This window comes from Burkholderia sp. AU44665 (assembly GCF_030504405.1).
GTDB classification, from domain to species: domain Bacteria; phylum Pseudomonadota; class Gammaproteobacteria; order Burkholderiales; family Burkholderiaceae; genus Burkholderia; species Burkholderia semiarida.
Genome location: NZ_JAUJRI010000006.1, coordinates 1 through 228,236, shown reverse-complemented (window position 1 = coordinate 228,236; position 228,236 = coordinate 1). Strand labels below are relative to the sequence as shown.

At 68.4% G+C, this 228,236-nt stretch carries 199 protein-coding genes and 2 tRNA genes (1 of these 201 running past the window's edge); 64 read left to right on the top strand and 137 right to left on the bottom strand.

Annotated features, from left to right (window positions below; genetic code table 11):
- Positions 1–682, top strand: partial view of an FAD-binding oxidoreductase gene (locus QZM15_RS15655; RefSeq protein WP_059640694.1) — the 3' portion only. It extends 740 nt beyond the left edge of the window; the window shows 682 of its 1,422 coding nt (coding positions 741–1,422); its start codon lies beyond the left edge, outside the window; the stop codon is at positions 680–682.
- A gap of 25 nt (positions 683–707) precedes the next feature.
- A complete protein-coding gene (locus tag QZM15_RS15650; protein WP_104012262.1) occupies positions 708–1,547 on the top strand; it encodes a metallophosphoesterase in 840 nt (279 codons plus the stop codon).
- A 59-nt stretch (positions 1,548–1,606) separates the two neighbouring features.
- Here QZM15_RS15650 and QZM15_RS15645 read toward each other — a convergent pair whose 3' ends face one another.
- Together QZM15_RS15645 and QZM15_RS15640 are read right to left on the bottom strand one after the other, a co-directional pair.
- Positions 1,607–1,759, bottom strand: a complete 153-nt coding sequence (locus tag QZM15_RS15645; protein ID WP_167351608.1) for a hypothetical protein — start codon at positions 1,757–1,759, stop codon at positions 1,607–1,609.
- A gap of 117 nt (positions 1,760–1,876) precedes the next feature.
- Complete coding sequence (locus tag QZM15_RS15640) at positions 1,877–2,818, bottom strand: LysR family transcriptional regulator (protein ID WP_059640691.1); 942 nt, start codon at positions 2,816–2,818, stop codon at positions 1,877–1,879.
- 157 nt (positions 2,819–2,975) lie between these two features.
- On the opposite strand from QZM15_RS15640, the gene QZM15_RS15635 reads away from it, so the two are divergent.
- The 4 genes from QZM15_RS15635 to QZM15_RS15620 are packed head-to-tail and all read left to right on the top strand — an operon-like array spanning position 2,976 to position 7,875.
- On the top strand, positions 2,976–4,568 hold the full coding sequence (locus QZM15_RS15635) for an efflux transporter outer membrane subunit (protein WP_302106703.1): 1,593 nt from the start codon (positions 2,976–2,978) through the stop codon (positions 4,566–4,568).
- A 14-nt stretch (positions 4,569–4,582) separates the two neighbouring features.
- Positions 4,583–6,787 (top strand): FUSC family protein, encoded by a 2,205-nt coding sequence (locus QZM15_RS15630; protein WP_302106702.1) that lies wholly within the window; start codon positions 4,583–4,585, stop codon positions 6,785–6,787.
- Entirely contained in the window at positions 6,784–6,987 is a 204-nt protein-coding gene (locus QZM15_RS15625; protein ID WP_006476212.1) for a DUF1656 domain-containing protein, read from the top strand. Before QZM15_RS15630 ends, QZM15_RS15625 begins: the two co-directional genes overlap by 4 nt.
- Positions 6,988–6,999: 12 nt before the next feature.
- Entirely contained in the window at positions 7,000–7,875 is an 876-nt protein-coding gene (locus tag QZM15_RS15620) for an HlyD family secretion protein (protein WP_059575847.1), read from the top strand.
- 21 nt (positions 7,876–7,896) lie between these two features.
- On the opposite strand, the gene QZM15_RS15615 is transcribed toward QZM15_RS15620, so the two are convergent.
- The gene (locus tag QZM15_RS15615) at positions 7,897–9,570 is read right to left on the bottom strand and encodes a methyl-accepting chemotaxis protein (RefSeq protein ID WP_124864076.1); all 1,674 of its coding nucleotides are present in this window, start codon (positions 9,568–9,570) and stop codon (positions 7,897–7,899) included.
- A gap of 405 nt (positions 9,571–9,975) precedes the next feature.
- Here QZM15_RS15615 and QZM15_RS15610 point away from each other — a divergent pair, with 405 nt between their 5' ends.
- Positions 9,976–11,211, top strand: a complete 1,236-nt coding sequence (locus QZM15_RS15610; RefSeq protein WP_059575851.1) for an MFS transporter — start codon at positions 9,976–9,978, stop codon at positions 11,209–11,211.
- Between the two features lie 68 nt (positions 11,212–11,279).
- Here the strand turns inward: QZM15_RS15610 and QZM15_RS15605 are convergent, their stop codons facing one another.
- Both QZM15_RS15605 and QZM15_RS15600 read right to left on the bottom strand, forming a co-directional pair.
- Positions 11,280–12,077, bottom strand: coding sequence for a 5'-methylthioadenosine/adenosylhomocysteine nucleosidase (locus tag QZM15_RS15605; RefSeq protein WP_302106701.1), 798 nt, complete (start codon positions 12,075–12,077; stop codon positions 11,280–11,282).
- Positions 12,074–14,437, bottom strand: a complete 2,364-nt coding sequence (locus QZM15_RS15600; protein ID WP_059575855.1) for a UvrD-helicase domain-containing protein — start codon at positions 14,435–14,437, stop codon at positions 12,074–12,076. Before QZM15_RS15600 ends, QZM15_RS15605 begins: the two co-directional genes overlap by 4 nt.
- 211 nt (positions 14,438–14,648) lie before the next feature.
- Here QZM15_RS15600 and QZM15_RS15595 point away from each other — a divergent pair, with 211 nt between their 5' ends.
- Both QZM15_RS15595 and galU read left to right on the top strand, forming a co-directional pair.
- Entirely contained in the window at positions 14,649–17,516 is a 2,868-nt protein-coding gene (locus QZM15_RS15595; RefSeq protein ID WP_302106700.1) for a valine--tRNA ligase, read from the top strand.
- An 87-nt stretch (positions 17,517–17,603) separates the two neighbouring features.
- A complete protein-coding gene (gene galU, locus QZM15_RS15590; RefSeq protein ID WP_059575861.1) occupies positions 17,604–18,488 on the top strand; it encodes a UTP--glucose-1-phosphate uridylyltransferase GalU in 885 nt (294 codons plus the stop codon).
- 53 nt (positions 18,489–18,541) lie between these two features.
- Here galU and QZM15_RS15585 read toward each other — a convergent pair whose 3' ends face one another.
- The 7 genes from QZM15_RS15585 to QZM15_RS15555 all read right to left on the bottom strand — a co-directional run bounded on the left by QZM15_RS15585 (position 18,542) and on the right by QZM15_RS15555 (position 25,847).
- Positions 18,542–19,156, bottom strand: a complete 615-nt coding sequence (locus tag QZM15_RS15585; protein ID WP_059575864.1) for a DUF4136 domain-containing protein — start codon at positions 19,154–19,156, stop codon at positions 18,542–18,544.
- A gap of 37 nt (positions 19,157–19,193) precedes the next feature.
- Complete coding sequence (locus QZM15_RS15580; RefSeq protein ID WP_104012267.1) at positions 19,194–21,581, bottom strand: CHASE2 domain-containing protein; 2,388 nt, start codon at positions 21,579–21,581, stop codon at positions 19,194–19,196.
- A gap of 10 nt (positions 21,582–21,591) precedes the next feature.
- The gene (locus QZM15_RS15575) at positions 21,592–22,953 is read right to left on the bottom strand and encodes a FecR domain-containing protein (protein WP_302106699.1); all 1,362 of its coding nucleotides are present in this window, start codon (positions 22,951–22,953) and stop codon (positions 21,592–21,594) included.
- On the bottom strand, positions 22,950–23,654 hold the full coding sequence (locus QZM15_RS15570) for a response regulator transcription factor (RefSeq protein WP_027784223.1): 705 nt from the start codon (positions 23,652–23,654) through the stop codon (positions 22,950–22,952). Before QZM15_RS15570 ends, QZM15_RS15575 begins: the two co-directional genes overlap by 4 nt.
- 268 nt (positions 23,655–23,922) lie before the next feature.
- Positions 23,923–24,357, bottom strand: coding sequence for a hypothetical protein (locus QZM15_RS15565; RefSeq protein ID WP_059575870.1), 435 nt, complete (start codon positions 24,355–24,357; stop codon positions 23,923–23,925).
- Between the two features lie 210 nt (positions 24,358–24,567).
- On the bottom strand, positions 24,568–24,795 hold the full coding sequence (locus tag QZM15_RS15560; RefSeq protein ID WP_006402122.1) for a sulfurtransferase TusA family protein: 228 nt from the start codon (positions 24,793–24,795) through the stop codon (positions 24,568–24,570).
- 116 nt (positions 24,796–24,911) lie between these two features.
- Positions 24,912–25,847: a LysR family transcriptional regulator gene (locus tag QZM15_RS15555; protein ID WP_060965936.1), complete on the bottom strand. Its 936-nt coding sequence runs from the start codon at positions 25,845–25,847 to the stop codon at positions 24,912–24,914.
- A gap of 109 nt (positions 25,848–25,956) precedes the next feature.
- Between QZM15_RS15555 and QZM15_RS15550 the strand changes: the two genes are divergently transcribed.
- Complete coding sequence (locus QZM15_RS15550) at positions 25,957–27,477, top strand: CoA-acylating methylmalonate-semialdehyde dehydrogenase (protein WP_059640669.1); 1,521 nt, start codon at positions 25,957–25,959, stop codon at positions 27,475–27,477.
- Positions 27,478–27,534: 57 nt separating this feature from the next.
- Here the strand turns inward: QZM15_RS15550 and QZM15_RS15545 are convergent, their stop codons facing one another.
- The 8 genes from QZM15_RS15545 to QZM15_RS15510 all read right to left on the bottom strand — a co-directional run bounded on the left by QZM15_RS15545 (position 27,535) and on the right by QZM15_RS15510 (position 36,530).
- Positions 27,535–28,419 (bottom strand): MurR/RpiR family transcriptional regulator, encoded by an 885-nt coding sequence (locus tag QZM15_RS15545; protein WP_059640667.1) that lies wholly within the window; start codon positions 28,417–28,419, stop codon positions 27,535–27,537.
- 283 nt (positions 28,420–28,702) lie between these two features.
- Positions 28,703–29,875 (bottom strand): Gfo/Idh/MocA family protein, encoded by a 1,173-nt coding sequence (locus tag QZM15_RS15540; RefSeq protein ID WP_226225774.1) that lies wholly within the window; start codon positions 29,873–29,875, stop codon positions 28,703–28,705.
- 31 nt (positions 29,876–29,906) lie between these two features.
- On the bottom strand, positions 29,907–30,833 hold the full coding sequence (locus QZM15_RS15535; RefSeq protein ID WP_302106698.1) for a TIM barrel protein: 927 nt from the start codon (positions 30,831–30,833) through the stop codon (positions 29,907–29,909).
- Between the two features lie 39 nt (positions 30,834–30,872).
- Positions 30,873–31,886 carry a Gfo/Idh/MocA family protein gene (locus QZM15_RS15530; protein WP_059575882.1) on the bottom strand — a complete coding sequence of 338 codons (1,014 nt, stop codon included), beginning with the start codon at positions 31,884–31,886 and terminating at the stop codon, positions 30,873–30,875.
- 74 nt (positions 31,887–31,960) lie between these two features.
- Positions 31,961–32,872 (bottom strand): sugar phosphate isomerase/epimerase family protein, encoded by a 912-nt coding sequence (locus QZM15_RS15525; RefSeq protein WP_059575970.1) that lies wholly within the window; start codon positions 32,870–32,872, stop codon positions 31,961–31,963.
- 44 nt (positions 32,873–32,916) lie between these two features.
- Positions 32,917–33,942: an ABC transporter permease gene (locus QZM15_RS15520; protein ID WP_060965933.1), complete on the bottom strand. Its 1,026-nt coding sequence runs from the start codon at positions 33,940–33,942 to the stop codon at positions 32,917–32,919.
- A 27-nt stretch (positions 33,943–33,969) separates the two neighbouring features.
- Positions 33,970–35,535: a sugar ABC transporter ATP-binding protein gene (locus QZM15_RS15515; protein ID WP_060316283.1), complete on the bottom strand. Its 1,566-nt coding sequence runs from the start codon at positions 35,533–35,535 to the stop codon at positions 33,970–33,972.
- A gap of 68 nt (positions 35,536–35,603) precedes the next feature.
- A complete protein-coding gene (locus QZM15_RS15510; protein WP_059575888.1) occupies positions 35,604–36,530 on the bottom strand; it encodes a sugar ABC transporter substrate-binding protein in 927 nt (308 codons plus the stop codon).
- Between the two features lie 316 nt (positions 36,531–36,846).
- Here QZM15_RS15510 and iolC point away from each other — a divergent pair, with 316 nt between their 5' ends.
- The 5 genes from iolC (at position 36,847) to QZM15_RS15485 (ending at position 43,198) form a co-directional block, all read left to right on the top strand.
- A complete protein-coding gene (gene iolC / locus QZM15_RS15505) occupies positions 36,847–38,799 on the top strand; it encodes a 5-dehydro-2-deoxygluconokinase (protein ID WP_302106697.1) in 1,953 nt (650 codons plus the stop codon).
- 47 nt (positions 38,800–38,846) lie between these two features.
- Positions 38,847–40,730 carry a 3D-(3,5/4)-trihydroxycyclohexane-1,2-dione acylhydrolase (decyclizing) gene (gene iolD / locus QZM15_RS15500; RefSeq protein WP_059575892.1) on the top strand — a complete coding sequence of 628 codons (1,884 nt, stop codon included), beginning with the start codon at positions 38,847–38,849 and terminating at the stop codon, positions 40,728–40,730.
- 62 nt (positions 40,731–40,792) lie between these two features.
- On the top strand, positions 40,793–41,722 hold the full coding sequence (iolE, locus tag QZM15_RS15495; protein ID WP_302106696.1) for a myo-inosose-2 dehydratase: 930 nt from the start codon (positions 40,793–40,795) through the stop codon (positions 41,720–41,722).
- Between the two features lie 56 nt (positions 41,723–41,778).
- Positions 41,779–42,597: a 5-deoxy-glucuronate isomerase gene (iolB, locus tag QZM15_RS15490; protein ID WP_059575895.1), complete on the top strand. Its 819-nt coding sequence runs from the start codon at positions 41,779–41,781 to the stop codon at positions 42,595–42,597.
- 106 nt (positions 42,598–42,703) lie between these two features.
- Positions 42,704–43,198, top strand: a complete 495-nt coding sequence (locus QZM15_RS15485) for a heme-degrading domain-containing protein (RefSeq protein ID WP_059575896.1) — start codon at positions 42,704–42,706, stop codon at positions 43,196–43,198.
- 22 nt (positions 43,199–43,220) lie between these two features.
- Here QZM15_RS15485 and QZM15_RS15480 read toward each other — a convergent pair whose 3' ends face one another.
- From QZM15_RS15480 to QZM15_RS15445, 8 genes are all read right to left on the bottom strand, one after another.
- A complete protein-coding gene (locus tag QZM15_RS15480; protein ID WP_059575924.1) occupies positions 43,221–43,967 on the bottom strand; it encodes a glucose 1-dehydrogenase in 747 nt (248 codons plus the stop codon).
- Positions 43,968–44,167: 200 nt separating this feature from the next.
- Positions 44,168–44,872, bottom strand: coding sequence for an ABC transporter ATP-binding protein (locus QZM15_RS15475; protein WP_302106695.1), 705 nt, complete (start codon positions 44,870–44,872; stop codon positions 44,168–44,170).
- The gene (locus QZM15_RS15470) at positions 44,869–45,621 is read right to left on the bottom strand and encodes an ABC transporter ATP-binding protein (protein WP_302106694.1); all 753 of its coding nucleotides are present in this window, start codon (positions 45,619–45,621) and stop codon (positions 44,869–44,871) included. The genes QZM15_RS15475 and QZM15_RS15470 overlap by 4 nt, the downstream gene beginning before the upstream one ends.
- Positions 45,618–46,847, bottom strand: a complete 1,230-nt coding sequence (locus QZM15_RS15465; protein ID WP_302106693.1) for a branched-chain amino acid ABC transporter permease — start codon at positions 46,845–46,847, stop codon at positions 45,618–45,620. Before QZM15_RS15465 ends, QZM15_RS15470 begins: the two co-directional genes overlap by 4 nt.
- On the bottom strand, positions 46,840–47,775 hold the full coding sequence (locus QZM15_RS15460; protein ID WP_059640622.1) for a branched-chain amino acid ABC transporter permease: 936 nt from the start codon (positions 47,773–47,775) through the stop codon (positions 46,840–46,842). Before QZM15_RS15460 ends, QZM15_RS15465 begins: the two co-directional genes overlap by 8 nt.
- A 9-nt stretch (positions 47,776–47,784) precedes the next feature.
- Positions 47,785–48,222 (bottom strand): thioesterase family protein, encoded by a 438-nt coding sequence (locus QZM15_RS15455; RefSeq protein WP_027787751.1) that lies wholly within the window; start codon positions 48,220–48,222, stop codon positions 47,785–47,787.
- A 166-nt stretch (positions 48,223–48,388) separates the two neighbouring features.
- Positions 48,389–48,925, bottom strand: coding sequence for an NUDIX domain-containing protein (locus tag QZM15_RS15450; protein ID WP_059575932.1), 537 nt, complete (start codon positions 48,923–48,925; stop codon positions 48,389–48,391).
- 121 nt (positions 48,926–49,046) lie between these two features.
- Positions 49,047–50,318: a YbfB/YjiJ family MFS transporter gene (locus QZM15_RS15445; RefSeq protein WP_302106692.1), complete on the bottom strand. Its 1,272-nt coding sequence runs from the start codon at positions 50,316–50,318 to the stop codon at positions 49,047–49,049.
- A gap of 122 nt (positions 50,319–50,440) precedes the next feature.
- On the opposite strand from QZM15_RS15445, the gene QZM15_RS15440 reads away from it, so the two are divergent.
- Positions 50,441–51,355 carry a LysR family transcriptional regulator gene (locus tag QZM15_RS15440; protein ID WP_302106691.1) on the top strand — a complete coding sequence of 305 codons (915 nt, stop codon included), beginning with the start codon at positions 50,441–50,443 and terminating at the stop codon, positions 51,353–51,355.
- Between the two features lie 139 nt (positions 51,356–51,494).
- On the opposite strand, the gene alaS is transcribed toward QZM15_RS15440, so the two are convergent.
- Entirely contained in the window at positions 51,495–54,119 is a 2,625-nt protein-coding gene (gene alaS / locus QZM15_RS15435) for an alanine--tRNA ligase (protein ID WP_059640613.1), read from the bottom strand.
- 282 nt (positions 54,120–54,401) lie between these two features.
- Here alaS and QZM15_RS15430 point away from each other — a divergent pair, with 282 nt between their 5' ends.
- A complete protein-coding gene (locus QZM15_RS15430) occupies positions 54,402–55,622 on the top strand; it encodes a CaiB/BaiF CoA-transferase family protein (RefSeq protein ID WP_302106690.1) in 1,221 nt (406 codons plus the stop codon).
- Positions 55,623–55,664: 42 nt separating this feature from the next.
- On the opposite strand, the gene QZM15_RS15425 is transcribed toward QZM15_RS15430, so the two are convergent.
- The 3 genes from QZM15_RS15425 to QZM15_RS15415 all read right to left on the bottom strand — a co-directional run bounded on the left by QZM15_RS15425 (position 55,665) and on the right by QZM15_RS15415 (position 57,487).
- Positions 55,665–56,243 (bottom strand): hypothetical protein, encoded by a 579-nt coding sequence (locus QZM15_RS15425; RefSeq protein ID WP_302106689.1) that lies wholly within the window; start codon positions 56,241–56,243, stop codon positions 55,665–55,667.
- A 288-nt stretch (positions 56,244–56,531) separates the two neighbouring features.
- Positions 56,532–57,086 carry an alpha/beta hydrolase gene (locus tag QZM15_RS15420; protein ID WP_302106688.1) on the bottom strand — a complete coding sequence of 185 codons (555 nt, stop codon included), beginning with the start codon at positions 57,084–57,086 and terminating at the stop codon, positions 56,532–56,534.
- Positions 57,087–57,277: 191 nt separating this feature from the next.
- The gene (locus QZM15_RS15415) at positions 57,278–57,487 is read right to left on the bottom strand and encodes an ornithine acetyltransferase (RefSeq protein ID WP_006497729.1); all 210 of its coding nucleotides are present in this window, start codon (positions 57,485–57,487) and stop codon (positions 57,278–57,280) included.
- Between the two features lie 255 nt (positions 57,488–57,742).
- On the opposite strand from QZM15_RS15415, the gene QZM15_RS15410 reads away from it, so the two are divergent.
- Positions 57,743–59,452, top strand: a complete 1,710-nt coding sequence (locus QZM15_RS15410) for a glutamine--tRNA ligase/YqeY domain fusion protein (protein ID WP_059575944.1) — start codon at positions 57,743–57,745, stop codon at positions 59,450–59,452.
- A 117-nt stretch (positions 59,453–59,569) separates the two neighbouring features.
- Here QZM15_RS15410 and QZM15_RS15405 read toward each other — a convergent pair whose 3' ends face one another.
- The 3 genes from QZM15_RS15405 to QZM15_RS15395 all read right to left on the bottom strand — a co-directional run bounded on the left by QZM15_RS15405 (position 59,570) and on the right by QZM15_RS15395 (position 61,936).
- Positions 59,570–60,043, bottom strand: coding sequence for an NUDIX hydrolase (locus tag QZM15_RS15405; protein ID WP_302106779.1), 474 nt, complete (start codon positions 60,041–60,043; stop codon positions 59,570–59,572).
- An 8-nt stretch (positions 60,044–60,051) separates the two neighbouring features.
- A complete protein-coding gene (locus QZM15_RS15400; protein WP_059575947.1) occupies positions 60,052–60,438 on the bottom strand; it encodes a hypothetical protein in 387 nt (128 codons plus the stop codon).
- A gap of 139 nt (positions 60,439–60,577) precedes the next feature.
- Positions 60,578–61,936: a cytochrome-c peroxidase gene (locus tag QZM15_RS15395; protein WP_302106687.1), complete on the bottom strand. Its 1,359-nt coding sequence runs from the start codon at positions 61,934–61,936 to the stop codon at positions 60,578–60,580.
- A 222-nt stretch (positions 61,937–62,158) separates the two neighbouring features.
- On the opposite strand from QZM15_RS15395, the gene QZM15_RS15390 reads away from it, so the two are divergent.
- Positions 62,159–63,745: an acid phosphatase gene (locus tag QZM15_RS15390; protein WP_059640603.1), complete on the top strand. Its 1,587-nt coding sequence runs from the start codon at positions 62,159–62,161 to the stop codon at positions 63,743–63,745.
- Positions 63,746–63,859: 114 nt separating this feature from the next.
- On the opposite strand, the gene QZM15_RS15385 is transcribed toward QZM15_RS15390, so the two are convergent.
- From QZM15_RS15385 to QZM15_RS15360, 6 genes are read right to left on the bottom strand one after another with little or no spacing between them, the layout of a single operon-like run.
- Positions 63,860–65,326, bottom strand: a complete 1,467-nt coding sequence (locus QZM15_RS15385; protein WP_302106686.1) for an alginate export family protein — start codon at positions 65,324–65,326, stop codon at positions 63,860–63,862.
- On the bottom strand, positions 65,323–66,021 hold the full coding sequence (locus tag QZM15_RS15380; protein ID WP_302106685.1) for a YoaK family protein: 699 nt from the start codon (positions 66,019–66,021) through the stop codon (positions 65,323–65,325). Before QZM15_RS15380 ends, QZM15_RS15385 begins: the two co-directional genes overlap by 4 nt.
- Positions 66,018–66,932: a glyoxalase gene (locus QZM15_RS15375; RefSeq protein ID WP_302106684.1), complete on the bottom strand. Its 915-nt coding sequence runs from the start codon at positions 66,930–66,932 to the stop codon at positions 66,018–66,020. The genes QZM15_RS15380 and QZM15_RS15375 overlap by 4 nt, the downstream gene beginning before the upstream one ends.
- A gap of 26 nt (positions 66,933–66,958) precedes the next feature.
- Positions 66,959–67,420 carry a DoxX family protein gene (locus QZM15_RS15370; RefSeq protein ID WP_302106683.1) on the bottom strand — a complete coding sequence of 154 codons (462 nt, stop codon included), beginning with the start codon at positions 67,418–67,420 and terminating at the stop codon, positions 66,959–66,961.
- Between the two features lies 1 nt (position 67,421).
- Complete coding sequence (locus tag QZM15_RS15365) at positions 67,422–69,311, bottom strand: amidohydrolase (protein WP_302106682.1); 1,890 nt, start codon at positions 69,309–69,311, stop codon at positions 67,422–67,424.
- A 19-nt stretch (positions 69,312–69,330) separates the two neighbouring features.
- Positions 69,331–69,498: a DUF1427 family protein gene (locus tag QZM15_RS15360; protein WP_302106681.1), complete on the bottom strand. Its 168-nt coding sequence runs from the start codon at positions 69,496–69,498 to the stop codon at positions 69,331–69,333.
- Between the two features lie 101 nt (positions 69,499–69,599).
- Here QZM15_RS15360 and QZM15_RS15355 point away from each other — a divergent pair, with 101 nt between their 5' ends.
- Positions 69,600–70,523 (top strand): LysR family transcriptional regulator, encoded by a 924-nt coding sequence (locus QZM15_RS15355; protein ID WP_059573781.1) that lies wholly within the window; start codon positions 69,600–69,602, stop codon positions 70,521–70,523.
- A gap of 63 nt (positions 70,524–70,586) precedes the next feature.
- Here the strand turns inward: QZM15_RS15355 and QZM15_RS15350 are convergent, their stop codons facing one another.
- Positions 70,587–71,273 carry a hydrolase gene (locus QZM15_RS15350; RefSeq protein WP_124658917.1) on the bottom strand — a complete coding sequence of 229 codons (687 nt, stop codon included), beginning with the start codon at positions 71,271–71,273 and terminating at the stop codon, positions 70,587–70,589.
- A gap of 277 nt (positions 71,274–71,550) precedes the next feature.
- On the opposite strand from QZM15_RS15350, the gene QZM15_RS15345 reads away from it, so the two are divergent.
- From QZM15_RS15345 to QZM15_RS15330, 4 genes are read left to right on the top strand one after another with little or no spacing between them, the layout of a single operon-like run.
- Positions 71,551–71,811, top strand: coding sequence for a DUF1427 family protein (locus QZM15_RS15345; RefSeq protein WP_059573783.1), 261 nt, complete (start codon positions 71,551–71,553; stop codon positions 71,809–71,811).
- Positions 71,812–71,836: 25 nt separating this feature from the next.
- On the top strand, positions 71,837–73,417 hold the full coding sequence (locus QZM15_RS15340) for a sodium:proton antiporter (protein WP_302106680.1): 1,581 nt from the start codon (positions 71,837–71,839) through the stop codon (positions 73,415–73,417).
- Between the two features lie 56 nt (positions 73,418–73,473).
- Positions 73,474–73,866: an OsmC family protein gene (locus tag QZM15_RS15335; protein ID WP_059573785.1), complete on the top strand. Its 393-nt coding sequence runs from the start codon at positions 73,474–73,476 to the stop codon at positions 73,864–73,866.
- Positions 73,867–73,897: 31 nt separating this feature from the next.
- Entirely contained in the window at positions 73,898–74,782 is an 885-nt protein-coding gene (locus QZM15_RS15330; protein WP_302106679.1) for a pirin family protein, read from the top strand.
- Between the two features lie 55 nt (positions 74,783–74,837).
- Here QZM15_RS15330 and QZM15_RS15325 read toward each other — a convergent pair whose 3' ends face one another.
- Genes QZM15_RS15325 through bcsB form a run of 9 tightly spaced genes read right to left on the bottom strand, consistent with a single transcriptional unit; the run spans position 74,838 to position 89,579 of the window.
- Positions 74,838–75,035 (bottom strand): hypothetical protein, encoded by a 198-nt coding sequence (locus QZM15_RS15325; protein ID WP_059573787.1) that lies wholly within the window; start codon positions 75,033–75,035, stop codon positions 74,838–74,840.
- Positions 75,017–76,573 (bottom strand): cellulose biosynthesis protein BcsG, encoded by a 1,557-nt coding sequence (gene bcsG, locus QZM15_RS15320; protein ID WP_059640891.1) that lies wholly within the window; start codon positions 76,571–76,573, stop codon positions 75,017–75,019. The genes QZM15_RS15325 and bcsG overlap by 19 nt, the downstream gene beginning before the upstream one ends.
- A 27-nt stretch (positions 76,574–76,600) precedes the next feature.
- Positions 76,601–79,138, bottom strand: a complete 2,538-nt coding sequence (gene bcsA / locus QZM15_RS15315) for a UDP-forming cellulose synthase catalytic subunit (RefSeq protein ID WP_060011719.1) — start codon at positions 79,136–79,138, stop codon at positions 76,601–76,603.
- Positions 79,135–79,914: a cellulose biosynthesis protein BcsQ gene (bcsQ, locus tag QZM15_RS15310; RefSeq protein WP_059573790.1), complete on the bottom strand. Its 780-nt coding sequence runs from the start codon at positions 79,912–79,914 to the stop codon at positions 79,135–79,137. The genes bcsA and bcsQ overlap by 4 nt, the downstream gene beginning before the upstream one ends.
- Positions 79,911–80,156 (bottom strand): hypothetical protein, encoded by a 246-nt coding sequence (locus QZM15_RS15305; protein WP_059640897.1) that lies wholly within the window; start codon positions 80,154–80,156, stop codon positions 79,911–79,913. Before QZM15_RS15305 ends, bcsQ begins: the two co-directional genes overlap by 4 nt.
- Positions 80,153–82,129, bottom strand: a complete 1,977-nt coding sequence (gene bcsE, locus QZM15_RS15300) for a cellulose biosynthesis protein BcsE (RefSeq protein WP_302106678.1) — start codon at positions 82,127–82,129, stop codon at positions 80,153–80,155. Before bcsE ends, QZM15_RS15305 begins: the two co-directional genes overlap by 4 nt.
- An 8-nt stretch (positions 82,130–82,137) precedes the next feature.
- The gene (locus tag QZM15_RS15295) at positions 82,138–86,034 is read right to left on the bottom strand and encodes a cellulose synthase subunit BcsC-related outer membrane protein (protein ID WP_302106677.1); all 3,897 of its coding nucleotides are present in this window, start codon (positions 86,032–86,034) and stop codon (positions 82,138–82,140) included.
- Positions 86,019–87,248, bottom strand: a complete 1,230-nt coding sequence (gene bcsZ, locus QZM15_RS15290; protein WP_302106676.1) for a cellulose synthase complex periplasmic endoglucanase BcsZ — start codon at positions 87,246–87,248, stop codon at positions 86,019–86,021. The genes QZM15_RS15295 and bcsZ overlap by 16 nt, the downstream gene beginning before the upstream one ends.
- A gap of 3 nt (positions 87,249–87,251) precedes the next feature.
- Positions 87,252–89,579, bottom strand: coding sequence for a cellulose biosynthesis cyclic di-GMP-binding regulatory protein BcsB (bcsB, locus tag QZM15_RS15285; protein ID WP_059573794.1), 2,328 nt, complete (start codon positions 89,577–89,579; stop codon positions 87,252–87,254).
- 491 nt (positions 89,580–90,070) lie between these two features.
- Here bcsB and QZM15_RS15280 point away from each other — a divergent pair, with 491 nt between their 5' ends.
- Positions 90,071–91,093 carry a sensor domain-containing diguanylate cyclase gene (locus QZM15_RS15280; RefSeq protein WP_302106675.1) on the top strand — a complete coding sequence of 341 codons (1,023 nt, stop codon included), beginning with the start codon at positions 90,071–90,073 and terminating at the stop codon, positions 91,091–91,093.
- Positions 91,094–91,147: 54 nt separating this feature from the next.
- On the opposite strand, the gene QZM15_RS15275 is transcribed toward QZM15_RS15280, so the two are convergent.
- The 5 genes from QZM15_RS15275 to QZM15_RS15255 form a co-directional block, all read right to left on the bottom strand.
- Positions 91,148–91,600: a hypothetical protein gene (locus tag QZM15_RS15275; protein WP_302106674.1), complete on the bottom strand. Its 453-nt coding sequence runs from the start codon at positions 91,598–91,600 to the stop codon at positions 91,148–91,150.
- Entirely contained in the window at positions 91,600–93,009 is a 1,410-nt protein-coding gene (locus tag QZM15_RS15270; RefSeq protein WP_302106673.1) for a phosphatase PAP2/dual specificity phosphatase family protein, read from the bottom strand. Before QZM15_RS15270 ends, QZM15_RS15275 begins: the two co-directional genes overlap by 1 nt.
- A complete protein-coding gene (locus QZM15_RS15265; RefSeq protein ID WP_302106672.1) occupies positions 93,006–94,775 on the bottom strand; it encodes a bifunctional alpha/beta hydrolase/class I SAM-dependent methyltransferase in 1,770 nt (589 codons plus the stop codon). The genes QZM15_RS15270 and QZM15_RS15265 overlap by 4 nt, the downstream gene beginning before the upstream one ends.
- Positions 94,776–94,853: 78 nt before the next feature.
- Positions 94,854–95,459: a CDP-alcohol phosphatidyltransferase family protein gene (locus QZM15_RS15260; protein WP_059573799.1), complete on the bottom strand. Its 606-nt coding sequence runs from the start codon at positions 95,457–95,459 to the stop codon at positions 94,854–94,856.
- 15 nt (positions 95,460–95,474) lie between these two features.
- Positions 95,475–95,909 (bottom strand): hypothetical protein, encoded by a 435-nt coding sequence (locus tag QZM15_RS15255; RefSeq protein WP_155634599.1) that lies wholly within the window; start codon positions 95,907–95,909, stop codon positions 95,475–95,477.
- An 18-nt stretch (positions 95,910–95,927) separates the two neighbouring features.
- On the opposite strand from QZM15_RS15255, the gene QZM15_RS15250 reads away from it, so the two are divergent.
- Together QZM15_RS15250 and QZM15_RS15245 are read left to right on the top strand one after the other, a co-directional pair.
- Entirely contained in the window at positions 95,928–96,560 is a 633-nt protein-coding gene (locus QZM15_RS15250) for a lysophospholipid acyltransferase family protein (protein WP_089464970.1), read from the top strand.
- A 32-nt stretch (positions 96,561–96,592) separates the two neighbouring features.
- Positions 96,593–97,522 carry a phosphatidate cytidylyltransferase gene (locus QZM15_RS15245; protein ID WP_059573800.1) on the top strand — a complete coding sequence of 310 codons (930 nt, stop codon included), beginning with the start codon at positions 96,593–96,595 and terminating at the stop codon, positions 97,520–97,522.
- Between the two features lie 41 nt (positions 97,523–97,563).
- Here QZM15_RS15245 and QZM15_RS15240 read toward each other — a convergent pair whose 3' ends face one another.
- The 5 genes from QZM15_RS15240 to QZM15_RS15220 are packed head-to-tail and all read right to left on the bottom strand — an operon-like array spanning position 97,564 to position 102,395.
- Positions 97,564–98,388, bottom strand: a complete 825-nt coding sequence (locus tag QZM15_RS15240) for a topoisomerase IV (protein WP_302106671.1) — start codon at positions 98,386–98,388, stop codon at positions 97,564–97,566.
- Between the two features lie 51 nt (positions 98,389–98,439).
- Positions 98,440–99,387, bottom strand: a complete 948-nt coding sequence (locus QZM15_RS15235) for a hypothetical protein (protein WP_302106670.1) — start codon at positions 99,385–99,387, stop codon at positions 98,440–98,442.
- On the bottom strand, positions 99,384–99,695 hold the full coding sequence (locus tag QZM15_RS15230) for a hypothetical protein (RefSeq protein WP_059573802.1): 312 nt from the start codon (positions 99,693–99,695) through the stop codon (positions 99,384–99,386). The genes QZM15_RS15235 and QZM15_RS15230 overlap by 4 nt, the downstream gene beginning before the upstream one ends.
- The gene (locus tag QZM15_RS15225) at positions 99,695–101,056 is read right to left on the bottom strand and encodes an acyclic terpene utilization AtuA family protein (RefSeq protein WP_302106669.1); all 1,362 of its coding nucleotides are present in this window, start codon (positions 101,054–101,056) and stop codon (positions 99,695–99,697) included. Before QZM15_RS15225 ends, QZM15_RS15230 begins: the two co-directional genes overlap by 1 nt.
- 40 nt (positions 101,057–101,096) lie before the next feature.
- Positions 101,097–102,395 (bottom strand): CitMHS family transporter, encoded by a 1,299-nt coding sequence (locus QZM15_RS15220; protein ID WP_302106668.1) that lies wholly within the window; start codon positions 102,393–102,395, stop codon positions 101,097–101,099.
- Between the two features lie 97 nt (positions 102,396–102,492).
- On the opposite strand from QZM15_RS15220, the gene QZM15_RS15215 reads away from it, so the two are divergent.
- Complete coding sequence (locus QZM15_RS15215; protein ID WP_302106667.1) at positions 102,493–103,389, top strand: LysR family transcriptional regulator; 897 nt, start codon at positions 102,493–102,495, stop codon at positions 103,387–103,389.
- Between the two features lie 40 nt (positions 103,390–103,429).
- Here the strand turns inward: QZM15_RS15215 and QZM15_RS15210 are convergent, their stop codons facing one another.
- Together QZM15_RS15210 and QZM15_RS15205 are read right to left on the bottom strand one after the other, a co-directional pair.
- Positions 103,430–104,014 carry a flavin reductase family protein gene (locus tag QZM15_RS15210; RefSeq protein WP_302106666.1) on the bottom strand — a complete coding sequence of 195 codons (585 nt, stop codon included), beginning with the start codon at positions 104,012–104,014 and terminating at the stop codon, positions 103,430–103,432.
- A gap of 132 nt (positions 104,015–104,146) precedes the next feature.
- Complete coding sequence (locus QZM15_RS15205; protein ID WP_059573807.1) at positions 104,147–104,572, bottom strand: VOC family protein; 426 nt, start codon at positions 104,570–104,572, stop codon at positions 104,147–104,149.
- 112 nt (positions 104,573–104,684) lie between these two features.
- Here QZM15_RS15205 and QZM15_RS15200 point away from each other — a divergent pair, with 112 nt between their 5' ends.
- The 3 genes from QZM15_RS15200 to QZM15_RS15190 all read left to right on the top strand — a co-directional run bounded on the left by QZM15_RS15200 (position 104,685) and on the right by QZM15_RS15190 (position 108,758).
- Complete coding sequence (locus QZM15_RS15200; RefSeq protein ID WP_302106665.1) at positions 104,685–105,575, top strand: LysR family transcriptional regulator; 891 nt, start codon at positions 104,685–104,687, stop codon at positions 105,573–105,575.
- A 395-nt stretch (positions 105,576–105,970) separates the two neighbouring features.
- Positions 105,971–107,131: a porin gene (locus tag QZM15_RS15195; protein ID WP_104012309.1), complete on the top strand. Its 1,161-nt coding sequence runs from the start codon at positions 105,971–105,973 to the stop codon at positions 107,129–107,131.
- A gap of 415 nt (positions 107,132–107,546) precedes the next feature.
- Positions 107,547–108,758, top strand: a complete 1,212-nt coding sequence (locus tag QZM15_RS15190) for a transglycosylase SLT domain-containing protein (RefSeq protein ID WP_302106664.1) — start codon at positions 107,547–107,549, stop codon at positions 108,756–108,758.
- Between the two features lie 168 nt (positions 108,759–108,926).
- Here the strand turns inward: QZM15_RS15190 and QZM15_RS15185 are convergent, their stop codons facing one another.
- Positions 108,927–109,262: a hypothetical protein gene (locus QZM15_RS15185; RefSeq protein ID WP_059640920.1), complete on the bottom strand. Its 336-nt coding sequence runs from the start codon at positions 109,260–109,262 to the stop codon at positions 108,927–108,929.
- Between the two features lie 280 nt (positions 109,263–109,542).
- A complete protein-coding gene (locus QZM15_RS15180) occupies positions 109,543–110,289 on the bottom strand; it encodes a MipA/OmpV family protein (protein WP_124861064.1) in 747 nt (248 codons plus the stop codon).
- A gap of 245 nt (positions 110,290–110,534) precedes the next feature.
- Here QZM15_RS15180 and QZM15_RS15175 point away from each other — a divergent pair, with 245 nt between their 5' ends.
- Together QZM15_RS15175 and QZM15_RS15170 are read left to right on the top strand one after the other, a co-directional pair.
- The gene (locus QZM15_RS15175) at positions 110,535–111,260 is read left to right on the top strand and encodes a response regulator (protein WP_059573813.1); all 726 of its coding nucleotides are present in this window, start codon (positions 110,535–110,537) and stop codon (positions 111,258–111,260) included.
- Entirely contained in the window at positions 111,261–112,646 is a 1,386-nt protein-coding gene (locus tag QZM15_RS15170) for an ATP-binding protein (protein WP_302106663.1), read from the top strand.
- Positions 112,647–112,690: 44 nt separating this feature from the next.
- On the opposite strand, the gene QZM15_RS15165 is transcribed toward QZM15_RS15170, so the two are convergent.
- The 6 genes from QZM15_RS15165 to QZM15_RS15140 all read right to left on the bottom strand — a co-directional run bounded on the left by QZM15_RS15165 (position 112,691) and on the right by QZM15_RS15140 (position 120,554).
- Complete coding sequence (locus tag QZM15_RS15165; protein ID WP_124861069.1) at positions 112,691–113,731, bottom strand: iron ABC transporter permease; 1,041 nt, start codon at positions 113,729–113,731, stop codon at positions 112,691–112,693.
- Positions 113,728–114,720: an ABC transporter substrate-binding protein gene (locus QZM15_RS15160; RefSeq protein ID WP_302106662.1), complete on the bottom strand. Its 993-nt coding sequence runs from the start codon at positions 114,718–114,720 to the stop codon at positions 113,728–113,730. The genes QZM15_RS15165 and QZM15_RS15160 overlap by 4 nt, the downstream gene beginning before the upstream one ends.
- Entirely contained in the window at positions 114,717–115,502 is a 786-nt protein-coding gene (locus QZM15_RS15155; protein ID WP_060965887.1) for an ABC transporter ATP-binding protein, read from the bottom strand. The genes QZM15_RS15160 and QZM15_RS15155 overlap by 4 nt, the downstream gene beginning before the upstream one ends.
- 11 nt (positions 115,503–115,513) lie before the next feature.
- On the bottom strand, positions 115,514–117,604 hold the full coding sequence (locus QZM15_RS15150) for a TonB-dependent siderophore receptor (RefSeq protein ID WP_302106778.1): 2,091 nt from the start codon (positions 117,602–117,604) through the stop codon (positions 115,514–115,516).
- Positions 117,605–118,042: 438 nt separating this feature from the next.
- Positions 118,043–118,483, bottom strand: a complete 441-nt coding sequence (locus QZM15_RS15145) for a nuclear transport factor 2 family protein (RefSeq protein WP_226225408.1) — start codon at positions 118,481–118,483, stop codon at positions 118,043–118,045.
- A gap of 46 nt (positions 118,484–118,529) precedes the next feature.
- Entirely contained in the window at positions 118,530–120,554 is a 2,025-nt protein-coding gene (locus QZM15_RS15140) for an FAD-dependent oxidoreductase (RefSeq protein ID WP_302106661.1), read from the bottom strand.
- A gap of 154 nt (positions 120,555–120,708) precedes the next feature.
- Between QZM15_RS15140 and QZM15_RS15135 the strand changes: the two genes are divergently transcribed.
- Positions 120,709–121,260 carry a PadR family transcriptional regulator gene (locus tag QZM15_RS15135; protein ID WP_302106660.1) on the top strand — a complete coding sequence of 184 codons (552 nt, stop codon included), beginning with the start codon at positions 120,709–120,711 and terminating at the stop codon, positions 121,258–121,260.
- Between the two features lie 149 nt (positions 121,261–121,409).
- Here the strand turns inward: QZM15_RS15135 and QZM15_RS15130 are convergent, their stop codons facing one another.
- The 4 genes from QZM15_RS15130 to wecB form a co-directional block, all read right to left on the bottom strand.
- Positions 121,410–122,390, bottom strand: coding sequence for an NADPH:quinone oxidoreductase family protein (locus QZM15_RS15130; protein WP_302106659.1), 981 nt, complete (start codon positions 122,388–122,390; stop codon positions 121,410–121,412).
- Between the two features lie 244 nt (positions 122,391–122,634).
- Entirely contained in the window at positions 122,635–124,959 is a 2,325-nt protein-coding gene (locus tag QZM15_RS15125) for a xanthine dehydrogenase family protein molybdopterin-binding subunit (RefSeq protein ID WP_302106658.1), read from the bottom strand.
- A complete protein-coding gene (locus tag QZM15_RS15120; protein ID WP_059573824.1) occupies positions 124,956–125,417 on the bottom strand; it encodes a (2Fe-2S)-binding protein in 462 nt (153 codons plus the stop codon). Before QZM15_RS15120 ends, QZM15_RS15125 begins: the two co-directional genes overlap by 4 nt.
- 455 nt (positions 125,418–125,872) lie before the next feature.
- The gene (wecB, locus tag QZM15_RS15115; protein ID WP_059640937.1) at positions 125,873–127,090 is read right to left on the bottom strand and encodes a non-hydrolyzing UDP-N-acetylglucosamine 2-epimerase; all 1,218 of its coding nucleotides are present in this window, start codon (positions 127,088–127,090) and stop codon (positions 125,873–125,875) included.
- 1,123 nt (positions 127,091–128,213) lie between these two features.
- On the opposite strand from wecB, the gene QZM15_RS15110 reads away from it, so the two are divergent.
- The 9 genes from QZM15_RS15110 (at position 128,214) to QZM15_RS15075 (ending at position 140,759) form a co-directional block, all read left to right on the top strand.
- Complete coding sequence (locus QZM15_RS15110; RefSeq protein WP_302106657.1) at positions 128,214–129,782, top strand: glycosyltransferase family 2 protein; 1,569 nt, start codon at positions 128,214–128,216, stop codon at positions 129,780–129,782.
- A gap of 3 nt (positions 129,783–129,785) precedes the next feature.
- The gene (locus QZM15_RS34000) at positions 129,786–130,799 is read left to right on the top strand and encodes a polymer-forming cytoskeletal protein (protein ID WP_104012290.1); all 1,014 of its coding nucleotides are present in this window, start codon (positions 129,786–129,788) and stop codon (positions 130,797–130,799) included.
- On the top strand, positions 130,792–131,796 hold the full coding sequence (locus QZM15_RS15105; RefSeq protein WP_367033253.1) for a YaiO family outer membrane beta-barrel protein: 1,005 nt from the start codon (positions 130,792–130,794) through the stop codon (positions 131,794–131,796). Before QZM15_RS34000 ends, QZM15_RS15105 begins: the two co-directional genes overlap by 8 nt.
- Before the next feature lie 13 nt (positions 131,797–131,809).
- Entirely contained in the window at positions 131,810–132,580 is a 771-nt protein-coding gene (locus QZM15_RS15100) for a hypothetical protein (RefSeq protein WP_302106655.1), read from the top strand.
- A 332-nt stretch (positions 132,581–132,912) separates the two neighbouring features.
- Entirely contained in the window at positions 132,913–135,087 is a 2,175-nt protein-coding gene (locus QZM15_RS15095) for a hypothetical protein (RefSeq protein WP_302106654.1), read from the top strand.
- A 92-nt stretch (positions 135,088–135,179) separates the two neighbouring features.
- Positions 135,180–136,268 (top strand): hypothetical protein, encoded by a 1,089-nt coding sequence (locus tag QZM15_RS15090; protein ID WP_226225423.1) that lies wholly within the window; start codon positions 135,180–135,182, stop codon positions 136,266–136,268.
- A gap of 49 nt (positions 136,269–136,317) precedes the next feature.
- On the top strand, positions 136,318–138,135 hold the full coding sequence (gene glmS / locus QZM15_RS15085; RefSeq protein ID WP_302106653.1) for a glutamine--fructose-6-phosphate transaminase (isomerizing): 1,818 nt from the start codon (positions 136,318–136,320) through the stop codon (positions 138,133–138,135).
- A 256-nt stretch (positions 138,136–138,391) separates the two neighbouring features.
- Entirely contained in the window at positions 138,392–139,468 is a 1,077-nt protein-coding gene (locus tag QZM15_RS15080) for a glycosyltransferase family 2 protein (protein ID WP_104012296.1), read from the top strand.
- 106 nt (positions 139,469–139,574) lie between these two features.
- Positions 139,575–140,759 carry a glycosyltransferase family 87 protein gene (locus QZM15_RS15075; RefSeq protein ID WP_302106777.1) on the top strand — a complete coding sequence of 395 codons (1,185 nt, stop codon included), beginning with the start codon at positions 139,575–139,577 and terminating at the stop codon, positions 140,757–140,759.
- Here QZM15_RS15075 and QZM15_RS15070 read toward each other — a convergent pair.
- The 18 genes from QZM15_RS15070 to QZM15_RS14985 form a co-directional block, all read right to left on the bottom strand.
- Positions 140,723–141,763: a TadG family pilus assembly protein gene (locus tag QZM15_RS15070; protein WP_226225429.1), complete on the bottom strand. Its 1,041-nt coding sequence runs from the start codon at positions 141,761–141,763 to the stop codon at positions 140,723–140,725. The genes QZM15_RS15075 and QZM15_RS15070 overlap by 37 nt on opposite strands.
- On the bottom strand, positions 141,756–142,184 hold the full coding sequence (locus QZM15_RS15065) for a TadE/TadG family type IV pilus assembly protein (RefSeq protein WP_059573836.1): 429 nt from the start codon (positions 142,182–142,184) through the stop codon (positions 141,756–141,758). Before QZM15_RS15065 ends, QZM15_RS15070 begins: the two co-directional genes overlap by 8 nt.
- Entirely contained in the window at positions 142,181–143,038 is an 858-nt protein-coding gene (locus QZM15_RS15060) for a lipopolysaccharide assembly protein LapB (protein WP_060011650.1), read from the bottom strand. The genes QZM15_RS15065 and QZM15_RS15060 overlap by 4 nt, the downstream gene beginning before the upstream one ends.
- Positions 143,035–143,979: a type II secretion system F family protein gene (locus QZM15_RS15055; RefSeq protein WP_226225430.1), complete on the bottom strand. Its 945-nt coding sequence runs from the start codon at positions 143,977–143,979 to the stop codon at positions 143,035–143,037. The genes QZM15_RS15060 and QZM15_RS15055 overlap by 4 nt, the downstream gene beginning before the upstream one ends.
- Entirely contained in the window at positions 143,976–144,953 is a 978-nt protein-coding gene (locus QZM15_RS15050) for a type II secretion system F family protein (RefSeq protein ID WP_099316280.1), read from the bottom strand. The genes QZM15_RS15055 and QZM15_RS15050 overlap by 4 nt, the downstream gene beginning before the upstream one ends.
- Positions 144,950–146,374, bottom strand: coding sequence for a CpaF family protein (locus tag QZM15_RS15045; protein ID WP_302106652.1), 1,425 nt, complete (start codon positions 146,372–146,374; stop codon positions 144,950–144,952). Before QZM15_RS15045 ends, QZM15_RS15050 begins: the two co-directional genes overlap by 4 nt.
- Positions 146,371–147,594 (bottom strand): AAA family ATPase, encoded by a 1,224-nt coding sequence (locus QZM15_RS15040; RefSeq protein WP_302106651.1) that lies wholly within the window; start codon positions 147,592–147,594, stop codon positions 146,371–146,373. Before QZM15_RS15040 ends, QZM15_RS15045 begins: the two co-directional genes overlap by 4 nt.
- Before the next feature lie 21 nt (positions 147,595–147,615).
- The gene (locus QZM15_RS15035) at positions 147,616–147,999 is read right to left on the bottom strand and encodes a CpaD family pilus assembly lipoprotein (RefSeq protein WP_124861099.1); all 384 of its coding nucleotides are present in this window, start codon (positions 147,997–147,999) and stop codon (positions 147,616–147,618) included.
- Between the two features lie 14 nt (positions 148,000–148,013).
- Entirely contained in the window at positions 148,014–149,396 is a 1,383-nt protein-coding gene (locus tag QZM15_RS15030; protein WP_302106650.1) for a type II and III secretion system protein family protein, read from the bottom strand.
- Positions 149,397–149,459: 63 nt separating this feature from the next.
- On the bottom strand, positions 149,460–150,488 hold the full coding sequence (cpaB, locus tag QZM15_RS15025; RefSeq protein ID WP_226093749.1) for a Flp pilus assembly protein CpaB: 1,029 nt from the start codon (positions 150,486–150,488) through the stop codon (positions 149,460–149,462).
- Positions 150,489–150,505: 17 nt separating this feature from the next.
- Positions 150,506–150,988, bottom strand: a complete 483-nt coding sequence (locus QZM15_RS15020) for a prepilin peptidase (protein ID WP_226093748.1) — start codon at positions 150,986–150,988, stop codon at positions 150,506–150,508.
- A gap of 89 nt (positions 150,989–151,077) precedes the next feature.
- On the bottom strand, positions 151,078–151,260 hold the full coding sequence (locus QZM15_RS15015) for a Flp family type IVb pilin (RefSeq protein WP_050013708.1): 183 nt from the start codon (positions 151,258–151,260) through the stop codon (positions 151,078–151,080).
- Between the two features lie 617 nt (positions 151,261–151,877).
- Positions 151,878–154,457 carry an EAL domain-containing protein gene (locus tag QZM15_RS15010; protein ID WP_226093747.1) on the bottom strand — a complete coding sequence of 860 codons (2,580 nt, stop codon included), beginning with the start codon at positions 154,455–154,457 and terminating at the stop codon, positions 151,878–151,880.
- 56 nt (positions 154,458–154,513) lie between these two features.
- Complete coding sequence (locus QZM15_RS15005; protein WP_302106649.1) at positions 154,514–158,203, bottom strand: response regulator; 3,690 nt, start codon at positions 158,201–158,203, stop codon at positions 154,514–154,516.
- Positions 158,204–158,246: 43 nt separating this feature from the next.
- On the bottom strand, positions 158,247–159,470 hold the full coding sequence (locus tag QZM15_RS15000; protein WP_275934225.1) for an ABC transporter substrate-binding protein: 1,224 nt from the start codon (positions 159,468–159,470) through the stop codon (positions 158,247–158,249).
- An 801-nt stretch (positions 159,471–160,271) separates the two neighbouring features.
- On the bottom strand, positions 160,272–160,634 hold the full coding sequence (locus QZM15_RS14995) for an aegerolysin family protein (RefSeq protein ID WP_059574313.1): 363 nt from the start codon (positions 160,632–160,634) through the stop codon (positions 160,272–160,274).
- 629 nt (positions 160,635–161,263) lie between these two features.
- A tRNA-Arg gene (locus QZM15_RS14990) sits at positions 161,264–161,340 on the bottom strand.
- A gap of 191 nt (positions 161,341–161,531) precedes the next feature.
- Positions 161,532–162,362 carry an undecaprenyl-diphosphate phosphatase gene (locus QZM15_RS14985; RefSeq protein WP_059644280.1) on the bottom strand — a complete coding sequence of 277 codons (831 nt, stop codon included), beginning with the start codon at positions 162,360–162,362 and terminating at the stop codon, positions 161,532–161,534.
- A 478-nt stretch (positions 162,363–162,840) separates the two neighbouring features.
- On the opposite strand from QZM15_RS14985, the gene QZM15_RS14980 reads away from it, so the two are divergent.
- The 5 genes from QZM15_RS14980 to QZM15_RS14960 all read left to right on the top strand — a co-directional run bounded on the left by QZM15_RS14980 (position 162,841) and on the right by QZM15_RS14960 (position 168,361).
- The gene (locus tag QZM15_RS14980; RefSeq protein WP_302106648.1) at positions 162,841–163,752 is read left to right on the top strand and encodes an aldose epimerase; all 912 of its coding nucleotides are present in this window, start codon (positions 162,841–162,843) and stop codon (positions 163,750–163,752) included.
- Positions 163,753–163,885: 133 nt separating this feature from the next.
- On the top strand, positions 163,886–164,587 hold the full coding sequence (locus tag QZM15_RS14975; protein ID WP_060011529.1) for a peptidoglycan DD-metalloendopeptidase family protein: 702 nt from the start codon (positions 163,886–163,888) through the stop codon (positions 164,585–164,587).
- A 368-nt stretch (positions 164,588–164,955) separates the two neighbouring features.
- Complete coding sequence (locus QZM15_RS14970) at positions 164,956–166,575, top strand: acyl-CoA synthetase (RefSeq protein ID WP_302106647.1); 1,620 nt, start codon at positions 164,956–164,958, stop codon at positions 166,573–166,575.
- A 72-nt stretch (positions 166,576–166,647) separates the two neighbouring features.
- On the top strand, positions 166,648–166,971 hold the full coding sequence (locus tag QZM15_RS14965; RefSeq protein WP_059573853.1) for a DUF2288 domain-containing protein: 324 nt from the start codon (positions 166,648–166,650) through the stop codon (positions 166,969–166,971).
- Between the two features lie 10 nt (positions 166,972–166,981).
- The gene (locus tag QZM15_RS14960; RefSeq protein ID WP_302106646.1) at positions 166,982–168,361 is read left to right on the top strand and encodes an MATE family efflux transporter; all 1,380 of its coding nucleotides are present in this window, start codon (positions 166,982–166,984) and stop codon (positions 168,359–168,361) included.
- 19 nt (positions 168,362–168,380) lie between these two features.
- Here QZM15_RS14960 and QZM15_RS14955 read toward each other — a convergent pair whose 3' ends face one another.
- Positions 168,381–168,557, bottom strand: coding sequence for a hypothetical protein (locus tag QZM15_RS14955; protein WP_302106645.1), 177 nt, complete (start codon positions 168,555–168,557; stop codon positions 168,381–168,383).
- A 136-nt stretch (positions 168,558–168,693) separates the two neighbouring features.
- Between QZM15_RS14955 and QZM15_RS14950 the strand changes: the two genes are divergently transcribed.
- Positions 168,694–168,864, top strand: coding sequence for a hypothetical protein (locus tag QZM15_RS14950; RefSeq protein WP_167351607.1), 171 nt, complete (start codon positions 168,694–168,696; stop codon positions 168,862–168,864).
- A gap of 201 nt (positions 168,865–169,065) precedes the next feature.
- Here QZM15_RS14950 and QZM15_RS14945 read toward each other — a convergent pair whose 3' ends face one another.
- On the bottom strand, positions 169,066–169,872 hold the full coding sequence (locus tag QZM15_RS14945) for a GNAT family N-acetyltransferase (RefSeq protein WP_059573855.1): 807 nt from the start codon (positions 169,870–169,872) through the stop codon (positions 169,066–169,068).
- Between the two features lie 170 nt (positions 169,873–170,042).
- Positions 170,043–170,504, bottom strand: coding sequence for a phosphohistidine phosphatase SixA (sixA, locus tag QZM15_RS14940; protein WP_060011526.1), 462 nt, complete (start codon positions 170,502–170,504; stop codon positions 170,043–170,045).
- 161 nt (positions 170,505–170,665) lie between these two features.
- On the opposite strand from sixA, the gene QZM15_RS14935 reads away from it, so the two are divergent.
- Positions 170,666–170,742, top strand: a tRNA-Pro gene (locus QZM15_RS14935).
- Positions 170,743–171,047: 305 nt separating this feature from the next.
- On the opposite strand, the gene QZM15_RS14930 is transcribed toward QZM15_RS14935, so the two are convergent.
- From QZM15_RS14930 to QZM15_RS14915, 4 genes are all read right to left on the bottom strand, one after another.
- Entirely contained in the window at positions 171,048–171,335 is a 288-nt protein-coding gene (locus tag QZM15_RS14930; protein WP_081083378.1) for a PAAR domain-containing protein, read from the bottom strand.
- A gap of 11 nt (positions 171,336–171,346) precedes the next feature.
- On the bottom strand, positions 171,347–172,303 hold the full coding sequence (locus QZM15_RS14925) for a T6SS immunity protein Tli4 family protein (protein WP_185716523.1): 957 nt from the start codon (positions 172,301–172,303) through the stop codon (positions 171,347–171,349).
- 74 nt (positions 172,304–172,377) lie between these two features.
- Positions 172,378–174,327 (bottom strand): triacylglycerol lipase, encoded by a 1,950-nt coding sequence (locus tag QZM15_RS14920; RefSeq protein ID WP_060318074.1) that lies wholly within the window; start codon positions 174,325–174,327, stop codon positions 172,378–172,380.
- A gap of 35 nt (positions 174,328–174,362) precedes the next feature.
- Positions 174,363–177,137: a type VI secretion system Vgr family protein gene (locus tag QZM15_RS14915; RefSeq protein ID WP_124861117.1), complete on the bottom strand. Its 2,775-nt coding sequence runs from the start codon at positions 177,135–177,137 to the stop codon at positions 174,363–174,365.
- 384 nt (positions 177,138–177,521) lie between these two features.
- Between QZM15_RS14915 and QZM15_RS14910 the strand changes: the two genes are divergently transcribed.
- Positions 177,522–177,959, top strand: a complete 438-nt coding sequence (locus tag QZM15_RS14910) for a hypothetical protein (protein WP_059644296.1) — start codon at positions 177,522–177,524, stop codon at positions 177,957–177,959.
- A 103-nt stretch (positions 177,960–178,062) separates the two neighbouring features.
- Here QZM15_RS14910 and ppx read toward each other — a convergent pair whose 3' ends face one another.
- The gene (gene ppx / locus QZM15_RS14905; RefSeq protein WP_302106644.1) at positions 178,063–179,577 is read right to left on the bottom strand and encodes an exopolyphosphatase; all 1,515 of its coding nucleotides are present in this window, start codon (positions 179,575–179,577) and stop codon (positions 178,063–178,065) included.
- 278 nt (positions 179,578–179,855) lie between these two features.
- On the opposite strand from ppx, the gene ppk1 reads away from it, so the two are divergent.
- Positions 179,856–181,919, top strand: coding sequence for a polyphosphate kinase 1 (gene ppk1 / locus QZM15_RS14900; RefSeq protein ID WP_302106643.1), 2,064 nt, complete (start codon positions 179,856–179,858; stop codon positions 181,917–181,919).
- A gap of 88 nt (positions 181,920–182,007) precedes the next feature.
- On the opposite strand, the gene phoR is transcribed toward ppk1, so the two are convergent.
- From phoR to QZM15_RS14845, 11 genes are all read right to left on the bottom strand, one after another.
- Positions 182,008–183,327, bottom strand: coding sequence for a phosphate regulon sensor histidine kinase PhoR (gene phoR / locus QZM15_RS14895; RefSeq protein WP_059644238.1), 1,320 nt, complete (start codon positions 183,325–183,327; stop codon positions 182,008–182,010).
- Between the two features lie 57 nt (positions 183,328–183,384).
- Complete coding sequence (phoB, locus tag QZM15_RS14890; protein WP_006750313.1) at positions 183,385–184,086, bottom strand: phosphate regulon transcriptional regulator PhoB; 702 nt, start codon at positions 184,084–184,086, stop codon at positions 183,385–183,387.
- Positions 184,087–184,117: 31 nt separating this feature from the next.
- Positions 184,118–184,822: a phosphate signaling complex protein PhoU gene (gene phoU, locus QZM15_RS14885; RefSeq protein WP_059573864.1), complete on the bottom strand. Its 705-nt coding sequence runs from the start codon at positions 184,820–184,822 to the stop codon at positions 184,118–184,120.
- 18 nt (positions 184,823–184,840) lie between these two features.
- Positions 184,841–185,689: a phosphate ABC transporter ATP-binding protein PstB gene (gene pstB / locus QZM15_RS14880; RefSeq protein WP_060011515.1), complete on the bottom strand. Its 849-nt coding sequence runs from the start codon at positions 185,687–185,689 to the stop codon at positions 184,841–184,843.
- Positions 185,690–185,704: 15 nt separating this feature from the next.
- Entirely contained in the window at positions 185,705–186,598 is an 894-nt protein-coding gene (gene pstA, locus QZM15_RS14875) for a phosphate ABC transporter permease PstA (RefSeq protein ID WP_059644232.1), read from the bottom strand.
- On the bottom strand, positions 186,595–187,581 hold the full coding sequence (gene pstC / locus QZM15_RS14870; RefSeq protein WP_059573867.1) for a phosphate ABC transporter permease PstC: 987 nt from the start codon (positions 187,579–187,581) through the stop codon (positions 186,595–186,597). Before pstC ends, pstA begins: the two co-directional genes overlap by 4 nt.
- A gap of 94 nt (positions 187,582–187,675) precedes the next feature.
- Complete coding sequence (pstS, locus tag QZM15_RS14865) at positions 187,676–188,710, bottom strand: phosphate ABC transporter substrate-binding protein PstS (protein WP_059573868.1); 1,035 nt, start codon at positions 188,708–188,710, stop codon at positions 187,676–187,678.
- A gap of 440 nt (positions 188,711–189,150) precedes the next feature.
- Entirely contained in the window at positions 189,151–190,506 is a 1,356-nt protein-coding gene (gene glmM / locus QZM15_RS14860; RefSeq protein ID WP_059644226.1) for a phosphoglucosamine mutase, read from the bottom strand.
- A gap of 32 nt (positions 190,507–190,538) precedes the next feature.
- A complete protein-coding gene (folP, locus tag QZM15_RS14855; protein WP_302106642.1) occupies positions 190,539–191,480 on the bottom strand; it encodes a dihydropteroate synthase in 942 nt (313 codons plus the stop codon).
- A 28-nt stretch (positions 191,481–191,508) separates the two neighbouring features.
- The gene (gene ftsH / locus QZM15_RS14850; RefSeq protein WP_059573871.1) at positions 191,509–193,410 is read right to left on the bottom strand and encodes an ATP-dependent zinc metalloprotease FtsH; all 1,902 of its coding nucleotides are present in this window, start codon (positions 193,408–193,410) and stop codon (positions 191,509–191,511) included.
- A 165-nt stretch (positions 193,411–193,575) separates the two neighbouring features.
- Positions 193,576–194,238 (bottom strand): RlmE family RNA methyltransferase, encoded by a 663-nt coding sequence (locus tag QZM15_RS14845; RefSeq protein ID WP_059573872.1) that lies wholly within the window; start codon positions 194,236–194,238, stop codon positions 193,576–193,578.
- A gap of 193 nt (positions 194,239–194,431) precedes the next feature.
- Between QZM15_RS14845 and QZM15_RS14840 the strand changes: the two genes are divergently transcribed.
- On the top strand, positions 194,432–194,956 hold the full coding sequence (locus tag QZM15_RS14840) for a YhbY family RNA-binding protein (RefSeq protein WP_012328238.1): 525 nt from the start codon (positions 194,432–194,434) through the stop codon (positions 194,954–194,956).
- A gap of 68 nt (positions 194,957–195,024) precedes the next feature.
- Here the strand turns inward: QZM15_RS14840 and QZM15_RS14835 are convergent, their stop codons facing one another.
- The 8 genes from QZM15_RS14835 to gloB form a co-directional block, all read right to left on the bottom strand.
- Positions 195,025–195,483 (bottom strand): DUF4149 domain-containing protein, encoded by a 459-nt coding sequence (locus tag QZM15_RS14835; protein WP_059573873.1) that lies wholly within the window; start codon positions 195,481–195,483, stop codon positions 195,025–195,027.
- A gap of 14 nt (positions 195,484–195,497) precedes the next feature.
- On the bottom strand, positions 195,498–195,974 hold the full coding sequence (gene greA, locus QZM15_RS14830; protein WP_006476345.1) for a transcription elongation factor GreA: 477 nt from the start codon (positions 195,972–195,974) through the stop codon (positions 195,498–195,500).
- A gap of 118 nt (positions 195,975–196,092) precedes the next feature.
- A complete protein-coding gene (carB, locus tag QZM15_RS14825) occupies positions 196,093–199,347 on the bottom strand; it encodes a carbamoyl-phosphate synthase large subunit (protein WP_059573874.1) in 3,255 nt (1,084 codons plus the stop codon).
- Between the two features lie 49 nt (positions 199,348–199,396).
- Positions 199,397–200,068, bottom strand: a complete 672-nt coding sequence (gene leuE / locus QZM15_RS14820) for a leucine efflux protein LeuE (protein ID WP_059573875.1) — start codon at positions 200,066–200,068, stop codon at positions 199,397–199,399.
- Positions 200,069–200,105: 37 nt separating this feature from the next.
- Positions 200,106–201,251, bottom strand: a complete 1,146-nt coding sequence (gene carA, locus QZM15_RS14815; protein WP_059573876.1) for a glutamine-hydrolyzing carbamoyl-phosphate synthase small subunit — start codon at positions 201,249–201,251, stop codon at positions 200,106–200,108.
- A 365-nt stretch (positions 201,252–201,616) separates the two neighbouring features.
- Positions 201,617–202,834, bottom strand: a complete 1,218-nt coding sequence (locus QZM15_RS14810; protein ID WP_302106641.1) for a nitrate/nitrite transporter — start codon at positions 202,832–202,834, stop codon at positions 201,617–201,619.
- Positions 202,835–203,016: 182 nt separating this feature from the next.
- The gene (locus QZM15_RS14805; protein ID WP_060011512.1) at positions 203,017–204,594 is read right to left on the bottom strand and encodes a transglycosylase SLT domain-containing protein; all 1,578 of its coding nucleotides are present in this window, start codon (positions 204,592–204,594) and stop codon (positions 203,017–203,019) included.
- A gap of 151 nt (positions 204,595–204,745) precedes the next feature.
- Entirely contained in the window at positions 204,746–205,582 is an 837-nt protein-coding gene (gene gloB / locus QZM15_RS14800) for a hydroxyacylglutathione hydrolase (RefSeq protein ID WP_059573879.1), read from the bottom strand.
- Between the two features lie 18 nt (positions 205,583–205,600).
- Here gloB and QZM15_RS14795 point away from each other — a divergent pair, with 18 nt between their 5' ends.
- From QZM15_RS14795 to dnaQ, 3 genes are read left to right on the top strand one after another with little or no spacing between them, the layout of a single operon-like run.
- Positions 205,601–206,413 (top strand): class I SAM-dependent methyltransferase, encoded by an 813-nt coding sequence (locus QZM15_RS14795; RefSeq protein ID WP_059573880.1) that lies wholly within the window; start codon positions 205,601–205,603, stop codon positions 206,411–206,413.
- Positions 206,410–206,853, top strand: coding sequence for a ribonuclease HI (gene rnhA, locus QZM15_RS14790; protein ID WP_059573881.1), 444 nt, complete (start codon positions 206,410–206,412; stop codon positions 206,851–206,853). The genes QZM15_RS14795 and rnhA overlap by 4 nt, the downstream gene beginning before the upstream one ends.
- A 40-nt stretch (positions 206,854–206,893) precedes the next feature.
- Complete coding sequence (dnaQ, locus tag QZM15_RS14785) at positions 206,894–207,628, top strand: DNA polymerase III subunit epsilon (protein WP_059644208.1); 735 nt, start codon at positions 206,894–206,896, stop codon at positions 207,626–207,628.
- A gap of 27 nt (positions 207,629–207,655) precedes the next feature.
- On the opposite strand, the gene QZM15_RS14780 is transcribed toward dnaQ, so the two are convergent.
- Positions 207,656–207,988 (bottom strand): YnfA family protein, encoded by a 333-nt coding sequence (locus QZM15_RS14780; RefSeq protein ID WP_011545077.1) that lies wholly within the window; start codon positions 207,986–207,988, stop codon positions 207,656–207,658.
- A gap of 537 nt (positions 207,989–208,525) precedes the next feature.
- Between QZM15_RS14780 and proP the strand changes: the two genes are divergently transcribed.
- The gene (gene proP, locus QZM15_RS14775; RefSeq protein WP_060011506.1) at positions 208,526–210,016 is read left to right on the top strand and encodes a glycine betaine/L-proline transporter ProP; all 1,491 of its coding nucleotides are present in this window, start codon (positions 208,526–208,528) and stop codon (positions 210,014–210,016) included.
- 112 nt (positions 210,017–210,128) lie between these two features.
- Here proP and QZM15_RS14770 read toward each other — a convergent pair whose 3' ends face one another.
- On the bottom strand, positions 210,129–210,335 hold the full coding sequence (locus tag QZM15_RS14770) for a hypothetical protein (protein ID WP_059573884.1): 207 nt from the start codon (positions 210,333–210,335) through the stop codon (positions 210,129–210,131).
- A gap of 211 nt (positions 210,336–210,546) precedes the next feature.
- Positions 210,547–211,176, bottom strand: a complete 630-nt coding sequence (locus QZM15_RS14765; protein WP_226232580.1) for a glutathione S-transferase family protein — start codon at positions 211,174–211,176, stop codon at positions 210,547–210,549.
- A 172-nt stretch (positions 211,177–211,348) separates the two neighbouring features.
- Here QZM15_RS14765 and QZM15_RS14760 point away from each other — a divergent pair, with 172 nt between their 5' ends.
- Positions 211,349–212,572: a polyhydroxyalkanoate depolymerase gene (locus tag QZM15_RS14760; protein ID WP_302106640.1), complete on the top strand. Its 1,224-nt coding sequence runs from the start codon at positions 211,349–211,351 to the stop codon at positions 212,570–212,572.
- Between the two features lie 7 nt (positions 212,573–212,579).
- Here QZM15_RS14760 and QZM15_RS14755 read toward each other — a convergent pair whose 3' ends face one another.
- The 11 genes from QZM15_RS14755 to madL form a co-directional block, all read right to left on the bottom strand.
- On the bottom strand, positions 212,580–213,227 hold the full coding sequence (locus tag QZM15_RS14755) for a phosphoribosyltransferase (RefSeq protein ID WP_302106639.1): 648 nt from the start codon (positions 213,225–213,227) through the stop codon (positions 212,580–212,582).
- 123 nt (positions 213,228–213,350) lie between these two features.
- Positions 213,351–213,872, bottom strand: a complete 522-nt coding sequence (locus QZM15_RS14750) for a phospholipase D-like domain-containing protein (protein WP_060313507.1) — start codon at positions 213,870–213,872, stop codon at positions 213,351–213,353.
- Positions 213,873–214,000: 128 nt separating this feature from the next.
- Positions 214,001–214,933 (bottom strand): acyltransferase domain-containing protein, encoded by a 933-nt coding sequence (locus QZM15_RS14745; RefSeq protein WP_060965827.1) that lies wholly within the window; start codon positions 214,931–214,933, stop codon positions 214,001–214,003.
- The gene (mdcB, locus tag QZM15_RS14740; protein WP_302106638.1) at positions 214,930–215,796 is read right to left on the bottom strand and encodes a triphosphoribosyl-dephospho-CoA synthase MdcB; all 867 of its coding nucleotides are present in this window, start codon (positions 215,794–215,796) and stop codon (positions 214,930–214,932) included. The genes QZM15_RS14745 and mdcB overlap by 4 nt, the downstream gene beginning before the upstream one ends.
- Complete coding sequence (mdcG, locus tag QZM15_RS14735) at positions 215,793–216,461, bottom strand: malonate decarboxylase holo-[acyl-carrier-protein] synthase (RefSeq protein ID WP_302106637.1); 669 nt, start codon at positions 216,459–216,461, stop codon at positions 215,793–215,795. Before mdcG ends, mdcB begins: the two co-directional genes overlap by 4 nt.
- Positions 216,448–217,155, bottom strand: coding sequence for a biotin-independent malonate decarboxylase subunit gamma (mdcE, locus tag QZM15_RS14730; RefSeq protein ID WP_302106636.1), 708 nt, complete (start codon positions 217,153–217,155; stop codon positions 216,448–216,450). The genes mdcG and mdcE overlap by 14 nt, the downstream gene beginning before the upstream one ends.
- Positions 217,142–218,077, bottom strand: coding sequence for a biotin-independent malonate decarboxylase subunit beta (locus tag QZM15_RS14725; RefSeq protein WP_302106635.1), 936 nt, complete (start codon positions 218,075–218,077; stop codon positions 217,142–217,144). Before QZM15_RS14725 ends, mdcE begins: the two co-directional genes overlap by 14 nt.
- Positions 218,074–218,388, bottom strand: coding sequence for a malonate decarboxylase acyl carrier protein (gene mdcC, locus QZM15_RS14720; protein WP_006485317.1), 315 nt, complete (start codon positions 218,386–218,388; stop codon positions 218,074–218,076). The genes QZM15_RS14725 and mdcC overlap by 4 nt, the downstream gene beginning before the upstream one ends.
- A gap of 10 nt (positions 218,389–218,398) precedes the next feature.
- On the bottom strand, positions 218,399–220,045 hold the full coding sequence (gene mdcA, locus QZM15_RS14715) for a malonate decarboxylase subunit alpha (protein ID WP_059574316.1): 1,647 nt from the start codon (positions 220,043–220,045) through the stop codon (positions 218,399–218,401).
- Between the two features lie 142 nt (positions 220,046–220,187).
- On the bottom strand, positions 220,188–220,955 hold the full coding sequence (gene madM / locus QZM15_RS14710; protein ID WP_006476364.1) for a malonate transporter subunit MadM: 768 nt from the start codon (positions 220,953–220,955) through the stop codon (positions 220,188–220,190).
- Positions 220,956–220,966: 11 nt separating this feature from the next.
- Positions 220,967–221,362, bottom strand: coding sequence for a malonate transporter subunit MadL (madL, locus tag QZM15_RS14705; protein ID WP_059573893.1), 396 nt, complete (start codon positions 221,360–221,362; stop codon positions 220,967–220,969).
- A gap of 330 nt (positions 221,363–221,692) precedes the next feature.
- On the opposite strand from madL, the gene QZM15_RS14700 reads away from it, so the two are divergent.
- Positions 221,693–222,541, top strand: coding sequence for a LysR substrate-binding domain-containing protein (locus QZM15_RS14700; RefSeq protein ID WP_059573894.1), 849 nt, complete (start codon positions 221,693–221,695; stop codon positions 222,539–222,541).
- A gap of 156 nt (positions 222,542–222,697) precedes the next feature.
- Entirely contained in the window at positions 222,698–222,982 is a 285-nt protein-coding gene (locus QZM15_RS14695) for a DUF4148 domain-containing protein (RefSeq protein ID WP_059573895.1), read from the top strand.
- A gap of 34 nt (positions 222,983–223,016) precedes the next feature.
- Here the strand turns inward: QZM15_RS14695 and QZM15_RS14690 are convergent, their stop codons facing one another.
- Positions 223,017–223,934, bottom strand: a complete 918-nt coding sequence (locus QZM15_RS14690) for a 3-hydroxyacyl-CoA dehydrogenase NAD-binding domain-containing protein (RefSeq protein WP_302106634.1) — start codon at positions 223,932–223,934, stop codon at positions 223,017–223,019.
- Positions 223,935–224,182: 248 nt separating this feature from the next.
- On the opposite strand from QZM15_RS14690, the gene QZM15_RS14685 reads away from it, so the two are divergent.
- Together QZM15_RS14685 and QZM15_RS14680 are read left to right on the top strand one after the other, a co-directional pair.
- Positions 224,183–224,620 carry an Hsp20/alpha crystallin family protein gene (locus tag QZM15_RS14685; RefSeq protein WP_060313480.1) on the top strand — a complete coding sequence of 146 codons (438 nt, stop codon included), beginning with the start codon at positions 224,183–224,185 and terminating at the stop codon, positions 224,618–224,620.
- Between the two features lie 16 nt (positions 224,621–224,636).
- A complete protein-coding gene (locus QZM15_RS14680) occupies positions 224,637–225,047 on the top strand; it encodes an Hsp20/alpha crystallin family protein (protein ID WP_302106633.1) in 411 nt (136 codons plus the stop codon).
- 112 nt (positions 225,048–225,159) lie between these two features.
- Here QZM15_RS14680 and QZM15_RS14675 read toward each other — a convergent pair whose 3' ends face one another.
- Both QZM15_RS14675 and QZM15_RS14670 read right to left on the bottom strand, forming a co-directional pair.
- The gene (locus QZM15_RS14675; protein ID WP_302106632.1) at positions 225,160–225,462 is read right to left on the bottom strand and encodes a zf-TFIIB domain-containing protein; all 303 of its coding nucleotides are present in this window, start codon (positions 225,460–225,462) and stop codon (positions 225,160–225,162) included.
- 106 nt (positions 225,463–225,568) lie between these two features.
- Positions 225,569–226,324: a TerC family protein gene (locus tag QZM15_RS14670; RefSeq protein ID WP_059573900.1), complete on the bottom strand. Its 756-nt coding sequence runs from the start codon at positions 226,322–226,324 to the stop codon at positions 225,569–225,571.
- 110 nt (positions 226,325–226,434) lie between these two features.
- On the opposite strand from QZM15_RS14670, the gene QZM15_RS14665 reads away from it, so the two are divergent.
- Together QZM15_RS14665 and QZM15_RS14660 are read left to right on the top strand one after the other, a co-directional pair.
- On the top strand, positions 226,435–227,328 hold the full coding sequence (locus QZM15_RS14665) for a LysR family transcriptional regulator (RefSeq protein ID WP_302106631.1): 894 nt from the start codon (positions 226,435–226,437) through the stop codon (positions 227,326–227,328).
- A 117-nt stretch (positions 227,329–227,445) separates the two neighbouring features.
- Positions 227,446–228,236: DUF2242 domain-containing protein (locus QZM15_RS14660; protein WP_302106630.1), on the top strand; the 791-nt coding region annotated here is incomplete at its 3' end.

Here is a 228,236-nt window from a genome sequence, read left to right as displayed (position 1 = left end):
CGGACCGCTGCTGACCGGCTTCGAGCTCATGTCGGATTTCTGCATGCAGCTGGTCGGCAAGCACTATCCGCAACTGCGCTACCCGTTCGCGCAAACGCATGCGCAGACGGTGCTGCTGGAGCTGTCCGACAACGAAAGCGAAGCACATGCGCGCGCGCTGTTCGAGAAGCTGATGGAAGAAGCGTTCGAGGCCGGGCTCGTGGTCGACGCGGTGGTCGCGGAGAACCTCGCGCAATCGCGTGCGTTCTGGGACCTGCGCGAGCACATCCCGCTCGCGCAGGCCGACGAAGGGCTCAACATCAAGCACGACATCGCGGTGCCGATCTCGTCGATCGCGCGCTTCATCGACGAGACCGACGCGGCGATCCAGCAGGCCGCGCCGGGCGCGCGGATGGTCACGTTCGGCCACCTCGGCGACGGCAACCTGCACTACAACGTGCAGATGCCCGAAGGCGGCGATGCGAAGGCGTTCCTCGCCGCGTTCCAGGCGCCGATCAACCGGATCGTCTACGACAACGTGCACCGCCACCACGGCACGATCAGCGCGGAGCACGGCATCGGCCAGTTGAAGATCGACGACGCGCAACGCTACAAGTCGCCGGTCGAAACGGCGCTGATGCGCACGCTGAAGACCGCGCTCGACCCGCGCGGCCTGATGAATCCCGGCAAGGTCCTGCGCTGAAGCCGCCTACTCCGGAGCCAATCCCGTGAAAGTCCGCGTCCTGTCCGACCTGCATCTCGAAAGCAACCTGCCCGACGCGATCCCGCATGCCGACGCGGATCTCGTCGTGCTGGCCGGCGACATCCACAATCACGCGGAAGGCCTGCGCTGGGCCGCCGAGACGTTCGACCCCGCGGTGCCGGTGATCTACGTGCCCGGCAATCACGAGTACTACGACGGGGAATTCGGCGCGCTGGAAACGGCGATGCGCGACGCGGCGCACGCGCTCGACAACGTGCACTACTTGAACAACGGCGTCTACGTCGATCCCGCGCAACGCTTTCGCGTGCTGGGCACGACGCTCTGGGCCGATTTCTCGCTGTTCGGCCGAGACGAAGCCAGCGTCGCGCGCGCGATCGATGCCGCGCTGCGCGTGATGCTCGATTTCAAGGGATTGATCCAGGTAACCTGGCCGCACGACGCAGCGTTGCATGCGGCAGCGAGTGCACCGGACGCACCGGACCGGGATTTCTCGCCGGCCGACGCGATCGCGCTGCACCGGCAAGGCCGCGCATGGCTGGAAGCGCAGCTGGCGGCGCCGTTCGCGGGCAAGACGATCGTCGTCACCCATCATGCGCCGCACCGGCGCTCGCTGGCGCAACGCTATGCGGACGATCTGGCTTCGGCGGGGTTCGTGACGGATATGGCGGACCTGGTGCGACCGCCGGTGGATCTGTGGTTGCACGGCCACACGCATACGTCATTCGACTACGTGACGGACAGCGGCACGCGCGTGGTATGCAATCCGCGCGGCTACTTTCACCGGCGCACCGGCGAATGGGAAAACCCCGCGTTCGCGTGGGACAAGGTCGTCGAGCTCGGCTGAGCGCCGAGCCCGGCCCGCCGCGTGGCGCGGCCTGCCAGACCTGAAGCGTGACGGCGGGATCAGCGGCCGGGGCGGCGCGGCTCGCGCACGCGGACCGGCACGGGCTTCATCTGCGCCTTCGCCTTCATCGCACGCAGCAGGTCGCGGCTTGCCGCCGCGGCGGCAACCGCGCCCAGCAGGACGCCAAGGCCGATCATCAGGTGCGTATCCATCGCTACTCCGGTGTGATGTATCTCGTTAATTCCAACAGTATCAAACTGTCCGATACGCGTTCGTAAAAAAATGTTGCGTGAAGGACAAATCTCGTCAGATTGCGGCCCACCGCGCTGTCATGTCGCATGCGTGTACTGTTCGAGCGCCGCTTCGTCCGCTTCGAGCGTGACCGGCAGCTCGTCGCGCAGGAAATCGACCCAGGTCCGGATTTTCGCGTCGAGGTACTGCCGCGACGGATACAGCGCGTAGATGTTCATCACGTGCGACCGGTACTCGGGCATCACGCGCACGATGTGCCCGCTGCGCAGCCAGCCGATCGCCGAATAGAGCGGCAGCCCGCCGACGCCCATCCCTTCCCGCACGGCCACCGCGAGCGCCTCGGCGACGTTCACGCGAAACGGCGGCGCCGTGATGGGCACGACTTCGTCGCCGTTCGGCCCCGCCAGCGCCCATTCGTCGAAGTGAAAGCCCGGCGCGACCATCCCGAGACACACGTGCTGCGCGAGGTCGGCCGGCCGCTGCGGCACGCCGTGCGACTCGATGTAGCCGGGCGATGCGCAGACGACGCTGTAGCTTTCGCCGAGCCGCTGCGACACGAGCCCCGAATCGGGCAGATCGCGGCCGACGACGATCGCGACGTCGTACCCCTCGTCCAGCAGGTCAGGCATCCGCTGCGCGAGCGTGAGCTCGACGTGCACGTCCGGATAGCGCGTGCGGTAGCGCGCGATGGCCGGCACCAGATAGTGCTGGCCGAGGCTCGTGAAGCAATGGACCTTCAGCTTGCCGGACGGGCGCGCATGCGCGTCGCCGGCCTCGGCTTCGGCCTGGTCGACGTAAGCGAGGATCTGTTCGCAGCGCTGCAGATAGCGCTCGCCGGCTTCGGTCAGCGCGATCCGGCGCGTCGTGCGGTTCAGGAGGCGCGTGCGCAGGTGGGCCTCGAGATCCGAGACCGCGCGCGACGCGTAGGCGGTGGTCGAATTCATCTGCTGGGCGGCCGCGGTAAAGCTACCCGCGTCGACCACGCGGACGAATACCCGCATGTTTTGTAACGTATCCATCCCACTACCCGTTTGAATGCGGAGGGATTGTTGCACATCCGCTAGCCAATATTATCCCAGGATTCGTAAAAATGAGTTTCGCCGTTGCCGGTTTATTCAGGAATCGCTGAAAAATATAATCCCCCCCGACCCATCTATATCCGAAAGGGAGAAAATCGTGCAGTCTCGGGGAAAAACAGGGACGTTCGCACTTGCGGTTCTTGCAATCTCATTAATAATGGCCGGCTGTGCGAGCATGGGCGACAACCGGACCCAGTCCACCCGCATCGAAGCGAACGCGCTCGACGCCGGCGCGGCCATCCGCGCGGCGGACCGCGACGCGGGCTGGCCCGCCGCCGACTGGTGGCGCGCGTACCGCGATCCGCAGCTCGATGCATGGATCGCCGCCGCGCAGGCCGGCAACCCCACCCTGGCGGCGGCGAGAGCGCGCGTGCGCGAAGCACAGGCCATGGCGCGCGTCGCCCGTTCGGCCGAACTGCCGCAGATCAACGGCAATCTGTCGCTGATGCGCGAGCACTGGCCGGACAACGTGTACTACGGCCCGGGCCCGCTCGCGAACGCCGACACCTGGAACAATACCGGCACGCTCGGCCTGTCGTACCACCTCGACCTGTGGGGCAAGGACAAGAACACAACCGAACGCGCGCTCGACACCGCGCACGCGACCGCCGCCGACGCACGGGCGGCGAAGCTCGAACTTGAAGTGAACGTGGTGCGCGCGTATGTCGGCATGTCGATGAACTACGCGCTGCTGGATCTCGCGCATGAAACGTTCGAACGCCAGCGCTCGCTCGCCGATCTCGCGCGCAAGCGGCTGCAGGCCGGCATCGGCACGCAACTCGAAGTCAGCCAGGCGGAATCGACGCTGCCCGACTACGAGCGCCAGATCGACACCTATGAAGAAGCGATCCAGCTCGCGCGCCACCAGCTCGCCGCGCTGGCCGGCAAGGGCCCGGGCGCCGGCGACGCGATCAAGCGGCCGCAGCTTGCGCTCGACGCGCCGGCCGGCCTGCCATCGGCGCTGCCGGCAGACCTGCTCGGCCGCCGCCCCGACGTCGTCGCGGCGCGCTGGACGGTCGACGCGCAGGCGCGCGGCATCGACGTCGCGAAGGCGTCGTTCTACCCGAACATCGACCTGCTCGCGACGGTCGGCGGCTTCGGCGTGACCGCGCCGTTCACCGACTTCCTGCGCGCGATGAACGGCGGCTGGACGGCCGGCCCCGCGCTGTCGCTGCCGATCTTCGAAGGCGGCCGGCTGCGTGCGCAGCTCGGCGCCGCGAATGCCGGCTACGACCAGGCGGTCGAGCGCTACAACCAGACGATCGTCGGCGCGCTCAAGGACATCGCCGACCAGGTCGTGCGGATCCGCTCGCTCGAGACGCAGAAGAAGGACGCCGCGCGCTCGGTGGCGGCCAACAATCGCAGCTATCAGTTGTCGCGCGAAGGCTTCCGCCGCGGGTTGACCGATTACGTGAACGTGCTGGTCGCGCAACAGCAACTGCTGCGCGCGCAGGAGACGGCCGCCCGCATCGACGCGGAACGCCTCGCCGCGCACGCGCAGCTGATGGCCGCGCTCGGCGGCGGGGTCGAGACGGGCACGGATGGCCGGGGCGACCCACCGCCGAAGGACGAAGCCGCCGTCGGCGCCGCCGCGCCAGCCGCCGCATCGGGCACGAAGCCCGCGGCCGCCGTCGGCCGGCCCGCGCAGGTCGCAACCGCCGACGCGTCCGCCGCGCCGGACGCACGGTAACGCGGAGCGCCGCCATGTCAGCCTCCTCCCCCGCTTCCACGCCCGCCGGCGGCCCATTCGCGGCCTGGTACGCCGCGTTCGGCGACTGGGCCCGCACCGACGGCGCCGCGTGGCTCTACCTGTTCAAGGCGCTGCTCGCCGCGTTCATCGCGACCGGCGTGTCGATGCGGCTCGACCTGCCCGCCCCGAAAACGGCGATGACGACCGTCTTCATCGTGATGCAGCCGCAAAGCGGCGCGGTGCTCGCGAAGAGCTTCTACCGGGTCGCCGGCACGATCTTCGGGCTGATCGCGACGCTCGCCTTCGTCGGGCTGTTCCCGCAGCAGCCGCAACTGTTCCTGCTGGCGATCGCGCTGTGGATCGCCCTGTGCACGGCGGGCGCCGCGCGCAACCGCAACTTCCGCAGCTACGGCTTCCTGCTGGCCGGCTACACGACCGCGCTGATCGGCCTGCCCGCGTCGCAGCACCCGGACGGCGCGTTCATGAGCGCGCTGACGCGCGTGGCCGAAATCATGGTCGGGATCGTGTCGGCCGGCGTCGTCAGCGCGCTCGTGTTCCCGCAGTACACGGGCGAACAGATGCGCACGACGGTACGCAAGCGCTTCGGCACCTTCGTCGATTACGTCGCGTCGACGCTTTCGGGCCAGCTCGACCGTGCGCATATCGAAACCATCCATACGCGCTTCGTCGCCGACGTGGTCGGGTTCGAGGCCGCGCGCAGCATGGCCGTGTTCGAGGATCCGGACACGCGGATGCGCAGCGGCCGCCTCGCGCGGCTGAACAGCGAATTCATGAGCGCGTCGAGCCGCTTCCATGCGCTGCACCAGTTGATGAACCGGCTGCATGCGGCCGGCGCGCAGGCCGCGATCGATGCGATCGAGCCGTACTTCCGCGAGATCGCGCCGCTGCTGCTGACGCCGGCCGGCGAACCGGTGCGCACGTCGGCCGACGCCGGCCATGCGGCCGCGCAACTGCTCGCGTGGCGCGACGCGCTGCCGCGCCGCATCCGCGCGACGCGCGCGGCGCTCGAAACGCGGCCGGACTTTCCGCTGCTCGACTTCGATACGGCCGCCGAACTGCTGTACCGCTTCATCACCGACCTGCACGAGTACGCGGCCACCTACGCGTCGCTGTCGAGCGCGACGCACGAGCGCGAACGCTGGATCGAGCGCTACGAGCCGCGCACCAACGCGACGGCGACGGTGATCGCGGCGATCCGCACCGCGACCGTGATTCTCGTGCTCGGCTGGTTCTGGATCGAGACCGCGTGGCCGAGCGGCGTGACGATGACGCTCACGGCGGCGGCCACCTGCGCGCTCGCGTCGTCGACGCCGCGCCCGACCGCGATGTCCGCGCAGATGGGCATGGGCACGGCGCTCGCCGTCTGTACGGGCTTCCTGCTGACGTTCGGGATCTATCCGCACATCGACGGCTTCCCGCTGCTGTGCGTCGCGCTCGCGCCGCTGCTCGCGATCGGCATCTACCTGACGCTGAAGCCGAAGCTCGCCGGCTACGGGATGGGCTACCTGATTTTCTTCTGCTTCCTCGCCGGCCCGGACAACATCACGCACTACGACCCGACCGGCTTCATGAACGATTCGCTCGCGCTCGTGCTGTCGATGGCGGTATCGGCGATCGCGTTCGCGGTGCTGTTCCCGCCGACCGCCCCGTGGCTCAAGAAACGGCTGTTCGCCGATCTGCGCCATCAGGTCGTCGCGGCCGGCCACGCACGGCTCGCGGGCCTGCGCACGCGCTTCGAAAGCGGCGCGCGCGACCTGATGTACCAGGCGCACACGCTGTCGGCCGACCAGCCCGACGTGCAGCGCGACGCACTGCGCTGGATGTTCGCGGTGCTCGAAGCCGGCAACGCGACGATCGACCTGCGTCACGAGCTTGCGGCGCTGCCGCCCGACCCGCGCTATGCGAGCACGATGCCGTGGCGTCGCGCGATCGAGACGATGCGCACGGCGCTGTCGGCGCTGTTCTCGAAGCCGAGCGCCGCGCGCTTCGACGCGACGCTCGCCGCGACCAATGCGGCGATCGACGCGACCCGGCAAACGCTCGACGCGGTCGAGCCGTCGCGTGAAGAGCGCCACCGGCTGCAGCGCATCCTGAGCCATCTGCATTTCGTGCGGACCGCGCTGCTCGACCCGGAATCGCCGCTCGAGCCGCTCAACCGCAACCGCCCCGTGCGTCCCCAACCAGGAGCCTCGTCATGATGCCGCGTGAAATCGCCATTCTCGATGCCTACATGCCCACGGTGGTGCTGATGTTCGTCCTCGGCGCGATCGCGACCTGGGCCGTCGACCGCCTGCTCGCCTACACGGGCCTCTACCGTCTCGTCTGGCACCCGTCGCTGTTCCGGGCCTGCCTTCTCGTCTGCATTTGCGGCGGACTGAGTCTTGCCGTTTACCGTTGATTCCGAACCATCATGATGCTCAGAAAACTCTTCGGCTTCGTCGCGACCGCCGTCATCCTTCTCGTCGCGATCCTGATCGGGCGCTCGCTGTGGGTGCACTACATGGACGATCCGTGGACGCGCGACGGGCGCGTGCGCGCGGAGATCGTCAACGTCGCGCCGGACGTGTCGGGCGCGATCGTCGAGCTGCCCGTGCATGACAACCAGCTCGTGAAGAAAGGCGACCTGATCATGCAGATCGATCCGTCGCACTACCAGATCGCGGTCGAGCAGGCGCAGGCGGCGGTGGCCGCCCGCCGCGCGGAACTGCAGATGCGCCGCGACGATGCGGCCCGCCGCGCGGACCTCGATGCGCTCGTGGTATCGAAGGAAAACCGCGAGAACGCGGCGCACAGCGCATCGAGCGCCGAAGCACAGTACCAGCAGGCGCTCGCCGCGCTCGACGCCGCGAAGCTCAACCTCGAACGCACGCGCGTCGTCTCGCCGGTCGACGGCTACATCACGAACCTGCAGACCTTCAAGGGCAACTACGCGGTGGCCGGCCAGGCGAAGCTCGCGATCGTCGACAGCCACTCGTTCTGGGTCTACGGCTACTTCGAGGAAACCAAGCTGCCGCGCGTGAAGATCGGCGCGCCGGCCGAAATGCGGCTGATGAGCGGCGGCGTGATGAAGGGCCACGTCGAGAGCATCTCGCGCGGCATCTACGATCGCGACAACCCGCAAAGCCGCGACCTCGTCGCGGACGTGAACCCGACCTTCAACTGGGTGCGTCTCGCGCAGCGCGTGCCGGTGCGCATCAAGATCGACGAAGTGCCGGCCGACGTGGTGCTGTCGGCGGGCACGACCTGCACGGTCATCATCGATCCGGACAAGCAGAAGAAGCGGTAATCGGCGGGGCGCGCCGCACGCTCAGTGTGCGATGCGGAAGCGTCCGACCAGCGCCTTCAAGGCCTGCGCTTGCTCGTCGAGCGCGTTCGCGGCCGCGGCCGCCTGTTCGACGAGCGCCGCGTTCTGCTGGGTGCCGGCGTCCATCTGCGTGACCGCGCGGCCGATCTCGTCGATCCCCGCGCTCTGCTCGTCCGACGCCGCCGAAATCTCGCCGATGATGTCGGTCACGCGCTTGACCGCACGCACCACGTCGTCCATCGTGCGGCCGGCGTCGTGCGCGAGCGCCGCACCGTTCGCCACGCGCTCGACCGACGCGCCGATCAGTTCCCGGATCTCCTTGGCCGCGGTCGCCGAGCGCTGCGCGAGCAGCCGCACCTCTCCGGCGACCACCGAGAAACCGCGCCCCTGCTCGCCGGCGCGCGCGGCCTCGACCGCCGCGTTCAACGCGAGAATGTTGGTCTGGAACGCGATCCCCTCGATCGTGCCGATGATGTCGCGGATGTTCTTCGCGCTGTCGTCGATCTCGCTCATCGTCGCGACCACGCGCCCGACGACTTCCCCGCCCGTCTCCGCCACCGCCGACGCATTGGCCGCGAGCGTGCTCGCCTGCCGCGCGTTCTCGGCGTTCTGCCGCACGGTCGACGTGAGCTGCTCCATGCTGGCCGCGGTGCGCTCGAGCGCGACGGCCTGCTGCTCGGTGCGCCGCGACAGGTCGAGGTTGCCGGTCGAGATCTCGCCGGACGCGGCCGCGATGGCTTCGGCGCTCACCGCGATCTCGCCCACGGTTGCCGCGAGCCCCGTCTGCATCTCGGCCAGCGCGCGCACCATGCTGTCGCGATCGTGCCGGCCGAGCGTGATCGGCCGCGTCAGGTCGCCGCGTGCAATGTCCGCGGCAATCTCCTTCGCAAGCGCGGGCTCGCCGCCGAGCTGCGACGCGAGGCGTCGTACGACGCGTTCGGCGATCGCGACGGCCAGCACGATCAGCGCGGCCGTCATTGCCGCGATCATCGCGAACGACGACGAAAAAATGGTCGCGGACGCATCGAGCGTCGCCTTCGACTTTTCGCCGCGCGTCTTCACGAGTTCGGCGACGAGTTTTTCGAGCTTGCTGGTTTCGACCAGCAGCGACACGTCCTGCGTGCCGACCTGCCAGTTCATCTGCGACAGGTCGAGCGGCTGCGCGCGCACCAGCGTGACGAAATCGCGCAGATGCGCGCTCCACGTGCCAACCGCCGTCGAGAACGCGCGCAGCCGCGCCGAATCGCCGGCGTCGGCCGGATCCGCATAGCGCTGCAGCGTGCCGAGCGCCTGGCCGATCGACGCGAGCCCCGCGCTCACTTCGGCGCCGAGTTCGTCACGCTCCTTCGCGGTGGTCGCGGTCAGCAGCATCTTCTGCGCGCGGCTCGCGCGCAGCACCTCGGCCCGCACCTCCGCCGCCGCCCGGCTCGCGACGTGGCCCTGCTCGTAGACCGACGCGATCGACGCGTTCAGCCGGCTGATCTGCCATAGCGAGAACACGCCGATCGCGAGCGTACCGGCCAGCAGGATCGCGAATGCGGCGCGCAACGTCGCCTTGACGGTCCACGGCCGGCGCTCTCGGCGCGCCGCTCGCGCGCGTCGCGTGACGCGACCGGCGGCGACGTCGGATGCGGCGGCTGCCGCACCGGGCTGTGGATGCAAAGATGCTGCTTTCATCGAACTATCCCCGTATGGATCACGCTGCCGGAAAGGTCGGTCCGGCTGTCCCGCGATGGCAGGCCATGCCGCGCGTCCTGCGCCCGCCCGGCGGGTAGCCGGCGCCAGGCGCGGCGCGCGTGTTGTCATTGGGTCGTTCTACGGCCGCCACCGCCGTTTCTTGAGTCCGGAAAAACACGCACCGGGCCCCGGCGCGGCCCCGCCGAAGGGCGGACGCGCCGCCAGCGTTATACCCGTCCAAAAAAGCACGCAGCGGCCGATCCGTCCGACGAATGTCCGATTCGCGATAAAACTTGGCCTGACATTCTTGATACGCCACATTACACTTCATTGACGCATCAACGAATCAACCCACGCGCCGATCCCCAACAGAGCGCGCCTGCCACCTCAACTCGTTCAGTTCACATGGAAACCAGCCTCGACTCCCGGGCCGGCGCAGCCGCCGCCCAGCCGTCCGCACCGCCCGTTGCCCGCACCGTCTACCCGGTGCTCGGCGCGATCAGCTTCTCGCACATGCTCAACGACATGATCCAGTCGTTGATCCTCGCGATCTACCCGATGCTCAAGAGCCAGTTCGCGCTGTCGTTCGCGCAGATCGGCCTGATCACGCTCACTTACCAGATCACCGCGTCCTTGCTGCAACCGCTCGTCGGCCTCTATACCGACAAGCGTCCGAAGCCGTATTCGCTGCCGGTCGGCATGGGCTTCACGCTCGCGGGGCTGCTGCTGATGTCGGCGGCGTCGAATTTCCCGATGCTGCTCGTGGCCGCCGCGCTCGTCGGCTGCGGGTCGTCGGTGTTCCATCCCGAATCGTCGCGGGTCGCGCGGATGGCGTCGGGCGGCCGGCACGGGCTCGCGCAGTCGGTGTTCCAGGTGGGCGGCAATGCAGGCTCCGCGCTCGGGCCGCTGCTTGCCGCGCTCGTGATCATTCCGCACGGCCAGCACAGCATCGCGTGGTTCTCGGCGGCCGCGCTCGTCGCGATGATCGTGCTCACGCAGATCGGCCACTGGTACAAGAAGCATCCGTCGATGAAGAAGAAGACCGCGTCGGCCGGCCACCCGACGCTGTCGCGCGGCCGCGTGATGGGTGCGATCGGCGTGCTGGTGCTGCTCGTGTTCTCGAAGTACTTCTACCTCGCGAGCATCAACAGCTATTTCACGTTCTACCTGATCGACAAGTTCCACCTGTCGGTTCAGGCCGCGCAGATCCACCTGTTCGTGTTCCTCGCGGCGGTGGCGGCCGGCACGCTGATCGGCGGCCCGGTCGGCGACCGGATCGGCCGCAAGTACGTGATCTGGGTGTCGATCCTCGGCGTCGCGCCGTTCACGATGCTGCTGCCGTACGCGAACCTGTTCTGGACGAGCGTGCTGACCGTGATCATCGGCGTCGTGCTGGCGTCGGCGTTCGCCGCGATCCTCGTCTATGCGACCGAGCTGATGCCCGGCAAGGTCGGGATGGTCGCGGGCCTGTTCTTCGGCTTCGCGTTCGGCCTGGGCGGCGTGGGTGCCGCCGTGCTCGGCCAGCTCGCGGACGCGACGAGCATCCCGTTCGTCTACAAGGTGTGCTCGTTCCTGCCGCTGATCGGCGTGCTGACGGTGTTCCTGCCGAACCTCGAAGGCAGCGGACGCAAGCAGGCATGACGAACGGCCGGCCGCGGCACACGCGCCGCGGCCGGCCGATTCGAATGGAGAAGGGTTCGACGGCGGCTTCAGGCCGCCGTCGTCGCATGCAGCGTCAGGAAACGCTTGAGGATGCCGGACGAGTAGCTGCCCGCGATCGCCGACAGGAAGTGCGAGAACGATTGCGTCGCGTGGTCGTCGGCCGTATCGGAGATCGTGCGCACGAGCGCGAACGGCACGTCGTGTTCGGCGCACACCTGCGCGATCGCCGCGCCTTCCATTTCGACCGCGAGCGCGTCCGGCAGCGCGTCGCGCAGCGCGAGCACTTCCCGCTCGCTCGACACGAAGCGGTCGCCGCTGATGACGAGCCCCGCGTGCAGCGCCGCGCCGGCGAGCCCGAAGCGTTCGGCGAGCCGCGCGCCCTCTTCGTCGACGAACAGCGCGCACGCGGCCCGCAAGCGGGCCGTCAGCGCCGCGTCGGTCGCGAAACGCGTGATGCCGAGCAGCGGCACCTCGTAGCGCGGAAAGAGCGGCGACGCGTCGAGATCGTGCTGCAGCAGCGTATCGGCCACGACGACGTCGCCGACGCGCACCGTGCGCGACACACCGCCCGCGACGCCGGTAAACACCACGCCCGACACGCCGAACACGTGGATCAGCGCGCTGACCGTCGCGGCGGCCGCGACCTTGCCGACCCGCGCGAGCGTGACGACGCAGGCCGCGCCGTGCACGGTGCCGACGTGATAATCGCGGCGGCCGAGCGTGACCGTCTTCATCGCGCCGTCGGCGCGCATCGCGGCGATCAGGTCGCCGAGTTCCTCCGGCAGCGCGGCCAGAATGCCGAGCGGACGCGCGGCAGGCGCAACACCCAGATCGACGTCCATCATTCCACCGCCTGCAGTTTCGCGACCGCGAGCGCGAGCCACTTCTCGCCGTGGCGCTTGAACTTCACCTGCGCCTTCGCATCGGTGCCGTTGCCTTCGAGCGCGGTGACCGTGCCTTCGCCGAACTTCGTATGGAACACCTGCTGGCCGACCCGGAAGCCGGCGTCGGCCGCGCGCTGCTTGTCCGCGAACGCGGGCAGCGGCGCGGACACGGCCGCGTCGACGATCTGCTCGCGACTGCCGCCGCCGGGGCGCGCGAACCAGTCGCGCCCGTAACCGGCGTTGTCCGAGCGCCCGCCCCAGCGCGAGCCGGCCTCGACCTTCGGCGTGAGCCACTTCAGCACGTGCTCCGGCAGTTCGTCGAAGAAGCGCGAGCGCACGTTGTAGCGGGTCTGGCCGTGCAGCATCCGGCTTTGCGCGAACGACAGGTAGAGGCGCTCCTTCGCGCGCGTGATCGCGACGTACATCAGCCGGCGCTCTTCCTCGAGGCCGTCCGATTCGAGCACGCTGTTCTCGTGCGGGAACAGCCCTTCCTCGAGCCCCGTGATGAACACGGCCGAGAACTCGAGCCCCTTCGCCGCGTGCACGGTCATCAGCTGCACCGCGTCCTGACCGGCCTGCGCCTGGTTGTCGCCGGCCTCCAGCGACGCGTGCGACAGGAAGCCGGCGAGCGGCGTCATCGTGTCGGGGTTCTGGGCGGGGTCGGCGGGCGACGCCGCATCGAGCACGTCGAGCGCCGGATCGTCGGTCGCCGTGCCCAGCTCGGGCGCCGCGATCGCGCCCGCGCGCAGCGGGATCGAGCGAGCCGGCGTGTCGAGCCCGTAGCCTTCCTCGGCGATGAACGCGGTGGCCGCGTTCACGAGTTCCTGAAGGTTTTCCAGGCGATCCTGGCCTTCGCGCTCGCCCTGGTAGAAATCGGCGAGGCCGCTCGCGCGCACGATGTGCTCGACGGTGTCGGGCAGGTTCATGTGCTGCGTGTCGGCGCGCATCTTCGCGATCAGGTTCGCGAACCCGCCAAGGCTCGTGCCGGCCTTGCCGGTCACGTACGGAATCGCGGCGGCCATCGAGCAGCCGTACAGGCGCGCCGCGTCGGCCAGTTGCTCGACCGAGCGCGCGCCGATTCCGCGGGTCGGGAAGTTCACGACGCGTGCGAATGCGGTGTCGTCGTTCGGGTTGTCGATCAGGCGCAGGTACGCGAGCGCGTGCTTCACTTCCTGCCGCTCGAAAAAGCGCAGGCCGCCGTACACGCGGTACGGAATGCCCGACGACATCAGCGTGTGCTCGATCGAGCGCGACTGCGCGTTGCTGCGGTACAGGACGGCCACCTCACTGCGCGCCATCCCGGTGTTGATCAGCGAACGGATCTCCTCGACGATCCAGCCGGCTTCCTGCGAATCGGTGCTGGCTTCGTACACGCGCACGGGCTCGCCGTGGCCGGCGTCGGTGCGCAGGTTCTTGCCGAGGCGGTGCGCGTTGTTCGAGATCAGCTGGTTCGCCGCGTCGAGGATGTTGCCGTGCGAACGGTAGTTCTGCTCGAGCTTGATCAGGTTGCGCACGCGGAATTCGTCTTCGAAGTCGCGCATGTTGCCGACGTTCGCGCCGCGGAACGCGTAGATCGACTGGTCGTCGTCGCCGACCGCGAAGATCGCGTTCTCGCCGCCCGCGAGCATCTTGAGCCACGCGTACTGCAGCTTGTTGGTGTCCTGGAACTCGTCGACGAGGATGTGCCGGAAGCGCGCCTGGTAATGCGCGCGCAGCGGCGCGTTGTACGCGAGCAGCTCGTAGCAGCGCAGCAGCAGCTCGGGGAAGTCGACGACGCCTTCGCGCTGGCACTGCTGGTCGTACGCCTGGTACAGCTCGACGAACTTGCGGTTGAAGTTGTCGGTCGCGTCGACCTTGTCCGGGCGCAGCCCCTGCTCCTTCGCGTTGTTGATGAAGTACTGGACGTTCTTCGGCGGGTACTTTTCGTCGTCGACGTTCGCCGCCTTCATCAGCCGCTTGATCGCGGACAACTGATCGGCCGTGTCGAGGATCTGGAAGGTCTGCGGCAGGCCCGCGTCGCGCCAGTGGGTGCGCAGCATCCGGTTGCACAGGCCGTGGAACGTGCCGATCCACATCCCGCGCGTGTCGATCGGCATCATCGCCGACAGGCGCGCCATCATCTCGCGCGCGGCCTTGTTCGTGAAGGTGACGGCGAGCACGGTGGGCGGCGATGCGTAGCCCTGCTGGATCAGCCACGCGATGCGCGTGATCAGCACGCGGGTCTTGCCGCTGCCCGCCCCTGCGAGGATCAGCGCCGGTTCGTTCGGCAACGTGACGGCGGCGAGTTGTTCGGGGTTCAGATTGGCGAGCAGATCGGGCATGGAGCGGCAGCTGACGGGCGAGAAAAATGCGGACCCGACATTATAAGTCCGTCGCGATGCCGTTTCCGATCGATTCGGTCGCATGTCGGACGCACGTTGCGGGCGCGTCCCGACAGGCCCGCGCCGGACGGGCGATGGCTGGCCGATGTGCATCCATTTATAATTGTCGGATTCGGCATCCAATTCACGCATTTTTCGGCAAATTTCCACCATGAGCGACAACACGCTGGCGAAGAGCTTCGAACCCCACACCATCGAGTCCCAATGGGGGCCCGAGTGGGAAAAACGCGGCTATGCCGCCCCGGCATTCGATCCGGCGCGCCCCGATTTCGCGATCCAGTTGCCGCCGCCGAACGTCACCGGCACGCTGCACATGGGCCATGCGTTCAACCAGACGATCATGGACGGCCTCGCCCGCTACCACCGGATGCTCGGCGAGAACACGCTGTGGGTGCCCGGCACCGACCACGCGGGGATCGCCACGCAGATCGTCGTCGAGCGCCAGCTCGACGCGCAGGGCGTGTCGCGCCACGACCTCGGCCGCGAGAAATTCGTCGAGCGCGTGTGGGAATGGAAGCAGAAATCCGGCTCGACGATCACCGGCCAGGTGCGCCGCCTCGGCGCGTCGACCGACTGGTCGCGCGAATACTTCACGATGGACGACAAGATGTCGGCCGCCGTGCGCGACGTGTTCGTCACGCTGTATGAACAGGGCCTGATCTATCGCGGCAAGCGCCTCGTCAACTGGGATCCGGTGCTGCTCACCGCCGTGTCGGACCTCGAAGTCGTGAGCGAGGAAGAAAACGGCCACCTGTGGCACATCCGCTACCCGCTCGCCGACGGTTCGGGCTCGCTGACCGTCGCGACCACACGCCCCGAGACGATGCTCGGCGACGTCGCGGTGATGGTCCACCCGGAAGACGAACGCTACGCGAACCTGATCGGCAAGCTCGTCACGCTGCCGCTGACGGGCCGCGAGATTCCGGTGATCGCCGACGACTACGTCGACCGCGAATTCGGCACGGGCGTCGTGAAGGTCACGCCCGCGCACGACTTCAACGACTATCAGGTCGGCCTGCGCCACAACCTCGCGCCGATCGAGATCCTGACGCTCGACGCGAAGATCAACGACAACGGCCCCGAGCAGTATCGCGGCCTCGATCGCTTCGACGCGCGCAAGGCGATCGTCGCCGACCTCGACGCGCAGGGCTTCCTCGACTCGGTGAAGCCGCACAAGCTGATGGTGCCGCGCGGCGACCGCACGGGCGTCGTGATCGAGCCGATGCTGACCGACCAGTGGTTCGTCGCGATGACGAAGCCGGCGCCGGAAGGCACGTTCAATCCGGGCAAGTCGATCACCGAAACGTCGCTCGACGTCGTGCGCAGCGGCCAGATCAAGTTCGTGCCGGAAAACTGGACGACCACCTACTACCAGTGGCTCGAAAACATCCAGGACTGGTGCATCTCGCGCCAGCTGTGGTGGGGTCACCAGATTCCCGCGTGGTACGGCGAGAACGGCGAGGTGTTCGTCGCGCGCGACGAGGAGCAAGCGCGTGCGCAGGCCGCGGCGAAGGGCTATGCGGGCGCGCTCAAGCGCGACGAGGACGTGCTCGACACGTGGTTCTCGTCCGCGCTCGTGCCGTTCTCGTCGCTCGGCTGGCCGAACGAAACGCCTGAACTGAAGCACTTCCTGCCGTCGTCGGTGCTCGTCACCGGCTTCGACATCATCTTCTTCTGGGTCGCCCGGATGGTGATGATGACCACGCACTTCACCGGCAAGGTGCCGTTCCACACCGTGTACGTGCACGGCCTCGTGCGCGACGCGGAAGGCCAGAAGATGTCGAAGAGCAAGGGCAACACGCTCGACCCGATCGACATCGTCGACGGCATCGATCTCGACACGCTGGTCGCGAAGCGCACAACGGGCCTGATGAACCCGAAGCAGGCCGCCACGATCGAGAAGAAGACGCGCAAGGAATTCCCGGACGGCATTCCGGCGTTCGGCACCGACGCGCTGCGCTTCACGATGGCGTCGATGGCGACGCTCGGCCGCAACGTGAACTTCGACCTCGCGCGCTGCGAAGGCTATCGCAACTTCTGCAACAAGCTGTGGAACGCGACGCGCTTCGTGCTGATGAACTGCGAAGGCCACGACTGCGGCGCCGACAAGCCCGAAGTGTGCGGCGCGGGCGACTGCGGCCCCGGCGGCTACCTCGATTTCTCCGCGGCCGACCGCTGGATCGTGTCGCTGCTGCAGCGCACCGAAGCCGACATCGCGAAGGGTTTCGCCGATTACCGCTTCGACAACATCGCGAGCAGCATCTACAAGTTCGTGTGGGACGAGTACTGCGACTGGTATCTCGAACTCGCGAAGGTGCAGATCCAGAACGGCACGCCGGAACAGCAGCGCGCGACGCGCCGCACGCTGCTGCGCGTGCTGGAAACGGTGCTGCGCCTCGCGCATCCGGTCATCCCGTTCATCACCGAAGCGCTCTGGCAGAAGGTCGCGCCGCTCGCCGGCCGCTATCCGCAGGGCAAGGCCGACGGCGAGGCGTCGTTGATGACGCAGGCCTACCCCATCGCGAACCTGCAGAAGCTCGACGAGGCGTCCGAGCAGTGGGCGGCCGACCTGAAGGCGATCGTCGACGCGTGCCGCAACCTGCGCGGCGAGATGAACCTGTCGCCGGCCACCAAGGTGCCGCTGCTGGCCGCCGGCGACGCCGAGCGCCTGCGCTCGTTCGCGCCGTACGTCCAGGCGCTCGCGCGCCTGTCGGAAGTGCAGATCCTGGCCGACGAAGCGTCGCTCGACCAGCAGGCGCACGGCGCGCCGATCGCGATCGTCGGCCCGAACAAGCTGGTGCTGAAGGTGGAAATCGACGTCGCGGCCGAACGCGAGCGCCTGGCGAAGGAAATCACGCGCCTGACGGGCGAGATCGCGAAGTGCAACGCGAAGCTCGGCAACGAGGCTTTCGTCGCGAAAGCGCCGCCGGCCGTGGTCGAACAGGAGCAAAAACGCGTCGCGGAATTCCAGAGCACGCTCGAAAAACTGCGTGCTCAGCTCGATCGGTTGCCTGCGTAACAAAGGGTAAGGTCATTTGCGTTCACTATAATGCGGACGTGAACATAGACCGTCTGACAAGTCGATTACAGGAATAAAGGTTCGATCATGTTGAAAGTCACCAAGGCGGTATTCCCCGTGGCCGGTCTCGGCACGCGGTTCCTGCCGGCAACGAAGGCGAGCCCGAAGGAAATGCTGCCGGTCGTCGACAAGCCGCTGATCCAGTACGCGGTCGAGGAAGCGATCGCTGCCGGCATCACCGAGATGATCTTCGTGACCGGGCGCAGCAAGCGCGCGATCGAGGACCACTTCGACAAATCGTACGAAGTCGAGGCCGAACTCGAGGCGCGCGGCAAGGAAAAGCTGCTCGAGCTGGTGCGCAGCATCAAGCCGAGCCATGTCGACTGCTTCTACGTGCGCCAGCCGGAAGCGCTCGGCCTCGGCCATGCGGTGCTGTGCGCGGAAAAGCTGGTCGCCGACAATCCGTTCGCGGTGATCCTCGCGGACGACCTGCTCGACGGCAACCCGCCGGTGATGAAGCAGATGGTCGACGTGTTCGACCACTATCACAGCTCGGTGATCGGCGTCGAAGAGATCCCGCCGTCGGAGACGAAATCGTACGGGATCGTCGACGGCAAGGAATGGGAAGAGTCGATCGTCAAGATGTCGGCGATCGTCGAGAAGCCGGCGCCGGAAGTCGCCCCGTCGAACCTCGGCGTGGTCGGACGCTACATCCTGAAGCCGCGGATCTTCGAGCACCTGCGCGCGCTGAAGCCCGGCGCGGGCGGCGAACTGCAACTCACCGACGCGATCCAGGCACTGCTCGCCGACGAACAGGTGCTGGCCTACAAGTATCAGGGCACGCGCTACGACTGCGGCAGCAAGCTCGGCTACCTGAAGGCGACGGTCGAATTCGCGCTGCGCCACCCGGAAGTCGGCGCGGAGTTCGAAACGTACCTGCGCACCCGCGACGGCGGCCAACCGGCCGTCTGAACGCGGCAAGGGCCTGCCCCGGCGGGCCCGCCCTCACCTTGCGGCCGGCGCCTTCAGCGCGCGTCGGCCGGCTTCACCGAGACGACGCCCGGCATGCCGCCCGCGTCGTCTTTTTTCGTCTTGACCAGCCAGCCGGTGCCGTCGCCGAACGGGACCTTCGCCAGCGCACTCTTCACGAGCGCCGGCGCGGCCTGCTGCGTACCCGGATCGCGATCGCGCAGCGACGCCGACACGCGATAGACGTCGGCACCCGATTTCGCATCGACGAAACGCAGCGTCAGCACGTGGCGGTACACGCGGCCCATGAACGGCAGCGCGAGCGGCGCGGGCCCGTCGACCGTCACGCAGGCGCTGCTCGCCGCGCCGCAGCGCTCGGCGCTTGCCGCGACCGCCGCCGGCTGGGTCGCGTACGCGATCGACAACCGGTAACGCGCGTCCTTGAGCGGCTGCGCATCGAAGCCGCGGCGCGCGAGCTCGTCGCGCACGAGCGTCTCGATCTGCCGGTACTCGGCATCGCCCGCCTGCGCGGCCGTCCGCACGAAATCGTAGCCGTGCGCACCGGAAGCGAACGCATCCGGCTGCCCGACCGCACTCACGCCGCTCGTGACGCCGGCGCAACCCGCCAACAGCGACGCCGCCAGCGCGGCCGCCGCCCATTGCTTTCTCATGGCTTTCCCCAAATGCCTGCCGTCGCGCCCGGCCCTGTCAGGCGGACGGCTCGTCGATCGCGGGCAGCGACACCGTCACCGCGGTGCCGACACCCACTTCGCTGTCGACCGACACGCTGCCCCCATGGCGCGTGACGACCGTCTTCACGAACGCCATGCCGAGCCCGGAACCCGAGATTTCGGGCCGCTCGCCGGCATGGAACCGCTTGAAACGCTCGAACAGATGCCGCTGATCTTCCGGCGCGATGCCGTACCCCTGATCGCGAATCGTACAGAACATCCGCTTCGTTGCGTGCTCGACCGTCAGCGTACACGTGATCACCGTGTCGGACGGACTGTATTTGACCGCGTTGTTCAGCAGGTTCACGAACGCGCGCGTGATCAGCGAGCGGTCCGCGCGCACCCAGCACATGTCGGCGCCCACGTCGGTCTCGATGCGGATGTGTTTCGCCTGCGCCTGCGGCCACACCTCGTCGCTCGCATCGATCAGCACGTCGACGAGGCTCGTCACCTCGAGCTGGTACGCCTGCGACTCGGCGCGCGCCAGTTGCACGAACTCGTCGGCGAGCGACAGTGCGCGGTGCGCATAGCGCTCGATCCGTGCAAGCAGCCCGCGCATCGCATCGCTCTCGACGCGGTCGCGCTCGATCTCGACCAGCGCGAGGATCGACGACTGCGGCGAACGCATGTCGTGCGACAGCAGGTGCAGCGCTTCCTCGCGCTGCCGCTCGGCCGCGTGCAGTTCGGTCACGTCGACGAGGCCGGCGATCCAGCCGGTCACGCGACCTTGCGCGTTCGTGCACGCGGCGTAGCGTAGCAGATGGTCGAGCCCGTCCCGGTCGCGCACCTCGATGCCCCGCGCCATCGCGTCGTGCTCGGCCTCGAGCGTCGGGTCGAGCGCGGCCGGCCAGTGCTCGCGGATCGCCGCGTCATGCTCCGCGTTGCCGTCGACCGTCTTCATGAACGTCAGCTCGCCGAGCGCGATGCGCAGCGGCCGCCCTTCCGGCAGCGGCAGCGCGAGCCGCGACCCGTAGCGTTTGGCCGCATGATTCGCGATCAGCACGGTACCGGCGAGGTCGGTCACGAAGATCGGTTCGGGCATGCTGTCGAGGCTGTCCCACACGAAGCGCTTCATGTCCTGCACGCGCTGCGCGGCCTGCGCCATCAGCGCCATCTGCCGCTCGAGCACGTCGCCGCCGACGTTGCGCGTGCGCGGCGCCTCGGGCAGCAGGTGCGGCTCGTCGGCGAGCTTCTGCAGCTCGCGACGCAGATACGACATCGTCATTTCCAGCCGCCGCCAGTTCCAGATCGGGTAGACGGCGATCAGCCCGAAGATCGCCGGCGCCGGCGTCAGCCAGATGCGCGCCTCGAACAGCAGCGCCACGCTCGCGACCACGGCGAGCGCGGCCAGGCTCAGCGTCAGCAGCAGCGCGCGCCACGGCGACAGCATCAGGAAGCCGCCCAGCAACACGGCGAGCGGCAGCAGCGACGCGATGAACAATCCCGCGCGCGACGCGGGCGAGATCGCGCTGCCGGTCGCCAGCATGTCGAGCACGTTCGCATGGATGTACACGCCGGCGAGCGGACCGAACTCGCCGGACACCGGCGTCGCGAAGCGATCGTACAGCCCGGACGCGGTCACGCCGACGACGACGATCTTGCCGCGCAGGGCGTCGGGCTTCACGCGCCCTTCGAGCACGTCGTCGAACGACAGCGTCGGATACGCGGGCGTGTTGCGGCTGAACGGAATCAGGTAGCGGCCCTCGCCCGCCGCATCGCGCGACAGGTCGTGCGCGTTCGCGCCGGGCACGCCGCCGACCGGGTGCAGCCGGCCGGCCTGGATCGCGCGGTACACGGGCACCATCAGTTGCGGCCAGCGCACGCGGCCGTCGCTTTCGAACAGCGCGACGCTGCGAACGATCCCGTCGCGATCGACTTCGAGATTGATATGGCCGAGCCCCGTCGCACGCGCGGCGAGCGCGGCGACCGGCGGATCGACGGAACGCGCGCCGTCCGCCTGCTCGGGGCTCAGCAGCACCGGCAGAAAGGTCGGCACGCGGCTCATCGCGTCCGCGAACGCGCGATCCTCGGGCGACGGCTCGGTAAACAGCACGTCGTAGACGACGGCGGCCGGCTGTGCGCGCGCGAGCGTGTCGAGCAGCCGCGCGTGCACGTCGCGCGGCCACGGCCAACGACCGAGCGCGGATACGCTCTGGTTGTCGATGTCGACGACGACCACGTCGGGCGACAGCGGCAGGCTGCGCAGCATCAGCAGCCGGTCGTAGATCAGCCCGTCGACGCTCGACGACAGGCGGCCGAGCGCGCATGCGAGGATCACCGCGATCCCGAGGCAGCCGATCGCGATCCATTCGATCAGGAAGCGGCGGCCGAGGCGCCGCCGCGGAGAAACGGAGTCGTGTCTCATGCGCCGCGGGTCAGCGCGACAACGTGAACGCGCTGACCGGACTGGTCTTCTCGTAGAACTTGCCGCCTTCGAAATCCTCGACGGTCACGGCCCAGAAATAGTCGCCCGGCGGCAGGTGCGCGACGGTGATCTGGCGCGCGTGCAGGCCGACCTGATCGACGACCGGCGCGCTCAGGTCCTTCGAGCGCGACAGCACGAAGCGGTAACGCGCGTTCTTGCCCGAGCCATTCGGCGACCAGCGGAACTCGTAACCGCCCGCGCCCTGCGACGCGCTCGCGTCGAGCCCCATCACGCGGCGTTCGAACGCATAGGTGCGCGGCCGTCCCTCGAGGCCGTTCGCATCGATCGCGGCGATCCGCACGAAGTAGTTCCCGTTCGGCACGTCGCGGAACACCGCGCGCGGCGAATCGGTACGCGTCTCGCGGAACAGGTCGAGCAGCCCCGCATCGTGCGCGAGCTGCACGCGATACGCATGCGCCTGCGCGAGCGGCGTGACGTCGAAGGCGACGTCGGGCTCGTCCTGCACCTTGTCGGGATGCGCGAGCGTTGGCGCGCCCAGCAGTTCGACGGGCGCGCCGACCGCGCCGGACGACGTCGCGACGCTGCCGAAATTCGCATGCACGAGCGTCGCGTCGGCCGGCCGCCGGCCGCCCGCGACGCCGACGGTGCCGTCGAGCACTTCGACGCGCGTCGTCGCATTGCCGGCCGCGTCGTAGTTCACGCGAAAGCGCGTGCCGCGCACGCCGGCCACGACCGACGGCGAGCGGATCTGGAAGCGGTCGTCGCGTTTCTTCAGGTGGGTGACTTCGCTGTCGACCGAGCCGCGCGTGAGTTCGAACTCGCGATCGAGCGTGCCGGTCAGCACCGTGCGGCGCAGCGACTTCAGGTCGAGCTGGCTGTCGGGCGGCAGGCTCATGTGCGTGCCGTCGCTCAGCTCGATCGTCACGAAGCCGTTCGCGCCCGTGCGCACGCGGTCGCCTTCGGCGAGCGTCGCATCGTTCGCGAGCGGCGCGAAGGCGCCGCCGGACGCGCGCTCGGCCGTGCCCTGCACCGCGACCACGCGTGCGGTGAGCTTTTCCTTGCGCAGCCGCGCGACCGGCAGCTTCAGCGCGATGCCGGGCTGCAGGTGCTTCGGCGCCGGCACGCCGTTGATCTGCTGGAGCAGTTGCCAGTCGTCCGCGCCTTGCAGGTAGCGCGCGGCGACGTCGTACAGCGTGTCGCCCGCCTGCGTGCGATAGACGACCATCTTGCCCGCGGCGGCGGGCGGCTGCGCGACGGCGGGCTGCACGGCGAACGCCAACGCCGCCGCGCAGGCCGCGTGCAGCGCCGCCGTACGCAGGCTCGCCGTGCGCGGCGTGATTCGCGTGATCACTCCGGTTCCCCCTGGCCGACCCGTTCGAGCCGGTAGCCGTACCCGTAGATCGGCGCGAGACGGTAGCCGTTTTCGGGCCGCAGGCCGAGCTTGGTGCGCAGCATCGAAATGTGCGTATCCATCGTGCGCGACGGGATGTCGGTCGCCTGCTTCCACACGAGGTCGAGAATGTGCGCGCGCGACAGGGGCCGGTCGAGATGCTGGAACAGCAGCAGCGCGAGCTCGAATTCCTTTTGCGTGAGGCTGACGGCCTTGTCGCCGACGTACGCCTGCTTCAGGTTCACATCGAAACGGAACTGGTCGAACTCGCGAACGGTCGCCTCGGCGTTGACCGGATACGCGCGGCGCAGCAGCGAACCGATGCGCGCGCGCAGGATCGGGCCCGACACGGGCTTGACCACGTAATCGTCGGCGCCGGCGTTGAGGATCTGCGTGATACCCGCCTCGTCGTCGCGGCTCGTCATGAAGATGATCGGCAGGCTGTGCTCGGTCTGGTTGGCGCGCACCCACTTGAGCACTTCCTCGCCGGACATGTCGGGCACGTTCCAGTCGAGCACCAGCAGATCGAACGTCTCGCGCTGCAGGCGCTTTTTCAGGGCCTTGCCTTCCTTGAACGCGTAGCACGTGTGGCCGATGGCCGTCAGCGTTTGACTGACGAAATCCGTCTGGGCCGGATCGTCATCCAGTACAGCAATTCTCATAGCACCCCGCAAATCGAAGTCGGTTCGTCCATTCGGCTCCCGCGCCTGCCCCGGCCGCGCAGCATGCGCGCGGCGTTCCGGATACCGGCCGGCGAGCCGTCGTTCGCCGCTCGCGCCTCCTGCGCACCCCGGCGACCCCGGCTAAATATCTCAAAAACGGGGCACGGACGAACCGGCGATTTCATCATAGTAGTATGAAATTCGCCAAGAAATTGCGCGGACTATCGCCCTTTCTTCGAATAATCCCTTCTGTTGCGCAACCGGACGCCTATTCGGCGCCCGCGATGCCGGCCACCGGCTCGGCACAGTCGTCTGTCGGCACGCGCGGCGACGGCGGCTCCGCCAGCGGCGGTTGCGCAAGCATCCGCTGCAGCTGGTCGCGCACGCGCTCCCACGCGCCGGCCGCGTAGTCGGGCTGGCCCGCCGCCCATGCCTGCGCCAGATCGAACACGCGTTCGATCGTCGCGCCGCAGTAGGTCGGGCCCGAGCCGTCGTCCCGCGCGGCATCGCGCAGCCGTTCGTCGAGCCACTCGGCCAGCCACGGCATCTCGGCCGCGGCCGAATCCGCATACGCCTCCAGCGCGGCACGCGCGTGGCGGTCCTGTTGCGGATCGAGCTCGATCCGGCTCAATTCCGACGTGCGCACGGGCGCAATGCTTTCCGCTCCGGACGGGCTTCCAAAGGTCCCTGGTCTGAAGGACATGTCCTCTCCCCGTTGTACGACGGTAGCGTCAGGCATGGCCCCCGAGCCCGCCGTGCGACGTACCGTGGCCGGCGCCTCCGCTGGGAGCGGACGACCGGCCGGCTCAGTATACGCAGCCGGTCGCGCGACGAGGTTTAAGAATTGTCAGAAAGGAGCGGCAAGACACGGCCGGCCGGAAGCCTGCCGCGGCGGGATGGGTAATGCGCGCCTTCAGCGGCGGCGCATCAGGAACACGAAGGTCTTGTCCTGCGTCGTCGATTCGACGATCTCGTTGCCCGTCTGCTTCGCGAACGCGGCGAAATCGCGCTGCGAGCCCGGATCGGTCGCGAGCACCTTGAGGATCTGCCCGCTTTCCATATCGGCAAGCGCTTTCTTGGCACGCAGGATCGGCAACGGGCAATTGAGCCCGCGCGCGTCCACTTCCTTGTGAATCTGCATCGGCTGTCGACCTTCGAATGACGCGCCACACCTGGCGCGGGAGGAAGCCGCGATTTTACCGCAGCGCCGCCGCGCCTGCCCGGGCGCCCACGGCCCGGCGCCCGCCGGCATCCGGCTCATGCGCCGGAGAAACCGCCCGCGAGCCGTTCGCGCAGGTGCCGCACGAGCGCGCGCACCGCGCTCGGCACGACGGGGCTGTACGGGCGGATCGCGAAAATATGGTCGCCGAACGCGCCCGACGGCCGCCAGCCGTCGAGCAGCGCGACGAGGCGGCCGGCGTCGAGATCGCGCCGCGCGCTGAAATCGGGCAGCAGCGCGATGCCGAGCCCGCCGAGCGCGGCCTCGCGCATCGCCTCGCTGTTGTTCGCCGCGAAACTGCCGCGCACCGGCACGCTCACGCGCTCGCGCCGGCGGCCGTCCGGCTCGAAGCTCCACGCGGCCGGCTCGTTCTCGCGCAGGTAGCACAGGCAGCTGTGATCGACGAGCTCGCCTGGGTGGCGCGGCGCGCCGCGCGCGTCGAGATAGTCGCGGCTCGCGACCAGCAGCGAACGCGTGTCGCACAGCTTCCATGCGACGTGGGTCTGCGGCGCGGTGGTCGTATGGCGGATCGCGAGATCGAAGCCCTCCTGCGTCAGCGAGTGCAGGCGATCCGACAGGTCGAGCTCGATCTGCACGCCCGGATGCCGGCGCAGGAAATCGGGCAGGTGCGGCACGACCTGCTGGCGCCCGAGCGCGACCGGCACCGTCACGCGCAGCAGCCCGCGCGGCTCGCCGGCGAGATCTTTCACGCGCGCGAAATGCTGGCCGATCGACTCGAACGCGTCGCGCGTGCTGTCGACGAGCGTCTGGCCCGCATCGGTGAGCCGCACGCTGCGCGTGGTGCGGCGCACGAGCGGCACGCCGGCCGCCTTTTCGAGATCGGCGATGCGCTGGCTCATCGCGGCCTTGCTGATGCCGAGCCGCTGCGCGGCAGCCGTGAAACTGCCCGCCGCGGCCAGCACCGTCAGCGAATGGATATGCGGCCAGAGCGCCTGGACATTTTGCTGATTCATCCGCCGATTATTCAGAATTCTGAACAGTGAATCAAGTTTGGCGGACTTCTCCCGCCCTGCCGGTTTCCCTAGACTGGGCGCTGTTCGCCTTCATCCCCAGGAGACACGCATGACCACGGTTCCCGCGTATACGTCCGACGCCGACGTCGGCCACTACATCGACGGCGCGCCCGTCGCCGGCCGCAGCGGCCGCTTCCAGGACGTCCTCAATCCGGCGCTCGGTCGCGCGGTGCGTCGCGTGGCGCTGGCCGACGACAGCGAAGTGCGGCAGGCCGTCGCCGCCGCCCACGCCGCGTTCCCGGCCTGGGCCGACACGCCGCCGATCCGCCGCGCACGCGTGCTGCACCGTTTCCTGCAACTGATGAACGAGCACCGCGACACGCTCGCGGCGATCATCACCGCCGAGCACGGCAAGGTGTTCTCGGACGCGCAAGGCGAAGTCGCGCGCGGCATCGACATCGTCGAATTCGCATGCGGCGTGCCGCAACTGCTGAAGGGCGACTTCACCGACCAGGTCAGCACCGGCATCGACAACTGGACGATGCGCCAGCCGCTGGGCGTCGTCGCGGGCATCACGCCGTTCAACTTCCCGTGCATGGTGCCGTGCTGGATGTTCCCGGTCGCGATCGCGACGGGCAACACGTTCGTACTGAAGCCGAGCGAGCGCGACCCGTCGGCCGCGCTGTTCATCGCCGACCTGCTCACGCAGGCGGGCCTGCCGGCCGGCGTGTTCAACGTCGTGCAGGGCGGCAAGGACGCGGTCGATGCGCTGCTCGACCACCCGGACGTGCAGGCCGTCAGCTTCGTCGGCTCGACGCCGATCGCGGCGTACGTGCAGCAGCGCGCGGTGCAGTCGGGCAAGCGCGTGCAGGCGCTCGGCGGCGCGAAGAACCACCTCGTCGTGATGCCCGACGCGAACATCGAGCAGGCCGTCGACGCGCTGATCGGCGCCGCGTACGGCTCGGCCGGCGAGCGCTGCATGGCGATCAGCATCGCGGTGCTGGTCGGCGACGTGGCCGACAGGATCGTGCCGGCGGTCGCCGAACGCGCACGCAAGCTGGTGATCGGCGACGGGATGTCGCCGGAAGTCGAGATGGGCCCGATCGTCACCGGCGAAGCGCTCAAGCGCATCGAAGGCTATATCGAGCAGGGCGTGAACGAAGGCGCACAACTGGTGGTGGACGGGCGCGGGCTGCGCGTGCCGGGCCGCGAGGCCGGCTTCTTCACCGGCGGCACGCTGTTCGATCACGTGACGCCCGACATGCGCATCTATCAGGAAGAAATATTCGGGCCGGTGCTCGGCTGCGTGCGCGTGAAGGATTTCGGCGAAGCGGTCGACCTGATCAACGCGCACGAGTTCGGCAACGGCGTGTCGTGCTTCACAAGCGACGGCGGGATCGCGCGCGAATTCGCGCGGCGCATCCAGGTCGGCATGGTCGGCATCAACGTGCCGATCCCGGTGCCGATGGCGTGGCACGGCTTCGGCGGCTGGAAGAAGAGCCTGTTCGGCGACATGCACGCGTACGGCGAGGAAGGCGTGCGCTTCTACACGCGCCAGAAGTCGGTGATGCAGCGCTGGTCGTCGAGCATCGGCAAGGGCGCCGAATTCGCGATGCCGACCGCGAAGTAAGCCGGCCGGTGCGCCGCCCGTCGAGCCGTTCGGCGGGCGGTGCGCAGCCAGTCGGGATCAACCGGCTTTCGTGCCGTGCGCGCCGTCGGCGCTCGGCATATAAGATAGCTCGAGCCGGTACGCGAGCGCGACGAACAGGCTCTGCGCGAGGCCCATCGTCGCGGTCAGCGCGCGAAAGCCAAACGTCGCGCTGTCCTGCACCATCAGCGTCACCTCGGCCTCCCGCGCGAGCGGGCTCATCCGGCTGTCGGTGATCGCGATCAGCCGGGCGCCGCGCTGCGCGGCCTGCTGCGCGACCTGCACGGTCTCGTCCGCGTACGGCATGAACGAGATCGCGATCATCACGTCGCCCTCGCGCACCGACCGGATCTGCCCGAGATGCATGCTGCCGAGCGCGCTGAACAGCCCGATGCGCTTGTCGGTGTGCTGCAGCGCATAGTCGAGATACACGGCGATCGGAAACGCGCGCCGCGACCCGGCGATCCAGATCGCCTGCGTATCGGCGAGCAGGTCGACGGCCCGCGCGAGCGCCTGCGAGTCGAGCGTCTGCCGCAACTGCTGCATCCCGGCGATGCTGCCCTTGATGAATTCGTCGGCGATCTGTTCGGGCTGCAGGCTCGACGAACCGGCTTCGATCACGTCGCGCAGCCGCAGGTTGTATGCGCGCCCCGGCGCGATCTGCTGCGCGAGCCCTTCGCGGAACAGCCGCTGCATTTCGGAGAAGCCGGAAAAGCCGAAGTGCTTCGCGAAGCGCACGACGGCCGACGGCTGGACGCCGCAGGCCTCCGCGAGCGACTGGATGCCTTCCAGCCCAAGCTGGTCCCGATGCGTTTCCACGTGGCGCGCGATCACCTTCAGGCGATTGCTGAGGCCGTCGTACTCCTGCGTCAGGTGCTGCAGGAACGCCTCGACGGTGGCGGGAGGTTTCTCGGATGAACTCATCGGATAGCGCGAAGTTGACGGTCCCGATGCGCGCGCGTGGCTGGCGGGCGCGGCCCGGGGCTCGACTGGATACATGCATGAAGGGCGAATTTAATCACGTTTGCGGCACGGCCCGTGCCGCGTGCTCGCTCCCACGCGCTCGATCATCACCAGGGTCTGTTGACGTACGCTCCACGGCAAGACTGGAACCGATTGTCCAACGCGCGCGCGGCGGCGTAAAGATCAGGGTGTGTACCGAGGCCGGCTGCCGCGGCGAAGCGCGGCGCAGCCGGCCTTGCCCGCTTCAACGATAGTCGATCCACACGCCGCCCGCATCGGCCGAACGCACGCAGTTCTCGACCCAGCGCACGCCCTCGACGCCCGCGTGCACGTCCGGAAAGCGAATGGTCTTCAATGCCGCCGTGTCGCCGCGATCGGCCGCGTCCATCGCGAGCGCGAAGCGCGCGTACAGGTTCGACCATGCGTCGAACAGCCCTTCCGGATGCCCGGCGCCGATGCGATCTTCGCGCAATGCGTGCGGATGCAGGTACGGCATTCCGCGATCGAGCACCTGGGCAGGCTGCCCCTGGATTTCGTAGCGCAACTGGTTCGGGTGCTCGTCCCACCATTCGACGCTCGCCTTCGAGCCGATCACGCGCACCTTCTGCCCGTGCATCGAGCCGGCGTTCACCGCGCTCGACCACACGTAGCCGATCGCGCCGGTGTCGTATTCCATGATCGTGAACGCGTTGTCCTCGAGCGGCGCGCGGCTCTTCACGAAGCTCTGCCGCGAACACATCAGCCGCCGGATCTTCAGCTCGGGCGCCATCACTTCCGAGATGTACAGCGGGTGCGTGCCGATGTCGCCGAGCACGTAGCTCGGGCCCGCGAACTTCGGATCCACGCGCCAGCGCGCGGCCGCGCTCGCGGCCTCGACGCCCTCGCTGTGGAAGCCGTGCGCGAACTGCATCTGCACGATGCGGATCTCGCCGAGGTCGCCGCGCGCGATCATCTCGCGCGCCTGCTCGATCATCTGGTGTCCCGAATAACCGTACGCGACGCCGACGATCCGGTTCTTCTCGACCGACAGCCGCTGCAGCGCCTCGGCCTCCTCGGTCGTGAAGCACAGCGGCTTCTCGCAGACCACGTGCAGCCCCGCGTTCAGCGCGGCGCGGCAGATCTCGAAGTGCGTGTTGTTCGGCGTCGCGATCGACACCGCGCGGATGCCGTCGGGGCGACGCGCCTCGGCGTCGAACATCGTCGCGTAATCGGGATAGCAGCGCTCGGCCGCGACGCCGAGCTTCACGCCGAACTGGCGGCCGCGTTCGGGATCGATATCGAATGCGCCGGCAACCAGCTGGAAGCTGCCGTCGCGCAGCGCGGCCGACCGGTGGCTGTAGCCGATCTGGCTGCCGAGTCCGCCGCCGACCATGCCCCAGCGAATCGAATGTCCAAGCAGAATCTGTCCGTCAATCATGATGGTGGTGTTCCTGGTGCGTGTTCATGGGTCATGCGAAACCGGCCGACGCGAGAAACGTGCGGCTCGCCGCGACGTCGCGCAGGCTCGTGCCGGCGCTGCGCGGGTCGCGTTCCTGCTCGATCGTGATATAGCCCGCGTAGCCGATGTCGTCGAGCGCCTCGCGGATCGCGCGGTAGTCGAGCACGCCGGCGCCGATCGGGCACATCACGCCGCGCGCGCAGGCGGCGAAAAACGCGATGTGCTCGCCCATCACCGCGTCGTATACGGCTGCGTCGATGTCTTTGAAATGCACGTAGTCGAGACGCGCCGCATGGCGGCGCAACCACGCTTCCGGCTCCATGCCCGAGTAATACAGGTGGCCGGTATCGAGACAGAGGCCCGCCGTCTCGGCCGGAATGTCGGCAACGATCCGGTCGATCTCGTCCGCGAATTCGATGTAGCCGCCCGCATGCGGATGAATCACCGCGCGCACGCCGAACTCGTCGCGCGCGATCGTCGCGATCTGCCGGATATGGTCGACCATCCGCGCCCAGCGCGTGTCGGACAGCCGCGGCGCGCGATCGCCGTGGCCGGCCGCGTAGTCGCGCTCCTCGTGGCCCCAGTCCATCACGACCAGGTACGGCGCCGCGTAGCGCTGGCCGTCCTGCGTCGGCAGCTTCGGCAACTGCGTGATCAGCGCGCAGATGTCGCGCGTCTGGCGCAGCAGGTTCGGCAGGTTCTCCGGCGATACGAGATCGTCGAAAATCGTCCCGGCCGTGATGCTCAGGCGCTGGCGCTCGAGCTCGGCGCTCACCACGTCGAGTTCGAGCGGGATATAGCCATAGGGCCCGAGCTCGATGCCCGAATAACCGGCCTGCGCGGCCTCGGCGAGCACGTGCCGCCACGGCGGCAGATGCGGGTTGTTCACGTCGTCGACGCCCCAGCAGCACGGGGCGCAACCTATCTTCGTCGTCATGTCGGTCGGTCCGGCAGGTCAGCGGCGGGCGGGCGCTGGTCAGCCGCGATAGAACGCGGGACGCTCGGCCATCGCGATCGGCTCGACCGCGCCGGTTTTCTGCGCCCGCACGCACGCGTCGGCCGCGACCGCCGCCGCGTAGCCGTCCCACGCGGACGGCCCGGTCAGCACGCCCTGCCGCACGCCGTCGATGAACGCCTGCAGCTCGACGTCGTACGACGCGATGAAGCGCTCCTTCCAGTCGGTCATGATCTCGACCGACTGCCGCGCCGCATGCTTGAGCCCGACGGCCGGCGGATCGGGCAGCTTCGCGATGCCCTGCTCGCCGACCACCTCGCACTGGATGTCGTAGCCGTACTGGCAGTTCACGAAGATCTCGACGTCGATGCGCACGCCGCTCGCGGTTTCGAGCAGCACGATCTGCGGATCGGCGAGATGCGCGGATGCATGGCGCGTCTTCTTCGGATAGACGACCTGCGCGCTCGTGTAATCCTCGCCAAGCAGCCAGCGCAGCACGTCGAGTTCGTGGATCAGCGTGTCGGTGATCGCCATGTCGGTCGTGTAGCGCTCGCCGACCGACTGGTTGCGGTGCGCGCAATGCAGCATCAGCGGCGCGCCGATTTCGCCGCTGTCGATCACGCGCTTCAACGCGCGATAGCCTTCGTCGTACGGCCGCATGAAGCCGACCTGCACGAGCCGCTTGCCGTGCGCGAGCTCGGCTTCGACGATCCGCATGCAACCGTCGGCCGTGACGGCCAGCGGCTTCTCGCAGAACACCGGCTTGCCGTGCGCGATCGCGTCGAGCACGAACGCTTCGTGCGTCGGCCCCCAGGACGTGACGAGCACGGCCTGCACGTCGGCGGCCGCGACCACTTCGTGGCCGTCGCCGTAGATCTCGGCATCGAGCCCGTATTTCGTCACCGCGTCGCGCGCCTGCCGCGGATCGATGTCATTGACGGCCACGACGCGCGCGCCGGACAGCGTGCGGGTCAGTCTGCGAATGTGGTCCTGGCCGATCGCGCCGCAGCCGATCACGCCGATTTGCAAGGTCATGCAGTTGTCTCCGGTGGTTCGTTCATCAGCGGCGCGGCCCATGCCGCGCCGGTCGGTAATCGGTCATCCGTCGGTCAGCGCGCGGTGCGGTCGAAATGGCGATCGACGTAGCGCTGGATCGTGTCGCGCATGTAGCGCGACGAGGCTTCCGCGCGGTCCTCCCACGCGAACACGCAGGACGACATCACGCCGTCGAAGCCGGCGGCGCCGAGCGCGCGGAAAAACTCGTCCCAGTCGATCTCGCCCTGCCCGATGTCGAGATGCTGGTGCACGCGGATCTGGTTCGAGCCGGGCGGGTTCACGATGTAGCGCAGCTGGCTGCTCTTGCGGTGGTCGAACGTGTCGGCCACGCGCACGTGCGCGAGGATCGGCGCGGCGGCCGCGATCATCGCGGCCATGTCGTCGCCGTAGTAGAACGTGTGCGGCGCGATATACGACAGCTTCAGCGACGGCGAGCCGATGTTCGTGACGATGTCGATCGCCGGCTGCAACTGCTCGATCCAGTCCTCCGGATGCGGCTCGACCGACAGCACGATGCGCTCGCGCTCGAGGATCGGCAGCAGCTCGTCCATCGACCGGAACCACGCGGCCTCGCACAGCGGCTGAGGGTTCGCGCCCGGCCGCTCGCCGACCGAGCGCTCGGGCGACGCGCCGCGCCCGAACTCCGACACCATCAGCGGGCACTCCATCTCGACCGCCACCTCGATCGCCTTCTTCCAGCAGCGCACGGCCCATTGCCGCTCGTCGTCGAACGGGCTCGCCCAGCGGTACATCGGCTGCAGCGACGCGAGGCCGACGCCGCTCGCGCGCATCGCCTGGCGGAACGCGGCCATGCGCTCGCGCGTCGCGCGGGGCATCACCCACCAGTCGAGAAAGTCGCTGCGCGGCGACAGCTCGATCTGGTCGTAGCCGAGCTCGGCGACCGCGTGCGGCAGCCGGTCGAGCGGCAGATGGCGAATCATGTAGGGATCCAGCGCGATCTTCATCTTCTTCCCGGACAGTTTCGTGGTTTCGGTAGTTTCGGAATCGCTCAGCGGCGCGACTTCTTGTTGCGGTACTGGTCGGCGATCACGGCCGCGACGATGATCGCGCCTTTCACCATCTCCTGGTAATACGCGTCGATGCGGATGAACGTGAAGCCCGACGTCATCACGCCGAGGATCAGCACGCCGATCACGGTGCCCGTCACGCGGCCGAGGCCGCCCGACAGCGACGTGCCGCCGATCACGACGGCCGCGATCGCATCGAGCTCGTACATCACGCCCATGCCCGACTGGCCGGAGATCGCGCGCGCGGCCGTCACGGTGCCGGCGATCCCGCTCAACAGGCCCGCGATCGCATAGACGAAGATCAGGTGCCGCGTGACGTTGATACCCGACACGACGGCCGCGTGGCGGTTCGCGCCGATCGCATAGGTGTACTTGCCGAAGCGCGTGTAGCGCAGCACGACGTGGAAGATCGCGGCGATCACGACGAAGATGATCACCGGATTGGCGCCCGCGCCGATCGCCGCGAACGGGTCGGTCAGCATCGACACCGGCATCCCGTTGGTGAACCACTTCGCGAAGCCGCGCGCGGCGACCATCGTGCCGAGCGTCGCGATGAACGGCGGGATGCCCGTCATCGCGATCAGCGTGCCGTTCAGCAGGCCGACCAGCAGCCCGACGCACACGCCGGCCAGCACCGGCCAGATGACCGGCAGGTCGGTGAGGTGCGGAAACACCGCGCGCGGGAAGTCGGACACCTGCGCGAGGCTCGCCGACACGACGGCGGCGGCCGCGACGACCGACCCCGACGACAGGTCGATCCCGCTGGTGATGATCACGAGGTTCACGCCGACCGCGATGATGCCGATCACGGCCATCTGCAGCACGATGATCTCGAGCCGCTCCGCATTGAACAGGAAGCTCTGGCCGACGACGACCCAGCCGACGATCTCGAAGAACAGGCTGATGCCGACCAGCACGAGAAAGATGCTCAGTTCGGGCGGCCACTTCGCATGCCGCGACTTGAGTGTCATGGTCCGCGCATCCGCGACCGGGTTCAGGTTGCCCATTTCAGTTGTCTCCAATCTTGTTTCGGCTCAGCGCGACGCGAGATCCATGATGCGGACCTGGTCGGCGTCCTTGCGATCGACGATGCCGGTCATGCGCCCTTCGTGCATGACCATCACGCGATCGCTCATGCCCAGCACTTCCGGCATTTCCGACGAGATCATCAGCACCGCGACGCCCTTGCCGGCGAGCGCGCTGACGAGCCGGTGGATCTCGGCCTTCGCGCCGACGTCGATGCCGCGGGTCGGTTCGTCCAGGATCAGGATGCGCGGCTGCGTGAGCAGCCACCGGCCGATCAGCACCTTCTGCTGGTTGCCGCCCGACAGGTTCTGGATGGTCTCGTGCAGCCCGGGCGACTTCACGCGCAGCATCCGGCTCATTTCCTCGCAGTCGCGCTTCAACTGCGCGTGCTGCACGAAGTTGAATTTCACGTAGCGACGGCTGAGCACCGCCGCTTCCATGTTCGCGAGCAGGTCGAGATTCAGGAAGCAGCCGGAGTCCTTGCGGTCCTCGGTGAGGAACGCCATTCCGTGCCGCATCGCCTGCGCGGGCGTCGAAATGCGCACCGGCTTGCCGTCGATGCGGATCTCGCCCGACGTGGCCGGCACGACGCCGAACAGCGCCTCCGCGACGTTCGAGCGCCCGGAGCCGACGAGGCCCGCGACACCGAGAATCTCGCCCGCGCGCAGCTCGAAGCTCACGTCGCGGAACACGCCGTCGACGCAGAGATCCTTCACCGACAGCACGACGTCGCCGATCGGCACCGCTTCCTTCGGGAACATCTGCGTGATCTCGCGCCCGACCATCATGCGGATGATGTCGTCGCGCGTGACGTCGCTCGATGCGTGCGTGCCGATGTACTTGCCGTCGCGGAACACCGAGAATTCGTCGGCGATCTCGAACAGCTCGTTCATCTTGTGCGTGATGTAGACGATGCCCTTGCCCTGCTCGCGCAACTGGCGAATGATCCGGAACAGGTGCGTGACTTCCCTGTCGGTCAGTGCGGAGGTCGGCTCGTCCATGATCAGCACGTCCGAGTCGAACGACACGGCCTTCGCGATCTCGACCATCTGGCGGCTCGCGACCGTCAGCGTGCGCACGTCGGTTTCCGGATCGATGTCGATCGACAGCCGCTCGAACAGCTCGGCCGTGCGGCGGCGCAGCTCGGCGTGATCGATCAGGCCGAAGCGGTTCTTCGGTTCGCGGCGAATCCAGATGTTCTCCGCGACCGTCATGTACGGCATCAGGTTGAGCTCCTGATGGATCATCGCGATGCCGCGGTCGAGCGCATCGAGCGGGCCGTTCAGCACGACGGGCTCGCCGTTGATCAGGATTTCGCCCTGGTCGGGCGTGTAGACGCCCGCGATGATCTTCATCAGCGTGGACTTGCCGGCGCCGTTCTCGCCCATCAGCGCATGAACGGTGCCACGGCGCACGCGGAACTGCACGCCGTCGAGCGCGACGACGCCGGGAAAGGACTTGCCGACGCCGCGCACCTCGAGCACGCAGTCGGCCATGGCCGCGCCGGGCGCGGCGGACGAAGCGGCCGGCGCGCTTTCGCTGGCCATCGAGCGCGCGATCCTGGCTGTAAACATGGACGTTCCTCGAAAGTCGCGCGCGAACCCGGCCGCGCCGGGCCCGCGCAGTTCAGCGGGAAAACCGGTCAGTGCTTCGCGTACTGGTTCATGTTCTCCGGCGTGACGAGCTCGAACGGCACGTTCACGTAGCGATCGACCGGCTGCTTCTTCGCGAGCTTGAGCGCCGCGGCCACCGCTTGCGCGCCCTGCCCGGTCGCGTTCTGGTAGACCGACACCTTCAGCTCGCCGGCCTTCATCGCCGCGAGGCCGTCCGGCGTCGCGTCGATGCCGGCGACGACCGTCTTCGGCGTCAGCTTGCGCGCGGCCTTCAGCGCGTTGATCGCGCCGATCGCCATTTCGTCGTTGTTCGACACGATCGCGTCGAACTTCGTCCCGGAGCTCAGCCAGTTCATCGTGATGTCCTGGCCCTGCGTGCGGCTCCACTTGCCTTCGCGCTTGTCGACGATCTTCATGCCCGCGCAATCCTTCGTCGCGATCACGTCCTCGATGTCCTTGGTGCGGGCGCGCGCCGACTCGTTGGACAGCTCGCCCATCAGCACGAGGATGTCGCCCTTGCCGCCGAGCAGCTTGCACACCTGGCGCGCCTGCAGCGTGCCCGACTGCTTCTCGTCGGAGGCGACGACCGCGACGCCGGCCGGCAGCTTGTCGAAATCGACCGGCTTGCGGTTCACGTAGACGAGCGGGATCTTCGCGGCGGTCACCATCTTCGTGATCTTCGGCGTCGCGTCGGTATCGACCGCGTTCACGATGATCGCGTCGACCTTCTGCGCGATCATGTTCTGGACCTGGCTCAACTGCTTGCCGACGTCATTGCCGCCGTCCTCGATCTGCACGGTCACGCCGTCCTTCTTCGCCGAATCGGCAATGCTGTTGCGCAGGATGGTCAGGAACGTGTCGTCGAACGATGCCATCGTCACGCCGATCTTCTCGGCATGCGCGAGCGGCGCGGCCAGGATCGCGGCGGCCGCGACGGCCATCAGCTTGGTCTTCATGATCAATCTGTCTCCTCATCTCCGGGGGCGGAAGACGGCGCGTTGCGCGCCGCCGGGCCGAGTCCGATCTGGTCCGATCGGGACTGAAGCATCCGGATGAAACTGTAGATCACTTCCTCGAAAATTTGGAAATTTATTTCTACGTGATTTCACCTAGGGAACTAGATTTCCAAAAAGTCTAGACTCCGTTCCGTAGCCCGATTCCCGGCGGCAGGCAGCCTCGCGTCGTGCGGCACGTGCCGCGGACAGCCGCCGCCCAATCGGCCCCCCAATCCGCCGGCAGCGCCGAACGCCGGCCGCGAGCGTGACACGTGATATGAGCCTGAACTTTCCGAGTGACCGCCCCATCGATCTCGCCTGCCTCGGCCGCGTGGCCGTGGATCTCTATGCGCAGCAGTACGGCAGCCGCCTCGAGGATGCGCGCAGCTTCCAGATGTATCTCGGCGGTTCGTCGGGCAACGTCGCGTTCGGCGTCGCGCGGCTGGGCCTGAAGACCGCGATGATCTCGCGCGTCGGCGACGAGCAGATGGGCCGCTTCCTGCGCGAGACGCTCGAGCGCGAAGGCTGCGACACGAGCCAGTTGCAGACCGACCGCGAGCGCCTGACCGCGCTGGTGCTGCTCGGGCTGAAGGATCGCGACACGTTCCCGCTGCTGTTCGTGCGCGAGAACTGCGCGGACATGGCCGTGCGCGCCGACGAGATCAGCGAGGACTTCATCGCCGGCTGCCGCGCGCTGGCGATCACCGGCACGCATCTGTCGACGCCGGGCACGCGCGAGGCGTCGCTGACCGCGTTGACGTATGCGCGCCGCCACGGCGCCGTGCGCATCCTCGATATCGACTACCGGCCGGTGCTGTGGGGGCTGACCGCGCGCGGCGCCGGCGAAAACCGCTATGTGCCGGACGCGCAGGTGACGCGGCAGTTGCAGCAGGTGCTCGGCGAATTCGACCTGCTGGTCGGCACCGAGGAGGAATTCCTGATCGCGGGCGGCGTGCCGCACGACCTGATCGCATCGTTGCAGGCGGTGCGCGCGATCACGAACGCGACGCTGGTGGTCAAGCGCGGCGCGCTCGGCTGCTGCGTGATCGAAGGCGACATCCCGGCGCGCATCGACGATGCGCCGACCTTTCTCGGCGAGCGGGTCGAGGTGCTCAACGTGCTCGGCGCGGGCGACGCGTTCCTGTCGGGCCTGCTGTCGGGGCTGCTGCGCGGGCGCGACTGGGCCGAATCGACGCGCATCGCGAACGCGTGCGGCGCGATCGTCGTGTCGCGCCACGCGTGCTCGGCCGCGATGCCGACGCCGGCCGAACTCGCGCACTGGTTCGACGGCGGCCGCAACCCGGCGGTCGATGCCGATCGCACGCTCGCGCACCTGCATCGCGTGACGGTGCCGCGCCGCGACTGGGACGACCTGTGCGTGATGGCGTTCGACCATCGCAGCCAGTTCTACGAGCTGGCAGTGCAGGCCGGCGCGGACGAAGCACGGATCAAGACGTTGAAGCGCCTGCTCGTGCGCGCGGTCGAACAGGTCGAGCGCGATCGCGGGATCGCCGGCCACGTCGGCGTGCTGATCGACGGCGGCGCATACGGCAGCGACGCGCTCGCGTCGGCCACGGGGCGCGGCTGGTGGGTCGGCCGCCCGGTCGAGCTCCCCGGCTCGCGGCCGCTGCGTTTCGACGACACGCGCTCGGTCGGCTCGTCGCTCACGCACTGGCCGACCGAACAGGTCGTGAAGTGCCTCGTTCACTATCACCCCGACGACCCCGTCGACCTGCGCGTCGAGCAGGAACAGCGCGTGCTGGAACTGTGGGAAGCCACGCGCGCGAGCGGCAACGAGCTGCTGCTGGAAATGATCCCGCCGCGCGCGGTCACGCCGGCCGGCACCGAGGACGACGCGGTGCTGCGCACGGTCGCGCGCTTCTACAACCTCGGCGTGAAGCCCGAATGGTGGAAGCTCACGCCGCTCACCGCCGACGGCTGGGCGCGGCTCGCCGCGCTGATCGCCGAGCGCGACCCGTACTGCCGCGGCGCGGTGATCCTCGGCCTGAACCAGCCGCTGCAATACCTGGTCGACAGCTTCCGCTCGGCGACCAACCCGATCGTCAAGGGCTTCATGGTCGGGCGCACGCTGTGGGCCGATGCGTCGCTGAACTGGTTCGCGGGCCGGATCGACGATCAGGCGCTGATCGACGAAGTGGCCGGCAACTTCGCGCAACTGGTCGACGCGTGGCTCGGCCGCCGGGCCACCGCGCGGGCCGCCGCGGCCTGATGCCCCGTGTTCGTGACGACCACCCGACTCCTCTCTATCGACCGACGATGACCACCACCGTAAGACTGACCGTCAGCCAGGCGCTCGTGCGCTACCTGGCCGCCCTGCGCGCCGAAGTCGTCCAGCCCGACGGGCGCACCGAGATCCTGCCGTATTGCGGCGGCGTGTTCGCGATCTTCGGCCACGGCAACGTGGCCGGGCTCGGCGAAGCGCTGCATGCGGAGAAGGACCGGCTGCCGACGTTTCGCGCGCACAACGAGCAAGGGATGGCCAACGCGGCCGTCGCGTTCGCGAAAGCGCATTTCCGCCAGCGAATGATGGCCGCGACGTCGAGCATCGGCCCCGGCGCGACCAACATGCTGACCTCCGCCGCGCTCGCGCACGTCGGCCGCTTGCCGCTGCTGTTGCTGCCCGGCGACGTGTTCGTGTCGCGGCTGCCCGACCCGGTGCTGCAGCAGATCGAGGATTTCGAACAGGGCGACGTCAGCGCGAACGACTGCTTCCGGCCCGTCACGCGCTACTTCGATCGCATCACGTCGCCGGAGCAACTGCTCGTCGCGCTGCCGCGCGCGATCCAGGTGATGACCGATCCCGCGCAGTGCGGGCCCGTGTGTCTCGCGCTGCCGCAGGACGTGCAGACCTTCGCGTACGACTGGCCCGAGGATTTCTTCGCGCCGCCGGTGATCCGGATGCGCCGGCCGCCGGCCGACGCGCTCGAACTCGCCGACGCGCTCGACGTGCTGAAAGCCGCGAAGAAGCCGCTGATCGTCGCCGGCGGCGGCGTGCTGTACAGCCAGGCGTGGGACGCGCTGCGCGCGTTCGTCGACACGCACGGCGTGCCCGTCGCCGAATCGCAGGCCGGCAAGGGCAGCCTCGCGTGGGATCATCCGCTGAACCTCGGCTCGATCGGCGTGACGGGCTCGCCCGCCGCGAACCGCGCGGCCGCGCAGGCCGACGTCGTGTTCGCGGTCGGCACGCGGCTGCAGGATTTCACGACCGGCTCGCACGCGCTCTACGGCGACGCGGCGCTGCTGAGCCTGAACGTGCAGCCGTTCGACGCGGGCAAGAAGCGCGGCCGGCAACTCGTGGCCGATGCGCGCACGGGCCTTGGGCAGCTATCGGCCGCGCTGGCCGGCTGGCGCGCCGACGCGGCGTGGACCGCCGCGAACCGCGACCAGGCCGCCGCATGGAACGCGCGCGTGACCGAGCTGACCACGCGGATTCCGAAGGACACGCTGCCGTACGACGCGGAAGTGATCGGCGCGGTGCGCGACTCCGCGGCCGACGCGGGGCGCGACAGCGCGCGCGACGATCTCGTCGTGTGCGCGGCCGGCACGCTGCCGGCCGAACTGCACAAACTGTGGCGCAGCGGCGTGCCGGGCAACTACCACATGGACTATGCGTATTCGTGCATGGGCTACGAAGTCGCGGGCGGCCTCGGCGCGAAGCTCGCGCGCCCCGAGCGCGAAGTGATCGTGATCGTCGGCGACGGCTCGTACATGATGCTCAACGCGGAACTCGCGACGTCGGTGATGCTCGGCCGCAAGCTGATCGTCGTGATCCTCGACAACCGCGGCTACGGCTGCATCGAGCGGCTGCAACGCCATTGCGGCGGCGCGAGCTTCAACAACATGCTCGACGACTGCGTGCCCGAAGGCGGCGAGCGCTCGACGATCGACTTCGCGATGCATGCGCGCGCGATGGGCGCCGAAGCCGTGCACGTGCGCGACGTCGGTGAATTGCGCGATGAAATGAAGCGCGCGCGTGCGGCGACGAAGAGCCAGGTGCTCGTGATCGACACCACGCACCATCGCACGACCGACGACGGCGGCGCGTGGTGGGAAGTCGCGGTGCCGCAGGTATCCGGACGCGCCGGCGTCGAAGCGGCGCACCGCGCGTATCTCGACGCGAAGACGCGCCAGCGACGTTGAGCGCGCCTGCCCCGCGCCTCTGCCGCACCGGTAAAACAACATTCGAACCAAGGAAGCACGTCATGAGCTGGAACGTCCGCATCGGTATCAATCCCCTGTCGTGGATGAACGACGACCTGCCGTCGCTCGGCGGCGAGACGCCGCTCGAAACGGCGCTGAAGGAAGGCGCCGAGATCGGCTATGCGGGCTTCGAGCTCGGCAACAAGTTTCCGAAGACGGGCCCCGAACTGAAGGCGAAGCTCGCCGAATTCGGGCTCGTGTGCGTGTCGGGCTGGTATTCGGGCTTCCTCGCGGAAGTCGCGCCGGGCATGACGGACGCCGATGCGGTGGCGGCGGAGATCGAGCGCTGCCGCGCGCACATGACGAAGCTGCAATTCAACGACGTGAAGGTCGTCGTGTACGGCGAATGCGCGGGCACGATCCAGGGCAGCATCGACACGCCGGTCGCGAAGCGGCCGCGTTTCGTCGACGACGAAGCGTGGCGGCGCTATGCGGCGCGCCTCGACGCATTCGGCGCGCACCTGCTCGACACGTACGGCATCAAGCTCGCCTACCATCACCACATGGGCGCGTACGTCGAATCGCCGGCCGACGTCGACCGGCTGATGGCGCTGACCGATCCGGCGAAGGTGTTCCTGCTGTTCGACACCGGCCATGCGTATTTCGGCGGCGCGGCCGACCCGGTGGCGCTGCTGAAGAAGCACGTAACGCGCGTGGCCCACGTGCATTGCAAGGACGTGCGGCCGCAAGTCGTCACCCAGGCGCGCAACGACGGCTGGAGCTTCCTGAACGGCGTGATCAACGGCACCTTCACGGTGCCGGGCGACGGCGCGCTCGATTACGACGCGACGCTGCGCACGCTGAAGGACGCCGGCTACGAAGGCTGGCTCGTCGTCGAGGCCGAGCAGGATCCGGCCGTCGCGCCGAGCTATGCGTATGCGAAGAAGGGCTACGACTCGCTGCGCGCGATCGTCGACCGGTTGAGCGCTTGAGCACGCGCGCAAGCGCCTGGGCGGTCGCGCCCCACCCTATTGCGGAGACCCATCTCATGACGATTTCTCCCCTCCTGGTCAAGGCATCCGCCGACCGCGAAATCTGCAACGTCACGCCCGAATCGGCCGGCTGGAAACACGTCGGCTTTCGCGCGCTGCGCCTGAAGGCCGGCGACACCGAAACGCTCGACACCGGCACGCGCGAACTGTGCGTCGTCGTGCTGACGGGCACGGTGCGCGCCGAAGTCGACGGCGAAACCCACGACGCGCTCGGCAGGCGCGACAGCGTGTTCGAGGACGTGTCGCCGGACGCGCTGTACGTGCCGGGCGGCAAGACGGTGACGCTGGTCGCGACGCGCGATGCGGAAGTCGCGCTGTGCACCGCGCCGTACGCGAGCGGCGACAAGCGCGTGCTGCGCCTCGACGGCGAGCGGATGCGCCGCTCGGTGCGCGGGCAAGGCACCAACACGCGCTACGTATGCGACATCCTGATGGGCGACAACCCGGCCGCCGACCGGCTGCTCGTCGTCGAAGTCGTCACGCCGGCCAGCCATTCGAGCAGCTATCCGCCGCACAAGCACGACCGCGACGCCGCGCCCGACGAAACCTCGCTCGAGGAAACCTACTATCACCGGATCGATCCGCCGCAGGGTTTCGCGTTCCAGCGCGTGTACACGGACGACCGCAGCCTCGACGAAGCCTGCGCGGTCGAGAATCACGACGTCGTGATGGTGCCGCGCGGCTATCACCCGGTGGTGGCGCCTCACGGCTACAACCTGTACTACCTGAACGTGATGGCGGGCCCAAGCCGTGCGTGGGCGTTCAAGAACGATCCCGCGCACGAGTGGATGCTGGACGCGGCGCCCCATCGTTGAAGCACTGAAACGCCGAAGCACCGAACGGAAGACGGGCCCGCGCGCGGCCCGTGACGATGCAACGCCCGGCACGCGCGTGCAGCGCCGGCAATGCGACGGAGCCGCCATGGTGACGCCCCCCTTTCGCCTCGAACCCCACGCCTTCGACGACGATGCGTCGAACCCGGCGCTGCCGCACTTCAATGCAGCCGTCGCGCGCCGCATCGGAGAAATCGCGGTCAACCTCGCGACGCGACGCGGGCTGCCGATTGCGGTCGGCATCGTCGGCGGGCACGCGCCGCTGTTCTATTGCGCGCTCGATGGCAGCGACGCGCGCGACGGCGATGCGATCCGCCGCCGGCAGAACACGGTGCTGCGTTTCGGCCAGAGTTCGCTCGCGGTCGGCGCGTGCTTTCGGCGTGCCGGCTGGTCGCTGCGCTCGCAAGGCCTGTCGGACGACGATTACGCGCTCGACGGCGGCGGCGTGCCGTTGCGGCTCGCCGGCGCCGGCATCGTCGGCGCGATGACGATCGCGGGGCTCGGCTCCGAAGACAATCACGCGCTCGTCGTCGAATGCTTGCGGTGGCACGTCGGCGCGACCGCGCTGGCGATGAGCGCATAGCGGCGCGCGCCGACCTGGCGCGTCAGCGCAGCCCGCCGCTCGCGACGAGGCGCTCGCCGGTCAGCCAGCGTGCATCGTCCGACGCGAGGAACACGGCGACCGACGCGATGTCGTTCGGCTCGCCGAGGCGGCCGAGCGGCGTCTGGCCGAGCACTTGCGTTTCAAGCTCGGAGCCGATGATGCCCGCGCTGTGCGTGCCCTCGGTCACGACCATCCCCGGGTTGATCGCGTTCACGCGGATCTTGCGCGGCGCGAGCTCGAGCGCGAGCACGCCGGTGATCGCGTCGACCGCGCCCTTCGTGCCGCTGTATACGGCGCTGGCCGGCGGCGTGATGCTGGTCACGACCGAGCTGATGTTGATGATGCTCGCGCCTTCGCCGAGATGCTTGGCGGCCGCCTGCGTCGTCAGCAGTACGCCGAACACGTTCGTGTCGAACTGCCGGCGATAGTGTTCTTCGGTGATCGCTTCGATCGGCGCGAATTCGTACACGCCGGAATTGTTGACGACCACGTCGAGACGGCCATACGTGTCGATCGCGGTATCGACGATGCGTTGCACGTCGGCGGCCTTCGACACGTCGCCGCCGACCGCGACCGCGCGGCCGCCCGCTTCGGTGATCGCGCTCACGACCGCATCCGCGCCCGCCTTGCTGCTCGCGTAGTTGACGACGACCGCCGCGCCTGCGTCGGCCAGTGCCTTCGCGATGGCCGCGCCGATGCCCTTCGATGCGCCCGTGACGATCGCGACCTTGCCTGCCAGCTTGCTCATGATTTCATTCCTCAGTCAGAAGACCTTCGATGGATGGCGCCGGTCGCCGCGACGATGCGTCGATGCATCGATGCATCGATGCATCGATGCGTTGCGATGGCGACCGGCCTGACTGGCAATTTACGTTGCCGCACCGCAGCGATAAAGCGGCTCGACGCGAATTGACTGGCGGAGTTTGCCGAACAATCGACCGGGCGCCGTCAGCCCGCGCTCAGCCATGCGTGGGCGACCTCGCCGTCCAGCCCGTCGAGCGCGCCGTCGTAGACGATCCGTCCCCGCCCCATCACCGCGACGCGCCGCGCGAGCCGCGGTGCGAGCTGCAGCCGCTGCTCGATCAGCACGATCGCGACGCCGTTGGCCTGCAGCGCGGCGAGGCACGCGCCGATCTCGTCGACCGCGAGCGGCGCGAGCCCTTCGGCCGGTTCGTCGACGATCAGCACGCGCGGGCGGCCGGCAAGCGCGCGCACCAGCGCGAGCACCTGCTGCTCGCCGCCCGACAGCCGCCCGGCTTTCACGTCCGCGCGCGCGGCCAGCAGCGGAAAACGCTCGAACAGGCGGTCGAGCGCCGTGCGTTCGGCTGCGCCGCTCGCGCCGCGCAAACCGAGCCGCAGGTTGTCGCGCACGCTCAGCAATGGAAACACGTCGCGGCTTTCGGCAACGTAAGCCACGCCGCGCCGCGCGATCTCGAAGGTGCGCGCCCCCGCGCATTCGGCACCGGCGACGCGCACCGAGCCGGCCGTACGCACGAGCCCCATCACGGACTTCGCGAGCGTCGAGCGACCCGAGCCGTTGCGGCCGAGCAGCGCGAGCGTCTCGCCCGGCGCCAGCGCGAGATCGACGCCGTCGAGCACGGGCTGCATCCCGTACCACGCGCGCAGCCCGCGAATGTCGAGCACGGCGCTCATGTCGCGCCCTCGCCCAGGTACGCGGCACGCACGCGCGCATCGGCGCGGATCGCGTCGGGCGCGCCGGTCGCGACGACCGCGCCGCGCACGAGCACCGTGATGCGCTCGGCGAAACCGAACACCGCGTCCATGTCGTGTTCGATCATCAGCACCGTGCGGCCCTGCGTCGTCGCACGGATCAGCGCGATCATCCGCGCCGCCTGCGCGCGGCTCATGCCGGCCGTCGGCTCGTCGAGCAGCAGCGTCCGCGCGCCGCTCGCGAGCGCGATTCCGAGATCGAGCGCGCGCTGCTCCGCATAGCTCAGTTCGCCGGCCGGCGTGTCGCGCCGCGCGTCGAGGCCGATGTCGTGCAGCACGCGCGCGGCCGCGAGATCGACCGACCCCGATTCGCGCAGCCGGTCCCACCAGCGCCGCCGCTCGGCCGGCGCATGCAGCGCCGCGCAGCGCAGGTTGTCGAATACGCTCAGGCGCGCGAATACGCTCGTCTGCTGGAAACTGCGGCCGATGCCGAGGCGGCTCGCGACGACCGGCCCGCGCCCGCGCAGCTCGACACCGTGCAGCACGACGCGCCCGCGCGTCGGCCGTGTCGCGCCGGCGATCACGCCGAACAGCGTCGACTTGCCCGCGCCGTTCGGCCCGATCAGCGCGTGGCGCTCGCCGGCCGCGATGCTCAGATCGACACCGTCGAGCACGGTCTGCGCGCCGAAGCGCTGCACGACGCCGTGAAGCGCGATCGCGTTGCCGTTCATCGCGCATCCTCCCGCGTGGCGACCGCCGCGCCGTGCACGAGCCGCGCGCGCCAGCTCCACAGCAGCGTGCCGATGCCGGCAGCCGAAACCGCGACGGCCCAGCCGATCGGCGTATCGGCGTCGATGCGCCATGCGCCGAACGCGAGGCGCGCGCCGTCGTCCTGCGCGAAGCGCCATGCATAACCGAGCTCGGCCGCGCAGACGATCGCAACGCTCCAGAGCGCGCACGCGGCGACGCCGCACAGCGCGCGCCACCGCTCGACTGCCGGCGCGCCGCGCCGCAGCACTCGCGCGAGCGCCTGTGCAACGCCCGCGATCCCGCCCGGCGCGGCCACGACGATCGCGACGAACAGCAGGCCGAGATACAGCGCCCACGCGCGCGACACGCCGGCGACGCCGATACTCAGCGCGGTCAGCACGGCCGCGCCGGCCGCCGGCCCGAAGAAAGCGCCGGTGCCGCCGATCACCGCGGCGATCAGCACGGTCGCCGAGCGCGCCATCGACACGCTGTCGGGCGTCGCGATCTCGACGTCGATCAGCGTCAGCGTGCCGGCGATACCCGCGAAGAACGATGCGCAGACAACCATCGCGAGCCGCACGCGACGCGGATCGGTGCCGAGCGCCGCGACGCGCGCCGGGTTGTCGCGCACCGCGTTCGCGAGCCGTGCGAGCGGCGTGCGCGTGAGCGCATGCATCGCCCACGCCGACACGATGCACCACGCGGCGATCACCGCATACGCGTGCGCCGGCGCGCCGAAATACCCGTTGCCCCACGGCGCGCCGCCCGCACGGTCGATCGGCACGCCGCCGATCCCGCCGAACCACGCGGGCACGCTCCATGCGGCCGCCGCGACGCATTCGCCGAGCCCGAGCGTGATCATCGCGAACGCGGTGCCGGAACGGCGCGTCGCCAGCAGCCCGGCGACGCACCCAAAGCCCGCGCCGGCCACGCCGCCGACGAGCGGCAACAGCGGCAGCGGGCCGCCGACGCGATTGAACCAGTGCGCGGCCGCGAACGCGCCGAGGCCCGCGAATGCCGCATGCCCGAACGACAGCAGCCCGGTCGTGCCGAGCTGCAGGTTGTACGACAGCGCGAGCACGACGAGCGCGGCCGTCTGCGCGAGATAGCCGAGCACCGCGCCGTGCGGCCACAGCCACGCGGGCAGCGCGAAGCAGGCGGCGAACAGCGCCCAGCGCGCGCATCCGGCCACTGCGCGGCTACGCATCGGCACGCTCGCCGAACAACCCGCGCGGCCGCGCGACCAGTACCGCGACGAGCAGCAGGTACGGCACGAGCGGCGCCAGTTGCGCGATCGACACGGCGGCCACGCTGTCGGGCAGTGCGAGGCCCGTCCATTGCGCGAGGTCGCGCAGCGACGTGTCGCTCGCGGCCGCGAAGGTCTGCGCGAAGCCGACCGCGAGCGACGCGACGAACGCGCCGCCGAGCGAGCCGAGCCCGCCGATCACGACGATCGCGAACACGACCGACCCGACGGTCTCGGCCAGCGCCGGTTCGATCACCGCGAGCGGCGCGCCGATCACGCCGGCCAGCGCCGCGAGCGCGGTGCCCGCGCCGAACAGCGCCGTCATCACGCGCGGCACGTCGTAGCCGAGCGCCTCGACCGCGGCACGATGCGTGAGCGCCGCGCGCACGACGAGCCCGAGGCGCGACGCGCGCAGCAACACGCCGAGCGCGATCAGCATCGTCGCGGACATCGCCATCATGAACAGCCGGTAACGCGGCAGCGCGAGGCCGAACACGCTCGCGGGCGCGCCGTCGAACAGCGGCGGCACGGGCGCCGGCAGCGGCGCGAGGCCCCACGCGAGTTTCGCGCCCTCGCCGATCAGGTACGCGAGCCCGAAGGTCAGCAGCAGTTCGCTCGTATGGCCGCGCGCCTGCACGCGGCGCAGCAGCACGCGCTCGCAGCCGGCGCCGAGCAGCCCGACCGCCAGCGGCGCCAGCACGAGCGCGGGCCAGAAGCCCGCATGGGCCGCGATGCCGTAGCCGACGTACGCACCGAGCATGTAGAAGCTCGCATGCGCGAAGTTGAGTACGCCCTGCACGCTGAAGATCAACGTGAGGCCGGCCGACAGCATGAACAGCAGCAAGCCGTAGCTGAGGCCGTTGAAGGCCTGGAGCGCGAACGCGTGCACCGCGCGTCGTCAGGCGGCGAGCGGTTCGAGCGCGGCGCGCAGCGCGTCGGGCAGCGGCACCGGGCGGCGCGTGCCGCGATCGACGTACACGTGCACGAAATGCCCCTGCGCGGCGGGCGACGCATCGCCTTGCGCGAACAGCCCGACTTCGTAGCGCACGCTCGACGTGCCGAGCTTCACGACGCGCAGGCCCGCATCGACCGATTGCGGGAACACGAGCGGCGCGAAATAGTTGCACTGCGTCTCGACGACCAGGCCGATCGTCTGCCCGTGCTCGACGTCGAGTACGCCCGCGCGGATCAGGTACTCGTTCACGACGGTGTCGAAGTAGCTGTAGTAGACGACGTTGTTCACGTGCCCGTAGACGTCGTTGTCCATCCAGCGGGTCGTGATCGGCAGGAAGTGGCGATAGGCGTCGCGCGGACGGGGCTGCGGCTTGTCGGACATGGCGATGGCGCTCAGGACGATGGAAGCGAAGGGAACGATGCGGACGATGGGGACGACTGGAACGACACGCGGCGGCCGAAGCACGCGGCGCGCCGGCCAGCAACGCAGCGCCGCGTCGCGATCGCACGCGGCACGGCGAACGGCGCGCTGCGGGCAGGCCGGCCCGTCACTGCCCCGGCCGGTCGACGAATTCGAAATCGAGGCCGCGCGCGCGCATCCAGTCGGCGAGCGCGACGCCCGTGCCGGCGCGCCACGGGCGCAGCAGCGGCGGATCGACGAGCTTGTATTCGAGCAGTTCAGGCGACAGCGATACCGTGCCCGACGCCCGCACGTGGTACGCGATGATCAGCTCGTTCTTGCGGATGAATTCGTACACGCCGACGAGCGATACCTGCTCGGCCTTCAGCGCGGTTTCCTCGAACACCTCGCGCGCGATGCCGTCCTCGGGCGTCTCGCCGTTTTCGAGGAAGCCGGTGATCAGCGCGAACATCCCCTCGGGCCACGCCGCGTTGCGCGCGAGCAGGATCTTGCCGTCGAGTTCGACGATCGCGGCGACGACCGGCAGCGGGTTGTTCCAGTGCACGTAGCCGCAGGTATCGTCGGGGCAGGCTTGGCGAATGCGGCCGCCTTCGTGGTCGGGATCGGCCCGCTCGGTCAGCGGGCTCGCGCAGCGCGGGCAAAAACGGTAGTCGGCGGTGGTCATCGATGGGGCATGGCGAGCGCCGGACGGTAGCCTGCAGGCCGCGTCGGGCACCCGCTCGGCGCGGGAAAGGCTTCATTCTAGCGAGTTTGCCCGCGCCGGATACGATCCGGCCCCGCTGGCGTCAGGATGACCGGCGCCCACGTGCGGCGGTCGCCGCGAAACCGGCCGCACCCGCCAGCAGCGCGGCCGCCGCGACCCACAGCGCGGGCGTAAACGACCCGAAGCGCGCGGCCAGCGGCGCCGCGACGAGCGGCCCGAGTATCTGCCCGACGCCATACGACGCGGTCGCGTAGCCCATCAGTCCGGCCGCGCGCTCGCCGTGCAGGCGCCGCGCCTCGCGCATCGCGAACAGCGTGATCGCGGTGAACGGCAGGCCGAGCAGCGCGCTGCCGATCGAGAAACCGGCCGCGTTCGGCCACACGATCCCAGCCGCAATGCCGAGCGCCTGCGTCGCGCAGCCGGCCGCCAGCAGCAGCCGGTTGTCCCAGTGCCCGGGCAGCCGCGCGGCGGTGATCGCGCCGACGATCAGCGCCGCGCCGAACATCGGCCAGAACAGGTCGGGCCACGGCGAGCCGGCCGGCAGCGCGGCGCGCGCGATCACCGGCAGGAACGTCGCGGTGATGATGTAGCCGAAGCCCGGCGCGCCGTACAGCACGACGAGCCACGCGGCGTCCGCGCGACCGCTTCGCGTGCCGGCCGGCGCCGCCGGGGCGCCGGGTGCGCCAGGCGCCGCATGTGGCGCGGCGGCCGGCGGCATGGCCTGCGCGCGCGGGGCCGCGGTCGAAGCCGGCGCCGCACCGAACGTGCGCCAGATCGCGACCGACAGCACGGCCGACAACGCCGCGAAGCCCAGCCAGCCCACCGCCGCGCGCGGGCCGGCCAGCGCACTGCCGATCAGCCCGGTCGCCACGATGCCGACGCCCGGCCCCGCGTAGATCACCCCGCTCCATTCCGGCGCATGCAGTTCGGCCAGGCGCCGCAGCCCCCATTGCGACATGAACACGAACGTCCACGCGCTGACGACGCCCGCGACGAAGCGCACGACGAGCCACGCCGGCAACCCGTGGCCGACGCCCATCGCGGCGGTCAGCAGCACGGTCGCCGCGAGCCCGAAGCGCACCATCCGCGCGGGCGCGATGCGCAGCGCCGCGCAACTGACCGCGCCGGCAAAGTAGCCCGCGTAGTTCGCCGACGCGAGCCAGCTGCCAGCCTTCAGCCCGATCGAACCGTCCGCGAGCATCAGCGGCAACAGCGGCGTGAACGCGAAACGGCCGACACCGAGCACGACGGCCAGGCCGACCATGCAGGCGAGCGCGGCCGCGCGGGCGCGGCGGTCGGCCTGGTCGGACGAAAACGCGCGGGCGGCGGCGGTCGAAGCATCGAAGCGGGACATGGCGGCATGGGCCGGCACGTCGCGCGCCGGCCGATCGGAAATCGGAATGGATCCATCCTAGCTTGACCAAACGTTCTCGAAAAATGAATAATTGAGAATCGACTCATCCTTTGGAGAGAATCATGGACCTGTCGGCGCTGGCGATCTTCCGGGCGGTCGTGCGCGAGAACGGCGTGACGCGCGCGGCGGCCAAGCTCAATCGCGTGCAGTCGAACGTCACGACACGCATCAAGCAGCTGGAGGAGGAACTCGGCGCGGCGCTGTTCGTGCGCGACGGCCGCCGGCTCGTGCTGACGCCGGCCGGGCATACGCTGCTGCCGTATGCGGAGCGCCTGCTCGCGCTCGCCGACGAGGCGCGCGACGCGGTGCGCGAGGACACGCCGCGCGGGCGGCTGCGGCTCGGCACGATGGAAAGCACGGCCGCGAGCCGGCTGCCGGCCATCCTCGCGCGCTACCACCACGCATGGCCCGACGTGTCGCTCGAACTGGGGACGGGCACGACGGGGTGCCTGATCGACCGCGTGCGCGACTTCGAGATCGACGCCGCGCTGTTCGCGCGCCCGCCCGAGCCGGACACGCTGCCCGACACGTTCGAGACGGCGCCGATCTTCCGTGAGGATCTCGTGCTGCTCACGCCGCGCGGCCATCCGCCGGTGCGTACGCCGCGCGACGTGATCCTGCCGACGCTGATCGCGTTCGAGCGCGGCTGCGCGTATCGCAAGTACGTCGAGCAGTGGTATGCGGCGCACGGCGTGAAGCCGGCGCGCGTGCTCGAGCTCGGCTCGTATCACGCGATCGTCGCGTGCGTCGCGGCCGGCGCGGGCATCGCGGTCGCGCCGCGTTCGGTGCTCGATCTGCAACCCGAGACGGGCAACATCGCCGCGCACACGATTCCCGAACTCGAAGGCATCGACACGCTGCTCGGGTGGCGGCGCGGTCATGCGTCGGCGGCGCTCGCCGCGCTGCGCGATGCGCTCACCGACGCCGCGCGGCAGCCCGGCGACGTGGCGCAGCCGAGCCCGACCGTGCCGGCGTGACCCGTGCGCCCGCGCGCCGCCCCGAGCGACGCGCATGGGCCGCGCAAACAAAACGACCCGACCGGCATCTGCCGATCGGGTCGTTTTTCGATTCACGCGATGCCGTCATTGCGGCCGCATCGCGTCGGTCGTGCAACGGTCAGAGCCGTTCTTCGACCCAGCCCTTCACGCCGGCCAGCGCGCCCGGCAGGTTCGCCGGCTCGGTGCCGCCCGCCTGCGCCATGTCCGGACGGCCGCCGCCCTTGCCGCCCACTTGCTGCGCGACGAAGTTCACGAGCTCGCCGGCCTTGACCTTCTTGCTCGCGTCCGGCGTGACGCCCGCGATCAGGCTGACCTTGCCGCCTTCGACGGCCGCCAGCACGATCGCCGCGCTCTTCAGCTTGTCCTTGAGCTTGTCGACCGTTTCGCGCAGGGTCTTCGCATCGGCGCCGTCGAGCGTCGCGGCCAGCACGTACACGCCGCCGATTTCGACGGCCTGCTGCGCGAGCTCGTCGCCCTGGCTCGACGCGAGCTTCGACTTCAGCGCGCCCAGCTCCTTCTCGAGCGACTTCACCTGCTCCTGCACCTGCGCGATGCGCTGCGTGAGTTCCGACGGCTGCGCCTTCAGCGCCGCTGCCGCTTCGTTCACGCGCGCGTCGAGTTCCTGCACGTAGCGCACCGCGTTGTCGCCGGTGATCGCCTCGACGCGGCGGATGCCGGCCGCGACGCCGCCTTCCATCACGATCTTGAACAGGCCGATGTCGCCGGTGCGGTGCACGTGCGTGCCGCCGCACAGTTCGCGCGAGAAGCCGAGATCGAGCACGCGCACTTCATCGCCGTACTTCTCGCCGAACAGCGCCATCGCGCCGCCCTTCACCGCTTCGTCGTACGGCATCACGCGCACGATGCCCGGCGCGTTGGCCAGGATCTCGTCGTTGACGATCTGCTCGACGCGACGGATTTCGTCGTCGGTCATCGGTGCGTTGTGCGCGAAGTCGAAACGGGTCTTTTCCGCGTCGACGAGCGAACCCTTCTGCTGCACGTGCGCGCCGAGCACTTCGCGCAGCGCCTTGTGCATCAGGTGGGTGGCCGAGTGGTTGCGCTGCGTGCGCGCGCGGCGATGCGCGTCGATTTCCGCGCGCAGCACGTCGCCGACCTTGAGCGTGCCCTGCTCCAGCGTGCCATGATGGCCGATCACGTCGGCCTGCACCTTCAGCGTGTCGGCCACCGAGAAGCGCGTCGCGGCGTTCGCGAGCACGCCCTGGTCGCCGACCTGGCCGCCCGATTCCGCGTAGAACGGCGTGTGGTCGAGCACGACGACCGCATCCTGGCCGGCCTTCACTTCGTTGACGGCCGAACCGTCGACGTACAGCGCGACGACCTTCGCGTCGTCGAACGCGATTTCCTCGTAACCGTGGAAGGTGGTCTTCGCGCCCGAGTATTCGAGGCCCTGCGTGGCCTTGAACTTGCCGGCCGCGCGCGCCTGCTCGCGCTGGCGCGCCATCGCGTCGTCGAATGCCGGCTCGTCGACCGTCATCCCGCGCTCGCGGCACACGTCGGCCGTCAGGTCCAGCGGGAAGCCGTAGGTGTCGTGCAGCTTGAATGCGAGCTCGCCGTCGAGCACCTTGCCGCCCTTCGCGTCGACGTCGGCGAGCGCGGCTTCGAGGATCGACATGCCGTGCTCGATCGTCTCGAAGAAGCGCTCTTCTTCCTGACGCAGCACGTCGGTCACGCGCTGCTCGGCTTCCTTCAGCTCCGGATACGCGGTGCCCATCTCGGCGACGAGATCGGCCACCAGCTTGTGGAAGAACGCGCCCTTGCGGCCGAGTTTGTAGCCGTGTCGGATCGCGCGGCGCACGATCCGGCGCAGCACGTAGCCGCGGCCTTCGTTGCCGGGAATCACGCCGTCGACGATCAGGAACGAGCACGCGCGGATGTGATCGGCGATCACCTTCAGCGAGTTGTTCGTGAGGTCGCCGACCTCGGTCACGCGCGCGGCGGCCTTGATCAGGTTCTGGAACAGGTCGATCTCGTAGTTGCTGTGCACGTGCTGCAGCACCGCGGCGAGACGCTCGAGGCCCATGCCGGTGTCGACCGACTGCTTCGGCAGGCGCGTCATGTTGCCCTGCGCGTCGCGGTTGAACTGCATGAACACGAGGTTCCAGATCTCGATGTAGCGGTCGCCGTCTTCTTCGGGCGACCCCGGCGGCCCGCCCCACACGTCCGGGCCGTGGTCGTAGAAGATTTCCGTGCACGGGCCGCACGGGCCGGTGTCGCCCATCGTCCAGAAGTTGTCAGACGCGTAGCGCGCACCCTTGTTGTCGCCGATCCGGATGATCCGCTCGGTCGGCACGCCGACTTCCTTCGCCCAGATGTCGTAGGCTTCGTCGTCTTCCTGGTAGACGGTCACCCACAGCTTGTCCTTCGGCAACTGGTAGACCGTGGTCAGCAGCTCCCACGCGAACTTGATCGCGTCCTGCTTGAAGTAGTCGCCGAACGAGAAGTTGCCGAGCATCTCGAAGAACGTGTGGTGGCGCGCCGTGTAGCCGACGTTCTCGAGGTCGTTGTGCTTGCCGCCCGCGCGCACGCTGCGCTGTGCCGTCGTGGCGCGCGAGTACGGGCGCGGGTCCGTGCCGAGGAAGACGTCCTTGAACTGGACCATGCCCGAGTTCGTGAACATCAGCGTGGGGTCGTTACCGGGCACGAGGCTCGACGAGCGGACGATCGTGTGGCCCTTCGATTCGAAGAATTTGAGGAATTTCTCGCGGATTTCGGCAGCTTTCATGGCGTGCGGGGACAGTCTGGCAAAGACGGCTTCAAACGCCGGCGCTCCAGGCGGGGCGCGCGGCGGCATGGATTCGGAAACGATCGATTATACGGGATCGGGGCCGGCTTCCGGGCAAAGCGCCGGCGAGGCGGCTCGACCCTCCGGACGACCGGTCGGAGCCTGTTCCCGCTGATAACGGGCTCCAGGCCACCCGCGCGGCCGATTCGCCTTAAGATGCTCGGCATGCCAATCGGCCTTGCCCGACAACGCAGGCCCGCCATGAAAGGAGACGATTCGACGATGGGTGCCCTGAGCCATATCCGCGTGCTGGACCTGACCCGCGTGCTCGCGGGCCCGTGGTGCGCGCAGACCCTTGCCGATTTCGGCGCGGACGTGATCAAGGTCGAGCGCCCGGGCGCCGGCGACGACACGCGCCACTGGGGGCCGCCGTACCTGAAGGACGCGGACGGCGCAGATACCGCCGAGGCCGCGTACTACCTCGCGGCGAACCGCAACAAGCGCTCGGTGACGGTCGACATCGCGACGCCGGAAGGCCAGGAGATCGTGCGCGAGCTTGCCGCGCAGAGCGACGTCGTGCTCGAGAACTACAAGGTCGGCCAGTTGAAGAAATACGGGCTCGACTACGACTCGCTGCGGGCGGTGAAGCCCGATCTCGTCTACTGCTCGGTCACCGGCTTCGGCCAGACCGGCCCGTACGCGCATCGCGCCGGCTACGACTTCATCGTGCAGGGGATCGGCGGCTTCATGAGCATCACCGGCGAGCGCGACGGCGAGCCGGGCGGCGGCCCGCAGAAGGCCGGCGTCGCGATCGCCGATCTCGCGACCGGCCTCTATTCGACGATCGCCGTGCTCGCCGCGCTCGCGCACCGCGACCGCACGGGCGAAGGCCAGTACATCGACATGGCGCTGCTCGACGTGCAGGTCGCGCTGCTCGCGAACATGAACACCAACTTCCTCGCGAGCGGCAAGCCGCCGGTGCGCTGGGGCAACGCGCATCCGAACATCGTGCCGTACCAGACGTTCCAGACGAGCGACGGCTGGATCATCGTCGCGGTCGGCAACGACGGGCAATTCCGCAAGTTCGTCGAGGCGGGCGGGCGGCCCGAGCTGGCCGACGACGAACGGTTCGCGACCAATCCGTCGCGCGTGCGCCATCGCGACACGCTGGTGCCGATCCTCGCGGAGATGGTGAAGGCGCGCGACAAGGCCGACTGGATCGGCGCGCTGGAAGCGGCCGGCGTGCCGTGCGGGCCGATCAACGAGCTCGACGAGGTGTTCGACAACGAGCAGGTGGTCGCGCGCGGGATGCAGGTGTCGCTGCCGCATCCGTGCGGCGCGGACGTGAAGCTCGTGCGCAACCCGATCCGGATGAGCGCGACGCCGCCGGACGCGCGCACGGCCCCGCCGCTGCTCGGCGCGCAGACGGAAGCCGTGCTGCGCGACATGCTCGGCTACGACGATGTGCGGATCGCCGCGTTGAAGGCGAAGCAGGCGATCTGAGCGGCGCGGCGGCGGGCCGGAACGGGGGCGCCCGCCGTCCGGTCAGCGCCGGGCCAGCGTATCGCAGCCGCCGGCCAGCGCCGCAAGCGCCGCGCGCGATGGCGAACGCACAACTGCCGCGTAGCCACCGTGCCCGGCCCACAGACCGTCGACGGCGATGGCGACCGCGTCCGAATCCGCCGCGCCCAGGAAGACGACCGGCGGCGGCTCGGACGCAATGCGACCACGGATATCCAGCCGCCCGATCTGCTGCGGAAATCCGCGCGCGAGGTCGGCCGGGTCGAGCTGCCGTTGCGCGACGATCGTCGAAAAGGACTCGAGGTGCGCGGCCAGATCCGCCGACGCCACGCATTGCCGGGGGGCACGCCCATCCGCATAAGTCACCTGCACCGCGAACCGCGCCGCGGGCTGTGAGCGCTGCGCGGTCAGCGTGAGCGCAGCGGTCGTATAGGTCAGCGACATCACTTCGTCGGGCAGCACGCTGAGCAGGTCGGTGCCGGGATCGATCCGTATGGGGCTGTCGGTCCAGTCGGCGAGGCTGCGCCAGCCGAAACCGGCGAGCAGACCGATCAGCATCGCCAGACACGGGATCGCGAATCGCGTTGCCGATGCGATCTTCACGATACCTGCACCGCGGTTCCCATCGGAGCCCAGTCGAACAGTTGCTTCGCGTCGGCCTCGCCTCGAGCCGCTCGACATGGCCCCTCCTTCCAATCGAATTGAACAGGCCGTCACTTTATCGGCCCGGCCGATCAGAAAGTCATGGGGTTGGTCACAACACGCAGTCGGTTGCGCGTCGCGCCCAAGACAATCGTACGCGCAGCAAGGCGCACGTCGCGCCGCGACGCATCGCATGAAATTCGCGCTTGGTTAAAAAATGTGTCCGATTCGGTGAACCACGACCGGCAGTCAGCCCGTCGTCCCGAGCGCCTCGAGCCAGCCGCGCGCTTCCGGCCATTCCCCGAGCCCGCTGTCCGCGTTGATGTGGCCGCGCGGGCCGATGTCGTGAAAGGCGCTGCCCCACGCGTGCGCGCAGCCGCGTGCGAACGCAAGCGACCCGTACGGATCGTCGCTGCTCGCGACGACGCAAGTCGCAAACGGCAGCCGCTCGTGCGGCACCGGGCCGAAGCCGTGCGCGTCGGCCGGAAACGCCGGCCCGGCAGGATCGGGCAGCGCGACCAGCAATGCGCCGCGCACTTTCGCGAGCGCGGCCGGCCGCGCGTAGCGGGTCGCCCACCATGCGGTGGTCAGCGTGCCGAGACTATGGGCGGCGATGAGCACGGGCCCGCGCGCGACTTCGACCGCACGATCGAGCGCGAGACACCAGCCATTGCGGAACGCGTGGTTCCAGTCCGGCATCGCAATCCGCACGAAACGCGGATCGGCGCGCTCCCAACGGCTTTGCCAGTGAAGCGGGCCCGAATTGGCGTAACCCGGCAAGACGAAAACGACGGAGTCGGTCATGGAAGGATTCGTCGACGAATGGAGTCATGTAGTAGCGTCGACGAAGTGTCGCACACCCGCCTCTCCCTGATGGTGCCTGTCAAAATCCGGGGGATGTGCTTGAACTTCGAGCGGGTCGTGACGCGTTCAGGCAGGCGCACGACCGCGGCCGGCGGTCAAGCGCCCGCGTCGCGGGCGCCCGCCGGCGTGAATCAGCGTACGCCGGCGCCGACCAGGCCGCCTGCCGCCGCGCCGGCCACCGTGCCGACCGGGCCGCCCGTGATCAGGTAGCCGAGCGCGCCGCCCGCGGCCGCGCCGATCCCGGCATTGCGCTGCGTATGCGTCATCGCGCATGCGCCGAGTTGCGACAGGGCCGCGACGATCACCGCGGTACGAACGAGAAAAGTGGTCTTCTTCATCATGGTTGTTGGCTTCCTCCCGCCGCGCAAAAAATTGCGACCGGCGGCGTTGAATCGGTAAAGCCATCATAGGAAAAGCCGAACGGCGCGGGCAATCCGATTTACGTCGTGTTACAGCCGACACACACTCGATATATTGCGACACGCAGCGCGACTGGACCGCGGCCGACCGGCGGGCCGCGCGGGAGGGACCCCGGTCAGGTAGAATTACAGGATTAAACCGGCGCGACGCGCCGACACAACCCTGACGCCAACCGCATGAGCACCGAACGCAACGACGCCCCCGCGGCTTCCAATTTCATCCGCAACATCATCGACGACGACAACCGCACCGGCAAATGGGGCGGCCGCGTCGAGACGCGCTTCCCGCCCGAGCCGAACGGCTATCTGCATATCGGTCACGCGAAGAGCATCTGCCTGAACTTCAGCGTCGCGCGCGACTACGGCGGCGTGTGCCACCTGCGCTTCGACGACACGAACCCGGAAAAGGAAAGCGTCGAATACGTCGACTCGATCGTCGACGCGGTGCGCTGGCTCGGCTTCGACTGGCGCAAGGACGCGGTCGATCACCAGTATTTCGCGAGCGACTACTACGACAAGCTGTACGAGTTCGCCGAGCTGCTGATCAAGCGCGGCAAGGCGTACGTCGACAGCCAGAGCGCCGACGAAATGCGCGCGAACCGCGGCTCGCTGACCGAAGGCGGCAAGCCGTCGCCGTTCCGCGAGCGCACGCCGGACGAAAACCTCGACCTGTTCCGCCGGATGAAGGCCGGCGAGTTCAAGGAAGGCGAGCACGTGCTGCGCGCGAAGATCGACATGGCTTCGCCGAACATGAACATGCGCGACCCGGTGATCTACCGGATCCGCTACGCGCACCACTACCGCACCGGCGACGCATGGTGCGTGTATCCGATGTACGACTACACGCACTGCATCTCGGATGCACTCGAAGGCATCACGCATTCGCTGTGCACGCTCGAATTCGAGGATCACCGCCCGCTGTACGACTGGGTGCTGAACGAACTCGCGGAAGCCGGCGTGTTCACGCGCCCGCTGCCGCAGCAGATCGAATTCTCGCGGCTGAACCTCACGTACGCGATCACCAGCAAGCGCAAGCTGCTGCAGCTCGTCACCGAAGGCCACGTCGACGGCTGGGACGACCCGCGCATGCCGACGATCGTCGGCGTGCGCCGCCGCGGCTTCACGCCCGAGAGCATTCACCTGTTCTGCGAGCGGATCGGCGTGACGAAGATCGATTCGTGGATCGACATGAGCGTCTTCGAAGGCGCGCTGCGCGACGACCTCGACGACAAGGCCGCGCGTACAGTCGCGGTGCTCGATCCGCTGAAGCTCGTGATCGACAACTATCCGGAAGACCTCGAGGAAGCCTGCACGGCACCCGTGCATCCGCATCATCCGGACCGCGGCGTGCGCACGTTCCCGATCTCGCGCGAACTGTGGATCGAGCGCGAAGATTTCGTCGAGAACCCGCCGAAGGGCTATTTCCGCCTGTTCCCGGGCAACAAGGTACGCCTGCGCTACGGCTACGTGATCGAATGCACAGGCTTCGACAAGGACGCCGACGGCAACGTGACGGCCGTGCACTGCAACTACTTCCCGGACAGCAAGTCGGGCACCGAAGGCGCGAACAACTACAAGGTCAAGGGCAACATCCACTGGGTCAGCGCGAAGCACGCGCAGCCGGCCGAAGTGCGGATCTACGACCGCCTGTTCAAGGAGCCGCATCCGGACGCGGGCGGCGCGAACTTCCTCGACGCGCTGAACCCCGATTCGAAGAAGATCGTGCAGGCGTACGTCGAGCCGGGCAACGGCGACATCGCGCCGGAAACGCGTGTGCAGTTCGAGCGCCACGGCTACTTCGTTGCAGACCGTGTCGATTCGAAGCCGGGCAAGCCGGTGTTCAACCGGATCGTCGGGCTGCGCGACAGCTGGGGCAAGCCGGCTTGACGGCCTGCTCCGCGCGGCGGCATGCGGATTCGCAAGCCGTCGTTGCCTGATCATGAAAAAACCGGCTCCAGGGCCGGTTTTTTCATGTGAGTCGAAGCGAAACGCGGCAGCGTCCGTTCACGCACCCGACAACCGCCGATGCAGCTCCACCAGCGACAGCTTCGTGCGAAACAGCCGCGCGAGACTGCGGCTCGCATACGCATCGATGTCGCCCGGCACGGTCCAGCGGTACGCATCCATCTCCGGAATCATCGAGCCGTCGCGGCGGCTCGGAAACAGCGACGTACACGTGCAGTGCGCGGGGTCGATCTCGCCTTCGGCCGCCAGCACCGCGAACAGGTGCAGATCCTTGTCGTGCCGGTACGCGAAGCGGCCGAGATCGAGCAGTCGCGCGGCGTCCAGCTCGATGCCGGTTTCCTCCAGCAGTTCGCGCAGCGCGGCGTCGGCCGGCGTCTCGCCCGGCTCGCCCTGCCCCTTCGGGATGTCCCAGTGCGTGGTGTCGGTCGCGTGCGCGAGGAACACGCGGCCGGCCGCATCGAGGATCACGACGCCGCACGACACCGTGCGCGTCGCGCCGCCCCGTTTCGTCACGCGCGTGCTCAGCGCTTCTGCAACTGCCACTTGCCCGCGGCCGTCTTGCAGTAGACGGGCTTGAGCGTCATCGTCTGGCCCTTCGCCGTGATTTCGGTCGCGATTTCGCGGCAGGTCTTGCCGTCCGCCTCGGTCGTGCTCGGCGTGAGCTTCGCGTCGATCTGCGTGCCGCGTCCGCTGCTCTGCCACGTCGTGGTTTCGCCGTCCTTGCCTTCGTCGCGCGCCTGCACGACCGCCTTCGAGAGCGACGCGCGGTCGGCCTTGCTGAAATAGCTGATCGGCGTGTCGTTCAGGAAGTTCAGGTTGTTCTGCGCATGGGCGGGCAGCATCGCGGCTGCGCACGCGGCGCCGGCCAGCACGCGCGTGACGACGGAAAGGGATGCACGCATCGACATGTTTTTCTCCTTGGATGTTCGATCGAACGGCGCGGTGCATGCCGGCGAACCGGGGGCCGGCCTTCCGGCGGCCGGCCCTCCGGCACGCGCCTCGCCCGTCAGCGAGCGAGCATAGCATGCGTGCTGCGATGAAGGCATTCTAGGGCTTCGCCGGTGCGCCCGTTTGCTGATATCCGTCAGTCAGCGTGCCGAGGAACGCGATCACGTCCTTGATCTCCGCCGCATTCAGCGCCGGCTGGTCGCCGCGCTTGCGGTCGAACGGCGGCTCGCGGTTGATGTTCGTCCAGTAGCGCTTTGGCAAATCGTCGTAAATCTGCACCTTGCCGTGCACGACCGGATAGAACTTCTCCGGATGGATGTCGCGTTCGACGTAGAAACGCATCACGTCCTCGAGCGAGTGATACACGCCGTTGTGGAAGAACGTCTTGCGCAGCGCGACGTTGCGCAGCGACGGCGTGCGGAACAGCCCGCAGAATTCGTCACGCCCTTTCAGGTCGGTGCGCTCAGGCCCGCACGCGCCGAGATCGTAAAAGCGCGGGTCGCGATTGACGGGCAACGCGCGGTTGCGCGGCACCGCGATCGCGATCAGCCCGAAATCGCTGAACTGCGGCGGGCCGCCTTCGAGCGTGCGCTGGCTGATGTGGCAACTCGCGCAGTTGCCCTTCTTTTCGTCGTTGAACAGCTGCAGCCCGTGCAACTCCGCGGGCGTGAGCCGCGCGTGGCCGGCCAGATACGCGTCGTATTTGCTCGTGTACGGATCGAACAGCGCCGGCTGCTGCTGGAATGCGTCGAGCGCGCGCAGCACCGCATCGAACGTCGCGCGATCGTCGCCGAGCACCTGATCGCCGAACGCCTTGCGGAATGCGTCGGCATACGGCGCGGCGCGCACCGCCTTCGCCACGCGCGCGGGCGAGCTGCTCATCTCGAACGGCGACGTGAGCGGAATGCGCGCCTGCGCATCGCGCGTATCGACGCGGCCATCCCAGGTCAGCCCGCCGGTCGGACCCGCGTCGACGCTTTCGTCGCCTTCGTCCGGCGAATCGTGGAAGTGCTCGCTGAACGGCGGGATGCCGCGCAGGTACTTCAGCGACGGCACCGCGCGAAAGCCGGTGCGGTGCATGTCGTCGCCGCCGAGCTGCACCGACAGCGCATTCGGCGGCCCGAACGCATGCTCGGCGCTGTGGCACGACGCGCAAGCCAGCTTGCCGGACCCGGACAGCGACGGATCGAAGAACAACTGCTTGCCGAGCGCCGTCATCTGCTTCACGCCCTCGAACACCTGCGCGCGCGTCTGCGGCTGGGTGGCCGGCGCGACCGCCGGGGCGGCCGGGGCCGCCTGAGCCGCCTGAGCCGCCGGTACGACGGACGCGGCCGATGCGGTCGTGCCGGGCCGCGCGTCGCAACCGGCGAACGCCGCGAGCGCGCCGACCACCGCGAGCGTCGCCGCGGCGGAGATCAGCGATCGCGCGGACGCGCAGGATTTCAGAAGGGTGTGCATCGTCGTTGTTCTGGTAGCGGTGGGCAACCGGCCGGAGCTTATGTCAGTTCCGTGACCGTTCAATGACGTTCCACCGACAGTCAATTGAAAGCGCCCCTACACCCTGCTGTCAAATCGGTTCCAGATAATGCGCGCAGCCGGGCGATACCGCGAGGTTCGCGCGCCGGCCCTCCCGCCCCCGGTTCCCACACGCGACCCACGACGAATGAGAGAGAACATCGCATGAAGAAGCACGCCTGGATTCGCTGCACACCGATCGCCCTCGCGGCCGCGCTCAGCCTGACCGCCTGCGGCGGCGACGACGTCACGCAGCAGGGTCTGTCGGCCGTCAAGAACGTCGTCGTGATCTACGCGGAAAACCGCAGCTTCGACAACCTGTACGGCAACTTCCCGGGCGCGAACGGCCTGCAGAACGCGACGGCCGCGAACTCGGTGCAGAAGGATCGCGACGGCTCGACGATGACGACGCTGCCGAAGATCTGGGGCGGCCTGACCGCGACCGGCATCACGCCGGCGGTGACCGAGGCGATGACGGCGAACCTGCCGAACGCGCCGTTCGCGATCGACGATCCGAAGGGCTTCAACCAGTCGATGAGCATCGCGACGCGCGACATCGTGCACCGCTTCTACCAGGACCAGATGCAGATCAACGGCGGCAAGAACGACATGTACGCCGCATGGACCGACGCGGGCGGCCTGACGATGGGCCACTACACGGCCGATCCGTCGAAGCTGCCGCTGTGGAAGATCGCGCAGCAGTACGTGCTGGCCGACAACTTCTTCATGGGCGCGTTCGGCGGCTCGTTCCTGAACCACCAGTACCTGATCTGCGCGTGCGCACCGTACTATCCGAACGCCGACAAGAGCCCGGCGGCCGGCAAGATCGCCGTGCTCAATGCCGACGGCAAATCGCTGAAGGTGGCGACGAACTCGCCGGCCTCCGCGCTGAGCGGCCCGCCGAAGTTCGTCAACGACGGCGCGCTCACGCCCGACTTCTACGGCATCAACACGATGCAGCCGGCATATCAGCCGAGCGGCAACAAGGCGGCCGCGGGCGGCGACCCGCTGCTCGCCGACCCGGCCAATCCGTCGACGATGCCGCCGCAGACGGCGACCAACATCGGCGACCTGATGACCAGCGCGGGCGTGTCGTGGGCGTGGTATGCGGGCGCATGGGGCCAGGCGCTGCAGGCGAGCCAGAACGGCACGTCGAACGTGATCTACGGCGCCGACCTGTCGACGCCGAACTTCCAGCCGCACCACCAGCCGTTCAACTACTTCGCGAACCAGGCGCCGGGCACCGCGAGCCGCGCGCAGCACCTGCTCGACGGCGGTGCGAACGGCGCCGAGTTCATCAAGGCGATCGATGCGGGCACGCTGCCGCAGGTCACGTTCTACAAGCCGCAAGGCAACCTGAACGAACATCCGGGCTACACGGACGTCACGTCCGGCGACCAGCACATCGCCGACGTGATCGCGCACCTGCAGGCCAGCCCGCAATGGAAGAACATGGTCGTGGTCGTCACGTACGACGAAAACGGCGGCTTCTGGGATCATGCGACGCCGCCGAACGCCGACCGCTGGGGCCCGGGCACGCGCATTCCGGCGCTGATCGTGTCGCCGTTCGCGAAGAAGGGCTTCGTCGATCATACGCAGTACGACACGGGCTCGATCCTGCGCTTCATCACGCGCCGCTTCTCGCTGCCGCGCCTCGCGGGCCTGCAGCAACGCGACGACGCGCTGAAGGCGAACGGTGCGCAGCCGATGGGCGACCTGACGAACGCGCTCGCGCTGTCGCCGAACCTGTAATCGCATCGCGTCCACCGCGAACGGGCCGGTCGCACGCCGGACCCCGGACGAACGAAGGGCAGCCCCCCGGGGCTGCCCTTTTTCATGCCGCGGGCGGGTTGCCGCGCGCGGCCGTCACCACCCGTACTTCAGCTCGACACCGACGTAATCCGCGTTGTGCCCGCCCGCCTGCCGGATCGCGTCGCCGACCTGGAAGTGCACGGCCTCGACCGCGCCGATCAGGTTCGCGGCGATCGTCCAGTCCGCGCGCAACTGCACGTACATGCCCGTCCACAGGCCGCCCTTGCCTGCCGTGCCCGGCACGGGGATGTTCGGCTGCTGATAGACGGCGTCGCCGGTCGTCTCGCGCCACTGGAAGCCCAGCGCGCCGAGCAGCGACAGGTTCGCCGCCGGTTTCAGCGTCACGGACGGCTTCACGTGGATCAGGTTCGCGTAACTTGTATAGCCGGCCAGCGTGAAGTAATAGCCGTTCGGAAACAGCGGATTGAACGTGCCGACGCGGCCGTCGCGCGGATGCCGGTCGCCCGATGCCGCATCGACCTGCAGCGCGATGCGCGGCGACCACGGCGCGTCGAGCCTGTAGCCGGCGATCGATCCGACGGCCCACGCGCCGATCGTGGCATTGCCGACCGTGCCGGTCTGCAGCATCGTTTCGAGATCCCAATCGAAGCGGCCGCGCGTGCCCGCGTAGCGAACGTCCCACACGTCGCGATGCTCGGGGCCGCTCGCATCGAGGAACCGCGCATTGCGGCGGTTGTAGCGCGACCAGTAGCCGGACAGGTCGCCCGGCCCGACCGATTGCCGCTCGAAGCGCACGCCGCTGAACGTGAGATCGCGATTCGACACGTCGTCGAAATCGGACGCGTTGCGGTTCTGCACCGGCTGCGTCGCATAGCCGATGAAGCGCCACTTCCCGTATTCGTAGTCGGCCCACACCGCATCGAACGCGAGCCGCACGTTCGGGCCGTCGCGCGCGGCGATGAAGCGCTGCAGGTCGAACGCCATCTCCTGCCGGCCGACGCGAAACTTGACCGTGCCGCCGCCGAGCGCGCCCGTGTAGGCCGCGAATGCCTGTTCGAGATCGAGCGGATTCCTGTCGACGGGCGACGCCGTGTTCTTGCCGAACGCGCGTGCGTCCTGCAATTGCACGAAGAACTGCCAGTGCGGGCCGAGATGCGCATCGGCATGCACTTCGACGCGCTGGATCACGTACGTATCCGATTGCGCGGAGCCGATGCCGAACAGCGGCGCGTCGTTGGTCTCGAGCCGCTCGCGCAGGTTCACGCCGAGCGACAGATAGGATCGCGGATCGTTGCCGAGCGGGAGGTACTTCAACCCGTCGAGCGGCTTGCGCGGCACGCACGGATTCGCGAGCACCGACCAGTCTTCCTGCCAGCGGTTGAACAGGACGGTCGGGCGTTTGACGGTGCAGGTCGACGCCGACGACGTAGTCGAGGTCGACGCGGCTGCCGTTTCCGCGACCGCATCGGCGCCCGCGAACAGCAGCCCGGCTACGATCGACAACCGCGCGGCCCGCTCGACGCGTCGGCTGCAGGACCTCGTTCGCCTCCGCTCGATCATGCGCGCTCCGGGGTGGTCGTACCGGCCGCCCGCGACGCACACAGCGCAAGCGCGGCCAGCGCAACCACGGGCGCGAGCAACGCCAGAAACCCGACGTAGCGGAACCCGAGCGCACCGCCCGCCGCACCCAGCGCGAACGCGACGATCGCCGGCAGCATCTTCGCGAAGCGCGCGCGCGCCGTTGCCCGCGCACCGTCGGCCGTGCGGGCGGACAGCATGTCGACGACGTCGAGGATCGCCTGCGTGACGTTGCCGGTCATCACCGTGTTCGGCACGCCGCCCGCACGCGCGATCACGCGCGGATGCGCGTTCTGCACGCCCATCGCGAACGTGCCGACGATGCCGGCCACCAGCGCCGCCAGGCTGTCGGGCTGCGTGACGGGCGTCGCCCACACGCCGGCCGCGCAGAAGCCGAGCAGCAGCACGGCCTGCACCGTGTGCAGCACGCGCATGCCCTGCCACGCGGGCCGCGCGGCCATCGACCGCGCGATCAGGCTCGCCGCGATCACGCCGCACACGAACGCCGGAAACACGCTGAGCTTCAGCACGACGCCCTGGCCGAAGCCCGCGATGCCCGCGCCGATCAGCACGAAGTTGCCGGTCACGTGCGCGGTGAACAGCCCGAACAGCGCGACGAAGCTCAGCGTGTCGACGAAGCCGGCCACCGCGGCAAGGATCGTGTCCTCGTGCTTCATCGCGCCGCGCTCGCGTGAATCTCGGCGACGTAGCCGCCCGGGAACTGCACGAGCGCCGCGTCGCGCCCGTCCGACTTGAACGGCGGCACGAGCACCGTCACGCCCGCGGCTTCGGCCTGCTTCAGCGTCGCGGCGAGATCGGGCACTTCGTAGCCGGTCATCTCGCGCCCGAACGGGTACGGCAGATGGCCGTCCGTCACCAGCACGGTCATCTTGCCGAAGCCCGACTCGATGCGAATGCGGCGGTACGTATCGTCCGGCCGGCCGATTTCGATACCCGGCGCCTTCAGGTTGTCGGACACCACCTTGCCTTTCGAGAACTTGACGAAATCGTGCACGAACTTGCGCACGCTTTGCGGCGACACGTAGACGCGATTCTCGGGAATGGTCTGCAACGCATCGTAGTGCGGCGCCTGCGTGTGCCAGTACAGCTGCATGTTCACGCCGCCTGCCCACGTGATGATCGCGTCGCGGCCGATCGGGTCGGGGAACGTGTCGACGATCACGTCGGCGCCATGCTCGCGCGCCGACTTCACGGCCGCGTCCATGTCGGTGACGAGATAGCCGGTGCGCTCCGCGCAGAACGGATACGGGATCGGCGTCTTGAAGCCGAACACCGAGATCGTGCCGACCGGCGTCAGCACGAGCTGCGACATCGTCTGGCTCGGCGTCGGCGTGACCTGGAACACGCCCTGCTTCGACTTCTCGCCGCCGAACGTCGCGACGAAGCTGTCGGTGAAGCGGTCGAAGTCTTCGGGGGCGACGCACACGTGCGTCGTGTCGTACTGCGGACCGACCGCCACCGTCGGCACCGCGGCGGGCGGCGCCGGCGGTTTCGCGAACGCCGCCGGTGCGCAGGCAAGGCCGCCCGCGAACATCGCGGCGAGCAGTACTGAACGAAGGGTTTTCATCAACGGATTTCCTGGTTGTTGCATCGTCATCGAATGGAACGGCCATCATCGGCCGATTGCCGCGCATCGTCGAGCACCGTCGCGAGCACGAGTGCCGCGATCAGCCCGAGATGCTCGAAAAAGCTGTTGAGCGCCATGAAACGCTCGGCGCCCGTCCGGTTCCAGAAATCGTTCGCCACGAACATCGCGACGAGCGTCAGCATACCGAGGCTGCCGGCGCCGAGCCACGTGAAACGGCGAAATACCACGCACAGCGAGCCGGCGATCTCGACCGCGATCGCGAGCGCCGCCCACAGCGCGGCCGGCCGCAGGCCGAAATGCGCCTGCTCCGCAACCGCGCCGTGAAAGTCGAGCGCCTTCGCGACGCCGCCGAGCAGGTAAGCGGACACCAGTGCGAGCCGCACGAGCGGCGGCACCCACGGCTGCGCGAGCAGCGCGCGGACCCATGCCGGGTTGCCGGCGCCGCCGCGAGGGGTCGGGGCCGCCACGTCAGACCGCCCAGCACGAACAGCCGAACGCGCCCCAGAAACCCTTCGCGTCCGACGTCGGCAATGCGTTCGCCCATGCGCTCGCGTGCGCATGCTGGTGAACGTTGCATTCGTTCGCGCAGCCGCACATCGCGGCGGCCGCCGCACGCTGCAACGGCGCGCCGGCCCGCTGCGTCGCGCCCCAGCCGCCATAGCCGCCGAACTCGCGCACCGGCGACCAGTCCGGCATCGCCGGCGGGATCGGCGCGTCGTGCGACGCGAACGGCCCCGCGCCCCACACGATCTTCCCGTCGACCATCGTCAGCAACGCGGTCGTGCCGGCGATGTCGTCTTCCGCGCACGCGAAGAAATCGCGATCGGGGACCACGAGGTCGGCAAGCTGCCCCACCGCGATGCGCCCTTTCTTGCCTTCCTCGTTCGAGAACCACGTCACGTACTCGGTCCACATCCGCAGCGCGGTTTCGCGATCGAGCAGGTTGCGCTGCGGATACAGGCGCATGCCGCCGACCGTCTTGCCCGTCACGAGCCACGCGAGCGACACCCACGGGTTGTACGACGCGACGCGCGTCGCGTCCGTGCCGGCCGACACCTTGAGCCCCTTGCCGAGCATCTTCGCGACAGGCGGCGTCGCCTCGGCGGCCTGAGCGCCGTAGCGCTCGACGAAGTATTCGCCCTGGTACGCCATCCGGTGCTGCACCGCGATGCCGCCGCCGAGCGCGGCGATCCGGTCCATCGATTTCTCGGAGATGGTTTCCGCATGATCGAAGAACCAGTTCAGCCCGTCGAGCGGGATGTCTTCGTTGACCTTCTCGAACACGTCCAGCGCGCGGCTGATCGTTTCGTCATAGGTCGCGTGCATGCGCCACGGCCAGCGGTTTTCCGCGAGCACGCGCACGACGCCTTCGAGATCGTCCTCCATCTGCGCGGGCAAATCCGGCCGCGCGACGCGGAAATCCTCGAAATCGGCCGCGGAAAACGCCAGCATCTCGCCGGCGCCGTTATTGCGGAAGTAGTCGGTGCCGTCGTGGTACTTGACGCTCTTCGTCCAGTTCACGAAGTCTTCCTTCTCCGCGTTCGGCTTCTGCGTAAACAGGTTGTACGCGATCCGGATCGTCATCTCGCCCGCGTCGTGCAGCTTGCGGATCACTTCGTAATCGTCGGGATAATTCTGCGAGCCGCCGCCCGCGTCGATCACGCCCGTCACGCCTAGCCGGTTCAGCTCGCGCATGAAATGGCGCGTCGAGTTGTACTGATACTCGAACGGCAGCTTCGGCCCCTTCGCGAGCGTCGCGTAGAGGATCGTCGCGTTCGGGTTCGCCAGCAGCAGGCCGGTCGGATTGCCCGCGGCATCGCGCTGGATCGTGCCGCCCGGCGGCTCCGGCGTGTCCTTCGTATAGCCGACGACACGCAGCGCGGCCGCATTCAGCAGCGCGCGGTCGTACAGGTGCAGGATGAACACGGGCGTGTCGGGCGCGACCGCATTGAGTTCGTCGATCGTCGGCAACCGTTTCTCGACGAACTGGTGCTCGGTGAAGCCGCCGACCACACGCACCCACTGCGGCGCGGGCGTCACGGCGACCTGGCGCTTGAGCATCTCCATCGCGACCGCGAGCGACGGCACGCCGTCCCAGCGCAGTTCCATGTTGTAGTTCAGGCCGCCACGAATCACGTGGCAGTGGTTGTCGATCAGGCCCGGCAGCACGCCGCGGCCGCCGAGATCGACCACTTTCGTCGCGCGGCCCGCGAGCGGCATCACGTCCGCGTCGCTGCCGACCGCGACGAAGCGGCCGGCGGCAATCGCGACGGCCATCGCGACGGGGTTCGCGCGGTCGAGCGTCGTGATGCGCCCGTTGTGCAGGATGAGATCGGGTTGAGTATCGGTTGCGCTCATGATTTTGTCCTCGATGCGGTCAGAAGCCGAGCCAGTGACGAACCGGCGCGATGGCCTGCGCGCCGATCAGCATGCCGGCGAGGCCCACCAGCGCGATCAGCGGCGGTGCCGGCGAGCGCACCCTGATCACGCTGTACACGACGCCGATCAGCACGCCGGCGCTCAGTGAAAGTAGATAAGATTCCATAACGATTTTTCTCCCGGCCGGATTAGAATGACCCGCATCGCATCGGCCGCATGCTTCGCCGCCCTCGCATCCCCTTCGCTTTCCCGTCATCCCGTCCGACCATGCAACACCTTCCTGATCTCGAAGCCTGGGCCATCTTCGCGCGCGTCGCGGAGACCGGTTCGTTCGCGAAAGCCGCGGAAACGCTCGGCGTATCGCAACCGACCGTATCGAAAGCGATCGCACGCCTCGAAAAGCGCCTCGGCGCGATGCTGCTGTACCGCACGTCGCGCAGGCTGTCGCTCACGCCGACCGGCGAACTGCTGCGCGACCGCGCGATCCGGCTGCTCGCCGATGCGGAACTGATCGAAAACGAAGCATCCGCGCAGGCGCTCGAGCCGCATGGCCTCGTGCGCGTGAATGCGCCGATGTCGTTCGGGCTGCGCCACCTGTCGCCGGTGCTGCCCGCGTTTCTCGAGCGCTATCCGCGCGTCGACATCGATCTCGTGCTGACCGACCACATCGTCGACATCGTGTCCGGCGGCTTCGACGTCGCGATCCGCATCGCCGAGCTCAGCGATTCGACGCTGCGCTCACGCCGCCTCTGCGCGGTGCGCCGGCCGCTCGTCGCGTCGCCCGCGTATCTCGACCGGCGCGGCCGTCCCACGCATCCGCGCGACATCGAACAGCACGTATGCCTGACGTACACGAACCTGCCGACGCCCGAGCACTGGCGCTTCCGTCATCCGGCATCGGGCGAGGATTTCGGTGTAAACGTGCACGGCCGCATTCGCACGAACAACGCGGACGTGATCCTCCCCGCGCTCGTCGGCGGTCATGGTCTCGCGCTGCAGCCCGAGTTCCTGGTATGGGACGAATTGCAGCGCGGCGAGCTCGAGGAAGTGATGAGCGACTGGAAGATCGCGGACATCAACGTGAACCTCGTCACGCCGCCCGGCATGCTGCGCGCCGCACGCGTGACGGTACTGCTCGATTTCCTCGCCGACCATTTCTCGCACGCGCCGTGGGCGCTGCCCGCCGCCTGAACGCGCGACGGCCGACGGTCGGCAATCGCCGCATCCCGTGCGGCGATCGCGGCCGGCGGCCCGTTACTTCGCCGGCACCGGCGGAATCGACTCGTGCGGCGTCGCGGTGCGCTGCGGCGCCTTGTGGAGCATCGTGTACGCGTAGTCCACGCCCATCCCGTATGCGCCAGAATGCTCCTTCGCGATCGCCATCACCGCGTCGTACGTCTCGCGGCGCGCCCAGTCGCGCTGCCATTCGAGCAGCACCTGCTGCCACGTGACCGGCACCACGCCGGCCTGCACCATGCGCTGCATCGCGATGTCGTGCGCGGCCTGCGACGTGCCGCCCGATGCATCGGCGACCATATAGATCTCGTAGTCACCTTCGAGCATCGCGCACAGCGCGAACGTCGTATTGCAGACTTCGGTCCACAGCCCCGACACGACCACCTTCTTGCGGCCGTTCGCGGCCAGCGCGTCGCGCACCTTCTGGTCGTCCCACGAGTTCATCGACGTGCGTTCGAGCGTCTTCTGGTTCGGGAACACGTCGAGCAGTTCGGGATAGGTGTGGCCCGAAAAGCTTTCGCTTTCGACCGTCGTGATCGTGGTGGGAATGTTGAAGACCTTCGCGGCCTTCGCGAGCCCGACGACGTTGTTCTTCAGCGTCTGCCGATCGATCGACTGCACGCCGAACGCCATCTGCGGCTGCTGGTCGATGAAGATCAGCTGGCTGTTCTGCGGTGTCAGTACTTCAAGCTTCGGGTTGCTCATGGCGGATGGGTCCTGTGAACGGAAAAAGGGGGGCCTGCCTCGACCGTGACAACGGGAGGAGCCCGGAATGCATCGGCGCCGGATCGTCGTCATCCGGACCCGAACATTTAAGCCGCAAACGCGCGGCGCGAACACCCAAGGATTGGAATCGATCCGATTCCCGAATGGATGGCCGTTCCGGGCCGCCCGCCCTTTTTTTCTTCACGCAAACCCGATACGCTCTCAAGACTTTGACGGCGCCGCTCCGGCGCCGCTCGGCCCTCACGAGGCGCACCCCATGAAACCGTATGTCCTCTCGCTGCTCGCCGGCATCCTCGCCGGCGTCATCTACGGCGCGATCGGCGTGAATTCGCCCGCGCCGCCGATCATCGCGCTTCTCGGCCTGCTCGGCATGCTGGCCGGCGAACAGATCCTGCCCGTCGCGCGCCGGATGCTGTCCGGCCATCGGCTGAACACCGCATGGCGCGACGCGCAGTGCAGCCAGCACATGTTCGGCGCGCTGCCGGGCGGTGCCGCGAACGACCGCAAGCCTTCTTGATCCCCCCCTTCGCCGCCGGCCGCGCATGACCAACGTCGAGCTGTTCCATTACCTGTTGCTGTTGATCTGCGGCGCGGGCGCGCTCACGTGGCTCGCCGAACGCGTGTCGATTCCGCCGGCCGTCGTGCTGCTGCTCGGCGGCTGCGCGGTCGCCGTCGCCGGCAAGCGCGTGCCCGACATGAACCCGGCGCTGCTGCTCGCGGCCGTGCTGCCGCCGCTCCTGATGTCGAGCGGGTTCTACACCGCCTGGAAGGAATTCCGGCAGGAGCTCGCATCGATCGCGTCGCTCGCGCTCGGGGCCGTGGCGTTCACGACCGTCGCGGTCGCGCTCGCCGTGCATGCGGCGAATCCCGCACTGCCGTGGGCCGCGTGCTTCACGCTCGGCGCGATCGTGTCGCCGCCCGACGCGGTCGCCGCGAAGGCGATCCTGCAGCGCCACCCGCTGCCCGCGCGGCTCGTCGCGGTGCTCGAAGGCGAAAGCCTCGTCAACGACGCGTCGGGCCTGCTGCTGTACCAGATGGCCGTATCGGCCGCGCTCGCCGTGTCGATCACGGCGGCGAGCGCCACCGGCCTGTTCTTCTCGCTCACGCTGATCGGCATCGCGGTCGGCCTCGCGTGCGGCCACGCGATGTGCTGGGTGCTGCCGCGCCTGCGCGACCCGATGCTCGGCATCGTCGTGACCTTCGCGATGGCATGGGGCAGCTACGGAATCGCGGAAGCGGTCGCCGGCTCGGGCGTGCTGTCGGTCGTCACCTGCGGCCTCGTGCTCGGCGTGCGCCAGCATCGCGTGTTCGACGCCGACATGCGGATCAAGGCGAAGGCGACGTGGGAAGCGATCGTGTTCGTGCTCGACGCGCTCGTGTTCATCCTGATCGGCCTCGCGCTGCACGCGATCCTCGCGGGCGTGAACCACGAAGGCGCGGTGCTGATGGCCGGCCTGCGGGTCGCGCTGCCGGCGACGGCCGCCGCGATCGGCGCGCGCATGATGTGGGTGTTCGCCGCGATGTGGCTGCCGGGCCGCCTGCGCGCGCGGCGCGCGGGCCACGCGGCGTGGTCGTGGCGCGAAGCGGTCGTGCTCGGCTGGTCGGGCATGCGCGGCGTCGTGAGCCTCGCGGCCGCGATCGCGCTGCCCGCCAATTTCCCCGGCCGCGACCTGATCCTGTTCAGCACGTTCCTGCTGATCATCGCGACGCTCGTCGTTCAGGGCGGCACGCTCGCGCCGTTGATCCGCGTGCTGAAGCTGCGCCCGGCCGCGCGCCGCACGATGTCCGAGCACGCGGTGCGCGCGCACACGTTCGGCGCGGCGCTCGCCGAACTCGATGCGCGCGAGCAGCGCGGCGCCGGCCTCGAACGTGCATCGCTGGACCGGCTGCTGACCGAATACCGCAACCGCGTCGCGTTCAACGAACGCGCACACCGCGACGGCGCGGCGCCCGCCGACGTGCGCGCGCGGATGCTGCGCGTCGAACTGGAGCTGGTCGGCGTGTCGCGCGACGCGCTGCTCGACCTGCATCGCGACGGCCGGGTCGACGACGCGGTGCTGCACCGCATAGAATCGGAGCTGGATTTCGAGGAGCTGCGGCTGCAGCGCCTGCTCGAACCGTAACGTCCGGCCCGCGGCATGCCCGGCCGGCCCGGCCCCTTTCCCCACCTGGAATTGCAATGAGCGAACTCACCGTCGAAGCGAGCATCGGCCCGGTCGATTACCTCGTCCACTTCACCGATGGCGTCCACCAGTGGCGCGCCGACGAACCCGCGTCGCTCGGCGGCGGCGATACGGCGCCGACGCCCGTCGCGCTGCTGCTGTCGAGCCTTGGCGCGTGCACCGCGATCACGTTGAAGATGTATGCGCAACGAAAAGGCTGGCCGCTCGACGAAGTGCACGTGAAGCTCGCGCACGAATCGGGCAGCGCGGGCAGCACGATCGTGCGCCGCATCACGCTCGACGGCGAGCTGACCGACGAACAGCGCGAACGCCTGCTGCAGATCGCGAATGCATGCCCGGTGCACAAGATCCTCACGCACCCGATCGCGATCGACACGGCGATCGCTTGAGTATTCCCGCCCCCGTCACGAGATTCCCGTCATGTCCGCCTCGATCAAGACCCTGCTCACGCCGCGCGAAAGCGACATCGGCAACCTCGTCGTGCGCCGCGTGCTGCCCGCGCGCGCCGCGCGCCTCGTCGGCCCGTTCATCTTCTTCGACGAAATGGGCCCGACCGTGCTGCCGGCCGGCCACGGCATCGACGTGCTCCCGCATCCGCACATCGGGCTCGCGACCGTCACCTACCTGTTCGACGGCTCGCTGATGCATCACGACAGCCTCGGCTTCCGGCAGAAGATCGTGCCGGGCGACGTGAACTGGATGACGGCCGGCCGCGGCATCGTGCATTCGGAGCGCTCGCCCGACGAGGATCGCCCGCGCGAGCAGCCGGTGCACGGGATCCAGACCTGGGTCGCGCTGCCGGTCGAGCATGAAGACACCGCACCCGCGTTCGTTCACCATGCGGCCGACACGCTGCCGTCGTTCACGCGCGACGGCGTGACCGTGCGCGTGATCGCGGGCACCGCGTTCGGGCTCGCATCGCCGGTCGCCGTGTTCTCGCCGACGCTCTATGCGGTTGCGGAATTCGCGTCGGGCGGCACGCTCACGCTCGATGCCGAACATGAAGAACGCGGCGTGTATCTCGTCGACGGCGACCTCACCGTCGACGGCACGCCGCTCGCCCCGGCGACGATGGCCGCGCTCGAACCGGGCGCGAGCGTGGCGCTCGCCAGTGCGAACGGCGCACGCGTGATGTTGCTCGGCGGTGCGCACCTGCCGGGCGAGCGATTCATCGAATGGAATTTCGTGTCGAGCGAACGCGCGAAGATCGACGCGGCGCGGGCCGCGTGGGCCGATCAGACCTTCGGCAAGGTGCCGGGCGAAGAAAACGAATGGACGCGGCAGCCGGAACGCAAAGCGCAGTAGGCAGCCTGCCCCGACAAGGCGACGACGGCCGGCCATCATGCCGGCCGTCGCGCGTTTACCGCTTCAGCCCCATCAGCTTCGCGAGCACCGGCCAGCGATCGAGCGACGCGTCGAACGCGCGGCGCGCCTGCTCGTCGACGTAGCGCTCGGGATCGAGCGCGGGCAGATGCCGCGCGAGGCCGATCACGTCGTTCGGTTGCGACAGGCGATCGTCGTCGCCTTCGCCGGTAATCGTCACTGTTCGTCGATCCATACGCCATCCGGAGTTTTCACCGCGTAACCCGCGGCCGTCTGCATCGTCACCGTGCCCTCGTTCTCGCCGATCATCCGCGTGCGCGGCAAATCGGCCGCGTATTGCGCGAGCGTCGCGCCCGGCTTGAACGGACTGTTCGACACGAGATTCGACAGCAACTGCGCGAGCGCGAGGAAGCTGGTCGGCTGCTCGATCACGGTCGTCGCGCCGTGGTTGCCGGTGAAGCCGACGAGCCGCACGCCGACCGGCCCGTGCACGATGCGCGGCGTCGGAATCTCGCGCAGCCCCGCGATCTGGTTCTTGTCGCCGCGCAACGCGGCGCCGTGCTCGGGCACGAACACGATCACCGCGCGGCGGCCCGATTGCGCGATCAGGTCGGCGAGCCGGTCGAAGTCGGTCATCAGTTTCGTCGCGCGCTGCGGATACGAGTCGATGCTCGTCAGCGCGCTGCCGACGACGCGGTTGCCGTCGTGCAGGCTGATCGTGTTGTAGTACAGCGCGACCGGCCCCGGCACCGACGCGCGCTGCGCGTACCAGTTCGCGAGCGTCGCATAGTCGTCCTTGATCCCCGAGCCGTCGAACGCATGCATCGCGACGGGCGCGGCCGCGTTCGAGATCATCGGCGCATCGGCCACGCCGATGTTGTCGTGGATCACCTGCAGGAAGTTGTCGAAATGGCCGTCGTGGTTCAGCAGCGACTGCACCGTGTAGCCGGCGCCGGCCAGTTGCGAGAACAGGTGGCACTGCTGCGGCGCGGGTTTGTACAGGTCCGCATGCGCCTCCTGCCCGCAACTCGCGCGCAGCACGCGGATCGCCGCCGGGCCGCTGTAGCTCGCGGCCGTGCTGAAGTTCGTGAACAGGTAGTCGAAGTGGCTCAGCATCGGATGGTTGCGCACCTTCGCCGCATCGAGGTCGTCCCACGACAGCGAACAGACGTGCAGCACGATCACGTCGAACTGCGCGGCCGGGTCGCTGCCGAGATGACCGAACGCGACCTGGCGCTGCGATTCCTGCGCGCGGAACGTCGCGAGCGCCGCGTTGTGATCCTCGGGTGCGTCCACGCGCGTGGCGCCCGCCGCGTTCGCCTGCGGCTGGGCCGGCGCGACGACGCGCGCCATCAGCCCGCTGCCGGCCTGCCACAACGGCATGACAACGAGCACGGCCACCACGAACGTCGCGACGCGCAGCCAGCGATTGACGATGAAATAGACGATCAGTACACCGACGATCGTCAGCGCGAGCACGGGCGGCAACAGGCGCGGCAGCAGCTCCATCCAGTAGTCGAGCCGGAACGTGCTGACTTCGCGCGCGGCCTCCGCGAGACGGGCGAGCGGCGGCGCATGCAGCTCGCGCGCGAGCAGCGGCACCGCGATCGCGATCGCCACGACCTGCCGGACGATGCGCCATGCGCGCGACCGGATCGGCGCGCTCGCCACCAGCGCCACCGCGAACGCGAGGTTCGCGAGCCAGAACGGCTGCAGGCGCCCGGTCGCGAACAGCGCGAACTTCAGGATGAAATACAGATTCCAGAACGTCATCTAACCCACTCCATGATGCGCGCCGCGTCAGTCGCGCGCGCGATCGAGTTTCGGCGCGAGCATGGCCTGCACGCCGCGCGCCGCACCCTTCCACATTCGTACGTAACCGTCCAGCCCGATCCGCAGCACTTCCTTGAGCCCGCCGAGCGGCGTGTCGGGCCGCGCGCCTTCGTGCCAGTCGAGCCACGCATCCGCGCGGCCGAACGTGCATTGCACGAGCTGACGCTCCTGTTCGAGCGTCAGCGCCTCGAAGCTCACGCCGACGTGGGTCGGCGTCACACGGGTCACGCGCACCGGGAACGGAAACGCGCGGTCGCCGCGCGTCACGCACACCGTCAGCGTGTCGCCGACCGCGAGCGGCAGCCCCGGCACGGCTTCAAGACCGAGGCCGCCGGTCGAGTAGTCGCTCGTGAAGCACGCGGCGGTCGAGCCGTCGGCGAGCAGCAGCATCGCGGGCACGCGCATCGCGATCCGGTGCGTGACGCGCACCTGCTTCGTTTCGCGCGCGACGGCCAGCGCCGCGCCGAGCATCGCGAGGTTGTACACGGTCCAGCCGAGCGTGATCAGGATCGTCGACGCCTCGTCGCCCTGGTCGGCCACGAGCCGCCACAGTCCGGCGACGATCGCGAGCACGTTCAGCGCGAACAGCACGAGATACGGCTTCGACGTCGACCAGTCGACGTAGCCTTCGTCGATCTTGCCGCCCTTGTCGGTCACGTTGAACTTGCCGTGCTTCGGGCTGAAGAACGCGACGGTGGTCGGCAGCGCGATGTACCACGCGAGCACCGATTCGTAGACCTCGGCCCAGAACGAATGCCGGTAGCGCCCCTGCATCCGCGAGTTCGCGATGTTCGCGAGCACGAGGTACGGGATCACGTAGCTCGCGAGCGCGAGCGACGACGCGTTGATGAAGTACAGGTGGAAGAACAGGTACGCGAGCGGGATCGTCAGGAATACCAGGCGCGGAATCCCGTAGAAGAAGTGCAGCATCGCGTTGCCGTAGCAGATCCGCTGGATGAAGCCGAGCCCGCGCCCGAGGAACGGGTTGTCGATGCGGAAGATCTGCGCCATCCCGCGCGCCCAGCGCGTGCGCTGCTTCACGTGGCCGGCGAGGCTTTCGGTCGCGAGGCCGGCCGCCTGCACGGTCGGCAGGTACGCCGACGTATAGCCGCGCCGATGCAGCTTGAGCGCCGTGTGCGCATCCTCGGTCACGGTTTCGACCGCGACGCCGCCGACCTCCTCCAGCGCGCTGCGCTTGAGCACCGCACACGATCCGCAGAAGAACGTCGCGTTCCACAGGTCGTTGCCCGACTGCACGAGGCCGTAGAACAGGTTGCCCTCGTTCGGCACCTCGCGGAACGTGCCGAGGTTGCGCTCGAACGGATCGGGCGAGAAGAAATGGTGCGGCGTCTGCACGAGCGCGCACTTCGGGTCGCGCAGGAACACGCCCATCGTCGTCTGCAGGAACGAGCGCGTCGGCACGTGATCGCAGTCGAAGATCGCGATGTACTCGCCGTGCGTCTTCGGCAACGCGCGGTTGATGTTGCCGGCCTTCGCGTGGAGATTGTCGTCGCGCGTCAGGTAGTCGATGCCGGCCTCGGCCGCGAATGCCGCGAATTCCGGGCGCCGGCCGTCGTCGAGCAGGTACACGCGCAGCTTCGCGGCGGGCCAGTCGATGCTCTGCGCGGCGAACACGGTCGGCTTCACGACCGACAGCGGTTCGTTGTAGGTCGGGATATAGACGTCGACGCTCGGCCAGGTGTCCGGATCGTCGGGCAGCGGCACGATCGGCCGGTCGAGCGGCCATGCGGTCTGCACGAAGCCGAGCAGCAGGATCATCCACGTATAGGCTTCGGCGCCATACAGCAGGTAGCCGGCGACGGCCTCGATCGGGCTGCGGAAATCGAGCGTCTGCGTCGTGCGCCACCATACGTAGCGCACGGCCGCGAGCAGCGCGAGCGACGCGAGCGCGAGGGTCGGCAGATGGCCCGGCAGGCGGCGCAGCGCGAGCGCGAGCACCGCGACGATCGCGAAGAACGCGAACTGCGCGCCGGGCATCAGCGGCGACATCCCGGCCGCGGCCCACAGCACCGCGCCGGCCACGAGCAGCAGCGGCGCGAGCCAGCGGCGCCGGCCGACGCCGTTCGCGCGCGCATCGAGCCAGCCGCCCCAGCGCGCCCACGGCAGACGTTCGAGCATCGCGTTGATGCGCCGGCCGACCGCGCGCCCGGCCACGTAGACGGGCACCACGAACCTGTCGAACCACGCGAGCGGATCGCGCGCGGGCCGGCCGTCGGCCGCGCGCGGCGCGCGCACGATCGCGCGCCACAGCCATTCGCGCACGCTGAGCGGCTGCAGCACGCCCCAGTCGTGCGCGAGCTGCAGGAACGCGACGCGCACCCAGCGGCGCACATGATCGGGCCGCCCGGCCGGCGGCGCGTGGAAGAACAGCCGCACGAACCAGTCCAGCCGCGTGCGTTGCGCCGGCAGCCCGATGCCGCGCGCGCACCAGTCGGCCGCTCGACGGCCGAGCGCGCGCAGTCGCGACGCGAACGCGGCCTTCATCGCATGGCTCCCGCGCGGCCGGCGACGACCGCCTTCAGCCACGTATCGACCCAGTTCGCGACGCCGTTCAGGTCGTGCGACGCCTGCGAATACGGCGCGTCGTCGAAGATCCAGCTGCCGCGCGCGAGCGCTTCGGGCACGGCCGCGTCGACGTGAATGCGCTGCTCGAGCATCGACGCCGGCCCCGCGACCGCGCGCAGCATCGCCAGCGCGTCGCGCTGCATGTCGCGCGCCGGGTTCAGCCGGTTCACGACGATCCGCAGGTCGCCGCCGCCGGCCCGCAGCGCGCCGAGCCGCGCGGCCGTCGTCGCGCAGGCGACCGGCTCCGGCGGCACGACGACGAGCGTCAGGTCCGCGCACCGGATCGCCTGCTCGGCCTGCGGCGACGGATAGCGGGCGGTGTCGATCAGCACGACGCCATCGGCCGGCAGCGCGATCTCGTGGAGCGCGCGCGCGAGCCACGCCGGATCGGCCACGAGCCGCGCATCGCACGCGGCCGCGCCGGCCGCGTCGACCTGCCCGTACGGCACGAACAGCACGCCGTCGGCGTTGCCCCACGTATGCGTGTGCCACGGTTCGGCGCCGCCCAGCAGGCCGTGCGCGAGACCGTGTTCGGCCAGCGTATCGAGGCCGAGCGTCGCGCCCATCAGGTTCTGTGCATCGAATTCGACGGCGACGACCGGCCGGCCGCGGCGCGCGAGCAGCACCGCGAGCGCGGCGGCGAGCGTCGTGCGACCCGCGCCGCCCGTCGTCGACGTGAGAGCGATCGTCTTCATCGTGCCGCCTTGCTGTCGCGCTTGCCGCGCTGGTCGCCTTCATCGCCTTCGTCGCCGCCCGCGCCGGGCAGCAGGCGGCCGCGCAGCGCGACGGGCACGAGTTCGCACGGCACCGCGTCGCGCCGGTCGATGCCGCGCGGTGCATGAAAGCCGCGGCCGATGCCGAGGTGCTGCGCGACGATCCACACCGGCACCGCGATCACGATACCGACGATGAAGCCGATGACGAGTTCGGCGATCATGCGTCCTCCTGCTTGCGCAGCGGCATCGCGCTGCGAATGGCGCCGCGCGCACGCACGGCGGGAATGACGGGGTCCGGCGCCGCGGCGTCGGCGGCAGCGGGCGCGGACGCCTGCGGCACGCCGATCGCGTCGAGCGCGACGACGGTATCGATCGCATCGATCGCGTCGCTCACCTCGCTCGCGTCGGGCAATGCCGCGCCGGGCGCGACGGGCGTGGCCGCTGCAGGCGCGGCGCCCGGCGGCCGCGCCGCCGCGAACAGGTCGCTGTAATCGGCGATCGGCGCGCGCCGGTTCTCGGCCTTCAGCGCGTCGAGCTCGGTGTCGATGCTGCCCTGCCCCAGGCACACGACGCGATCGGACAGCGTATCGACCGGCACGTCGAAGATCCGCGCGAGCGCGTCTTCGGCATCGATCGGCTCGCACGCGAACAGGAACACGAACAGGTGCCCGGCATCGGCCGTCACGACGTCGCCCGCGCGACGCGGCCGGCAATGCCGCAACGCGTCGACGTGCGACACGCCCGGCAGCAGCGTGAGCTTCGCGAGCGTATGCGGCAGCGCGAGCACCGCGCCGCGATCGAGCACCGCGCGAATCCGCTGGCAGAACGCGCCGACCGGCAGGTAGCCGAGCACCGAATCGCCGAGCGCGGCCGCGAGCGCCGCGCGATAGTCGGCCGCGACGGGCCGCGCGTAGAGCTGGCCGTGCAGCGCGTGCACGGCGGCCTGCATCCGCGACACGGGCAGGTCGCGCGCGACGACGCGGTTCGCGCCGACGCTCAGCACGAGCATCTCGAACTGCTGGCGCAGCACCTCGCCGCGCTCGACGACCGCGATCTTCAGCGCGCCGCCGCACTGCCGGCGCAACGTATGCACGTCCGCGCACAGCGCTTCGAGCTGCGCATGCGAGCGGAACACGAGCACCGCGGTCGCGGCCTGTGCGTTCGCGCACGCGGCGACGACGGCCGCGTTGTCGTCGACGATCTCCCAGCCGTCCGGCACGCGGCTCGCGCCGTCGAGCACCGCGCGGCTGACCACCACGCGATCCTCGTCGCTCGCGAGCTTCATCCGGTGCGCCGGTTCGGTCGCGCCGCCATCGACGCTGGCCGTCAGCCGGCCGCCGGGCGCGAAGCGCAGCGGCCGCACCTCGCCGGCCGCGAGCGTGTCGCCCGCGCGCCAGAAATCGACGACCCACAGCAATTCGCCGTGCGTGCGCTGCAACTGCGCGACACCCGAGCAGATTCCGTGGAAGGCGCTGCGCGGCGCGCGCTGCGCATCGCGCACGAGCGGCGCATCGTCGGCACGCGTGTCGCCGCCTGCCCGGGCCGCTTCCGGGTCGAGCAGCAGCACGAGCGCGATCCGGCGGGTGCGGCACCAGCCGGCCAGCGCGTGCGCTTCCTCCGCGAGCGCGACCGGATCGTCCCAGCTGAACCAGCGCTGCGCGCCTTCGACGAAATACAGCGACCGGGCATGCAGCCCGTAGCGCTTCATCGCGCGCAAGCCGCCCGTCAGCCGCGCGAACGGACCGGGCGCCGCGCGGCCCGACGCGCTGCCGGCCACGCCGGCATCGGCGCCGGCGCCGGCGTCGGCCGACTCGGCCGCCGGCGGCATCGCCAGCACGTTCAGGTTGCGCGGCCAGCCGGCCGGCTGCGCGCCGCCCGCGAAGCCGAGCGATGCCATCTGCGCGGCGACGCTCGCCGGATCGCGCGCCAGCACGATCGTGACGTCGCGCGTGCGCGCCTGCCGCGCGCTTTCCCACACGAGCGCGTCGCACCCCGGCGTGCCGCCGGCCGCGTAGATCGCGTAAAGGCCGCCGGCGTCCAGTTGCGTCCAGGCGTCGGGCAGGCCGTCGATCGCGAGCCGGCTCGATGCGCCGGCACGGCCGCCCGCCGGCCCCGTGCGCAACAGCGCGCGCACGCGATCGACCAGGCCGGTGGCGCCGGGCGCGAAGCGGGTAGCATCGAATTCCGTAGTCACGCGTTCCCCTAGTAATCCGAATAAAGCCGCACGGGCGAGGGTGTCACGAGCCAGCTGCGCGGCGCGCGCGCATCGAACGCATAGCGCAGGTAGACGAGCGCCGAGCTCGGCGCATAGTCGTGCGACCGGTCGATGTGCAACTGCGCGCCGACGCTCAGGTGCGGGTTCACGCGATACTCGACGATGCCGTTCACGCCGTACGAGAACGACACGCCGCGCGTCGAACTGCCCGCGTACACGAACCCGGCCGCCACCTGCGCGGCCCGCTGTCCGGAGAGCGTCGGGTAATACAGCGAATCCTTCTCGTAGCTGTTCGAGATCCCGCCCGTGACGGTCAGGTCCCACGACAGCGCATCGTGCCGCCCCGCCCATTCGACCGGCACGCCGAGCGACAGGTAGCGCTGCGGGCTGTAGTAACCGCCCTGCCCGTACGTGTAGTAACGCAGGTTCTGCGCGTAGTGCCACGCATTGCCGACGAGCCCGGTGCTGACCTTCATCGTCGCGCGCTCGTACACGGGCACCGTGAAGCCGGTGCGCAGCGTGACTTCCGCATTGCGTTCGACGTTGCGGCCGGACAGCACGCCCGCGCCGAGTTCCGCGAACAGGTTCGTGCGGCCGACGTCGACCGACGCCCGCAGGTTCACGCCGTCGCGGCGCACGCCGCCCCACACCGCGCCCGTCCACGGGTCGCGCATCCCCGCGTACGACAGCACGCTGCTCGTTTCCGGCCGGCGCGACGCATTCACGGAGAAGCTCGCGGGGCCGGCGTCGAAGCGATAACGCACGCCGCCGACGAGGTAATGCACCGGAAAGCCGAGCGGCGACGTGCCGAGATCGAACCGCCATGCATCGGACAGGTAACCGGCACCGAGCGCGACGCCCGTCACCGACTGGTGCAGCGAGCCCGACGGATTCGCGAGCAGCGCGGCAGCCTGCGGATTCGGCTGGAACGGCGGCGGCAGCCCGTTCGGCGCCCTGAGCCCCGCGTACGTGCCGAACGTCTTCAGCGAATACGCGTTCGGGTCGCTCGTATCGAGCGTGCCCGGGTCGAGATGCACGGTGTCGATCTGCGCGAATACGTGCCCGTCGTAGCGGACCGGCATCTGCATGTAGATCGGCACCTGCTGCGCGCGATACGACGAGATGCCTTCGTCGCCCGATTTGTACGCGGGTATCCAGCCGGTCTCGATCTCGGGATTGCGCCGCTGCGCCAGCTCCGCGAACGCGGCCTGCGCGGGTGTCAGCCCGTCGCGGCCCGGGCCTACCCCCGTCGCGCGCTCCTGCGACTGCGACAGCCGGTACAGCGACGCCGCGTCGTCGTAGCGGCCCTGCGCCTCGGCCACGCGGCCGGCCGCGACCGTCACGTCGGCGCGCGCCGGATATGCGGCCTGCAGCCGCCCGGTCACCTGCGCGGCTTCGTCCGGCCGGCGCAGCGCGTTCAGGCGCCGCACGGCCGACAACTGCGTGTCGACGTCGTCGTCCGGCGTGCGCGCCAGCACCGCCTGCACGCGCTCGCGGGCGGCCGCACGGTTGCCGCTGTCCTCGTCGATCCGGGCGAGTGCGAGCTGCGTATCGGCATCGTCGGGCGTGCGCGCCACGACCGGCGCGAGCGCCTCGCGCGCCGCATCGTAATGCCCCTGCGCGCGTTCCAGATCGGCGAGTTCGAGCGCATGGCGCTTGTCCGCGCGGCCCGCCGGGCTCGCGCGATCGAGCAGCGTGCGCGCCTGCGCATAGTCCTGTCGCGCGATCGCGTCGTCGGTCTGCCGCAGCACGAGCCGCAGCGACTGGTCCTCCAGTCGCGCCGTCTGCGCGGGCGTCAGCGCCGGGTCGCGGCGCAGCGTGTCGAGCCACGCGGCGAGCGCGTCGTCGCGCCCCGCGCGGCCGAGCAGGTCGCCGTAGCGCAGGCGCACGTCCGCATCGGCTTCGCGCGGATGCGCGGCGATCCAGTCGTGGAGCGGCGCGAGGCCGCGCTCGGGTTCGCCCGCGTCGATCCACTGCGCGCCGATCGCGGCGAGCATGTCGGGATCGTCCGGCGCGCTCGCCTGCGCGTGCGCGAGCGTGGCGGCGAATGCCGCGCGGTCGCCGCGTGCATGCGCGCCGCGCGCGTCGGCGAGCGCATTTTCGGCATCGAGCTTGCGCGCGAGCGCACGCATCCCGTCCGAACGGTGCGCATCGTCGACCGGCGCCAGTGCGGCCTGCGCGCCCGCGACATCGTCGAGCGAGTTGCGATACAGCGCGTTCGCGTAGCGCATCTCGGGCGTATCGCTCAGCGCGAGCCCGTCGTCCATCACCGTGCGGCCGAGCTGCGGCAGCCCCATGTCGCGATAAAGGCGCGCGAGCGCGAAGCGCGTCCACGGCGCGTCGGGCGTCGCGCGCACGGCCGCCTCGTAGCGTTGCGCGGCCGGCCCGCGTGCCCCCTTGTCGGCCAGCGCGCGCGCTTCCTTCGCGAGCAGGTCGCCGCGCAGGCCGTCGAGCGCGCGCCGATCGTCGGCGCCCGTCACACGCCCTTGCAGCGCGTCGAGCAACGGGCCGATCCGGTCCGCGCGGCCGGTGTTTTCATACAGCGTGGCCGTGTCGCGCACGGCCGACACGCTCGGCGAGCGCGCGGCGAGCAAACCGCGCAGCAATGGCTCCGCCTGCGCCCAGTCGCGCTGCGCGAGCAGCGCATCGGCAAGCTGAAGCTTCGCGTCCGGGTTGTCCGGCTGCATCGCGAGCGCCGCGCGCGCGGCGCGCTCGGCATCGCGCGGGCGGCCCGCACTGGCCGCCTCGCGGCCCTGGGCGAGCAGCCCCCAGAACTGCGCGGTACGCGCGAGGCCTTGCCATTTGCCGCGCTGGTCGGTCGCACGCGTCGCGGCCCGTGCGAACAGCGCGCGCGCTTCGTCATGCCGCCCTTCGCGCAGGCGCAGCAGGCCGAGCCCGCCCAGCGCATCGGCGTCGTCCGCCCGCGCCCGCGCGGCGCGCGCGAGCAGCGGGTCGGCGGCGGCCAGGTCGCCGCGCGCCAGCGCCTGCAGCCCGCGCTGCTGCGCGATGTAGTCGGGATCGCGCTCGAGCCGGCGCTGCGCATCGCGCTGCCGATCGAGGCCGGCCGCGCGATCGCGGAATTCGGTATCGTCCGGCGCGAGCGCGAGATACGCGTGCAGCGCATCGAGATACGCGGGATCGCTGCCGGCCGACTGCAGCACGCGCCGCCACAGCGCCATCGCTTCCGTATGGTCCGCGTCGGCGCGCGTCGCGAGCGACGACGCGATCCGGTTCGCTTCCGCGCGCGTGTCGTCGCGCTGGTTCAACAGCCGCGCGAGCGCGATCGACGCGCTCGTGTCGCGCGGATCGGCGGCGATCGCGCGGCGCAGCGCGGCGATCGCCGGCTCGCGCCCGCCCGGCGCATTCGACACGATCTGGTAATACTCGGCGCCGAGCGCACCCGACGGCGCGCCGTTCGGAAACAGCGCGACGATCCGCCGGGCCGCCTCGTCGGCGCGGCCGCTGCGCGCGAGCAGCCGGATCTGCGCCATCTCGCCGCGCGCGCTCGTCGCGACGCGGTATTCGTCGGCCACCCGCCGCGTGGCCGGCGCATTCGGCGACTGCGCCTGCAGCCGCGCCAGCGACGCCTGCGCACCTCTCGCGTCGCCGAGCCGCAGCAGCACGCGCACCTGTTCGGCCAGCAGGTCGGGATCGCCCGGCGCGATCAGCAGGCCCTTGCGCAGCGCATCGCGCGCGAGATCGTCGCGATGCTTGATGCCCCACATCCGCGCGGTGTCGAGCTCGCGCCGCGCATCGCCGGCGGTCGAGGTCGCCGGTGCCGCGGGGGGCGCCGCCGCGGCGCCCGGCGCGGCCGCGCACACCGACGACGCGAGCCACGCGAATCCCGCGACGTGCGGCGCGGCGCGCTTCAACGGGCGGCGCACGAACGGCCTCCCCAACGCGTGTCGAGCGTGCCGTCCGCTTCGAACCGGTAGCGGCCGTCGCGCCAGCCGAGCCCGAACAGCGTCAGCACGCTGGAGTAATAGCCGGGCGCCGACTGGCGCGCGAGCGTCTCGACGCGCGCCGCCTGCGCATCCGCGAGCGCGTGCTGGCCGCGCGCGTCGAGGAACGGCACGGCCGCCGCGGAGAAGCCGCCGTTGCCGTCGTTCGGGCCCGCGACGCCCGTCGTCGTATCGACCTTCTCCGGCGGCGCGCCATGCGCGGCGATATGGTCGGCAAACGGCGCGAACTTCGCGAGCAGCGGCGTGGCGAGCGGATCGGCGCGGTCGAGCATGCCGGCCCACAGGTACACGCGAATCGCGTTGTACGCGCTCTCCGCGTGCGTGTCCGGATCGGGCCCGAACCCCTTGCCCGCGCGATACAGCGCCCAGTCGGGCGAGAAGCCCTTCGGCGCGGTGTCGAGCAGCACGCGAGCGGTGCTGGATGCGAGCGCGGCCCAGCGACGGTCGTCGGGCAGCCGCGCGCCGAGCGCGCGAATCACCTGCGGCGGCGAATAGCTCGGATTCACGCGCCATTGGCCGTTGGCCAGCTTGAACCCGGTCGGCCCCGGCAGCAGCGTGACGCCGAGGCCCGGCACGGTCGCCGTCTCGTCGTCGAGCACGCGCTTCGCGAGCAGCGCGCCGCGCGCCGTATAGCTGCGCTCGTGCCACAGCCGCCCGGCCTCGACGAGCGCATAGGCGATCCACAGGTCGGCGTCCGACGCCGCGTTCGCGTCGAGCACGCGCCATGCGCCGTCGGGCGCGCGGCCCCACAGCCACGCCGGCAAGCGTGCGCTCAGGTCGCCCTGCGCGAGATTGTTCTCGGTCCACGCGAGGATCGTGTCGAACATGCGCCGGTCGTTCGCGACCAGCGCGAAGAACAGCCCATACGCCTGCCCCTCCGATACCGTGCGCGAATCGGCCGAGCCGACGTCGATCACGCGGCCGTCGGCCGAGATGAAATCGCGCTTGAACGCGTCCCAGCGCGGCCACGCGGCGCTGCATCCCGCGGCGGCGGCATCGGCTGCACTGGCCGGCGCGGCCCGCGCGTGCATGGCCATGCCGGCCGCCGCGCACGTCACCGCCACCGCCAGCGCGAGCGTCGCGCCGACACGCCGCGCCGGCTGCGTCGCCCGTCGCTTCGTCATTGCCCGCGCCATCCGTTACATCCCCCGTCGACGCGCGGCGATTCGCTGCAGCACGCTGAACACGCCGAGCGCGAGCAGCAGCCCCGCGACGACGCCCACCGCGCCGAGCACGACCGGATGCCGCGCCGCCTCCGTCCACACGCGCGCATACCACGGCACGAAGCCGACCACGTAAGGCTCGCCGACCCGCAGGCTGTCGACCTGCCCCGGCCGCACCAGCGCGAGGTCGCCCTGCAGTTGCGCCACGAGCCCCGCGTTCTCGAACACGTCGAGCAGATCGCCGAGGCGCGGCTGGTCGGTCGCCGTCAGCGCGACGACGCTGCGGCCGCGGCTGCCCGGCAGCTCGAAACCGGCGAGCGCGGCGAGCGGGCCCGTCTGTTCGATGTGCGCGCCGCCGTCGGCGACGCCCACGCCGTTGCGCCAGCGCTCCTTCACCGTGAACGCGACGCGCGTGGCACCGCCGCCGCCCGCGCCGCCCGGCTCGCCGATCGCGAGCGGCAGCGACGCGCGCCAGTTCGCCAGCAGCGGCGACGCCGGGGAGCCGTCGATCACGAGCACATCCTTGTGCCCCGACAGCGCGGCGACGTCGCCGGGCCGCGCGACCTGCACGCGCAGCGCCGGAAAGCCGGTCCATTCGCCCATGTGGCCGAGCATCGTCAGGTACGCCTCGAGCTCCTGCGGCGAGGGCCGCTCGGGCAGCACGACGGCCGTCTGCGACAGGTCCGCGAAGCGCGTGAACGGAAAGCCGCTGTTCGCGAAGAACGCAAGGTTCGGCAATTGCGCGTAATGGACGAAATGCGAGAAGTCGATCGTCGAATCCGGATCGATCGCCGCGCGCTGAGGCTCGGTGGCCGTGCTCGAGCACAGGCCCGTCTTCTGCGAATCGAGCGTGAAGCGGAATTGCAGCTGGTTGCCGCTGCCGACGCGAAACGCGGGAATGTCGACGTCGCTCGTCACGCGCCCTTCCGGCACCGACAGCAGCGGCAACTGCATGCGCCCGTGCGCGTCCTCCGCGTGGGCCGGCCCGAGCCGGTACGACTTCACGAGCTGGTCGTTGATCTCGACCGCGAGCGTCGAATTGTCCTGCACGGTCGGCGCCGTGTAGCGGTAGCGCAGCGTGATCGGCACGCCCGCGCCGTTCCACGAATGCAGATCGGCCGGCACGCGCAGGTTCAGCCGGATCGCGTCGGGCGTCGTGCCGCGCACTTCGAGCTGGCGCGGGTCGTTCACGAGTTCGCGGAACGCGATCGGCCGGTTCACCGGCAGCCAGCGCGGCGCGTCGTACGGCTTGCGCGGCGCGCCGAGATCGACGTGCGCGACCGTCGCGGCCGGCCCGGACAGCGCCGCGCGGCCGAGCACGAGCGTCGCGACCGCGTCGTCGACCTCGGCCGCCGTGCGGCCCGTGACGATCAGCAGCTTGCGCCCCGGCGCGGCCGGATTGTCGGCGACCGCGAGCAGCGGACCGTTGATGGGTGGCAGCGCGAGACCGGCCGGCAGCGTCGCGGCCGTGCCGACCACGACGGCCTGGTCGTCGGCCGGCAGCGCGGCCGATACCGGGAAGCGCGCATGCCGGTAGTCGGCCAGCGCGCCGAACCACGACGCGAGCACGCCCGCGCTGCGCAGCGTCGCCGAATCGGGCGTGGCCGGCAGCACGAACGGCAGCCGCAGGCGGCCGTTGTCGCGCCGGTCGAAGAACGGCGCGGGCAGCAGCGCGAGATCGTTCGGCAGGCGCACCGGCGATTCGTCGAGGATCAGCTCGCTCGTCGGGCTCACGTCGGCCCACAGCGCCGAGTTCGCCGGATCCTCGCAATGGTCGAGCGTGTAGTGCGCGATCAGGCGCAGGCCGATCTGGTTGAAATCGGAAAAGTAGCGCGGATCGATCGGGATCTCCTGCGTGACCGTGCGCCCGGCGCGTGCCGCATCGAACGGAACGGTCGCGATCACCTCGCCGTTCACCGACACCTTCAGGTGCGACAGCGGAAAGACCAGCGACGGCGAATACGCGTAGGTCAGGCGCAGCCGCGCGCCCGTGATCACGCGGTCGAGCCGCACGCCGGCGTTGATCGTGCGCGCGTCGTCGGCGCCGCGCAGGCGCAGCGGATCGAACGCGCCGAGCGATGCGAACGGCATGCGCACGGTCGTGGCCGGCAGGCCGGCGGCCGGCGCGCTGGCCGCCGTCGGCGCGGCCGCGGGCGCCGCGGTAGCGGGGGCCGCCGCGCGATCGGCAGCGGACGTCGAAGCGGCGGCCGGCACCGCCGGCATCGGCGCGGCCGACAGCGCGGCCGCGTGGAAAGCGCCGGTCATCGCGGCCGCGAGGACGAACAGCGACACGGCCGGCCTCATGCGCCGCTCTCCATCGTCACGATCGTCCGGTCCATCCGCGCGTCGCAACGGACGCGCGCAAAGCAGCTATGCCCGTGAGTGCACATCCCCTCTGCTTCCTCTCATCTATATGACCTGATTGCATTTGTCGGTACGACGCGGCGAATGCTTCAGCGGCCGGTTCGTCGCGTGGCGGCGCGCCTGGCACCGGCGCCCGCTCATTCGTCACACTATCTCAAAAATAGAACAAAACTTACCGTGATTCGCGACTGTGAAGCGAAAAAACCTCAATTCGGTCGGAAATGCCGCGCGGGAAGAGGGAATGGCAAGAATTGCGCCGTTGCCAGCGGGACGGCTGGAACGGCATACTGCCGGCGCGATACGGCTGGCCGGGAGCCGGGCCCCGGCCGCGGTCCGTGGCGGACCGCCCTCGCCACGCGCGCTGCCGCAGGCGGCGCGTATGCTACCGCAAGTACGTGTCGCGCGACGTACTTTCTTCATGGAAAACTGACTTGAATCAAACCGCCGACTCCGCCACCCCGTCCGCCGACACGTTGCTGCGCATCATCGCGGCACAAGCCGAAATCGCGAAACTCGGCATGGACCTCGGCAGCGTGATCGCGTACGTGGCCGAACAGATGCCGCAGCTCACCGGCGCGAGCGCCGCCGCGGTCGAATTCGCCGAAGGCGACGACATGGTGTACCGCGCCGCGTCCGGCACGGCCGCCGGCATGCTCGGCCTGCGGTTGCGGCGCTCGGGCAGCCTGTCGGGCCTGTGCGTGCAGCAGGGCGAGTTGCTGCACTGCGTCGATTCGGAAACCGACCCGCGCGTCGATCGCGATGCGTGCCGCCGGGTCGGCCTGCGCTCGATGCTCGTGATGCCGCTCACGCATGCCGACACGACGGTCGGCGTGCTGAAGGTGATGTCGCCGGACGTCGACGGCTTCTCGCCGGCCGACTCGGCCACGCTGCGGCTGATGGCCGACCTGATCGCCGCCGCGATGTTCCACGCGGCGCGCAACGAAGCGAACGAACTCTATCTGCGCGCGACGCACGACGCGCTCACGGGCTTGCCGAACCGCGCGCTGTTCTACGACCGCCTGCGCCAGTCGATGCACACGGCGCTGCGCGCGAGCGGCCGGCTCGGCATTCTCAACATCGACATGGACGGGCTGAAACCAATCAACGACGGGTTCGGCCACCGCGCGGGCGACGCCGCGCTGCGCGAGGTCGCCACGCGAATGCAGGCCGCGGTGCGGCGCTCGGATACGGTCGCGCGCATCGGCGGCGACGAATTCGCGGTGATCCTGCCCAATATCGGCACCCGCGACGATGCCCATGCGCAGAGCACGCGGCTCGCGCGGCAGGTCGGCGAGCCGTTCGAATTCGACGGACATGCGCTGCGGCTGGGCGTCAGCGTCGGCATCGCGATGCTGCCGGACGACGGCACCGACATGAATGCGCTGATCGAGCACGCGGACCACGCGATGTACGAGGCCAAGCGCACGCGATCGCGGCGCTCCGCGCAAGCATGACGCCTCGCATGCGCCGGACGGGCCGTTCCCGCCGATAGCGCGCTTGCGCTGACCCTAACCGATCGGCGACACCGCGATCGCGAGCCCGACGACGAGCCACTGCACGATCGCCACGAGCACCGCGGCCCGGCACAGCCCGACCGCGCCGCGCACGCGTGCGTCGAGCGTGCGCCCGGCCTTCGCCGCGTCGATCCAGCCGAGATCGGCGAGCGCACGGTCGAGCGCCGCGAGCCCGTCGGCGACCGCCCCGTCGCCTTGCGCCGCCCGCGCCAGCGCGGCAAACAGCCGCCGATCGATCTCGATGCGCACCGCGTACCACAGCGCCGCGATCCCCGATCCCGTGCTGACGACGGCCAGCAGTACCCGGGCGAGCGTCGCGGGCGCCCAGCCCGCCGCGATCCACCCGCCCGCGCCGGCTGCGGCCAGCGCGGCCGCGAGCGCCCATGCACCCGCATCGAGCGCGCCGCGCGCGGCGGCGATCCTGAACGGCGCGGACGGATCGCGCATCACACGCGCCCCGCGTCGCACCGGCGATCGATCCACTGCTGCAGCACGGCCACGCCGTCATCCGACCAAACCGCGCGCGGCCGAACCGCGCGCACCGCGGCCAGCGCCTCCCGCGCATCGGTGAACCCGCGCCGCGCGGCGAGCCACGCGGCCGCGCACAGCACGCTGCGCCCGTAGCCGAGCGCACAGCAGACCAGCACGTCGCGCCCTTCGCCGTGCAGGCGCTCGAGCGCCGCTACGGCCTGCGCGAGCTGCGCCGCCGTCGGCGCGACGAGGTCGAGCTGCGGCACGCACGCATACGCGAGCGATGCGTCGGCCGTCGCCCAGCGCGGCATCTCGGCAGTCAGGTCGACCAGCGCGGAGAAGCCGTGGCGCCGGATGTCGCGCGTCGTCGGCGTCCGGCCGATCGACACGCGTTCGTCGATCCGCACTGGCGCCGGCTGGCGGAACGTCCACAGCCGCGAATTGACGAACGCGCCGGCGATCGTCGGCGCGAGCAGCGCGCCGATGGAGACCGGAAACCGCCCGTGCGCGTCTTTCTGGAACGCGCCGGGCGCACCGCGCCGGTAGGCCCACGCAACGCAGGCGAGCGCCAGTGCGACCCACCCCGCCGCCAGCGCTCCGCCCGGCGCACGCGGCACGCAGGCCAGCGCCGCGCATGCGACCAGCGCGGCGCCGAACGCATAGCGGCGCGCGAGCGCGCGGCCGGCCTGGCTCGGCGATGCATCGGCGCCCGGCAACCGGCCTGCGGCATCGCGCAGCGGAAACAGGAACAGCGCGAGACAGCCGACGGCCGCCCCGGTCGGCACGTCGATCGCGTGATGCTGGTAGGTCGTCAGCACCGACACGCCGATCGCCGCGAACCATAGATGCAGCACGCCGCGCGCGAACGTGCCGCGCAGGTGCTTCGCATAGACGGCCCACAGCACGACGAGCAACCCGATATGCAGCGACGGCGCCTGGTTGAACGGCTTGTCGAAGCCCATCAGCAGCGTGAACAGCGCGCCGGCCACGCCGCCCGCGTCGGGCCGCTCGAAGCCGAAGCGCAGCGGCCACGCGATGAAGCATGCGACCGACACCAGTTGCACGGTCAGCAGCCGTTTCACGTGATCGAGCAGATCGTCGCGGCGCGTCCAGAAAAAGAACGACAGCGCATACAGCAGATCGATCGACCAGTACGGCACGATCGTCCACGGCACGAACGGGATCGCATGCTCCCAGCCGAACGCGAACGTCGGCACCGCGGCGCGGCGCGCGGCGAGCCAGTTCGCGAAGCCGTACGTCGAGAAGAACACGGCGCCCATCGCCGCGAGCCAGCCGAAACGCAGCGCGAACGACGCGCCGCGCGCGCCGGCCGCCGGTGCGGCCAGCCCGCCGCCCGCACCCGCGCCGCCGCCGAGCGCGCTCATGACGCGTCGACCCGCTGTGCGAGACTGACCGTGAAGATGCCCATCTCGTCGATCCGCTGGTCGAGCTTGCGGAAGCCCGCCCGCGCGACGAGCTCGTCCATTTCGGCCTGCGAACGGCGGCGCATCACCCACGTCGACTCGCCGCGGTGATTGTTCAGCGCGCGCGCGATGAATTCGAGCTGCGGATGCCACGGCTGCCCCGTGTAGACGAGATAGCCGCCCGGCGGCACGGCCTGCGCGAGCCCGCGCAGCGAGCGCTCGATCAGCGCGTTCTCGCCGAACAGCTCGTACAGGCCCGACACGATCGCCAGCGTCGGCCGCGGCTCGAGCGTCGCGAGCGACGCCTCGTCGAACGCGTCGCCGCGCTCGAAGCGCGCGATCGGCTCGAGGCCGCGCTGCGCGATCAGCACGCGCCCGGCCTCGACGTTCGGCGGGCTGTAGTCGCGCAGCGTGATGTCGTCGGGCGCCGCGCCGTCGCGCTCGGCGGCCATCGCGATCGCGTCGAGCACGTAGCGCCCGTGACCGGCCGCGATGTCGACGATCCGCACCGGCGTGCCGTGCGCGCGCAGCCGGCCGATCGCCGCGCCGATCAGCTCCTGCAGATGCACCTTGCGCTGGCGGATGCCGACCCAGCCCGGCGAATCGAGATACGTGCGGTCGATCAGCGCGCCGATGCCGAACCGCCCCTGCGCGCGGTTGCGGTACACGTAGTCGAGCGTCGAGCCCGAATCGAAGCCGAGTCGCAAGCCGAGCGCGATGCCGTCCGACAGCGCGCCGCCGGCTTTCAGCCCGGCGCGCGTGAGCGCCCAGTACGCCCGGGCGAACACGTTGGCCGGCGGCCGGCCGAGCGCCGCGTATTCGTCGTGGAACGCGCCGCGCCGGTCGGCATCGGCGAGCGACACGCGCGGGCTCGGCGCATCGAACTCGCGCAGCACGAACGCGCGCAGCGGCGCGAGCGCCTGGGCCCGATCGCGCTCGCCGAGCGTGTCGTGGTAGAAGCCCGGCAGCACGATGCGCTCCTTGCGCGCCGAGCCGAGCCGTTCGAAGAAGCGGTCCTGCGGGCCGCGATGCACGACCCAGTCGGCGCCCGAGATCAGCAACTGCGTCGGTACGGTGATCGCGGCCGCGTCGGCGACGATCCGCTGCGCGGTATCGTGCAGGTCGAGCAGCATGTTGACCGCGATCGGCCGCGTGATCAGCGGATCGGACGCGTAGCTCGCGATCCGTTCGGGATCGTGCGTGAGGAATTTCGGCTTCACGTAGCTGTTCACGTAGAACAGCCCGCGCAGCTTGTGCATCAGCCGCAGCCCCGGCCGCGCGAACGGCACGTAGAGCTTGATGTGGAATGCCGGCGACGCGACGACGAGCGCGCGGATCGGCGGCGCGTAGTCGTGCACCCAGGTCGCCGCGAGCACCGCGCCGACGCTCTGGCCGACGACCGCCATCTCCTCGATCGCGATGCCGTGCGTGTCGCGGATATGCTCGACGAAGGTCTGCAGGTCGCGCACCGACGCGGCCGCGCTCGGGCTGTAGCCGCGCGCGCCCGGCGAGCGGCCGTGGCCGCGTGCGTCCCACGCAAAAAAGGCGAAATCCGGCAGGTCGAGCTCGTCGACGAGGTGCGCGACGCGCGCCGAATGTTCGTGCCCGCGATGCAGCAGCACGATCGCGCCGCGGCAGCGTGCGCCCGTCGCGGGCCAGTGGCGGTAGAACAGCGTTGCGCCGTCGTGCGTGATGAAGTCGGCCTCGCGGGCCGTGCGTGCGTTCATGCGACCTCTCTCGTTTCGTTATTCGAATCATGCGGCGCCGCCCTCCGGCGCCGGTCCCGCCCCCGCGTCGGCGGCCGATCAGCCGCCCGCTTCGGCGATCCCGGCCTGCACGCGCCGCACCGCCGTCACGATCGACAGCACGATCAGCAGCCGCCACAGCCACGCGGCGGCGCCGCCGACCGGCAAGCCGAGGCCGATCCACAGCGCGAACGCGCCGAGGGCCAGCGCCCGGTCGCTCTTGCCGAACGGGCCGTCGTAGCGGCGCGTCGCGCCGACGAGCGGGCCGATCAGCCCCGCGCATTCGACGATCACCGCCGTCAGCGCGAACAGCCAGACGTCCGCCGGCGCGAACGCAGGAATGGCGAGGAACGGCAGCACGAGCGCGACGTCGGACACGATGTCGCCCAGCTCGTTCAGGTATGCGCCGAGCGTGCTCTTCTGCCCGTGCTCGCGCGCGAGCATCCCGTCGATCGCGTTGAGCGCCATCCGCGCGAACAGCCACAGCGGGATCAGCAGGAACAGCGCGCGGGCGAACACGCCGAGCCCGGCAAGCGCGCCGACGACGATCGAGCCGCCGGCCGCGAACAGCGTGACCTGGTTGGCCGTGACGCCGCGTTCGGCGAGCGAATTCGCGAACGGGCGCAGACGGTTCTGAAATTTGGGTTTGAGTGCGTAGAGGCTCATCGTTTCGTATTCGTATTATTCGCGCGGCACGGTCGGATAGTTTCCCGCCGCCATGCCCCGGGCGGCGAAACGGCCTTCGTCGGCCTGGATTGAACGGCCCTCATCGTCGCCGAGCGGCCTCCATGCGTCAAGCATGGCGGCGCGAACCGCCCGCGCGGCGGCAATCTGGCGTTTTTCGGCGAAACTCGCGATAATCCGCTGGCCCGATCGCGGCGAGATCCATTCGAGCGGCAGCGGGCACTCGTGCAACAGCCGATTATCACGCCGCCGACCGGCGCATTCGCCGCGACGCAGCAGCGTGCGACGGCGAATCGTCCGATTATCGCGGACCTGCGACAGGCAGCCACGAACTTTGAAAAAATTTAAACAAGAGCCGTCCGGCGCGCATCCTGCCGCGCCGGCATTCCGGGGTTCCGCCCACCGCGCGTGCGCGGCGGGCCGGGCATGCACGCAGGAGGCCGCGCGCCGATGAACATCCTCAACGTCTGGCAGCGCGATTTCCTGCTGTCCATCGTGCGGCTCGTCGCCGGCGCGTATCCGGTCTGGCATCAGGCGCCGCCGTCCCCGACGCAGAAGATCTATTTCTCGAACCATACGAGCCATATCGACACGCTCGCGATCCTCGCCGCGCTGCCGCGCGACGTGCGCGCGGTCGTGCGGCCGGTCGCCGCGCGCGACTACTGGGACAGCAGCGACCTGAAGCGTCACATCGCGCAGAAGCTGCTGAACGTCGTGCTGATCGACCGTCATCGCGAATCGGGCGGCGACCCGCTGGAGCCGGTGCGCGACGCGCTGCGGCAGGGCCACTCGATCATCATCTTCCCGGAAGGCACGCGCGGCGCCGACGTGCTCCCGCAGCCGTTCAAGAGCGGGCTGTTCCATCTCGCGACCGAATTCCCCGACGTCGCGCTCGCGCCCGTCTATCTCGAGAACCTGCAGCGCATCATGCCGAAGGGCGCGATCTGGCCCGTGCCGCTGATCTGCAAGGTGCATTTCGGCGCGAACGAAGCGCTCGCCGCGCAGGAAGACAAGCCGACGTTCCTCGCCCGCATGCGCGACGCGGTCGTCGCGCTCGCGCCGCCGCAGCGGCCGGCCGGCTGAACGCCCCCTTCTCCCTTTTCCGGATACCAACCATGCGAACCCTCTTCTGGGAACTGGTCGCGGGCGTCACGGGCGTGCTCGTCGTCGCGACCGTGATCGGCGCGATCCTCGGCGCGCGCAGCGGCGGCGCGAGCCCGACCATCGTCAACCTGAACCAGCGCATCCGCGCATGGTGGGCGATGATCGCGATCATGGCCGTCGCGATCGGCCTCGGCAACAACGTCACGTACCTGGTGTTCGCGCTGCTGTCGTACCTGACGCTGCGCGAGTTCATCACGCTCACGCCGACCACCGCGAGCGACCATACGACGCTCTTCATCGCGTTCTTCATCGCGATTCCCGTGCAGTACCTGCTGCTCGGCATCAACTGGTACGGGATGTACTCGATCTTCGTGCCCGTGCACCTGTTCTTCGCGATGTCGCTCGTGTCGGCGCTCACGCAGGACACGCGCGACTTCCTGAGCCGCAACGCGAAGATCAACTGGGCGCTGATGGTGTGCGTGTACGGGCTGAGCCACGCGCCGGCCGTGCTGATCCTCGACATCCCGCGCTACGCGGGGCAGAACGCACTGCTGCTGTTCTTCTTCCTGTTCGTCGTGCAGATCAGCGACGTGCTGCAATACGTCGTCGGCAAACTGTTCGGACGCCGCAAGATCGCGCCGCAGTTGTCGCCGTCGAAGACGGTCGAAGGCTTCATCGGCGGCGGGCTGCTCGCCACGCTGTGCGGCGCGTCGCTGTATCGCGTGACGCCGTTCGGCTTCGGCGCGGCGTTCGGGATCTCGCTCGCGATCGTGATCGCGGGCTTCGTCGGCGGGCTCGTGCTGTCGGCCGTCAAGCGCTCGCTCGGCACGAAGGACTGGGGCTCGATGATCGCCGGCCACGGCGGCATGCTCGACCGCGTCGATTCGATCTGCTTCGCCGCGCCGGTGTTCTTCCACCTGGTGCGCTACCTGTACGTGTGAATGCGCGGGCGGTGCAATGCCGCCCGTTTCCGCGCGAAGGATCAGTACCCGTCGCGCAACGCCTTCGGCACGACGTAGCGGCCACGCGCGGCGTCGAACTTCACCGTGTAGCGTGCATGGATGGCCTTGTCGCCGCGCGTACCCGTTTCCGTGACCGTCAGCGGATAGACGTCGCCCGTGCCGGCCGTGTCAGGCGCGATCTCGAAGCGGCGTTCCTCGCAGCGCGCGCGGGCGTTCGCGCATTCCGTCGACTCCGCGTTGTCGAGCGCCTCGTCGATGCGTGCCGCCGCATGCACCAGCGCATTGCCGACCGGCAGCCAGATTGAGCGGAAGCGTTGCGTATAGCCTTGCCGCGTGTCGCTTTCGCCGATGACGAACCCGAACAGGTGCGGCCCGAGCCGCTCGATGCGCACCGTGCCCGGTTCGCCGCGCCCGCCCGATGCGATCTCCGTTTTCTTCGCGACCGGCTCGAGCGTCCTGCCGTCCGGCGAAGGCTTCAGCACGTACAGGTCGATCGCGCCCGGCGTCGCGTCCGAATCCATGCCCGGCATCCCGTTCTGCACCGCCGCCTCGGTCTCGCCGCACATCGCGAGCAGCGTGCGCGGGCCGTCCGCGGTCGCCACGCGCAGCACGCCGCACGGCGAATGGATGAAATCGTCGCCGTCCGCCTGCCAGCCCTTGCGGCTCGCGCGCCAGTTGCCGTACGTGTCGTGGATGAAGGTTTTCAGTTGGCGGTCGGGCTGGGCCGGCTCGGCGGCATGAACGGGCGACGGTACGGCGAGCGCCGTGAGTCCCGCGAGGGCACCAAGGGCGGCGAGCGAAGCCAAGAGCGGCTTGAGACGTATGGTCGGGTTCTGGGCAGTCATGACGAGATCAGGTCGGATGGGTGTGCGGCGGATTGTTGCAGAAACGATGGATCAAGGCTGCCGCGGCGCGATGCCGGTGCCATCGGGCTTCAGCCGTGCGGTGCGCACCCACCCTTCGGCAATGCCCTGCGTGCGCGGATTCAGATAGACGACCGACGTGAAGTCGCCATACTTGGTCCGTGCGTCGACGTGGTCGTGCTCGACGACGAACAGCCCGTCAATCCTGCATGCGTCGTCCGGTGCGGAAAAGAACGGCAGCCGCCCATTGCCGATGACGACGCGTCCTGCATCGCTGCCCATCACGTCATCGCCTTGCGCCTGCGCACGACGGTTCAGCGCATCGCAGTCAACGGCACTGTGTATCGGCGTGGCCGCTACCGCGCACGTCGACACGAAGCGCGACAGCGCACGCCGGTCGATCTTCAGTTCGTCCGGCCGGTCGGGATCGCGCGTGACGTCGAATGCCTGCATCGCACGCGTATCGAGCGTCACCCAGCCAACCGTCGCTTCGCGATTCGGCGTGCCCGAACGGTCGGGTGTCGCGAACAGACGGATGCGGTAGACGTCGTGGTTACGCTCGTCGACGGCGGCATGGATGTCGCGCTGGGCGAACGCGGTCTGTCGCAGCGCAGGTACGATGAGTGCCGTCAGTCGTTCATTGCAGGACGCAGGCGGCGCGGCGGCCGCCGCCTGCGCGGCCAGCGCGCCGGCACATGCGAGCATGACGATGGCCGCACCCCGGATGCGCCGCCCGGCCTGGCCATTCGCGCGGGGCGGCGTTACGATCTCGTTCTTCACTTCAAGCTCCGTTCGATGCGTGCGGGAATCGGTCCACGAAGCCGTAGCGTACACGCACGGCGCGTCGCATCGCACGCGGTCCACGACTATCGGCAGGGCCGACGCCGCCACATCTTCGGCGCGTGCATCGCGCGAGCGGACAGGCGTCGCGAAATGCTGATCCAGTGAACACCCGACTCTGACCGCGACGCCCGCCGTCACGCCGGATCCGGCACCTCGATCGCCAGCAGCGCCGAACTGACCGACTTGCCGTGCGCATCGAGCGCGAGCGAGCGCGTCACGCCACCGCCGAGCGCATCGCTCAGCACGAAGTTGAACGCACCGAGCGCCGGCAACTCGTAGCGCACGACGTCGCCGTGCACGATGCCCGCGAGCCATGCCTTCACCGCCTGCGCATCGAGGTGCGTGCGCAGATGATCGTAATGACGCGGATCGCGGCAGATGACCGACACGTTCAGCGTATTGCCCTTGTCGCCGGTGCGCGCATGCGCGAGTTCACGCAGTTGCATCAAGCCTCCACGAATGAAAACGACGGCGTCACGGCCGCGCGCGGCAGCAGCACCGACTGCACGGCGATCACCTCGCGCGTCGACTTGAACGCGCCGCCGCCGCCGGCCGGCCCGTTCGTATAGAGCGTCTCGACTTCGTTGCCGATCCGCGCGGCTTCGGCGGCGTTCGCCGCGCGGCCGGCCACCCGCACGCGCACCTCGGCCGGCTCGCCGCGCACGGCCGGCGTCGCGTCGCCGTACAGCGCATCGACGCCGATCAGGTCGAAGCGCAGCTCGGTCGCCGCGACGCCGGTCAGCGCGAGCCGCTCGCGAACGATGTCGAGCGCAAGACGCGCCCGCGCGAGCGCGCCCGGCCCGCCGTACGAGACCTGCCCTTCGCCGATCCAGCCGTCGACATACGCGACCGACACCTTCAGCGTGTCGGGCCGCGCGGCGCCGCGCCCGCCCGTCACGCGCACGCGATCGGTCGCCTCCTCCGCGACCGCCACGCGCGTGAAATCGGCCACGACGTCGGGCTGCAGATACCGCGCCGGGTCGTGAATCTCGTAGAGCAGTTGTTCCTTGCAGGTCGCCGCGCTCACGCGGCCGCCCGCGTGCGGCACCTTCGTGATCACGACCGAGCCGTCGGCCGCGACCTCGCCGATCGGGAAGCCGAGCCGCGCCAGATTCGGCACGTCCTTGTAGCCGGGATCGGCGAAATAGCCGCCCGTCACCTGCCCCGCGCATTCGAGCAGATGGCCGACGACGGTCGCCTGTCCGAGCCGGTCCCAGTCGTCCATCCGCCAGCCGAATGCGTGGATCAGCGGCGCGGCGAACAGCGACGGATCGGCGACGCGCCCGGTCAGCACGACGTCCGCGCCGGCCGCGAGCGCGTCGACGATCGGCGCGGCGCCGAGATACGCGTTCGCGGACACGATGCGGTCGCGATACGCGCCGACTTCGTCGCCCGATTCCTCGAAACGGAACGCGCCGCGCAGCACGACGTCGAGCACGTCGTCGCCTTCGACCGCCGCGACCTTCAGCCCCGCGATGCCGAGCGACTGCGCGATCCGCGCGGTACGCCGTGCGGCCGCGCGCGGGTTCGCCGCACCCATGTTCGACACGATCCGCACGCGCCTGGCCGCCGCGACCGGCAGCACCGCCTGCATGCGCGCGTCGAGCAGCGGATCGTAGCCGAGCGCCGGATCGTTGCGCCGCGCCTGCTGCGCGATCGCGATCGTGCGCTCGGCCAGGCATTCGAAGACCAGGTAGTCGAGTTGCCCGTGTTCGGCCAGCTCGACCGCGGGCTCGATCCGGTCGCCCGAGTAGCCGGCGCCCGCGCCGATGCGCACGCGCCGTTCATGTGAAGGCTTTGCTGTCATGTCCGTACCGTCGTCCGGCGGAGCACGCCGCCGGGAAGAATCAAAAGACGCCGAGCACGACGCAGGCGATCGTCATCACGATCGACGCGCCGAACAACAGCGGAAACGTGAATTTCTGGTGCTCGGCGAGCTCGATCCCGCACAGGCCGACGACGAGGAACGTCGCCGGCGTGAGCGGGCTGACCGGGAACCCCGTCGTCATCTGGCCGAGCAGCGCGGCCTGCCCGACCTGCACGGCCGGCACGCCGAGCTGCCCGGCCACTTCCGCGATCACGGGCAGCACGCCGAAGTAGAACGAATCGGGATCGAACAGCATGCTGAGCGGCATCGACGCGAGGCCGAGCGCGACCGGAATGTGGCCGGCCATCGACGGCGGCACGAAGCCGACCGCCGCCTGCGCCATCGCCTTCAGCATCCCGCTGCCCTGCATGATCCCGGTGAACACGCCGGCCGCGAGCAGGATGCCGGCCATCATCAGCGCCGCCCGCGCATGCGCGTCGACGCGCTTTCGCTGCATGTCGACGTCGGGGTAATTCACCATCAGCGCGATGCACAGCCCGACCATGAACATGATCGCGGGCGGAATCTTCTCGCCCATCACGACCATCGTGCCGAGCACGACGAGCGTCAGCACGACGTTGAACCAGAACAGATGCGGCCGGCGCAGCGCCTGCTCGTCGGCCGTCAACTCGCGCCTGGGCAGCGGGATCGACGCATCGTCGCGCGACAGGCCGAGCCGCTTCTCCTCGCGCCGCCCGAGCCAGTACGCGACGCCGAACACGAACACGAGCCCGATCGCCTGCACCGGAATCAGCGGATTGAACAGCGCCGACACCGGCAGGTGCAGCGACGCGGACGCGCGAATCATCGGCCCCGTCCACGGCAGGAAGTTGATGCCCGCGGCCATCGACACGGCGGCGGCCAGCACGCGCCGGTCCATCTTCAGCCGGTCGTACAGCGGCAGCACGGCCGGAATCGTCACGAGAAAGCAGACGGCGCCCGAGCCGTCGAGGTGGATCAGCAGCGCGAGCAGCGTCGTGCCCATCACGATGCGCGTCGGCCGCGTGCCGACCGCGCGCAGGATCCGGTCGATGATCGGGTCGAGCGTGCCGGCATCGGTGATCGTCCCGAAATAGAGGATCGCGAACACGAACATCGCGACCACGGGCGCGAGGCCCTTCAGCCCGTCGATGACGAACTTGCTGGTGTGCAGCCCGAAGCCGCCGATCAGCGACGCGGCGATCGGCACGATGATCAGCGCGACGAGCGGCGACATCCGCTTCGACAGAATCGCGGCCAGCAGCACGACGATCGTGCCAAGCCCGAGTAACGGCAGCATCCGTGTCTCCTACCTTGTCTTTTGTTGGAGACGAGCGTAAGGTCGGCGCAGCGATAGCACAATTGAAATGATTTGATCGTAGCAATCACGAATCGTTATGGATCTGAATCTTCGGGACATTCGCGCGTTCGTCACCGTCGCGCACGCCGGCAACTTCACGCGCGCGGCCGCGCGGCTGCACCTGTCGCAGCCGGCGCTGACCGTGCAGATCCGCCGGCTCGAGGAAATCGTCGGCGCGCGCCTGTTCGACCGCAACAGCCGCAGCGTCGCGCTCACGCAGACCGGGCGCGAGTTGCTGCCGCTGTTGCAACGCTCGCTCGACGACATGGAGCGCGTGCTGCGCGATGCGCGCGCGCTCGGCGAAGGCGCGAGCGGCACGGTGCGGCTCGCGTGCCTGCCGACCTTCGCATCGAGCATGCTGCCGGAGCTGATCCAGTCGTTCCGGCGCGACGTGCCGCGCGCGGGCTTCGAGATCCGCGACGGCGTCGCGAGCCTCGTCACCGCGCTCGTGCGCAACGAGGATGCCGATCTCGGGCTGACCGGCGGCGACACGTTCGATGCGTCGCTCGAGGTGCTGTATGTGGGCGCCGACCGGCTCGTCGCCGTGTGCCCGCAGGATCATCCGCTCGCGCGCAAGCGTCGCGTCGGCACCGCCGACGTCGCCGGCGTGCCGCTCGTGCTCACCGCGCAGGGCACGAGCGTGCGCAGCGTCGTCGATGCCGCGCTGGAAGCGGCCGGCTGCACGGCCGACATCGCGTGCGAGCCGACCTACATGATGACGGCCGTCGCGATGGTGCGCGGCGGCCTCGGCGTGACGATCCTGCCCGCGACCGCCCGCGAAGTGCGCGCCGAGCCCGATCTGGTCGCGAAGCCGATCGACGATCCCGCGTTCGTGCGGCCGATCGCGCTCGTCGTCAAGCGCGGGCGCACGCTGCCGCGCGTCGCGCAGGCGTTCGCCGACCTCATGCTGGCGGAATTGAAGAAGCGCACGTGAAGCGCGGTTCCCACATCGGGACGGTTCGCGCGTCGCTTACTTACCGCGCGTCCGGGTCGACGTGCAGCGATTCGCCGATCGCATAGAAATTGCCGCCCGCGATGTAGTGCAGGCTGCGCAGCGCGGGATCGGCCGATGCGAAATACCAGTGGCCGTCGCGGAACACGCGCGTGTCGGACCACGCGGCGACCACCTCGCCGATGAACAGGTCGTAGGTCTGCTGGTTGTGCGGCTCCGGAATCAGCCTGCACGCGAGCCAGCCCGAGCAGCCGGCGACGAACGGCAGGTCGTGACCGTCGACGTCGAACAGCGTGACGCCCGCCTCGCGCAGCTTGTCGGGCCGCTCGGCCAGACTGTGGCTGCCGACCGCATGCGTGAGCCGCAGTTGCGCGGCCGTCGGCACCTGGATCACGAACGTGCCGCTGCGCTCGACGAGCTCGCGCGTCTTCGCGGATTTGTCGAGCACGACCGTCAGCTTCGGCGGCAGGAAGTCCAGCGCGCACGCCCACGCGGCGGCCATCACGTTGTCGACGCCGTCGTGGCGGGCCGACACGAGCACGGTCGGGCCGTGATTGAGGAGACGGTAGGCTTTGTTCAGCGCCACCGGCGCGATGTGACTGTTCATACGGGCTCCCTGGAGAACGGCGCGCACGGACGGATGCCGTGCGGCGCGGCGCCGGCCGTCGCACCTGCGCGCGGCCGGATCCGAGGCCGCATTCTCGCACCCGATTTCGATCGGCGCAGGCGCCGCGGCAGGTCACTTCGCGAACAGTTGGCCGATGTCGCGAAACGCCTTGAACTCGAGCGCATTGCCGCACGGATCGAACAGGAACATCGTCGCCTGTTCGCCGACCTGCCCCTGGAACCGCACGTACGGCTCGATCACGAACGTCACGCCGAACGAACGCAGTCGCTCGGCCAGCGCCTCCCAGCTTGCCCAGTCGAGCACGATCCCGAAATGCGGCACCGGCACGTCGTGGCCGTCGACCGCATTCGTATGCGCGCTTTCCTGCGACGCGGTTTTCGGGTGTTCGTGGATCACGAGCTGATGGCCGTAGAAGTTGAAGTCGACCCACTGCGCGCTCGAGCGTCCCTCTTCCAGCCCGAACACGCGGCCGTAGAAATCGCGCGCGGCCGGCAGGTCGTGGACGGGAATCGCCAGGTGAAACGGGGAAAGACTCATGATGGCCTCGTGAAGGAACGCTCGCGGGGCGCGAGGACGGCACCATGGTAGACAAGCCCGGACAAAAATCAAATCAATATAAAATTGGCTGATTCACAAACGGAATTGATGAATGATCCGCGAACTGAAAACCCTCGTCGCCGTCGCCCGGGAAGGCACCTTTGCCGCCGCCGGCAACCGTATCGGGCTCACGCAGGCGGCCGTGAGCGCGCAGATGCAGCGCCTCGAAGCCGAACTCGGCTTCGCGCTGTTCGACCGGCAAGGGCGATCGGCGCGGCTCAACGAAATGGGTCATCACGTGCTGGACCAGGCGCAGACGCTGATCGGCCTGTACGAGAACCTGAGTTCGACCGCGCCCGGCTCGCCGGCCGCCGTGCGCGTGACGATCGGCGCGATCGCATCGGTGCAGAGCGCGCTGCTGCCGGCCGCGCTGGCCGATTTCCATCGCCGGCACCCCGCATGCCGCACGCGCGTGATACCGGGGCTGTCGATCGAGCTGGTCAACCGGGTCGACGCGGGCGAGATCGACATGGCCGCGATCATCCGGCCGCCGTTTGCGCTGCAGAGCGACCTGCACTGGACGACGCTCGCACAGGAACCGTTCCGGCTGATCGTGCCGCGCGGCGTGAAGGGCAAGGACTGGGCCGCCCTGCTCGCGAGCGAGCCGTTCGTGCGCTACGATCGCGCGTCGTTCGGCGGCCGCCAGGTCGACCGCTTTCTGCGCAAGATGCACATCGCGGTGCGCGACACCTGCGAACTCGACGAGCTCGACGCGATCGTCAAGCTGGTCGAGAACGGCGTCGGCGTCGCGATCGTGCCGCAGACCGGCGTGTATCGCCGCTGGCCGGCCGGCGTGCGCGCGATCGACCTCGGGCATCACACGTTCCATCGCGACATCGGCCTCGTGCATCGCGCGCGGCGCACGATGTCGGAACCCGCGCAAACGCTGGCGCAACTGATCGAGGCGGCGTCGCGGCGACGCTCGCCGCCGCAAGCCGCGTGATCGACACGTGGCGGCTCGGCGGCGAATGGGCAAGCCGCGATGTCGTCCGCCCGACGCGAATTGCCCGCCTTATCACATTCATTCCGGTCACGCCAATTCAATCCGTTAAATAACGATTTGACGAAACGATAACAATGTTGGGAATGAGGCAATTCGCCCGAAAACCACCTGGAATTATCACTCGACACGCAAAACTCAACGACACCTCACCCAAACTCGGCCCCCTATTGGTACGCAACGATCAATAATCCAAATCCCTCAATGATGAATTTCATAAAACAGGCCTGTCTGCAGCAGGCCACAATGGAGAATTTCATTTTTGCGGTTTTATCGCGGCTCTGTAGTCTCCTGCCATTCCGGATCACGAACCCACACCAATGCGCAAGGAGAATGAAATGAAACGCACGACCCTCTCGCTGATTTCGCTCGCGTCGTTCGCGGCGATGCCCGTCGCGCATGCACAGTCGAGCGTCACGCTGTACGGCGTGATCGACACGTCGATCACCTATGTGAACCATGCGCAAGGCAAGGACAACGCGTGGATGCTCGGCAACAGCAGCGCGGGCAACCTCGCCGGCAGCCGCTGGGGCGTGAAAGGCACCGAGGATCTCGGCGGCGGGCTGAAGGCGCTGTTCCAGCTGGAGAACGGCTTCGACCCGAGCAACGGCCGGCTGGGCCAGGGCAACCGCCTGTTCGGCCGGCAGGCCTTCGTCGGGCTGGCGAGCGACCGCTACGGCACACTCACGTTCGGCCGCCAATACGACCCGCTCATCGATCTCGTGCAGGGCATCACCGCCGACAACTATCTGGGCAGCGCATTCGCGACGCCGGGCGACGTCGACAACTACGACAACAGCTTCCGCGTCGACAACGCGGTGAAGTACACGTCGGCCGTCTATTCGGGCCTGCAGTTCGCGGCGATGTATTCGTTCGGCGGCATCGCCGGCAGCACCGGCGCCGCGCAGTCGTACTCGGCCGCCGTGTCGTACAACAACGGGCCGTTCAGCGTCGCGGGCGGCTACTTCCACGCGACCAACAGCCCCGCGTCGAGCGGCGTGCGCGACGGCTGGACGAGCTCGTCGGACGGCACGTTCGACGGCCCGATCAACAACGGCTACGCGAGCGCCCATTCGATCGGCATCGCGCGCATCGCGGGCCAGTACGTCGCCGGCCCGTTCACGTTCGGCCTCGGCTACAGCAACGCGCAGTACCGCCGCGACGCCAGCTCGGTGTTCGGCTCGAACGAGCACTACAACACGGGGCAAGGCTTCGTGAACTACCAGGCGACGAATGCGCTGCTCGTCGGCGTCGGCTACAGCTACACGCGCTCGGGCGGCGACACGTCGGCGACCTATCACCAGGTATCGGCCGGGGCCGACTACAACCTGTCGAAGCGCACCGACGTCTACCTGACCGCCGCGTACCAGCACGCGAGCGGCCAGACCGGCGACGGCAAGGGCGGCTCGATGGCCGCGCAGGCATCGATCGGCTCGTACGGTTATGCGGGCACGAGCTCGCAGACGATGGTCAACCTCGGCCTGCGTCACCGTTTCTGATCGCGATACGGCAGGACGGCCGGCCGCGCGCAGCGCGACCGGCCGAATCCGCATTGCGCAAACGGCGGCTTCGGCCGCCGATTTTTTATCGCTTTCCATCGCCCCGCCAACGGTCGCGGCCGATTGTCCCTGTCGCGCCGCTTATCGCCGGCTTTACCACGCAGCTGACGCAGTACGTCAGGTTTCCGTCGCCGCCGTTGCATTCGCATTCGCGCACGCATTCGCGCAATTTCCGGCCATTTTTACCGATCATGCATCGTCCCGGCCGCTGATCCGGCGCGATAAAAATGCCCGGCGAACGCGCGGGCAAATGCAAAGGAAAGTTTGACGCGAACCATTTGCCCGCCTGCTATGGCACACTTCGCGTCTGCGTAATTTCCTTGCACCGGGCGGCCGGATTCCGCCCCATCCTGCCATGCCGCGTCATACTTCTCGCCCGCTCGGTCGCGCCACGCTGACCATCGCCTCGACGATCGCGCTCTCCTGCGCGCTCTGCGGCGTCGCGCGGGCCGACTGCCTGGACGACGCGGCCGCGTTCCAGCACGTGAGCGTCAGCCTGATGCGCGGCATCGCGCAGGTCGAATCGGGAATGAATCCGAACGCGGTCAACACGAATACCAACGGCACGGTCGACATCGGGCTGATGCAGATCAACAGCACGTGGCTGCCGACGCTCGCGCGCGAAGGCATCACGCGGGAAAGCCTGTTCGATGCGTGCACGAACGCGTATGTCGGCGCGTGGATCCTGTCGCAGAACATCCGCCAGCTCGGCCCCAACTGGAACGCGATCGGCGCGTACAACTCCGCGTCGCCCGACAAGCGCCTCGCGTATGCGCGCAAGGTCTATGATGCAATCCGGACCATGCCGGATTCGCCGGATACTCCCATGCCCATCCTTCCACCGTCCTTCACGCCGCCGCAACAGGCGCAGACGTACAACCCGTTCGCGAGCCTGAGCGTGTCGGCGCCGCCCGTCACGCGCGCACGCACGATATCGCCGGCCTCGCCGCCTCCGCCGCAGCAGGGCGGCGGCCCCGCCGGCCCGGCCGGTACGTACAACTTCGGATGGACGGTCACCGGCGCCGACCAGGCCAAGCCGACCCAGGTGTTCGACGACGGCGCACGGGTCTACGTGCAGTTCAGCGACATGAAACACGTGCCTGCGATCTTCACCGAAACGTCGGCCGGGCGCGTGCTGATGTCGTGGGAGCTGCAGTTTCCGTATGCCGTCGTGACGCGTCCCGCGCAAACGTTGATCTTCCAGCTCGGGCCGTTCGAAGCGCGCGCGCAGCGAGGGGCGGCGGCCGCCGGCATGACCGCGCAGGCCGGGACGGCGGGCACGGCAACGGCCGGGGCATCGAAGAAATCGGCCAGTGCGGCCGCGAATGCGGCGACGAACGCGGCGCCCAATACGGCCGCGAAACGCACGGCCTCGGCCGATGCGCTGTGGTACGTGAATACGCCGTCGACGTCGGGCACGGCGGCAGCCTCGCCTTCGACCGCGAATATTCCCGCCACGCTGCCGACGGCCATCACGTCGAACACGCCGCCGCCCGCGCCGGCTCAGGCACCGGCCGCTCAGCCGTCGCGCGCCAGCGCGGACGCGCTGTGGTACATCTCGAAGTGACGCGCGTCCGACCGCACGCGCATCGCGGCGATCATGGGCCCGCGGTCGGCCGCGGTTCGGGCGCGTTCATGTCGTCCACCCGTTGCAGCTCGGCCGTGCCGTTCTGCTGAAATGCACGCGCAGATAACGTGACGTCGACGATTCCGGCTGCGGAATCGTCACACGCCCTCACCCGCGCCGCACCCAGATCACCTTGCCGTCGCGAATGCCGAGATTGCGGCGCTCCTCGCGATAGTCCATCGTGCCCGGCAACGACTTGCCGTCGCGCTCGAGCACGCGCCACAGGCAACCGTCGAGCAGCGCGGCCGCATCGGTTTCGGTCTTGCCGACCAGCGCGTCGTCCGGCGTGGCGTCCGCCTTGCACGCCGGCGCGCCGCCCGGCTGCGCGGGAATCGTCGCCGCGCCGCCGGCGGTGGCGTTGCGGTGCTGCGTGTTCATGTCTGCACATCCTGCAAAAGTTGCGCTCGCAACGAGTGCAACGAGCATCGCGATCGTGTTCTTCATCGGTTTCTCCCTGTCTCGGCCCGGCGGTCCATGTGCGGCATTCGTGCACGACCGGGCATCGCATGCGTGATCGGTTCCGCACGCTGCCGGCCGTTTCCTGACGGAGCCGGCCAGCGAACGGCGGCCATTTTCGACCTGGCCGAGCCGTCTCGGCGCACCTGCGTCGCGGGCCGGCCCGACGCCGGACCCGAGCGCATGTTACCGCACGCGGTTCGCGGCGACCGCGCGACGCCGACGCAACGCATGCGCCCGGCACACGCCGGCCCGCGTCGGCATCCGTTCAGAACTTGTAGGTGACGCCCGCGATGCCGTAGTAGTTGCTGCGCGACTGCACGATCGGGCTGTCGCCCGCGCGGCCGAGCAGCCGCGTCACGCCGCCGGTCGCGAGCACCGACCAGTGCCGCGACAGCGTCCAGTTCCATGCCACCGCCATCGACGCGCTGTCGATCCCGCCGCTCGCCGAATACGGCCGGAACCGGCTCGTCAGCGACTGTGCATCGGTCACGCCGTAGAAGGTCTGCATGTAGCGTCCCGAGCCCGCGTGCACGGTGCCCGTCACGATGATCTCGTGCCGCGACGTCTTGAGTACCGGCACCGCGAGATCCACGTGCCCCGACACGCCGCGCGACGTGTGCGTCACCGGCGTATCGATCGTGACGCTCAGTTCCGCCGCATCGAAGAACGTCACGCCGGCGCGCACGCCGACGAGCACCGAGCCCGGAATCCGCCCCATTCCCTTCAGGTAGTCGGAGCCCGGCAGATCGAAGCGGTTCTCGTCCGCGCGGCCCGCGTCATAGCTCACCGCCGCCGACACGAACGCACCGTGCGGCAGGTTCAGCCGGTAGCCGGCGCCCTGCGTGCTGTCGATGAAGAAGCCGTTGCCGAACGTGGCGGAAAACGACGGCGCGACGACGCCGCGATACTGGTTGCTGCCCGCGTAGCGCGGTGCGAACCCGCCGCCGAGCGACAACGCATACTGGTTTTCCGCGTGGGCGGCGGCGGCGAGGGTCAGGCCGGCGAGCGGCATGCAATAGCGGTAGCGTCGAAGTAATGGGCGCACAATATTGAGATAAGAGTGACGAAGCCCGCAGTCTAGGTGCCGCCCTGCGCCGAGACTGTCCCGAATGTGCGGCGAATCTGTGCGCAATTGTGTTCGATTGTTCGAGATTGTCTCCCCGCTGCCCCGCCGGTCGATCCGCCGGCTAGAATTCGCGTGCCGCGTCGCGCACCACCCCGCCGGGTGCGAAATGGCGCGTGCGCCCTGAGGAGACCATGAACGAAGTTCCGCTCAAATACCGTGTGCTGCTGATCGAGGACGACGATCGCCTCGCGCAGCTCGTCCGCGAATATCTCGACGGCTACGAATTCGCGGTGACGGTCGTGCGGCGCGGCGACCTCGCTGTCGCGGGCGTCCGCGAGCACCAGCCGGCCCTCGTGATACTCGACCTGATGCTGCCGAATCTCGACGGCATGGAAGTCTGCCGGCGCATCCGCGCATTCACCAACGTCCCGGTGCTGATCCTGACCGCGCGCGCGGACGTGTACGACCAGGTCGCCGGGCTCGAGACAGGCGCCGACGACTACGTGACGAAGCCGATCGAGCCGCGCGTGCTCGTCGCACGCGCCCGCGCGCTGTTGCGCCGCGCGCAGCCGGCCGCGGTGGAAGCGCCGGCCGTCGCGCCCGACGCGCTCGTATTCGGCGAACTCACGATCTCGCCGCCGAACCGCACCGTCACGTGGCGCGGCGAGCCGGTCGAGCTGAAGACCGCCGAATTCAACCTGCTGCTGATCCTTGCGCGCGCGGCCGGCACCGTGCTGAGCCGCGACGACATCCTGAAGCAGTTGCGCGGGATCGAATTCGACGGGCTCGACCGCTCGGTCGATTCCGGCATCTCGAAGCTGCGCCGCCGCTTCGAGGACGCTTCGTCGGAGCCGCACAAGATCAAGACGATCTGGGGCCGCGGCTACCTGTTCAGCCCTTCCGCATGGGACGAGTGAATGCTGCGCCCGCTACTCCGGTTGTATCTCGTCGTGATCCTGTTCGTCGGCGCGTCGATCATCTTCATCCAGCTGTCGTTCGACCGGATCTTCTACGAGCGCGGCGCGCAGGCTCAGCGCGACTCGCTGACGACCTACTCGTTCGTGCTGAACGACTATCTCGAACGCCATCCCGGCGCGCAGCGCGAGCTTGCGTTGCGCGAACTCGCGTTGCACGGCCGCGAAGGGTTCGGCTTCATGTCGATGGCCGACGCGCGTGCGCAATTGAGCGGCGCGCCGCTGCGCGATCTCGATGCCGGCCGGATCGCGATCAGCTACAACGGCAAGGATTACTACATGCCGCTCGCGGACGGCTCGGTGCTGCATGCGCGCCCGATCGAGGCGCCGGACCTCGACATCCGCATCTATGCGTACATGCTGCTCGCGCTCGCGACGCTGCTCGCGGTGGTGCTGTGGATTCACTATCACTGGCGCGACATTCGCCGGCTGCAGGATGCCGCGCGCGCGTTCGGCGCCGGGATGCTGTCGACGCGCGTGAAGCTGTCGGGCAAGTCGAACATCTACGAGCTGTCGCAGCAGTTCAACGACATGGCCGCGCGCATCGAGGCGTCGATCAAGCAGCAGCGCGAAATGATGCACGGCATCTCGCATGAACTGAAAACGCCGCTCGCCCGACTCGAATTCGGGCTCGCGCTGCTCGCCGACGCCGACGAAACAGGCCGGATGCGCGAGCGCCGCGACGCGCTGCGGCGCGACGTGCGCGAACTCGACGAGCTCGTCACCGAGCTGCTGACGATCGGCCGGCTCGAACAGGGGGCGAGCGAGCTCGCGCCGATGGAAGTCGACGTCGACGCGCTGATCGACAGCGTCGCCGGCAACGTCGCGGACGACATCGCCGATCGCGGCATCGCGCTCGACGTGTCGACGCTCGATGCGCCCGCGACCCATGTCTGCGATCCGAAGCTCGTCGCCCGCGCGCTGCTGAACCTGATTCGCAACGGCGCGCGCTATGCGTCGCGCAAGGTCGTGCTGGCCGCCACGCGAGACCGGTCCGGCGCGCTCGTGCTGAGCGTCGACGACGACGGCCCCGGCATTCCGGCCGCCGAACGTGCCCGCGTGTTCGAGCCGTTCCAGCGGCTGGATTCGAGCCGCGACCGGCAGACCGGCGGCTTCGGGCTCGGGCTCGCGATCGTGCGGCGCGTCGCGCAGGTGCACGGCGGCGACGTGCGGCTCGAGGATTCGCCGCTCGGCGGCGCGCGCTTCGTGATCACGCTGCCCATGCGCGCGCTGCCTGACACGCTCTTCGACGTCGCGCAGGGCGCGGCGAGCACGCACGCCGACGCGCGCCACCGCAGCGGCGCGGGTGCGGTCATCCCGCTTCGATAAAACACGCGGCGTGGTCGGCCTGCCCCGCCCGACCGCGCCGCCGCTCAGCGCCGACGCAGCAGCGCGACGAAGAACAGGCTGCCGAACAGTGCGGTCACGATGCCGATCGGCAGATCCTCCGGCGCCGCGAGCGTGCGCGCGGCGACATCGGCCCATACGAGCAGGATCGCGCCCGCGAGCGCGGCGACCGGCAGCAGCCGGCCGTGCTCGGCGCCGACGACGCGACGGCACAGATGCGGCGTCACGAGCCCGACGAAGCCGATCGCGCCGCTCACCGCGACCATCGCGCCCGTCGCGAACGACGCGACGACGAACACCTCGCGCCGCATCCGTGCGCTCGGCACGCCGAGCGACGCGGCGGCGACATCGCCCGACATCAGCGCATTCAGTTCGCGTCGGCGCGCATGGAGCGCGCCGACGGCGAGCACCGCGCACACGGCCGGCACCGGCAGCAGGTCCCAGCGCGCGAGCCCGACGCCGCCGAGCATCCAGAACAGCACCGACGATGCGGCGCGCTGGTCGCCGAGATACAGCAGCAGGTTGCCGAACGCGGCCATCATGAACGACACCGACACGCCCGCGAGCAGCAGCCGGTCCGATTCGAGCCGGCCGCTCCGGTAAGCGAGCGCGACCACGCACGCGGTGGCCGCGAGCGCCCCCGCAAAGGCGGCGGCCGACAGCGTAAACGGGCCGAACGCCGCGCCGGCCACCACCGTGACCGCGACCGCGCCGAGCATCGCGCCCGCGCTCACGCCGAGCAGGTGCGGATCGGCCAGGCGGTTCGCGGTCGCCGCCTGCAACGCGACGCCGACCGTCGCCAGCGTCGCGCCGACGATCGCGGCCAGCAGCGCACGCGGCATCCGGATCAGCCACACGATGCTGTCGTCGCCCGCTGCCGCGGCGAACGCGTCGGCGCCGCCGAACGCCGACGCGACGTGCGCGGCGACGATCCGCACCGCGGCCGGCATCGCGATCGGCGCCGGGCCGAACGCGGCCGACACGACGATCGACGCGATCAGCAGCACGGCCAGCGCCGGCAGCACCACGCGCATGCGGGGCCGCGCCGCCCGCCCGCGCTCGCTCATCGCGCCGCTCCGGCAAATGCGGCCGGATACAGCGCGCGTGCGAGCGTCTCGACGGCCGCGACGTTCTCGGGGCCCGGCGTCGCGGCGTCGTACGGAATCACGACGAAGCGCCGGTCGCGGATCGCGGCCACGCGCGCGAGCGCCGGCTGGCTCGACAGGAACTGCTGCTTCTGCGCGGCCGTGACCGCCGAATAGTCGACGATCACGATCACCTGCGGATCGCGCGCGACCACGCTTTCCCAGCTCACCTGCGTCCAGCTGCGCGGCAGGTCGTCCATCACGTTGCGTGCGCCCGCCGCCGCGAGCAGCGCGGTCGGCATCGCGAGCCCGCCCGCCGTCATCGGCTTGTCGGTGCCGCTGTCGTACACGAACACGCGCAGCGGCGCCGGGCGCCCGATCGCACGCGACACCGCCGCGAGCCGCGCGCGCATCGCGGCGACGACCTGCGCGGCGCGCGCATCGACGCCGAAGATCCGGCCGAGATTGGTCAGGTCGCGGAACACGTCGTCGAACGATGCGGCCGACTGCTTCATCACGTGCGAACACGATTCGGTCAGTTCGTACGTGCGGATGCCGAACGGCGCGAGCGTCGCCGGCGTCACCGGCCCGCCGACATGCATCCCGTAGTTCCAGCCGGCGAGATAGAAGTCGGCGCGCGCGGCGGCCAGCACTTCCAGCGACGGATACTGGCTCGCCAGTTCGGGCACGCCGCGCAATGCGTCGCGCACGCGCGCGGTGCCCGTCTTCCAGCCGCCGATGCCCGTATAGCCGACGAGCCGGTCCTTCAGGCCAAGCACGAGCATCATCTCGGTGAGGTTCACGTCGTTGCTCACCGCACGCCGTGGCGCATGCTCGAACGTCACGTCGCGGTCGCAACTGCGCACGGTGACCGGATAGGCGAGCGCGTGAACGGCCGCGCAGCCGAGCACGGCGGCGGCAAGCAGCCGGCGGGACACGAAGGACAAGAGAGTAAACGGCATGGCGGTCATTCCGGATGAAGCGGCGTGATGCGCGGGCGGCCCGTGACGGGATGGCGATCGACGAGCGCGGCGACGCCGAACACGTCGCGCAGCAGCGCTTCGGTCAGCACGTCGTCCGGCGCGCCGGACGCGACGACGCGGCCGTGCGCGAGCACATGGAGCCGGTCGCAATACGCGGCCGCGAGATTGAGGTCATGAATCGTCGCGAGCGTCGCGATGCCGAGGCGGCGCACGCGCGCGAGCAGTTCGAGTTGGTGACGCAGGTCGAGATGGTTGGTCGGTTCGTCGAGCAACAGCAGCTCGGGCTGCTGCGCGAGCGCGCGAGCCAGCAGCGCGCGCTGCTTCTCGCCGCCCGACAGCGACGCGAAGCGCTGGGCGCGGCGCTCGACGAGGCCGACGTCGTGCAGCGCGGAGTCGACGATCCGGCGATCGTCGGCCGATTCCGCATCGAACGCCCGTTTGTGCGGCGTGCGGCCCATGCCGACCAGTTCGTCGACCGTCAGCCCGAAATCGTCCGGCGTTTCCTGCTGCAGCACCGCGATGCGCCGCGCGACCGCGCGCGGCCGCATGCGCCACACGTCCTCGGCGTCGAGCGCGACGCGACCCGCGTCGGGGCGCGCGTAGCGGAACACGCAGCGCAGCAGGCTCGTCTTGCCGCTGCCGTTCGGGCCGACCAGCCCGACGAATTCGCCTTCGGCCACCGTCAGCGTCACCGAATCGAGCACGTCGACCGCGCCGCCGGGAGACCAGCGCACGCGTTCGATGTCGAGCATGTGGGTGACGGCACGCATGTCGTGCCGGCTTAGAAGCGCATCGTCGCGACGAGCTCCGCCGAGCGCGACGGGCCGAGCAGCCATTGCTCGCCGCCGTTCGACGTCGTCACCGCGTACGTGCGGTTCGCGAGATTGCGCAGCGTCAGCGCGAGCTCGGTGCGCGACGTCGGCTGCCAGCGCAGCGACGCATCGAACACCGTATACGACGGCACCTGTATGCGATTGGCGTCGTCGCCGTAGGTCGGGCCGACGTAGCGCACGCCCGCATTCGCCTGCCAGCGCTCGGCGAACGCCCAGCCGAGCCACAGGTTCGCGGTCCGCTGCGGCACGCCGGACGGCACGTTGCCGGCCCGCGACACCGTCGCGCCGCCGGCCGTCTGGTTGAATGCGTCGTAGCGCGCACGCAGCAGCGCGACGTTCGCATCGACCGTCCAGCCGTGCGGCAGCCGCGCGCCGCCCGTCAGCTCGACGCCGCGCGACGATTGCCGGCCAACCTGCTGGCGCAGCGCCGGATTGAACGGATCGGTGCTGAGCAGGTTGCGCTTCGTGATGTCGTACACGGCGAACGTCCAGTACGCGCGACCGTCGGGCAGCGTCTGCTTGAGGCCGGCTTCCCACTGTTCGCCGGTCGCGAGCCGGTAGCCCGCCTGCGACGCCGACAGCGTCAACAGCGAGCCGACGCCCTCCGCGCCCGTCGTGTACTGCGCATACGCGGTGAACGTCGGTGCGATGTCGAACACGAAACCGGTGCGCCAGCCGACGTTCGCGAATCGCTTGTCGAAGCGCGCGCCGGTCGCCGCCTGCTCGCGGCTGAACGCGATGTGGTCGTAGCGCAGCCCGCTCACCCACGCGAGCCGCGGCAGCACCTCGAGCCGGTTCTCCGCGAATACCGCCGCCTGCCGCGCGCGCGTGCTGAACTGCGGCACGGTCGGGTCCGGGCTCGTGAATACGCCGGGATCGAAGCCGTGCGCCGGTACCGTCGTTTCGCCGCCGTACGGCGAATTGTTGATGCCGCTGAACGTGGTCTGGCTGAATTCCGTGCCGACGACGAAACGGTTCGCGCGACCGAACAGCATGCCGTCGAAGCGCGCGCTCAGCCGGTCGCCGATCTGTCGCTGATGGTGGCCGATGTCGAGATAGTCGCCGCGCGTGACACGTCCCGTCGCGCGGTCCAGCACATACGATTCGGCATTGCGCCAGTGGCGGTTCGAGGTCAGGTAGTAGAGCTGGTTGTCGATCGTCACGCCGGCCGCGGGCCGGTAGCTGGCCGACAGGCGCGTCCACTGGTCGTAGTACGAAATCGTCGCGTCACCGACCGTGTAGTTCAGCTTGCGCAGCGACGGATCGAGCACGCCGTTCGGCGCGGGCACGCCATAGTACGTCGCGGGCATCTGGCGCCCGTAGTCGTAGTCGAGCGTCAGCGTGAGCCGGGGGCTCACGTCGACTGTCAGCGCGCCGCCGATGGCCGTCGTATGCGTATCGGCCCGCTCGGCGAGACCGTTCGCGCGCGCATCGCTCGCGTAGAAGCGGTACGACAGCCGCGGGCCGAGCGCGCCCGTCGTATCGAACGCGAAGCGCTTCGCGCCGTCGGGGCCGACGCCGGCCTGCAGCGTCGTCTCGCGCGTGCGCCGAGGCCGCTTCGGCACCACGTTCACGACCCCGCCGATCGCCCCTTCGCCGTACAGCACCGATGCCGGCCCGCGCAGCACCTCGATGCGCGCGACCGACCACGTGTCGAACGGAAACGTGATCGTGCCGGCCGCCGGCATCAGCCGCACGCCGTCGAGCAACATCATCACCGATTCCTGCCCGCTGAAGCCGCGCACGCTCGATGCGGTGCCACCGGTGCCCGGTGCGATCGCGCTCGCAAAGCCGGCCGTGCGCGTGACCGCGTCGAGCACGGTGCGATCGCCGCGTGCTTCGATCGTATCGGCCGTGACGGTTTCGACGCTCGCGGGCGTGTCGAGGCTCGCGAGCCCGAGCCGCGAGCCCGTTTCGAGCGGTTGCGTCAGCGGATCGGCCGGTGCGGACGAAGCCGTGACGCTGATCGCCGGCAGCGCGTGCCGGTCGTCCGGCGCCGATGCGGCGGCTTCGGCGGCCAGCGCGCCGGTGGTCGCGATCGCGCAGCCGACCAAGGTCGTGCAACCGCGTGCCGCGCGCGTGCGCCAGGCGCTCGCGTTCCGGCGCGGCGCGGCATGGCGCCGCGCCCCGCGCGCCGGGGTGTGTCCGATTCTCGTCACGTCGTATCGATCTTCGCAGGATGTCGTCGCACACGAGCGGCCCGGGCAGCCCGCCCGGCCGGCGACGAAAACCTCGGATGATACAATATATCAACTTGGTTCGTCAGGATTTTGACAGCTTGGGTCGCAGCTCCGCGCGTCTGCGGCGGGAAACCGAACTGCATCCGCGGCTTGTCGGCCTGCGGCCGATTGCGTGCCGTGAACGCGTGCACCCGCACACGTACGCGCTTGCCGTGCGCGTCGTCGAGGCTGCGCCCGACCTCGCGCGGGGCCGGCAACGCGGCCGCAAGCCGGTTGCACGCTAGCGCGTGTTCCCGCTCACCCGCCGGTCTTGAACGCCGGCAACAGCTGCCCGAGCCGTGCACCCATTTCCGCGCCGAGCGCCTGCAGCGCATTGAACGGCCGGATCATCACCTCGAATTCGACGATTCGCCCTTCGTCGTCGAAGCGGATCATGTCGATCCCCTTCAGCGCCTTGTCGCCGACGGTCGCGTCGAACTCCAGCACGACGCTCTTGCCGTCGTCGGTCGCGAACTGGCGGTGATACGTGAAATTCTCGAGGATCGTGATCACCGTGCGCAGCGCCATCAGCAGCGCGGGCGCCGGCCCGTACGGCTTGAACGCCATCGGCGAACGGAACACGGCGTCCGGATGGACGATCGATTCCAGCGCGCCGAAATCCCTGCGCTCGACCATCGCGTGCCACGCGTCGAGCGATTTCGCGACGGCGGGATGAACATTCAGCAGTGAGTGCGTCATCGCGGTCTCCAGTAACGTTGTTGGATCGAATGGAAACGAGTCGGTATCAAAGCGTCGCGGCCAGCGTCGTGCCCTGGTGAATCGCGCGCTTCGCATCGAGTTCGGCGGCCTCGTATGCGCCGCCGATCAGATGCACGCGGCATCCGGCGGCTTGCAGTTGCTCCGCCAGCTCGCGCGACGGCTCCTGCCCCGCGCAGATCACGACGTTGTCCACCGGCAGCGTCTGCTCGACGCCGTCGATCGTCACGTGGAAACCGTCGTCGTCGATGCGCCGGTACGTGACCGCCGACGACATCCCGACGCCGCGCGCCTTCAGCGCCGCGCGGTGAATCCATCCGGTGGTCTTGCCGAGCCCGTCGCCGACTTTCGACGCCTTGCGCTGCAGCAGATGCACGTGCCGCGCCGCCGGCTCGGGCCGCGCGGCGCCGAGCCCGCCCGCGGTCGCATACGTGCTGTCGACACCCCATTCGCTGAAGAAACGGTCGGCATCGACGCGCTCGCCGCCGTCGCGATGAACGAGATATTCGGCGACGTCGAAGCCGATGCCGCCCGCGCCGACGATCGCGACGCTGCGGCCGACGGCGTTGCCGTCGCGCAGCACGTCGAGATAGCCGAGCGCCTTCGGATGGTCGACGCCTTCGATCGGCGGTGTACGCGGCACGATGCCCGTCGCGATCACCACTTCGTCGAATTCGCGTTGCAACAGCATCTCGGCGCTCGCACGCGTATTGACGTGCAGCGTGATGCCGCGCAACTCGATCTGCCGGCGGAAGTAGCGCAGCGTCTCGTTGAACTCTTCCTTGCCGGGCACCTTCTTCGCGAGGTTGAACTGGCCGCCGATCTCGGCGCCGGCCTCGTACAGCGTGACCGCGTGACCGCGTTCGGCCGCCGTGACCGCGAAGCCGAGGCCCGCCGGGCCCGCGCCGACCACCGCAATCCGCTTGCGCCGCGGCGCGGGACGAATCACGAGCTCGGTTTCATGGCACGCACGCGGGTTCACGAGGCACGACGTGATCCTGCCGCTGAACGTATGGTCGAGACACGCCTGGTTGCAGCCGATGCACGTGTTGATTTCGTCCGCGCGCCCTTCCCGCGCCTTGCGGACGAATTCGGCATCGGCGAGGAACGGCCGCGCCATCGACACCATGTCGCAATAGCCGTCGGCGAGCAGTTGCTCGGCGACTTCCGGCGTGTTGATCCGGTTGGTCGCGACGAGCGGAATGCCGACCTTGCCCATCAGTTGCCGCGTCACCCACGCATACGCGGCGCGCGGCACCTTGGTCGCGATGGTCGGAATGCGCGCCTCGTGCCAGCCGATACCGGTGTTGAGGATCGTCGCGCCGGCCGCCTCGATCGCCCGCGCGAGCCGGATCACCTCGTCGAGCGTCGAGCCGCCTTCGACGAGATCGAGCATCGACAGCCGGTAGATGACGATGAAGTTCGCGCCGACGCGTTCGCGCACGCGCCGCACGATCTCGACCGCGAAGCGGATGCGGTTGTCGTACGCACCGCCCCACGCATCGTCGCGATGGTTCGTGCGCGCGGCGATGAATTCGTTGATCAGGTAGCCCTCGGAGCCCATGATCTCGACGCCGTCGTAGCCCGCATGCTGCGCGAGCGCCGCGCATCGCACGAAATCGGCGATCGTCTCGTCGACCTCGTCGCTCGTCAACGCATGCGGCGTGAACCGGTTGATCGGCGCCTTCAGCGCGCTGGGCGCCGCGAGCGCCGGGTGATACGCATAGCGCCCGAAATGCAGGATCTGCAACGCGATCCTGCCGCCTTCCGCGTGCACCGCGCGCGTCACGACACGATGGCGTTCGGCTTCCGCTTCGGTCGTCAGCATCGCGCCGCCGGGCGCCGGGCGGCCACGCTCGTTCGGCGCGAAGCCGCCCGTGACGATCAGCCCGGCCTCGCCCCGTGCGCGCTCCGCATAGAACGCCGCCATCCGCTCGAAGCCGTTCGGCGCCTCCTCGAGGCCGACGTGCATCGACCCCATCAGCACGCGGTTCCGGAGCGACGTGAAGCCGAGTTCGAGCGGGGTCGTCAAATGCGGATAACGGGATGTCATCGGGAGCGTCTCCAATTTTTATGCAACAAGTTGCACGAATGGTAGCTCGCCGCCCTCGTTTATGCAACATGTTGCATAAACAGAGTCCCGTCGTTTGTGCCGTGGCCCCGATATGGCAAGATGCAGGCCATTGCGCAGCCTCCTTCGATCCGACATGTCCCTGCCTCACGCGCTTCTCACCGCCCTCGCCGAACGTCCCGGTTCGGGGTCCGAGCTCGCCGATCGTTTCGATCGCTCGATCGGCTACTTCTGGCAGGCGACGCATCAGCAGATCTATCGCGAACTCGGGCGTCTCGAGGAAGCGGGCTGGATCGAATCGCTGCCGGCCGAATCCGGTCGCGGCCGCAAGCGCGCGTACCGGATCCTGCCGGCCGGCAAGAAGGAATTGCGGCGCTGGATCGCCGAACCGGAAGATCCGACGCCGTTGCGCGAAGCATTGATGGTGCGCCTGCGCGCGGAGGCCGTGCTCGGGCCGGCCGGCCTCGAGGACGAGATCCGGCGGCGCATCGCGCTGCATCAGGAAAAGCTCGACCTGTATCTGCAAATCGAGGCGCGTGATTTTTTGGCGGCCGGCGCTCCGGCGGCCGGCGAGTCACGCACGAAGCGCCTGCAGCATCTGGTGCTGCAGGCCGGCATCGCGAACGAGCGGTTCTGGGTCGAGTTTTCGCAGCACGCGCTCGATACGCTGCGTCTGCCGAAGGATTGACGCCGCGGCGCGGCGGTTCGCTTCACCGCCGCTCGACATCGTGCGTCTGACTACATGGCGAGGATGCCTTTACAACGGTCGCCCCGCGCCCGTCGTCATGAAGAACCCGCCGCGCGGCCCGCGTTGAATCGCCGCGCGGCGAAACCGGATCACGCGTCCGGGAAAATCACCACCTTGCCCTTCACCTGCCGGTTCGCCATCCGCGCGATCGCGTCGGCCGCACCGTCCAGCGACACGCGCTCGGTGATCGCGGGCCGCACCTTGCCGGCCGCGAACCATTCGGCGAGCAGCCGCATGTTCGCGGCATGCTGCGCCGGATCGCGCCGCACCGCATCGCCCCAGAACACGCCGAGAATGTCGCGCTCCTTCAGCAGCGCGAGGTTCAGCGCGATCTTCGGAATCTCGCCGGCCGCGAAGCCGACCACGAGAAACCGGCCGCGCCACGCGGTCGCACGCAGCGCCGCTTCGCTGCATGCGCCGCCCACCGGATCGTAGACGACGTCGGCGCCGCGCCCGCCGGTCAGTTCGTCCACGCGGCGGCGCAGATCCTCGGTCGCATAGTCGATCGTCTCGTCGGCGCCCGCGTCGCGGCACAGCGCGAGCTTGTCCGCGCTCGACGCCGCCGCGATCACGCGCGCACCGAGCGCTTTCGCGATCTCGATCGCGGCGAGCCCGACGCCGCCGGCCGCACCCAGCACGAGCAGCGTCTCGCCCGCCTGCAACCGCGCACGCTGCTGCAACGCGTGCAGCGACGTACCGTAGGCGAGCACGAGCGCCGCGCCCTGCTCGAACGTCATGCCCGGCGGCAGCGCGGCGAGCTGGTGCGCATCGGCCACGCACTGCTGCGCGAACCCGCCGTGCCCGGTAAACGCCATCACGGAATCGCCGGGCCGCCATGCGGTGACGCCGTCGCCGACCGCATCGATCACGCCGGCAAACTCGGCGCCCGGCGAAAACGGCAGCGCCGGTTTCACCTGATAGAGCCCCTGGACGATCAGCGCGTCGGGAAAATTGAGCGACGCCGCCTTCACCTGGATCCGGACCTGCCCGGCAGCCGGTTCGGGAATCGCGACGTCCTCGATGCGCAAGCGGTCGATCGGGCCGAATGCGGTACACAACAGGGCTTTCATGCGCTTCTCTCTCCTTGCGCGGCGTGGCCGGGCATCGGTATGGTCCGCGGGATCCGCCCGCTCGGCCGGTTCGCGACGCACGCACGATGGCCTTCGGCATCGGCACGATCGTCAGCATTCCGGCCGGCAGAAATTTAGCACGGTCGTTCGCCACCGACAACGACGCACACGCGAGTCCGCGCACCGGGAGGCGCGCCGGGCCGCGCGATGCGGCCCGGCGCCGCCGCCACGAACGGTGGTTGCGTCAACCCGCCCGCGGTTTCGCGAGCTGATCGGCCACCGGCAGGCTGCGGATACGCGTGCCGGTCGCCGCGAAGATCGCGTTGGTCAGCGCCGGCGCGACGGGCGGCAGGCCCGGTTCGCCGACGCCGCCGAGCGGCGTCGAGTAGTCGTCCGGCGCGACGAGATGCACGCGGATCTCGCGCGGCGCCTCGTTCATCCTCAGCACCTGGAAGCCATTGAAGTTGCTCTGCTCCGGGTGGCCGTCCTTGAACGTGATCTCCCCGTGCAGCGCGATGCCGAGCCCCATCACCACCGCGCCCTCGAGCTGCGAGCGCACGCGCTCCGGATTGACCTGCGGCCCGCAGTCGATCGCGATGTCGACGCGCGGCACCGAGATCCCGCCGTCCGCGCCGACCTGAACCTCGCACACGGCGGCCGTGTACGACACGAAGCTGCGATGCGCGGCGATCCCGAGCCCGTGCCCCTTCGGCAGCTTGCGCCCCCAGCCGGCTTCGCGGGCGACCGTCTCGACCACGCGCCGCAGCCGCCCCGTATCGACCGGATACAGCGCGGGATCCTCGCCGTAGTTCACGTTCCTCACCGTGATGTGCGGTTCGAAACGCCGCGCGGGCCCGATCAGTTCGAGCAGGAAATCCTTCGGATCGCGGCCGGCCGCATGCGCGAGCTCCGACACGAAACTCTGGATGCCGAACGCATGCGGGATGTTGTACACCGAACGGAACCAGCCGATCCGCGTGTGCGCTTCGGCGGCCGGATTCTCGATCCGCACGTTCGGAATCGCGAACGGCAGATCCGCGATGCCCTGCGCGAGTTCGCCCGGCTGCTCGTGCACGACGCCGGCCCGGAACGTCGACTGGATCGACGGCGCGACCGTGCGATGCTGCCACGCGACGACCTTCCCCGACGCATCGATCCCGCCGTCGAACGCCTCGAGCGACACCGCGTGGAAGTAGTCGTGCGCGATGTCGTCCTCGCGCGTGAAGGTCAGCTTCACGGGCGCGCCGACCGACTTCGACAGCAGCGCGGCTTCCACCACGTAATCGGGCTTCGACTTGCGCCCGAAGCCGCCGCCGAGCAGCGTCACGTTGACCGTCACGCGCTCGGTCGGCAAGCCGAGCGCCTTCGCGATCTCGTCGCGCGTGGTCTGCGGCGCCTGCGTGCAGGTCCACACTTCGCAACGGCCGTCGGCCACGCGCGCGACGGCCGCGGGCGGCTCCATCGTCGCGTGCGCGAGATGCGGGACGTAGTACGTCGCACGCACGCGTTTCGCGGCGCCGGCGAGCGCGGCCGCCGCGTCGCCGTCGTTGCGGATCACGTCGCCCGGCTGCGCGGCGGCCGCTTCGAGCGTCTTGCGATAGGCGGCCGAGTCGTAGCCCGCATGCGGCCCGCGCTTCCAGTCGATCTTCAACTGCGCGCGTGCCTGGATGGCCGTCCACGTATCGCGCGCGACGACGGCCACGCCGCCGAGCGGCTGGAAGCCGGACGGCAGCGGCGTCGACGCCAGTTGCACGACCTTGACGACGCCCGGCAGCTTCTCGGCGGCCGACGCATCGAACGACGCGACCGTGTCGCCGTAGGCCGGCGGTCGCGCGACGACCGCATACAGCATGCCGTCGAGCCGCGTATCGATCCCGTACTGTGCCCGGCCGCCGACGATGTCGCGTCCGTCGATCAGCGCCGTCCTGCCCTTGCCGATATAGCGGAATTCGGCCGGCGCCTTCAACGCGAGCGTCGTCGCATCCGGCACCGGCAGCGCGGCCGCTTTCGCCGCCAACTCGCCGAAGCCGAGTGTGCGTCCGGTCTTCGGGTCGACGACCTCGTGCACCGTCACCTTGACCTGGCGCGCGTCGACGCCCCACTCCGCAGCGGCCGCCTGCGCGAGCATCGTGCGCGCGGCCGCGCCCGCGCGGCGCAGCGCGGCGAAGCTCTGGCGCAAGCTGCGCGACCCATCGGTATTCTGGTTGCCGTAACGCGGCTCGTCGCCGACCGCTTGCGCGACCTTCACGCGCGCCCAGTCCGCGCCCAGCTCGTCGGCCACCACGAGCGCGACGCTCGTGCGCACGCCCTGCCCCATCTCGGAGCGGATGCAGGTCACCGTGACGGTGCCGTCCGTTGCGATCGCAACGAACAGGTTCGGATCGTCGCGCAAGCCGTGCGGCATGCCCGCGCCGCCGTATCGCGGATTCGCGCTGACGGGCGGCTGCACGGGCGCGGCCGCCTGCGCGAGCGACGGCACGCCGAACGCGAGCAGCAGCCCGCCTGACGCGAAGCCGAGCAGCAGCGCGCGGCGGCTTTCGTTGTGGACGGAGAGTTCGGATGCGCTCATGCGGCACCTCCGCGGCGCACGGCCAGCCGGATCGCCGCGCGAATGCGCGTATAGGTGCCGCAGCGGCAGATGTTGCCGGACATCGCATCGTCGATGTCGGCGTCGCTCGGATGCGGATTCGTCTTCAGCAGCGACGCGGCCTGCATGATCTGCCCGGACTGACAGTAGCCGCACTGCGCGACGTTCAGTTCCTGCCACGCCTGCTGCAGCGGGTGCGTGAGGTCCGTCGACAGCCCCTCGATCGTCGTCACGCGCTTGCCGGAAGCCGCCGCGACCGGCGTGATGCAAGACCGGATCGCCACGCCGTCGAGATGGACGGTGCACGCACCGCATAGCGCCATGCCGCAGCCGAACTTGGTGCCGGTGTGGCCGAGGACATCGCGCAGATACCAGAGCAACGGCATGTCGGGATTGCCGTCGAAGTGCTGCTCGCTACCGTTGACGGTCAGCGTGATCATCGTTCACCTCCTGGTTGCGATGCCGGTCTGGCAGGCATCGGGTGGGGATTCGAACGGCGCGGCGCACATTCCGAACGATCAGGCAGGCGTGGCGCCGTTTCGTCGGCCGTGTCCCGTGCAGGCACGGCCGGGCGGATGCCGCGAACGATGCTGTCGGCCGGTTGCCCGTGCAACCTTTCAACCGAACGCCGGCCGGCCGCTCGTCCGCATGGATCGCCGTCGGCATTATCGAACCATTTCGGATTTGACGTCGGACCGGGGCGATTCGAGAGTTTTAGGCAAGCGGGAAGAAAACACGGCCGGGAACGGCGCGTGTCGGCGGCATGGCTGGCGAATGCAACGGCACGATTCGTGCCGGGGCGCACACGTGCAAACATCCGGCCGACCTCGCGGCCGGACCGGATGCTCGATGGATGCGCGCGAACGCGTCGGAACGCGCTACCGCATGGTTTTCCTCACGGCGAGCGCAACGCCTGCAACCCGAGCGTGAGCGCGTTGAACGGCATTTCGGCGGCGCCCATCGCGAAACTCGTCGTCTTCGTGGGCACGCCGGGCGTACGCATCAACGCGTGCACGATCCGCTCGCTCGCATGGCCGTCGCCATACGGATTGCTCGCGCGCGACATTTCCTCGTAAGCGCTCTCGCTGTCGAACAGCCGCGACGCCTCCCACACGATCCTGTCCTGGTCGGTCCCGACGAGCCGCGCGGTGCCGGCCTGAATCGCCTCGGGCCGTTCGGTCGTCTCGCGCGTGACGAGCACCGGCTTGCCGAGCGCCGGCCCCTCTTCCTGAATGCCGCCCGAATCCGTGATGATGAAATACGCGCGCGACATCAGGAATACGAACGAAAGATATTCCTGCGGCTCGATCAGGTAGATGTTGGGCACGCCGCCGAGCCGCGCGCGCGCCGGTTCCCGCACGTTCGGATTCAGGTGCAGCGGATAGACGAACTGCGCATCCGGATAGCGTTTCGCCAGCGTGCAGAGCGCGTCGCAGAAATTCCGGAACGGTTCGCCGAAACTTTCGCGGCGATGGCCGGTGATCAGCACGACGCGCCGCGACGGTTCGAGAAACGGGAAGTACGCGGCGATCCGGTCCGTTAGCGCGGCGGTGCGATCGAGCATGCGCTTGACCTCGTGCAGCGCGTCGATCACGGTATTGCCGGTCAGCGAGACCGCCCCGCCCGGCACGCCCTCGCTCAGCAGATTGTCGCGTGCCTGCCCGGTCGGCGCGAAATGCCATGACGACACCGCATCGGTCACGCGGCGATTCAGTTCCTCCGGCCACGGCGACCAGATGTCGCCGCTGCGCAGCCCGGCCTCCACGTGTCCGACCGGCAGATAGCGATAGAACGCCGCGAGGCTCACCGCGAGCGTGGTCGTCGTATCGCCGTGCACCAGCACGACGTCCGGACGCAATTCGTCGAAGACCATGCCGATCGCCTGAAGAATGCCGGTCGTCACGTCGGTCAGCGTCTGGCCCTGCCGCATCAGGTTGAGATCGTAGTCGGGCTTGATGTCGAACAGCGTCAGCACCTGGTCGAGCATTTGCCGATGCTGCGCGGTCACGCATACCCGGGCGTCGACACCCGCCTGCGCCTTCAGCGCGCGCACCAGCGGCGCCATCTTGATGGCCTCCGGCCGAGTCCCGAACACAAGCAAGATCTTCTTCATCGTTGTCCTCGTTTAGCCGCTTCGCGCGTGGCGATCCTGCACGTGGCGCGAAGCATGTATTCGGGCGGCGCACCCCGTACTCGCGCGCGATCGACATGCCGTGGTGCTGCGGGGCGAGCGGGCCACCTCGTCCGCGCGGTCCGGGCCGCGCGAATCGTCGTACTACCGGCCGGTTGCGGTGGATCCATCACGTCATGAGCAGCTCCTCGCCGTGTCGAGCGTCAGGTCCTCCTGCTACAGCAATATTCAAACCAGCCGGCCCGCATCCCGGCCCGCTTCGTTTCACGGCGATCGTGTGCACGCGGCGCGTTGCGGAATGTTTCACAACTGCTACGGGCGCCCGCATCGCCGCCCCCCGCGACAACGACAAACACCGGGACGCGCGCGCGATCCGTCACACGACGTCGTCCGACGAATCGCGCATGCCTGTCGTCACGCGTGACGCATCGAAGCGCGCGCATCTTTCGACGCGCGTTGCGTCGTCTCGATTCGCCCCTTTCGTCGGTGCAGCGCGTGGCGCGCGCGCGGCCGTCGGTCGCCGTCGCGCGTACGGAATTTCTCCGGCGCAAGATGGTGCTTGCGTCACACGAATCGGTGCGCGGGAAATGTTGCGAATGTGTAACGCGACGCCGAATCCGGCAAATAGATCGGAGTGCGTTCCATTTTCCTCATGCGAAACCGGCGCGCGTTGCGACCGCCATACCGCCGCCTGCGCCCCAATGGACGGGACGAACCGGCCGCCACGCGAAATGCGCAACGCTTGCCGCCGGCGCCGCGCGGGCTGAATGCGATCCGTGCACGCTGATTCGTCAGTGAATCAAAACGCGCCGCCCACGCGCGTCCCGGATCCGCTTCCCGGGCACGGCGCCTTGCCGCACGGGGCATCCGGGCAGATGGCTCACGCCTTGCTTGATGTCGGACAGGTGTCCCGAAGCACTCGCACGGCAGCAGACGGACGGGGACGCCAAGGCAACGAAGCCGGGAGGCGACGCAACGCGTCCGTCCGGGGAACCCGACCACGGCCCCTGCGCGACGAACGCGCCACCGCTTTCCATTGACATCCGCGCGATCCACGCAGCGCTTCGGCGCTCACCGGTCGTCGTTGCGGGACCGGGGACCAGACATGAAGAAAACGCGCACGGCGTCACTCTGCGAGCAAGGCATCCTGCTGCTGATCGTGCTTGCCTGCTCGCTGATCGTGCGCGACACCGACACCGCATCGCAGACAATTGCCGAACCCGCCCGGTTCGGCGCGCCCGCTGTCAACGCCGCGAACGCCGCACACATCGCGATCGCGGTGGAGCGCGCCGCGCTCGACAGCGTGACGCTGTCCCGCTCCGCGCAGGCGTCGCCCGATCCGGATGCGTCGCTCGCGCCGCCGCCCGCCACCCCGCCGGACCTCACGTTCGATCCCGAGTTGCTGCTGATGCCGTGCGTGGCCTACCTGTGGCTGTTCACGCTGCTGACGTGCGCGTATGCCGCACGGCACTACGTATTCAGCATCGACCGCCTGTTCAAGCCGCAGCATGCGCCCTACCGGACGATGACCCACGGCGACTGGCCGCGGCTCACGGTCTTCGTCGCCGCCCACAACGAGGAAACCGTCATCGTCGATTGCCTGATGGCGCTGCTGGCCACGACCTACCCGCGCGACCGGCTGACGATCATTCCGGTCAACGACCGCTCGACCGACAACACGCGCGCGCTGATCGAGGAAGTCCGGGCGCTCGCGCCCGAGCTGATCCAGCCGTTTCACCGCGAGACCGGCAAGCCGGGCAAGGCGGCCGCGCTGAAGGATGCGCTGCGCTTCATCCGCGGCGACATCATGGTGGTATTCGACGCCGACTACCTGCCGCGCCCCGGGCTGCTGAAGGAGCTCGTCGCGCCGTTCTTCGACCCGGAAGTCGGCGCGGTGATGGGCCGCGTCGTGCCGCAGAACGCCGACAGCAACCTCCTCGCGCGGCTGCTCGATCTCGAGCGCGCGGGCGGCTACCAGGTCAACCAGCAAGCCCGCAACAATCTCGATCTGGTGCCGCAATATGGCGGCACGGTGGGCGGCATCCGCAAGAGCGCGCTCGACGCCGTGGGCGGCTGGTGCGACGACACGCTCGCCGAAGACACCGACATGACCTACCGTCTGCTGCTGAGCGACTGGCGCACGGTCTATCTGAACCACGCCGAATGTTATGAGGAAGTGCCGGAGCGCTGGGCCGTCCGCGCCCGGCAACTGACGCGCTGGGCGAAGGGCCACAACCAGACGATGCTGCGCTATCTGCTGCCGGTGCTGCGCAATCCGCTGATTTCGCGGCGCTGCCGGCTCGACGGCGCGCTGCTGCTCGGCGTATTCGCGATGCCCGCGCTGCTCGCGATCGCCTGGAGCGCCGCGCTCGCGCTCTACCTGTTCAACGGCGTGAACTCGACCGCGCTCGGTTTGCTGCTGTCGCTGTTCGCGCTGTTCTCGTTCAGCACTTTCGGCAACTTCGGCGTGTTCTTCGAGATCGTCGTCGCCGCGCGGCTCGACGGCCGCGCGACGCGCCTGCGGCTCGTGCCGGTCAACGTCGTCGGCTTTTGCGTGACGATTGCGGCGGTCGTCTCCGCGCTCTGGGGGCTCCTGCTCGACGCCGCGTTGCGCCGCGAACTGAAATGGGACAAGACCGAGCGTTTCCGCCGGCAACTGAAACCGGAGCGATGAGCGATGACGACCTTCAACGTGATGGTGCCGGTGGCCGGCGTGCTCACCCTGCCGTTCCTGCCGCTGCTGCATGAACTGATCCGGCGCAGCGACGTCGCGGCGCTGCCGATCGGCGACGGGCCGTTCGTCGATCAGGCGCTGCTCGCCGCGCGCTGGCACGACGCGCTGCGCGTGCACGTGGCCGGCACGCCGCCGGCGGAGGCGTCCGTCGCCCCGCCGTGGCAAGCGCTCGGGCTGGCCGTGCAGCACGCGGACGCGATCCACGTCGCACGCGACGCGCATCGCGACGACGTGCTCCACGCCGATCGCACGATCACGCTCGACGACGGCGCGCGGGCGGCGTACGCATTCGCCGACGAGCGCATCGACATCCGTGGCGGCGCGACGATCGGCACGCTCGCGCATGCGCCGCTGGTGGACGTCGACGGCGCGGTGCTGCGCGGCGTCGTGGTCGGCGGCACGGTGCGCCTGCGCGGCGCCGGCGGCTTCGCGTGCCTGTATGGCGAGCCGATCGTCTTCGGCGCGGCGCCGGACCCGCGGCCCGCGGACACGGCGGCCGCTCCGCGCCGCGCGATCTCGCTCACCCGCCACTTCGCGTCGCTGCCGCATCGCTTCCTGCACGGTCGGTACCTGCTGCCGTGCGACGTTCGCCTGCCCGCGCATACGGTCGTGCAAGGCAATCTGATCGTCGACGGGACGCTCGTCCTCGGCGAAGGCTGCGTGCTGCGCGGCAGCGTCAAGGCGCATCGCGTCGAGCTCGAACGTCACGCGCTGCTGCACGGCGCGGTATTCGCGCGCGACGACGTGTTGCTCGCCAGCGCGAGCTGCATCGACGGCGTCGTGTCGGCCGGCGGCCTGCTGCGGCTCACGGGTGCGCGCATCGGTGTCGCCGGTCATCCGGTCAGCGCGTGCGCGCGCGACGTGTCGATCGTCAATCATGCCTGCGTGCATGGCGACCTCGTCGCGTGGCGCAGCGGCTGGTTCCATACATCCCGTCAAGGAGCGCCTCATGTCTGATCGCCCCAGCCATCGCGGCCCGCGCGCGCCGGTTGCCACCCTCGCGATGCTGTGCGGCGTCGCCTTCGGCGCGCCCGCGGCGCTGGCGGAGCAGCCGGACGATGCCGCCGCCGTGCAGCCTCCGCCCCCCGCGACCGTCATCACGCCGCGCATGCGCGACGAGTCGATGTTCGTGCGTGTGGACGCCGAAGGCCTGCCGGACGGCGTGCCGCTCGCCGAATTCACGCCTGAGGATACGAACCGGCCGCCGCTGCCCGATGCCGTCGTCGCGCATGTGCAGGCGCCGCGGGAAACGCATACCGAACTGACGCTCGGCTATTCGAGCGCGCACCTGACGCACGGCTACGGCGACTGGTACGGCGTCCACCTGCGCGGCGTCTATCAGGATGGCGGCCGCACCATCCTCGGCGAACTGGCGCAACTGCACCGCTTCGGCGAGAACACGCAGCTCGGCGCGCTGACCTACGTGCAGGATCTCGGGCCGGACTGGTTCGGCGGTATCGGCTTTTCGGGGACCACGTCGGGCACGATCCTGCCGAGTGCGCGCATCGACGCGTCGATCAACCGCAAGCTGTTGCCCGATCGTTCGCTGGTCGTATCGCTCGGCGCCGGCTACGCATGGAACCGCAGCGGACACCGCGATCAGCTCTATCACGCCGGGGTGATCTGGTACGCATTGCCGAAGTGGATTTTCGAGGCAGGTGCGAACTATACGGTCGATTCGCCCGGATCGGTGAAGGCGCCCGGCTACTACGGCGCCGTCACCTACGGCGAAGCCGGCAAGAGCGTGATCGTGCTGCGCGGCGGGGTCGGCCGCGAGGCGTATCAGGTCACCGGCTCGGGCACGCAGATCGCGGATTTCCGCAGCCACGAGATCACCGCGAAATGGCGCTACTGGCTCACGCGCAAGTGGGGAACGCAGCTCGAACTCGCCTATTACCACAACCCGTACTACTCGCGGATCGGCGGCGAGCTCAGCGTGTTCTATCGCTGGTAGGCGGGCGGACGCCGTGCACACGCATCCCGTCCGTCCTCCCGTCGATCGTTCTCTGCGCATCCACGCGCATCCGCAGCGCTGGCTGTGGTCGATCGCGCTGCTGACGCCCGCGCTGTACGCGTCGCTGTGGTTCGGATTGCCGCTGGCGTGGCGCTACTGGCGCGCGGTCATGGCGTGGGGCGCGCGCGAGATCGATCCGGCGCTTCGCGTGATCGTGATCGGTTATCCGCCCGACGCGCCCCGCGTGCCGCTGCTGTCGATCGACGTCGCGGCCCGCCTGCCGGGCGGCATGCTGCTGGCCGCCACCGCCGCGCTCTGTGCGATCGGTTTCGCCGCATCGTTCATCCGGCGCGCGAACTGGCTGCCTGTTGCATATCTGTTACGTATCGCGAGCTTCACCCAGTTGCTGATTTGCGCGTACTTCTGGCTCGCGCCGGGCACGTTCCCGTATGTCCCGCAACTGCATCTGCGCGACATGTTCGTGCTGCACGGCGCGGCGATCGCGCTGATCCCGCTGGTGATGGCCGCGCTGTACTACCCGCTCGATTTCTCGCTGCTGCAAAAGGCCGCCGCATCGCTGCTGGTGCTCGGCTACTTCGTGGTCGCGCTGCCGTTCGTGATGCTGCTGCATGCGACGATCATCCATCACGGCTCGCTGCTGTTTCTGCCGTTCTGCTATTTCCTGCTCGGCGGGCCGCTGCTGATCGGGCTGCTGGTCACGCTCTATACCTACTGCGCGAGCTGGCCCGGCGCACTGACGCGCGATCGCGATTCCGTCTGCTGATAGCGCCGTCAAACGCGCCGTATCAGCGATGAAACGAATCCGCCGCGTTTGCGACCGCGCCGCGCGACGTGCATCGCAGGAAGCCAGCAGGACCGGGCCTCCTGCGCCAATGGCACGTTGTTCGCTTCTTTCAATGCGTCGCATCGAGTCCTCTCGTCGGCGAAGGCAGCGCCGCGCACCGACGCATGTGCGCAACCGGCTGCCGTCGACACGCACCGCTCGATACCCGACGAACCGGACAGCCGCACACACCTACGGGGCTGGATTGGTCGACCTGGCGGCACGCGGATCACGCTGCCGCACGCCCCCATTCCTTGAGCGAGGAGCACACCATGTTGGCAAAGTCAGGCAAGTTCTTGCGGATCCTGTTCGCGCTGTTCGCGCTCGCGTTCGCATTCAGTCCGGGCGGCGCTCAGGCGGCCACCAACCAGCTTCTGCTGTTGGTGCCCGACACGCTGACGCTGCCCGATCCGCGCGTATCCGCATGGCTCGACAGTGCGCAGGAGGAAGGGCTGCAGATCAAGGTGATGACCGACAGCCAGTTCATGGCGGCCGGCGCGTCGCTGTCGCAGTATCCGGGCCTGATCCTGCCCGATCAGGTACATACGACCGCGGCCGACTCGCTGGTAACGGCGATCCAGAACTATGCGCTGAACGGCGGCAAGGTGATGCTCGTCTACGATTTCGGCGTGCTGAATGCGGCCGGCTTCTACGTCAGCCCGAAATCGCGCTTCAGCAGCATGGTGGGCGTGGACTACGTGCTGTATGACCAATACGGCGGCAACATGATCGGCCTCGGCAACGTGACCGGCATGAGCAGCTGGCTGCGCACGCTTCAGGTGCCCCCCGGCAAGTCGATGGCGTGGACCACGGCTTCGTCGAGCACCACGACCGCGAGTGCGCTCGCATCGACGAGCACGTCGGGTACGTCGGGTACGTCGGGTACGTCGGGTACGTCGGGTACGTCGACGAATTCGACGTCGGGCACCGCACAGTTTCTGGCCGCCAGCCCGTCGAACCCGGGCGGCCTCGCCAACTACAACCACGGCGCATGGTTCCAGTACGCGACGCCATCCACGGGCAGCGGCGTGCTGAACCAGACGGCTCCGAAGCTGACCGGCACCGTGACCGGCAAGCTGAAGAAGACCACGACGTACACCGCCAATTCGCTGCTGAGCACGTCGACCGGCAAGACGGCCAACACGCTCGCGTCGACGCTGGCCACCACCACCGACACGCTCGAAGGCATCTCCGGCTACGTGTACGGCTTCCTCACCTATCCGAGCTTCGTCACGCAGGGCACGTACACCGGCACGACGATCCTGACCTCGCCGACCTTCGGGCTGGTGTCCGGCTACAACACGTACGGCAACGGCGGCGTGCTGTTCGTCAACCTGCCGCTCGCTTACCTCGACGGCCAGACCGACGGCATGCTGATCCACGGCTACCTGCATTATTTCGGCACGCAGATGCTGAACCTGCCGTCGCTGTCGCCGCTGCCGAAGGCGATGGCCGGCCTCGTATTCAACTGGCACTTCTGCGCGGGCGACCAGCTCCAGCCTGCGCTCTACCTGAAGAGCCTCGGCGTGTGGAACAACGGGCCGTTCTCGCTCGTGGTCACGGCCGGCCCCGATGAAGCGGCGTTCGGCGACGGTGGCGGCCTCAATCTCGCCAACAACCCGCCCGCGCAGAATCTCCTCAAGTATTTCGTGAGCAAGGGCCATCGCGTCGGCAGCCACGGCGGCTGGATTCACGACTACTGGGGCGCGAATGCGAGCGAAACGAACGCGAGCACGTTCACGCAGTACCTGGTGATGAATCACCAGGCCGTTCAGGCCGTGACGGCCGTGCCGGATGTCGAGTACGCGGCGCCGGAAGGCAACACGCCGACCTGGTCGGTCAACTGGCTCGAAAGCAACGGCTTCAACGGCTACTACTTCACGGGGCACACCGGTTCGGCGCCGACCCGCGCATACCGCAACGGCGCGCTGCTGAACCCGGGCCTGTGGGCCTACCCGGTGATGCCGTTCGGCAAGTACGCGACGTTCGAGGAGTTCCAGCAGTACGCGGTGCCGACGGCCGACGTGAACAACTGGTATGCATCGCTGATGAACTTCGTCGTCGCGAACCGCACGAGCCGGCTGATCTATGCGCACCCGCTCGGCGCGTCGTCCTATACGTCGACGCTGTCCGCGATCTTCTCGCAAGCCAATACGCTGAAACTGACGGGTCAGTTCAAGTGGTACACGATGAGCGACATCACGACCTTCGATCGTGCACGCCTGAACGTCACGTGGTCGGCCACCGACACCGGCAGCGGCTGGGCGTTCGCCGCCAGCCACCCGACGAGCCTCGCGAACATGACGTGGCTGCTGCCGAAGAAGGGCTTCGCACTGCCGGTCATCACGCAAGGCTTCGGCAGCGTCGTCATCACCGACTCGACGTACTGGCTCGTGACCGCGAACAGCGGCACCAGTCTCAAGTTCACCAGCGCCAAGGTGCACTGAGCCGCGACATCGACATACCCGCCGGCGCGCGACGCGGCCAACGCCGCGCCCGGCGGGATTTGCGCAGGACCACCGCGCAGGAGCCCCCCATCATGAACCGGCCCGCGCTGTTCCCGGCCGCACGCGCACGCGTGACGGCCATCGCCCGGCTATGCCGCCTGTGGTGCGTCGCGTGCGGTGTCGCCGCGTGCGGCGTCGCGCTGCACGCGAGCGCCGCCGAACTCCAGCTCAACGGGCTCTACCAACGCCCGGACGGCGCGATCACCGTGCGCCTGAACGGCGCCGGCATCGATCCTTACTTCGCGTCGAAGGCGCTGCTCGCCGCCGCCGACGCCGGGCTCGACGCCCATCAGGCCGCGCTCGCGTGGATCGCGTGGCTGTTGCCGCGCCAGCGTCCGGACGGCGGCTTCGATCGCTACTGCATGAAGAGCGGCCAGTACAGCGCATGCGCCGAAGCCGATGCCGACGACGCGATGATGGCGACCTGGATCGAACTGCTCGCCCGCTTCGCGCCGCCCGACGGCCTGCCCGCCGCATGGGAGCTCAGCCTGAATCGCGCCAGTGCGCACCTGGACACGCTGCTCGCCAAGCCCACGGGCGTCTATCAGATCTCGTCGACGCTGCGCGTCGCGCTGCTGATGGACAACGTCGAGGTGCACAGCGCGTTCCAGGCGCTCGCGGCGTACTACGTCCGGCATGCCGATTCCACGCACGCCGGCCCGTGGAGCCAGCGCGCCGACCGGCTCGCGTCCGCGATCCTGAAGGTGTTCTGGCGCGGCACGCAGTCCGGCTTTCGCGCGAGCACGCAGCGCATCAGCGACACGACGTTCTACCCCGCGAAAGTCGCGCAGATTTTTCCGCTGCTATCCGGAATTCAGGTTCCCGAACAATCGAACGACACGATCTACGCGCAGTGGATGCAGAAGTACGGCAAGACCTGGCTGCAACTCGCCGGCTCCGATTATCCATGGGGCTTGATCGCACTGGTCGCACTCAAGATGAACGACAGGAACACGGTCGCGTGCTGGCATGCACGATCGGGCCCGTACCGGCACGGCGCACACTGGAACGTACTGGAGGAAGCACTTTACCTGGCATTCGAAAGCCGGATGGCCGACCCGGTCGCGCCCGCTCAATGCGGCTTCACGACGGCGGCGACAACGGAGACCGCGTCACGCTGATCCACGCGTGCGCACGGTCCGGGGGAATCTACAGGGAAGGAGACGTGTCATGTGTGGCATCGTCGGCGCGGTCGCGCAACGGGACATCGTCCCGATTCTGATCGAAGGTTTGCGCCGCCTTGAATATCGCGGCTACGATTCATGCGGGGTGGCGACCGTCGTCAACGGCCAGGCACGCCGCGAGCGCAGCGTGTCGCGCGTCGCCGACCTGGACGCCCACGTGCGCAGCGCCGGCCTGGCCGGCAGCACCGGCATCGCGCACACGCGCTGGGCGACGCACGGCGCGCCGGCCACCTGCAACGCGCATCCGATCTTCTCGCGCGACGAGATCGCGCTGGTACACAACGGCATCATCGAGAACCACGAAACGTTGCGCAGGCAACTGGCCGACGAACACTACGAGTTCGACGGACAGACCGACACCGAGGTGGTCGCGCACCTGATCCACAGCAAGTATCGCGGCGACCTGCTCGCCGCCGTGCGCGACGCGACCTCGCAACTGCACGGCGCGTATGCGATCGCGGTGTTCAGCAAGCACGAGCCGCAACGGCTGATCGGCGCGCGGGCCGGCTCGCCGCTCGTCGTCGGCGTGAAGGACGGCGAATGCTTTCTCGCGTCCGACGCGCTCGCGCTCGCCGGCATCACCGACCGCTTCATCTTCCTCGAGGAAGGCGACATCGTCGAGCTGACGCCGGGCGGCGTACGGGTGCTCGATCGCAACGGCGCGCCGATCGAACGCGCGATCCAGACCGTTTCGTCCACGCAGGGCGTGGTCGAGCTCGGGCCGTACCGGCACTTCATGCAGAAGGAGATCTTCGAGCAGCCGCAGGCCGTGGCCGCGACCATTCCCGATGCCGGGCTGTTCGACCCCGCCGTATTCGGCCCGGACGCCGCGCGCGCGTTCGAACAGATCGACAACGTGCTGATTCTCGCGTGCGGCACGAGCCACTACTCGGGCCTGACCGCACGCCGCTGGCTCGAGACGATCGCGCGCCTCCCCGCGCAGGTCGAGATCGCGAGCGAATACCGCTACAGCGACGCGCTCGCGACGCCGAACACGCTGGTGGTCAGCGTGTCGCAATCCGGCGAGACCGCCGACACGCTCGCCGCGCTGAAGTACGCGCAGGCGCTCGGCCACATCGACACGCTGGCGATCTGCAACGTGCCGACCAGCGCGATGATGCGCCAGACCAGCCTGCGCTTCCTGACTCGAGCGGGCCCGGAGATCGGCGTCGCGTCGACCAAGGCGTTCACGACGCAGCTCGTCGCGCTGTTCATCCTCGCCGTGACGCTCGGGCGGCTGCGCGGCTACGTCGACGACGCGCAACTCGCGCGCTATGCGCTGCAGTTGCGGCGCCTGCCTCGCGCACTAGAAGACGTGCTCGGGCTGGAGCCGCAGATCGCGCGCTGGGCAGCGGAATTCTCGCAGCATGAAAACGCGCTGTTTCTCGGGCGCGGGCTGCACTACCCGATCGCGCTCGAAGGCGCGTTGAAGCTGAAGGAGATCTCGTATATCCACGCGGAAGCGTATCCGGCCGGCGAGCTGAAACACGGGCCGCTCGCGCTCGTCACGCATACGATGCCCGTTGCGACGATCGCGCCGAACGATGCGCTGCTCGAAAAGCTCAAGTCGAACATGCAGGAAGTGCGCGCGCGCGGCGGGCAGCTCTACGTGTTCGCGGATGCCGATACGCGGATCGACAACGGCGAAGGCGTGTCGGTGCTTCGGATGCCGGATTACTACGGGCTGTTGTCGCCGATTCTGCACGTCGTGCCGTTGCAGTTGCTCGCGTATCACGCGGCGTGCTTGCGGGGCGCGGATATCGACAAGCCGAGGAATCTGGCGAAATCGGTGACGGTGGAGTGACGGGCGGTCGCTCGACACGCGCGGGCCGGTGAAGATCGTCAACCGATCGAGCCGGCCCGCCCTGCACGATTCGCCGTCGATTCGCGCCTTGTCGAATCCCGAATACTTCGTACAATACTTAAACCCTATGTCGTCCCGTCCACGGTGGGGAGGCTGGCCAGGACCGCCTTCGCCCCGAATCGGGTAACGCCCGCCCGGCGAACGACAACGGAAACCTACCGCGCAACGCAGGCCGAATCTCTCCGGGGGCCTCAACGTGTCGACGCATGCCAGGAAGCCGCTGATATCGCTCGTCGTGCCTTTTCACGACGAAGAAGAAACGATCGACGCATTCTTTGCCGAAACGCTGCCGGTTCTGGAGTCGGTCGGCTCGGTGCGCTTCGAGATCGTCTGCGTCAACGACGGCAGCCGCGATCGCACGCTGGACCGGCTGCTCTCGGTCGCCGCCGGCGACGCGCGCGTGCACGTCGTGGATCTCACCCGCCGCTTCGGCAAGGAGGCGGCGCTCACCGCCGGCATCGACGAGGCGGCCGGCGCGGCCGTGATCCTGATCGATGCCGACCTGCAGGACCCGCCCGCGCTGATTCCCGCGATGCTCGAACGCTGGCACGCGGGCGCCGAGGTCGTCGCTGCGAAGCGCACCGACCGGATGTGCGATCCGCTGATGCAACGCGTGGCGGCCTCGCTCTACTACCGCGTGCACAACCGGCTCTCCGAAGTCGAGATGCCCGAGAACGTCGGCGATTTCCGGCTGATGGACCGCGAAGTCGTCGACGCGCTGCGCGCGCTGCCCGAGCGGCGGCGCTTCATGAAGGGGCTCTTCGCGTGGGTCGGCTTTCGTACCGAAATCGTCGAATACACGCGTGCGCCGCGCAGCGGCGGCCGCTCGAAATTCTCCGGCTGGCGGCGCTGGAATTTCGCGCTCGAGGGCATCACGAGCTTCAGCACGGTGCCGCTGCGCGTGTGGACCTACGTCGGCCTCGCGTTCGCCGCGCTGTCGTTCGTCTACGGCGCGTACATCGTGATGCGCACGCTGCTGTACGGCAATCCGGTGCACGGCTACCCGTCGCTGATTTCCGTCGTGCTGTTCGTCGGCGGCATCCAGCTGATCGGCATCGGCGTGATCGGCGAATATCTCGGCCGCATCTATCACGAGTCCAAGCAACGCCCCGTCTATCTCGTGCGGCGGCGCTACCGCGCCGAGCGCGATGCGGCCGCGCGACCGGCATCGAAGCTGCTTCAGTTCCCGCTCAAGCGCGCGCACCCGGCGCGCCGCCGGGGCGCGACGCCGGCGGCCGCGGGCATCGCCGCTCGCAAGGCGTCGATCAAGTAAGCCCGGGCCACGTCAATTGGATATCCTCCGGCAATCGACGCGGCCGACGGCGCGGCCCGTCGTCGCGTGGCTCACGTCGCGACGCGTCGTCCTGTACAGCGCGCTGATGCTGGTGTCGTACGCGCTGTTCATGTCGATATGGATCGCGGTCGTTCGTCACGCGTCCGGCAGCGGCGTCATACCCCGCCCGGGGGCGGACTTCTCGGTGTTCTGGTCCGCGTCGTACGTGATGCTGCACGGCACGCCCTCGCACGCATACGATTTTTCCGCATTCTCGCGGCTGACGACCGGGCTGTTTCCGACCCTTCCCCGCGACGTCTTCGCACCGTGGCTGTACCCGCCCACCTATCTGCTGCTCGTGACGCCGCTGGCGCTGCTGCCGTTCGCGCTTGCTTATCCGCTGTTCGTCGCGTTCGGCGTGCTCATGCTCGGCCTCGCCGCGTGGCGCGTATCCGGGCTCCGTACGATACCCGGCGCATCGCACGCCGGCGCATTCGCGCTGGTTGCCGCGCCATGCGTGTTCGTCACCGCGACGCTCGGGCAGAACACGTTCCTGACCGCCTCGTGCGCGGCGCTGGCCGTTTACTGGGCCGATCGGCGGCCGATATATGCCGGCCTCTGCATCGCGCTGCTGTCGGTCAAGCCGCAGCTGGCGCTGCTGTTCCCGTTCGTGCTGGTCGCCGCGCGCGCATGGCGCACGATCATGTGGGCCGCGCTCGCGACCGGCGCGTTCGCCGCATCGAGCGTGCTCGTCTGCGGCGTCGAGTCGCCGCGCCTGTTCGTCGCCAGCGCCGGCATCGCCCGCTCGATCGTCCTCGAGCATGGCGTCGGGTTCTGGCTCGCGTCGCCCACGCCGTTCGCGGCGTTTCGTCTCGCGGACGTGCCGCTCGGCGCCGCGTACGCCGCGCATGCGTGCATCGCTGCGATCGCGATCTACGCCGCTTGCGTCGTATGGATGCAGTCGCGCGACACCCGCGTGCGCGCGGCCGTACTGACGGTCGCGACGCTCGTGGCGAACCCGTACGTGTGGCACTACGAACTCGCGTGGCTTGCCATCGCGATCGCGTGCATGCTGTCGATCGGCTGGCGCGACGGCTGGCTGCGCGGCGAACAGGCCGCGATCGCGCTGATGTGGGCGCTGCCGATCGTCGAATACCTGAACCCGTGGCTGCAACTGCCGCAGATCGGCCCGGCCGTGACGCTCTTCGCGCTGCTGGTGCTGCTGCGCCGCGCCCGCCACGACGCTCGCAACAGTCACAACGCAAGCCGCGGCGGCACGTACACGCCGTAGTACGGCCCGACGCCCGTCGCGACGCCGGTCATCTTCACACCGGCAACGAAGTGCCCCTGGATGTACTTGTATGCGCCGCCGAGCGACACGTCGATGTGGAACGCGGCAAATGCGACGATCGGCACGTAGGTGCTGCTCGACGTCTGCGTGACGACCGGCAGCACGACCGTCGCGCCGACCGGCACCGACGTGTAGAGCGTCGCCTTCACGCCGGTCGCGAGATAGATGCTGTCGCCGATATTGAGCGTCGTCGGGTTGCCGGTCACCATCAGGCCGCCCATCGTCGTCGTGTCGGTCGCGGTCGACTGGAACGACGTCCACTGACCGCCCATGCACAGCGAGCCATACGTCTGGCCGTTCGTGATCGAAAACTGGTACGGCAGACCCGTGAGCGGATTGATCAGCGGCTGGTTGGTCTGCGCGTTCCAGTACTGGTTGTACACGCACTGGTCGATCGCGATCGGAAAGAGCCCGCCCGCCGCGACGCCGCCCGGCGCGGCGAGCACCGCGATCGCGGTCGCGCCGCCGGATGCGCCGGGGATGCCGAGCAACCCGCCGAGCAGCAGCGGAATCGAGCCGCCGTTGATGCCCGGCGCGCGCGACACGGTCACCTGCACCGCCGGCACGTCGTACGGGCCGGGCGTGATCGTGGTCGGCTGCATCGACGCGGGCGTGCGCGTCACGTTCCAGTAGCCGGTCGTCACGGTGCCGCTCCCGAGCCGCGCGCCCGCCGCCGAATTCAGCGCGATCACGCCGTTCGCCGCCGGCGCGGCCTGCGACCAGTTCAGCGGCCCGCCCGTCGGCGACATCATCGCGTCGGCCGCCGCGAGCGCGGCCGCGTCCGCCGCATTCTGCAACTGGTTGCGCACCGTGGCGATCCACGCGATGTCGATCGCCAGCGCGCCGAACGACAGCAGCGGGATCAGGAACATCAGGAAGAACAGCGCGACGGAACCGCGTTCGCGCGCGGCGCCGATGCATCGCGTGCCGGCCGCGTCATTCATAGAGCATCACCGAGGTAGCCGAGATCGTCACGGGGCCGGTCAGCGCGCTGAACGCCGAACCGAGCACCAGCCCCGCATACGTGTAGGTCACCGTGACCGTCAGCGCGGTGCCCGCCGTCGTGCCGTTCGCCTGCGTCACGGTCACGGTCGGCGTCGTCGGCGTGCCGCCGGTGATCAGGCTGTTCTGCGTATAGCTCAGCGCGACGTTGGCGATCTGCGTCGGGGTCAGCATCGGCACGCGCAGCACGACGCCGGCCCGCGCGGCTTCGCGGCTCGCGTTCGTGATCACGGCCTTGTCGCACAGCAGCAGGCTCGTGTCGATGATGCCGATCAGCACCATCAGCAGGAACGGCAGCATCAATACGAATTCGAGGGATACGACGCCGCGCGCGTGGCGGGCGCCCGTCGCCCCGCGTGTCATTTTACGGCCCCCGCGGCGGGCGGCACGGCGCGCGGCTCGAGCGCGGCGCCCTTCGACGGCCGCGACGCGTCGCCGACCGGACGCGCCGCGAGCTGCGTACGCACCGCCTGGTACACGCGCAGATTGTCGGCCACCGCCGACGCGGGCAGGTCCGCGGACAGCAGCTTCTTCGCCGAATCGGTGTTGCCGAGCACGCCGTACGCGAACGCGAGGTTCTGGCGCGCCTGCCACGGCGCATCGGGCAGCCCGGCCACGTCGAGCAGCACGTTCACGCCTTCGCGCGGACGATTGCTCAGCACGAGCGACAGCCCGAGGTCGACCCGCAGCCCCTGCGCGTCCGGATGCGCGCTCAGCGCGTCCCGGTACACGGTCTGAGCGTCCTCGTGGCGGCCCTGAAGATCGAGCACCGTGCCGAGCCCCTGCGCCGCGAGCGGCAGGTTTGGCTGCGCGGCGAGCAAGTCGCGATAGCGGCGCGCGGCCTCGTCGAGTCGACGCTGTCGCAACGCGACGCGCGCGAGTCCGACCTGCGGCCCGAGTTCGGCCGGCGCAAGCTGCCGCGCCTGCTCGTACAGAATACGCGCGCGCTCCAGATCGCCGGCGCGATAGTTGACGTCGGCAAGCCCCAGTTGCGCGGCGAGCGAATCGGGATGCCGCGCCAGCACCTTCGCGTACAGCGTCGACGCGAGATCGACGTTGCCGCCGGCCAGCGCGCTGTCGGCGATGCGCAATTCGGCCTGCGGGTCGTCGCTCTTGTGCGACAGCGCCGGCCGCGTCTGGATACCCGGCGCGCAGCCGCCGGCGAGCAGCGGCAGCACGGCCGCGAAGACGAACGCACGGAGCGCGGGGCCTGTCATTTGAACACCTCGAGCAAACGGATGGCCGCCGGGCCTGCCGCGATCAGGCCGACCGTCGGCAGGATGAACAGCATCATCGGCAGCGTGATCTTCGGCGCGAGCTTCGCGGCCTGCTCCTCGAGCGCGACGATTTGCTCGGTGCGCTCGCTGCGCGACAGCGTTCGCAGCGCCTGCGTGATCGGCGTGCCGAACCGCTGCGATTGCGTGAGCGTCGTGGCCAGCGAGCGCGCCGACGCGAAGTCGACGCGGATCGCGAAATGCGTGAGCGCTTCGGACACGTTGCCGCTCAGCGTCAGCTCGTCCGCGCACACCGTCAGCTCGTCGGCGAGCGGCGGGCAGATGCGCCTGAGTTCGCGCGCGACGCGCCGCACGCCCGATACGAGGCTGTTGCCGGCCATCGTGCAGATCACGAGCAGGTCGAGCGCATCCGGAAAGCATGCGGCGATGATCCGCCGGCGCCGCCGGATCATCGCGCCGAGCACGTATTCCGGCACGATCACGCCGACCACGAACGCGGCGACCATCGCCACCGCGCGGATCACGAAGTATTCGCCGAAGCGCGGAATATACGGGCTGAACACCATCGCGACGCCGGCGAACAGCACGCCGCAACTGAGCTTGATGCCGATCATCGACGACACCGCGCGCCGTTCGCGAAAGCCCGCGCGCGCCAGTTGCAGCGCGAGCTTCGCGCGCTGCATCGGATCGAGCACGGGCAGCCGCTCGCCGAGCTGCGCGAGCCGCCGCGTCAGGTCCCGACGCACGTCGCCCGCCTGCAGGCGCCCCGCTCCCAGCGCGGGCGACCGCTGTCCGGCGGCCTGCTGCACGCGCACGGCGATGCGCCGGCGCGTGCCGCCGCCCGGCGTCGCGAGCGCCGCCGCGACGCACGCGAGCAGCAGCAACAGTTCGAGGCCGCGGGCGGCCAGCATCGACATCGTCATCGTGCAGTATCCAGTTTCGAGATCTTGCGAATCGTCACCAGTCCGATCGTCAGCAGCGTCGCGGCGATCGTCAGCATCACGCGTCCGGCATGCGTATCGAACAGCAGCATCACGTATGCGCGGTTCACGAGGAACAGCGCGCCGATCATCACGAACGGCACCGCCGAGATGATCTTCGTCGTGATCCGCCCCTCGGCGGTCAGCGCGCGCGTCTTCAGGCGGATGTCGCGGCGCGTGCGGATGATGCTCGACAACTCGTCGAGCGTCTCGCCGAGGCTGCCGCCGGTCTCGCGCTGCAGCAGCAGATAGACGGTGAAGAACGAGAAATCCGCGATCATCAGCCGGTCCGCCGCGTGCGTCAGCACGTCCTTCAGATCCGCGCCGACGCGCAGGCTGTCGCCCATCGTGCGGAAGGTCGAGCGCACCGGCTCGGCGGCGCTATCGCCGACCGTGCTGATCGCCTGCGTGACCGGAATGCCCGCGCGCACCGCCCGCACGATCAGGTCGATCGCGTCGGGGAACCCCTCCAGAAAGCGCAGCCGGAAGCGCTCGACCAGCGCGCGATAGCTCGCGCGCATCGCGATCAGCGGCAGTCCGACATAAATCGCCGGATGCACCACGCGCGGCAGCGCCACGAGCTTCACCACGACGATCCCCGCGACCGCGCCGGCGATCGTGCTCGCGATGACGATCCGCAGCCCGCGCTCGCCGCCGACCGCGCGCACGCGCGTCACGTAGCGCTGCACCCATGCCCGCACGCGGGTCTGCCGGCGCGGCAGGTTGAACAGCGCGACACCGGCCCCGGCTGCCGCACCGGCGGCCCGGCCCGTCAGCGATGGCGCAATGCGCTGCATCCGCGCGCGAATGCGCTGCTCCGGCGTCTGGCGCGCACGGTCCAGCAACGCCGACAGGCCGAGCCCCACCGCGAGGATCACGACGAAGGCGCCGAGCGCGAACAGGTCCGCCGTCCTCATTGCCGGAACGCCTCGGTAAGCGCGTCCTCGACGCCGTAGTACGCAGCGCGCGGCGCGAAGGCGGGCCGCAGCGACGACGCCTCGAACACGCCCTTCACCGCGTCGCGCGTCGTGTCGCCTTCCTGGCGGAACGCGAACAGGTCCTGCGTGATCACGACTTCGCCTTCCATCCCGACGATCTCGGTGATCCGCGTCACGCGGCGCACGCCGTCGCGCATCCGCTCGACCTGCACGAACAGATGCACGGCGCTCGCGATCTGGCGCCGGATCGACAGCAGCTGCAGGTTCGCGTTCGCCATCATGACCATGCTTTCGAGCCGGCTGATCGCGTCGCGCGGCGAGTTCGCATGGATCGTCGTCATCGAGCCGTCGTGGCCCGTGTTCATCGCCTGCAGCACGTCGAACGCCTCCGCGCCGCGGATTTCGCCGAGGATGATGCGGTCGGGCCGCATCCGCAGCGCGTTGCGCACGAGATCGCGCTGCGAGATGCCGCCGAGCCCTTCCGTGTTCTCCGGCCGCGTCTCGAGGCTCACCACGTGCGGCTGCAGCAGTTGCAGCTCGGCCGCGTCCTCGATCGTCACGATCCGCTCGTGCTCCTCGATGTGCTGCGACAGCGCGTTGAGCAGCGTCGTCTTGCCCGACCCGGTGCCGCCCGAGATCACGATGTTCAGCCGGCATGCGCACGCGATCTTCAGGACCTGCAGCATCCCGTGCGAGATGTTGCCCTGATGCGCCATCCGCGCGAGCGTGATGTCGCGCTTCGCGAACTTGCGGATCGAGATCGACGCGCCGCGCATCGCGATCGGCGGCAGCACCACGTTCACGCGGCTGCCGTCGGCAAGACGCGCATCGACCATCGGGCTGCTCTCGTCGACGCGACGCCCGACCGCCGCCGCGATCCGCTGCGCGACGCTCGTCACGTGCGCGTTGTCGCGAAACTTCAGCGGCGTGAGCTCGAGCCGCCCCGCGCGTTCGACGTACACCTGGTCGGGGCCGTTCACGAGGATGTCGGACACGGTGTCGTCGGCAAGCAGCGGCTCGATCGGCCCGACGCCGAACATGTCGTTCAGGATCGCGTCGACGATCAGCACCTGCTCGCCCGTGGTGATCTTCAGGCGCTCGCGCTCGACCGTGTGCGCGGCCACCTGTTCGATGCCGGCCCGCACTTCGTCGCGCGTCTTCATCAGCGCGGCCGACATGTTCATCGACGCGAACACCGCGTTGCGTATCGCGTCGAACTTGCCGGAGCGGATGAGCGCCTCCTGGGTATCGGCCGTCGCGGCCGCACGCGCCGACGTGGACATGGACGCAGGCACCGGGCTAACGGCCGGCCCCGGCGCGGGCGCGGTGTCGTGCGGCGCGGTGCGAGAACCCGCCGGCGCAGAGTCCGGTGTCGGCTGCTTGCGGGTACCGAACGTCACGATCCCTTCCTCCATTTGACGAAGCGCGCGTACCAGGGCTCGGCGACGGCCATCGATTCGCCGGTGATGCCGTTCGCGAGCAGCCGGATCTCGTCCAGGAAGCCGCGGCGCTTCGAACGTTCGATCGGCTCGCCCAGGTTCTCCGCGATCGCGAGCGACTGTGCCTCGTGCGGCAGCTCGCGCAGTTGCACACCGCCGAACGCATCCTCGAAATCCGACTGCGCGACGCGCCCCTTGACCGGCTCGAGCGGATTGTTCAGCACCATCGACAGCAGCCGCTCGCCCGGCATTTCCTTCACGAAGCGCGCAAGCCGCGCGGCCTCGTACGCGGCGTGCACCGACCGGTCGGCGACGATATAGACGAGATCGGACGCCGTCAGCGCATCCTCGAACAGCTTGCCGGCGCGGTAGCCGACGTCGAACAGCACGTAATGGAAACGGTCCTTCAGCATGTCGACGAGCTGCGCGATCGCATCGTCGCGCAGCAGCGCGTCTTCGCCGTATGCGAGTTCGGCCGACAGCACGTGCAGGCGGTCGCCCTTCGTGACGAACATGCGGTCGAACAACGCGTCGTCGGGGCGCCGTTCCATGTTCAGCAATTCGATCAGCCCGTTGTTGCTCGACAGCCCGAGCATCGAGTTCGCGGCGCCGCCATGCAGGTTCAGATCGACGTACGCGACGCGCCGCCGCTTCTCCCCCGCCAGGCAGCGCGCGAGGCTGACCGCGATCGTCGTCGCGCCGACGCCGCCGCGCGCGCCGACGAAGCTCACGATCTTGCCGGTACGCACCTGCACGACCGACTCCGTCGTGGTCAGCGCGCGCCGCATCAGCTCGACGGTCAGCGGCTTCACGATGTAGTCCTGCACGCCGATGCCGAGCAGGTTGCGGAACAGCCCGACGTCGTTCTGCGTGCCGATCGCGACGACCCGCACCGACGGATCGCACACGTCCGCGAGCCGCATCAGGTCCGACACCGGCAGCACCGAATCCGACACGTCGACGATCAACTGGCGCGGCGAACGCTCTTGCTGCTGCAGCAATCGGATCGCGTCGTCGCAGTCGCCCGGGTGCACGTGGGCGCGCGCGATCGACAGATCCTGCGCGACGCGGCGGATCACGTCCTCGCTACCCGCATCGGACACGACCGCGAGGAGATCCGCCGCTCCGGCGGAGGCGGCGCGCTTGGCGTTCTGGCGGTCGAGGACGTTCATGGGCGGCATCGCGATCGCATCGTCAGGGGGTCAATGACCGGACGAGCCGGTCGTCGTCAGCGTCTTGCCCGGCGGGGGCTGCTTCACGCGGTCCTCGACGTAGCGGCGCACCGCGTCGGCCGCCACTTGCGCATCGGCGCCGCCGTACGGCACGGGCGCGACGAGGTCTTCCGGCCGCGCGAGCATCGTCGCGAGATTCGTGTAGGTCGCGCAGCCGAACGGCACGCCGGGCCGCCCGAACCCTGCATCGACGAGATGCGACGGCTGCATCAGCTTCGCGCAGTCGGGCGGCACCGCGCGCACGCCGTCGAAGCCGATCGCGCGCGCATCGGGCAGGTTGATCGGCGGCGGCGCCGACAGGCACGCCGCGAGCGCCAGCGGCAACGGTGCGGTGAACAGGGTTCGAACTCGCATGCGCGCTCCTTGGCTCAGTACACGAAGCCCGCGGCGCCGACGAGACGCGGCGTGTCGCCCGACAACAGGTCCAGCCCGAGATTGCGCTGGATCGCGAACTCGAGGTCGCTGCTCGGCCGCGCGACGGTATCGAGCGCCTGCTCGAGCTGGCCCGGCCCGGTCGGCTGCACGATGTACGGCGTCACGATCACGACGACCTCGGTCTTGTGGTCCTGGAAGTTCTTCGATGAAAACAGCCGGCCGATGATCGGCAGCCGGCCGAGCCCCGGGACCTGCGACACGGTATCCGCGGTCTGGCTCTGCAGCAGGCCGCCGATCGCGAAGCTCTGCCCGCTCGACAGCTCGACCGTCGTCTCCACGCGCCGCACGGAGAGCCCCGGCACCGTGATGCTGCCAGTCGTCACGCTGTTGCTCGTATCGACCTCGCTCACTTCCGGGCGCACCTTCAGGCTGATCCGGTTGTCGGCGAGCACGGTCGGCGTGAAGTCCAGCGACACGCCGAACGGCTTGTACTCGACCGTGATCGCGCCGGTCGTGTTGCCGGCCTGCGCGACCGGAATCGGAATCTCGCCGCCCGCGAGGAAGCTCGCGGTCTGCCCGGACATCGCGGTAAGGTTCGGCTCCGCGAGCATCGTGATCAGCCCTTCCTGGTCGAGCGCATCGAGCACGACGTCGATCGACCAGCGCCCCGTATGGAAGCCGCCGAGCACCGAATATGCGCCGCTCGGCGACAGGTTGAACAGCTTGTTCGTCGGATCGAACAGCGTGCGTCCGTTGAACAGCCCGCCGACGAAGTTGCCTGCCGCGCCGAGCGAACTCCAGTTGATGCCGAGCTGCTGCGTGATGTTGCGGCTCACTTCCGTCACGCGCACGCGCAGGTTCACCTGGATCGGGCGCGACAGCGTGAGCCGGTTGACGATCTTTTCCTTGTCGCTCACATAAGGCGCGAGCGACTGCGTCACGGCGTCCGCGTCGGCCGCGCTCGGCACCTTGCCCGACACCATCAGCGAGCCGGGCGCGCCGGACACCGACAGCTTCAATTGCGGGAAGCGGCTGTCGAGCACCGTCTGCAGCGATGCGGTATCGACCTGCACGATCACGGTCCGGCGAAGGATCGGCCGATGATTCGCGCCGAGCGCGATCAGCGAGGTCGTACCGGCCTTCTTGCCGAACACGAACACGGTGCGCGGCGACGGCACCTGGATGTCCGCGATGCTCGGGTCCGCGACGAACATCGCGGTCGCGGGCTCCGGCAACGACAGCATCTCGCCCTTGCCGGTCGCGATCGACAGCGCCGCGCCGGCGTCCGCCGCCTGCGCGCGCTGCGCGAGCGCGGCCTCCGGCGCGACGACGCAGGCCACGCACCAGAAAGCGATCCAACGAACCGTGCGCACCATTCGTGTTCCCGTCAAATGCCGGCCGCCGGGCGGCCGGTTCCGAATCGACACCTCGTCATCGCGTCACTGCGCGACCGCCGCCCGCGGCACCTGCGCCGTCGCGTCGGCGGCGGCATTGCCCGCGGCGGGCGCAGCCGGCGCAACCGGCGTGCCCGGCCAGCCGGATGGCAGCGGCGGAAGGCCCGGCGTACCCACACCACCGCCTCCGCCACGCGAGCCGTCATCCACCGATGAACCGCGATAGATCACCACCGTATTGCCCTGCGGTGCCGGCCGCGCGCCCGTGTCGGCTTTCGCGGACGGCGAGCGCGCCGCGTCGCGGAACGCGCGCGATACGTCGCCGGCCCACACCGGCGGCGTATCGGGCTCCTGTTCGGCGCCGCCCGCCGCATCGCGGCGGTCGCTCGTCGCGAAGCTGCGCAGCGCGAGCGACAGCGAACCGAGGCGCGTCGCGACCAGCACGACCTGGGCCGTGCGCGGCGCGACCTCGAGCGTGACCGTGCGCGCGCGCACCGGTGCATCGGGCGCGCTCGCGGGCGCCTTCGCGCGCTGGAATTCCGAGCCGACGGCGAGCACGCGAGCACGGCGCACGACCGTCTCCGCTTCGAACGTGCCGGGTGTCGTCGCGGAACCCCCGATCTGCTGCGTGAGCACGACGTCGACGAAGTCGCCCGGCTGGATCAGCCCTGCGTTGCCCGACACGTCGTCGACCGGCACCGAGATCGCGCGCATGCCCGGTTGCAGCGCGGCCGCGAGAAAGTCCGGCGCGCCAGCCGGAATCACGTTGTCCGCGCGGATCGGCGTACCGGCGTCGACGCGGTTGCGCAGCAGCGCACCCTTGAGCTCCGCGCCCGGCTGGGACTCGACGAATGCGCCGGCCGGCACCTGCGCGCTCGGGATGCGCTTCCACGCGAGATCGTTGTCGCGCAGCAGCAGCCCTTCGGGCAGGTCGGCCGCCGCGACGCGCACGTTGACGTCGCTCGCCGCGCCGGGCGCCGCCGGCGTCGACGCGGCGACATAGAGCTGGCGCAGGACGAACGCACCGACGGCGGCAGCGATGATCAGCACGGCCATTCTCAGAGGTTTGGGCATGGCGGCGTGCGTCCCCGCTAGGTGAGCGAAACCGCGTGAGGAAACGGCGCCCAGACGGCCAGTGCGCCGCCGAGCGAAAGCGCGACGCCGTACGGCACACCGCGCGTGTCGATCGTGCGCGCCGGTGCGATGCGCCAGCGCTGCCATGCGACGGCCGCGAGCACGGCGAGGCCGCACGCCGCGCCGCTCGCGCCGACGATCGTCAGCACCGGCAGCGCGAGGCCCGGCCCGGCCCACAGGAAGACGGCCGCCGCCAGCTTCACGTCGCCGCCGCCGATCCAGCCGGCGTGACGCAGTCCGGCGAACAGCAGCAGCATCGCCGCCGCGGTCCCCACGTGAGCGGCGAGCTGCGCGAGCCCGTCGCGCGCGAGCGCGGCCGCGACGAAATACAGCATCGCGAACGCGAGCACCGCGCGGTTCGACAGGCGCCGCGTGCGCACGTCCTGCAGCACGAGCGACATCAGCACCAGCGTCGCCGCCGACTGTACGAGATGGAGCATCGGAGAGCCGTCCGTCGGTGCGCCCCGGCTGGATACGTCGTACCGCTGCGGATCCGTGTATTCGTCGGCGGCGCGCGGGTTCAGGGAAGTCAGATCAGCGCGGTGACCTTGTTGATCAGCGACGTGAACACGGCCGGCAGGCCACCGGTGTTGCTGCTCAGGATCACCCCGACCGCCGCCAGCGCGACGACCACGATGCCGGCGAGAACCGCGTATTCGAGCGAGCTGACGCCGCGTTCATCACGCAGCAGGGATTTGACGTAGTGCAGCATGACAACCTCCGTGTGACGGGGTCGTTGATCGACCGTTGAATGTAAAGACGCGGTGTTGCTTCGGTGGCGCGCACTGCGTTCGCCCATTCACGACTCATGCGGCAGCCCGGGCAACGGGCCGTTCGCATCCCCCGGAATCCATTCGATCGCTGCAACGCGCGGTTGCTGGTGTCGGCCATTGCCCGCGCCCGCTTGTTGCGTGCCCGCATCGGCACGATGCGGATCAGGCTAATTCGTCTAGGGTATAGACAATTTTTTTGGCGTTTTCAAATAATTTGGCGTCGAAATGTATTTATGAAAATGCCCGTGCACAAGTAAATCCGGAATCCGACGCCCGGGGTAATTACTGCGCCCCGGATGATGTCATCGCGAGCCCGATTAAGAATCCTTACTGCTTCGGATGGGCGATTTCCGGAACCGGGAACAATTTACGCATTTGTTCAATTTTTGACCGCCGCGCAATCCTCCTTATTACCTGGGTATCGATCCTTGGCGATCGATCCGGGCACCACGTGCTGCTCGATCAGCGTCGCACGGCGTGATCCACGATTGCACTGTCCAGGTCCATTCACGTGCCGTCACAACTGCGGACAATAACGCGCGGCGGCGGCTTCCGGTCAAGGGCGATTGCGCGGTTCCGTCACGTCGAGAGACCGCGGCGGAGTCCGGCGAATGCCGAGGCGCGCCACCCCGAGATCCCCGCCGCTCAGCGACGTGTGCTCGAACCGCTGAAACGACTCGGCAATGTGCTTGCGCAGCAGCGCGACGTCCCATGGCTTGATCAGCAGCTTCTGAACGGACCCGTTGCCGGACGCGTCGGCGATCGACGCGCCGTCGCCGTAGCTGGACAGCAGGATGCGCACGATGTCCGGGTACAGCGCCTTGACCCGCTGCAGCAGGTCGAGCCCGGACACGCTCGACATCCGGAAGTCCGACACGATCACGCCGACGCGATGCTGGGCCAGCAGGTCGAGCGCTTCGTCGGGATCGGTGGTGTCGAGAATCTCGTAGCCGTCGCGGCCGAGCGCCTGCCGGAGCATCTGCAGCACCGCGCGGTCGTCGTCCACCAGCAGCAGCGTGCGGTGCAGCAGTTCGCGCTGCCGGCAGTGCTCGGGCAGCTCCGAGCCGGCGGACAGCATGTCGGCGATCTCGTCGCCGGTGACCGGATGGCTGAAGTAGTAGCCCTGCATCGCATGGCAGCGATGCCGGTTCAGGAACGACAGCTGGGCTTCCGTCTCCACGCCCTCGGCCACCGTCTCCATGTGCAGCGACTCGGCCATCGCGATGATCGAGCGCGTCAACGACGCGCCTTCCGCGCTGGTGGTGACGTCGCTGAGGAACGAACGATCGATCTTGACGACGTCGATCGGCAAGTCCTTCAGGTAGGACAGGCTCGAATAGCCGGTGCCGAAATCGTCCAGCGACAGCACGACGCCGAGCGCCTTCAGTTCGCGCAGCGTATGTGCGATCGCATTGGAGTCCTCCATCAACACGCTTTCGGTCAGCTCCAGTTCGAGCGAGTCCGGCTCGAGACCGGTTTCCGCGAGCGCAGTTCGCACCAGGTGGGCCACGTCCTGCTGCCGGAACTGGCGCGCGGACAGGTTGACGGCAATCCGGATCGGCGGATGCCCTTCCCGGCGCCACGCGACGGCCTGGGCGCACGCGGTGCGCAACACCCATTCTCCGATCGGCAGAATCAGCCCGGTTTCTTCGGCGATCGGGATGAAGCGGTCGGGCGGAATCACGCCGATTCCCGGGCGTCGCCAGCGAATCAGCGCTTCGACGCCGCTGATCTGGCCGGTCTTGAGATCGACCTTCGGCTGGTAGTACAGCTCGAGCTCGCCGTTCGAGACGGCCTGGTGCAGCGCGTTTTCGAGGATGGCGTGCTCCTCGACGCGCGCGCCCAGTTCGCGCGTATAGAAGCTATAGCAGTTGCGTCCGTGTTCCTTCGCGCAATACAGCGCGGCATCGGCCGTCTTCAGCAGCGTCTCCGCGTCGGTGCCGTCGGTCGGGTAAAGGCTGACGCCGACGCTCGTCGTCACGTGCAGGTCGTGGCCGTCGAGCACGAACGGCGCGACGAAGGTGTCCAGGATCTTGCGGGCGATCGCGTCCGCGTCCGACGCCGTCGACAGGTTGACCAGCATCACGACGAACTCGTCGCCGCCAAGCCGCGCGACCGTGTCGCCGTCGCGCACCGAACTCTTGAGCCGCGCGGCGACGACCCGCAGCAGCCCGTCGCCCGCCGAGTGGCCGAAGCTGTCGTTGATGTGCTTGAAGCGGTCCAGGTCGAGCACCATCACCGCGATCAGTTGCCCGGTGCGCCGCGCCTGCGACATCGCCTGCTCCATCCGGTCGCCGAGCAGGTTGCGGTTCGGCAGGCCGGTCAGCGCGTCGTGATTGGCGAGGTATTCGATGCGGCCCTGCTGCATCTTGCGCTCGGTGATGTCCTGGACGATGCCGCGCAGGATGATCGCGTGATTCGGATCGCGGCCGGACTCCGCCTGATGCAGCACGTAGCGCTCGGTGCCGTCCGCGTGGATCAGCCGATGCTCGATCGAGAACGCGACGCCTTCGGTGCGCAGGCTCGCGTAGGACTGCACGAGCAGCGGCTGCTCGTCGGGCGGAACGGCCTGCACGAGCCGTTCGAACGTCGGCGGCGTATGGGCGGCGTCGAGGCCGAGAATCCGGTACAGCTCCGGCGACCAGTAGCCGTCCGTCCGCCCGGCCTGGTATTCCCAGTTGCCGAGGTGCGCGAGCGCCTGCGCATGCGTGAGGCTGACTTCGGTCGTCGCCAGCTTTTCGACCGCCGCGGCCGCGCGCAACAGATAACGGACCCGATAGCCGAGCAGTTTCCACCGCATCGGCTTGGACACGAAGTCGGTCGCGCCGGCGTCGAACGCGCTGGCGATCGACGCGTCGTCGTCGTTGCCCGTGAGCATGACGATCGGCACGCGGCGGCCCTCGGGCAACGCGCGCAGCGCCCGGCAACAGTCGAATCCGTCGCCGCCGGGCATTTCGACGTCGAGCAGCACGACGACCGGACGATGGCGCAGGAACGCATCGATACCCGCCTGCGGACCCGTCGCTTCCTCGACGCGAAAGCCTTCCGGTTCGAGCGTTTCCACGACCAGCAGGCGCGTCATCGCATCGTCGTCGATGATCAGAATCGTCGGTACATCAGCATGCTCGTCGTTCACGACCGTCCTCCTGTTGTACTGCCGCGCGATCGTCATGGCGATCGGCCGGCGTCCCTTCAACCGTCCACGCGCTCCGCGATCAACGCCGCATGCGCGTGCCCGAACTCCGCTTCCGTGCCGGCGACCAGTTCCACCGCCGCGTCCACGTCGGCGGCGCGCGCGAGCCGCTCGATCTCGCGGCAACGCGCCGACAGCAAGTGCGCGCCGACGTTCGCGCTGCTCGATTTCAGCGTATGAGCGGCCAGCTTCAGCGCATCGGCGTCGCCCGCTTCGACCGCCGCCTGCATGTCGCGGATCAGCCGCGGCGCATCCGCCGTGAATTGATCGATGATCCGCGTCAGGACATCCGGGCGGCCCGGCCGCTGCAGCGCGCGCAACGCATCGAGCGCCTTATGGTCGATCACGCTTGCTTCGTCATCCGGATCGATGGCGGCGCCCCCCGTCGCTTCCGGCTTCGCTTCGACGCCGCCGCCCGTCGTTGCCGCATCGGTTCCGGTAGCCGGCGCGCACGCCGCGCCGCCGACATGGCGCGCGAGCATCTGCAGCAACGCATCGCGGCGAAACGGCTTGCCGAGATAGTCGTCCATGCCGGCGGCCAGACAGCGCTCGCGGTCGCCGCTGAGCGCATTGGCCGTCAACGCGATGACCGGCATGCGCGGCGCGCCGGCTTCGGCTTCGCGACGGCGCAACTGCCGCGTCGCCTCGAAGCCGTCGAGCCGCGGCATCTGGCAGTCCATCAGCACGACGTCGAATACGTCGTCGGCCAGGCGATTCAGCGCCTGCTCGCCGTCGTCGGCCACCGCCACCTGATAGGCGGTGTCCTCCAGCATCGCGAGCGCGATCTGCTGATTCACGACGTTGTCCTCCACCAGCAGCACGCGCGCCGAAATCGCATCGAGCGGCCGGCCCGGGCCGGCGCCGGCGTCGTCAGATAGCGGTTCCGGCGAATTCAGCCGCGGCGGCATCACGTGCATCGCCGACGCGATGGCCGTATGGAGAGCGGCGCCACGAAGCGGCTTCGTCAGCCGGGCGGCGATGTCGAGTTCGTGCGCGACCAGGACGCTGTCCATCATCTCGAACGCGGTCAGCGTGATGATCCTGAGCGCACGCAACGACGGATCGCGGCGGATGTGCTGCACGAGCGAGATGCCATCCATGCCCGGCATCCGCACGTCGACGATCGCCAGATCGAACGGCGCGCCGTCGGCGACCGCCGCGCGCAACTGCGACAGTGCGTCGTCGCCGCCGATCGCCGTGGCGACGCACAGCTGCCATTCGATCGCGTGTTCGAGCAGCACGCTGCGATCGGTCTCGCTGTCGTCCACGATCAGCACCTTCAGGCCCGCGAGCGACGGTCGTGCATCGGCTGCTACGCCGACCTCGCCGGATGCCGGCTCGAACCGGGTCGTCACGGTAAATACCGAACCCTTGCCGGGCGTCGATTCGAGCGTGAGCTCGCCGCCCATCATCTCGGCCAGCTGGCGGGAAATCACCAGACCGAGCCCGGTTCCGCCGTATTTGCGCGCGATCGAGTTGTCGGCCTGCTGGAACGGCCGGAACAACTGCGCGGCCACCTCGGGCGCGATGCCGATGCCGCTGTCGGCGATCGTGAACACGATGCGGCCGTCGTCCGAATACGATGCGCCGAGCGCGACGTGCCCGTGCTCGGTGAACTTGATCGCGTTGCCCAGCAGGTTCGTGAGCACCTGGCGCAACCGCACCGGGTCGCCGCGCATCCACTCCGGAACGGTGTCGCCGCGCCGGAACTCGAGCGCAAGCGCCTTGCGCTGCGCGTTGGGCTCCAGCAGCGCGACGACATCGTCGAGCAATTGATGCAGATTGAAATCGATGCGCTCCAGCGTCAGCTTGCCCGCCTCGATCTTCGAGAAATCCAGAATGTCGTCGATGAGGACGAGCAGCGTCTGGCCCGATCGATACACGGTGTCGACGAACTTGCGCTGCTTCGACGTCAGCCGCGTGCGCTGCAGCAGTTCGGTCATGCCGAGCACGCCGTTCATCGGCGTGCGGATCTCGTGACTCATCCGCGCGAGAAACTCCGATTTCGCCGAATTCGCGGCTTCGGCCGTGGCGATCGCCGCCTGCAACGCGACGTCGCGGCGCTCGATTTCGTCGAGCATCATGTTGAAGCCGGCAATCAGCACGGCGACTTCGTCGCTGCCTTTGTGCGTCATGCGCAACGACAAGTCGCTGCCGCTGCGAATGCGGGCCATCGTGCGCGTCAGGTTCGACAGCGGCCGCGAGATCGACGTGCCGAGCCGATGGCTGATCACCAGCCCGCCGATCGCGAGCAGGAACGATACCCCCACGATCATCAGAATCGCGGTCGCCACGGCCCGGTAGACGTCCGATACGATGCCGCGCTGCTGAAGATCGACACGCACGGCTTCCTGCTCCGTGTAGGCCGCGAGGCGATTGGCCGTCGTGTCGACGTCCGCGACGATGCGCTGCATGGCCACGTCGTTGGACAGCATGTCGGACTTCACGGCGAGGATGCGGCGCGCGGATCCACCGAGCGCCGTGGTCAGCCCGACGACATCCTGCGCGCGCTTCGCGTTGCCCGGGCCGTCCGCGGCGAGCGCATCGCGCAGCGCGCCGGCGGATGCGGTCAGCGCGCCGATACTCTTGCGCAGTTCGTCGTCGGCGCGCTTCAGACGGTCGGCGCTGTCGCTTTGCGCGATCATGCGCAGGTCGAACGCCAATGCGTTGATGCCGCCGCTCACGACCGCCGACAGCGATGCAACCCGCGCGGCTCGCCGCCGGAATTCGATCGCGTCGTCGAGGCGCCGTCGCGCCTTGACGATCTGCAACGCGAACGGGTCCGCGATCTCCGCGAGCTTCGCGTCCAGCGCATCGAGCGACTGCAGCACCCTGTCCTCCTTCGCGCGGTAGCGGGGCGCGACGGAGGATTCGGCGAACAGGGCGCCGCGCAGCGCGACGAAGCCGTCCTGACCGTCGAGGATGTCGGCCGCCACGCGCCCCAGCGCGCTCGTCACCCCCTGTGCGGTGGCGGCATCGAGGTTCGGCGCCGCGATCGTGAGCGCATTGCGTGCGCCGTCGAGCGACGCCTGCATGCGCTCGCGCAGCGGCGCGAGCCGGTACCGGTTCGGCGCGACGTCGACGCGGCCGGCGATCGTCATGATGTCCTTGACGTTCGTGCGAACCTGATCCAGTGCATGAATCGTCCGGTTGTAGGCGGTGTTGGCCGCGAGCGCGCCGCTCACCGCCGCATCGGCATCGTCGTCCAGCCGCTCGATTTCCTTGCCGATCTCGGTCAGCAGCGTGGCGCCCCGTGCCTGCAGGCCTTCGATCAGCCGGCGCTCGGCGACGAGCTGCGCATCGTCGCGCAGGCGCTTGTCGATCCCTTCGTTCATCGAACGGAACATCGTCCGCAGGTCGGTGGACGGTTCGGCGATGCCGTGCCCGTCGATCGCGCGCACGGCGGCCGTGATGCCGGCAATCCGCTGCAATTGCGTTTCGATCTCCGACGACGACTGCTGTCGCTCCGACGCATCCTGCGCGTGCTGGAGCCGGCCGAACTCCACCGCAAGTTCCGCATAGGCGCGCTGGAGTTCGTTGCTGCGCATCTGCAGCGGCAGCGATTCCGTCGTCAGCGTGCGCACGCCGGACGCGATGCCGTGCACCGCGATCAGGCTGGTCACCGAAATCGCCACCGCCCCCAGCAGCATCAGGCTGGTGCTGGTGACGAGTTTCGCCTTGATGTCCATGCAGCCCTCCAGGATCGGGATGGCTCGGCGGCCATCCGTCCGCTCATTGCGCCGGCACGACGAGCGGCGTGACGCGGCCGTGCGCGATTTCGGTGAGGAACACGTCGTTCAGCGCCTGGTGATCGTCGGTGCTCAGATTGGCCACCAGACCGCCGAGATCGAGATGCCGGATCGACTCGAGCGCCTGCTTCAGCGTCGCCCGGGTGGGTGCCGGCCCCGCGCGTTCCAGCCCGATCAGCGCGACCTTCGCGTCGAGACAACCCTCGATGTGCACCACGCCGATGTGCTCGTCCGGAAAGCGCCGCGCGATCAGCCGTGCACAGTCCCGGATCACGGGGCGCTCGCTCTGCGGCAGCGGCACGACCTGCGAGATCACCGTGCCGTTCGCTTCGTCGCCGATCAGGCGCAACAGGTCGTCGGTGCCGACGAACGACACCGCCGCGAGACGGGCCGCGAAGCCTTCGCGGTGCGCCGCGCGAATGAATGCGGCGACCGGCGTATACGGGCCGACCATGACGACGACGTCGGGCCGCGCGTCGAGTACGGCAGCGAGCCCCGTGTCGACCGCCGTCGTGCCGCGGCGAAACGTGCCGGTGGCGACGACGTCGAGGCCATGGCGACGCAGGGCCAGTTGCGTGCCGGCCAGCACCGCGAGCCCGAAGCCGTCGTCCTGGTAGAACACCGCGAAGCGCTTTGCGCGGTCGTGCACGATCAAATGATCGACCAGCGCGCGCGTTTCGTCGTCATAGCTCGCCCGGATGTTGAAAACCTCCGGAATCACCGGCCTGCGCAGCGCCATCGCGCCGCTGAACGTACCGACGAGCGGGATGCCGGCATCCCGGATCATCGGCAGCACCGCGGTGGTTGTCGGCGTGCCGACATAGCCGAACAGCGCGAGGACGTTGCCCCGCTCGATCATTTCCAGCGTGTTGTCCACCGTCCGGTCGGGTTCGTAGCGGTCGTCGGCGACGACGAGGTCGATTTTCCGCCCGTGCACGCCGCCGTGAGCGTTCGCGTCGTCGAATACGGCTTGCGCACCGATCAACAGCCCGCGCCCGAGGCCGGCGGAATTGCCCGACTGCGCGTTGACCATGCCCAGGCGGATCGTGTCGTCGGTCACGCCGGGTTCCGCTGCAAAGCCCGCGCCCTGGCCGCTCAGTGCGGTGCAGCACGCGAACAGCACCAGCACGCGCCGGCCGCCGGGACACGCGAGCGCGTGCAGTACGTTCCAGAACCAGATGCCGGAACACATCCGTGCGACTGACACACCCTCGTCCATGTTGGGCCCCCGTTCGGCACCGGTTGTTCTGATTCGATGGTGCGCCCCGCCGCATGCCGCACCGCTGCCGTGGTACGAGTCAATTAGTCATATATATAGGTGGCATCCCCTGCGACTGCAAGCCGGAGGAGCGGATCGACGCCGTTTGTCGAGAATCGTTTCGCTGGGGCGACGGAATGCGGGTGGACGCGATCGGGCGGGATCGCCTTCCAGCATTTCGATACAGTCGTCAGTGCGGTGATTTGTTGCGGAAATCGATGCGCCAGGGCACGGCGCGGCGATCATCTCGCGCGTTGCGAGCATCGTGAACGTCGTGGCCTTGTCGTGTCCGGACCGCCCGAGCGGCAAGCGGATTTCGGGGGCGCCCGGTTCGATGTCGATGTCCTCGACAACTAGTGCGCTGTGCCGTATCCGTGACGATGGATGAATACGCGCCAGCGTTTCGGGTTGACTGCCGCGATTCGGTCCAGTTGGAATAAGCAAAGGAATGCAAAACAAATGGACGAGGCTGATGCTGTTCGTCCGTGCGGTGTCTATCGACCGATGGGATGATTTCCGGCACGACGGTAGCAATGGAGTTCATCTACCTTGGATATGACATCGGTTTCCGATGCAATCTCCCGCTCTCAAGCCGTGATCCTTCAACTCCTGCGTCAAGTTTCAGAGGCCGCGCGCTCCGCTTAATACTGATCATCGGCTTCCCCCGCACTCCGTCAGCCTACTCCTGGGATACAGACTCCTGGCCGTCATTCGCGCCCATCGGAATGGGCGCGAGCCGATCACACCAAGTCAGGCCTGCTTGATGTAGAAAGTGACCGTCGCATTGTCTCCTGAGCCTCCGTCGTAACCGACTTTGTAACCGGCAGCGCTCACGGTTATCGAGTATCCGTTTCCGCCGTAATACGGGTTGTCCCAGTAGATCCGCAAGTTTTCGATACCGCCACCGTCGGCAAATTGATATTGAAGCTTCCCCTCGGTTCCGGTCATGAAGCCGTCGGAATCGCTCTCCCATTCCCCCGTTTGTCCATTCGGGATCTTCTCCGGCGGGTACGTGACCCATTCGCCATGCAGCAGATTGATCGATGCCGAGTCCAGAAACAACGTGCTGCCCGAGTTGTTTTGCAGCTTCACAACAGTGCTTCGTGCGGACATTTCGTTCTCCACAATAAAGTGTGATTACGCATCGCAGCCGTTTTTGAATGCATACCCCGCAATGCATTTCAAACATAGAACGCGAACATCGGCACCGAAAGCTGATACTTATGACAGTCGAATTTTATGGAATAGTTTAAGAAATTATTCAAACAATTGTGACATCAAAAATCACAACGTAAAAACCACAAAAATAGAATCGAGCAGCATTTGATTCGCAAAATTAACCGCATTGCTTCCTTAAAAATCGCACGAAACACCACGGTTTCATGACAACGACACCGCGCCGCGTTGAGAGCATGGCACTTCAGGTATCAAACGGTTCGCTGCGGGAGACCAACCGTGAATGGGCACTGGCAAGCGCTTGTGGCTGGCCCAGCTCCACTTTCGTGACAATCCCGCCCTGTGGATACGAAATCTGCGGCCCTGTCTTGGTGGTGTCGTGCGACCGGCTCGACATTGCGGCGTACGGCGCCATCAAAATAAGCATTTGTCAGTGAAAACTTCCGGTCTCACATGGATTTGTTGTGTTCCGGACTGACTGCAAACATCTACACGCTGCCTACAAGAGGATACCGACAGACGACGATGGGAAATTTGAAAGCCATCAGCCAACGCGCTGATTTCATTGGCCCGCCCTACACGATTCGAACGTGTGACCTACGGCTTAGAAGGCCGTTGCTCTATCCAACTGAGCTAAGGGCGGTCGGGGAGAAAAGACACGGCCGGACACGGACCGGCATTCGGCATCGGGCTCTGAGTAACGAAGCAGCAGCAACCCCGCCCACTGCCCCACGACAACTCAAACCCCCGAAACAAAACGGGCCCGGCACGAAGCCGAGCCCGAAATTATACCCGATCATCGCACCAGATCACGCGATACCGGCGCCCGCCGCGTCAAACCGGCTGCGGATGCAGCATGAACCAGCCGAGGCAGACCACCCCGGCGATCACGCAATACACGCCGAACGACGCGAGCCGGCCGCGCCCTTCGAAATAGCGCATCAGGAACCGCACGCTGAGGTACGCGGCGATCGCCGTCAGCACGCCGCCGAGCAGCGCATCGGCGAGCTGGTCGCGCGCATGGAACAGCTTCGGCAGTTCGAGCACGCCCGCGGCAAAGATGATCGGCGTGCCGAGCAGGAACGAGAATTCCGCCGCCTTCTCCGCCGTCAGCCCGGCCGCGTTGCCGGCGATCATCGTCAGCCCGCTGCGCGAGAAGCCCGGAATCAGCGCGCCGATCTGCGCGAGCCCGACGAAGAACGCCTGCTTGAACGTCATCTTCTCGGGCGGCTGGTGCGCGCGGCTACGCTGGATGCGATCGCCGAGCCACAGCAACACGCCGTTGACGATCAGCGCGATCGCAACGATCCGCAGGTCGTGAAACACGCGTTCGATGCGCTTCTCGAGCAGCAGCCCGACGATGCCGGTCGGGATCGTGCCGATGATCAGCGCCCACATCAGGTGCCCGTCGTCGTTCTTGCGACCGCCGAGCTGCGCGAAGAAACCGCCGATCAGCGCGATCCACCGCGCGCGGAAGTACCACAGCAGCGCCAACGCGGTACCGAGGTGGAGCGCGACGAGGAATGGCAACAGCTGCGGCGCATGCTTGTCGATGTGCATGCCGAACAGCGCCGGCACGAGCAGCGTATGGCCGAGGCTGCTGACGGGGAAGAGTTCGGTGACGCCCTGCAGGACGCTCAGGAATACCAGAAACCAGAGGCTCACGCGTCGGTCCTTTCAGTGAAGATTAAGCGGGAAGGAAGGCGGACGACGCGATGCGCGTCCTGAAAAACGCGCCCCGATTATGCCGAGCCAGGATTACCGCGCCAAGGCATTTGGCAGGATATTGCGGCAATGCACACAAACGCTTGCAATTTGTAAGCACTCAGAAAGCAAAAAGCCCGCCATTTGCATGGCGGGCCTGTCGGTTTCGGCAGAAATTGCCGTCAGCGGCCGAGCTGATAGAAAAATAATACGGTGCTGCCGGTAAACATGCCGAACAGTGCGATTCCCATTGCCATTGCCAGATCCATGGCCCCTCCACGAAGTGTCATGACCCGGCAACATCACCGGTTTAGAGGCATTATCCCGACGGTTGACAGCGTTAAAAACTCGCAATTTCCCGAGAAGGGTTTTCCCGGACCGCCCGCGGCCCGATAATGGAATGCACGTTGCTCCCCTCACCCGCCCAACCCGATTCGCCATGCCGATCTTCCAGCAACACGACATTCACGAACTTCATGCCGGCCCGTCGCTCGTCCGGGTCGCCCCGCAATTCGGCGGCCGCCTGCTGTCCTGGCACGTCGATGGCGAGCCGGTGATCTTCTGGCCGGAAACCGCCGACTGGAGCAATCTCGCCCGCGTGCGCGGCGGCAATCCGCTGCTGTTCCCGTTCCTCGGCCGCCACCGCGTCGACGGTGAAATCGGCCGCTGGCGCGATGCCGCCGGCGTGGTCCGCGACCTGCCGATGCACGGTTTCGCGCGCGATCTGCCGTTCGATGCACACCCGTCGGCCGACGGCGCCGCGCTGTCGATGACGCTCGACGCGAACGACGCGCTGCGCGCGAGCTACCCGTTCGATTTCCGCTTCGAAACCACCTACCGGCTGGCCGACGCACATACGCTCGACGTCGCGCTGACGACGACCAATCGCGGCGACACGCCGCTGCCTTACTACGCCGGCCACCATTTCTACTTTGCGCTGCCACACGGCGAGCGGGCCGATACCCTCCTCGAATTGCCGCCCACCCACCGTTGCCACCAGCGTGCCGACGGCTCGGTCAGCCCGCTCGAACCGGGCGACGCCCGTTACCGTCTCGACGATGCGGACATCCTCGACCGCTTCCACTGCCTCGACGGCGAACCATCCACGCCGGTGCGCATCGTGATGCCGGGCCGCCGCCGCACGGTCGAGATCGCGCTGGACCTGCCGGGCTCGATCCCGTGGTACGCAGTCACGACGTGGACCGAAAAGCCGGATTCGGACTTCTATTGCGTCGAGCCGTGGCTCGGACTGCCCGACGCGATCCACAACGGCCGCGGGCTGCGCTTGCTCGCGCCGGGCGCGACGGAAACGGCGACGCTGCGGATCCGCGTGATCCCGTTCGCCGGCTGATTCGACACGCATCGGACCGGGGCCGCTACGGCCGCGCCCGCAGCCGAAACTGCGGCGTGCGGGTCGAACCCGTTAAAATCGGACGTTTTGTGTTGCCTGCCGCGTCACGCGCGGCAGGGTTTTGCGAGGTTCAATGTTCGGAACAACAACGAAGCGGCTCTTCGCAGCCGCCTGCGCCGCCCTGCTCGTCGCGTGCGGCTCCGCACCCGTCGGCCCCGGGTTCTATCGCGTCGAGCGTGGCGACACGCTGTACAAGATCGCGCGCGCGAACCGCACGTCGGTCCAGAGCATCGTGCGCTGGAACCAGATGACGAACCCCGATGCGATCGAAGTCGGGCAGGTGCTGCGCGTCGCGCCGCCGCCCGGCTCGGCCACCGCATCGACGCCGTCGACCACCGGCACCGGCAGCGCGGGCCGCGCGCGGCCGGCTCCGTCCGCGCCGGTCGAATCGGCGGTGAAGCCGGCCACGAGCATTGCGCTGATCTGGCCGGCAGCCGGCAACGTGGTGCGTACGTTCGATGGCTCGAAATCGAAGGGCATCGACATCGCGAACTCGCCGGGCACGCCGGTGGTGGCGGCCGCGCCGGGCGTCGTGGTCTACGCCGGTAACGGGCTGCGCGGCTACGGCAACCTGATCATCCTGAAGCACAACGCCGACTACCTGACGGCCTACGCGCACAACCGCGCGCTGCTGGTGAAGGAAGGCCAGTCGGTCACGCAAGGGCAATCGATCGCGGAGATGGGCAACAGCGACAGCGATCGCGTCGCGCTGCATTTCGAACTGCGCTATGGCGGCCGCTCGATCGATCCGTCACGCTACCTGCCGCCGCGTTGAGCGCACGACAGACGACACACGATGCCGGTGCGCATCGCGTGTCGTCACGGCGAAAACGGAAAAAATCGAGTCAGCGCTTGCGCAGACGTCCGGTGAAACGGCCGGACAACGGATCGACGTGGCGGGCAAACGCCACCAGCCCGCCGATTCCAATCAGGCTGAACCCCGCAGCTATCAGAAGCAAATCCATGATCACACCACTGTTTTGTCTTGATCTTATGCGTCATTGTGGAATCGTGCACTGAGCCCCGCCTATTGGACGAGTCCGAACATTCCCTATCAGCAAACACCATTGTGGATGCGTCCGAGTGAAATCCTGATGTAAGCCGTTCACCCAGCGCCACGTTCGACACCCAGGAGACCATGCGATGCTGCCCGCCGCCGACCGCTACGACCTGCTCCTCTCCCGCTTCCGCTGGGACATTCCGGCGCGCTACAACATCGGCGTGGACGTGTGCGACAAATGGGCCGACGGCAGCGGACGCATGGCGCTGATCCACGAAACGGCGCAAGGCGACGTTTCCCGCATCACGTTCGACGAACTGAAGCATGCTTCTAATCGGCTCGCGAACAGCTTTGCGCGCGCGGGCCTGCGGCGCGGCGACCGGATCGGCATCTTTCTCGCGCAAGGCCCTGAAACGGCCGTCGCCCATCTCGCCGCGTACAAGTTCGGCGCGATCGCGGTACCGCTCTTCGCGCTGTTCGGCGTCGACGCGCTGGAGTACCGGCTCGCGAACAGCGAGGCGGCCGCGCTCGTCACCGACGCGGCCGGCTACGCGAAGATCGCGCCGCTGCGCGCGCAGCTGCCGGCGCTGCATACCGTCTACTGCATCGGCGACGACGCGCCCGACACGCCCGGCGTGCTCCGCTACGACGCGGCGCTCGCCGCCGAAGCGCCGGATTTCGTGCCGGCGGATACGGCCGCCGACGATCCGGCCGTGATCATCTACACGTCCGGCACGACCGGCAAACCGAAAGGCGCGCTGCACGCGCATCGCGTGCTGCTCGGCCACTTGCCGGGCGTCGAGATGTCGCAGCAGTGCTTCCCGCGCGACGCACGCCTGTTCTGGACGCCCGCCGACTGGGCATGGATCGGCGGGCTGCTCGACGTGCTGCTGCCGTCATGGCATCACGGCGTGCCGGTGCTCGCACGTCGCTTCGAGAAATTCGACGGCGAAGCCGCGTTCGCGCTGATGGCGCGGCACGGTGTCACCCATGCGTTCCTGCCGCCCACCGCGCTGAAGCTGATGCGTGCCGTCGCGGCGCCGCGCGAACGCTACGCGCTGTCGCTGAAATCGGTCGCAAGCGGCGGCGAATCGCTCGGCACCGAACTGACGGCGTGGGGCCGCGACGCGCTCGGCGTGACGATCAACGAGTTCTACGGGCAAACCGAGTGCAACATGGTGCTGTCGTCGTGCGCGGCGCTGTTCGATGCGCAGCCCGGCGCGATCGGCAAGGCGGTGCCCGGTCACACGGTCGCGATCGTCGATGCGGACGGCACGCCGCTGCCGCCGGGCGTCGAGGGCCGCATCGCGGTGCGCCGCCCCGACCCGGTGATGTTTCTCGAATACTGGCGCAACCCCGCCGCGACGCGCGACAAGTTCGCGGGCGACTACCTGCTCACCGGCGATACGGGCACCATCGACGCCGACGGGTTCGTGCGCTTCGTCGGCCGCGACGACGACGTGATCACGAGCGCCGGTTACCGGATCGGCCCGGGTCCGATCGAGGACTGCCTGCTCACGCATCCGGCGGTGCGGATGGCGGCCGTCGTCGGCGTGCCCGACGCGACGCGTACCGAGATCGTCAAGGCGTTCGTCGTGCTGAACCCCGGCCACGTCGGCGACGACGCCCTCGTGAGCGCGCTGCAGGCACATGTGCGCACGCGGCTCGCCGCGCACGAGTATCCGCGCGCGATCGCGTTCGTCGACAGCCTGCCGATGACCGCGACCGGCAAGATCGTGCGCCGCGCGCTGCGCGACGCATGAGCCGCCCGCCCGCGCTCGGCCCTCCCGACCGGATGGTTTATAGTGGCGCCACGCAGTCTTTCCAAGAAACCGATGTCCTCTGATCAACACCCCGCCGCGGGCGCGTCGCACAGCCCGCTCTACGCCAAACTCCTCGGCGAAACCGCCAAGATCGACTGGTGCGATCTCGAACGCTTCTTCGCGCAGGGCAAGCTGCTGTCGATCGCGCGCGACCTCGATCTCGTGAGCGTCGCCGAAGCAGTCGCCAACGACGATGCCGAACAGGTCACGCGCTGGCTGTCGTCCGGCCTCGTCGCGCGCATGCCGGCCGAAACGGCTGCCGACTACGCCGCGCGCAATCCGGAGCTGTGGGCCGTCGTCGTCTCGCCGTGGGTGTGCGTGCAGGAACGCGCCTGACGCGTCCGCCATGTCCGGATCCGCGGTACCGCACGGGGCCGGCAGCGCGTCGGCCGCCGTCACGCATCGGCGCGTCCTCGCGCTCGCGTTCCCGATCGTCGTCGCGAACCTGACCCAGCCGATCCTCGGCGCCGTCGACACGGCCGTCGCCGGCCACCTCGACGGCGCGCAGTATCTCGGCGGCGTCGCGCTCGGCGGGCTCTTCTTCAATTTCGTGTTCTGGGGCTTCGGCTTCCTGCGGATGGGGACGACCGGGCTCGTCGCGCAGGCGCATGGCGCCGGTGACGCCGCCGGGATCCGCCTGAACCTGCTGCGCGCGCTGATCGTCGCGTTCGCGCTCGGCGCCGCGGTGCTGGCGCTGCAGATGCCGCTGCTGTCGTTCGCGCTGTCCGCGCTCGGCGGTAGCGATGCCGTCCGCACGACAGCGCTCGCGTACAGCCACGCGCGGATCTGGAGCGCACCGTTCGCGCTCGCTAACTACGTGGTGCTCGGCTACCTGCTCGGCGTGCAGCGCGTGCGGCTCGCGCTCGTCGCGCAGGTGTTCATCAACGCGGTGAACATCGGCGCCGTGCTGCTCTACGTGTACGGCTTCGGCTGGGGTATCGCCGGCATCGGCGCCGCGACCGCCACCGCGGACGCATGCGGCTTCGCGCTCGGCGCGTGGATGCTGTGGCGGCTGCGGCCGAGCGGCCTTGCGCCGCTCGCGATGCGCGCGCTTGCCGACCGCGTCGCGCTCAAGCGGCTGATCGCGCTCAACCGCGACATCTTCCTGCGCACGCTGTGCCTGCTCGGCGCCTTCGGGTGGTTCGCGCATCTCGGCGCGAAACAGGGCGACGCGACGCTCGCCGCGAATGCGCTGCTGCTGAATTTCCAGACGTTCATGGCGTATGGCCTCGACGGCTTCGCGCATGCGGCCGAGGCGCTCGTCGGCGCGGCGGCCGGCGCGCGCGACCGCCGCGCATTCCGGCAAGCCGTACGCGTCACACTGTTCTGGTCGGCACTCGGCGCGCTGCTGTTCGCGCTCGTTTACTGGGCGGCGGGAGGCTGGATCGTTGCGCGCCTGACCGATCAGGCCGAGATCCGCGCCGTCGCGCTGCGCTACCTGCCGTGGGCCGCGATCTCGCCGATCGTGTCGGTCTGGGGCTTCCTGCTCGATGGCGTGTTCATCGGCGCCACGCAGACGCAATCGCTGATGCGCGCGATGGTCGTGTCCTTGTCGATCTTCATCGTGGCCACGCTCGCCGCCGTCGGCCCGTTCGGCAATCACGGCCTGTGGTTCGCGCTACTGTTGTTCATGGCGGCGCGCGGTGCGACGCTCGCGCGCCACCTGCCGGCGCTGGTGCGGCGCATTGGCGCCGACCCGCCGGTCGCGCCCGCGGCACGCGCGTAACGGCGGGCCCGGTCGAGCGTTACTGCACCGGCTTCGGTGACGGCGCGTCGAGCATCGACGGCGGCGTCATGTCGGTCGGCACGCCGTGATAGTCGGCCGGGTCTTCCGGCGGGTGGCCACGGCGCGCCTGGCGCGGATCGCTGCTGCACGCGGCAAGGAGGGATGCGGCCAGCACGGCCAGCAGGAAACGGTTCATCAGGGAGGGCTCCGGAAAACGGCGCGCCCATCGCGCGCCGGAACCGCGCCGAGTCTAGCGGAAATCCGGTTTCGGGGTTGCGCCACACATGTCCTACTATGTACGCATGGCGCTGTGCCGTCGAAAGGAGGCTGCCATGTCGTCTGAGGAAATTGCGGGCCTGATCGGCCTGATCATCGGTCTGATGGTGCTGGTCGCCTTGTCGTACTTCGAGTCGCGCGAATACAAGCGCAGCCACGGAGGCGAAGGGATGATCCACCACTGGATGACGGAACACCACCTGCTCGACTGGCGGCGCAAGCACTGAGCGCGCCGCTGCCGGCCGGTCCCGCCTCGGGTCGTCGCGAAGGTGCCGCTCTGCGGCACGGTGATCGCTGCGTGCCGCCGAAATTATCGGGGCCGGACATGCATGCATGGACCGGACACACGAACGCCGTCGCGCGGCTAATGTGCGACGGCGTTCGCTTGCGTGCGCCGCACCTGACGGGCGCGACGCGATTCGGACCGTTCAGCCCAGGAAGTGGCGGGCGTAGCGCGCGTTGATGTCCGACAGACGGAACAGCGTCAGGAAATCCGCGCAGTTGAAGTCGGGATCCCAGGCCGGGGCGCCGCAGATCTTCGCGCCGAGACGCAGATAACCCTTGATCAGCGGCGGCGGCGCGACGACGGTGCCCGTCTGCAGTTCGTCGACCGGCAACGCCGTGTGCGGGAACGCGCGATACTCGGGTGCCGTCAGCGCGCCTGCCGACAGCGACTGGTACAGGTTCGCCGCATAGTGGCCGCCATCGGCCATCGACACGCTCGCGCAGCCGAGCATCGTCTCGTAGCCGTTCTGCATCATGTACGCGCCCAGGCCGCCCCACAGCGCCATGATGACGGCGCCGCTCCGGTAGTCGCTGTGCACGCACGAGCGGCCGACCTCGACCATCTTGCCGCGCAGATGCGTGAGGCGCGACAGGTCGAATTCGCCTTCCGCGTACAGACGGCCGACACGCGCCGCCTGGTGCGGCGGCAGCACGCGGTACGTGCCGACGACTTTCAGCGTGTCGAGATCGCGGACCAGCAGGTGGTCGCAATACGCGTCGAACGGATCGACGTCGAGACCGGACGGGCCGCTGACCTGCGCGCCCATCTCTTCGGCGAACACGCTGTAGCGGAGACGCTGGGCTTCGCGCAATTCGTCTTCCGTACGCGCCCATGCGGCGCGCAGGCGATACTCCGATGTGACGGTTTCACTGGCACGCGGCAGATGGCGCCGCGACGTGTCCAGGGGCAGCGAGGCAAAAGGGAGCGTAGGCGTCGGCAGTTCTCGCATTAGGCTTTCCTGATCGTAAGGAATAGGACGACATGCCCGCCAATGTAGTAACCGGCCGTGACCGTTATGTGGCACGACCGTGTCCTTTCAATGACGTGTCGCCGAATTGACTTTAGCAGAAAGCTTGCAAAACCGTATGACCAATCCCTTCAAACCTGCTCAGTCGGGCTTTACACCAGTTCGGGCGTCAGTACCGCCCGCAGCACGGCCTGCGGGCTGCCGTCGCGCGTGCGGCTCGCCAGCCACACGATTCCGCCCTTCCTGACGCTCCAGCCGTCGCCGCCGCCGGCGACGAGCTGCGCGGCGACGCTGCCGAGCGTCGGCTGGTGGCCGACGATCACGACCGTCGGCGCGATGCCTTCCGGCCAGCCGGCCGCCGTGAGCACGTCGTCGACGCTGCCGCCCGGCGCGAGCGCGTCGACGGTCCGGTACTGGTCGGTCAGCGCCTCGACGGTCTGCACGGTGCGCGCCGCCGGGCTCGCGAGAATCACGGTATTCGTCTCGAGGCGGCCGCGCAGCCATTTGGCCATCGCCTGCGCGTCCTTGCGGCCGCGCACGGTCAACTGGCGCGCGAGATCGCTCGTCGCGTAGTCTTCGGCTTCGGCGTGGCGCCACAGGATCAGGTTCATCATGATGTTCTCCTTGCGTCGGCAGGCGGCCGCACGCGAATGCCTGCGGGGCGGCCGATCATCAAGGGAATTGTCGCAAATCGTGGCAGATTCGCCGCCGCGGCATTTACCCGCATATCGTGATTGACCGAATCGGTCGTTCAACGTTATTATCTCTGGCTCGTCGGAGCGTAGCGCAGCCTGGTAGCGCATCTGATTTGGGATCAGAGGGTCGAAGGTTCGAATCCTTTCGCTCCGACCAAGGGAATCAAGGGGTTAGCGTAAGCTAACCCCTTTTTCTTTGGTGGGTCGCCGTGGCTACTCGTTTGCGCCCATCTAGGAGCAATTTCCGACGTTCGTCACGGGTTGTCACGGAAACCGGGGCTCGCTACCAATAAACAAAAAACAGAGATGGATCTACCATCAGGACATCGACCCAGCGTCGAGTACGAAGAACTACATGACGCCGCTCAATATTCCGGTCGAAGCGCACCCCGTATCACTCACTGCCAGCACGAGCAATACAACCCGACCAGCGATCGTTCCGGGCATGTAGTTCTCCGTCGCTCAGACCTCGGTATACGATACCGACTGTGACGCCACCAGTTTCGGCGGAATCGGGCACGCGCACCGACAGAGATCGTCACTCAACGCCGACTGTCGACCATCCGGCCCGGTACTCCAATGGCGTGGTCCGTCGCACACGATCACGCCGACTGTCTTGCACACCGGGCACCACACGGGATCGTGTTCATACGCTTGTTCGCGGTCATGCAGAATGTCTTGTCCGTCCCCACCCTGCACGATGCCTCCGACCGTCGTCGTGTCGCCCTTCACGATGTCGTAGCGTCGCATGTCGCCTCCGTTCAGACTGCGCCCGGCCGCAGTCGCAGGCTGTTCAACAACGTGTCCCACGTTTGCAGGGCGCCGGCCTCATCGACCGGTGACGTGGCCTCCTCAGGCTTCAAATCGGGACTGCTCGCCCCAAGCAGCAACTGAATAGCGGTATGTGGTTTCGCCAGCGTGCTCGGATTGCCCGGCGCGAGCAGGTAGAAGCGATAGGACGTGATCTCGCCTTCCTTCAGCGCGAACAGCACTTCCTCAGCGTCCATCCCGGCCACTGTGCGCTTGCCCTGCCGCAGGATACGGTAGCTGCCGCTCGAAACCTGATCCATCTTGGCGCGCAGTTCGGGAAGGGTTTTGGTTAATGGCGATTTCTGGTCCGCGTTCACCGAATCCCGCATCTGGATGACGAGTAGTGCCGGTCGGCCGGGCATCAGCGCCAGTGACTGGCTGACCTCCTCGGTCGAAGTCGACGAGCCTGTGGCAATCCCTCCGTCGAAGCAGAACCCCGATTCGGTTGGGACCGACCAGTTATCGCGCGCCTTTATCCGACGATAGATTCCATTATAGATATTCTCGACATCACCAATTGCAGTTGACCCGACGCTGCCGGTTGTGTGAAACAAGGTATTGTTTTCGTAGATATATCCCTCCGTTTCAAAAGGTAGTCCGTTAGCCGAAACCGCATCCTGGAATACGAACACCCGGGAATCCTTTGTAGGAGAAAATGCCCTCTCTAGCCAGACATGATTTGTTTCTTCGTTTCGGCGCCCAGGATTAATGCGTTTTTTTGTACGCAACTCTTTTTCCCGGGCGGCAACTTTCCCCTGATACGTCGCAGGCGACACGTTGTACCGTGTCTCCAGTTTTTCTCCCTGAAACTCATATCGTTGATTGGTAATTTCGCTTGCCGCTGGGCGTTCAAAAACGAAGCGGCCGATGCACCACGGCCGTGGCTTGGACAACAAGGGATTCGTCATGATCGGTTCACCGGAAAACGTTATCGAGCAGGCGCATATGCCCGTTACTAAAAATAGAAATCGGCCAATTCGTGTCAGCATTTCGGCTCCGGGGCATCCTGCGCAATTTGCACCACGCTGTAGAGGAGCGCCCAGCGCGTCCACGGATGGTTATAGCTTTCCTGATGCACGTAGCCTCCTTGGTCAAACACCATTTGTACGCCGTGGGCCGCGCCCCCCTCCGCGCCGCGCGCGGGGGCTTCGGCGGACCAGACCGGCACCGTTCCGTCACCCGGGACGATGCCATTCTTCTCCGGATCGGGCGTTTCGCTGCCCGGCGGCAGCTTCGCCACCTTTTGCACCTCGAACTCGATCGTGACGTTGCGCGAATCCAGGTGCACGCGCAGCTTTCCAGTGTGAGAGTCGTCGTGTTTCTCCCCCAGGAACCGCGCAGCGCGCAGCTCTTCCTCCGTCACTCCCGCCGGCACATCTCCCTTCCAAATCACCGTACCCCATGCCAACAGATCGGTCAGATTCTCGCCTTTCTCGATCGCAGGCTTGCCGTGATTTCCGACCGATGCCGCTCCTCCCCTAGGTTTCAGCTCTCCATCCCCGTAGGCAACATACGTTTTGTCGTGATAGATATTAATTATCTTATTTTGATTTGCGACAACATTCTTAATTGTGTCCTTGAAGTTATCAACCACCGACTTCTTTTGAGGGCTTTTATCAAGTCGCTCTTTCATAATCCCGGCCGGATCGAGTAACGAAGCCGATTGCTCGGGCACCAAGCCGTACCACTTTGGGCTAGTGAAGATATCATCGTAAGTATTTCCTTCCTTCGGCAACTTCATCACCGGTTCGCCGTTGAGCCGTGCAAATATCCACCACGGTTCGCCGTTGTGGTAATCCGGCATCGGCAACAGCTCAAGCGGTCCCGGCGCATTCGCGGCCACCGCTACGAACTCGTCTGCATCGCTCCCGAGCAGGGCACCATTGATGAAACCGTTCAACCCGCCCTCGCTACCGCCGCCGGTGCGGAACCGCTTCGCCGCGATTGGTGCCCCGGTCGCCGGCAGCACATTGTGGAATACGCCGTGCATCAGATCCGCTCCACCGTGCATCGCAATCGCCATCCGTGCGACTAGCCCGCCCATCGAGTGCGTGAGGATGATCGCCTTGCCGCTATGGTTCTCCTCGATGATCTCCTTGATACCCATCAGACGCGTGATCTTGCCCGTCTTCTTGTCCTTGAAATCCAAGCCATCAATCACCTGTTTCGCCGATTTTTCATTCGATTGCAGCCAGTTGTAACCGATCGCGTACACTCGGTACTGGTATTTCATGAAGTGCTTGAACACTTCGGAATCTTTCGTGATCGCCTGCCCACGGCCTTGCGCGCCGGCATCGATCGCCCCATAGTCGGAAGGCGCGGTGTCGAGCAGCGGCTTGAGCGCCCATTTCTTGCCGTCAGGGTCGCCTTCAATCCAAGGCCCTTTATGCTTCCCCAAATGCATGGGCTCGTTCAGTTGCTCCTGCAGCCACGCCAACATTGGCTGATAGCTCGACCGATACACTGAGCCCCAACCCCGCCGAATAGCTTCCTTCTCGTCCACGTACTGGTCTGGTTCAGCATCCTCTTCGTGCTTGCCGGCGCTGACCGGTCCGAACGGGGTGACGGTTGCCTGGGTCGGGTCGAACAGCTTTTCCCGCGCGGACGCCCCCTTGAACCACATGCTGATCAGTGCCGGCAACGCGCCCGCCTTCCCAAATAGGCCGTCCGTCTCCGGTGCAAAGAATATCTCGTCGCCGGTTTCGGCGTTCACCAACGGCGAGCCCATCACGCCCGGCAGGAAGATCACGGGGATGATCGGCCGCACATCGCACAGCAGTTCTTTGGTGCGCGTGTCATCCGCAGGCGTCAACGTAAAATGCCCGACCGACGCCCCGTCCTTGTCCGTGCGACCGGCCTGCCGGACGACTTCGTTCTCGGCATCGTCGCTGAACGGCGATCCGCCGCCGGATTGATCTGTGTTTTCGCTCATCGTTATTCTTTAAATTCGCGCATCGATTATCGGATTCATGCCGAAGGACCGTTCGGCTTCGGCCGCAATGCGCGCACCGCCACCTTCTCGATATCCTCGCTCTTCTGCTCGGCCACGTGCCCCAGCTCGTTCGTCATCCCGGACAGGCGTGTGCCGTCACCGCGAATTAGCTCGTACGGGTGGTTTTTCAGCACTTCCCCCGTGATGCGATCGCGCAGCACATAGGGATCGTTAAACTTGGTCTGCGGCAGACTGTTCATATGCTGCGCGATCGAACTCGGCCCCTGACGGCTGAGCGACGCCGCTTTGATCGTGCGCGGGCCTTGCGTGCCGTCTTCAATGCCAGCCGCTACCCAACGGGTGTACGAGCCGCCTGCCTTGATTATGATTTCATCGGCGTCGAGCACGATGCGCTTGGCCTTCACAGTCACGTCTTTACCCGCATTGACGTTCACGTCATCCGTGTTGGCAGACAGCTTGATCGGACCTTTCGCCGTCACAAAGAACGCGCCGAGTTTGTGCGCGAAGAAGCTCACCTTTTCCGCGGCCGCCACGACGAACGATTTGCCCGTTGCAACGTACGTGTTCTCGTTACTGACGACATTGACCTCTTTCTCGGCCACGATATGCGTCGAGTTGTCTGCGACCAGTGCAATGTCCTTCGGCGTCGATACCAATATGTTCGGCTGCGAAAATCCGTTGGCAGTGCCCGTACCGCCACCCGCCGTCACACCTCCCGACGTATTGCCCGACACTGGATGCTGGATGTCCTTCGACAGCGCCTTGAGCGCATCCTGTCCGGTTTGTAGCGATTCCGCCTGAGCAGTTGTGCTTGCGCTGGACAGCGATTCGACCAGCATTCCCGCCTGCTGCAACTGCGACCGCGCCTCGTCCACGCTCATCTGCTCATCGTCGTGGGATTTCGAGTGCGCACTGATGGACAAGCCCTTGCTGGCACGAACCGCACCGAACTCGTCGGCGTGCAGGAGGAAACCAGAACCCCGGTACTGTCCGCGCGTGTTGCCGTCATGCTTGATCAGGTAGCCCTGCGTTAGCGCCGCATAGCTCTTGCCGGTATAGCTGACCAGTCGCGTGCCACCTTGATTGGTTGAATCGTCGTGGACGAACGAGTTGTATGCGCCTGTCTTGCCGAATCCCTCCGACTTGAACCCTGACAACAACGCGTTTGAATGCCATGGAGAGGGGGTCGCGCCCCCGTTGATACGCCCTAATACGAACGGCTTGTCGCAGTCGCCGTTCCAGTAACCGACGATGACCCATTCACGCGCCCTCGGCACGTGAACAGCCCCATAACCGTTTCCCGTATCGGATTGAAGCGACGACAGCAATGGTGAGGAATTGAAGGCGTCCGGTGGATTCTTGCGATCCCATGCAAAATGCACCCTGATCTGGTTTCGGTCGTTCGTCCACGCTTCCGCGCCATCAGGCGTCACGACAAGCGCGTGTTCGATCGACATGACAGGTTTCGGATGATCCAGCGGGCTCCGGTATTCAACAGCCGTGGGCTGCGCTTCGACTTCGAGTACAAAAAATCCGGCCGAGTCATCCGCCTCATGTCCAAGCGTCTTGAACCGCTCACGGTGAATCGCCTGCTGCTCGGCCAGCGTTGCGCGAAGACTTTGCGGAAACTCGGCCGTCTGCTGGCCGATCGGCACGTTGTTCTCGATGAAACAACGCGCCTCGACCACCAGAAACTCTCGCTTCTTCGCGTCACCGCCATCGTGGCGGGGATGTCCGTTCAACACAAACCGTGAACCGGCATCGAGCCACCGCACACCTCCGACGCCAAAATATCGGCTTGCTCGCGCATCCCATATCTCTACTCGCCGTCGCGCTCGCATCTCGCCAGTGTCTGAGCTGGAATAGCCGTAAGCTGTCGATTCGTAGACCGTCATCGGCGCATCAGGAACGCTATGCTCGGCTGTCTGGCGGCGCTCCTCCGTAACGTAGCTCGTCGCGGTAAGTCCACTCTCAACCTGGAAATCGGACGCGGGCCGCTTGTAATCAAACGCACGCGATATGTAGCGCGTGCTCTGCATCGTCTGTACCGCTGCCCAATGGGCGAAACCATCAGATTCGTTGCTGTCATTCACCCGAATAAATTCGACCGGCTTCGCGTCTGGAAGTGCCGATACGCGATCAACGATGACAAGCGTCGTCTTGGGCGCGTCTCCTTCGCTAACGTTTTCGTGGACCCAGTAGAAATACCAGCCCTCGGCTTCGGCCAAGCGGTTCACAAAGTGAAGATCGGATTCGCTCTGCCTGCACCAAGAACGCTTGGCAGGATCGGATGACAGTGCAAAACGGTACTGTCCACGCAACTGCGGATACCGATCGAGTACATCGGAGATGATCTCGCGAGCATCTTTCTCGAGCCAGCCCTCTTCGTTGTGAGTCTTTTCGAGGAAGACCAGTGCCGATGAAAACTCGATCTGGTATGTCGAAAGGCCGCCATTTCCGCCCAAATAAGCAACCCGATGCACGAAGCCGTGGACCGGACGATAGCCGGGAACCGCAAAAGGCGCCGTGACTTGCTGAATCCGCAGGGTAACGGGTTGGTGCATCAGCGACAGCAGCGCAGTGTCGTCGCGCGTCGACGCGACGTCGATCGTGTATGAATAGTCGCGCCCGATTCTGGCCGATCCGCGAGCCCGTAACGGCACAAGCGCATTCTTGCCGAGCGGCGTATCCAACATCAGCAGTCGCCCTTGTTGCAAAACGCCCTTGCTAATCGCCTCATAGAGGTCGCGCAACTGCAGGTCCCCGAGTGCGGACGGTCTGATATCCATTTTCTTATTTCTCTCAGGTTCGACCGTCTATACAGTGGCACCAAGACGACGGTCAGTCATTGCGACAGCGACAGGAAGTCGCTCGCGCGATTTTAATCTAAAGTCTGAGAAATATCGTTCGGCTTGATTGCATTTGACCCCGGTCATCTAGCGCGCAGAGACTCGCGCTCAGGTGCAATCGGCGATTGAACGGCGCCGGGTTTGTCGTGGCTCCTACTCTCGAGCGTCCGGGCCCTTGAATCGATCCCCATTTTCAGGGTTCGCAGCGGTACGTCCAAGCACGAACCACCCGCCGCATCGACGCACCCGCGCCTCCCCACCCAAGCCCGCGCACGAAACTTGCTGGAACACGCGATAATACGTGTGAACAACCCGCAACCGCGCATGAAAAACAACATTCTCGAAACCGCCCTGTGTGCGTCGCTACTCGTGCTTGCGACCACCGCCGGCACTGCGTCGGCGAAAGCGCTCGACGACGCGCTCGACTGCCATTCGACCGGGCACAAGTTCGTCGCGCCGCTGCTCGCCGCCGGCGACATCCAGTCGGAGCCGATGCACGTCGAATCGAATTCGGTCAATGCATTCCGCACGAACCACCCGCTGACGGCGTACGGCTTCGGCGTCTATGTCGTGCTCGGCTATCAGGCGAACGACCCGATCTTCCGTCCGGGCGACGGCACGCCGATCGGCGACTGGGCCTACGGCGTCGTTGTACGCGGCGCGAAGGGTTCGGTGGAGGAAGCCGTACGCAAGGCCGGCAGCGACGCAACCGTCAAGCAGGCGTTCCCGTTCCTGACCGCGATCGTCTGCTCGTCGGATTGAGCAAATCGGCAGCACGAACTCGTGGGCGCGCCTGACGGGCGCCGCCGCGGATCACCCACGACCACGGGACCTCGAGCGCCTTCCGGGGCCCGCTATCGCCCCCTCACGCGCCGGTATACACCACCCGATACGGAATACCGACCTTCTCCCACTCCGCCGCCTCCTGGCTGAGGCTATAGTCGGTCAACGGGTTCTGCTCGACCCATGCGTTCGGCAAACGCACCTCGTACCCGCCCTTCTTCATCTGCGAAACCGAGATGTCGGGCAGCCCCGCATCGGTCCGGCGCCGACACAGCAGCGCAGCGAGCCGCAGACAGAACAGCAGCGGCCACTCGACCTCGCGCGCCTGAGACAGCTTGCCGAGCTTGCCCGCATGGCCGAGCACGAGCGCCGCGAGCCGCGCCTGGTCGGTACGCGAAAAACCCGGCATGTCCGCATTGCTCGCGATATACGCCGAATGCTTGTGATACGCGCTGTGCGAGATCGACAGGCCGATTTCGTGCAACGCGGCCGCCCAGCCGAGGAACATCCGCCCTTCCTCGCGCGCTTCCTCGTCGCCCTCATCGAGCTCGTCGTAGAAGCGCACGGCGAGCGCACCGATCCGCTCGGCCTGCGCGCGATCGACGCCGTAGCGGCGCGTGAAACCCTCGACGGTCACCGCCCGCATGTCCTCGTGCTGCGTCCGGCCAAGCAGGTCGTACAGCACGCCGAGGCGCAGCGCGCCGTCGGTCGTATCGACGTAGTCGACACCCAGCTCCTCGAATACCGCCAGCATGATCGCGAGCCCGCCCGCGAGCACCGGCACGCGGTCTGGCTTCAGCGCGATCAGCTTCAGCCGGTTGACATTCTCCGCCTTGATCAGCGCACGCTTGAGCCGCTCGAGGCCGCCGCGCGAAATGCCGTGCGTGATACCCGGATCGTTGAAGCCGTTCGCCTCGACGAGCTCCGCGAGCGCGCGCGCGGTGCCGGACGAGCCGATCGCCTGGTCCCAGCCGGCCTTCTTGTACTCGCTCGAAATGATCTGGATCTCGCGCTTGGCCGCGAGTTCGGCCTGCCGCATCGTGTATTCGTCGACGTTGCCGGCCGGGAAGAACGTGCGGCTATGGCTCACGCAGCCGATATAGAGGCTTTCCATCACGATCGGCGTGTAGTGCGAGCCGATGATGAATTCGGTCGAGCCGCCGCCGATATCGACGACGAGCCGCTTGCCGGCGCTCGCCGGCACCGAGTGCGCGGCGCCCGCATAGATGAGGCGCGCCTCTTCGCGGCCCGCGATCACTTCGATCGGGAAACCGAGCGCCGCCTCGGCCTCGCCGAGAAATTCGGCGGCGTTCTTCGCGACGCGCAGCGTGTTGGTCGCCACCGCGCGCACATGGTCGGGATGGAAATCGCGCAGGCGCTCGCCGAACCGCTTGAGCGCCTCCCAGCCCCGCTCCTGCGACGCGCGGTCGAGCATCTTGTCGCTCGACAGCCCCGCGGCCAGCCGAACCGGCTCGCGCAGCGCATCGACGGGGTAGATCTGGCTGCCGGCCGGCGTTTCCTCGACGCGCCCGACGATCAGCCGGAAGCTGTTCGAGCCGAGATCCACGGCAGCCAGCAAGTGGGGAGTTGTAACCATCAGAAGGGGCTCCGTGCGCGTTCTTCCGCGGCAGCCGTTCCGGCAACCGAGGGCGATCAATCAAAGGCGACATTTTAAGCGTGGAACGCTTGCCGTTGCCACGCTTGACGGGCATGCACGCCGCTCGATTCCATATAGCCGAAACATTTATGCGACGAAAGGGTTACGGCGTAGAATTTCCGGATATAAAGGCATTATTGTCATCAGCACGTCATCGTACCGTGAGAGTTTCCGAGCGTCTGTTCGAATCATCGCCTGAATTACCCTCTACCCTGCCGATGTCCGTCCGTTACCCGCTTCTCAATCGTGAACTCGGCATCCTCGGTTTCAACGAGCGCGTGCTGGCCCAGGCGGCCGATCCGCATGTCCCGTTGCTCGAGCGCCTGCGTTTCATCTGCATCACCAGCAGCAATCTCGACGAATTCTTCGAAGTCCGGATGGCCGGCCTGCAGGAGCAGATTCGCGACAACCCCGGCGCGCTGACGCCCGACGGCATGTCGTTGCAGCACGCTTACGATCTCGTCGTCGAGCGCGCCCAGCGGCTCGTCCATCGACAGTACACGATGCTGCACGAAACCGTGCTGCCGGCGCTCGAACAGGAAGGCATCTACTTCCACGCGAGCGACACGTGGAACGACGAGCAGCTCGAATGGGCGCGGCGCTACTTCCTCGACGAACTGCTGCCCGTGCTGACGCCGATCGGCCTCGATCCGGCCCACCCGTTCCCGCGCGTGCTGAACAAGAGCCTGAACTTCGTCGTCGAGCTCGAAGGCCGCGACGCGTTCGGCCGCCAGGCCGTGATGGGCATCGTCCAGGCGCCGCGCGCGCTGCCGCGCGTCGTGCGCATGCCGCATGCGCTGTCGGGTTTCGAGCACGGCTTCGTGCTGCTGAGCTCGTTCATGCAGCGCTTCGTCGGCGAACTCTTCCCGCAACTCGTCGTGAAGAGCTGCAATCAGTTCCGCATCACGCGCAACAGCGAGCTGTTCGTCGACGAAGACGAAATCACGAACCTGCGTGTCGCGTTGCAGGGCGAATTGCCCGCGCGCCACCTCGGCAATGCGGTGCGCCTCGAAGTGTCGGCCGACACGCCGCCGCATATCGTGCGCCGCCTGCTCGACGAAAGCGAGCTCGGCGACAAGGACTGCTATCGCGTGGCGGGATCCGTGAATCTCGTGCGCCTGATGCAGATTCCCGACCTCGTCGATCGCCCCGACCTGAAGTTCACGCCGTTCACCGCGTCGACCCCCGCGGCAATCACCAACGTGCCGACGATGTTCGACGCGATCGACGCCGGCGACATCCTGCTGCACCACCCGTACGAGAGCTTCCAGCCCGTGCTCGAACTGCTGCAGCAGGCCGCGAGAGACCCGAGCGTCGTCGCGATCAAGCAGACGATCTACCGCACCGGCACCGACTCGCCGCTGATGGACGCGCTGATGGAAGCCGCGCGCAACGGCAAGGAAGTGACCGTCGTCGTCGAGCTGCTCGCGCGCTTCGACGAGGAAACCAACATCAACTGGGCATCGCAGCTCGAAGCCGTCGGCGCGCACGTCGTATACGGCGTGGTCGGTCACAAGTGCCACGCGAAGATGATGCTGATCGTGCGCCGCGTCGTCGAGGGCGGCAAGGCATCGCTGCGCCGCTACGTGCACCTCGGCACCGGCAACTACCATCCGCGCACCGCACGCCTGTACACCGACTTCGGGCTGATGACGGCCGACCAGAAGATCTGCGAGGACGTTCATCACGTATTCCAGCAACTGACCGGGATCGGCGGCGAACTGACGCTGCACGAACTGTGGCAGTCGCCGTTTACGCTGCATCCGCGCATCATCGATTCGATCCGCGCGGAGATCGACAATGCGCAGGCCGGCAAGCGCGCGCGGATCGTCGCGAAAATGAACGCGCTGCTGGAGCCGTCGGTGATCGCCGCGCTGTACGAAGCGTCGCAGGCCGGCGTCAAGGTCGACCTGATCGTGCGCGGCGTCTGCGCGCTGAAGCCCGGTGTGCCGGGGCTGTCGGAAAACATCACGGTGCGCTCGATCGTCGGCCGCTTCCTCGAGCACCACCGCATCTACTACTTCCACGCGGGCGGCGCCGAGGACGTCTATCTGTCGAGCGCCGACTGGATGGACCGCAACCTGTTCCGCCGCGTCGAAGTCGCGTTCCCGATCCGCGATCGCAGGCTGAAGCGTCGCGTGATCGCCGAAGGGCTGTCGGTGTGCCTCGGCGACAACCAGTCGGCCTGGCAGATGCACAGCGACGGCCACTATCGCCGCCGCCGCACCGGCAAGACGATCCGCAACGCGCAGCTCGGATTGCTCGCGAAGTTCTGTTCGTGAGCCGCCCGCGCGATGCGGGTCGCGCGTCGCGCCGGAATGAAAAAAGCAGCCCGCGGGCTGCTTTTTTCAACGGCGGGCCGCTACGCGATCATGCTTCGTAAGCGGCCGGCCGGATCGCGATGACGCGCGAGCCCGGGAACCGCGCGGTGAACGTACTGCCGCGCCCTTCCTCGCTCTGCACGTACAGATGCGCGTCGTGCCGCTGCAGCACGTGCTTGACGATCGCGAGCCCGAGGCCCGTGCCGCCCGTATCGCGCGAACGGCTGCGATCGACCCGGTAGAAGCGCTCGGTGAGCCGCGGCAGATCGGCGGCCGGAATCCCGAAGCCGCTGTCCGTGACGGAAAACACGCCCTGCGCGCCGTCGCGCCGCCACGACACGGCGATCTTGCCGCCGTCCGGCGTATAGCGGATCGCGTTCGTGACGAGATTCGCGAACGCGCTGAACAGCTCCGTCTGCGCACCGGTGACCCCGAGCGTCTCGTCGATCGAGAACGTGATGTCGTGATGCCCGTTCGACAGCGTCCGCGCGTCTTCCTTCAGATGGTCGAACACCGCCCGCATGTCGATCGCGCGATCGACCGGCGGCTTGCTCTCGCCTTCCAGCTTCGCGAGCACCAGCAGGTCGGTCACGATGTGCCGCATCCGCGACGCCTGCTGCTCCATCATGTCGAGATAGCGCGCGCGATCCTCCTCGTTCAGCGGCAGCTCGCGCATCGTCTCCAGAAAGCCCGACAGCACGGTAAGCGGCGTCTTCAGCTCGTGCGACACGTTCGCGACGAAGTCGCGCCGCATCGCGTCGGTGCGCTCGAGCTCGGTGATGTCCTGCGTGAGCAGCAGCTTGCGGTTCTCGCCGTACGGGAACACCTGCACGGCCAGCACGTTCTGCCGCGAGTCGCCCATGCCGCGCATCAGTAGCGTGTCCTCGTAGTGCTGCGCATTCAGGTAGCGGACGAAATCGGGATGACGCACGAGGTTCGTGATGTGCTGGCGCAGGTCGCGCTTCGCATCGAGGCCGAAATGGACTTCGGCGATCGCGTTGCACCACTCGATCTGGTCGTGGTCGTCGAGCATCGCGACGCCGTTCGGCGACGCCTGGATCGCCTGGATGAAGCGCGAGTGCTGCTGTTCGACCTGCCGAACCTGCGCATGCCATTGCTTCGCGAGCTTGTGCAGCCGGTAGTAGATCTCGCCCCAGATGCCCGGCGCGCTCGGCACTTCGCCGTAGACCGGCGCATCGAGCAGCCGCCACAGACGCTGCGTATGGAAGGTGCTGAAAAAGCCCTGCGCGACCAGCATCACGACCACGAACACGAGGCCCGCAGTCGGGCCGGCGAACACGCCGACCAATACGCCGATCAGCACGAGCAGCACGAGCGACACCAGAAAGCGCGCCCAGATGATGTTCATGATTCAGCGTCCGAAAGAATGAACGGCATGCCGCGGCACACGGCACGCCCGAGTACGTTACGCGTGCTTGGCGAGGCGGTAGCCGCTGCCGCGCACGGTTTCGATCATCGCATCGCAGCCGGCCGGTTTCAAGGCCGCGCGCAATCGCTTGATGTGGACGTCGACGGTGCGCTCCTCGACGAACACGTGGTCGCCCCACACCTGATCGAGCAATTGCGTGCGGCTGTGCACGCGCTCCGGATGCGTCATGAAGAAATGCAGCAGGCGGAACTCGGTCGGGCCGAGATCGAGCTTGATCTCGCTGCCGTCCCCGTGCGCGGCGACGCGATGCGTGGCCGGATCGAGCCGCAGCCCGTTGATCGACACGACGTCCTCGGTCAGCTGCGGCGCGCGGCGGCGCAGCACGGCCTTGATGCGCGCCATCAGCTCCTTCGGCGAGAACGGCTTCGTCACGTAGTCGTCCGCGCCGATTTCGAGGCCGAGCACCTTGTCCTGCTCGTCGCCGCGGGCGGTGAGCATGATGATCGGGATGTGCTTGGTCCGTTCGTTGTTGCGCAGGTCGCGCGCGAACGCGATACCGGACTTGCCCGGCAGCATCCAGTCGAGCAGCACGAGATCGGGCAGCACGTCGCTGATCAGGTTCTGCGCCTGTTCGGCGTTGTACGCGCGGATCGGGCAGTGACCGGCGTGCTGGAGATTCACCGAGATCAGTTCGGAAATCGCGGGCTCATCTTCAACGACGAGAATGTTGCTGGGCATCGGCACCTCTGTTCTTCCTGTACGGAGTCGATTAACTGTTGGCTTCGCGATCGAGCGTGTCGCGCGGCTGGTGCCGCACGTCGGTGCCCTTCACGATGTAGATGATGAATTCGGCGATGTTCTTCGCGTGGTCGCCGATCCGTTCGATCGCCTTCGCGATGAACAGGTATTCGAGGCCGACCGAGATCGTGCGCGGATCTTCCTGCATGTACGACACGAGCTTGCGCACGAATGCACGGAATTCCTGGTCGATCTCCTTGTCGTCCTTGACGATCTGCGCGGCGGCCACCGTATCGAGGCGCGCGAACGCGTCGAGCGCACGGCGCAGGATCGTCACGGCCATCTCGCCCGACACCTTGATCTCGGCGATGTTGACCGTGCGCGCGGCCGGCTCGTCGATCAGGCGGCGCACGCGCTTCGCGATCTTCTCCGCTTCGTCGCCGGCGCGCTCGAGGTTCGTAATCGTTTTCGAAATCGACATCAAAAGACGCAGGTCACGCGCGGCAGGCTGCCTCCGCGCGATGATGTTGCCGCATTCCTGGTCGATCTCCACTTCCATCGCGTTCAGCGTTTCCTCGGCCGCGATCACCTTCTCGGCCCGCTCGCGATCGAATTCGTTCAGCGCGTGCATCGCGCCGACGATCTGCGACTCCACGAGTCCGCCCATTTCCAGCACTTTCGACGACACGGCATTCAGGTCCGCGTCGAACTGGCTCGACAGATGTTTATCCGACATGACTGTTGTTCTCCGTCATCAGCCGAAGCGGCCGGTGATGTAGTCTTCCGTTTCCTTGCGCACCGGCTTGATGAAGATCTTTTCGGTTTCGCCGAACTCGATCAGCTCGCCCAGGTACATGTAGGCCGTGAAATCCGAGCAGCGCGCGGCCTGCTGCATGTTGTGCGTGACGATCACGACCGTGTAGTCGCTCTTCAGCTCCGCGATCAGCTCCTCGATGCGGCCCGTCGAGATCGGGTCGAGCGCCGAGCACGGTTCGTCGAGCAGCAGCACTTCCGGCCGGATCGCGATGCCGCGCGCGATGCACAAGCGCTGCTGCTGGCCGCCCGACAGCCCGTAGCCGCTCTGGCCGAGCTTGTCCTTCACTTCGTTCCACAGCGCGGCCTTCGTGAGCGCCCACTCGACGCGGTCGTCCATTTCCGAACGCGTGAGCTTTTCGAACATCTTCACGCCGAACGCGATGTTGTCGTAGATCGACATCGGGAACGGGGTCGGCTTCTGGAACACCATGCCGATCCGCGCGCGCAGCAACGAGATGTCGCGCTTCGTCGTCAGCAGGTTCTCGCCGTCCATCAGGATTTCGCCTTCGGCGCGCTGCTCCGGATAGAGCGCGAACATCTTGTTGAACGTGCGCAGGAGCGTCGACTTGCCGCAGCCCGACGGGCCGATGAACGCCGTCACCTTCCCTTCGGGAATGCGCAGGTTGATGTTCTTCAGCGCGTGGAACTTGTTGTAGAAGAAGTTGAGGTTGTTGACCTCGATCTTCGCGTTCAGCGGCGCGAGCGGACGGCCGTGCGCCGCGTCTTGCGTGCCGGCGGGCGCAGCAGTGCGCTCGACGGGATTCAGGTGGCTTTCTGCCATATTCATCGGATTGCTCCGCCGTTACTTTTTCGAGAAGATCGAGCGCGCCAGGACGTTCAGTCCGAGCACCCCGAGCGTAATCAGGAACACGCCCGCCCACGCGAGCGACTGCCATTCCGCGAACGGGCTCATCGCGAACTTGTAGATCGTGACCGGCAGGTTCGCCATCGGCTGGCTCATGTCCCACGAGAAAAACTGGTTCGACAGGGCCGTGAACAGAAGCGGCGCCGTTTCGCCGGCAATCCGCGCGACCGCGAGCAGCACGCCCGTCACGATCCCGCCGACCGACGCGCGCAGCGTGATCTTCAGCACCATGCGCCACTTCGGCGTGCCGAGCGCGACGGCCGCTTCGCGCAGCGCGTTCGGCACGAGCTTCAGCATGTTCTCGGTCGTGCGGATCACGATCGGAATCTGCAGCAGCGCGAGCGCGATCACGCCGGCCCAGCCCGAGAAGCGCCCCGACTTCGCGACGACGATCGCGTACACGAACAGGCCGATGACGATCGACGGCGCCGACAGCAGGATGTCGTTGATGAAGCGGATCGTGCTCGCCAGCAGGTTCTTCTGCCCGTATTCGGCGAGATAGACGCCCGCGAGGATGCCGATCGGCGTGCCGACCAGCGTGCCGAAGCCGCACAGCAGCAGGCTGCCGACGATCGCGTTCGCGAGACCGCCGCCTTCCGTGTTCGGCGCCGGCGTCGATTCGGTGAACAGTTGCAGCGACAGGCCGCCGACGCCGAGGTGCACCGTCGTGTAGAGAATCCACACGAGCCACAGCAGGCCGAATGCCATCGCGGCGAGCGATGCGGTGAGCGCGATCGCGTTGATGGCCTTGCGCTTGCGCTGCAGGCGGTTGCGCATCGCGTCGAGCACGGCGCCGTCCGGCCCCGGGAAATTCATGATGGGCTCGCTCATTTCTTGCCCTCTCCCTTCTCGAGACGAAGCAGCAGCAGTTTGGAGATGGACAGCACGATGAACGTGATCACGAACAGGATCAGCCCGAGTTCCATCAGCGCGGACGTATGCAGGCCCGGTTGCGCTTCCGCGAATTCGTTCGCGAGCGCCGACGTGATGCTGTTGCCCGGCGCGAACAGCGACACGCTGTCGAGCAGGTTCGTGTTGCCGATCACGAAGGTCACGGCCATCGTTTCGCCGAGCGCGCGGCCGAGGCCGAGCATCACGCCGCCGATCACGCCGGTCTTCGTATAGGGCAGCACGACCTTCCACATCACTTCCCAGGTCGTGCAGCCGATTCCGTATGCCGATTCCTTCAACAACACCGGCGTGACCTCGAACACGTCGCGCATCACCGACGCGATGTACGGGATGATCATGATCGCGAGAATCACGCCGGCCGCGAGGATGCCGATGCCGATCGGCGCGCCGGACGTCAGCGGGCCGAGCACCCACACGTCCTTGAGCAGGCGGCCGATCGGCTTCTGGAAGTATTCGGCGAAGATCGGCGCGAACACGAGCAGGCCCCACATGCCGTACACGATCGACGGAATCGCGGCGAGCAGCTCGATCGCGATGCCGAGCGGACGGCGCAGCCACACGGGCGCCAGCTCGGTGAGGAACAGCGCGATGCCGAAGCTGACGGGCACCGCGATGACGAGTGCGATCAGCGACGTCACGAGCGTGCCGTAGATCGGCACGAGTGCGCCGTAAATGTCCGAGTTGGGGTCCCACTCGGATTGCCACAGGAAGCCGAGGCCGAACTTCTGGATGGTCGGCATCGACGCAATGATCAGGGAAACGATGATCCCGCCGAGCAGCAGCAGGGTCACGATCGCGGCGAGCCGCGCAAGGCCGCCGAACAGGACATCCCCGAGACGGCTCGGCGCGCGCTGCTGCGCGGTGTCGGGCGATCGTGAGGACGTGTATGAAATATCAGACATGGGTGCCTGCTTTGGATCGCCGGGCGCCGTGACGCCCGGCCTTACCGCACACACTGCCCGACCGGCGCGGCCGGGCAGCGAACCGCTGGATCGCTTACTCGACGGCGACCGGCTTGCCCGACGCGTCCGTCACCTTCGTCTTCCATTGCTTGCGGATTTCCGTCTCGACCGTCGCCGGCAGCGAGATGTAGTCGAGGCTGTCGGCAGCCTTCTCGCCGTTCTTGAACGCCCAGCTGAAGAACTTCAGCGTTTCCGCGCCCTGCTCCGGCTTGTCCTGCTTCGCGTGCAGCAGCACGAACGTCGCGCCGACGACCGGCCAGGCTTCCTTGCCCGGCTGGTTCGTCAGGATCTGGTAGAACGACTTCGACCAGTTCGCGCCTGCCGCCGCGGCCTTGAACGTTTCCGTCTTCGGCTCGACCACCGTGCCCGTCGAATTCTTCAGGGCCGTGTAGACCATGTTGTTCTTCTTCGCGTACGCCCATTCGACGTAGCCGATCGCGCCCGGCAGGCGCTGCACGAAGGCCGCGACGCCGTCGTTGCCCTTGCCGCCCGTGCCCGTCGGCCAGTTGACCGTCGTGCCTTCGCCGATCTTCGACTTCCACTCGTCGTTGACCTTCGACAGGTAGTTCGTCCAGATGAAGCTCGTGCCCGAACCGTCGGCGCGGCGGACCACGGCGATGTCCGTATCCGGCAGCTTGACCTTCGGGTTCAGCGCGGCGATCGCCGGGTCGTTCCACTTCTTGATCTTGCCGAGGTAGATGTCGCCGAGCACCGGGCCCGACAGCGTCAGTTCGCCGGCCTTCACGCCCGGCACGTTGACGACCGGCACCACGCCGCCGACCACCGTCGGGAACTGGAACAGGCCTTCCTTCGCGAGTTCTTCATCCTTCAGCGGAGCGTCCGAACCGGCAAAATCGACCGTCTTCGCGACGATCTGCTTCAGGCCGCCCGACGAACCGATGCCCTGGTAGTTGACCTTCGAACCGCCGGACTGCTGGTAGTCGGCAGCCCATTTCGTATAGATCGGCATCGCGAACGTGCTACCTGCGCCCGTGATGTCGGCAGCGTGGGCGGCGACGGCGAAAAGCGCGCCAGCCAGGCCGGCAATCGCGGTTTGCATCAATTTCATGAGACCTCCAGTGTGTGAGCGGATGACTACGGCACCGCGAAGGTTAGGGGCTGCTCATGACGGTAATGTGACAATCGATGAAACTGGCGTGACAGTAACATGACTGGTTGAAAGGGAGTATCGGGTGGCGCGCCGGCGGCGCAGCAGCGGTGATGGCGGCAAGAATTGCCTGCCTCGGAGGGCGGGACGGACGCTGTTTTCACCGGTGTGCGGGCGCGTCGTGGCGTGGCGTCAGCCGGACGGGAAGCCGGGCGCGGCGGCAGGCCGGCTTCCGGGGTCGGATGCGTGATTTGAGCGGAAGACTGCGCGGGCGGAAGGTCACCTCTCTCAGTACGGCAAACCTTTGCGTCCGACAAAATCACGGCGCCCGAAGGCGCCGCACGCAAATTCGTCAGAGCCGGCGCGCGGGCGGTCGAACCGCCGCGCGCCGCTGACATGGATCAGGTCGTCGCCGCCCGCACCGCGTCGGCGATTGCCTCCGCATGGCGCGCCGCATCGGCCGCCTGCTGCGCTTCGACCATCACGCGCAGCACGGGCTCCGTGCCCGATGCGCGGATCAGCACGCGTCCGCTACCGGCAAGCGCGGCTTCGGCGGCATCGATCGCGGCCCGAATCGACGCGCTGCCCTTCCAGTCGGCGCCCGGCTTCATCCGCACGTTGATCAGCTTCTGCGGGAACAGCGTGACGCCGTCGAGCATCTGTGCGAGCGTGCGGCCGCTGCGCTTCAGCGCGGCCAGCACGAGCAGCGCCGACACGATGCCGTCGCCGGTCGAATGCCGGTCGAGCGACAGGATGTGGCCCGACCCTTCCGCGCCAAGCTGCCAGCCGTGCTCGCGCAACTGCTCGAGCACGTAGCGGTCGCCGACCGCCGCACGGACGAACTTCACGCCCTCGCGCTGCAGCGCGACTTCGACGGCGAGATTCGTCATCAGCGTGCCGACCGCGCCGTCGACCTTGCCGTCGGTCGCGATCCGATCCTTCACGAGCACGTAGAGCAGTTCGTCGCCGTTGTACAGCCGGCCGGTCGCGTCGACCACTTGCAGGCGGTCGGCATCGCCGTCGAGCGCGATGCCGAGATCGGCGTGGTTCGCCCGCACCGCGCGCACCAGCGCGTCCGGCGCGGTCGCGCCGACGCCGTCGTTGATGTTGAAGCCGTTCGGCGCTACGCCGATCGGAATGACGTCCGCGCCGAGTTCGTGGAACACGTGCGGCGCGATCTGGTACGCGGCGCCATGCGCGCAATCGATCACGAGCTTCAGCCCGCGCAGATCGAACGCGGCCGGGAACGTGCTCTTGCAGAATTCGATGTAGCGGCCGGCCGCGTCGTCGAGACGGCGCGCCTTGCCGAGACCGTCGGACGCCGCGCATTCGAGCGGCTTGTCGAGCCACGCTTCGATCGCGGCTTCAGTGTCGTCGGGCAGCTTGTTGCCGTCCGCCGAGAAAAACTTGATGCCGTTGTCGTGATACGGGTTGTGCGACGCGCTGATCACGACGCCGGCCGACAGACGCAGCGCGCGTGTCAGGTACGCGACGCCGGGCGTCGGCATCGGGCCGGCCAGCATCACGTCGACGCCGGCCGCCGAGAATCCGGCCTCGAGCGCGGCTTCGAGCATGTAGCCCGACACGCGCGTGTCCTTGCCGATCAGCACCGTCGGACGCGAGCCCGCCGCGACGTCGGCCGAGCCGGCCAGTACCTTGCCGGCCGCATAGCCGAGACGCAATACGAAATCCGGCGTGATGGGCGCTTCGCCCACCGTGCCGCGAATGCCGTCCGTGCCGAAATATCGACGTCCCATGGGGTCCTTCCTCCTTCGTTTTTCTGACTTGCTTATCGTTGCCGCGCGGCTGCGCGCACGGCATTCCAGACTTTGAGCGCATCGACCGTCGCCGCGACGTCGTGCACGCGCACGATCGCGGCACCGCGCTCGACCGCGCACAACGCGGCCGCGACGCTCGCCGCGACGCGCTCCACCGGCGGCTTGCCGCCGATCACCGCACCGAGCATCGACTTGCGCGACATGCCCGCGAGAATCGGATAGGCGCGCCCGTCGGGGCGCGCGGGCGCCGTGTCCGGCAACGCGGCCAGCAACGCATAGTTGTCGTCGACGACCGCCTTGCCGAACCCGAAGCCGGGATCGACGCAGATGCGCTCCGCCGCCACCCCCGCGTCGCGCAGCGCCTGGGCGCGCGCGGCGAGAAAATCGCGCACGTCGGTCACGACGTCGCCGTAGTCCGGTTCGCCGGCCTGCATCGTCTGCGGCTCGCCGAGCATGTGCATCGCGCACAGCCCGCTGTTGCCCTCGCGCACCGCGTCGATCGCGCCCGGCTGGCGGAACCCCCAGATGTCGTTGATCAGGTCCGCGCCGGCGGCCAGCGCCGCACGCATCACGGCCGGCTTGTAGGTATCGATCGACAGCGGCACGTTCAGCGGCCGCAGCGCCTCGACGAGCGGAATCACGCGCGCGAGTTCCTCGGCGAGCGGCACGGGTGGCGCGCCGGGGCGCGTCGATTCGCCGCCGATATCGAGCAGATCCGCGCCTTCGGCAATCATCCGCTCGGCCTGGCGCAGCGCATCGTCGCGCGCGAGGAAGCGGCCGCCATCGGAAAACGAATCGGGCGTGGCGTTGAGGATGCCCATCACGAGCGGGCGTTCGAACGTCAGTTCGAAGCGGCCGCACCGGAGCGGCGCGGGAATGAACGGGGACACAGCGGAATCGGACACGAGCAACGGACGTGGATGAATGCAAAACGGGCCGGTGTGAAGCCACACCAGCCCGTATACGGCGCTAAAGCGGAGATTATGCCGCCGGCGACGCCGGCGCCGGCGCGGTGCCCGGCTTGACCTCGGCGGCGGCGCTGCCGCCGCCCGACGAATCGCCGCCGACAGCCGGCGAACTCTTCGGCGAGCGCGGCGGACGACCTTCCATGATGTCGTTGATCTGATCGGCGTCGATCGTCTCCCACTCCATCAGTGCGGCCGTCATCGCTTCGACCTTGTCGCGGTTCTCTTCGAGCAGGCGGCGCGCGAGGTTGTACTGTTCGTCGAGCACGCGGCGGATTTCGGAATCGACCTTCTGCTGCGTCGCTTCCGAGATCGTGCGCGTGAAGCCGCGGCCGAACGGCGACGCATCGTTCTCGTCGTCGACGTAGACCATCGGCCCGAGCGCGTCGGTCATGCCGAAGCGGGCGACCATCGCGCGCGCCGTCTGCGTGGCCTTGTTGAAGTCGTCCGATGCGCCGGTGCTGACGAGGTTCATGAACAGCTCTTCGGCCACCCGGCCGCCGAACAGGATCGCGAGGCGGTCGAGCAGGTAATCCTTCGAATACGTCTCGTTGTCATGCTCCGGCAACTGCCACGTGACGCCCAGCGCGCGACCGCGCGGGATGATCGTGACCTTGTGCACCGGGTCGGCCTTCGGCAGCAGTTTCGCGATGACCGCGTGGCCCGACTCGTGATACGCGGTGGCGCGCTTCGCTTCCTCGCGGATCACGGCCGACTTGCGCTCCGGACCCATGAAGATCTTGTCCTTCGCGTCCTCGAAATCCTGCATCTCGACGATGCGCTTGCCGCGACGGGCGGCGAACAGCGCAGCCTCGTTCACGAGGTTCGCGAGATCGGCGCCCGAGAAGCCCGGCGTGCCGCGCGCGATGACCGCCGCGTCGACGTCGTTCGCGATCGGCACCTTGCGCAGGTGCACGCGCATGATCTGCTCGCGACCGCGAATGTCGGGCAGCCCGACATAGACTTGGCGGTCGAAACGGCCCGGACGCAGCAACGCCTTGTCGAGCACGTCGGAACGGTTGGTGGCGGCGATCACGATCACGCCCGAGTTCGCCTCGAAGCCGTCCATCTCGACGAGCATCTGGTTCAGCGTCTGTTCGCGCTCGTCGTTGCCGCCGCCCATGCCGGCGCCGCGATGACGGCCGACCGCGTCGATTTCGTCGATGAACACGATGCACGGCGCATGCTTCTTCGCCTGCTCGAACATGTCGCGCACACGAGCCGCGCCGACACCGACGAACATTTCGACGAAGTCCGAACCCGAGATGCTGAAGAACGGCACCTTCGCTTCACCCGCGATCGCGCGGGCGAGCAGCGTCTTGCCGGTACCCGGAGGGCCGACCAGCAGCACGCCGCGCGGAATGCGGCCGCCCAGTTTCTGGAATTTCTGCGGATCGCGCAGGAAGTCGACGAGCTCGGACACTTCTTCCTTCGCTTCGTCGCAGCCCGCGACGTCGGAGAAGTTCACCGCGTTGTTGTTCTCGTCGATCAGCCGCGCACGCGATTTCCCGAACGAGAACGCGCCGCCTTTGCCGCCTCCCTGCATCTGCCTCATCATGTAGAACCAGAACACGATGATCAGGATCGTCGGCCCGAGGTAGTACAGCGCGGACATCAGCGCGTTCGGCTCGTCGTCGGCCTTGCCGCTGACCTGCACGCCGTACTTCATCAGATCGCCAACCATCCAGATGTCGCCGGGCGACACGATCTGGTATTTCTGGCCATCAGCCGGAGTGACGGTGAGGTTGCGCCCCTGAACGATGACGTTCTTGACCTTGCCGTTCTTGGCGTCGTCCATGAACTGCGAATAGGACACGCCTTCCTGGACGCGGGGCTTGTCGAACTGCTTGAACACCGTAAACAGCACCAGTGCGATCACCAGCCACACCGCTGCCTTCGAAAACATATTGTTGTTCAAAGCACCACTCCTTCACTCGTAGACGAGCGCCTACATTTTCCTTGCGGCGCCCCTCGGTCATTCTAATCCAGTCCGACCACCCCTGCCATAAGCATTGACAACCGGCGCGATAGCGCTTCGCTTGTCCGGCAAGGGCCGGAGCCCGTTTGCGGCAGCGCCTGCGCGTCAGCGCGGATGCTTCAGCTGCCGACCCAAAATGAACGTTTCGGACGATTTGTCGCGAGATGCCTTGGGCTTGCGCGGCGCGACAACCTTAAACTGCTGTTTGAACTTCTCGACGATCTGGCTGTAGCCGCTGCCGTGAAAACACTTCACGAGCAGTGCACCGTCCGGCTTCAGATGGTTCTGCGCGAATTCGAGCGCCAGATCGCAGAGATGCTCGATACGCGCCGCGTCCGCCGACGCCACGCCTGAGAGGTTGGGGGCCATGTCGGAAATAACAAGGTCCACCGCACGGCCTTCGAGCACCTCCTCGAGCCGGTGGAGGACGTCGTCCTCGCGGAAGTCGCCCTGCAGGAAATGGACGTCGGCGATCGGCTCCATCGGCAGGATGTCGAGCGCAACGATCGTGCCGTCGATGCCGCCCTCGCGCTCCGCGTCGCGCTTCTTGCCCTGCGCGAGCTTGTTGCGGGCATACTGGCTCCAGCTGCCCGGCGTCGCGCCGAGGTCGACGATCACCTGGCCCGGACGGATCAGCTTGTCCTGTTCGTCGATTTCCTTCAGCTTGTACGCGGCGCGCGCGCGATAGCCCTCCCGCTGCGCCATTTTGACGTACGGGTCGTTGATGTGGTCGTGCAGCCAGTGCTGGTTGAAGCGGTTTTTTGCCATTCGAAAGAGAGATTGCTGCCCATTGCTTCGTGAAGCCGCGCTTTTAGCGGATAATACGCGTCTTCTTCGCGCGGCTGCGGCCCCTTTTCAGGCCCAAGCCGCGATTTTACGTGGTTTCGGCGCACGGCTGACGCGGTATCGCCCCGCGATCGCTTTTCAGTCAGCGCGCCCTTATTTAGATTTCGACATTTCCATGCCCGCCCTTTCGCTTTCTCCCGCCGAGCGCTCCGCGCTGCGCTCCCAGGCCCATGCGCTCAAGCCCGTCGTGCTGATCGGCGCCGAAGGGCTGACCGACGCCGTGCTGAAGGAAATCAAGGTGCACCTCGACGCGCACCAGTTGATCAAGATCCGCGTGTTCGGCGACGAGCGCGACGAACGCATCGCGATCTACGACGAGATCTGCGACCGTCTGAACGCGGCCCCGATTCAGCATATCGGCAAGCTGCTGGTGATCTGGAGGCCGGAAGCCGCTGCGGCCCCGGCCCGCGGCCGCCGTGCCGGCGCGCTGCCGAGCGCGGCGGAAGCCGCCGACGACAAGAAAGGCCGCGCGCCGCGCACCGTCAAGGTCGTCAAGGTGTCGCCGAACGCGAGCCCCGTGCGCCGCCCGCGGCCCGTGAAGGTCACGGTGCGCGGCAACGAGCGTGTGACGGCGGGCGGCACCGTGAAGCGCGCGAAAAAGCGGCAGGCCAGCACCAAGCGGCCGTTCCAGGACAAGTAAACCGCTTGCGCGGCACGGATGCCCGTGCCGCCCTGCCCCGTCGTTGCGCAACGCGCAACGACGGGCGCTCAGGCTTCGCGCGCCGGCAGGCGCCAGATCAGCATCAGCCCCAGCACGCTCTCGACGAGATAGAACACGCTCGAGACGCCGTGCAGCATCCCGAAGCGGCTCGCATACGGCGAATTCGCGATATCGGTGCCCGCGTCCATCGCGGCCACCCGCAGCGCGTTCATGAACGGCTGCAGCGCAAAATACCCGACCAGCACGCACACGACCATCGCGGCGACGATCCAGCGCACGCGGCGATACTCGTTGCCGCCCCGCCGCACCTGCTGGTTCGACAACGCGAGCAGCAGCACGCCGCACACGATGCCGACGATCGCCTCGATGCGGAACAGCTGGGCGGCGACCGAACCGGCCGTCATCCGCTCCAGCGTCTTGAACAGGACGGGCGCGACCGCATACCCGATCGTCAGCAGGCTGCCGACCCATACGGCCGACAGCAGACGGAACACGCGATGCGGCATCACGTCGCCCCGCTTCAGATGTAGCTGACCGAGATGATTTCGTACTCGCGCACGCCGCTTGGCGCCTGCACGGCCGCGACGTCGCCTTCGGACTTGCCGATCAGCGCGCGCGCGATCGGCGAGCTGACCGAGATCAGGCCGTGATCGATATCGGCTTCGTCGTCGCCGACGATCTGGTACTTGACCGTGTCGCCCGACTCGAGATCCTCGAGTTCGACCGTCGCGGCGAACACCACGCGGCCATCGGCGTCGAGCACCGTCGGATCGATGATTTGCGCGGCGGACAGCTTGGATTCGAGTTCCGCGATGCGGCCCTCGATAAAGCCCTGCTTTTCCTTCGCTGCGTCGTATTCGGCGTTTTCGGACAGATCGCCCTGTGCGCGGGCCTCCGCGATCGCGTTGATCACGGCCGGCCGCTCGACGGACTTGAGGCGCTGCAATTCATCGCGCAGTTGCTCCGCGCCACGCTTTGTCAACGGAATGGTGCTCATAAACGGCTCAATCGCTAAAAACGGCTATAAAAAAAATCACCGCGATTAAGCGCGCTTCCGATGCACTGGAAACACCGCCTAATCGCGGCACGTGTTGCTTCGACAGGTAACTGAACGCTTAGTTTAGGCGAGCGTGAAGACCTTGTAAATCATAGACTTCCAGATCCTTCAGGTAGCGCAGGCCCTCGACGGCCGCGCGCGCGCCCGACATCGTCGTGTAGTACGTGACCTTGTGCGCCTGCGCGCTCATGCGGATCGAACGCGAATCGGCGATCGCCTGGCGCGTCTCGTCGACCGTCGTGAACACGAGCGCGATCTCGCCGTTCTTGATCATGTCGACGATGTGCGGACGGCCGTCCTTCACCTTGTTCACGACCTTCACCGGCACGCCGGCCGCTTCGATCGCGGCAGCCGTGCCCTTGGTCGCGACGATCGGGTAGCCGAGGTCGTGCAGCATGCGCGCGACTTCGACGGCCTTGGGTTTATCCGCATCCATCACGGTCAGCAGCACCGTGCCCGACTCCGGCAGGCGCGAACCGGCCGCGAGCTGCGACTTGAACAGCGCTTCGCCGAACGTGCGGCCGACGCCCATCACTTCGCCGGTCGAACGCATTTCAGGCCCGAGGACCGGGTCGACGGTCGGGAACTTCACGAACGGGAACACCGCTTCCTTCACGCTGAAGTACGGCGGCTCGACCTCCTTCGTCACGCCCTGCTGCGCGAGCTTCTGGCCGACCATCGCGCGCGCCGCGATCTTCGCGAGCGGCAGGCTGGTCGCCTTCGACACGTATGGCACCGTGCGCGACGCGCGCGGGTTCACTTCCAGCACGTAGATGATGTCCTGCTTCGAGCCGTCCGCCTGCGGCACCTGCTGGATCGCGAACTGCACGTTCATCAGGCCGACCACGTTCAGCGCCTTCGCCATCGCGCCCGTCTGCCGCTTCAGCTCGGCCACGGTTTCCTTCGACAGCGAGTACGGCGGCAGCGAGCATGCCGAGTCGCCCGAGTGGACGCCCGCCTGCTCGATGTGCTCCATCACGCCGCCGATGAACACGGCTTCGCCGTCGCAGATGCAGTCGACGTCGCATTCGATCGCGTCGTTCAGGAAGCGATCGAGCAGCACCGGCGAATCGTTCGACACCTTCACGGCCTCGCGCATGTAGCGCTCGAGGTCGCGCGGCTCGTGGACGATTTCCATCGCGCGGCCGCCGAGCACGTACGACGGACGCACGACCAGCGGATAGCCGATTTCGTCGGCCAGCGCGAGCGCTTCGTCCTCGGCGCGCGCGGTGCGGTTCGGCGGCTGGCGCAGGCCGAGGTCCTGCAGCAGCTTCTGGAAGCGTTCGCGGTCTTCGGCCGCGTCGATCATGTCCGGCGACGTGCCGACGATCGGCACGCCGTGCGCCTCGAGGTCGAGCGCGAGCTTCAGCGGCGTCTGGCCGCCGTACTGGACGATCACGCCGACCGGCTTTTCCTTGTCGACGATCTCGAGCACGTCCTCGAGCGTCAGCGGCTCGAAGTACAGGCGGTCGGACGTGTCGTAGTCGGTCGACACCGTTTCCGGGTTGCAGTTGACCATGATCGTTTCATAGCCGTCCTCGCGCATCGCGAGCGCCGCGTGCACGCAGCAGTAGTCGAACTCGATGCCCTGGCCGATCCGGTTCGGGCCGCCGCCCAGCACCATGATCTTCTTGTTGGTGGTCGGCTGCGCCTCGCACTCTTCCTCGTAGGTCGAGTACATGTAGGCGGTTTTCGTCGCGAACTCGGCCGCGCACGTGTCGACGCGCTTGTAGACCGGGCGCACGTTCAGCTCGACGCGGCGGCGGCGGACGTCTTCCGGCGTCGCGCCGAGCAGCTTCGCGAGGCGGCGGTCGGAGAAGCCGCTCTGCTTCAGGTAGCGCAGCTCGTCGAACGTCAGCGACGCGAGCGTGCGGCCCACGAGCGCCTTTTCCTTCAGGATGATCTGCTCGATCTGCTCGAGGAACCACGGGTCGATCGCGGTTTCCGCGAAGATTTCCTCGGCCGTCATGCCGATGCGGAACGCATCGCCGACGTACCAGATGCGGTCCGGGCCCGGCTCGTGGATCTCGATCGCGATCTCGTCGCGGTTGGTCGACTTCTCGTCGAGACCGTCGACGCCGACCTCGAGGCCGCGCAGCGCCTTCTGGAACGATTCCTGGAACGTGCGGCCGATCGCCATCACTTCGCCGACCGACTTCATCTGCGTGGTCAGGCGCGAATCGGCTTCGCGGAACTTCTCGAACGCGAAGCGCGGGATCTTCGTGACGACGTAGTCGATCGTCGGCTCGAACGACGCCGGCGTCTGGCCGCCGGTGATTTCGTTCTTCAGCTCGTCGAGCGTGTAGCCGACCGCCAGCTTCGCGGCGACCTTCGCGATCGGGAAGCCGGTGGCCTTCGACGCGAGCGCCGACGAACGCGACACGCGCGGGTTCATTTCGATGACGACCATGCGGCCGTCCTTCGGGTTGATCGAGAACTGCACGTTCGAGCCGCCCGTATCGACGCCGATCTCGCGCAGCACCGCGAGCGATGCGTTACGCAGGATCTGGTATTCCTTGTCGGTGAGCGTCTGCGCGGGAGCCACCGTGATCGAGTCGCCGGTGTGCACGCCCATCGGGTCGAGGTTCTCGATCGAGCAGACGATGATGCAGTTGTCGGCGCGGTCGCGCACGACTTCCATCTCGTATTCCTTCCAGCCGAGCAGCGACTCTTCGATCAGCAGCTCGCGCGTGGGCGACAGGTCGAGACCGCGCTTGCAGATCTCCTCGAACTCTTCGCGGTTGTATGCGATGCCGCCGCCCGAGCCGCCGAGCGTGAACGACGGGCGGATCACGACCGGGTAGCCGCTGCCGCCCGTCTCCGCCATGATTTGCGCGTGCACCTGGATCGCTTCTTCCATCGAATGCGCGATGCCCGACTTCGCGGAGCCGAGACCGATCTTGGTCATCGCTTCCTTGAACTTCTGGCGGTCCTCCGCCTTGTCGATCGCTTCCGGCGACGCGCCGATCAGCTCGACGCCGAACTTCTCGAGCACGCCGTGGTGGTGCAGGTCGAGCGCGCAGTTCAGCGCGGTCTGGCCGCCCATCGTCGGCAGGATCGCGTCCGGGCGCTCCTTCTCGATGATGCGCGCGACGACTTCCCACGTGATCGGCTCGATGTAGGTCACGTCGGCCGTGTTCGGGTCGGTCATGATCGTCGCCGGGTTGCTGTTGACGAGAACGACCTTGTAGCCCTCCTCACGCAACGCCTTGCAAGCCTGCGCGCCCGAATAGTCGAACTCGCACGCCTGGCCGATGATGATCGGGCCGGCGCCGATGATGAGGATGCTCTTGATGTCTGTGCGTTTTGGCATGGCTTGTGAATTCAATAAGTAATCGTTGTCGTGGGTCGGCCGGCGGCGCTCAGCTCATGGTCGCGAGCGCCAGCTTCACCGAGAAACCGATGAACAGGCCGCCCACGCTGCTCGCCGCGCCTGCCGCGAGCTTGCGGCGGCGGCGGAAGTGCTCGGCGAGCCGCGCGCCCGCGAAGATCAGCGTGCTCAGGTACAGGAAGCTCGCGCATTGCGCGATCGCCCCGAGCACGACGAACGACAGCGCGGGATGCGGGAATGCCGGGTCGACGAACTGGATGAAGAACGAGATGAAGAACAGGATCGCTTTCGGATTCAGCAGGCTCACGATCAGCGCTTTCCGGAACGGTTTGTCGAAAGACCGCTCGCCGTCGACAGCCTGCCGGGCCTCGACCGGCGCATCGCCGCGTGCGCGCAGCTTGCTCCACGCGCTGCGCAGCATCCCGGCGCCGATGTACAGCAGGTACGCGGCGCCGCCGTACTTGACGACGGAGAACAGCAGCGGGTTCGCCTTCAGCAGCGACGCGACGCCCGCGGCGGACAGCACCATCAGCACGGTATCGCCGACGAACACGCCGCAGGCCGCGCGATAGCCGGCCTTCACGCCGCGCTGCGCGGCGAGCGACAGCACGTACATCGAGTTCGGCCCCGGCAGCAGGATGATGAAGATCACGCCGAACACGTAGGTCCAGATATCCGTGATGCCGAGTGCGTGGCCGAACATGATGTGAATCTCCCGTCCTTCGGTTGCGTCGATGACGTTAAGCGGTGCGCTGCTTCGCCGCGTCCATCAGCGCGGTGAAACGGTCGAACAGGTAGCCGATGTCGTGCGGGCCGGGCGACGCTTCCGGGTGACCCTGGAAGCAGAATGCCGGCTTGTCGGTCAGCTCGAAGCCCTGCAGCGTGCCGTCGAACAGCGACACGTGCGTCACGCGCGCGTTGGCCGGCAGCGAATCGGCGTCGACCGCGAAACCGTGGTTCTGCGACGTGATCACGACGCGGCCGTCGCCGAGATCCTTCACCGGATGGTTCGCGCCGTGGTGGCCCGTCTTCATCTTCAGCGTCTTCGCGCCGACCGCGAGGCCCATGATCTGGTGGCCGAGGCAGATGCCGAAGGTCGGCACGCCGCGCTCGATGAAGGCCTTCGTGGCCGCGATCGCGTAATCGCACGGCTCCGGATCGCCGGGGCCGTTCGACAGGAAGATGCCGTCCGGATTCAGCGCGAGCGCGTCTTCCGCACTGGCCTGGGCCGGCAGCACCGTCACGTGGCAGCCGCGCTCGGCGAGCATGCGCAGGATGTTGTACTTGACGCCGAAGTCGTACGCGACGACGCGGTACTTCGGCGCTTCCTGCATGCCGTAGCCGCCTTCGAGGCGCCATTCCGTCTGCTTCCACTCGAACGGCTTGGTGGTCGACACGACCTTCGCGAGATCCATGCCGGCGAGGCCCGGGAACGAGCGCGCCAGCTCGATCGCCTTCGCTTCGTCGTCGGAACCCGTCAGGATGCAGCCGTTCTGCGCGCCCTTGTCGCGCAGGATGCGGGTCAGCTTGCGGGTATCGATGCCGGCGATCGCGACGACGCCTTCGTCGCGCAGGTAGTCGCCGAGCGTGCGGTCCATGCGGAAGTTCGATGCGAGCGTCGGCAGATCGCGGATGATCAGGCCGGCGGCATGGACTTTCGTGGCTTCGACGTCTTCGGCGTTGACGCCGACGTTGCCGATATGCGGATAGGTGAGCGTGACGATCTGGCGCGAGTAGCTCGGATCAGTCAGGATTTCCTGATAGCCGGTGATCGCGGTATTGAACACGACTTCGCCGATCGTATGGCCTTCGGCCCCGATCGAATAACCACGAAAGACCGTGCCGTCGGCGAGTGCAAGCAAGGCGGGAGAAAAAGACGGCAACACGGGAGGCTCCTTGGGGAACACCCTGCTGCCGACCTGTTTACCCTGCCGCGCGAGCGCCGCGCTGCGTGGGCGCGCGCGGTCGCTTGCTGGACGCGGCCTGCGTTGTCGAGACGCGAACCCGGCGCGTGGCGCACGAGGCTTCGCGGCATCGCCCGGCTGGCGGCGTGCGGCGGATGAACGGGATGAATGAGGTAGGCGCTAGGGTGCGAGGTTGATCAGCACAAACTTTCAAATTATAGCCTGAAAATGGGCCTATCTTCAATTGATATGGCCGTCCGATCATGGGCGCGCCGCGCTCGGCGGCGCGGCGCGACGTGCTGCGGCCCCGTTTCCGCGGCCGCCCCACCCGTGAGCGTACCGCCGGATCAGTGCGCTTGGCCAGCGCCGCGCGCGGGCCACACGTACCAGACCGCGCTCGCGAGCTGCAGCGCGAGCAGCACGCCCCACGCGGTGAAGTGCGCGGCGGCCGGATAACGGCCGTCGACGGCCGGCCAGTGCGACAGCACGGCGCCGACGCCGATCTGGAACGCAAAGATCAGCAGGAAGATCACGAGCGTGAGCGTCGTGTTCGCGCGGCCGATCAGGTGAGCGGGAAAGTGGCCGGCCATCACCGCGTAGGTCAGGATGCCCACGCCGCCGAACATCCCGTAGGCGGCCCACAGCACGGCCGGCGGCAACGGCACGCGCGCGACGATCGCGAGCTGGGTCGCGACGAACAGCGCCATGCCGATGCCGCAGGTGGCGTAGACCGACACGCCGCGCCGCTCGAGCACGCGCGCCGCCGCACCGAAGCCGACGCAGCCGGCCATCATCGCGAAGCCGAGCACCGACACGAGGCGCGCGGCATGCGGCGCGTCGAATCCGCCGACATCGCGCAGATACGGCCCGACCCACAGCGACTGCATCGCGTAGAACACGCCCTGCGTGACGACGGAGAACGACGCAATCTTCCAGAACGCGCGGCTGCCGAGGATATGCCACGTGCCCTTGAACTGGCCGACGAGCCCGCCCTGGTGGCGCGCCTGCTGCGCGTCGGGCGCGCCGATGCCGATCGACGCCGCGACGGCCACCGTCAGCACCGCGAGGCCGAAACAGATCGCACGCCAGCTCGCCCAGCCGAGCAGCCAGGTCAGCGGCGAGCCGACCATCACGCCGCCGAGGCCGCCCACGGCCATCACGAGGCCGTTGACGAGCGGCAGCCGGCCGACCGGGAAATGCTGCGCGAGCGCCTTGAACGCCGCGCCGAGACACACCGATACGCCGACGCCGATCAGCAGGCGGCCGACCATCATCGCGCCGATGCCGTGCGCCGCGCCGAACACGGCCGCGCCGGCCGCCGCGAACAGCAGCATGCCGGCCGTGACGCGACGCGGGCCGTAGTGGTCGAGCATCACGCCGGCCGGGATCTGCGCGCCCGCGAAGCCGAGGAAATAGAGACTGGTGAGCAGGCCGAGATCGGCGGCCGACAGGCCGAGCTCGTGCGTGACGAACGGCGCGAAGCCCAGATTGACGCCGCGAAACACATACGACACGAAATACCCGACCGAAAACAGCGCGAGCACCCTCACCTGCACCGACGACATCGCTTCCCCTTGTCATATGAAGACGCGCGACGCAGCGCCGCCGCGCCGCGCACAAACGAACGAACGCACAAACGAAAACGCCGTCACCTCGGTGACGGCGTTTCGTCGAATTCGTCGGATGATAGCGCAATCGTGCGGGCCTCACCGGCCGTTACGTCGCGCGGCAGCCGCGCTCGCTTCGCTTACTTCTTCTTGCCCTTGTGCGCGGCGGCCTTGGCCGGCGCGGCTTTCGCGGGCGCGGCCTTCGCCGGCTTCGCCGACGACTTGGCGGCGCCGCCGCGCTTGCCGCCGTGCGACTTGCCGCCCACCGCCAGGCTCGCGCGCTCGATGCGCGCACCGCCCGTCGACGTCGCGATCCGCTCCGGACCGGGTTCCGCCGGCACCGCGCGGCCGACCGGCACGTGCAGCACGAGCGCCTGGCCCGGCATCGCGAGATCGCGGTGCGTACGGTTCCATGCCTTCAACTGGCCGACCGACACGCCGTAGCGGCCGGCGATCGCCGCCATCGACTGCTTGCGGCGCACGCGGATCAGCATCTTGCGCGTGTCGGGGACGTCCGGCTCCATCGCGAGCGCGCCGTTTTCGGCGACGTCGGCGCTGATGTCCTCGTCATCGTCATCGCCGCGCGGCACGACGATCGTCGAGCCCGGCTTCAGGCGCATGCCGGCCGGAATCTTGTTGACCGACATCAGCGTATCGGCGTCGACGCCGATCTTCTCGGCGATCGCGGCCGGGCGCGCGCGTTCGCTGACCGTGTAGGTGGTCCACGACGACAACTGGCCGCTGTAGGCTTTCAGGTTCTTCTCGAACGCGGACGCGTTGTCGAACGGCAGCAGGATCTGCGGCTCGGTCGCGCCGAGGATCACCGGCTTCGAGAACGACGGGTTCAGCGAGCGGAACTCGTCGAGCGGCAGGTTCGCGAGCTTCGCGGCCACCGCCACGTCGATGTCGCGCGACGTCGTGACCGTCACGAAATACGGGTGGTTCGGAATATCCGGCAGCGCGAGGCCGTACTGCTGCGGGCTCGCGATGATGTTCTTCACCGCCTGCAGCTTCGGCACGTAGTTGCGCGTCTCGTTCGGCATCCGCAGGTTCTGGTAGTCGGTCGGCAGCCCGGCCGCCTGGTTGCGCGCGATCGCGCGCTGCACGTTGCCTTCGCCCCAGTTGTATGCGGCCAGCGCCAGATACCAGTCGCCGAACATGTCGTGCAGGCGGGACAGGTAGTCGAGCGCGGCGCTCGTCGACGCGAGCACGTCGCGGCGCTCGTCCTGCCACATGTTGCGCTTCAGGTTGTACGTGCGGCCGGTGCCGGGCATGAACTGCCACATGCCGGCCGCCTTCGCGACCGACAGCGCCTGCGGGTTGTACGCGGACTCGATGAACGGCAGCAGCGCGAGCTCGGTCGGCATGTGACGCGCCTCGAGCTCCTCGACGATGTGATACAGGTACTTCTGCGAGCGCTCGGTCATGCGCTGCACGTAATCGGGACGCTGCGTATACCAGGTCGTCTGCATGTCGACGAGATCGCTCTGCAGGTCGGGCATCTGGAAGCCGCGGCGGATGCGCGCCCAGAGATCGGAGTCTGCAGTGGTCAGGTCGCCGACGGATTGCTTGTCGACGTCGACAGTTTCTTTGGCGGTGGCTGATTTACGGAGGTAGTTGGACGTCGCCTGCGAATCGGCGGCGTTGTTGGCGACAGGGGGCTGGCTCGCACACGCGGCGAGTAGCAGTACCACCATCGCACTCAATATAAGTCGCATGAAAATCTCGGCTTCCGACGGCTGGAAATTGCAGGCGATACTACGGAAGTGCGTGCTTCACGTCAATAAAAACACCGAAAACTCAGCGAAATCCTACATTTGGAGCAATTTTTACAGATACCGCTTGAGCTTTGGAGTCCTCCGGAAAACGTCATCGGAACCGGTTTTTCCATTCGCGCATCAGCGTGAATGCCGTCAGACGATCCGTCACCGTTTCGTGCAGCTCGGCCTCGAGCGTCGCGTGGATCGCCGCGCTGTCGGCCCGCATGAACGGGTTGACGGCACGCTCGTGCGCGATCGTGGTCGGCAGCGTCGGCACGCCGCGCGCGCGCAGCGCCTGCGCGTCGTCGCGCCACGCGGCCAGTGCCGCATTGCCGGGCTCGCACGCGAGCGCGAAGCGGATGTTCGACAGCGTGTATTCGTGTGCGCAATGCACGCGGGTGTCGCCGGGCAACGCCGCGAGCGCGTCGAGCGACGCGAGCATCTGCGCGGGCGTGCCTTCGAACAGGCGGCCGCAGCCGCACGAGAACAGCGTGTCGCCGCAGAACACGTGCGGCACCGCGTTGCCCTGCCCGGCCGCGCGTCGACTTGCCGCGCCTTCGCCGGCCGCTTGAAAATACGCGATGTGACCGCGCGTATGGCCCGGCACGTCGAGCACGTCGAACGCGACGGCCGGCGCGTCGAGCGTCACGCGATCGCCGCCTGCAAGGGGCCGCGTGACCACGCCGATCGCTTCGGCCGCGGGACCGTAAACGGGCAGCGGCGCATCGTCCGGTTGGCTATTGCGCAGCGCCTCGACACCGCCGACGTGGTCGGCATGGTGGTGCGTGAGTAAAATAGCGGTCAACCGCCAGCCTCGTTCGGCAAGAACCCGGCGTACGGGGGCGGCTTCACCCGGGTCGACGGCGATCGCATCGCGGCCGTCCGAGACGAGCCAGATATAGTTGTCTTCGAATGCCGGAACCGGCACGTATTCCAGCTCGTTCATGGGCGCGCAATCATCGTTATGTCTGACCGTCAAATTATAGACTGGCCTGCCTGGACCGACTCGCCGCCCGGCCGCTACGTGCTGGGCTGGGAACAGGCGCAGCTCGACCGGATCGTGTCCGACGTCTTCGGATTCCACGCGCTGCAGCTCGGCCTGCCGCAGCTCGACGCACTGCGCGAGAACCGCATGCCGTATCGCGGCCTGGTGCTCGACCCGGCGAGCGGCGCGAGCGCGCCGTACCAGTATCCGTGGGCGGGCGAAGCGCACACGGCGGGCCATGCGCCCGCCGATCGCAGCACGACGTGGTGCGACCTGCTCGACCTGCCGTTCGAATCGCAAAGCGTCGACCTGATCGTGATGCCGCACACGCTCGAATTCACGTCCGACCCGCACCGCCTGCTGCGCGAGGCCGAGCGCGTGCTGATGCCGGAAGGCCAGCTCGTGATCACCGGCTTCAATTCGCTCAGCCTGTGGGGCATGCGGCAGACGTTCGGGCGCATGGCGAACCGCCCGTTCGTGCCGGCCACGCGCGACCAGATCGCATTCATCCGGCTGAAGGACTGGATCAAGCTGCTCGGTTTCGACCTCGAACGCGGCCGCTTCGGCTGCTACCGGCCGCCGCTCGCCACCGACCAGTGGCTGGCCCGCTACGGCTTCATGGAGGCCGCCGGCGACCGCTGGTGGCCGATCTTCGGCGCCGTCTACATGGTGACGGCCGTCAAGCGCGTGCGCGGCATGCGCCTCGTCGGCCCGATCAAGATGAAGAAGCCCGTTCTCGCACCGGGCCTGACGCCGGCGGCCTCCCCGACCACCCATCAAGAACGTTCATGACAACCGACACCATCGACATCTATACCGACGGCGCCTGCAAGGGCAACCCCGGCCCCGGCGGCTGGGGCGCGCTGCTGCGCTACGGCGACAAGGAAAAGGAACTGTACGGCGGCGAGCCGAACACGACCAACAACCGCATGGAGCTGATGGGCGTGATCGCCGCGCTCGAAGCGCTGAAGCGGCCGTGCCACGTGATCGTCCATACCGACTCGCAGTACGTGCAGAAAGGCATCAGCGAGTGGATTCACGGGTGGAAGAAAAAAGGCTGGGTCACCGCGGCGAAGACGCCCGTGAAGAATGCCGACCTGTGGAAGCGGCTCGACGCGCTCGTCGCGCAGCACGAGATCGAGTGGCGCTGGGTCAAGGGCCACGCCGGCCATCCCGAAAACGAGCGTGCGGACGCGCTCGCGAACCGCGGCGTCGAATCGCTGGCCGCCTGACGGCCGGCCGCCTTCTCCTGTTTTTGTTGCTTTTCCCGACATGCGCCAGATCATTCTCGATACCGAAACCACCGGCCTGAACGCCCGCACGGGCGACCGCCTCATCGAAATCGGCTGCGTCGAGCTGCTGAACCGGCGGCTCACCGGCAACAACCTGCACTTCTACGTGAACCCCGAGCGCGACAGCGATCCGGGCGCATTGGCGGTGCACGGCCTCACGACCGAATTCCTGAGCGACAAGCCGAAATTCGCGGAAGTCGCCCACCAGATCCTCGACTTCGTGAAGGACGCCGAGCTGATCATCCACAACGCGCCGTTCGACCTCGGCTTTCTCGATGCCGAATTCGCGCGGCTCGGCCTGCCGCCGTTCTCCGAGCATTGCGGCGGCGTGATCGACACGCTGGTGCAGGCCAAGCAGATGTTCCCCGGCAAGCGCAACTCGCTCGACGCGCTGTGCGACCGCTTCGGCATCAGCAACGCGCACCGCACGCTGCACGGCGCATTGCTCGACTCGGAGCTGCTCGCCGAGGTATATCTCGCGATGACGCGCGGCCAGGACAGCCTCGTGATCGACATGCTCGACGACGCGGGCGCCGACGGCGGCGCCGCGAACGGCCAGCGCGTCTCGCTCGCCGCGCTCGACCTGGCCGTGGTGGCCGCGAGCGACGACGAGCTTGCCGCGCACCAGGCTCAGCTCGACGAGCTCGACAAGTCGGTCAAGGGCACCTGCGTGTGGCGCCAGTCCGCCGCCGCGGATACCGCCGAAGCGGCCTGACGCACACGGCCCGCGCCGCGGCCGCGCTCACGCGCGCGGCTGCAGCGCGATGACGGCCATCCCGCCGAGCGCGAGCACCGCGCCGGCCACGTCCCAGCGGGTCAGCGCGACGCCGTCGACCACCCGCAGCCAGATCAGCGCCACCGCGATGTACACGCCGCCGTACGCGGCATACGTGCGCCCCGCCGCGCTCGGGTGCAGCGTCAGCAGCCACGCGAACAGCGCGAGCGACAGCGCGGCCGGCACCAGCAGCCAGGCCGGGCGGCCGGCCTTCAGCACGAGCCACGGCAGGTAGCAGCCGACGATTTCGGCCAGCGCGGTAGCGGCGAACAGCGCCGCGATCCTCATCAGTTCGGTCATCCGGTTCCTCGCGAATTCAGCCCCGTCGCGACGGGCGGCACGGCCGCGCCGCGCGCCGCCGATCATACCCGAGCGGGCCGCGCCGGATGCCCCGCCAGGCGGGCGACCCACGGCAATTTGCACGATCGTCCGTCATCGTGCTATCATGTCTCCCGTTTCAACATTCAATCTCTGTCTTTTCGATTTTGAGAGAAGTCCGTCCGCACGACGCGGGCCGGTGCCTCGATCGAAATTGCATCCACAGGAAAGCCCGCCCGACAGGCCCGCTTTTCTCGTTTCGCTGCCCCTCCGGGGCGTTGCCGGAAGCCGGACTCCTCGTCCGCACCGGCATCCGCCGCTTGCATCACGCGGCCCATTCTTCATGAGCGCACTGTCGCGACGGCCCATCGGGCCCGCGTCGAAGCAGCCCCTTGGCCCTTTGCTGCCCGCTGCGCAGCAACCGCTCGATGGTCTGCCCCGACGCGCAGCATGCGACACCGCGCTCGCCGGCAAACCGTGTCGGACGGCCCGCCCGTTCCGGCGCTGTCAAAGGAGTGCATGACCTTGACCGCAACACACGTCAGCCCGACCGCTGTCTCTTCCCCCGCTTCGCCGTCCGGCGACGCCCCGCTCACCGCGGACGACATCACCGTCGTCGACCAGAGCCTGCTCAAGCGCGCCGTCAGTGCGATGGCGATCGGCAATGCGATGGAATGGTTCGACTTCGGCGTCTACAGCTATATCGCCGTCACGCTCGGCAAGGTGTTCTTCCCGTCCAGCAGCCCGTCCGCGCAGTTGCTCGCCACCTTCGGCACGTTCGCGGCCGCGTTCCTCGTGCGCCCGCTCGGCGGCATGGTGTTCGGCCCGCTCGGCGACCGCATCGGCCGCCAGCGCGTGCTCGCCGCCACGATGATCATGATGGCCGTCGGCACCTTCGCGATCGGCCTGATCCCGAGCTATGCGTCGATCGGCATCATGGCCCCGATCCTGCTGCTCGTCGCCCGCCTCGTGCAGGGCTTCTCGACCGGCGGCGAATACGGCGGCGCCGCCACCTTCATCGCCGAGTTCTCGACCGACAAGCGCCGCGGCTTCATGGGCAGCTTTCTCGAGTTCGGCACGCTGATCGGCTATGTGCTGGGCGCGGGCGTCGTCGCGCTGCTCACCGCGTCGCTGTCGCAGGAAGCGCTGCTGTCGTGGGGCTGGCGCGTGCCGTTCCTGATCGCCGGCCCGCTCGGCCTGATCGGTCTCTACATCCGGATGAAGCTGGAGGAAACGCCCGCGTTCAAGCGCCAGGCCGAAGCGCGCGAAGCCCAGGACAAGGCCGTGCCGAAGGCGCGCTTTCGCGAGACGCTGTTCGCCAACTGGCGCGCGCTGCTGCTGTGCGTCGGCCTCGTGCTGATCTTCAACGTAACCGACTACATGGTGCTGTCGTACCTGCCGAGCTTCATGTCGTCGACGCTGCACTTCGACGAATCGCACAGCCTCGTGCTGGTGCTGCTCGTGATGGTGCTGATGATGCCGATGACGCTGTACGCCGGCCGCCTGTCGGACAAGGTCGGCCGCAAGCCGGTGATGCTCGCCGGCTGCGTCGGCCTGCTGGTGCTGTCGATCCCGTCGCTGCTGCTGATCCATGCGGGCACCACCGCGTCGGTGTTCGGCGGCCTGCTGATACTCGGCGTGCTGCTGTCGTGCTTCACCGGCGTGATGCCGTCGGCGCTGCCCGCGCTGTTCCCGACCGAGATCCGTTACGGCGCGCTCGCGATCGGCTTCAACGTGTCGGTGTCGCTGTTCGGCGGCACGACGCCGCTGGTGACCGCGTGGCTCGTCGACGTGACGCACAACCTGATGATGCCCGCGTATTACATGATGGGCGCCGCGTTGATCGGCATCGTGTCGGTCGTCGCGCTCGCCGAATCCGCGCGCCAGCCGCTGAAGGGCTCGCCGCCGGCCGTCGCGACGCGCCGCGAAGCGCATCAACTCGCTCGCCAGTTGCGCGAGGAGGACGACGAATCGGAGGTTTACGGCGTCGCGACGCCCGCCCGCGCGTAAGCGTCGCCCAATGAAAAAGGCCCCGGCCGAAGCCGGGGCCCGATCGAAACCGATCCCGCCCGACCGGCTTGCGCCGGCCGGGCTTTTTTTCATTCGATCGACGCGAACGCGCTCATGCCCGCGCTTCGCAGTCACGGCAGAAGATCAGCGCGCGCGACCGCGACACGGCCGCCTGCGCACCGCGCGCCGCGACGATCAGCCCGACCTGGCCGAGATTGAAATCGCGCTCGACCATCAGTTGCGTCAGCGCGGCAAGCGGCAACACGACGGACGGGTGGTACAGGCTCGATTCGATCAGGGCTTTCATCATCGGCTCCATCTGGCAATGCGTGATTTGATGGAGTGGATTCTAGGGATCGGTCGACGCCGGATAAACAGCGCGAATGCGAAGTCACTTGTCAGCCGTCGAGAACAATCGGCAGCGGCTTGCCGGACAAGGCCGCGCGGCGGCCGACAGCGGTCTGCGAGCGCCCGGCGGGCCGCTTCGAAGCCGAGGGCCCGTTCACGCCAATAACGGGCTTGCGCCGGCCCTACGCGAGCGGCGTTTCGACGAAAGCCGGCAGCGCTTCGGCGCGCGCGGAATGCGCGGCGAGCGCCGGATAACGGGCCGGATCGATCCGCGCGAGCACCGGGTAGTCGGCCGCCATGAACTGCGTGAAGCGCCACGCCACCGCGACCGTCACGTCCGACTGCAACGGTCGTGCGCCGCCGAACCAGCCGTCCGTGGCGGCGGCCAGCGGCTCCAGCGCGCCGTACGCGCCTTCGAGCTGGCTCAGCACGCGTTCCATCCATGGCTCATGCTGCCTGTCCGACGGGCGCAGCGCCTGCTCGTAGACGAGCTGCACGGTTTTCTCGGCCGCGGCGAGCGCGAACCCGATCGGCACCAGCGCGCGCAGCCGGGCATCGACGGCGTCGGGCAACAGGCGCCGCTCCGGCGCGGCCAGGTGGTCGAGATAGTCGACGATCAGCGACGAGTCGAGCAGCGTCGCGCCGCCGTCGGTCACGAGCGTCGGCGCCTTGACGGCCGGGTTGAGCGTCCTGAACCGTTCGAGATGACGGAACACCGAGATCGACTCGTGTTCGAACGGCAGGTCGAGCAGCTTCGCCGAAATGGCGACACGGCGCACGAACGGGGAATCCAGCATGCCGATCAGCTTCATCGCAAACGCTCCGTTTCGAGGGAATGGGACCGACGACTGTAGCAGCGTCGCGCGGCGGCGCCTAGCGCGCCCGTTCGCGTGATGCAGATCAGCCGCCCGCACATCCGGCTCCCGCTGCCCGGCCACAGTGACCATAATGCAGATTCACGCTCCTTCCGCCCCAGGGTCCGCCATGTGGTATGCCGTCGTCGAGCAGCAGCGGGAATGGATGCGCGCATGGCGCGCGGCGACGCGGTACGCGTTCGACGCATGGCCCGCGGCGTCGCTGCCGCATGCCGCTTCGTCGTGCTACGACGACCTGTTCGAGCCGCTGCTCGGCCCGCAGGCCGCGCCACCGGGCTTCGACCTCGCGTGGCCCGCCGTCGGCGAGCAGGTCGTCGCGCACACGCCGTTTTGCGACCTGCGGCGCTTCGCGCACGACGACGCGCGCCGCACGGTGCTGCTGTGCGCGCCGCTCGTCGGGCACGCGGCCGTGATGATGCGGGAAACCGCGGAAACGCTGCTCGCGGACGGCGACGTCTGCGTGACCGACTGGCGCAATGCGCGCGACGTGCCGCTCGCGGCGGGCCGTTTCGGGCTCGACGAGTACGTCGCGATGCTCGACGACTTCGTCGGCATGCTCCAGCGCGACGCTCGGCCGCTGCACGTCGTCGCCGTGTGCCAGGCGACCGTGCCGGCGCTCGGCGCCCTCGCGCTGCGTGCCGCTCGCGGGCTCGCGCCGCCCGCGAGCGTCACGCTGATCGGCGGCCCGATCGATGCGCGCCGGAACCCGAGCGCGCTCGGCGCCGCGGCCACCGCCCATTCGCTCGACTGGTGCCGGCGCCACCTGATCGACGTCGTGCCGCCCGGCTTCGCCGGGCACGGTCGCCACGTGTTTCCGACCTATCTGCAACAGGGCGAGATCGCGCTGCTGTATCCGCAACGCTTCCTGACGCTGATCGAGACCTACGCGCTCGCCGCTTCCCGCTTCGACATGACCGGACTCGCCGACGCACGGCGGGCGCTGCGCGAATACACCGCGCTGCTCGACATGCCGGCCGACTATTTCCTCGACACGGTCGACGTCGTGTTCCAGCGCATGCTGCTCGCGACCGGCGCGTGGCGCGTGCGCGGCCGGCGCGTCGAACCGGCCGCGCTGCGCGACGCCGCGCTGCTGACCGTCGAAGGCGCCTGCGACGCGGTCACGGGCGCCGGCCAGACGCATGCGGCGCTCGACCTGTGCAGCGGCCTCCGCGCCGACGAGCGCCATCGCGTCGACATCGACGATTGCGATCACTACGGGCTGTTTACGGGGCCTCGCTGGCACGGCAGCGTCCATCCGGCGCTGCAGCGCGTGTTCGCGCTGGCGGAAGCCCGCCGACCGCGCCAGCGCACGCGCCGAATCCGTCGGACGTGACCCCGTGTCAGGGGCGCGCGGCGTCGAGCAGCGCGCGCACCTCGTCGTCGCTCGTCTGATCGAAGCGCACGTAGAACTGGCTGATCCCGAAGAACCGTAGCGGCTGCGACACCGCGACGAACGCGTCGGCCAGACCGTCGAACGCATGCGCGGCCCCCGCCGGCGCCACCGGCACCGCCGCGACGATGCGCGCCGGGTGGCGCTCGCGCAGCGCCTGCAGCGCGACACGCATCGATGCGCCGGTCGCGACACCGTCGTCGACGACGATCGCGATGCGCCCTTCCACCGCCAGCGGCGGCGCGGCGCCACGATACAGCGCTTCGCGGCGATGCAACTCGGCCGTCTCGCGCGCGACGACGTCGGCGAGTTGCGCGTCCGATACGTCCATCGCGCGGATCGTCGAGCGTTGCAGATGCGTCGCGCCGCCCGTCGCGATCGCGCCCATCGCGAGCTCGGGGTCGAACGGCACGCCGAGCTTGCGCACGACCAGCACGTCGAGCGGCGCGCGCAGCGCGCGCGCGACCGGATACGCGACGGGCACGCCGCCGCGCGGCAGCGCGAGCACGACGACATCGCCGCGCCCCGCGTATTCGCGCAACGCGTCGGCCAACTGGCGGCCGGCCTCGGCGCGATCGGCAAAACTGGGTTCGGTCACGAGCGGCTCCCTGCCCTTGCGCCGGATGCGCGCACTCCGCGCCGGCGCCTGTCAACGAGCATGGTTCATCGGTCGCACCGACGCAAGCGGGGTCATACCGGCGCGCGACGCGCCGGAGGAAGGTCAGAGGCCGGCGGCCTGCCGGTACAGCCGCCAGAACGACTGCGCGTAGGACTGCGCGAGCTCGGGCGCGCGCCGGAACACGTTCACCGTGTCGGCCCGCTCGGCCGCGCCGTCGGACAGCGTCGTCAGCGCGACGCTGTCGTCGACGATCACGAAGCGCGACGCGGGGCCGCCGTGCCGCGAATCGATCGCGACGTCGATGCCAGCGGATTTCAGATAGCCGGCGCCGCTGGTCTTGCCCGCGCGCGGCGGGCGCACCAGCACGACACGTACCTCGATCCCGCGCGCGCGGGCCGCGCGCAGCGCGCTCGCGACCGCCGGCGACACCTGCGTGTAGCCGGCCAGCAGCACGCGGCGCTGTGCCTGTTCGATCAGATCGACGGTCGCGTCGGCCGCCGCGTTGTCATACGAAAAGTACGTGCCGACCGATGCGGCGTCGGACGGAATCTGGCTGGCGTGGACACTCGTCGCGCAGCAGAACGCGGCGAGCAGGATGGCGGCTGGTCTCATGGCGGGCGCCATTGTAGCGACGCCAATTCGCGTGGCAAGAGGCGGCCGCGACGCTGCTGCGCCGGCGCAACACACCGTGCGAAAGCGGTGCCCGACGGCTGGGTTTCAAGCCGGGTTTCGACCGGGTTTCGACCCGTCGGTCAGCCGCCCGCGACGCGCGCGAGCCAGCTCGTCACGCCGTCGACGGAACGGAAATCCGCGAGGCTGCGCGCAGGCAGCGCGGGATATGCGCCGCCGGCCATCTCGGCCAGCGCGCGCCCCGGGCCGAGTTCGAGAAACGCGGTTGCGCCGGCCTCGACGCACGCCGCCAGACAGGCCGCCCACTCGACCGGCTCCGCGATCTGCCGCGCGAGCTTGTCGAGGCCCGTGTCGACGTCGAGCACCGACGCGCCGTCGATCCCCGAGAACAGCCGCGTGCCGGGCAGCGGCCGGCGCACGCGCGTCGCGGCCAGCGTCGCGCGGAATGCCGGCACGGCCGCCGCGAGCCGGCGCGTGTGCGACGCGATCCGCACGCAGACGGGCGCGACGCGCAGCGCACCGGCTCGCAGCGCGGCGTCGGCCACGGCATCGACATCGGCGTGCCGCCCCGCGACCACGAACGCATCGCCGGGGTTCGCGATCGCGATGGCCGCGTCGCGGCCCTCGCACAGCCGCGCCAGCTGCGTGCGCGTCAGGCCGCGCACGAACACCATTCGCTCGTCGCCGCCGCTCGCGGCATCCATCGCGCGTGCACGCGCATCGGCCAGATCGAGCGCGTCGTGCGGGTCGATCATCCCCGCGACACTCCACGAGCCGACCTCGCCGACGCTGTAGCCGGCGACGCAGCGCCGGCGCGGCCACACCGCGTCGAGCAGTGAAGCCGCCGCGAGCGCGTGGAGCGTGCAGAGAATCTGCGCGGCGCGGTTTTCCGTCAGCGCGTCGGGCCCGGCCTGCCGGACCCACGTGCGCGGATCGTCGCCGAGCAGCCGGCCCGCATGCGCGAACAAAGCGTCGGCCTGCGGCGCCGCCCCGGTCAGGTCGAACATGTCGGCGCGCTGTGCGCCTTGCCCCGAACACAGGATGGCCAGCGTCATCGCACGTGCCCTTCGGCTTCGAGCACATCGACGAACACGCTCATCGCGAGCAGGTCAGCTGCCCCGCCGGGGCTCAGCCGGCGCGCGACGAACGCCCGATGCGCGGCCGCCGCGCGCAGCCGCCAGTCGCGCGCCCGCACGCCGCCACGCGCGACGAACGCACGGGCGGTCGCGCGGGCGAAATCGAGGCCGTCCTGCCCGCCCCGGTGCAGCAGATTCGTGTCGTCGAGCGCGGCGATCAGCGCGAAGCATGCGGCGACCCGCGCGGCTTCCGGATCGTCCGGCAGGTCGCGCCGGGCGCGGCGCAGCGCGGGCAAGCCGACCGCGTACACGGTCGGGAAGCCGTCGGCCGCCTCGCGACGCGCACCGCCGACACCGTAGCGGCGGCTCGCGCGCTCGCCGTGGCTGTCCGGCAGACGCGGGCCGCCAAGGATCTCGGCGCCCCAGCGACGCGATACGAACGCGCCGAGCGTCGTCCCGTCCGGCGCCGCGCCCGGTATCGCGCGCCGGCCGGCGGCCGCGCACAGCAGCCCGAGCCCGAAGATCGCGCCGCGATGCGTATTGACGCCGCCGGTCGCGGCGAGCATCGCGTGCTCGGCTCGCAGGCCGATCTTGCGCAGCACGGCCATGTCGGCGTCGCGTGCGCCGGCGTCGGCGAGTTCCGCGAAGTACGGCCGCAGCACGGCGGCGCTGCGCGCGAACGTCGCGGCATCCATATCCGCGTGACTGCCGGTATCGACGTGACTGACGAGGCCCGGCTTCGGATAGGTGTCGATCTCGAGTACGAGGCTACGCTCGGCCAGCGCGGCGATGCGCTCGGCATCGGACGGCGCGGCGACGCGGCAGGCGGCTCGTGCGTTCACCGCGTGCCTCCGGTGAAGGCGTCGGCGCGCATCAGTTCGACGGCGATCGCCGTCTTCACCGCGACGTCGGGCATCCGCGCGTGCAGTTCGCGCCAATTGACGCCCGCGCCGTCGGCGCGCAGCAGTTCGCCGTCGAGGCGCATCGGCGCGCGCGCGTCGATCGCCGCGAGACCGTCGAGCAGCGGCGCGAGCGACGCGGCATCCGGCAGCGGAAACACGATGTCCAGATCGGACGATGCGCTCAGGTAAGGGTCACCCGTCAGCGCCTGCCATGCAAGGCTGCCGAACACGCGCCCCTGCACGCCGCAGCGCGCGCCGAGCGCATCGAGCTCGCGCAGCAGCGCATGCCAGGCCGCGGGCGCGGCGGCGAGCACGTCGGTCAACGTGGGAAGCGGGCCGACCGTCGCGAGCGCGTCGGCGGTCACGTTCAGCGCGATGCGCCGCTTGCCCGCCGACGGCGGCAGCGGCAGGCCGAGCGGCACGCGGCCGGCGTCGGCTTCATCCGGCGACGCGCGACGCACGATCAGCGGTCGGCCGTGTTCGGCCCAGGCGCGCACGAGCGGATCGCCCGCGAGCGCGGGGTCGCGGGCAAAGGCCGCGCGCCACCCGGCCGCCGTCAGCGTGACGAGCGTGTGGCGGCGCAGCGGCAGCTCAGCGTGCGGCACGCGCGAGTGCCTCGACGCGGGCGGCGACGTCGGTCGCGACCGGCCGGCCGCGCGCCGCGCGCCGATCGACGCGCTCGGCCGGCTTGCCGAGCCATTCGCCGACCTGCGCGTCGAGCGCGCGAGACGGATCGAGCACGGCGTCGACGGCGCCCATCTTCACGAGGTTGTCGAGCCCCGGCGCGAACACCGGCGTCGAACGCGCCATCTCCTTCAGCACGTCGATCGGCAGCTTGGTCACGCGCGACATCGACGGCAGGTCCATCACCTCCGGCTCGGCGCCCGGCACCGCGAGCAGCGTGCGCGTCGCGAGCGCGGTCGCGATGAATGCGCCAGCCGCCGTGTGGCCGTACAGCACGCCGACCGTCCGGTGTCCGGCGAGATCCGCGTGCATCAGGCACTTCGCGAGATGCGACAGCCCTTCGTTCAGGCCGAGCAGTTCGTCGCGCTTGCTCATCCGCTGGCTGTCGCTGTCGACGAGCACGAGGATCGGCGTGTCGCCGCCGCGCGCGACCGTGTCGAGCACGCGCGACGCCAGCGTCAGCGCCTCGTCGATGCCGAACGGCAAGCGATCGGTCACACCGATCACGTCGACGCGCGTACCGGCCAGTTCCGCGTGGCCCGTCAGCAGGCCGCCATGACGCGCGATCGAATGGCCGGCGGGAAACAGCGCGTTCAGTACTTCATCGAGCGTCATGCCGGGCCTCCTGTAACTGGTCGGCGAGCTTCGCGAATTCATCGTCGGGCATGCCGGGGATCGCTTCCGGCTTGTCGGCGCCGAGCGCACGCCACACGTCGAGCGCATCCTCGCAGCCGCCGAACCGTTCGATCCGCGCTTCGAGACGCGCCTGTTCCGCGCGCAGCATCGCCGCATCGAACGCCGGCGCGCGGCCGATCAGATCGAGCGCGGCCGCGCGGAACGCGTCCGGCGTATCGGCCACGTAGCGATCGGCGCCGCCGATCAACCGCCGGTGCTTGCCGCCCATCGTGCGCCAGATCAGCGCGCGATCCTTCGAATCGAATTCCTCGACGCCGCGGTTGGTCTCGATCACTTCGGGGCCCGACACGCTGATGCGCCCCTGTTCCGACACCGCGAGCGCCGAACAGCACGCGGCGAGCAACCCGCCGCCGCCATAGCAGCCCGCGCGCCCGCCGATCAGCCCGATCACCGGCACGCCGGCCGCACGCGCGTCGACGAGCGCGCGCATGATCTCGGCGATCGCGAGCTCGCCCGCGTTCGCTTCCTGCAGCCGCACGCCGCCCGTATCGAACAGGATCAGCACCGGCTTGCCGACGTCGCGTGCGGCGCGCAGCAGCCCGGTGAGCTTCGCGCCGTGCACTTCGCCGAAAGCGCCGCCCATGAAGCGGCCTTCCTGCGCGGCGACGAACACCGGCCGGCCGTCGAGCCGGCCATGGCCGACCACCATCCCGTCGTCGAACTGCCGCGGCAGGTCGAACAGCGGCAGGTGCGGGCTCGTCACGCGCTCGGCCGGCCCGAGGAATTCGCTGAAACTGCCCGCGTCGAGCAGCCCGTCGATGCGCTGTCGCGCCGATGCTTCGTACCAGCTCGCCGCGTTCGGGACGAACGCCGGCGCGTCGTGGATCGCGTCGCTCATCATGCGTCTCCCTCGATCGCGCGCACGGCCTGCGCGAGCCGCAGCGACACCATGTCGGGCCGCGCGCCGCCGTCGTTGATCGACAGCTTCAGGCCGCCCGGCGTGCGCCGTTCGACGAAATCCGACACGACGGCCTGCCAGACCGCGCCGAAGCCGACGGCCGCAGTGCGGATGTCGATCTCGCATTCGTTGCCCGGCAGCACGCGCTCGACGAGCACCTCGAGATTGCCGGACGCGACCACGCCGACGAGCGCCGCGGCCTGCTCGCCCTTCGCGCGTTCGCGCGCGGTGAAGCGGTAGTTCAACTGTTCCATGCCCTCTTCCTCACCAGTTGCGGAACCGGGCCGGCGGCGCATAGAGCCCGCCCGACCAGTGCACGAGATCCTTGATCGAACGCGCGGCGAGCCAGCGGCGGTCGGCGTCGAGCGGATCGATGCCGAGATCCTCCGGGCGGCGGATCACACCGCGTTCACGCAGCCGCTCGACCATCCTCTTGTCGCGGCCACGGCCGACGTCCGTGTAGCCGGCCACGCCGCGAATCGCATGCTCGCGTTCGTCCTTGTCGCGGCACATCAGCAGGTTCGCGATCCCTTCCTCGGTGACGATGTGCGTGACGTCGTCGCCGTAGACCATGATCGGCGCGAGGTCGAGCTGCAGCTTGTCGGCGAGCTTCAGCGCGTCGAGCTTCTCGACGAACATCGGCACGTTCTTGTCGCCGAACGTCTCGCCGATCTGCACGACCAGCTTGCGGCCGCGCCGCAGCGCCGCCGGCGTGTCCGGGTCGGCTTGCGCGCCGGCCTTCAGCCACGGCTCGCTCGGATGGCGCCGGCCGCGCGCATCGCTGCCCATGTTCGGCGCGCCGCCGAAGCCGGCGATCCGCTCGGCCGTGACCGTCGACGAATGGCCGGACAGGTCGATCTGCAGCGTCGAGCCGATGAACATGTCGCACGCATAGAGGCCGGCCGTCTGGCAGAACGCGCGGTTCGAGCGCAGCGACCCGTCGGGGCCCGTGAACCACACGTCGGAGCGCGCGCGGATGTAGTCGTCCATCCCGACCTCGGAGCCGAAGCAGTGGATCTGCTCGACCCAGCCCGATTCGATCGCGGGGATCAGCGTCGGATGCGGATTGAGCGCCCAGTGCGTGCAGACCTTGCCCTTCAGCCCGAGCTTCGCGCCGTAGGTGGGCAGCAGCAGCTCGATCGCGGCCGTGTTGAAGCCGATCCCGTGGTTCAGGCGCTTGATCCCGTACGGCTCGTAGAGGCCCTTGATCGCGAGCATCGCGGTCAGGATCTGCGTCTCGGTGATCGCGGCCGGATCGCGCGTGAACAGCGGCTCGACGTAGAACGGCCGGCCGGCCTCGACGACGAAATGCACGCGGTCGCCCGGGATGTCGACGCGCGGCACCTTGTCGACGATGCGGTCGACCTGGGCGATCACGATGCCGTCCTTGAACGCGGTCGCCTCGACGACGGTCGGCGTGTCCTCGGTGTTCGGGCCCGTGTACAGGTTGCCGTCGGCGTCGGCGCTCACGGCCGCGATCAGCGCGACCTGCGGCGTGAGATCGATGAAGTAGCGGGCGAACAGTTCGAGATAGGTATGCACCGCGCCGAGCGCGATCTTGCCGCCGAACAGCAGCTTCGCGATGCGCTGCGATTGCGGGCCCGAATACGCGAAGTCGAGCCGCTTCGCGATGCCGCGCTCGAACACGTCGAGATGCTCGGGCAGCACGACGCCCGACTGCACCATGTGCAGGTCGTGGATCTTCGCGCTGTCGACGTCGGCGAGCGCGACGGCGAGCAAGTCGGCCTGCTTCTGGTTGTCGCCTTCGAGGCATACGCGGTCGCCCGGCCGCAGCACCGCTTCGAGCAACGCGACGGTGTCGCGCGCGTCGACCCGCTTGCCCCGCGCGTAAGCCGCGCCGGCCGCGAGCCGGGCATCGCGCGCCTGCCGCGCGTGATTCCATCCGGTCATGAACAGTTCTCCGCTTCGAGGGTTCAGCGGCATTCTAAGCCTGGCGCCGCTGTCGATTGATGATGTTGCCGAATGCGACTCAGAGGACGCCGCGATGGATGCGGCGCGCGCACGGGCCACTCGCATGGCCCCTCGCCTGGCCTCACGCGCCGACCAGCGCGCGCGTCGTGAAGAACAGCACCGACGGCCCGAGCAGGCAGCCGACGCCGGTATGGAAGGTCGCGACCAGCGCACCGTACGGGACGAGCCGGCGATCGGTCGCGGCAAGGCCGGCGCTCACGCCGCTGACGGTGCCGGCCAGCCCGCCGAAGATCATCGCGGAGCGCGGCGTCTTCAGCCCCATGAAATTGGCCGCGACCGGCGTGCCGACCATCACGATGATCGCCTTCACGAGCCCCGTCGCGATGCTGAGCGCGATCACGTCGGAGCTCGCGCCGATCGCCGCGCCCGTGACGGGCCCGACGATATAGGTGACGGCGCCCGCGCCGATCGTCGTCATGCTGACCGCATCGGTATAGCCGAACGCACGCGCGACGCACGCGCCGACGATGAACGGCAGCACGGTGCCGAGCAGCAGCGACACGACGCCGACGAGCCCGGCCTTGCGCGCCTCGGTCGGCTGCACTTCGAACGCGGTCGCGACGATCGCGAAATCGCGCAGCATCGCGCCGCCCATCAGGCCGATGCCGGCGAACAGCTTGACGTCGGCCAGCCCTTTCTCGCCTCCGGTGAATGCGCCGCCGACGTAGGCGAGCACGAGGCCGATCACGATCGCGATCGCCGAGCCGTGCACGCGGCCGAACGTGAGCTTGCGCGACGCGATCGACGACAGCCACATGATCAGGCCGACCAGCGCGAACGACGCGACGAGCCCGTTGTGGGCGACGGTTTTTTCGAGCATCTGCAGCATGGCGGCCTCCGTTACCGTTCTTCGAATTGCGGCACGCCCGCGAAGGCCGTGTCGTCGCGGCCCGTGCGCGCGAGCACCGCGATGCAGCATGCGCAGATCGCGACCGCGCCGACGGCCGCCAGCAGCGCGACCGGCCCGCCCTTGAGCGCGGCGACGACGTTCTGGTTCGCGGCCATCGCGACGACGACCGGGATGTACATCGCGCCCCAGAAGCCGACGCCCGCCTCGGTCTCCTTCGGCAGCCAGCCGCGCCGGTGCAGCCACAGGCGCAGGCAGATCAGCAGCAGCATCGCGATACCGACGCCGCCGACGTTGGTCTTCACGCCGATCGCGCTGCCGAGCAGGTCGCCGAGGAACAGTCCGGCCAGGTGGCAGAACGCCAGCAGCGCGGTTCCATAGATGATCATGAGTCGTCTCCAGTCTCTTCGTGACGGGCGCCTGACGCGTGCGGGAGCCAGGCCCGCACGCCGATCCCGGGCGGACTGTGTGTCTCCTGCGGCGGGGCGCCGCGGCCCGGCGGCTCGTCGTGCGAGCGCGTTCTCGGGGTCGATGGGATGATGCGGTTTCGGGCCGGACGCCGGATGGCTTAGACTGATCGATGCAGCCGGCGGCGCGACACGGGCTACGCGTCCGGTGTCCCCCGTTTCGCGGAGGCCGCACGGGCGCGTGATCCGATACTAGCGCCGCAAAATCCGGCCATTTATGAAGTTGTCGAAACCGATTCAGTGGATTTAGCAATGCGTCCGTTACCGCCCGAATTGCTGCGCAGCTTCGTCGCCGTCGCCCAGTCCGGCAGCTTCACCGCCGCGTCCGAGCGCGTGAACCTGTCGCAATCGACCGTCAGCCAGCATATCCGCCGCCTCGAGGAGCTGCTCGACCGGCCGCTGTTCGAGCGCGACACGCGCAACGTGCACCTGTCGCAGCACGGCGACGCGCTGTTCCGCTACGCGGTGCGGATTCTCGAACTGATGGACGAGGCCGTCACGTCGGTATGCGGGCCGCCGCTGTCGGGCAAGGTGCGGCTCGCGATGTCGGAGGATTTTGCGTCGGCGCACCTGACGGCCGCGCTCGCGAGCTTCGTGCAGCGCAACCCGGACGTCGAGCTCGCGATCTCGACCGGGCTGTCGGGCGACCTGTTCGACGCGCTCGACGAGGGCCGGCACGATCTCGTGTTCGCGAAGCGCATCGCCGGCAGCCGGCGCGGCCGCGTGATCCGCAGCGAACCGCTGTACTGGTGCACCGGCCCCGATTCGCGGATCACCGGCCACGAGGCCGTGCTGCCGCTCGCGATGCATCCGGAGCCGAGCGTGTCGCGCCGGCGCGTGCTCGAATCGCTCGAAGCCGTCGGGCGGCCGTACCGCATCGCCGTCGTGAGCAGCAGCATCGCGGTGTTGCGGGCGGCCGCGAGCGCGGGGCTCGGCGTCAGCGCGTTCGCCGGCTACGTGATCCCGGCCGGGCTCGCGCGGCTCGACGCGGGGCTGCCGGAGCTCGGCGAACTCGAATACGTGATCGACCGCCCGGCGGCCGCGTCGCGCTCGACGCTCGCACTGGAAGCCACGCTGATCGCGGCGGCGGCCGAGTTGTAACGGCACCGCACGGGCGCGGTCGCGCCCGCACCTGACAGCGTTGCCCGGAACGCGTCATCGTCCGCGCAGCACGCGCTCGCGACAATGGGACCCAACGGAATGCACCGCACATCGCCGCGCGCATCCGCTACCCCGTCCCCTTGATCGGAGCCCGCCATGAACAACGCCCTGCGATTCGCCGTCGCGACCGCCGCAGCCGCCTTGCTGTCCCCCGCCTTTGCCCAGACCGACGCGTCGCCCGCCGCGCAACAGGGCCTGACGCGCGCGGAAGTCATCGAGCAGCTCAAGCAGGCCTATCTCGACGGCGAACTGCCGACCAACGACGGCAACTATCCGGCGAACGCCGCGACGCGCGCACGCAACCGCGAACTCGTGCAGGCCACGAGCCCCGCGTGGCTGGCCCACGTGCCGCCGGCCAGCCAGACGACGTCGCAGCAATAACCGCCGCCGCCGCGCGTGCACGACCGGACCAGGATCAAGGCAGGAAGCTGCGGCGCCGCGCGTCGATCAGCTCGACGAGCAGCCGGTCGCGCTCGGCCGCCAGCGCCTGCATCGAGCGCTCGCCCTGGATCGCGCGCAGTTCGTCGGTCAGCTTGCGATCGACCTCCGGATCGAACGACGGCGTGCCGAGGTCGTCCCACCAGCTCGCGATCGGCCCCGACAGGTGTTCGAGGAAGTGCGCGATCCCGCCCGCGCCGCCGCCGAGATGATAGGTCAGGCACTGCCCCATCAGCCCCCAGCGCAGGCCGGGGCCCCACGCGACGGCCTTGTCCGCGTCGGCGACGCTCACGACGCCTTCGCCGACGAGGTGATACACCTCGCGGAACAGCGCGGCCGCGAGCCGGTTCGCGACGTGGCCGGTCGTCTCCTTGTTCAGCACGATCGTCTGCTTGCCGAGCGCATCGTAGAACTGCTTCACGCGCGCGATCACGTCGGGGTCCGTCGCATCGCCGCCGACCAGCTCGACGAGCGGGATCAGGTGCGGCGGATTGAACGGATGCGCGATCAGGCAGCGCTCCGGATGCTTCGCGCACGCGGTCTGGATCTCGGACATCTTCAGGCCCGACGAACTCGACGCGATCGGCACGTGCGCGGGCAGCACGTCGTCCATCTGGCGATAGAGCGCGCGCTTCAGGTCGAGTCGCTCGGGGCCGTTCTCCTGCACGAAGTCGACGCCGTCGAGCGCGCGCACGAGATCGGCGTCGAACGACAGCCGCGCGGCAAGTTCGGCGGCCCGCTCGCCGAGGAAGGCGGCGAGCGCGTCGCGCAGCCGCTGGTCGGCCTGCGGCGCCGGGTCGGTCGCGACGACGTCGAAGCCCTGCGTCAGGTAGAAAGCGGCCCAGCTCGCGCCGATCACGCCGGCGCCGACGATCGCGATACGTCGAATGTCCATGGTTGTCCCGTGTGGTTGGTCTGCGGATATGCCGCGGCGATTGTCGCATCGAATCCTGTGCGCATGCGTCGACGCGGGGATTGCACATGCCCTCTTGAAATGCGCGGCGGCGGCCACTAATTAAGCGTCGTCGGGCAGTGCCGCATCCAACGCACCGCCCCCGTTATCGACCCCGTGGAGCCCCCGTCGCGCCCGCCGCAGGCGTCGCGCGGTCACGTCTCCCGCGTTCCCTGTTCAGGAGGACCAACATGAGCGGTATCCATCACGGCTACGATCTGTTCGACGAATTCGCCCGCGTGCAGCGGCAGATGGCGAGCCTGCTCGGCGAGCGCCCGTCCGGCATCCGTGCGGGGCGCGCCGGCGCGTTTCCCGCACTCAACGTCGGCGCCACCGACGATGCGATCGAGATCGTCGCGTTCGCACCCGGCATGGCCGCGAGCGACTTCGACGTGTCGATCGACAAGGATCTGCTGACGATCAGCGGCGAGCGCAAGCCGGCGCCGCGCGACGGCGACGACGTGCGCACGTATGCGCAGGAGCGCTTTCACGGCGCGTTCCGCCGCGTGGTCGAATTGCCGCGCGACGCGGACCCCGACCAGGTCAGCGCCCGCTACGAGAACGGCTGCCTGCTGATTCGCGTCGGCCGGCGCGAAGCATCGAAGCCGCGTGCGATCACGATTCAGTAATCTTCAGGATACCGACATGAACACGAACCCGACCCTGGCCGAACGCCACCCGAGCACCGTTTACGCTGCCGCCGCCGAAGCCGCGCGCCGGCCCGCGATCACGCCGTCCGTCGACATCGTCGAGGACGCGCGCGGCGTCACGCTGCGGGCCGACCTGCCCGGCGTGCCGCGCGACAACCTCGACGTGAAGGTGCACGACAATACGCTGACGATCGAAGCCGCGACGCAATTCGACGCGCCGGCCGACCTGCGCATGCGGCACGCGGAAGTACGCGCGACGCGCTATGCACGGTCGTTCGTGCTGAGCGCCGACCTCGACACGTCGCGAATCGACGCGAACCTGCGCGACGGCGTGCTGACGCTGACGATTCCGCGCCGCGAGGAAACGCGTCCGCGTCGCATCGACGTGACGGCCGGCCATGCGTAAGCATCGGCGCGTGTGCTGACGCGACGCGCATGAAAAATCCCCGCCCCGGCGCGATGCCGGGCGGGGATTTTTTACATCGGGCCGCGCGCGTTCGGGCACGCGAACGGCCGCTTCAATCGAAATCGAACAGGTCGAACACCGACTTCTTGCGGCGCCGGCCGTCGTGCCGATCACGCTCGTCGTGCGAGCGGCCGTCGCGCCCCCAGCCGTCGTTGCGACCGCGCGGCGCATGCGCATCGTGTTGCGCCGGCACGGCGTCGCGGCGAACCGGCGCGTCACCGGTTTCACGGGCGATCAGCTTGTCGAGTTCGCCGCGATCGAGCCACACGCCGCGGCAGGTCGGACAGTAGTCGATCTCGATCGACTGGCGCTCGGCCATCAGCAGGTCGGGCGTCTTGCAGACAGGACATTTCATCGCGTTTCTCCTTTCCGTGCGAATTTCATCCGGATTCCGTATGAGGCGCGCGAGCCGGCCGCCGCGGCGGCCGGCATCCCGCGTGCCGCGTCAGTCGCGCGCCGCGTCAGTCGCGCGCCGCATGCGCGGCCCGCTTCGCCTTCGCGCGCCGCGCGAGCATGTTCATGCCCTCGACGAACGCCGAGAAGGCCATCGCCGCATAGATGTAACCCTTCGGCACGTGCGAACCGAACCCTTCGGCGATCAGCGTCATGCCGATCACGACCAGGAACGACAGCGCGAGCATCACGATCGTCGGGTTGCGGTCGATGAAGCGTGCGAGCGGCTGCGCGGCGAACAGCATCACGGTCACCGCGACGATCACGGCGACGAACATGATCGGGACGTGCTCGGTCATGCCGATCGCGGTCACGATGCTGTCGATCGAGAACACGATGTCGAGCATCACGATCTGGCCGATCGCGGCCCACATCGTCAGGCCGGCCGCGCCGGCGGCCCCGCCCGCGCCGTCGCCGTCGTGCGACACGTGGTGATGGATCTCGGTGGTCGCCTTCCACACGAGGAACAGGCCGCCCGACAGCAGGATCATGTCGCGCCACGAGAACGCATGGTCGAACAGCGTGAACACGGGTTCGGTGAGGCTCGCGATCCACGCGACGCTGCCGAGCAGCGCGAGGCGCATCACCAGCGCGAGCGCGATGCCGAGGCGCTGCGTGCGTGCGCGCTGCGCTTCGGGCAGCTTGTTGCTGAGGATCGAGATGAAGATCAGGTTGTCGATGCCGAGCACGACTTCCATCACGACGAGCGTCAGGAGCGCGGCCCAGACGGCGGGGTCGGTGGCAAGCGTCAGCAGATAGTCCATGGGATGGGCGGATACGAAAGTGGAAAACCCGATGATATGCCGCTCCGTACTTCGGAAAAATCAGAGAGAATCTGACTTCAGGTTCGTTTTTTTCGATATATCGTGCTCCGATGCTGAATTTTCGCCATCTGTACTATTTCTGGGTCGTCGTGAAGGAAGGCGGTTTCGCGCGTGCGGCCGGCCGGCTGGACATGGCCGTGCAGACGATCAGCGCGCAGGTGCGCGAGCTGGAGAAATCGCTCGGGCACCAGTTGCTGCGCCCTGCCGGGCGCGGCGTCGCGATGACCGACGCCGGGCAGGCCGCCTTCGCGCGCGCGGAAGTCATCTTCGAGATGGGCCGGCTGATTCCCGACGACGTGCGCGCGGCGGCCAGCCGGCCAACCGTGCGGCTCGCGGTCGGCCTCGCGGACGGCATCTCCAAGCTCGCCGCGCACGCGATCCTGGCCCCGGTGCTCGACACGCCCACGCTGCGGCTGCTGTGCCACGAGGGCGAGCACGACGCGCTGCTCGCGGAACTCGCGCTGCATCATCTGGATCTCGTGCTGGCCGGCCAGGGCGCGCCGTCGGGGTCGAACCTGCGCGTGACGAGCGAGCGGCTCGTGGCCTCGCCGGTCGACTGGTACGGGCCCGCGGCGCTCGTCACGCCGGCCGCCCGGCAGCGCTTTCCGCAGTGCCTGACCGAGCTGCCCATGCTGCTGCCGACCGCGCATTCGGCATTGCGCGCCCGCCTCGACCTGTGGCTGGAAAACGAGCGGATCGTGCCCCGCGTGGCCGGGGAGTTCGAGGACAGCGCGCTGATGGCCGTGTTCGCGGCGCGCGGCCTCGGCGTGTTCCCGCTGAGCGAACTCGGCGCGAACGATGCGTCGCTGCTGCGCGGGCTCAGGCGGCTCGGGCAGGCGGGCGACGTGACCGAGGAGATCCACGCGATCCGCTCGCGGCGCGGCGAACATCATCCGCTGACGTCGCGATTGCTGGCCGCGGCGCGCGGCGCGCCGGCCGACTGAAGCGAGCCGCGACATCAAACGAAACTATAATGTCGCCCCGGCCATACGAGATGTGCGCGTGCGCCCATCCGGGCACCGCCCTTGCGCCACCTCTCGCCGAGCCTTCTGAAAGACGCCATGCACAACCGATTTCGCCTGTTTTCCGTTTCGTGCGCGCTCGCGGCCGCGACCGTGCTGGCGGCATGCTCGTCGCCGCCCAAGCCGATCTACCAGCAGGAACAGTTCGACGCGACCAGCAGCCCTTATGCGCATACGTTCCACTCGAAATCCGACGCGGCCTGCGAGGCCGCGCGGCGCGCGCTGCTGAGCCAGGGCTACGTGGTGTCGTCGTCGCGCAACGACGCGGTCGACGGCAGCAAGAATTTCCAGCCGAGCAACGACATGCACGTCGTGATCGAGTTTCACGTCGTGTGCGCGGACGCGACCGCGGACGGCTCGTCGAGCATCGCATACGTGAACGCGGTGCAGGACCGCTATACGCTGAAGAAGTCGAATACGTCGGCCAGCGTCGGCTTGAGCGTGTTCGGCTCGCTGTCGCTGCCGATCGGGTCGAGCGACGATGCGCTCGTGAAGACCGCGAGCGAGACGATTCCCGCCGGCGTGTTCTATGAACGCTTCTTCACGCTCGTCGACCATTTCCTGAAGATCGACCCGGCGCGGCGCGACCGCGCGACCGTGAAGGCCGCCGAGAAGGAGCCCGTCGCGCCGCTGCCCGAACCCGCGCCGACGCCGCAGGGTGAACCGATGAAGATGACGACGCCGGTCGTGCCGACGCCGCCCGCGGCGCCCGTGCCGCTTTCGGTGCCGGGTGTCACGCCGGGGTCGGGCGCGAATGCCGTGCCGGCCGCGGCTTCGGCCGTCGCGGCGCCCGCCGCGATGCGCGCTGCCGCGCCGGCGGCGTCCGGGCC

What these genes read in the sequence shown, in the direction of transcription:
- QZM15_RS14910 (WP_059644296.1), top strand. Translation starts at nt 177,522, where the DNA reads ATGAAAAACAACATTCTCGAAACCGCCCTGTGTGCGTCGCTACTCGTG.
- QZM15_RS14725 (WP_302106635.1), bottom strand. Translation starts at nt 218,077, where the DNA reads ATGATGAGCGACGCGATCCACGACGCGCCGGCGTTCGTCCCGAACGCG.
- QZM15_RS15205 (WP_059573807.1), bottom strand. Translation starts at nt 104,572, where the DNA reads ATGAGTCTTTCCCCGTTTCACCTGGCGATTCCCGTCCACGACCTGCCG.
- QZM15_RS15050 (WP_099316280.1), bottom strand. Translation starts at nt 144,953, where the DNA reads ATGAGGACGGCGGACCTGTTCGCGCTCGGCGCCTTCGTCGTGATCCTC.
- QZM15_RS15515 (WP_060316283.1), bottom strand. Translation starts at nt 35,535, where the DNA reads ATGTTTACAGCCAGGATCGCGCGCTCGATGGCCAGCGAAAGCGCGCCG.
- QZM15_RS15305 (WP_059640897.1), bottom strand. Translation starts at nt 80,156, where the DNA reads ATGATCGCCGAACTCGTCATCGGCTTCATCGTCGGTATCGTGATCGCG.
- QZM15_RS15185 (WP_059640920.1), bottom strand. Translation starts at nt 109,262, where the DNA reads ATGAAGAACACGATCGCGATGCTCGTTGCACTCGTTGCGAGCGCAACT.
- QZM15_RS15220 (WP_302106668.1), bottom strand. Translation starts at nt 102,395, where the DNA reads ATGCTGCCGTTACTCGGGCTTGGCACGATCGTCGTGCTGCTGGCCGCG.
- QZM15_RS15400 (WP_059575947.1), bottom strand. Translation starts at nt 60,438, where the DNA reads ATGTCGATGCGTGCATCCCTTTCCGTCGTCACGCGCGTGCTGGCCGGC.
- QZM15_RS15440 (WP_302106691.1), top strand. Translation starts at nt 50,441, where the DNA reads ATGGACCTGTCGGCGCTGGCGATCTTCCGGGCGGTCGTGCGCGAGAAC.
- QZM15_RS15040 (WP_302106651.1), bottom strand. Translation starts at nt 147,594, where the DNA reads ATGCCGCCCATGAACGTCCTCGACCGCCAGAACGCCAAGCGCGCCGCC.
- QZM15_RS15200 (WP_302106665.1), top strand. Translation starts at nt 104,685, where the DNA reads ATGATCCGCGAACTGAAAACCCTCGTCGCCGTCGCCCGGGAAGGCACC.
- QZM15_RS15465 (WP_302106693.1), bottom strand. Translation starts at nt 46,847, where the DNA reads ATGCGTAGCCGCGCAGTGGCCGGATGCGCGCGCTGGGCGCTGTTCGCC.
- QZM15_RS15365 (WP_302106682.1), bottom strand. Translation starts at nt 69,311, where the DNA reads ATGAGCGCAACCGATACTCAACCCGATCTCATCCTGCACAACGGGCGC.
- QZM15_RS14805 (WP_060011512.1), bottom strand. Translation starts at nt 204,594, where the DNA reads ATGCGACTTATATTGAGTGCGATGGTGGTACTGCTACTCGCCGCGTGT.
- madL (WP_059573893.1), bottom strand. Translation starts at nt 221,362, where the DNA reads ATGATCATCTATGGAACCGCGCTGCTGGCGTTCTGCCACCTGGCCGGA.
- QZM15_RS15035 (WP_124861099.1), bottom strand. Translation starts at nt 147,999, where the DNA reads ATGCGAGTTCGAACCCTGTTCACCGCACCGTTGCCGCTGGCGCTCGCG.
- QZM15_RS15245 (WP_059573800.1), top strand. Translation starts at nt 96,593, where the DNA reads ATGCGAACCCTCTTCTGGGAACTGGTCGCGGGCGTCACGGGCGTGCTC.
- QZM15_RS15580 (WP_104012267.1), bottom strand. Translation starts at nt 21,581, where the DNA reads ATGAGACACGACTCCGTTTCTCCGCGGCGGCGCCTCGGCCGCCGCTTC.
- QZM15_RS15340 (WP_302106680.1), top strand. Translation starts at nt 71,837, where the DNA reads ATGACCAACGTCGAGCTGTTCCATTACCTGTTGCTGTTGATCTGCGGC.
- leuE (WP_059573875.1), bottom strand. Translation starts at nt 200,068, where the DNA reads ATGTTCGGCCACGCACTCGGCATCACGGATATCTGGACCTACGTGTTC.
- QZM15_RS15620 (WP_059575847.1), top strand. Translation starts at nt 7,000, where the DNA reads ATGATGCTCAGAAAACTCTTCGGCTTCGTCGCGACCGCCGTCATCCTT.
- QZM15_RS14975 (WP_060011529.1), top strand. Translation starts at nt 163,886, where the DNA reads ATGTTCGGAACAACAACGAAGCGGCTCTTCGCAGCCGCCTGCGCCGCC.
- mdcC (WP_006485317.1), bottom strand. Translation starts at nt 218,388, where the DNA reads ATGGAACAGTTGAACTACCGCTTCACCGCGCGCGAACGCGCGAAGGGC.
- QZM15_RS14930 (WP_081083378.1), bottom strand. Translation starts at nt 171,335, where the DNA reads ATGCGACGCTACGACATCGTGAAGGGCGACACGACGACGGTCGGAGGC.
- QZM15_RS15345 (WP_059573783.1), top strand. Translation starts at nt 71,551, where the DNA reads ATGAAACCGTATGTCCTCTCGCTGCTCGCCGGCATCCTCGCCGGCGTC.
- QZM15_RS15380 (WP_302106685.1), bottom strand. Translation starts at nt 66,021, where the DNA reads ATGAAGCACGAGGACACGATCCTTGCCGCGGTGGCCGGCTTCGTCGAC.
- QZM15_RS15260 (WP_059573799.1), bottom strand. Translation starts at nt 95,459, where the DNA reads ATGAGCCTCTACGCACTCAAACCCAAATTTCAGAACCGTCTGCGCCCG.
- QZM15_RS15160 (WP_302106662.1), bottom strand. Translation starts at nt 114,720, where the DNA reads ATGACCGCCATGCCGTTTACTCTCTTGTCCTTCGTGTCCCGCCGGCTG.
- QZM15_RS14835 (WP_059573873.1), bottom strand. Translation starts at nt 195,483, where the DNA reads ATGCCGCATCGCGTGTTCCGTCTGCTGTCGGCCGTATGGGTCGGCAGC.
- QZM15_RS15450 (WP_059575932.1), bottom strand. Translation starts at nt 48,925, where the DNA reads ATGACCACCGCCGACTACCGTTTTTGCCCGCGCTGCGCGAGCCCGCTG.
- QZM15_RS15480 (WP_059575924.1), bottom strand. Translation starts at nt 43,967, where the DNA reads ATGAGCAAGCTGGCAGGCAAGGTCGCGATCGTCACGGGCGCATCGAAG.
- QZM15_RS15170 (WP_302106663.1), top strand. Translation starts at nt 111,261, where the DNA reads ATGCTGCGCCCGCTACTCCGGTTGTATCTCGTCGTGATCCTGTTCGTC.
- QZM15_RS15095 (WP_302106654.1), top strand. Translation starts at nt 132,913, where the DNA reads ATGTTGGCAAAGTCAGGCAAGTTCTTGCGGATCCTGTTCGCGCTGTTC.
- QZM15_RS15175 (WP_059573813.1), top strand. Translation starts at nt 110,535, where the DNA reads ATGAACGAAGTTCCGCTCAAATACCGTGTGCTGCTGATCGAGGACGAC.
- QZM15_RS15005 (WP_302106649.1), bottom strand. Translation starts at nt 158,203, where the DNA reads ATGGACATCAAGGCGAAACTCGTCACCAGCACCAGCCTGATGCTGCTG.
- QZM15_RS15535 (WP_302106698.1), bottom strand. Translation starts at nt 30,833, where the DNA reads ATGACGACGAAGATAGGTTGCGCCCCGTGCTGCTGGGGCGTCGACGAC.
- QZM15_RS15640 (WP_059640691.1), bottom strand. Translation starts at nt 2,818, where the DNA reads ATGGATACGTTACAAAACATGCGGGTATTCGTCCGCGTGGTCGACGCG.
- QZM15_RS15555 (WP_060965936.1), bottom strand. Translation starts at nt 25,847, where the DNA reads ATGAATCAGCAAAATGTCCAGGCGCTCTGGCCGCATATCCATTCGCTG.
- QZM15_RS14920 (WP_060318074.1), bottom strand. Translation starts at nt 174,327, where the DNA reads ATGAGCGAAAACACAGATCAATCCGGCGGCGGATCGCCGTTCAGCGAC.
- QZM15_RS15020 (WP_226093748.1), bottom strand. Translation starts at nt 150,988, where the DNA reads ATGCTCCATCTCGTACAGTCGGCGGCGACGCTGGTGCTGATGTCGCTC.
- ppk1 (WP_302106643.1), top strand. Translation starts at nt 179,856, where the DNA reads ATGTCCGTCCGTTACCCGCTTCTCAATCGTGAACTCGGCATCCTCGGT.
- QZM15_RS15330 (WP_302106679.1), top strand. Translation starts at nt 73,898, where the DNA reads ATGTCCGCCTCGATCAAGACCCTGCTCACGCCGCGCGAAAGCGACATC.
- QZM15_RS15070 (WP_226225429.1), bottom strand. Translation starts at nt 141,763, where the DNA reads ATGAATGACGCGGCCGGCACGCGATGCATCGGCGCCGCGCGCGAACGC.
- phoR (WP_059644238.1), bottom strand. Translation starts at nt 183,327, where the DNA reads ATGAACATCATCTGGGCGCGCTTTCTGGTGTCGCTCGTGCTGCTCGTG.
- QZM15_RS15485 (WP_059575896.1), top strand. Translation starts at nt 42,704, where the DNA reads ATGGTGACGCCCCCCTTTCGCCTCGAACCCCACGCCTTCGACGACGAT.
- wecB (WP_059640937.1), bottom strand. Translation starts at nt 127,090, where the DNA reads ATGAAGAAGATCTTGCTTGTGTTCGGGACTCGGCCGGAGGCCATCAAG.
- QZM15_RS15275 (WP_302106674.1), bottom strand. Translation starts at nt 91,600, where the DNA reads ATGCGCGATCCGTCCGCGCCGTTCAGGATCGCCGCCGCGCGCGGCGCG.
- QZM15_RS14770 (WP_059573884.1), bottom strand. Translation starts at nt 210,335, where the DNA reads ATGGAGCCGATGATGAAAGCCCTGATCGAATCGAGCCTGTACCACCCG.
- QZM15_RS14765 (WP_226232580.1), bottom strand. Translation starts at nt 211,176, where the DNA reads ATGAAGCTGATCGGCATGCTGGATTCCCCGTTCGTGCGCCGTGTCGCC.
- QZM15_RS14780 (WP_011545077.1), bottom strand. Translation starts at nt 207,988, where the DNA reads ATGACCGAACTGATGAGGATCGCGGCGCTGTTCGCCGCTACCGCGCTG.
- iolD (WP_059575892.1), top strand. Translation starts at nt 38,847, where the DNA reads ATGACCACCACCGTAAGACTGACCGTCAGCCAGGCGCTCGTGCGCTAC.
- mdcA (WP_059574316.1), bottom strand. Translation starts at nt 220,045, where the DNA reads ATGACCGGATGGAATCACGCGCGGCAGGCGCGCGATGCCCGGCTCGCG.
- QZM15_RS15395 (WP_302106687.1), bottom strand. Translation starts at nt 61,936, where the DNA reads ATGCACACCCTTCTGAAATCCTGCGCGTCCGCGCGATCGCTGATCTCC.
- QZM15_RS15125 (WP_302106658.1), bottom strand. Translation starts at nt 124,959, where the DNA reads ATGAGCGCATCCGAACTCTCCGTCCACAACGAAAGCCGCCGCGCGCTG.
- QZM15_RS15545 (WP_059640667.1), bottom strand. Translation starts at nt 28,419, where the DNA reads ATGAGTTCATCCGAGAAACCTCCCGCCACCGTCGAGGCGTTCCTGCAG.
- QZM15_RS14845 (WP_059573872.1), bottom strand. Translation starts at nt 194,238, where the DNA reads ATGGCAAAAAACCGCTTCAACCAGCACTGGCTGCACGACCACATCAAC.
- QZM15_RS15390 (WP_059640603.1), top strand. Translation starts at nt 62,159, where the DNA reads ATGAAGAAGCACGCCTGGATTCGCTGCACACCGATCGCCCTCGCGGCC.
- QZM15_RS15215 (WP_302106667.1), top strand. Translation starts at nt 102,493, where the DNA reads ATGGATCTGAATCTTCGGGACATTCGCGCGTTCGTCACCGTCGCGCAC.
- QZM15_RS15090 (WP_226225423.1), top strand. Translation starts at nt 135,180, where the DNA reads ATGAACCGGCCCGCGCTGTTCCCGGCCGCACGCGCACGCGTGACGGCC.
- QZM15_RS15180 (WP_124861064.1), bottom strand. Translation starts at nt 110,289, where the DNA reads ATGCCGCTCGCCGGCCTGACCCTCGCCGCCGCCGCCCACGCGGAAAAC.
- QZM15_RS14965 (WP_059573853.1), top strand. Translation starts at nt 166,648, where the DNA reads ATGTCCTCTGATCAACACCCCGCCGCGGGCGCGTCGCACAGCCCGCTC.
- QZM15_RS15375 (WP_302106684.1), bottom strand. Translation starts at nt 66,932, where the DNA reads ATGAAAACCCTTCGTTCAGTACTGCTCGCCGCGATGTTCGCGGGCGGC.
- QZM15_RS14665 (WP_302106631.1), top strand. Translation starts at nt 226,435, where the DNA reads ATGCTGAATTTTCGCCATCTGTACTATTTCTGGGTCGTCGTGAAGGAA.
- QZM15_RS15585 (WP_059575864.1), bottom strand. Translation starts at nt 19,156, where the DNA reads ATGAGAAAGCAATGGGCGGCGGCCGCGCTGGCGGCGTCGCTGTTGGCG.
- ppx (WP_302106644.1), bottom strand. Translation starts at nt 179,577, where the DNA reads ATGGTTACAACTCCCCACTTGCTGGCTGCCGTGGATCTCGGCTCGAAC.
- QZM15_RS15550 (WP_059640669.1), top strand. Translation starts at nt 25,957, where the DNA reads ATGACCACGGTTCCCGCGTATACGTCCGACGCCGACGTCGGCCACTAC.
- glmM (WP_059644226.1), bottom strand. Translation starts at nt 190,506, where the DNA reads ATGGGACGTCGATATTTCGGCACGGACGGCATTCGCGGCACGGTGGGC.
- QZM15_RS15510 (WP_059575888.1), bottom strand. Translation starts at nt 36,530, where the DNA reads ATGAAGACCAAGCTGATGGCCGTCGCGGCCGCCGCGATCCTGGCCGCG.
- QZM15_RS14950 (WP_167351607.1), top strand. Translation starts at nt 168,694, where the DNA reads ATGTCGTCTGAGGAAATTGCGGGCCTGATCGGCCTGATCATCGGTCTG.
- QZM15_RS14670 (WP_059573900.1), bottom strand. Translation starts at nt 226,324, where the DNA reads ATGGACTATCTGCTGACGCTTGCCACCGACCCCGCCGTCTGGGCCGCG.
- cpaB (WP_226093749.1), bottom strand. Translation starts at nt 150,488, where the DNA reads ATGCCCAAACCTCTGAGAATGGCCGTGCTGATCATCGCTGCCGCCGTC.
- QZM15_RS15270 (WP_302106673.1), bottom strand. Translation starts at nt 93,009, where the DNA reads ATGAGCGCGCTCGGCGGCGGCGCGGGTGCGGGCGGCGGGCTGGCCGCA.
- QZM15_RS15355 (WP_059573781.1), top strand. Translation starts at nt 69,600, where the DNA reads ATGCAACACCTTCCTGATCTCGAAGCCTGGGCCATCTTCGCGCGCGTC.
- QZM15_RS15540 (WP_226225774.1), bottom strand. Translation starts at nt 29,875, where the DNA reads ATGATTGACGGACAGATTCTGCTTGGACATTCGATTCGCTGGGGCATG.
- QZM15_RS14750 (WP_060313507.1), bottom strand. Translation starts at nt 213,872, where the DNA reads ATGGCGCCCGCCATGAGACCAGCCGCCATCCTGCTCGCCGCGTTCTGC.
- QZM15_RS15360 (WP_302106681.1), bottom strand. Translation starts at nt 69,498, where the DNA reads ATGGAATCTTATCTACTTTCACTGAGCGCCGGCGTGCTGATCGGCGTC.
- QZM15_RS15210 (WP_302106666.1), bottom strand. Translation starts at nt 104,014, where the DNA reads ATGAACAGTCACATCGCGCCGGTGGCGCTGAACAAAGCCTACCGTCTC.
- QZM15_RS14915 (WP_124861117.1), bottom strand. Translation starts at nt 177,137, where the DNA reads ATGGATATCAGACCGTCCGCACTCGGGGACCTGCAGTTGCGCGACCTC.
- QZM15_RS15445 (WP_302106692.1), bottom strand. Translation starts at nt 50,318, where the DNA reads ATGTCCCGCTTCGATGCTTCGACCGCCGCCGCCCGCGCGTTTTCGTCC.
- phoB (WP_006750313.1), bottom strand. Translation starts at nt 184,086, where the DNA reads ATGCCCAGCAACATTCTCGTCGTTGAAGATGAGCCCGCGATTTCCGAA.
- iolB (WP_059575895.1), top strand. Translation starts at nt 41,779, where the DNA reads ATGACGATTTCTCCCCTCCTGGTCAAGGCATCCGCCGACCGCGAAATC.
- sixA (WP_060011526.1), bottom strand. Translation starts at nt 170,504, where the DNA reads ATGATGAACCTGATCCTGTGGCGCCACGCCGAAGCCGAAGACTACGCG.
- QZM15_RS15470 (WP_302106694.1), bottom strand. Translation starts at nt 45,621, where the DNA reads ATGAACGGCAACGCGATCGCGCTTCACGGCGTCGTGCAGCGCTTCGGC.
- galU (WP_059575861.1), top strand. Translation starts at nt 17,604, where the DNA reads ATGTTGAAAGTCACCAAGGCGGTATTCCCCGTGGCCGGTCTCGGCACG.
- QZM15_RS15385 (WP_302106686.1), bottom strand. Translation starts at nt 65,326, where the DNA reads ATGATCGAGCGGAGGCGAACGAGGTCCTGCAGCCGACGCGTCGAGCGG.
- QZM15_RS15015 (WP_050013708.1), bottom strand. Translation starts at nt 151,260, where the DNA reads ATGCTGCACTACGTCAAATCCCTGCTGCGTGATGAACGCGGCGTCAGC.
- QZM15_RS15110 (WP_302106657.1), top strand. Translation starts at nt 128,214, where the DNA reads ATGAAGAAAACGCGCACGGCGTCACTCTGCGAGCAAGGCATCCTGCTG.
- pstC (WP_059573867.1), bottom strand. Translation starts at nt 187,581, where the DNA reads ATGTCTGATATTTCATACACGTCCTCACGATCGCCCGACACCGCGCAG.
- QZM15_RS15415 (WP_006497729.1), bottom strand. Translation starts at nt 57,487, where the DNA reads ATGATGAAGAAGACCACTTTTCTCGTTCGTACCGCGGTGATCGTCGCG.
- bcsQ (WP_059573790.1), bottom strand. Translation starts at nt 79,914, where the DNA reads ATGAAGACGATCGCTCTCACGTCGACGACGGGCGGCGCGGGTCGCACG.
- rnhA (WP_059573881.1), top strand. Translation starts at nt 206,410, where the DNA reads ATGACAACCGACACCATCGACATCTATACCGACGGCGCCTGCAAGGGC.
- QZM15_RS14760 (WP_302106640.1), top strand. Translation starts at nt 211,349, where the DNA reads ATGTGGTATGCCGTCGTCGAGCAGCAGCGGGAATGGATGCGCGCATGG.
- QZM15_RS15455 (WP_027787751.1), bottom strand. Translation starts at nt 48,222, where the DNA reads ATGTCCGACAAGCCGCAGCCCCGTCCGCGCGACGCCTATCGCCACTTC.
- QZM15_RS14925 (WP_185716523.1), bottom strand. Translation starts at nt 172,303, where the DNA reads ATGACGAATCCCTTGTTGTCCAAGCCACGGCCGTGGTGCATCGGCCGC.
- QZM15_RS15075 (WP_302106777.1), top strand. Translation starts at nt 139,575, where the DNA reads ATGCTGGTGTCGTACGCGCTGTTCATGTCGATATGGATCGCGGTCGTT.
- QZM15_RS14980 (WP_302106648.1), top strand. Translation starts at nt 162,841, where the DNA reads ATGCCGATCTTCCAGCAACACGACATTCACGAACTTCATGCCGGCCCG.
- QZM15_RS15240 (WP_302106671.1), bottom strand. Translation starts at nt 98,388, where the DNA reads ATGACTGCCCAGAACCCGACCATACGTCTCAAGCCGCTCTTGGCTTCG.
- QZM15_RS15055 (WP_226225430.1), bottom strand. Translation starts at nt 143,979, where the DNA reads ATGACGATGTCGATGCTGGCCGCCCGCGGCCTCGAACTGTTGCTGCTG.
- QZM15_RS15615 (WP_124864076.1), bottom strand. Translation starts at nt 9,570, where the DNA reads ATGAAAGCAGCATCTTTGCATCCACAGCCCGGTGCGGCAGCCGCCGCA.
- QZM15_RS15195 (WP_104012309.1), top strand. Translation starts at nt 105,971, where the DNA reads ATGAAACGCACGACCCTCTCGCTGATTTCGCTCGCGTCGTTCGCGGCG.
- QZM15_RS15605 (WP_302106701.1), bottom strand. Translation starts at nt 12,077, where the DNA reads ATGATGGACGTCGATCTGGGTGTTGCGCCTGCCGCGCGTCCGCTCGGC.
- QZM15_RS15335 (WP_059573785.1), top strand. Translation starts at nt 73,474, where the DNA reads ATGAGCGAACTCACCGTCGAAGCGAGCATCGGCCCGGTCGATTACCTC.
- QZM15_RS14810 (WP_302106641.1), bottom strand. Translation starts at nt 202,834, where the DNA reads ATGTCGTCGGTGCAGGTGAGGGTGCTCGCGCTGTTTTCGGTCGGGTAT.
- QZM15_RS15325 (WP_059573787.1), bottom strand. Translation starts at nt 75,035, where the DNA reads ATGGATCGACGAACAGTGACGATTACCGGCGAAGGCGACGACGATCGC.
- QZM15_RS14695 (WP_059573895.1), top strand. Translation starts at nt 222,698, where the DNA reads ATGAACAACGCCCTGCGATTCGCCGTCGCGACCGCCGCAGCCGCCTTG.
- QZM15_RS15625 (WP_006476212.1), top strand. Translation starts at nt 6,784, where the DNA reads ATGATGCCGCGTGAAATCGCCATTCTCGATGCCTACATGCCCACGGTG.
- QZM15_RS14840 (WP_012328238.1), top strand. Translation starts at nt 194,432, where the DNA reads ATGCCCGCCCTTTCGCTTTCTCCCGCCGAGCGCTCCGCGCTGCGCTCC.
- mdcE (WP_302106636.1), bottom strand. Translation starts at nt 217,155, where the DNA reads ATGACGCTCGATGAAGTACTGAACGCGCTGTTTCCCGCCGGCCATTCG.
- QZM15_RS14795 (WP_059573880.1), top strand. Translation starts at nt 205,601, where the DNA reads ATGTCTGACCGTCAAATTATAGACTGGCCTGCCTGGACCGACTCGCCG.
- QZM15_RS14690 (WP_302106634.1), bottom strand. Translation starts at nt 223,934, where the DNA reads ATGGACATTCGACGTATCGCGATCGTCGGCGCCGGCGTGATCGGCGCG.
- carB (WP_059573874.1), bottom strand. Translation starts at nt 199,347, where the DNA reads ATGCCAAAACGCACAGACATCAAGAGCATCCTCATCATCGGCGCCGGC.
- bcsB (WP_059573794.1), bottom strand. Translation starts at nt 89,579, where the DNA reads ATGAGGCCGGCCGTGTCGCTGTTCGTCCTCGCGGCCGCGATGACCGGC.
- QZM15_RS15565 (WP_059575870.1), bottom strand. Translation starts at nt 24,357, where the DNA reads ATGTCCTTCAGACCAGGGACCTTTGGAAGCCCGTCCGGAGCGGAAAGC.
- madM (WP_006476364.1), bottom strand. Translation starts at nt 220,955, where the DNA reads ATGCTGCAGATGCTCGAAAAAACCGTCGCCCACAACGGGCTCGTCGCG.
- QZM15_RS14945 (WP_059573855.1), bottom strand. Translation starts at nt 169,872, where the DNA reads ATGCGAGAACTGCCGACGCCTACGCTCCCTTTTGCCTCGCTGCCCCTG.
- QZM15_RS15525 (WP_059575970.1), bottom strand. Translation starts at nt 32,872, where the DNA reads ATGAAGATCGCGCTGGATCCCTACATGATTCGCCATCTGCCGCTCGAC.
- QZM15_RS15265 (WP_302106672.1), bottom strand. Translation starts at nt 94,775, where the DNA reads ATGAACGCACGCACGGCCCGCGAGGCCGACTTCATCACGCACGACGGC.
- QZM15_RS15225 (WP_302106669.1), bottom strand. Translation starts at nt 101,056, where the DNA reads ATGACAGCAAAGCCTTCACATGAACGGCGCGTGCGCATCGGCGCGGGC.
- QZM15_RS15030 (WP_302106650.1), bottom strand. Translation starts at nt 149,396, where the DNA reads ATGGTGCGCACGGTTCGTTGGATCGCTTTCTGGTGCGTGGCCTGCGTC.
- QZM15_RS34000 (WP_104012290.1), top strand. Translation starts at nt 129,786, where the DNA reads ATGACGACCTTCAACGTGATGGTGCCGGTGGCCGGCGTGCTCACCCTG.
- QZM15_RS15130 (WP_302106659.1), bottom strand. Translation starts at nt 122,390, where the DNA reads ATGAAAGCCCTGTTGTGTACCGCATTCGGCCCGATCGACCGCTTGCGC.
- QZM15_RS14675 (WP_302106632.1), bottom strand. Translation starts at nt 225,462, where the DNA reads ATGAAATGTCCTGTCTGCAAGACGCCCGACCTGCTGATGGCCGAGCGC.
- QZM15_RS15520 (WP_060965933.1), bottom strand. Translation starts at nt 33,942, where the DNA reads ATGGGCAACCTGAACCCGGTCGCGGATGCGCGGACCATGACACTCAAG.
- glmS (WP_302106653.1), top strand. Translation starts at nt 136,318, where the DNA reads ATGTGTGGCATCGTCGGCGCGGTCGCGCAACGGGACATCGTCCCGATT.
- QZM15_RS15105 (WP_367033253.1), top strand. Translation starts at nt 130,792, where the DNA reads ATGTCTGATCGCCCCAGCCATCGCGGCCCGCGCGCGCCGGTTGCCACC.
- bcsA (WP_060011719.1), bottom strand. Translation starts at nt 79,138, where the DNA reads ATGAAGGCCGCGTTCGCGTCGCGACTGCGCGCGCTCGGCCGTCGAGCG.
- greA (WP_006476345.1), bottom strand. Translation starts at nt 195,974, where the DNA reads ATGAGCACCATTCCGTTGACAAAGCGTGGCGCGGAGCAACTGCGCGAT.
- pstB (WP_060011515.1), bottom strand. Translation starts at nt 185,689, where the DNA reads ATGAATATGGCAGAAAGCCACCTGAATCCCGTCGAGCGCACTGCTGCG.
- QZM15_RS15135 (WP_302106660.1), top strand. Translation starts at nt 120,709, where the DNA reads ATGTCCCTGCCTCACGCGCTTCTCACCGCCCTCGCCGAACGTCCCGGT.
- QZM15_RS15190 (WP_302106664.1), top strand. Translation starts at nt 107,547, where the DNA reads ATGCCGCGTCATACTTCTCGCCCGCTCGGTCGCGCCACGCTGACCATC.
- QZM15_RS15230 (WP_059573802.1), bottom strand. Translation starts at nt 99,695, where the DNA reads ATGCAACTGCGTGAACTCGCGCATGCGCGCACCGGCGACAAGGGCAAT.
- QZM15_RS14995 (WP_059574313.1), bottom strand. Translation starts at nt 160,634, where the DNA reads ATGTCCGCACGAAGCACTGTTGTGAAGCTGCAAAACAACTCGGGCAGC.
- QZM15_RS14685 (WP_060313480.1), top strand. Translation starts at nt 224,183, where the DNA reads ATGAGCGGTATCCATCACGGCTACGATCTGTTCGACGAATTCGCCCGC.
- QZM15_RS15645 (WP_167351608.1), bottom strand. Translation starts at nt 1,759, where the DNA reads ATGGATACGCACCTGATGATCGGCCTTGGCGTCCTGCTGGGCGCGGTT.
- QZM15_RS14970 (WP_302106647.1), top strand. Translation starts at nt 164,956, where the DNA reads ATGCTGCCCGCCGCCGACCGCTACGACCTGCTCCTCTCCCGCTTCCGC.
- QZM15_RS14745 (WP_060965827.1), bottom strand. Translation starts at nt 214,933, where the DNA reads ATGACGCTGGCCATCCTGTGTTCGGGGCAAGGCGCACAGCGCGCCGAC.
- QZM15_RS15600 (WP_059575855.1), bottom strand. Translation starts at nt 14,437, where the DNA reads ATGCCCGATCTGCTCGCCAATCTGAACCCCGAACAACTCGCCGCCGTC.
- QZM15_RS15530 (WP_059575882.1), bottom strand. Translation starts at nt 31,886, where the DNA reads ATGACCTTGCAAATCGGCGTGATCGGCTGCGGCGCGATCGGCCAGGAC.
- QZM15_RS15065 (WP_059573836.1), bottom strand. Translation starts at nt 142,184, where the DNA reads ATGACACGCGGGGCGACGGGCGCCCGCCACGCGCGCGGCGTCGTATCC.
- QZM15_RS14960 (WP_302106646.1), top strand. Translation starts at nt 166,982, where the DNA reads ATGTCCGGATCCGCGGTACCGCACGGGGCCGGCAGCGCGTCGGCCGCC.
- QZM15_RS15250 (WP_089464970.1), top strand. Translation starts at nt 95,928, where the DNA reads ATGAACATCCTCAACGTCTGGCAGCGCGATTTCCTGCTGTCCATCGTG.
- QZM15_RS15120 (WP_059573824.1), bottom strand. Translation starts at nt 125,417, where the DNA reads ATGATCACGCTGACCGTCAACGGTAGCGAGCAGCACTTCGACGGCAAT.
- QZM15_RS14955 (WP_302106645.1), bottom strand. Translation starts at nt 168,557, where the DNA reads ATGAACCGTTTCCTGCTGGCCGTGCTGGCCGCATCCCTCCTTGCCGCG.
- iolC (WP_302106697.1), top strand. Translation starts at nt 36,847, where the DNA reads ATGAGCCTGAACTTTCCGAGTGACCGCCCCATCGATCTCGCCTGCCTC.
- QZM15_RS15560 (WP_006402122.1), bottom strand. Translation starts at nt 24,795, where the DNA reads ATGCAGATTCACAAGGAAGTGGACGCGCGCGGGCTCAATTGCCCGTTG.
- alaS (WP_059640613.1), bottom strand. Translation starts at nt 54,119, where the DNA reads ATGAAAGCTGCCGAAATCCGCGAGAAATTCCTCAAATTCTTCGAATCG.
- QZM15_RS15155 (WP_060965887.1), bottom strand. Translation starts at nt 115,502, where the DNA reads ATGCGTGCCGTCACCCACATGCTCGACATCGAACGCGTGCGCTGGTCT.
- QZM15_RS15420 (WP_302106688.1), bottom strand. Translation starts at nt 57,086, where the DNA reads ATGACCGACTCCGTCGTTTTCGTCTTGCCGGGTTACGCCAATTCGGGC.
- bcsZ (WP_302106676.1), bottom strand. Translation starts at nt 87,248, where the DNA reads ATGGCGCGGGCAATGACGAAGCGACGGGCGACGCAGCCGGCGCGGCGT.
- QZM15_RS15630 (WP_302106702.1), top strand. Translation starts at nt 4,583, where the DNA reads ATGTCAGCCTCCTCCCCCGCTTCCACGCCCGCCGGCGGCCCATTCGCG.
- QZM15_RS15350 (WP_124658917.1), bottom strand. Translation starts at nt 71,273, where the DNA reads ATGAGCAACCCGAAGCTTGAAGTACTGACACCGCAGAACAGCCAGCTG.
- QZM15_RS15610 (WP_059575851.1), top strand. Translation starts at nt 9,976, where the DNA reads ATGGAAACCAGCCTCGACTCCCGGGCCGGCGCAGCCGCCGCCCAGCCG.
- QZM15_RS15475 (WP_302106695.1), bottom strand. Translation starts at nt 44,872, where the DNA reads ATGAGCGCCGTGCTCGACATTCGCGGGCTGCGCGCGTGGTACGGGATG.
- proP (WP_060011506.1), top strand. Translation starts at nt 208,526, where the DNA reads ATGACCTTGACCGCAACACACGTCAGCCCGACCGCTGTCTCTTCCCCC.
- QZM15_RS15570 (WP_027784223.1), bottom strand. Translation starts at nt 23,654, where the DNA reads ATGAGAATTGCTGTACTGGATGACGATCCGGCCCAGACGGATTTCGTC.
- QZM15_RS15060 (WP_060011650.1), bottom strand. Translation starts at nt 143,038, where the DNA reads ATGACAGGCCCCGCGCTCCGTGCGTTCGTCTTCGCGGCCGTGCTGCCG.
- QZM15_RS15595 (WP_302106700.1), top strand. Translation starts at nt 14,649, where the DNA reads ATGAGCGACAACACGCTGGCGAAGAGCTTCGAACCCCACACCATCGAG.
- pstS (WP_059573868.1), bottom strand. Translation starts at nt 188,710, where the DNA reads ATGAAATTGATGCAAACCGCGATTGCCGGCCTGGCTGGCGCGCTTTTC.
- phoU (WP_059573864.1), bottom strand. Translation starts at nt 184,822, where the DNA reads ATGTCGGATAAACATCTGTCGAGCCAGTTCGACGCGGACCTGAATGCC.
- dnaQ (WP_059644208.1), top strand. Translation starts at nt 206,894, where the DNA reads ATGCGCCAGATCATTCTCGATACCGAAACCACCGGCCTGAACGCCCGC.
- gloB (WP_059573879.1), bottom strand. Translation starts at nt 205,582, where the DNA reads ATGAACGAGCTGGAATACGTGCCGGTTCCGGCATTCGAAGACAACTAT.
- iolE (WP_302106696.1), top strand. Translation starts at nt 40,793, where the DNA reads ATGAGCTGGAACGTCCGCATCGGTATCAATCCCCTGTCGTGGATGAAC.
- QZM15_RS15145 (WP_226225408.1), bottom strand. Translation starts at nt 118,483, where the DNA reads ATGACGCACTCACTGCTGAATGTTCATCCCGCCGTCGCGAAATCGCTC.
- QZM15_RS15140 (WP_302106661.1), bottom strand. Translation starts at nt 120,554, where the DNA reads ATGACATCCCGTTATCCGCATTTGACGACCCCGCTCGAACTCGGCTTC.
- pstA (WP_059644232.1), bottom strand. Translation starts at nt 186,598, where the DNA reads ATGAGCGAGCCCATCATGAATTTCCCGGGGCCGGACGGCGCCGTGCTC.
- QZM15_RS14680 (WP_302106633.1), top strand. Translation starts at nt 224,637, where the DNA reads ATGAACACGAACCCGACCCTGGCCGAACGCCACCCGAGCACCGTTTAC.
- QZM15_RS14700 (WP_059573894.1), top strand. Translation starts at nt 221,693, where the DNA reads ATGCGTCCGTTACCGCCCGAATTGCTGCGCAGCTTCGTCGCCGTCGCC.
- QZM15_RS15410 (WP_059575944.1), top strand. Translation starts at nt 57,743, where the DNA reads ATGAGCACCGAACGCAACGACGCCCCCGCGGCTTCCAATTTCATCCGC.
- QZM15_RS15165 (WP_124861069.1), bottom strand. Translation starts at nt 113,731, where the DNA reads ATGAGCGAGCGCGGGCGGGCGGCGCGGCCCCGCATGCGCGTGGTGCTG.
- QZM15_RS15430 (WP_302106690.1), top strand. Translation starts at nt 54,402, where the DNA reads ATGGGTGCCCTGAGCCATATCCGCGTGCTGGACCTGACCCGCGTGCTC.
- bcsG (WP_059640891.1), bottom strand. Translation starts at nt 76,573, where the DNA reads ATGACGTTCTGGAATCTGTATTTCATCCTGAAGTTCGCGCTGTTCGCG.